The 205,798-nt window shown below is 69.0% G+C and carries 185 protein-coding genes, 3 tRNA genes and 1 riboswitch (1 of these 189 cut by a window edge); of the genes, 107 read left to right on the top strand and 81 right to left on the bottom strand.

Features of this window, described 5'->3' with window-relative positions; translation table 11 throughout:
• Nucleotides 1-153: 153 nt before the first annotated feature.
• Nucleotides 154-492 carry a P-II family nitrogen regulator gene (locus tag DDF62_RS24665; protein ID WP_035046383.1) on the bottom strand — a complete coding sequence of 113 codons (339 nt, stop codon included), beginning with the start codon at nucleotides 490-492 and terminating at the stop codon, nucleotides 154-156.
• Between the two features lie 314 nt (nucleotides 493-806).
• Here DDF62_RS24665 and DDF62_RS24660 point away from each other — a divergent pair, with 314 nt between their 5' ends.
• From DDF62_RS24660 to glyS, 4 genes are all read left to right on the top strand, one after another.
• Nucleotides 807-1,157 (top strand): DMT family protein, encoded by a 351-nt coding sequence (locus DDF62_RS24660; protein ID WP_101718941.1) that lies wholly within the window; start codon nucleotides 807-809, stop codon nucleotides 1,155-1,157.
• A 95-nt stretch (nucleotides 1,158-1,252) separates the two neighbouring features.
• Nucleotides 1,253-2,278: a fasciclin domain-containing protein gene (locus DDF62_RS24655; RefSeq protein WP_116491556.1), complete on the top strand. Its 1,026-nt coding sequence runs from the start codon at nucleotides 1,253-1,255 to the stop codon at nucleotides 2,276-2,278.
• A gap of 98 nt (nucleotides 2,279-2,376) precedes the next feature.
• Nucleotides 2,377-3,273, top strand: a complete 897-nt coding sequence (locus DDF62_RS24650) for a glycine--tRNA ligase subunit alpha (RefSeq protein ID WP_116491555.1) — start codon at nucleotides 2,377-2,379, stop codon at nucleotides 3,271-3,273.
• Between the two features lie 5 nt (nucleotides 3,274-3,278).
• Entirely contained in the window at nucleotides 3,279-5,387 is a 2,109-nt protein-coding gene (glyS, locus tag DDF62_RS24645; RefSeq protein ID WP_116491554.1) for a glycine--tRNA ligase subunit beta, read from the top strand.
• A gap of 269 nt (nucleotides 5,388-5,656) precedes the next feature.
• On the opposite strand, the gene DDF62_RS24640 is transcribed toward glyS, so the two are convergent.
• Both DDF62_RS24640 and DDF62_RS24635 read right to left on the bottom strand, forming a co-directional pair.
• A complete protein-coding gene (locus DDF62_RS24640; protein WP_116491553.1) occupies nucleotides 5,657-6,655 on the bottom strand; it encodes an NUDIX hydrolase in 999 nt (332 codons plus the stop codon).
• Complete coding sequence (locus DDF62_RS24635) at nucleotides 6,652-7,293, bottom strand: YfbR-like 5'-deoxynucleotidase (RefSeq protein WP_116491552.1); 642 nt, start codon at nucleotides 7,291-7,293, stop codon at nucleotides 6,652-6,654. The genes DDF62_RS24640 and DDF62_RS24635 overlap by 4 nt, the downstream gene beginning before the upstream one ends.
• A gap of 180 nt (nucleotides 7,294-7,473) precedes the next feature.
• On the opposite strand from DDF62_RS24635, the gene DDF62_RS24630 reads away from it, so the two are divergent.
• Nucleotides 7,474-8,286, top strand: coding sequence for a universal stress protein (locus DDF62_RS24630; RefSeq protein WP_116491551.1), 813 nt, complete (start codon nucleotides 7,474-7,476; stop codon nucleotides 8,284-8,286).
• 31 nt (nucleotides 8,287-8,317) lie between these two features.
• Nucleotides 8,318-8,689 (top strand): hypothetical protein, encoded by a 372-nt coding sequence (locus tag DDF62_RS24625; protein ID WP_116491550.1) that lies wholly within the window; start codon nucleotides 8,318-8,320, stop codon nucleotides 8,687-8,689.
• A gap of 155 nt (nucleotides 8,690-8,844) precedes the next feature.
• On the opposite strand, the gene DDF62_RS24620 is transcribed toward DDF62_RS24625, so the two are convergent.
• The 5 genes from DDF62_RS24620 to DDF62_RS24605 all read right to left on the bottom strand — a co-directional run bounded on the left by DDF62_RS24620 (nucleotide 8,845) and on the right by DDF62_RS24605 (nucleotide 13,249).
• Nucleotides 8,845-9,678, bottom strand: coding sequence for a hypothetical protein (locus DDF62_RS24620; protein ID WP_116491549.1), 834 nt, complete (start codon nucleotides 9,676-9,678; stop codon nucleotides 8,845-8,847).
• Between the two features lie 76 nt (nucleotides 9,679-9,754).
• Nucleotides 9,755-10,621 carry an AAA family ATPase gene (locus tag DDF62_RS24615; RefSeq protein ID WP_101718931.1) on the bottom strand — a complete coding sequence of 289 codons (867 nt, stop codon included), beginning with the start codon at nucleotides 10,619-10,621 and terminating at the stop codon, nucleotides 9,755-9,757.
• 90 nt (nucleotides 10,622-10,711) lie between these two features.
• Entirely contained in the window at nucleotides 10,712-10,879 is a 168-nt protein-coding gene (locus tag DDF62_RS25800) for a hypothetical protein (protein ID WP_165799339.1), read from the bottom strand.
• Nucleotides 10,880-10,995: 116 nt separating this feature from the next.
• On the bottom strand, nucleotides 10,996-11,376 hold the full coding sequence (locus tag DDF62_RS24610; RefSeq protein WP_116491548.1) for a primosomal protein: 381 nt from the start codon (nucleotides 11,374-11,376) through the stop codon (nucleotides 10,996-10,998).
• Between the two features lie 79 nt (nucleotides 11,377-11,455).
• Complete coding sequence (locus DDF62_RS24605) at nucleotides 11,456-13,249, bottom strand: tetratricopeptide repeat-containing glycosyltransferase family protein (protein WP_116491547.1); 1,794 nt, start codon at nucleotides 13,247-13,249, stop codon at nucleotides 11,456-11,458.
• Nucleotides 13,250-13,440: 191 nt separating this feature from the next.
• On the opposite strand from DDF62_RS24605, the gene flbT reads away from it, so the two are divergent.
• The 12 genes from flbT (at nucleotide 13,441) to DDF62_RS24545 (ending at nucleotide 26,097) form a co-directional block, all read left to right on the top strand.
• Complete coding sequence (gene flbT / locus DDF62_RS24600) at nucleotides 13,441-13,866, top strand: flagellar biosynthesis repressor FlbT (RefSeq protein WP_058350349.1); 426 nt, start codon at nucleotides 13,441-13,443, stop codon at nucleotides 13,864-13,866.
• Entirely contained in the window at nucleotides 13,826-14,188 is a 363-nt protein-coding gene (flaF, locus tag DDF62_RS24595) for a flagellar biosynthesis regulator FlaF (protein ID WP_101715743.1), read from the top strand. The genes flbT and flaF overlap by 41 nt, the downstream gene beginning before the upstream one ends.
• Nucleotides 14,189-14,420: 232 nt before the next feature.
• Entirely contained in the window at nucleotides 14,421-15,245 is an 825-nt protein-coding gene (locus tag DDF62_RS24590) for a flagellin (protein WP_116491546.1), read from the top strand.
• A gap of 351 nt (nucleotides 15,246-15,596) precedes the next feature.
• Entirely contained in the window at nucleotides 15,597-16,418 is an 822-nt protein-coding gene (locus DDF62_RS24585) for a flagellin (protein WP_116491545.1), read from the top strand.
• Nucleotides 16,419-16,525: 107 nt separating this feature from the next.
• The gene (locus DDF62_RS24580) at nucleotides 16,526-16,870 is read left to right on the top strand and encodes a hypothetical protein (protein ID WP_116491544.1); all 345 of its coding nucleotides are present in this window, start codon (nucleotides 16,526-16,528) and stop codon (nucleotides 16,868-16,870) included.
• A 181-nt stretch (nucleotides 16,871-17,051) separates the two neighbouring features.
• Complete coding sequence (locus tag DDF62_RS24575; RefSeq protein ID WP_116491543.1) at nucleotides 17,052-17,888, top strand: flagellin; 837 nt, start codon at nucleotides 17,052-17,054, stop codon at nucleotides 17,886-17,888.
• Nucleotides 17,889-17,997: 109 nt separating this feature from the next.
• Complete coding sequence (gene pseH / locus DDF62_RS24570; protein ID WP_116491542.1) at nucleotides 17,998-18,552, top strand: UDP-4-amino-4,6-dideoxy-N-acetyl-beta-L-altrosamine N-acetyltransferase; 555 nt, start codon at nucleotides 17,998-18,000, stop codon at nucleotides 18,550-18,552.
• A 90-nt stretch (nucleotides 18,553-18,642) separates the two neighbouring features.
• A complete protein-coding gene (locus DDF62_RS24565; RefSeq protein ID WP_116491578.1) occupies nucleotides 18,643-21,477 on the top strand; it encodes a hypothetical protein in 2,835 nt (944 codons plus the stop codon).
• 66 nt (nucleotides 21,478-21,543) lie between these two features.
• A complete protein-coding gene (locus DDF62_RS24560; protein ID WP_116491541.1) occupies nucleotides 21,544-22,221 on the top strand; it encodes a hypothetical protein in 678 nt (225 codons plus the stop codon).
• A 78-nt stretch (nucleotides 22,222-22,299) separates the two neighbouring features.
• On the top strand, nucleotides 22,300-22,689 hold the full coding sequence (locus DDF62_RS24555; RefSeq protein WP_116491540.1) for a hypothetical protein: 390 nt from the start codon (nucleotides 22,300-22,302) through the stop codon (nucleotides 22,687-22,689).
• Nucleotides 22,690-22,844: 155 nt separating this feature from the next.
• Nucleotides 22,845-23,360, top strand: a complete 516-nt coding sequence (gene ssb / locus DDF62_RS24550) for a single-stranded DNA-binding protein (RefSeq protein ID WP_116491539.1) — start codon at nucleotides 22,845-22,847, stop codon at nucleotides 23,358-23,360.
• Between the two features lie 484 nt (nucleotides 23,361-23,844).
• The gene (locus tag DDF62_RS24545) at nucleotides 23,845-26,097 is read left to right on the top strand and encodes a TonB-dependent receptor (RefSeq protein WP_116491577.1); all 2,253 of its coding nucleotides are present in this window, start codon (nucleotides 23,845-23,847) and stop codon (nucleotides 26,095-26,097) included.
• Here DDF62_RS24545 and DDF62_RS24540 read toward each other — a convergent pair.
• The 3 genes from DDF62_RS24540 to bioF are packed head-to-tail and all read right to left on the bottom strand — an operon-like array spanning nucleotide 26,094 to nucleotide 28,798.
• Complete coding sequence (locus DDF62_RS24540) at nucleotides 26,094-26,981, bottom strand: Gfo/Idh/MocA family protein (protein ID WP_116491538.1); 888 nt, start codon at nucleotides 26,979-26,981, stop codon at nucleotides 26,094-26,096. The two genes, DDF62_RS24545 and DDF62_RS24540, sit on opposite strands and share 4 nt — an antisense overlap.
• Before the next feature lie 3 nt (nucleotides 26,982-26,984).
• Nucleotides 26,985-27,647, bottom strand: coding sequence for a dethiobiotin synthase (bioD, locus tag DDF62_RS24535; RefSeq protein ID WP_116491537.1), 663 nt, complete (start codon nucleotides 27,645-27,647; stop codon nucleotides 26,985-26,987).
• The gene (bioF, locus tag DDF62_RS24530; RefSeq protein ID WP_116491536.1) at nucleotides 27,644-28,798 is read right to left on the bottom strand and encodes an 8-amino-7-oxononanoate synthase; all 1,155 of its coding nucleotides are present in this window, start codon (nucleotides 28,796-28,798) and stop codon (nucleotides 27,644-27,646) included. Before bioF ends, bioD begins: the two co-directional genes overlap by 4 nt.
• A 78-nt stretch (nucleotides 28,799-28,876) precedes the next feature.
• Between bioF and DDF62_RS24525 the strand changes: the two genes are divergently transcribed.
• Both DDF62_RS24525 and DDF62_RS24520 read left to right on the top strand, forming a co-directional pair.
• Complete coding sequence (locus tag DDF62_RS24525; RefSeq protein ID WP_116491535.1) at nucleotides 28,877-30,163, top strand: adenosylmethionine--8-amino-7-oxononanoate transaminase; 1,287 nt, start codon at nucleotides 28,877-28,879, stop codon at nucleotides 30,161-30,163.
• Between the two features lie 13 nt (nucleotides 30,164-30,176).
• Nucleotides 30,177-31,079, top strand: coding sequence for a DMT family transporter (locus DDF62_RS24520; protein ID WP_116491534.1), 903 nt, complete (start codon nucleotides 30,177-30,179; stop codon nucleotides 31,077-31,079).
• On the opposite strand, the gene DDF62_RS24515 is transcribed toward DDF62_RS24520, so the two are convergent.
• On the bottom strand, nucleotides 31,076-31,324 hold the full coding sequence (locus DDF62_RS24515; RefSeq protein WP_116491533.1) for a hypothetical protein: 249 nt from the start codon (nucleotides 31,322-31,324) through the stop codon (nucleotides 31,076-31,078). The genes DDF62_RS24520 and DDF62_RS24515 overlap by 4 nt on opposite strands.
• A gap of 19 nt (nucleotides 31,325-31,343) precedes the next feature.
• Nucleotides 31,344-32,183, bottom strand: coding sequence for an ATP-binding protein (locus DDF62_RS24510; protein ID WP_116491532.1), 840 nt, complete (start codon nucleotides 32,181-32,183; stop codon nucleotides 31,344-31,346).
• Between the two features lie 120 nt (nucleotides 32,184-32,303).
• Here DDF62_RS24510 and yajC point away from each other — a divergent pair, with 120 nt between their 5' ends.
• From yajC to DDF62_RS24480, 6 genes are all read left to right on the top strand, one after another.
• Nucleotides 32,304-32,618 carry a preprotein translocase subunit YajC gene (yajC, locus tag DDF62_RS24505; RefSeq protein WP_101717701.1) on the top strand — a complete coding sequence of 105 codons (315 nt, stop codon included), beginning with the start codon at nucleotides 32,304-32,306 and terminating at the stop codon, nucleotides 32,616-32,618.
• Between the two features lie 65 nt (nucleotides 32,619-32,683).
• Nucleotides 32,684-34,279 (top strand): protein translocase subunit SecD, encoded by a 1,596-nt coding sequence (gene secD / locus DDF62_RS24500; protein WP_116491531.1) that lies wholly within the window; start codon nucleotides 32,684-32,686, stop codon nucleotides 34,277-34,279.
• Nucleotides 34,280-34,291: 12 nt separating this feature from the next.
• Nucleotides 34,292-35,242 carry a protein translocase subunit SecF gene (secF, locus tag DDF62_RS24495; protein WP_116491530.1) on the top strand — a complete coding sequence of 317 codons (951 nt, stop codon included), beginning with the start codon at nucleotides 34,292-34,294 and terminating at the stop codon, nucleotides 35,240-35,242.
• Nucleotides 35,239-35,610: an Mth938-like domain-containing protein gene (locus DDF62_RS24490; protein WP_116491529.1), complete on the top strand. Its 372-nt coding sequence runs from the start codon at nucleotides 35,239-35,241 to the stop codon at nucleotides 35,608-35,610. Before secF ends, DDF62_RS24490 begins: the two co-directional genes overlap by 4 nt.
• 195 nt (nucleotides 35,611-35,805) lie before the next feature.
• Nucleotides 35,806-36,420: a urate hydroxylase PuuD gene (locus DDF62_RS24485; RefSeq protein ID WP_101717704.1), complete on the top strand. Its 615-nt coding sequence runs from the start codon at nucleotides 35,806-35,808 to the stop codon at nucleotides 36,418-36,420.
• Between the two features lie 88 nt (nucleotides 36,421-36,508).
• Nucleotides 36,509-37,240, top strand: coding sequence for a squalene/phytoene synthase family protein (locus DDF62_RS24480; protein WP_116491528.1), 732 nt, complete (start codon nucleotides 36,509-36,511; stop codon nucleotides 37,238-37,240).
• Nucleotides 37,241-37,285: 45 nt separating this feature from the next.
• Here DDF62_RS24480 and DDF62_RS24475 read toward each other — a convergent pair whose 3' ends face one another.
• The gene (locus DDF62_RS24475) at nucleotides 37,286-39,355 is read right to left on the bottom strand and encodes an alpha/beta hydrolase family protein (protein ID WP_116491527.1); all 2,070 of its coding nucleotides are present in this window, start codon (nucleotides 39,353-39,355) and stop codon (nucleotides 37,286-37,288) included.
• Between the two features lie 287 nt (nucleotides 39,356-39,642).
• Between DDF62_RS24475 and lpxC the strand changes: the two genes are divergently transcribed.
• The 3 genes from lpxC (at nucleotide 39,643) to recN (ending at nucleotide 43,371) form a co-directional block, all read left to right on the top strand.
• Nucleotides 39,643-40,539 carry a UDP-3-O-acyl-N-acetylglucosamine deacetylase gene (gene lpxC, locus DDF62_RS24470; RefSeq protein ID WP_116491526.1) on the top strand — a complete coding sequence of 299 codons (897 nt, stop codon included), beginning with the start codon at nucleotides 39,643-39,645 and terminating at the stop codon, nucleotides 40,537-40,539.
• 104 nt (nucleotides 40,540-40,643) lie between these two features.
• Nucleotides 40,644-41,573, top strand: coding sequence for an outer membrane protein assembly factor BamD (locus DDF62_RS24465; protein WP_116491525.1), 930 nt, complete (start codon nucleotides 40,644-40,646; stop codon nucleotides 41,571-41,573).
• A gap of 100 nt (nucleotides 41,574-41,673) precedes the next feature.
• Entirely contained in the window at nucleotides 41,674-43,371 is a 1,698-nt protein-coding gene (gene recN / locus DDF62_RS24460) for a DNA repair protein RecN (RefSeq protein ID WP_116491576.1), read from the top strand.
• Between the two features lie 146 nt (nucleotides 43,372-43,517).
• Here recN and parE read toward each other — a convergent pair whose 3' ends face one another.
• Nucleotides 43,518-45,623: a DNA topoisomerase IV subunit B gene (parE, locus tag DDF62_RS24455; RefSeq protein ID WP_116491524.1), complete on the bottom strand. Its 2,106-nt coding sequence runs from the start codon at nucleotides 45,621-45,623 to the stop codon at nucleotides 43,518-43,520.
• Between the two features lie 215 nt (nucleotides 45,624-45,838).
• Here parE and DDF62_RS24450 point away from each other — a divergent pair, with 215 nt between their 5' ends.
• Nucleotides 45,839-46,225 carry a hypothetical protein gene (locus DDF62_RS24450; RefSeq protein WP_116491523.1) on the top strand — a complete coding sequence of 129 codons (387 nt, stop codon included), beginning with the start codon at nucleotides 45,839-45,841 and terminating at the stop codon, nucleotides 46,223-46,225.
• A gap of 184 nt (nucleotides 46,226-46,409) precedes the next feature.
• The gene (locus DDF62_RS24445; RefSeq protein ID WP_116491522.1) at nucleotides 46,410-47,708 is read left to right on the top strand and encodes a M23 family metallopeptidase; all 1,299 of its coding nucleotides are present in this window, start codon (nucleotides 46,410-46,412) and stop codon (nucleotides 47,706-47,708) included.
• A 144-nt stretch (nucleotides 47,709-47,852) separates the two neighbouring features.
• Here DDF62_RS24445 and DDF62_RS24440 read toward each other — a convergent pair whose 3' ends face one another.
• The 4 genes from DDF62_RS24440 to DDF62_RS24425 form a co-directional block, all read right to left on the bottom strand.
• The gene (locus tag DDF62_RS24440; RefSeq protein WP_116491521.1) at nucleotides 47,853-48,413 is read right to left on the bottom strand and encodes a hypothetical protein; all 561 of its coding nucleotides are present in this window, start codon (nucleotides 48,411-48,413) and stop codon (nucleotides 47,853-47,855) included.
• A gap of 168 nt (nucleotides 48,414-48,581) precedes the next feature.
• Nucleotides 48,582-49,064 carry a GNAT family N-acetyltransferase gene (locus DDF62_RS24435; RefSeq protein ID WP_116491520.1) on the bottom strand — a complete coding sequence of 161 codons (483 nt, stop codon included), beginning with the start codon at nucleotides 49,062-49,064 and terminating at the stop codon, nucleotides 48,582-48,584.
• Between the two features lie 56 nt (nucleotides 49,065-49,120).
• Nucleotides 49,121-50,476 (bottom strand): amidohydrolase family protein, encoded by a 1,356-nt coding sequence (locus DDF62_RS24430; protein ID WP_116491519.1) that lies wholly within the window; start codon nucleotides 50,474-50,476, stop codon nucleotides 49,121-49,123.
• Nucleotides 50,476-51,939: an amidohydrolase gene (locus tag DDF62_RS24425; RefSeq protein WP_116491518.1), complete on the bottom strand. Its 1,464-nt coding sequence runs from the start codon at nucleotides 51,937-51,939 to the stop codon at nucleotides 50,476-50,478. The genes DDF62_RS24430 and DDF62_RS24425 overlap by 1 nt, the downstream gene beginning before the upstream one ends.
• 161 nt (nucleotides 51,940-52,100) lie before the next feature.
• On the opposite strand from DDF62_RS24425, the gene DDF62_RS24420 reads away from it, so the two are divergent.
• The 8 genes from DDF62_RS24420 to DDF62_RS24385 all read left to right on the top strand — a co-directional run bounded on the left by DDF62_RS24420 (nucleotide 52,101) and on the right by DDF62_RS24385 (nucleotide 62,745).
• Complete coding sequence (locus DDF62_RS24420) at nucleotides 52,101-52,460, top strand: Kazal-type serine protease inhibitor family protein (RefSeq protein WP_116491517.1); 360 nt, start codon at nucleotides 52,101-52,103, stop codon at nucleotides 52,458-52,460.
• Entirely contained in the window at nucleotides 52,445-52,834 is a 390-nt protein-coding gene (locus DDF62_RS24415) for a putative quinol monooxygenase (RefSeq protein ID WP_244286934.1), read from the top strand. Before DDF62_RS24420 ends, DDF62_RS24415 begins: the two co-directional genes overlap by 16 nt.
• A 73-nt stretch (nucleotides 52,835-52,907) precedes the next feature.
• Nucleotides 52,908-54,536 (top strand): ABC-F family ATP-binding cassette domain-containing protein, encoded by a 1,629-nt coding sequence (locus DDF62_RS24410; RefSeq protein WP_116491516.1) that lies wholly within the window; start codon nucleotides 52,908-52,910, stop codon nucleotides 54,534-54,536.
• A 181-nt stretch (nucleotides 54,537-54,717) separates the two neighbouring features.
• On the top strand, nucleotides 54,718-55,308 hold the full coding sequence (locus tag DDF62_RS24405) for an RNA polymerase sigma factor (RefSeq protein WP_165832375.1): 591 nt from the start codon (nucleotides 54,718-54,720) through the stop codon (nucleotides 55,306-55,308).
• The gene (locus DDF62_RS24400) at nucleotides 55,305-56,312 is read left to right on the top strand and encodes a FecR family protein (protein WP_116491514.1); all 1,008 of its coding nucleotides are present in this window, start codon (nucleotides 55,305-55,307) and stop codon (nucleotides 56,310-56,312) included. Before DDF62_RS24405 ends, DDF62_RS24400 begins: the two co-directional genes overlap by 4 nt.
• 135 nt (nucleotides 56,313-56,447) lie before the next feature.
• Nucleotides 56,448-59,798, top strand: coding sequence for a TonB-dependent receptor (locus DDF62_RS24395; RefSeq protein ID WP_116491513.1), 3,351 nt, complete (start codon nucleotides 56,448-56,450; stop codon nucleotides 59,796-59,798).
• 376 nt (nucleotides 59,799-60,174) lie between these two features.
• On the top strand, nucleotides 60,175-60,642 hold the full coding sequence (locus tag DDF62_RS24390) for a hypothetical protein (protein WP_116491512.1): 468 nt from the start codon (nucleotides 60,175-60,177) through the stop codon (nucleotides 60,640-60,642).
• Nucleotides 60,643-60,708: 66 nt separating this feature from the next.
• The gene (locus DDF62_RS24385) at nucleotides 60,709-62,745 is read left to right on the top strand and encodes a porin family protein (RefSeq protein ID WP_133244988.1); all 2,037 of its coding nucleotides are present in this window, start codon (nucleotides 60,709-60,711) and stop codon (nucleotides 62,743-62,745) included.
• Here DDF62_RS24385 and DDF62_RS24380 read toward each other — a convergent pair.
• The 3 genes from DDF62_RS24380 to DDF62_RS24370 form a co-directional block, all read right to left on the bottom strand.
• The gene (locus DDF62_RS24380; protein ID WP_208866932.1) at nucleotides 62,742-63,119 is read right to left on the bottom strand and encodes a GFA family protein; all 378 of its coding nucleotides are present in this window, start codon (nucleotides 63,117-63,119) and stop codon (nucleotides 62,742-62,744) included. The two genes, DDF62_RS24385 and DDF62_RS24380, sit on opposite strands and share 4 nt — an antisense overlap.
• A gap of 73 nt (nucleotides 63,120-63,192) precedes the next feature.
• Nucleotides 63,193-64,602: a type I glutamate--ammonia ligase gene (gene glnA, locus DDF62_RS24375; RefSeq protein WP_116491510.1), complete on the bottom strand. Its 1,410-nt coding sequence runs from the start codon at nucleotides 64,600-64,602 to the stop codon at nucleotides 63,193-63,195.
• Between the two features lie 44 nt (nucleotides 64,603-64,646).
• Complete coding sequence (locus DDF62_RS24370; protein WP_116491509.1) at nucleotides 64,647-64,985, bottom strand: P-II family nitrogen regulator; 339 nt, start codon at nucleotides 64,983-64,985, stop codon at nucleotides 64,647-64,649.
• 246 nt (nucleotides 64,986-65,231) lie between these two features.
• Here DDF62_RS24370 and DDF62_RS24365 point away from each other — a divergent pair, with 246 nt between their 5' ends.
• Genes DDF62_RS24365 through DDF62_RS24355 form a run of 3 tightly spaced genes read left to right on the top strand, consistent with a single transcriptional unit; the run spans nucleotide 65,232 to nucleotide 68,823 of the window.
• On the top strand, nucleotides 65,232-66,779 hold the full coding sequence (locus DDF62_RS24365; protein WP_116491508.1) for an acetyl-CoA acetyltransferase: 1,548 nt from the start codon (nucleotides 65,232-65,234) through the stop codon (nucleotides 66,777-66,779).
• Nucleotides 66,779-67,342: a histidine phosphatase family protein gene (locus DDF62_RS24360; RefSeq protein WP_116491507.1), complete on the top strand. Its 564-nt coding sequence runs from the start codon at nucleotides 66,779-66,781 to the stop codon at nucleotides 67,340-67,342. Before DDF62_RS24365 ends, DDF62_RS24360 begins: the two co-directional genes overlap by 1 nt.
• 29 nt (nucleotides 67,343-67,371) lie before the next feature.
• Nucleotides 67,372-68,823, top strand: a complete 1,452-nt coding sequence (locus DDF62_RS24355; RefSeq protein ID WP_244286942.1) for an NAD(P)H-hydrate dehydratase — start codon at nucleotides 67,372-67,374, stop codon at nucleotides 68,821-68,823.
• 14 nt (nucleotides 68,824-68,837) lie between these two features.
• On the opposite strand, the gene DDF62_RS24350 is transcribed toward DDF62_RS24355, so the two are convergent.
• Nucleotides 68,838-69,755: a homoserine O-succinyltransferase gene (locus DDF62_RS24350; RefSeq protein ID WP_116491505.1), complete on the bottom strand. Its 918-nt coding sequence runs from the start codon at nucleotides 69,753-69,755 to the stop codon at nucleotides 68,838-68,840.
• 49 nt (nucleotides 69,756-69,804) lie between these two features.
• Nucleotides 69,805-69,907, bottom strand: a riboswitch (SAM-I-IV-variant riboswitch).
• A 79-nt stretch (nucleotides 69,908-69,986) separates the two neighbouring features.
• Complete coding sequence (locus DDF62_RS25795; RefSeq protein ID WP_165799284.1) at nucleotides 69,987-70,163, bottom strand: hypothetical protein; 177 nt, start codon at nucleotides 70,161-70,163, stop codon at nucleotides 69,987-69,989.
• Between the two features lie 297 nt (nucleotides 70,164-70,460).
• Between DDF62_RS25795 and DDF62_RS24345 the strand changes: the two genes are divergently transcribed.
• From DDF62_RS24345 to DDF62_RS24330, 4 genes are all read left to right on the top strand, one after another.
• A tRNA-Leu gene (locus tag DDF62_RS24345) sits at nucleotides 70,461-70,545 on the top strand.
• 174 nt (nucleotides 70,546-70,719) lie between these two features.
• Complete coding sequence (gene tig, locus DDF62_RS24340; RefSeq protein ID WP_279629676.1) at nucleotides 70,720-72,078, top strand: trigger factor; 1,359 nt, start codon at nucleotides 70,720-70,722, stop codon at nucleotides 72,076-72,078.
• Nucleotides 72,079-72,263: 185 nt separating this feature from the next.
• Nucleotides 72,264-72,893: an ATP-dependent Clp protease proteolytic subunit gene (locus DDF62_RS24335; protein WP_116491503.1), complete on the top strand. Its 630-nt coding sequence runs from the start codon at nucleotides 72,264-72,266 to the stop codon at nucleotides 72,891-72,893.
• 184 nt (nucleotides 72,894-73,077) lie between these two features.
• Nucleotides 73,078-73,611 (top strand): Spy/CpxP family protein refolding chaperone, encoded by a 534-nt coding sequence (locus tag DDF62_RS24330; protein ID WP_165832374.1) that lies wholly within the window; start codon nucleotides 73,078-73,080, stop codon nucleotides 73,609-73,611.
• A 130-nt stretch (nucleotides 73,612-73,741) separates the two neighbouring features.
• Here DDF62_RS24330 and DDF62_RS24325 read toward each other — a convergent pair whose 3' ends face one another.
• The gene (locus DDF62_RS24325) at nucleotides 73,742-74,401 is read right to left on the bottom strand and encodes an HAD-IB family hydrolase (RefSeq protein WP_101717729.1); all 660 of its coding nucleotides are present in this window, start codon (nucleotides 74,399-74,401) and stop codon (nucleotides 73,742-73,744) included.
• Between the two features lie 345 nt (nucleotides 74,402-74,746).
• On the opposite strand from DDF62_RS24325, the gene clpX reads away from it, so the two are divergent.
• A complete protein-coding gene (gene clpX, locus DDF62_RS24320) occupies nucleotides 74,747-76,009 on the top strand; it encodes an ATP-dependent Clp protease ATP-binding subunit ClpX (RefSeq protein ID WP_116491501.1) in 1,263 nt (420 codons plus the stop codon).
• Nucleotides 76,010-76,529: 520 nt separating this feature from the next.
• On the opposite strand, the gene recG is transcribed toward clpX, so the two are convergent.
• Nucleotides 76,530-78,605 (bottom strand): ATP-dependent DNA helicase RecG, encoded by a 2,076-nt coding sequence (recG, locus tag DDF62_RS24315; protein ID WP_116491500.1) that lies wholly within the window; start codon nucleotides 78,603-78,605, stop codon nucleotides 76,530-76,532.
• 100 nt (nucleotides 78,606-78,705) lie between these two features.
• On the opposite strand from recG, the gene DDF62_RS24310 reads away from it, so the two are divergent.
• Nucleotides 78,706-79,434 (top strand): alpha/beta fold hydrolase, encoded by a 729-nt coding sequence (locus tag DDF62_RS24310; protein ID WP_116491499.1) that lies wholly within the window; start codon nucleotides 78,706-78,708, stop codon nucleotides 79,432-79,434.
• Nucleotides 79,435-79,439: 5 nt separating this feature from the next.
• On the opposite strand, the gene DDF62_RS24305 is transcribed toward DDF62_RS24310, so the two are convergent.
• The 4 genes from DDF62_RS24305 to tcyJ form a co-directional block, all read right to left on the bottom strand.
• Nucleotides 79,440-79,751 (bottom strand): hypothetical protein, encoded by a 312-nt coding sequence (locus DDF62_RS24305; protein ID WP_116491498.1) that lies wholly within the window; start codon nucleotides 79,749-79,751, stop codon nucleotides 79,440-79,442.
• Nucleotides 79,752-79,814: 63 nt separating this feature from the next.
• On the bottom strand, nucleotides 79,815-80,555 hold the full coding sequence (locus DDF62_RS24300; RefSeq protein WP_116491497.1) for an amino acid ABC transporter ATP-binding protein: 741 nt from the start codon (nucleotides 80,553-80,555) through the stop codon (nucleotides 79,815-79,817).
• Nucleotides 80,552-81,205 carry a cystine ABC transporter permease gene (gene tcyL / locus DDF62_RS24295; protein WP_116491496.1) on the bottom strand — a complete coding sequence of 218 codons (654 nt, stop codon included), beginning with the start codon at nucleotides 81,203-81,205 and terminating at the stop codon, nucleotides 80,552-80,554. Before tcyL ends, DDF62_RS24300 begins: the two co-directional genes overlap by 4 nt.
• Before the next feature lie 3 nt (nucleotides 81,206-81,208).
• On the bottom strand, nucleotides 81,209-82,006 hold the full coding sequence (gene tcyJ, locus DDF62_RS24290) for a cystine ABC transporter substrate-binding protein (RefSeq protein ID WP_116491495.1): 798 nt from the start codon (nucleotides 82,004-82,006) through the stop codon (nucleotides 81,209-81,211).
• Between the two features lie 170 nt (nucleotides 82,007-82,176).
• Between tcyJ and DDF62_RS24285 the strand changes: the two genes are divergently transcribed.
• Nucleotides 82,177-83,670 carry a M48 family metalloprotease gene (locus DDF62_RS24285; RefSeq protein ID WP_116491494.1) on the top strand — a complete coding sequence of 498 codons (1,494 nt, stop codon included), beginning with the start codon at nucleotides 82,177-82,179 and terminating at the stop codon, nucleotides 83,668-83,670.
• Nucleotides 83,671-83,719: 49 nt separating this feature from the next.
• On the opposite strand, the gene DDF62_RS24280 is transcribed toward DDF62_RS24285, so the two are convergent.
• On the bottom strand, nucleotides 83,720-84,835 hold the full coding sequence (locus DDF62_RS24280) for a beta-ketoacyl-ACP synthase III (protein WP_116491493.1): 1,116 nt from the start codon (nucleotides 84,833-84,835) through the stop codon (nucleotides 83,720-83,722).
• Between the two features lie 309 nt (nucleotides 84,836-85,144).
• Between DDF62_RS24280 and DDF62_RS24275 the strand changes: the two genes are divergently transcribed.
• Nucleotides 85,145-85,681, top strand: a complete 537-nt coding sequence (locus DDF62_RS24275) for a porin family protein (RefSeq protein ID WP_101717738.1) — start codon at nucleotides 85,145-85,147, stop codon at nucleotides 85,679-85,681.
• Nucleotides 85,682-85,754: 73 nt separating this feature from the next.
• Here the strand turns inward: DDF62_RS24275 and DDF62_RS24270 are convergent, their stop codons facing one another.
• Nucleotides 85,755-86,162 carry a DUF805 domain-containing protein gene (locus DDF62_RS24270; protein WP_101717739.1) on the bottom strand — a complete coding sequence of 136 codons (408 nt, stop codon included), beginning with the start codon at nucleotides 86,160-86,162 and terminating at the stop codon, nucleotides 85,755-85,757.
• 137 nt (nucleotides 86,163-86,299) lie between these two features.
• Here DDF62_RS24270 and DDF62_RS24265 point away from each other — a divergent pair, with 137 nt between their 5' ends.
• Together DDF62_RS24265 and DDF62_RS24260 are read left to right on the top strand one after the other, a co-directional pair.
• Entirely contained in the window at nucleotides 86,300-86,686 is a 387-nt protein-coding gene (locus tag DDF62_RS24265; protein WP_116491492.1) for a hypothetical protein, read from the top strand.
• Nucleotides 86,683-87,603, top strand: a complete 921-nt coding sequence (locus DDF62_RS24260; protein WP_116491491.1) for a sterol desaturase family protein — start codon at nucleotides 86,683-86,685, stop codon at nucleotides 87,601-87,603. Before DDF62_RS24265 ends, DDF62_RS24260 begins: the two co-directional genes overlap by 4 nt.
• 116 nt (nucleotides 87,604-87,719) lie before the next feature.
• Here DDF62_RS24260 and DDF62_RS24255 read toward each other — a convergent pair whose 3' ends face one another.
• Entirely contained in the window at nucleotides 87,720-89,051 is a 1,332-nt protein-coding gene (locus DDF62_RS24255; RefSeq protein WP_116491490.1) for an oligogalacturonate lyase family protein, read from the bottom strand.
• Nucleotides 89,048-91,012: a rhamnogalacturonan lyase gene (locus tag DDF62_RS24250; protein ID WP_116491489.1), complete on the bottom strand. Its 1,965-nt coding sequence runs from the start codon at nucleotides 91,010-91,012 to the stop codon at nucleotides 89,048-89,050. The genes DDF62_RS24255 and DDF62_RS24250 overlap by 4 nt, the downstream gene beginning before the upstream one ends.
• 349 nt (nucleotides 91,013-91,361) lie before the next feature.
• On the opposite strand from DDF62_RS24250, the gene cysT reads away from it, so the two are divergent.
• The 3 genes from cysT to DDF62_RS24235 are packed head-to-tail and all read left to right on the top strand — an operon-like array spanning nucleotide 91,362 to nucleotide 94,111.
• On the top strand, nucleotides 91,362-92,231 hold the full coding sequence (cysT, locus tag DDF62_RS24245; protein ID WP_116491488.1) for a sulfate ABC transporter permease subunit CysT: 870 nt from the start codon (nucleotides 91,362-91,364) through the stop codon (nucleotides 92,229-92,231).
• Nucleotides 92,231-93,073, top strand: a complete 843-nt coding sequence (gene cysW, locus DDF62_RS24240) for a sulfate ABC transporter permease subunit CysW (protein ID WP_116491487.1) — start codon at nucleotides 92,231-92,233, stop codon at nucleotides 93,071-93,073. Before cysT ends, cysW begins: the two co-directional genes overlap by 1 nt.
• 18 nt (nucleotides 93,074-93,091) lie before the next feature.
• Nucleotides 93,092-94,111, top strand: a complete 1,020-nt coding sequence (locus DDF62_RS24235) for a sulfate/molybdate ABC transporter ATP-binding protein (RefSeq protein ID WP_116491486.1) — start codon at nucleotides 93,092-93,094, stop codon at nucleotides 94,109-94,111.
• 36 nt (nucleotides 94,112-94,147) lie between these two features.
• On the opposite strand, the gene DDF62_RS24230 is transcribed toward DDF62_RS24235, so the two are convergent.
• The 3 genes from DDF62_RS24230 to DDF62_RS24220 are packed head-to-tail and all read right to left on the bottom strand — an operon-like array spanning nucleotide 94,148 to nucleotide 97,639.
• The gene (locus DDF62_RS24230) at nucleotides 94,148-95,137 is read right to left on the bottom strand and encodes a transglutaminase family protein (protein WP_116491485.1); all 990 of its coding nucleotides are present in this window, start codon (nucleotides 95,135-95,137) and stop codon (nucleotides 94,148-94,150) included.
• Between the two features lie 2 nt (nucleotides 95,138-95,139).
• Nucleotides 95,140-96,081 carry an alpha-E domain-containing protein gene (locus DDF62_RS24225; RefSeq protein WP_116491484.1) on the bottom strand — a complete coding sequence of 314 codons (942 nt, stop codon included), beginning with the start codon at nucleotides 96,079-96,081 and terminating at the stop codon, nucleotides 95,140-95,142.
• A 34-nt stretch (nucleotides 96,082-96,115) separates the two neighbouring features.
• Nucleotides 96,116-97,639, bottom strand: coding sequence for a circularly permuted type 2 ATP-grasp protein (locus DDF62_RS24220; RefSeq protein ID WP_116491574.1), 1,524 nt, complete (start codon nucleotides 97,637-97,639; stop codon nucleotides 96,116-96,118).
• Between the two features lie 262 nt (nucleotides 97,640-97,901).
• Between DDF62_RS24220 and DDF62_RS24215 the strand changes: the two genes are divergently transcribed.
• From DDF62_RS24215 to DDF62_RS24185, 7 genes are all read left to right on the top strand, one after another.
• Nucleotides 97,902-99,683, top strand: coding sequence for an autotransporter assembly complex protein TamA (locus DDF62_RS24215; RefSeq protein ID WP_482764088.1), 1,782 nt, complete (start codon nucleotides 97,902-97,904; stop codon nucleotides 99,681-99,683).
• Nucleotides 99,680-103,852 carry a translocation/assembly module TamB domain-containing protein gene (locus DDF62_RS24210; protein WP_116491482.1) on the top strand — a complete coding sequence of 1,391 codons (4,173 nt, stop codon included), beginning with the start codon at nucleotides 99,680-99,682 and terminating at the stop codon, nucleotides 103,850-103,852. Before DDF62_RS24215 ends, DDF62_RS24210 begins: the two co-directional genes overlap by 4 nt.
• 110 nt (nucleotides 103,853-103,962) lie before the next feature.
• Nucleotides 103,963-105,222: a hydrolase gene (locus tag DDF62_RS24205; protein ID WP_116491481.1), complete on the top strand. Its 1,260-nt coding sequence runs from the start codon at nucleotides 103,963-103,965 to the stop codon at nucleotides 105,220-105,222.
• Nucleotides 105,223-106,227 (top strand): arginine N-succinyltransferase, encoded by a 1,005-nt coding sequence (locus DDF62_RS24200; protein WP_116491480.1) that lies wholly within the window; start codon nucleotides 105,223-105,225, stop codon nucleotides 106,225-106,227.
• Nucleotides 106,224-107,672: a succinylglutamate-semialdehyde dehydrogenase gene (astD, locus tag DDF62_RS24195; protein WP_116491479.1), complete on the top strand. Its 1,449-nt coding sequence runs from the start codon at nucleotides 106,224-106,226 to the stop codon at nucleotides 107,670-107,672. Before DDF62_RS24200 ends, astD begins: the two co-directional genes overlap by 4 nt.
• Nucleotides 107,669-109,009: an N-succinylarginine dihydrolase gene (locus DDF62_RS24190; protein WP_116491478.1), complete on the top strand. Its 1,341-nt coding sequence runs from the start codon at nucleotides 107,669-107,671 to the stop codon at nucleotides 109,007-109,009. Before astD ends, DDF62_RS24190 begins: the two co-directional genes overlap by 4 nt.
• Nucleotides 109,006-109,512 (top strand): GNAT family N-acetyltransferase, encoded by a 507-nt coding sequence (locus DDF62_RS24185; RefSeq protein ID WP_116491477.1) that lies wholly within the window; start codon nucleotides 109,006-109,008, stop codon nucleotides 109,510-109,512. Before DDF62_RS24190 ends, DDF62_RS24185 begins: the two co-directional genes overlap by 4 nt.
• 165 nt (nucleotides 109,513-109,677) lie before the next feature.
• Here the strand turns inward: DDF62_RS24185 and DDF62_RS24180 are convergent, their stop codons facing one another.
• From DDF62_RS24180 to DDF62_RS24160, 5 genes are read right to left on the bottom strand one after another with little or no spacing between them, the layout of a single operon-like run.
• Entirely contained in the window at nucleotides 109,678-110,577 is a 900-nt protein-coding gene (locus DDF62_RS24180) for a polysaccharide deacetylase family protein (RefSeq protein ID WP_116491476.1), read from the bottom strand.
• Entirely contained in the window at nucleotides 110,564-111,508 is a 945-nt protein-coding gene (locus tag DDF62_RS24175) for a polysaccharide deacetylase family protein (protein WP_116491573.1), read from the bottom strand. The genes DDF62_RS24180 and DDF62_RS24175 overlap by 14 nt, the downstream gene beginning before the upstream one ends.
• Nucleotides 111,509-111,520: 12 nt before the next feature.
• Entirely contained in the window at nucleotides 111,521-112,381 is an 861-nt protein-coding gene (locus tag DDF62_RS24170; protein ID WP_116491475.1) for an isocitrate lyase/PEP mutase family protein, read from the bottom strand.
• Entirely contained in the window at nucleotides 112,378-112,866 is a 489-nt protein-coding gene (locus DDF62_RS24165) for a LeuD/DmdB family oxidoreductase small subunit (RefSeq protein ID WP_244286933.1), read from the bottom strand. Before DDF62_RS24165 ends, DDF62_RS24170 begins: the two co-directional genes overlap by 4 nt.
• The gene (locus DDF62_RS24160) at nucleotides 112,866-114,149 is read right to left on the bottom strand and encodes an aconitase/3-isopropylmalate dehydratase large subunit family protein (protein WP_116491473.1); all 1,284 of its coding nucleotides are present in this window, start codon (nucleotides 114,147-114,149) and stop codon (nucleotides 112,866-112,868) included. Before DDF62_RS24160 ends, DDF62_RS24165 begins: the two co-directional genes overlap by 1 nt.
• Before the next feature lie 123 nt (nucleotides 114,150-114,272).
• Here DDF62_RS24160 and DDF62_RS26825 point away from each other — a divergent pair, with 123 nt between their 5' ends.
• From DDF62_RS26825 to DDF62_RS24150, 3 genes are all read left to right on the top strand, one after another.
• Nucleotides 114,273-114,626 (top strand): acyl-CoA dehydrogenase family protein, encoded by a 354-nt coding sequence (locus DDF62_RS26825; protein WP_244286932.1) that lies wholly within the window; start codon nucleotides 114,273-114,275, stop codon nucleotides 114,624-114,626.
• Nucleotides 114,627-114,668: 42 nt separating this feature from the next.
• Complete coding sequence (locus tag DDF62_RS24155) at nucleotides 114,669-115,463, top strand: acyl-CoA dehydrogenase family protein (protein WP_244286931.1); 795 nt, start codon at nucleotides 114,669-114,671, stop codon at nucleotides 115,461-115,463.
• A gap of 120 nt (nucleotides 115,464-115,583) precedes the next feature.
• Nucleotides 115,584-116,306, top strand: coding sequence for a DUF3108 domain-containing protein (locus tag DDF62_RS24150; protein WP_116491472.1), 723 nt, complete (start codon nucleotides 115,584-115,586; stop codon nucleotides 116,304-116,306).
• Nucleotides 116,307-116,553: 247 nt separating this feature from the next.
• Here DDF62_RS24150 and DDF62_RS24145 read toward each other — a convergent pair whose 3' ends face one another.
• From DDF62_RS24145 to DDF62_RS24100, 10 genes are all read right to left on the bottom strand, one after another.
• Nucleotides 116,554-117,336, bottom strand: coding sequence for an enoyl-CoA hydratase-related protein (locus tag DDF62_RS24145; RefSeq protein WP_116491471.1), 783 nt, complete (start codon nucleotides 117,334-117,336; stop codon nucleotides 116,554-116,556).
• Entirely contained in the window at nucleotides 117,333-118,664 is a 1,332-nt protein-coding gene (locus tag DDF62_RS24140) for an amidase (protein ID WP_116491470.1), read from the bottom strand. Before DDF62_RS24140 ends, DDF62_RS24145 begins: the two co-directional genes overlap by 4 nt.
• A 1-nt stretch (nucleotide 118,665) precedes the next feature.
• On the bottom strand, nucleotides 118,666-120,063 hold the full coding sequence (locus DDF62_RS24135) for a phenylacetate--CoA ligase family protein (protein ID WP_116491469.1): 1,398 nt from the start codon (nucleotides 120,061-120,063) through the stop codon (nucleotides 118,666-118,668).
• A 17-nt stretch (nucleotides 120,064-120,080) separates the two neighbouring features.
• On the bottom strand, nucleotides 120,081-121,436 hold the full coding sequence (locus DDF62_RS24130; protein WP_116491468.1) for an MmgE/PrpD family protein: 1,356 nt from the start codon (nucleotides 121,434-121,436) through the stop codon (nucleotides 120,081-120,083).
• Between the two features lie 362 nt (nucleotides 121,437-121,798).
• Nucleotides 121,799-122,908, bottom strand: coding sequence for a CaiB/BaiF CoA transferase family protein (locus DDF62_RS24125; protein WP_116491467.1), 1,110 nt, complete (start codon nucleotides 122,906-122,908; stop codon nucleotides 121,799-121,801).
• Entirely contained in the window at nucleotides 122,905-124,089 is a 1,185-nt protein-coding gene (locus DDF62_RS24120; RefSeq protein WP_116491466.1) for a CaiB/BaiF CoA transferase family protein, read from the bottom strand. The genes DDF62_RS24125 and DDF62_RS24120 overlap by 4 nt, the downstream gene beginning before the upstream one ends.
• The gene (locus DDF62_RS24115) at nucleotides 124,089-125,270 is read right to left on the bottom strand and encodes an acyl-CoA dehydrogenase family protein (protein WP_116491465.1); all 1,182 of its coding nucleotides are present in this window, start codon (nucleotides 125,268-125,270) and stop codon (nucleotides 124,089-124,091) included. Before DDF62_RS24115 ends, DDF62_RS24120 begins: the two co-directional genes overlap by 1 nt.
• Before the next feature lies 1 nt (nucleotide 125,271).
• Nucleotides 125,272-125,793, bottom strand: a complete 522-nt coding sequence (locus tag DDF62_RS24110; protein ID WP_101717770.1) for a MaoC family dehydratase — start codon at nucleotides 125,791-125,793, stop codon at nucleotides 125,272-125,274.
• A 17-nt stretch (nucleotides 125,794-125,810) separates the two neighbouring features.
• Nucleotides 125,811-126,611 (bottom strand): HpcH/HpaI aldolase/citrate lyase family protein, encoded by an 801-nt coding sequence (locus tag DDF62_RS24105; protein WP_116491464.1) that lies wholly within the window; start codon nucleotides 126,609-126,611, stop codon nucleotides 125,811-125,813.
• 5 nt (nucleotides 126,612-126,616) lie between these two features.
• Entirely contained in the window at nucleotides 126,617-127,501 is an 885-nt protein-coding gene (locus tag DDF62_RS24100) for a polysaccharide deacetylase family protein (RefSeq protein WP_116491463.1), read from the bottom strand.
• Nucleotides 127,502-127,622: 121 nt separating this feature from the next.
• On the opposite strand from DDF62_RS24100, the gene DDF62_RS24095 reads away from it, so the two are divergent.
• Together DDF62_RS24095 and DDF62_RS24090 are read left to right on the top strand one after the other, a co-directional pair.
• Nucleotides 127,623-127,937, top strand: coding sequence for an REDY-like protein HapK (locus DDF62_RS24095; RefSeq protein WP_101717773.1), 315 nt, complete (start codon nucleotides 127,623-127,625; stop codon nucleotides 127,935-127,937).
• 2 nt (nucleotides 127,938-127,939) lie between these two features.
• Nucleotides 127,940-128,779, top strand: a complete 840-nt coding sequence (locus DDF62_RS24090) for an SDR family NAD(P)-dependent oxidoreductase (RefSeq protein WP_116491462.1) — start codon at nucleotides 127,940-127,942, stop codon at nucleotides 128,777-128,779.
• Here the strand turns inward: DDF62_RS24090 and DDF62_RS24085 are convergent.
• Nucleotides 128,776-129,420, bottom strand: a complete 645-nt coding sequence (locus tag DDF62_RS24085; protein WP_116491461.1) for a hypothetical protein — start codon at nucleotides 129,418-129,420, stop codon at nucleotides 128,776-128,778. The genes DDF62_RS24090 and DDF62_RS24085 overlap by 4 nt on opposite strands.
• A gap of 186 nt (nucleotides 129,421-129,606) precedes the next feature.
• Between DDF62_RS24085 and DDF62_RS24080 the strand changes: the two genes are divergently transcribed.
• A complete protein-coding gene (locus DDF62_RS24080) occupies nucleotides 129,607-130,608 on the top strand; it encodes an MDR family NADP-dependent oxidoreductase (RefSeq protein WP_116491460.1) in 1,002 nt (333 codons plus the stop codon).
• Between the two features lie 93 nt (nucleotides 130,609-130,701).
• On the opposite strand, the gene DDF62_RS24075 is transcribed toward DDF62_RS24080, so the two are convergent.
• The 3 genes from DDF62_RS24075 to DDF62_RS24065 form a co-directional block, all read right to left on the bottom strand.
• Nucleotides 130,702-132,033 (bottom strand): MFS transporter, encoded by a 1,332-nt coding sequence (locus tag DDF62_RS24075; RefSeq protein WP_165832373.1) that lies wholly within the window; start codon nucleotides 132,031-132,033, stop codon nucleotides 130,702-130,704.
• Nucleotides 132,034-132,214: 181 nt separating this feature from the next.
• A tRNA-Lys gene (locus DDF62_RS24070) sits at nucleotides 132,215-132,290 on the bottom strand.
• 187 nt (nucleotides 132,291-132,477) lie between these two features.
• Nucleotides 132,478-132,553, bottom strand: a tRNA-Lys gene (locus DDF62_RS24065).
• Nucleotides 132,554-132,637: 84 nt separating this feature from the next.
• Here DDF62_RS24065 and DDF62_RS24060 point away from each other — a divergent pair.
• The gene (locus DDF62_RS24060) at nucleotides 132,638-132,976 is read left to right on the top strand and encodes an Hpt domain-containing protein (RefSeq protein WP_116491458.1); all 339 of its coding nucleotides are present in this window, start codon (nucleotides 132,638-132,640) and stop codon (nucleotides 132,974-132,976) included.
• On the opposite strand, the gene DDF62_RS24055 is transcribed toward DDF62_RS24060, so the two are convergent.
• Nucleotides 132,973-133,791: an AraC family transcriptional regulator gene (locus tag DDF62_RS24055; RefSeq protein WP_116491457.1), complete on the bottom strand. Its 819-nt coding sequence runs from the start codon at nucleotides 133,789-133,791 to the stop codon at nucleotides 132,973-132,975. The genes DDF62_RS24060 and DDF62_RS24055 overlap by 4 nt on opposite strands.
• Before the next feature lie 185 nt (nucleotides 133,792-133,976).
• Between DDF62_RS24055 and DDF62_RS24050 the strand changes: the two genes are divergently transcribed.
• A complete protein-coding gene (locus DDF62_RS24050) occupies nucleotides 133,977-134,669 on the top strand; it encodes a siderophore-interacting protein (RefSeq protein WP_208866931.1) in 693 nt (230 codons plus the stop codon).
• Nucleotides 134,670-134,759: 90 nt separating this feature from the next.
• On the opposite strand, the gene DDF62_RS24045 is transcribed toward DDF62_RS24050, so the two are convergent.
• The 3 genes from DDF62_RS24045 to gcvA are packed head-to-tail and all read right to left on the bottom strand — an operon-like array spanning nucleotide 134,760 to nucleotide 136,383.
• A complete protein-coding gene (locus DDF62_RS24045) occupies nucleotides 134,760-135,044 on the bottom strand; it encodes a hypothetical protein (RefSeq protein WP_116491456.1) in 285 nt (94 codons plus the stop codon).
• The gene (locus DDF62_RS24040) at nucleotides 135,041-135,376 is read right to left on the bottom strand and encodes a chorismate mutase (RefSeq protein WP_101717785.1); all 336 of its coding nucleotides are present in this window, start codon (nucleotides 135,374-135,376) and stop codon (nucleotides 135,041-135,043) included. Before DDF62_RS24040 ends, DDF62_RS24045 begins: the two co-directional genes overlap by 4 nt.
• A 50-nt stretch (nucleotides 135,377-135,426) precedes the next feature.
• Entirely contained in the window at nucleotides 135,427-136,383 is a 957-nt protein-coding gene (gene gcvA, locus DDF62_RS24035; protein ID WP_116491455.1) for a transcriptional regulator GcvA, read from the bottom strand.
• A 225-nt stretch (nucleotides 136,384-136,608) separates the two neighbouring features.
• Here gcvA and cobA point away from each other — a divergent pair, with 225 nt between their 5' ends.
• The 5 genes from cobA to DDF62_RS24010 are packed head-to-tail and all read left to right on the top strand — an operon-like array spanning nucleotide 136,609 to nucleotide 140,774.
• Nucleotides 136,609-137,472: a uroporphyrinogen-III C-methyltransferase gene (gene cobA, locus DDF62_RS24030; RefSeq protein ID WP_116491454.1), complete on the top strand. Its 864-nt coding sequence runs from the start codon at nucleotides 136,609-136,611 to the stop codon at nucleotides 137,470-137,472.
• On the top strand, nucleotides 137,469-137,837 hold the full coding sequence (locus tag DDF62_RS24025) for a DUF2849 domain-containing protein (protein ID WP_110120253.1): 369 nt from the start codon (nucleotides 137,469-137,471) through the stop codon (nucleotides 137,835-137,837). The genes cobA and DDF62_RS24025 overlap by 4 nt, the downstream gene beginning before the upstream one ends.
• Before the next feature lie 9 nt (nucleotides 137,838-137,846).
• Nucleotides 137,847-139,505, top strand: a complete 1,659-nt coding sequence (locus DDF62_RS24020) for a nitrite/sulfite reductase (RefSeq protein WP_116491453.1) — start codon at nucleotides 137,847-137,849, stop codon at nucleotides 139,503-139,505.
• Nucleotides 139,489-140,031: a DUF934 domain-containing protein gene (locus DDF62_RS24015; RefSeq protein ID WP_116491452.1), complete on the top strand. Its 543-nt coding sequence runs from the start codon at nucleotides 139,489-139,491 to the stop codon at nucleotides 140,029-140,031. The genes DDF62_RS24020 and DDF62_RS24015 overlap by 17 nt, the downstream gene beginning before the upstream one ends.
• A complete protein-coding gene (locus DDF62_RS24010) occupies nucleotides 140,031-140,774 on the top strand; it encodes a phosphoadenylyl-sulfate reductase (protein ID WP_116491451.1) in 744 nt (247 codons plus the stop codon). The genes DDF62_RS24015 and DDF62_RS24010 overlap by 1 nt, the downstream gene beginning before the upstream one ends.
• 2 nt (nucleotides 140,775-140,776) lie before the next feature.
• Here DDF62_RS24010 and DDF62_RS24005 read toward each other — a convergent pair whose 3' ends face one another.
• The 5 genes from DDF62_RS24005 to DDF62_RS23985 all read right to left on the bottom strand — a co-directional run bounded on the left by DDF62_RS24005 (nucleotide 140,777) and on the right by DDF62_RS23985 (nucleotide 145,423).
• Nucleotides 140,777-142,207: a glycosyltransferase family 2 protein gene (locus DDF62_RS24005; protein ID WP_116491450.1), complete on the bottom strand. Its 1,431-nt coding sequence runs from the start codon at nucleotides 142,205-142,207 to the stop codon at nucleotides 140,777-140,779.
• Between the two features lie 3 nt (nucleotides 142,208-142,210).
• On the bottom strand, nucleotides 142,211-143,254 hold the full coding sequence (locus DDF62_RS24000) for a HEAT repeat domain-containing protein (RefSeq protein WP_116491449.1): 1,044 nt from the start codon (nucleotides 143,252-143,254) through the stop codon (nucleotides 142,211-142,213).
• Nucleotides 143,255-144,337, bottom strand: a complete 1,083-nt coding sequence (locus DDF62_RS23995) for a YaiO family outer membrane beta-barrel protein (protein ID WP_116491448.1) — start codon at nucleotides 144,335-144,337, stop codon at nucleotides 143,255-143,257. It abuts the gene before it with no gap.
• Entirely contained in the window at nucleotides 144,334-144,696 is a 363-nt protein-coding gene (locus tag DDF62_RS23990; RefSeq protein ID WP_208866930.1) for a response regulator transcription factor, read from the bottom strand. Before DDF62_RS23990 ends, DDF62_RS23995 begins: the two co-directional genes overlap by 4 nt.
• Nucleotides 144,697-144,928: 232 nt before the next feature.
• Entirely contained in the window at nucleotides 144,929-145,423 is a 495-nt protein-coding gene (locus DDF62_RS23985; RefSeq protein WP_101717798.1) for a 3D domain-containing protein, read from the bottom strand.
• Between the two features lie 189 nt (nucleotides 145,424-145,612).
• On the opposite strand from DDF62_RS23985, the gene DDF62_RS23980 reads away from it, so the two are divergent.
• From DDF62_RS23980 to DDF62_RS23970, 3 genes are read left to right on the top strand one after another with little or no spacing between them, the layout of a single operon-like run.
• The gene (locus DDF62_RS23980; protein WP_116491446.1) at nucleotides 145,613-146,200 is read left to right on the top strand and encodes a glutathione S-transferase family protein; all 588 of its coding nucleotides are present in this window, start codon (nucleotides 145,613-145,615) and stop codon (nucleotides 146,198-146,200) included.
• Between the two features lie 15 nt (nucleotides 146,201-146,215).
• On the top strand, nucleotides 146,216-147,247 hold the full coding sequence (locus DDF62_RS23975) for a phospholipase C/P1 nuclease family protein (RefSeq protein WP_116491445.1): 1,032 nt from the start codon (nucleotides 146,216-146,218) through the stop codon (nucleotides 147,245-147,247).
• Nucleotides 147,248-147,251: 4 nt separating this feature from the next.
• Nucleotides 147,252-147,698 (top strand): NUDIX domain-containing protein, encoded by a 447-nt coding sequence (locus DDF62_RS23970; protein WP_116491444.1) that lies wholly within the window; start codon nucleotides 147,252-147,254, stop codon nucleotides 147,696-147,698.
• On the opposite strand, the gene DDF62_RS23965 is transcribed toward DDF62_RS23970, so the two are convergent.
• A complete protein-coding gene (locus DDF62_RS23965) occupies nucleotides 147,695-148,024 on the bottom strand; it encodes a hypothetical protein (protein WP_116491443.1) in 330 nt (109 codons plus the stop codon). The two genes, DDF62_RS23970 and DDF62_RS23965, sit on opposite strands and share 4 nt — an antisense overlap.
• Before the next feature lie 101 nt (nucleotides 148,025-148,125).
• On the opposite strand from DDF62_RS23965, the gene DDF62_RS23960 reads away from it, so the two are divergent.
• Together DDF62_RS23960 and DDF62_RS23955 are read left to right on the top strand one after the other, a co-directional pair.
• The gene (locus DDF62_RS23960) at nucleotides 148,126-148,467 is read left to right on the top strand and encodes a (2Fe-2S) ferredoxin domain-containing protein (RefSeq protein ID WP_208866929.1); all 342 of its coding nucleotides are present in this window, start codon (nucleotides 148,126-148,128) and stop codon (nucleotides 148,465-148,467) included.
• A 38-nt stretch (nucleotides 148,468-148,505) separates the two neighbouring features.
• Complete coding sequence (locus DDF62_RS23955) at nucleotides 148,506-149,237, top strand: TlyA family RNA methyltransferase (protein ID WP_116491442.1); 732 nt, start codon at nucleotides 148,506-148,508, stop codon at nucleotides 149,235-149,237.
• Here DDF62_RS23955 and DDF62_RS23950 read toward each other — a convergent pair.
• A complete protein-coding gene (locus tag DDF62_RS23950) occupies nucleotides 149,234-150,049 on the bottom strand; it encodes a LytTR family DNA-binding domain-containing protein (RefSeq protein WP_116491441.1) in 816 nt (271 codons plus the stop codon). The genes DDF62_RS23955 and DDF62_RS23950 overlap by 4 nt on opposite strands.
• A gap of 134 nt (nucleotides 150,050-150,183) precedes the next feature.
• On the opposite strand from DDF62_RS23950, the gene DDF62_RS23945 reads away from it, so the two are divergent.
• Entirely contained in the window at nucleotides 150,184-151,401 is a 1,218-nt protein-coding gene (locus DDF62_RS23945) for an acyltransferase family protein (protein ID WP_116491440.1), read from the top strand.
• On the opposite strand, the gene phhA is transcribed toward DDF62_RS23945, so the two are convergent.
• A complete protein-coding gene (phhA, locus tag DDF62_RS23940; RefSeq protein ID WP_116491439.1) occupies nucleotides 151,359-152,240 on the bottom strand; it encodes a phenylalanine 4-monooxygenase in 882 nt (293 codons plus the stop codon). The two genes, DDF62_RS23945 and phhA, sit on opposite strands and share 43 nt — an antisense overlap.
• Before the next feature lie 81 nt (nucleotides 152,241-152,321).
• Nucleotides 152,322-152,651, bottom strand: a complete 330-nt coding sequence (gene hspQ, locus DDF62_RS23935; protein WP_116491438.1) for a heat shock protein HspQ — start codon at nucleotides 152,649-152,651, stop codon at nucleotides 152,322-152,324.
• Nucleotides 152,652-152,809: 158 nt separating this feature from the next.
• On the opposite strand from hspQ, the gene DDF62_RS23930 reads away from it, so the two are divergent.
• The 9 genes from DDF62_RS23930 (at nucleotide 152,810) to guaA (ending at nucleotide 160,624) form a co-directional block, all read left to right on the top strand.
• A complete protein-coding gene (locus DDF62_RS23930; protein WP_116491437.1) occupies nucleotides 152,810-153,931 on the top strand; it encodes a Ppx/GppA phosphatase family protein in 1,122 nt (373 codons plus the stop codon).
• Nucleotides 153,928-154,635, top strand: coding sequence for an RlmE family RNA methyltransferase (locus DDF62_RS23925; protein WP_165832372.1), 708 nt, complete (start codon nucleotides 153,928-153,930; stop codon nucleotides 154,633-154,635). The genes DDF62_RS23930 and DDF62_RS23925 overlap by 4 nt, the downstream gene beginning before the upstream one ends.
• 7 nt (nucleotides 154,636-154,642) lie before the next feature.
• Nucleotides 154,643-155,155 carry a hypothetical protein gene (locus DDF62_RS23920; RefSeq protein ID WP_133244987.1) on the top strand — a complete coding sequence of 171 codons (513 nt, stop codon included), beginning with the start codon at nucleotides 154,643-154,645 and terminating at the stop codon, nucleotides 155,153-155,155.
• A gap of 78 nt (nucleotides 155,156-155,233) precedes the next feature.
• The gene (locus tag DDF62_RS23915) at nucleotides 155,234-155,422 is read left to right on the top strand and encodes a type II toxin-antitoxin system VapB family antitoxin (protein ID WP_116491435.1); all 189 of its coding nucleotides are present in this window, start codon (nucleotides 155,234-155,236) and stop codon (nucleotides 155,420-155,422) included.
• Between the two features lie 5 nt (nucleotides 155,423-155,427).
• On the top strand, nucleotides 155,428-155,799 hold the full coding sequence (locus DDF62_RS23910) for a type II toxin-antitoxin system VapC family toxin (protein WP_116491434.1): 372 nt from the start codon (nucleotides 155,428-155,430) through the stop codon (nucleotides 155,797-155,799).
• An 89-nt stretch (nucleotides 155,800-155,888) separates the two neighbouring features.
• Complete coding sequence (guaB, locus tag DDF62_RS23905; protein WP_116491433.1) at nucleotides 155,889-157,352, top strand: IMP dehydrogenase; 1,464 nt, start codon at nucleotides 155,889-155,891, stop codon at nucleotides 157,350-157,352.
• 3 nt (nucleotides 157,353-157,355) lie between these two features.
• Nucleotides 157,356-157,751 carry an MAPEG family protein gene (locus DDF62_RS23900; protein ID WP_116491432.1) on the top strand — a complete coding sequence of 132 codons (396 nt, stop codon included), beginning with the start codon at nucleotides 157,356-157,358 and terminating at the stop codon, nucleotides 157,749-157,751.
• Between the two features lie 4 nt (nucleotides 157,752-157,755).
• Nucleotides 157,756-159,033, top strand: coding sequence for an RsmB/NOP family class I SAM-dependent RNA methyltransferase (locus DDF62_RS23895; RefSeq protein ID WP_116491431.1), 1,278 nt, complete (start codon nucleotides 157,756-157,758; stop codon nucleotides 159,031-159,033).
• Between the two features lie 31 nt (nucleotides 159,034-159,064).
• On the top strand, nucleotides 159,065-160,624 hold the full coding sequence (gene guaA / locus DDF62_RS23890) for a glutamine-hydrolyzing GMP synthase (RefSeq protein WP_116491430.1): 1,560 nt from the start codon (nucleotides 159,065-159,067) through the stop codon (nucleotides 160,622-160,624).
• On the opposite strand, the gene DDF62_RS25790 is transcribed toward guaA, so the two are convergent.
• Nucleotides 160,579-160,872, bottom strand: a complete 294-nt coding sequence (locus tag DDF62_RS25790; protein WP_165832371.1) for a hypothetical protein — start codon at nucleotides 160,870-160,872, stop codon at nucleotides 160,579-160,581. The genes guaA and DDF62_RS25790 overlap by 46 nt on opposite strands.
• Between DDF62_RS25790 and DDF62_RS23885 the strand changes: the two genes are divergently transcribed.
• Both DDF62_RS23885 and DDF62_RS23880 read left to right on the top strand, forming a co-directional pair.
• Nucleotides 160,850-161,773, top strand: a complete 924-nt coding sequence (locus tag DDF62_RS23885; protein WP_165832370.1) for an AraC family transcriptional regulator — start codon at nucleotides 160,850-160,852, stop codon at nucleotides 161,771-161,773. The two genes, DDF62_RS25790 and DDF62_RS23885, sit on opposite strands and share 23 nt — an antisense overlap.
• 247 nt (nucleotides 161,774-162,020) lie before the next feature.
• Nucleotides 162,021-169,187 (top strand): autotransporter-associated beta strand repeat-containing protein, encoded by a 7,167-nt coding sequence (locus tag DDF62_RS23880; protein ID WP_116491428.1) that lies wholly within the window; start codon nucleotides 162,021-162,023, stop codon nucleotides 169,185-169,187.
• 81 nt (nucleotides 169,188-169,268) lie between these two features.
• On the opposite strand, the gene DDF62_RS23875 is transcribed toward DDF62_RS23880, so the two are convergent.
• From DDF62_RS23875 to DDF62_RS23850, 6 genes are all read right to left on the bottom strand, one after another.
• Nucleotides 169,269-169,973 (bottom strand): GntR family transcriptional regulator, encoded by a 705-nt coding sequence (locus DDF62_RS23875; protein WP_208866928.1) that lies wholly within the window; start codon nucleotides 169,971-169,973, stop codon nucleotides 169,269-169,271.
• 135 nt (nucleotides 169,974-170,108) lie between these two features.
• Complete coding sequence (locus DDF62_RS23870; RefSeq protein ID WP_116491426.1) at nucleotides 170,109-171,365, bottom strand: hypothetical protein; 1,257 nt, start codon at nucleotides 171,363-171,365, stop codon at nucleotides 170,109-170,111.
• A gap of 155 nt (nucleotides 171,366-171,520) precedes the next feature.
• Entirely contained in the window at nucleotides 171,521-173,011 is a 1,491-nt protein-coding gene (locus DDF62_RS23865; RefSeq protein WP_116491425.1) for an aldehyde dehydrogenase, read from the bottom strand.
• Nucleotides 173,004-173,915: a dihydrodipicolinate synthase family protein gene (locus DDF62_RS23860; RefSeq protein ID WP_116491424.1), complete on the bottom strand. Its 912-nt coding sequence runs from the start codon at nucleotides 173,913-173,915 to the stop codon at nucleotides 173,004-173,006. Before DDF62_RS23860 ends, DDF62_RS23865 begins: the two co-directional genes overlap by 8 nt.
• Before the next feature lie 67 nt (nucleotides 173,916-173,982).
• On the bottom strand, nucleotides 173,983-175,323 hold the full coding sequence (locus DDF62_RS23855; RefSeq protein WP_116491423.1) for an MFS transporter: 1,341 nt from the start codon (nucleotides 175,321-175,323) through the stop codon (nucleotides 173,983-173,985).
• 75 nt (nucleotides 175,324-175,398) lie between these two features.
• Nucleotides 175,399-176,715 (bottom strand): NAD(P)/FAD-dependent oxidoreductase, encoded by a 1,317-nt coding sequence (locus DDF62_RS23850; protein WP_116491422.1) that lies wholly within the window; start codon nucleotides 176,713-176,715, stop codon nucleotides 175,399-175,401.
• 131 nt (nucleotides 176,716-176,846) lie between these two features.
• Between DDF62_RS23850 and DDF62_RS23845 the strand changes: the two genes are divergently transcribed.
• Complete coding sequence (locus DDF62_RS23845) at nucleotides 176,847-177,809, top strand: DMT family transporter (protein ID WP_116491421.1); 963 nt, start codon at nucleotides 176,847-176,849, stop codon at nucleotides 177,807-177,809.
• A 148-nt stretch (nucleotides 177,810-177,957) separates the two neighbouring features.
• Here DDF62_RS23845 and DDF62_RS23840 read toward each other — a convergent pair whose 3' ends face one another.
• A complete protein-coding gene (locus DDF62_RS23840) occupies nucleotides 177,958-180,162 on the bottom strand; it encodes a glycoside hydrolase family 30 protein (protein WP_116491420.1) in 2,205 nt (734 codons plus the stop codon).
• A 474-nt stretch (nucleotides 180,163-180,636) separates the two neighbouring features.
• Here DDF62_RS23840 and DDF62_RS23835 point away from each other — a divergent pair, with 474 nt between their 5' ends.
• The 3 genes from DDF62_RS23835 to DDF62_RS23825 all read left to right on the top strand — a co-directional run bounded on the left by DDF62_RS23835 (nucleotide 180,637) and on the right by DDF62_RS23825 (nucleotide 188,362).
• Entirely contained in the window at nucleotides 180,637-183,099 is a 2,463-nt protein-coding gene (locus DDF62_RS23835; RefSeq protein ID WP_116491419.1) for a beta-galactosidase, read from the top strand.
• Between the two features lie 173 nt (nucleotides 183,100-183,272).
• Entirely contained in the window at nucleotides 183,273-185,429 is a 2,157-nt protein-coding gene (locus DDF62_RS23830; protein WP_165832369.1) for a TonB-dependent receptor, read from the top strand.
• Nucleotides 185,430-185,494: 65 nt separating this feature from the next.
• Complete coding sequence (locus DDF62_RS23825; RefSeq protein WP_116491417.1) at nucleotides 185,495-188,362, top strand: ATP-binding protein; 2,868 nt, start codon at nucleotides 185,495-185,497, stop codon at nucleotides 188,360-188,362.
• 12 nt (nucleotides 188,363-188,374) lie between these two features.
• Here DDF62_RS23825 and DDF62_RS23820 read toward each other — a convergent pair whose 3' ends face one another.
• On the bottom strand, nucleotides 188,375-189,682 hold the full coding sequence (locus DDF62_RS23820) for an MFS transporter (RefSeq protein ID WP_244286930.1): 1,308 nt from the start codon (nucleotides 189,680-189,682) through the stop codon (nucleotides 188,375-188,377).
• A gap of 227 nt (nucleotides 189,683-189,909) precedes the next feature.
• Here DDF62_RS23820 and DDF62_RS23815 point away from each other — a divergent pair, with 227 nt between their 5' ends.
• From DDF62_RS23815 to DDF62_RS23770, 10 genes are all read left to right on the top strand, one after another.
• Nucleotides 189,910-190,749, top strand: coding sequence for a VOC family protein (locus tag DDF62_RS23815; RefSeq protein WP_116491416.1), 840 nt, complete (start codon nucleotides 189,910-189,912; stop codon nucleotides 190,747-190,749).
• Nucleotides 190,750-190,786: 37 nt separating this feature from the next.
• Nucleotides 190,787-192,154: an 8'-apo-carotenoid 13,14-cleaving dioxygenase gene (locus DDF62_RS23810; RefSeq protein WP_116491415.1), complete on the top strand. Its 1,368-nt coding sequence runs from the start codon at nucleotides 190,787-190,789 to the stop codon at nucleotides 192,152-192,154.
• A 38-nt stretch (nucleotides 192,155-192,192) separates the two neighbouring features.
• On the top strand, nucleotides 192,193-192,624 hold the full coding sequence (locus tag DDF62_RS23805) for a putative quinol monooxygenase (RefSeq protein ID WP_244286929.1): 432 nt from the start codon (nucleotides 192,193-192,195) through the stop codon (nucleotides 192,622-192,624).
• A gap of 32 nt (nucleotides 192,625-192,656) precedes the next feature.
• Nucleotides 192,657-193,433: an alpha/beta hydrolase gene (locus DDF62_RS23800; protein WP_116491414.1), complete on the top strand. Its 777-nt coding sequence runs from the start codon at nucleotides 192,657-192,659 to the stop codon at nucleotides 193,431-193,433.
• A gap of 1 nt (nucleotide 193,434) precedes the next feature.
• Complete coding sequence (locus DDF62_RS23795) at nucleotides 193,435-194,442, top strand: aldo/keto reductase (protein ID WP_116491413.1); 1,008 nt, start codon at nucleotides 193,435-193,437, stop codon at nucleotides 194,440-194,442.
• A gap of 65 nt (nucleotides 194,443-194,507) precedes the next feature.
• The gene (locus DDF62_RS23790) at nucleotides 194,508-195,554 is read left to right on the top strand and encodes a LacI family DNA-binding transcriptional regulator (RefSeq protein WP_116491412.1); all 1,047 of its coding nucleotides are present in this window, start codon (nucleotides 194,508-194,510) and stop codon (nucleotides 195,552-195,554) included.
• 151 nt (nucleotides 195,555-195,705) lie between these two features.
• Nucleotides 195,706-197,343: a TonB-dependent receptor gene (locus tag DDF62_RS23785; protein ID WP_116491411.1), complete on the top strand. Its 1,638-nt coding sequence runs from the start codon at nucleotides 195,706-195,708 to the stop codon at nucleotides 197,341-197,343.
• Nucleotides 197,256-198,419, top strand: a complete 1,164-nt coding sequence (locus DDF62_RS23780) for a TonB-dependent receptor domain-containing protein (RefSeq protein ID WP_341871584.1) — start codon at nucleotides 197,256-197,258, stop codon at nucleotides 198,417-198,419. Before DDF62_RS23785 ends, DDF62_RS23780 begins: the two co-directional genes overlap by 88 nt.
• A 109-nt stretch (nucleotides 198,420-198,528) precedes the next feature.
• Nucleotides 198,529-200,097: a glycoside hydrolase family 43 protein gene (locus DDF62_RS23775; protein WP_116491409.1), complete on the top strand. Its 1,569-nt coding sequence runs from the start codon at nucleotides 198,529-198,531 to the stop codon at nucleotides 200,095-200,097.
• A gap of 64 nt (nucleotides 200,098-200,161) precedes the next feature.
• Nucleotides 200,162-201,688 (top strand): glycoside-pentoside-hexuronide (GPH):cation symporter, encoded by a 1,527-nt coding sequence (locus tag DDF62_RS23770; protein WP_165832367.1) that lies wholly within the window; start codon nucleotides 200,162-200,164, stop codon nucleotides 201,686-201,688.
• A gap of 5 nt (nucleotides 201,689-201,693) precedes the next feature.
• Here DDF62_RS23770 and DDF62_RS23765 read toward each other — a convergent pair whose 3' ends face one another.
• Together DDF62_RS23765 and DDF62_RS23760 are read right to left on the bottom strand one after the other, a co-directional pair.
• The gene (locus tag DDF62_RS23765) at nucleotides 201,694-204,213 is read right to left on the bottom strand and encodes an ABC transporter permease (protein ID WP_116491407.1); all 2,520 of its coding nucleotides are present in this window, start codon (nucleotides 204,211-204,213) and stop codon (nucleotides 201,694-201,696) included.
• Nucleotides 204,210-204,899 carry an ABC transporter ATP-binding protein gene (locus DDF62_RS23760; protein WP_116491406.1) on the bottom strand — a complete coding sequence of 230 codons (690 nt, stop codon included), beginning with the start codon at nucleotides 204,897-204,899 and terminating at the stop codon, nucleotides 204,210-204,212. The genes DDF62_RS23765 and DDF62_RS23760 overlap by 4 nt, the downstream gene beginning before the upstream one ends.
• Nucleotides 204,900-204,956: 57 nt before the next feature.
• Here DDF62_RS23760 and DDF62_RS23755 point away from each other — a divergent pair, with 57 nt between their 5' ends.
• Complete coding sequence (locus tag DDF62_RS23755) at nucleotides 204,957-205,601, top strand: arylesterase (protein ID WP_116491405.1); 645 nt, start codon at nucleotides 204,957-204,959, stop codon at nucleotides 205,599-205,601.
• Nucleotides 205,602-205,679: 78 nt separating this feature from the next.
• Here the strand turns inward: DDF62_RS23755 and DDF62_RS23750 are convergent, their stop codons facing one another.
• Nucleotides 205,680-205,798 carry the end of a TonB-dependent receptor plug domain-containing protein gene (locus DDF62_RS23750; protein ID WP_165832366.1) on the bottom strand. 2,875 nt of this gene lie beyond the right edge of the window, so only the last 119 of its 2,994 coding nucleotides appear in the window; the start codon falls outside the window, past its right edge — the gene reads right to left on this strand; it ends in the stop codon at nucleotides 205,680-205,682.

Here is a 205,798-nt window from a genome sequence, read left to right as displayed (position 1 = left end):
GCCTCGGCGGGCGCGGCGGCGGCGGCCGGTGCGGCCTCCTGGGCGAAGGCGGTCGCGCCGAGCGGCGCCCCCGCGAGCGTCGCGGCGAGCATCAGCCCGGCCAGCGGCTTAAAGGTCAATTTCATCGTTGGTATCCCCTTTCCCCGACGATCGTTACAGAGCGGCCGGGCCAGTTTCGCCCGTCCGGATGCGTACGGCTTCTTCGACATTGAGGACGAAGATCTTGCCGTCGCCGATCTTGCCCGTGGCCGCGGCGGCCTTGACCGCTTCGACCGCCTTGGCCGCGGACGCATCGTCCACCACGGCTTCCAGCTTCACTTTCGGCACGAAGTTCACTTGGTACTCCGCGCCGCGATAGATCTCGGTCTGGCCCTTCTGGCGGCCGTAACCCTTCACTTCCGACACCGTCAGGCCTTCGACGCCGGCGGCGACCAGCGCCTCGCGGACCTCGTCCAGCTTGAAGGGTTTGACGACCGCTATGATCAGTTTCATCCGGCTTGCTCCGGTCCGCCTTGGGCGGACCCCCCTTGTTGATGGCTAGAGCGGATTTGCTCACTCGATCACCGCGACGCCGCCGGATGCGGCCGCGTCGTTTCCCCGGCGCTCGTACGCTATCGGTCACGGTTCCCGAGCGGGGGTGCGGGGTAGGCAATTGGAAACGAAAGAGGCAAGGCGCCTTAAAAAGTATCATCGATCGCTCAGTTTGCGCGCTTCTGCGGCAAATACGTCGTCCAGCGGCGCCGTGGCGCGCGGCGTCGCGCAACGTCTACAATGACGGCTCTTCCGCCGTTCCGAAGGATTCTCCGATGACGCCCCTGTGGGCCAAGATCGCCCCCTGGGGCCTGCTGATCTGCTCCAACGTGTTCATGACCTACGCCTGGTACGGCCACCTGAAGGGCAAGCCGCTGGCCTTGCCGGTGGCGATCCTCAGCAGTTGGCTGATCGCGCTTCCCGAATACATGCTGGCGGTGCCCGCCAACCGCATCGGGCACGGCGTCTATTCCACGGCCCAGCTTAAGACCGGCCAAGAAGCGATCACCCTGATCGTCTTCACGTTGTTCTCGTATTTCTATCTCGGCGAGGCCATCCGCTGGACCACGATGCTGGGCTTTGTGCTGATTTTTGCGGGCGCGGCGCTGGTGTTCTTCTTCAAGTAACGGCGAAGTCTGGATCACGAGCCCGTGATGGGCTGCAACGGAGTCGCAATCTGGAGCGTAAAGCCGGCCTGAGTTTCAAGCGAAAGGACCAGGCCATGTATGTGACGCGCTTCCTCTCCGCCGCGGCGGCCATGGCGCTGCTGTCGGGCGTCGCCATCGCCCAGACCGCCGATCCGGCGGCTCCGGCCCAGCCGCCGGCCGCCGCGCCGCCCGCCGCCACCTCGGCCCCGGCGACCCCGGCCGCCAAGGTGACGCCGAACGGCGACCTGATCGCCACGGCCCAGGCTTCGGGCCAGTTCACGACCTTCCTCAAGGCCCTGGATGCCACCAACCTGACCAGCGTGCTGAAGAGCAATCCGAACCTGACGGTGTTCGCGCCCACCGACGCGGCCTTCGCGGCCCTGCCGGCCGGTGAACTCGATCGCCTGATGCAGCCGGCCAACGCCGCCCAGCTGCAGAAGGTGCTGACCTACCACGTGATCAACACCAAGGTGGACTCGACCAAGATCACCGGCGCCAAGGGCGAGGTGAAGACGGTCGAGGGCTCGTCGGTGACGCTGGACGGCAGCGGCGCCTCGCCGATGGTCGACGGCGCCAACATCGTGCAGGCCGACGTCATGGCCACCAACGGCGTGCTGCACGTGGTGGACAAGGTGCTGATCCCCAAGGACGTTCCGATCCAGGCCGCCGCGGCCGCCACCGATGACGCCGCCACCAGCATGGCCTCGGCCACGACGAACGCCGACGCCATGTCGGCGACGGATGCGGGCGCCGACGTCGCGGCCCAGACGGCCCCGGCCGCCACGCCGGCGCCCGACCAGGCGACCACGCCCTCGGCGACCGACGCTCCCGCCGACCAGGCCCTGAACCCGACCACGGCTCCGGCTCCCGCCGATCCCACCGCCGCCACGACCGCGCCGGTCGCCGACACCGGCACGGCCGCGCCGACCTCGGCCACGCTGCCGGCCTCGTCGATGAGCCCGGATCAACAGGCCACGCTGAAGGCCGGCGACGCCAACGTCGTCTCCAACCCGCCGGTCGCCGACACGCCCGAGAACCGCAAGGCCTACGGCGCGCCGCTGTCGAACGCCGGCAAGCGTTCGGGCGCCAAGGGCAACTAAGTACGAAGACGGCGTAACAAACGACGTCCACTTCGCTTGAAGCGACAGTCGGCGGGCCCTATGGTCCGCCGACTTTTTCAGGCCCCTGTTCGGACGTCATGCCCGCCGCCCCCAAATCATTTCAAAGCCTCATCCTGACGCTCCACAACTACTGGAGCGAAAAGGGCTGCGTGATCCTGCAGCCGCACGACGTGGAAGTGGGGGCGGGGACGCTGCATCCGGCCACGGTGCTGCGCGCGCTCGGCCCCAAGCCGTGGAACGCGGCCTATGTCCAGCCCTCGCGCCGCCCGGGCGACGGCCGTTATGGCGAGAACCCCAACCGCCTGCAGCACTACTACCAGTACCAGGTGATCCTGAAGCCGAACCCGGCCAACATGCAGGACCTTTACCTGGGTTCTCTGGAGGCCATCGGCCTGGACCTGCGCACCCACGACATCCGCTTCGTCGAGGACGACTGGGAAAACCCCACCGTCGGCGCCTGGGGTCTGGGCTGGGAAGTCTGGTGCGACGGCATGGAAGTGTCGCAGTACACCTACTTCCAGCAGGTCGGCGGCCTGGACGTATCGCCCGTCGCGGGCGAGCTGACCTACGGCCTGGAACGCCTGGCCATGTACGTGTTCGGCGTCGATAACGTCTATGACCTGCCGTTCAACGATCCCGACTCGCCGCTGGGCGCGCTGACCTATGGCGACGTCTTCCTGGCCAACGAGCGCCAGCAGTCGGAAGCCAACTTCCACGGCTATGACGTGGCCGTGCTCAAGCAGCAGTTCGAGCAGATGGAAGAGCAGGTGCCGCTGATGCTGGCCCGCTCCTACAAGAACGAGACCCTCGTCCTGCCCGCCTACGACATGGTCCTCAAGGCCAGCCACCTCTTCAACCTGATGAACGCCCGCGGCGCGATCGCCGTCGCCGAGCGCGCCTCCTACATCGGCCGCATCCGCGACCTTTGTAAGATGTGCGCCCAGAAGTGGGTCGAGCTGCAGGAAGCCGCGTAACTCCAATGCCTCAACTGCTTCTCGAACTGTTCTCCGAAGAGATCCCCGCCCGCATGCAGGGCCAGGCCGCCAAGGACCTGGAACGCATGGCGCGCGAGCACCTGGCCGCCGCCGGCTTCCTGCCCGAGGCTCTGAAGACCTTCGCTGGCCCGCGCCGCCTGACCCTGGTGGCCGAAGGCCTGCCGCTGGCCCAGGCCGACCGCAAGGAAGAGCTCAAAGGTCCCCGCGTCGGCGCTCCGCAGCAGGCCATGGACGGCTTCCTGCGCAAGGCCGGCCTGACGCAGGACCAGCTGGTCGAGCAGAACGGCGTCTGGATGGCCTTCGTCGAAAAGAAGGGCCGCCCGACCGCCGAGATCGTCGCCGAGATGGTGGAAGCCATCGTCCGCGGCTTCGCCTGGCCCAAGTCGATGACCTGGGGCACGGGCAAGCTGCGCTGGGTGCGGCCGCTCAAGCGGATCCTCTGCGTGCTCGACCGTGAAGTGGTGCCGTTCGAGATCGACGGCATCGTCAGCGGCGACGTCACCGAGGGCCATCGCTTCATGGGTGACGCCAAGCCCTTCGTCGCCAAGGATTTCGACGAGTACGCGGCGGGCCTGGAGGCTCACTACGTCGTGCTTGACGTCGAGGAGCGCAAGGAACGCATCCTCGAAGGCTGCAAGACCCTGTGCTTCGCGCGTCACCTGGAACTGGTCGAGGACATCGGCCTGCTTGAGGAGGTCGCGGGCCTGGCCGAATGGCCGACGCCGGTGCTGGGCGACATGGACCCGTCGTTCCTCGACCTGCCGCCCGAGGTGATCCGCACCTCGATGCGCACCCACCAGAAGTATTTCGCCGTGCGCAAGCCGGGCGAGGCGGGCCTGGCCCCGCACTTCATCACCGTGGCCAATATCGAGGCCAAGGACGGCGGCAAGGTGATCGCCGCGGGCAACGCCAAGGTGCTGTCGTCGCGCCTGGCCGACGCCCGCTTCTTCTGGGACGAGGACGTCAAGACCGGCTTCGAGCCGTGGCTGGCCAAGCTGGAGGGCGTGACCTTCCACGCCAAGCTGGGCACCATGGCTCAGCGCGTCGATCGCATCGTCGCCCTGGCCGGCGAGATCGCCCCCCTGGTCGGCGCCGATGTCGCCAAGGCCAAGGAAGCCGCGCGCCTGGCCAAGGCCGACCTGACCTCGCAGATGGTCGGCGAGTTCCCCGAGCTGCAAGGCGTCATGGGCGGCTACTACGCCCGCCACTTCGGCCTCGACGCCGAGGTCGCCGCCGCGATTGAAGGTCACTACAAGCCGCAGGGCCCGTCGGACGCCGTCCCGACCGCGCCGGTCAGCGTGGCCGTGGCCCTGGCGGATAAGCTCGATACGCTGGTGGGCTTCTTCGCCATCGACGAGAAGCCGACGGGTTCGAAGGATCCCTATGCGCTACGTCGCGCGGCGCTGGGCGTGATCCGGATCATCCTGGAAGCGGGTAAGCGTTTCCCGCTGAGCGAGGTTCTAAAGCCTGCGCATGCCAGGGCCCATGAAGCGGCCACCGCAGGCCTCTGGCGCTTCAAGGCGACTGACGAGGGGAAGCTGGTCGAAGGTGGACCGGTGCTCATCGACGAAACCGTCGTCCGTGACTTGATTGCCTTCTTCGCCGACCGCCTGAAGGTGACTCTGAAGGACCAGGGCAAGCGCCACGACCTGGTGGACGCCGTGTTCGCCCTGGGCGACGACGACCTCGCCCGCATCGTCGCGCGGGTCGAGGCCCTGGACGGTTTCCTGAAGACCGACGACGGCAAGAACCTGTTGGCCGGCTACAAGCGCGCCTCCAACATCCTCAAGGCCGAGGAGAAGAAGGGGCCGCTGCCGGAAGGCCAGGCCGAAGAGCCCGCCGCCGACAGCGCCGCCGAGGTTGGCCTCTACCAGGCCCTGCGCCTGCTGGACCGCCCGCTGAAGGACGCGCTGGCCAAGGAAGACTTCACCGACGCCATGGCCCAGCTGGCCGAGCTGCGCGGCCCGGTGGACGCCTATCTCGACGGCGTCTTCGTCAACGACCCCGAGCACCGCGACAACCGCCTCAAGACCCTGGCCGCCGTCCGCGCGGCCATGGGGCTGGTGGCGGATTTCGGGTTGGTTGCGGGCTGATCGCCTCCAAGGAACCTCCCCCTGTGGGGGAGGTGATCGCGAAGCGATCGGTGGGGGGAGTGGTTGCTGAAACGGCCATACGCCGCGGCGGCTGAAAGCGTCCCCCCCACCGGCCTTCGGCCGCCTCCCCCAGAGGGGGAGGTTCTCCCTCTACTCACACATCCGACCGCTTGGCGTTGACCGCGTCGGTGCCGTCGGCCTCCTCGACCATCAGCGCGCCGTCGGCCGCAGGTCGGGGACGAGCGTCAACCGTCGCTCAATTTCTCCCGTCATTCCCGCAGCAGCGGCAGCGACAGCCCGCCGGCTTGCCTGGCGCCCAGGATCTCCCGCCGGAACCGGAACAGCTCGGCCGGGCGGCCGCCGGTCTCGCTGTCGAGGCGGCCCAGGCCCTCGACAAGGTCCTCGCGTTCGACCACGCGGCGGAAGTTCTGCTTGTGCAGCGGCACACCGGCGATGGCCTCGACGGTGCGCTGCAAGGCCGAGAGGGTGAACTCGGCGGGCATCAGTTCGAAGGCGACGGGGCGATACTTGATCTTGCCGCGCAGGCGCGAAAGGCCCGTGGCCAGGATGCGCCGGTGGTCGGAGATCATCGGCTCGCCCAGGGCGGCCGACAGGGCGACCGGCTCGGCCGGGTCGTGGCCGTCGGCGCGATCGCGGTCGCGGGCGGCTTCGGGCGCCAGGCCGGCCTCGTAGAGCAGCTCGTAGCGCTCGAGCACTCGTTCCTCGTTCCACGGCGCGCCGTCCAGGGCGAACGCCAGGCGGGCGCGCGACAGGCGGTCGGCGTCGTCGCCGGCCCAGCGGCGCAGGGCCGGGGCGATGGCTTCGTCCAGCAGGGCCGGGCGGCCAGCGCGCCAGTCTTCCCAGGGAAAGAACCGGGTCCACGGCGCCCAGGCGGTGTCGGGGGCTTGCGTGTCGGTGGCCTTGGGCGTCAGGCCCAGATAGCCGATCGAGACCACGCGCGCCGCGCCGGCCCCGACCTCGGCGCGCGGGGCGTCGCGGCCCTTGTCGCCGAAGGTGTAGAGCTGTTCGACATAGCCCAGCTGGAACCGCGTCTGCTCGGTGACGAAGGCGCGCAGGGCCAGCTCGAAGGTGCGGTGGCCCTCGGGGTCGAAGGGGCCGAAGGGCAGGCCGGGCAGGGGCGAGGCGATGTCGGTGATCGCGTCGTGCGGCCGTACGGTCAGCACCACGACCTCGCCGTCGCGCACGGCGACGACCACGGCCGACAGGCCGATGACGATGCCGGAAGAGGCTGCTGGCGGAGCCGTCATTCGGTCTCGAAGGCTTCGCCCGGCGCCGACTCGTAGCCGGCCGCCTTGGACAGCACGTGGAAGCGCTGGACGTAGCGTCCTTGCGCCTCGAACGGGGGCAGGGGCGTGATCTTCAGGTCGTAGCCGGCCGGCGGCGCGCCGAAGATCGACAGGGATTCGCCGTGCTCGAAGCCGGCCAGCTGGGTGGCCTCGAAGAAGGCGCAGGCGCGGTCGGCCTGCTTGATCAGCTTCTTGACCGGGGCCGGGGTCTTCACCGGCAGGCCGAAGCGGATGTGGATGGCGTCTTCCAGCCGGGCCTCGAAGTCCTTGTACGACACGCCCAGCGCCGCCTTGAAAGGGCTGATCATGTCGCCGATCACGTATTCGGAGGCGTCGTGCAGCAGGGCCGCCAGGCGCCAGCGCGGCTCCAGGTCGGGCTTGATGTGGGCGGCGATCTCCTCGACCACCAGGCTGTGCTGGGCCACCGAGAAGCCGTGGTCGCCGATCGTCTGGCCGTTCCAGCGGGCCACGCGCGCCAGGCCGTGGGCGATGTCCTCGATCTCGATATCCATGGGCGAGGGGTCCAGCAGGTCCAGCCGGCGTCCCGACAGCATCCGCTGCCACGCCCTCGGAGGGCTTTTATGCAGCCCTTTGGCCACGAGATCGTTCCTTATGGTGAAGGTGGTTTGAGTGCCGCATCGCTTGATGAAGATCAATGATGGCCCGGCCCGACGCCTGTGGAAATGCGTTTTGTCAGAAAGCGTACCGAGGCGCGTGACAGTCGAAAGTGGAGACCGGTTTCGACGACCGTCACGCGCCAGGCAAAAGGAGGATGGATCATGAGCTGGGCAAGGATCATGGCGCCGCTGGCGGGAGCCAAGCCTGACGAGGGCGTGCTGCGGGCCGCCGCCGTGCTGGCGGGCGCCTTCGACGCCGAACTGGCCGCCGTCCACGCCCCGGCCGACGTGGCCGACCTGATGCCGTGGATGGGCGAGGGGTTCATGGGCGGCGTGCAGGTCACGGCCCTGGAAAGCCTGAAGGAGGCCGCCGTCGAAGGCGCGCACGCCGTCGAGACCATGGTCGCGGCCGTGGGCTATCCGAAGTCGCGCGTGACCACGCTGGAATCGCCCGTCTGGGCGGGGCTGGCCATGGAGTGCCGGCTGTCGGACGTCATCGTCTTCGACAGCGCCGCCGCGCGCGGCAAGGGCCCGCTGGCCGAGGCCTTCCAGCAGATGATCGCCGACGAGCAGCGGCCCGTAGTCGTGGCTCGCGAGGGTCTGAAGGTCGGCGGGACGGCGCTGGTGGCCTGGGACGGCGGCAAGGAGGCCAGCCGCGCCCTGCGCACGGCGCTGCCGCTGCTGCAGAAGGCCTCGCGGGTGGTGGTGGCCGGCGCGCCGGCGGCCTCGTCGCGCAGCTTCGAGCTGGCCCGGATGGTCGACTTCCTGGCCGCCCGGGGCGTTTCGGCCCAGGTGCGGGTGCTGGAAGGTTCGCACGACGCGGCCAAGCTGCTGCTGGAGGCGGCCAAGGCGGAGGGCGCCGATTTCCTGGTCGCCGGCGCCTTCGGCCACCCACGACTGCAGGAGTTCATCTTCGGCGGCACGACGCGCAGCCTGCTGAACGCCGACGGCCCGTCGCTCTTCCTGTCGCACTGACCCGTTTCAACCAACAAGAAGGAGGCAGTCCATGTCCCTATCGCGCATCGTCATGCGTCTGGCCCGCAATCCGGGCACCGAATTCGCCGGCGGCGACGATCATCGCGGCTACGCCCTGACCGCGCCGCTGACGGCCGACGGTCACCTGGACGAGGCCCAGTACGCCAAGGCGAGGAAGGACTGCGCGGTGCGCCGCTTCGCTCCCGACGAGGACGCGGCCGACGGTCGCCTGGCCCGGCGCGGCGAGCGCTGGTTCTTCGACTATGACGAGGACGACCAGATCGACGACGAGCCGGTCCACCGCCTGGGCGAGCACCGCTTCGCCGTCGGCGAGTACGTCACCGTCACCGACGAGGACGGCCGGCCGCTGACCTACAAGGTGATGGAAGTCACGCCGATCTGAAGCCTGAGACGGAGATCCTCCCCCTGAAGGGGGAGGTGGCCCGGAGGGCCGGAGGGGGAAGTCCGTGACGAGGTCAGTGCATCCTCTGCGCCAGCAATCTCTTCCCATCAGTCGTTTCGCGACAGCTCCCCCTTCAGGGGGAGCATCTCGAGGCCTCAACCACCGACGTTGTGGCGGACCAGGGCCTTCATGTCCTTGAACAGGTCGCCGTCCTCGGAGTTGCGGTCCTTGGCCTTGACGATGGCCACGGCCAGCGGGCCGCCCTTGGGGCCGCGGGCTTCGTAGCCGGCCAGGTGATATCCGCCGGGGGCCTTGTCGCTGGCCAGGACCAGGGTGGCGCGCACGCCGTCGTTCTCTTTCTGGCGATGGCGAACGACCGCGCCGTGGTCGTCGGCGCGGATGTCGACCTCGCCGTCCTTGTCGTCGGAGCTGCTGACGCGGACGGTGCGGCTCTCGCGGCCGCCGTCCTTGCGCTCCTCCACCGAGGTGGAGCGTTCGCCGTCCTTGCTGGTGACGTTCTTGGTGATACGGACCTGGGCCTCGCCGTCGTCGGCGTTGATGGTCATGCCGCCGATGCGGATGTCGGCGCCTTCGTCGCGGGCGTCGATGCTGAGGCCCGGCAGCTTGATCTGCGCGGTTTCCTTGCCTTTGGGCGCGCCCGGCGCGGCCGGAGCCTTCAGGTGCGGCATCAGCGCCTTGAGGTCGGTCTCGATCGGGTTCAGCGCGGCTTCGGCGTCGTCGCCCTGCAGGGCCACCAGGCGCAGGGTCACCTCCGCGTCGTCGCCGGCATAGCCGCACGACTTGCCATCCGGCGCGATGCTGACGCGGGTCAGCCGGCCCTGGCGATCTGGGCAGTCCAGCCGCTCGATGGCGCGCAGGGGCTCGCGCTTGTGGATCACGCGCTCGTGCCGCTCGGTCTTCACCGAGGCGGGCGGCGAGCAGGCGGCGAGGGCGGCGGCGCCGGCGGCCAGGACCAGGATGAGGCGCATCGAAGAATATCCTTCACGTTCGGCGCGAAGGTGTGCGGCTCGGCGACCGGCGTCCAATGAAATTGCGGTAACGGGACTATTGGCCCGGGCGGGCGCTACCTTCGCGGCGGGCCAGGAAGGCCAGGCGCTCGAACAGGTGGACGTCCTGCTCGTTCTTCAGCAGGGCGCCGTGCAGCGGCGGAATCAGCTTGGTCGGATCCTTCTCGCGCAGCACGGTCTCGTCGATGTCCTCGACCAGCAGCAGCTTCAGCCAGTCCAGAAGCTCCGACGTCGACGGCTTCTTCTTCAGGCCCGGGACCTTGCGCATGTCGTAGAAGATGCGCAGCGCCTCGGCGACCAGCTTCTGCTTGATGCCCGGGAAGTGCACGTCGACGATGGCCTGCATCGTCTGCTCCTCGGGGAAGCGGATGTAGTGGAAGAAGCAGCGGCGCAGGAAGGCGTCCGGCAGTTCCTTCTCGTTGTTGGAGGTGATGATCATCACCGGCCGCACCTGAGCCTTGATGGTCTCGCCGGTCTCGTAGACGAAGAACTCCATCCGATCGAGCTCCTGCAGGAGGTCGTTCGGGAACTCGATGTCGGCCTTGTCGATCTCGTCGATCAGCAGCACGGGGCGGACGGGCGATTCGAACGCCTCCCAGAGCTTGCCCTTCTTGATGTAGTTCTTGACGTCCTTGACGCGCTCGTCGCCCAGCTGGCTGTCGCGCAGGCGGGTGACGGCGTCGTATTCGTAGAGGCCCTGCTGGGCCTTGGTCGTCGACTTGATGTGCCAGGTCAGCAGCGGCGCGTTCATCGCCTTGGCGACCTCGTAGGCCAGCACCGTCTTGCCCGTGCCCGGCTCGCCCTTGATCAGCAGGGGGCGTTCCAGGGCCACGGCCGCGTTGACGGCGACCTTCAGGTCCTCGGTGGCGACGTAGTCGGCGGTGCCTTCGAAGCGCGAGCTCATGCGGTGTCCCTGAACGGCGGCCCCGGATGGAGCGCGCCTCGAACAAGTGTTCAAATCTTCAGGGCTAACCTACAGAGCCGCGCCGCGCGATCAAGACGGGTTGTGCGGGGGCTGGCGATGGCGGCGCGCCACCGACGGCGGATCGCTGGCCGGGAAGCTGTCTTCCAGGCCTTCTTCCAGCTGGTCTTCCAGGTATTCCGGCTGTTCGGCTTCGTCTTGCGGCTTCTCGGGGGGCTTTTCGGGCTTCGGATCGGACATGCGGTGATCTCCTGTCGGGCCTTGCGACAGCCTGACGTGACGGTGCGGACAGCGCAACTATGGCGGTGCGAAGGGCGCGGCTAGAACGCTTCGAGCGGGGTTTTGACGATCGTGGCCTAGCGGCGCTCGTAGCCGAGGGCCTCGATGTCGTCTTCGGCCAGGCGAGTCGACTCGTAGTCGGACGGCTCCTCGTCGTCGGTCGAGATCACGTCCTCGTCCGACAGGCCGCCGCCGACGGGGTCCAGCGGTTCGCGCTCGACGTCGAGACCTTCGTCGTCGCGGCCCGCTTCGAGTTCATCGTCGATCTCGTCGAACTCGGACTCGTCGAGGAGGTCGTCGTCGTCTTCGTCCTCGGATGCGTCGTCTTCGGCCTGGGTGACGTCGTAGACGTCGTCGATCTCGTCGAAATTGGCGATGTCCTGACCATCGTCGGTCAGGTTGGTCTCGTCCAGGACCTCGGCGACATCCTGCGGGTCGTAGTCGTTCTCCGGCGGCATGGCGGGTCTCCCTGATGGGGCGACGATCGCCGCCCGTTCAGGGAATCAAACCCGCCCCCGCGCCCGATGTTCCTGCCGACTACTTCGCGAAGTCGGCCAGGGCGTCGGCCACGTCGGCCATGATCGGCCGCCAGTCGTCGTAGTCCGGCGCGATGAAGCAGCGGCACTGCGGATACCAGGGCGAATGGTCCGAACCCAGGCGCGTCCATGAGGCGGCGCCGGTCAGCATCCAGATCGGCGCGCCGCACGCGCCGGCCAGGTTGATGGTGGCGTTGGAGAAGCCGATGACCAGGTCCAGCGCGCAGGAGAGGGCGGCCACGTCGTCGAGGTCCTGCTTCAGGTCGATGCCTGGCGGTGTCCAGATCTCGACGCCCAGCTGCTCGCGGGCGTAGGCGATCTCCTCGTCGCAGTCGCCGTATTGCAGGTTGATGAACGACACGCCGGGCGTCTTCAGCACCGGCTCCCACAGCTCGAACGGCGAGAACAGGCGGGCGCGCTCGGCGTTCAGCTTCAGGCTCTTCCACAGCAGACCCACTTTCGGTCCGGGAGGGGCGTCCTCCAGCACCTTCTTCCAGTGGGCGACGCGATCGGGATCGGGCGTCAGGAAGCGTTCGCGCTTGGGGAAGGCCTCGACCGACGGGCGCAGGGTCTCCAGCAGCGAGCCCATCGGGACCCAGCAGTCGATCCCTGACCAGTCCTCGATGAACGGCGCGTCGCGGTAGATGTGGCCCTGGTAGGAGACCGTGCGGTGCACGGCGACCTGGGCCTGCGGGAAGCTGCGTTCGAACAGCGGCACGAGGCGACGCTCGACCAGGATCGACAGGGCGCCGTCCGGGCCCAGGGCCTCCGCGACGTCGGGCAGGGTGTTGGCGAACATCACCTCGTCGCCCAGGCCCTGTTCGGCCACCACCAGCAGGCGCTTGCCGGCGAAGCCCTGGTCGGGCGTCCAGCGCTTGACGGGGAACTGGTAGTTGGGAACGCCCCCCAGCTCGGTCGACAGGCGCGCGCTGTAGGCGGCCCAGCCCTCGGTCACCCGGCCCAGCGCCAGCAGGATGGTCGAGCGCGCGAAGCTCATGGCCGCCAGGTCTTCGGAAGAATCGGCGACCAGGATGCCGGCGTCGCAGTCGGCGAGGGCGCCTTCCACGTCGCCCAGGTCGAGGCGGGCGAAGGCGCGGTTGTGCAGGCCCTTGCCGAACTGCGGGGCCAGGCGCAGCACCTCGTCGAAGAAGGTCACGGCCGTGCGGCCTTCGCCCAGGCTGCACATCACCGTGCCCAGGGTGTTCCACAGCACCGGCTGGGTGGGATTGGCCTGGATGGCGGGCTTGAGGATGTCGATCGCCGCCGATTCCTGGTTCAGGTCGCGCAGGGCGCAGGCCAGGTTGTTGGTCGCCTCGAGGCTGTTGGGATTGGCGTTCAGGGAATGCATGAACAGCTTGGCGGCGATTTCCGGCATCTCCATGCGGAACGCAAGGCGGCCAAGGTCGCCGGCCACGGCGGCCTCGTCGGGCAGCAGCTTCAGCGCCGCGTCGTAGCAGTGCATCGACGAGGCGAAGTCGCCCAGCTTCTCGCGGGCCACGGCCAGGACGTGCCAGGCCGGGCCCGCGCGTTCGTTCTTCTTGAGGGCCTTGAGGGCGGTCTTCTCGGCCAGGGCGTACTCGCCGCGCTGCACGGCGATGATCGCCTTGTTCAGCAGCTTGATGGTGGCCGGATCCTGGATCGTATTGGCCTCGCGATTGAGGCGGGCGATCGAATCGGCCGAGGCGGAATCGCCCAGCTGGGACGCGCGCAGGCCCGGAAGGACCCCTTGACCGGCCGCCTCCTGGGCGGTTGCGAGGGCGGCGGCCGAGATTCCGGAGCCGAGATTGCGGGACATGCGTACACCTTGGCGATTGGGTGGCTTCATCCTCTGGGCGAGTATGCTTAATTGTGTCCTAAGCTGCGACTTACGGTCGCGCGGCCGGCAATAGGGCGTTAACCCGCTGCCCTCTAGGTTCCGGTCGAACGCCATACCGGCGAACCGCCATCGAGGCGGACGGGCGCAGCGATAGAAAGGAACGGCTAGAAGTGCCTTTGAAGCTGTCGCTGAAGCCCGGCGAGAAATTCGTGCTCAACGGGGCGGTCGTCCAGAACGGCGATCGTCGCGGGGTGCTGGTCCTGCAGAACAAGGCCTCGGTGCTGCGTGAAAAGGACATCATGCAGCCCGACCAGGTGACCACGCCGTCGCGTCACATCTACTTCCCGGTCATGATGATGTACCTGGAAGAGAGCGGCGCAGAGAAATACTACGACGAGTTCGCCATGCGCCTGACCGAGTTCATGGGCGTGGTGCGGAACCCGGAGGTGTTGGCCGATTGCATCGCGATCTCCAAGCACGTCATGGCCCGCGAGTACTACAAGGCGCTCATGCTGAGCCGTAAGTTGATCGATTACGAAGACAAGAGGTTGGGGAATGTCTCTTCGGGCCTACCAGCAGGCGGCGACCAGGACTGAGAATCCGCGTGAGGTCGAGTATCGCCTGTTCGGACAGGTGACGCGCGCCCTCATGGAGGCTTCCCAGGCCGACGTGAACGACATCCAGACGCGCATCCACGCGCTGGACTGGAACCGCCGCGTCTGGTCGGCGCTGGCGACCGATTGCGCGCTGCCTGAGAACACCATGACCAAGGAGCTGCGCGCGAGCATCATCTCGCTGAGCATCTGGGTCGGGCGTCACTCGAGCCTGGTCATGCGCAAGGAGGAAGACTTCGAGCCGCTGATCGAGATCAACCGCATGATCATGCAGGGGCTGGCCGGCCGCGCCGAAGCGGCCTGATCGCTTAAGGTCTAGCTCGGCGCCGATTGCCGCCTCTCTTCGGAAAAACCTGCCGCCCGGCGAATGTTGCATTCGCCGGGCGGTTTCGTTTTCGGCCCACGCCTAGAAATTTCCGTTTGATTTCAGTCGATTGCGATCTGGCCTGAACTGGCCCGCCGTTTGCGATGGTTCCCGCGGGCAAAACGCCCGACCGGCAAAATGCCGGGGCTCTCCACCAAAATGGTAGGTTCCTATGATCGCCAACTCCATCAACACCAATGCCGGCGCGATGATCGCGCTGCAAAACCTGAACGCCACCAACTCGGAGCTGACCACCACCCAGCAACGCATCAACACCGGCAAGAAGATCGCGAACGCCAAGGATAACGGCGCGATCTGGTCGATGGCGGAGATGCAGAGCGCGACCTCGAGCTCGTTGAATGCCGTGAAGGACTCGCTCCAGCGCGGTCAGTCGACCATCGACGTTGCGTTGGCGGCCGGCGACACGGTCACCGACCTGCTCGGCAAGATGAAGGAAAAGGCCCTGGCCGCTTCCGACACCTCGCTCAACACCGCCTCGTTCAAAGCGCTGCAGGCCGACTTCACGTCGCTGCGCGACCAGATCACCAAGGCCGTGACCAACGCCAAGTTCAACGGCGCCAGCGTGGTGGACGGTTCGACCACCAAGCTCGCGTTCCTGGCGAACGAAACCGGCGCGGCGTTCACCGTCACCTCGCGGACCCTGTCCCTCACGGGCATCGGTCTGACGACGACGACGACCTTCACGACGGCCGCAGCTGCAAAGACGATGATCGCCACGATCGATACGGCTCTGCAGACCGCGACCAACAAGCTGGCCTCGCTCGGCACCAACTCGGTGGGCCTGGACATGCACTTGACCTTCATGGGCAAGCTGCAGGACAGCCTCGACGCCGGTGTCGGCAACCTGGTCGATGCGGACATGGCCAAGGAAAGCGCCAAGCTGCAGTCGCTGCAAACCAAGCAGCAACTGGGCGTGCAGGCACTGTCCATCGCCAACCAGGCGCCCCAATCGATCATGTCGCTCTTCCGCGGCTGATCGAAGAAGCGCCGGACCTGGCGACCAAGCGCCGGGCGATCGAAAGATCGCCCGGCGTTTTCTTTTGTTCCGGGGTCTGATTTTCGCCGATCGATGGTCGGTTTGCGGGTGGGCAATTCGGTCGCATCTGCCGAAACCTGCCCGGCAATATTTGCCGGACGGGCGTCGTGCTCGGCAGAAATTGCCGGTTCGGGGTATCCTAAACGAACCTATAACGTTGTAATTTCAATAGCTTATAATTTTCAGGCGAGTGGGCAGGATTGGCCCGGTAGTTGCTTCCTAGTTCAGCGAGCAAAACGCTCCCGGCAGTCAAAATGACGTCGGACAACCTGAAATAGGAACATATTCGTTATGGCGCTGAACAGCATCAACACGAACTCGGGCGCGATGATCGCCCTGCAAAACCTGAACTCGACCAACAGCGAGCTCAGCGTCACGCAACAACGCATCAACACCGGCAAGAAGATCGGCTCGTCCAAGGACAACGGCGCGATCTGGGCCACCGCCAAGAACCAGTCGGCCACCGCTTCCTCGCTCAACGCCGTGAAGGACTCGCTGCAACGCGGTCAGTCCACGATCGACGTCGCGCTGGCGGCCGGCGACACGGTGACCGACCTGCTCGGCAAGATGAAGGAAAAGGCCCTGGCCGCTTCCGACACCTCGCTGAACACGGCTTCGTTCAAGGCGCTGCAAGCGGACTTCACCTCGCTGCGCGACCAGATCACCAAGGCTGTGACCAACGCCAAGTTCAACGGCGCCAGCATCATCGACGGCAAGACCACGAAGCTCAGCTTCCTGGCCAACTCGGACGGCACGGCTATCACCGTGAACGCCAAGACCCTGTCGCTGACCGGCATCGGCCTGAGCACCACGACCACCTTCACGACCGCCGCTGCGGCCAAGACGATGATCACCACCATCGACACGGCCCTGCAGACGACGACCAACAAGCTGGCTTCGCTGGGCACCAGCTCGACCGGCCTGGACACCCACCTGAACTTCGTCGGCAAGCTGCAAGACAGCCTCGACGCCGGTGTGGGCAACCTGGTCGACGCCGACCTGGCCAAGGAAAGCGCCAAGCTCCAAGCCCTGCAGACCAAGCAGCAGCTGGGCATCCAGGCGCTCTCGATCGCCAACCAGTCGACCGGCACGGTCCTGAGCCTGTTCCGATAAGGAACGAGCAGGGGGCGATCCTCGCGGGTCGCCCCCGCCTTTCTCGCGGCCCTGGGCCGGGGAGGGGAGCAAGAAGGCGTCGCCGCTAAACGGCGACGATAGGAGAGATGGAAAACAAGGCCGCGCTGCCGGCTCAGGTTCAAGAGCCGCCCGCGCAAAATCTGATCGTTCCCATGACCGTCCCGGGCAAGGCCTCGGACGGCGAAGTCGTTTCCGGAGCCGGCAAGGCCGAGGCGCGCAAGCCCGCAGAGCAGAAGGTCGTCGACGACGGCCCCCAGCCCGGCGATCTGCGTCTCGTGATCGAGCAGGACACCGACAGCGGCGTCTACGTCTACAAGACGGTGGATCGGCGGACGGGCGAGACCCTGAAGCAGTATCCCCGCGAGGACGTGCTGCGGTTCAAGGAAGCGGCCTCCTACGGCCCCGGCGCGATCTACGACGGCCTGACCTAGGGCCTTCGCGCGCCACGGTTTGCATGCTCGCTTGCGGCGCGACGTCGCAGGCGCAACATGGTTTATAAGCGTTAACCATATTCTTACTCCCCGGGCGGCAAGTTCACGGCCGATCCGCTCGGGCGTCGAATCGCGCACCGAGCTCCTCGTAAGTCGGCGAGAACGCCGTTCGGAGATCGTGATGACGCTGAGCGTGAACACCAATCAGCCTGCGCTGATCGCCCTGCAGAACCTGAACAAGACCAATGACGAGATGCAGGGCGTCCAGACCCGCATCAACACCGGTCTTGCGATCTCCAGCGCCAAGGACAACGCCGCCGTCTGGTCGATCGCCCAGGACCAGCAGGCCGACCGCTCGGCCCTGGCCTCGGTGAAGATGAGCCTGGACCGCGCCACCTCGATCGCCGACGTCGCCCTGACGGCCGGCGAGTCGGTCTCGGACCTGCTCAACCTGATGCGCGAGAAGGTGGTCGCGGCCAAGGACAGCTCGCTGTCGACCCAGGCCCGCACCGCCCTCAACGCCGACTTCCAGGGCCTGCTCAGCAACCTCACCCAGGTGGTCGACAGCGCCACCTTCGACGGCGCCAACATCCTCGACGGCAGCCAGACCAACGCCATCACCTTCCTGGCCGACGCCGACGCCCAGACGGTGATCTCGCTGAACCTTCAGACCCTGTCGCTGGGCAGCCCGAAGAACAGCCTGCTGGCCGGCGACAGCATCGCCACCCTGACCCAGGCCACCGCCGTTCTGACGCGCCTGGACGCGACCATCGCCACGGTCAACCAGGCCGTCGGCTCGATCGGCTCGCAGGCCAAGCAGATCGACGCCCACAACACCTTCGTCTCGAAGCTGTCGGACGTGCTGGAAACCGGCGTGGGCAACCTCGTCGACGCAGACATGGCCAAGGAAAGCGCCCGTCTGCAGGCCCTTCAGGTCAAGCAGCAACTGGGCGCCCAGGCGCTGTCGATCGCCAACGGCGCGCCGCAGATCATCCTGTCGCTGTTCGGCAACGGCTGACGCGGCGCCTGCCGCAACGTAATTGTCATACGAAACGCCGGTCTTTCCCTAGGCCGGCGTTTCTCGCGTGGTTACTCTGTCTCTCGCAGCGCAAGAGGATTCGCTTCGCATGATCGAACTGCGGGACTTGAGAGACGAGGACGAGGCGGTGCTGTTCCAGTGGCGCGCCGAGCCCGAGGTCGAGCGCTGGATGTCCGACGCGGCGTTTCCCAGCCGCGAGGCGCACGCCGCCTGGTTCGACGGCCTGCGCAAGGACCCCGACATGCGCGGCTGGATGATCGTGCGCGCCGGCGCGCCGGCCGGCCTGCTGACCCTGACGGGGCTTCAGTCGCATCATCGCCGCGCGGGCTGGAACTGGTTCGTCGGCGCCGCCGACGCGCGGCGTCGCGGGGTAGGGCGGGCGGCCCAGGTGCTGGGTCTCGACCGCGCCTTCGGCGAGCTTGGCCTGCACAAGGTGTTCGCCGAGGTGATGGCCGACAACGACGCCGCGCTCAAGGCGCAGTCGGCCTCGGGTTTCCGCCGCGAGGGCTATCTGCGCGGCCACGTGCTCAAGAACGGCGAGCCGCGCGACGTGGTGCTGCTGGGCATCCTGGCCGCGGAATGGGCCGAGTTGCGCGACGAGGCCCGCCGGGCGTTGAGCGACGCCCACCTGATCGCGGCCTGATCCGAACAATTCACACGTCTTAACGAAACGTCAGCGTTCGTAACCGAAGATTGCGATGAGTGGCGCATTGCGCCTTCTGTGGAAGCGGTCGTGATCACTTTCGACACCAGTTCGCTGCTGAGCTACTACCAAGCCAAGCTTGGCGTGGGCACGGCCGCGTCCGCGCTGTCGTCGGGCACGACGAACTCGACCTCCACCGCCAAGCAGGGCATCCCGGCCGCGCCGTGGACCACGGTGACCACCGAGCCCAGCGATCTGGTCAAAGCCGCGCTGAACGGCCGCAAGTTCGTCGACGAAGGCGCCGCCGAGGCCGCCGCGCCCGGCATCAAGGGCGACTACAAGAAGCTGTTCTCGGCCTATCAGGCCTTGAACACCCTGACCGCCATCGCCAATCGCGCCAGCGAGAAGAACGTCTCCGACAGCGAGATCAAGCGCCTGCAGACGGCGCTGACCAAGGGGCTGACGGAGCTCACCAACTACGTCCAGAACGCCAATACCGAAGGCATGCGCCTGACCACCGGCGCGGCCATGACCCAGGACAAGTCCAAGGTCGGCGTGCCCAAGAACGTCTACGGCTACGTCACCAACACGCTCTACAGCGGCCAGTTCGACGACGAGGTCCCCGCCTTCAAGGGCGACCAGAAGTTCACGATGTCGGTCACCAAGTTCGGTGAGACCCAGAACCTGACGATGGACCTGGCCGAGATGGGTTCGACGCCGCGGACCATGTCCAACGTCGTCAGCTTCTTCAACGGCAAGCTCCAGGCGGCCGGCTACAACACCACCTTCGCCGTCGAGCGCACGCCTGGCGTGGAGCGCACGACGACCGTCAACGGCCAGACGGTGAAGCTGCCGGCCACCGGCGACGACTTCGCCCTGCGTATCCGCGGCGATTCCATCGAGAAGCTGAGCTTCACCGCGCCGGCTCCCAAGCCGGCCGTCTACATCACCACCGAGGCCGGCAACCCCGACCCCGACAAGGACACCAAGACCGACGACGCGGTCATCGAGAACACCCTGACCAAGTACGGCGCCGGCACGGCCACGACGGCGGGGACCAAGGTGTTCTCCGACACGCTGGAAGGCACGGTCGCCAAGGTCCACAAGACCGTCACCGGCGCCGACGGCTCGATCTACGTGCTGGCCGACGTCGAGAAGAGCGTCGAGAGCCAGACGATCAAGGGCGACCAGGACGTCGCCCTGCTGAAGTACGACTCGGCCGGCAAGCTGCTATACGCGCGCAGCCTGGGCGCGGCCGACACCGCGACCGGCTACTCGATCGCGGTTTCGGACGACGGCAAGGTGGCCATCGCCGGCTCGGTGGCCGGTACGCTGAACGGCGCCACCACCGGCCCGATCAATTCCGACAGCAACGGCACGGTCACCGACAGCTTCGTGTCGCTGTACGACGCCAATGGCGACGAGGCCTGGACGGTCCGTCGCGGCGGTCTGCTGGAAGACGAGGCCACGGCCGTGGCCTTCGGCGAGGACGGCGTGGTCTACGTGGCCGGCCGCACCAAGTCGGACCTGCCCGGCGCGACCGGCTCGGCCTCGAAGGGCGGCTACGACAACTACCTGACCGGTTTCGCCACCGACATCGCCGGCACGCCCAAGGCGCTGTTCACCACCCATTTCGGCAGCGCCGAGAACGACACGGTCTCGGGCATCGTCGTCGACGGCGGCAAGGTGATCGTCGCCAGCAAGGAAGGCAGCCAGGCCAAGCTGCGCAGCTTCGACGTCGCCACCACCGTGGTCACCGAGAACCGCACGTCGCTGAACTCGGCCGGCATCTACGAGACCAAGGCGGTCACCTACACCAAGGCCGCCACCATGAACGTCGGCGCGGTGCGCGACCTGGGCACGCTGAAGGGCGGCGACATCGCCGGCATCAGCATCGACAACGGCCAGCTCTATATCGGCGGCTACACCACCAACGGCGAGCTGTCGGTGGGCAACGTCACCTCGGCCGCCTCGGGCGGTTCGGACGGCTTCGTGGCCCGGATCTCGCTCGACCTGACCGACACGGCCGACGATACGATGGCCTATTACGGCGGCACTGGCGACGACACCGTCACCGGCATGGCCGTCTCGAACGGCCAGGTCTGGCTTGTCGGCGCGGCCGGCAAGGACCTGGCGGGCCTGCCCACGGTCGGCCAGAAGGACGGCTACGTCGCCCAGATCGACATGGCTTCCGGCGAGGCGACCTGGGAACAGCGCCTGACCGGCAAGGACGGCTACGCCACCCCGACTTCGATCGCGGTCGACGCCTCCGGCTCCAGCGCCCTCGATGTCTTCGGCCTGCCGCGCGGGGCGATGAACTTCACCCAGTCGGACAAGATCGTCTCGGCGACCTCGGCTCGCCCGGGCGACACCTTCCAGATCCGCACGCGCGAGCGTGGTCCGCTGACGACCATCACCATCAGCGCCAGCGACACGCTGGAGACCCTGGCCGACAAGATCCGCCGCGCCTCGGGCAGCGCGGCCAAGGTGTCGATCAGCAGCGATGGCAACATGCGCAAGCTGTCCATCACGCCGGCCTTCAAGACCTCGACCGTCGAGATCCTGCCGGGCAAGGGCGACAGCGACGTCCTGGACGCGCTGGGCCTGGCCGCGGGCGTGGTGCGCAACACCAAGACCGAGAGCGGCCGCACCGTCTCGGCCGACGGCAAGGGGCCGGTCTACGGCCTCAAGCTCAATCTCGACATGAGCCTGGCCGACGCCGAGTCGCGGGCCACGACCGCCGACCTGCTGAAGTCGGCGACGGCGGCGATCCGCAACGCCTATCGCGAGATGGCCGACATCGCCAACGGGGTGAAGGTCGACACGTCCTCGACCAAGAGCAACACCACCGGCACGGCGCCCGCCTACCTGACCAACCAGATCGCCAACTACCAGGCCGCGCTCGACCGCCTGACCGGCGGTTGACAATTGTAAGCGCCCTACGGCGCGGCGACGCTTGAAACCGTCACCAACGCGTCGTAGCCAGGGGGCATGGAACTTCTCAAAGACCGACGCGTGCTGCTGGGCGGCGGAGCGGCCCTGGCCGTGATCGCCGGCCTCGGCGTGGCCTTCGCGCTGATGGGCGGCAAGGACCGCAAGCCGGCCGAGGAACCGCCGGCCTCGCGCGCTGGCCTGATCGTCGAGACGGGGCGTCCCGACGACACCAAGCTCAATGATCCGGCCCGTCCGCTGCGCTGCTTCGTCGGCGGACAGTTCGTGGGCGAGACCACCCTGGCCGAATGCGCCAAGAAGAACGGCGTGGCCACCGGCGCGCTCGACGTCGGCGTCGACGAGACCGGGGCCCTGGCCGCGGCCGACCAGGCCGGCACGGTGCTGACGCCGCTGCCGCCGCCGACCGTCACCGCGCCGGTCGCCACCACGCCGACCTCCACGCCGACTGGACCCGCCGTAGCCAGCGCGCCGCTGGGCGTCTGCCAGCGCTATTCGGGCGGCCAGTGGAACAAGCTGCCGGGCGAGATCACCCAGAACGCCTGCATCCAGCAGCTGTTCGCCGGCAAGTGCGAGCGCCCGGGCGGCGCCACCTACGGCCGCTGGGGCGACGAGACGCTGCGCCTGCTGCCGGGCCGCGTCGAAGCCTCCTCCGACAACCGTTCGTTCCACCTGGTGGTCGAGCAGGCCGCCAACTGCGCCATTCCCAGCGTCGGCTAGAGCGCGCCTGGGCGCGCTTTGATGTTTGAATACGAACCTTTCCCTTCGGGGAAGGTTCTTGGGCCAAGGAGCTCTCTGATGCGCGTTTCCTCAATCGCCGCCGTCCTGGCCCTCGGCGCCGCCGCCATCGGCCTGTCGGGCTGCGTCAAGCAGACCAAGGCGCCCTTCGACCAGGGCGTCTGCAACCACGTGATCGAGAAGAAGGACGGCACGCTGCAGTTCAACCCGGTCGAGCGCAACGTGCCGAACATGGAGACCTGCGCGGCCACGCTGGAAGGCATGCGCATCCGTTTCATGCGCATGGGCCTTCGGCGGGAACAGCTGACCGGCTCCTACCAGGGCAAGTTCATCTTCGTGGAGAAGGAAGGCATCTATCTGGGCGACAGCTACGAGGGCGCCCGGTTCATGTCGCTGGTCCGCACGGGCGACGGCCGCCTGGCCGTTCCGGGGGCGCTGCCGGCGCGCTGACGCTTGAATTGAGCAGGAGAGGGCGGTGGATAACCGCCCTCCGTTCACAGGAACGTTCAGGGAACAAAGCTTGATTTTGATCTTGCCGAGTCGTTAACGTCCTGGCTTCGAGATTCCGGCGCGTTGGGTCGCCGGGCGAGAGCAGGGCATCGCCAATGGCTGGCAGCGTCAACAAGGTCATCCTCGTCGGCAACCTCGGGGCCGACCCCGAAATCCGCACCCTCAACTCGGGCGACCGCGTCGCCAACCTGCGCATCGCCACGTCCGAGACCTGGCGCGACCGCTCCAGCGGCGAGCGCAAGGAAAAGACCGAGTGGCACCGGGTCGTGATCTTCAACGACAACCTGGTGAAGGTGGCCGAGAGCTACCTGCGCAAGGGCTCGACCGTCTACATCGAGGGCGCGATCCAGACCCGCAAGTGGACCGACCAGCAAGGCCAGGAAAAGTATTCGACCGAGATCGTGCTGCAGAAGTTCCGCGGCGAACTGACCATGCTGGGCGGCCGCGGCGACGGCGCCGGCGCTTCGTCGGGCGGCGGCTATGACGACGGCTACGGCCAGGGCGGCGGCGGCCAAGGCGGCGGCAACTTCGGCGGCGGCGCTCCGCGCAGCCAGCCCAGCGGCCCGCGCGAGAGCTTCTCGGCCGACCTGGACGACGAAATCCCGTTCTAGGCGTCCGTCGTCGGATGAATTCGGAGAGGCGGCCGTTCCGAAAAGGGGCGGCCGCCTTTTCTTTGCGCGTTCGGCGCCGGAGCGCGCGGCGCCGAAGCTTGGTGCGCGCCCACGGCCCTCGCGGCGTTTGACGAGCGGGGCGGCGCAGCGTGCAGTGTCGTCGCGAGGGGCGTCCTATGGCGAGACTCTTCGCCAAGGCCAGATCGACCAGAAGCCGTCGCGCCGTCAGTATGCGCGGCTGGCGGTGGCGTGTTTTCCGTGTCCTGTCGAGTAACGGTGCTGGTGCATATTAAATGATCTCGTTTGTCGCTGGCGGAACCACGAAGAAAAGTGGGCTCCTGTAACGGCGATTTCTGTTTTTTGACCTGCGGTCGGGAGCCAGTCTCGTCGGGGGATCGAAAAGCAGGGGATAGCCGTGATCCAAGTCCAGTCGAACCAGCGTGCATTTCGCCGTCTGAAAGCCGCCTTGCTGGCGGCCAGCGTCATGGGGGCCGGCGCGCCGGCCTTCGCCGAGGAAGACCCCAGGGCGTCCGTCGACACGGTCGACGCCGTCGTCGTGACCGGCAAGCGGGTGTCGGAGGCCAGCGTCGCCATCGGCACCGACCAGGCCACCGCCACGGTCTCGATCACCCGCGAGGCGCTGCTGTCGGCGCCGGCCGGGGTGACCGGCCTGAAGATGCTGGAGAGCCTGCCGGGCTTCAACGTCCAGGCCAACGACGCGCTGGGCATGTACGAGTTCGGCAATTCGGTCTCGGTGCGAGCCTTCAACTTCCAGCAGATCGGCTTCCTGCTCGACGGGATCCCGATGGGCCGCAGCGACCAGTTCGGCGGCAGCCCGATCTATCGCTATGTCGACAACGAGAACCTGGCGCGGGTGCAGGCCTCGGCCGGCGCCGGCGACGTCTCGCTGCCCAGCTACGCGTCGCTGGGACCGATCGTCGACTACTTCACCAAGACGCCGGACGCCGAGGCCGGAGGCTCGGTCAGCCAGACCCTGGGCGAGGACAATTTGCGCCGCAGCTTCCTGCGCCTGGAAAGCGGCAGGATCGGCCGGCTGTCGGGCTATGTCGCCGGCTCGTGGATCAAGGGCGACCTGTGGCGCGGTCCGGGCTTCATCAAGCGCGAGCACTACGAGGGCAAGCTCGACTACGCCTTCGAAAGCGGCGGGAACCTGACGTTCCAGACCGTGCACAACGACTATTACGACTACGACTCCCCGTCGATCACCAAGGCCCAGTATGACGGGACGGCGGGTGACCTCTTCGGCCGCAAGGGCAGGGATTTCGCCTATCTCGGCTATGTTCCCAACCTGCCGGTCACGGCGACGGGCGTGCCGTACTCCAACACCGCCTACAACCAGTATTACAAGTTCGCGGTCAACGCCCGGCAGGACCACCTCTATGGCCTGTCGCTGAACAAGCCGATCGGCGAGGCCTTCGATATCCGCTCGACCGCCTATTACGAGGACAAGGGCGGTTACGGCGTCTCGCCCGAGGCCTATTCGACCTCGCTGACCAGCTACAACGCCGAGCGCCTGATCGTGGCCGGCCTGACAGCGCCCAAGGGCGTGCAGTACGGCCTCTCGGGCGTCGACGGCACGCGCAAGGGGATCACCGTCGGCGGAACCTGGCGGACGGGGATCCATACCGTCCAGGCCGGCGTCTGGCTGGAGAAGGACGACTACCACCGCACCCAGGCCCGCTATAACACCGCGGGCGGCCACCCCGACGGCGCGGCGCTGCTGAACGAGCCGGTGCACCTGCAGCGCAACTACGTCTCCACCCGCGAGACCACCCAGTTCTTCCTGAAGGACACGGTGCGGCTGCTGGACGACAGGCTGAAGGTCGAGCTGGGCTTCAAGGCCACCGACATCGACTACGAGATCGCCGGCTATCGCAATCCGGCCGACTACATCGCCCGGCGCCAGCCCAGGATCACCGACAACTGGAAGGACAGCTTCCTGCCGCAGGTGGGCCTGGTCTATTCGATCAACAGCCGCGACCAGCTGTTCGCCTCGTACTCGGAGAACCTGGCCCTGCCGCGCGGCGCCGACGACATCTTCTCGGCCGCCAGCCCGACGGTTCCAGGCCCTGACGCGGAGACCTCGCAGAACCTCGAGATCGGCTATCGCGCCAACCGGCCGACCTTCAACGCCTCGGTCGTGGCCTACTACACCGCCTTCGAGAACCGCCTGCAGTCCTACGCCTCGGTGGTGCCGGGCAGCACGACGACCGAGACCTTCTTCCAGAATGTCGGCGGGGTGGAGGCCCACGGCGCCGAGTTCAGCGGCCAGTGGAAGCCCGACCTGCTGGGCGGCAAGGTCTATTTCAACGCCAATCTGTCGTACAACCGGGCCGAGTTCGAGAACAACTTCGGGGTCCAGCCGATCGCCGGCAACACCCTGCCGGACTTCCCGACCTGGCTGTTCCAGGGCGGCGTCACCTGGGAGCCGACCGACTGGGCGCTGGTCAACGTCTCGGCCCGCCACCTCAGCGACCGCTACACCAACATGCGCAACACCGAGAAGACGGACGGCTATACGGTGTGGAACGCCTATGTCGACCTGGGCGACGGCTTCGGCGTGGGGCCGCTGAAGCAGGTCAAGGCGCGGATCAACGTCGATAACCTCTTCGACGAGGACTATCTCGGCACGATCAGCACCACCGTGGACACCCTGGCCACCTTCCGGCCCGGCTCGCACCGGACCTTCCAGGTGACGCTGTCGGCCGACTTCTAGGTCGACAGGTCGGCCACCACCCGTTCGCACAGGCGGTGGGTTTCCAGGGCGTCGAGGGCCGACAGCCGTCGGTCCTCGCGCACGGCGCGGAGAAAGGCCTCGATCATCGCCTCGAAACCGCGCTGGCGGCCGACGCTGGTCCAGTCTCCGCGGCGGACCAGATGTTCGCCGCCGGCGAAGTCGGTGACGTCGGCGAGGTTGACGATCCGGCGCTTGATCCCGCCGCCCATCACCTCCAGCACCTCCTCGTTGGCGCCGCTGACGCGGTTCATGATCCCGACGGCGTCGCGGCCGCCGCCGGTCAGGTGCAGCATCACGTGCTCCAGCAGGTCGCCGTCCAGGCGGCCGCTGATCCGCGCCGTCGTCGCGCCCGGCGCCAGGAAGCGCAGGGAATCGACCACGTGGATGAAGTCGTCGAAGACCGTGCGCCGCAGCCCGTCCGGGTGGCCCGTGCGGTTCTTCTGCATCAGCACGAACGGGGCGTTCAGCCTCGCCGCCTCGGCCTGGGCGGGGGCATGGCGGCGGTTGAAGCCGACCGCCAGCGACACGCCCCGGGTCTCGGCCAGGTCGACCAGCGCTTCGCTGGCCTCCAGCGTATCGGCGATCGGCTTGTCGACCAGGGTGGGCACGCCGGCCTCGATCAGGCGGCGGACGAGGGCGGGGTGCGCGTCGGTGGCGGTATGCACGAAGGCGGCGTCCAGGCCCTGGTCCAAGGCCTCGTCCAGGTCGGTGTGCAGGCGATCGACCCGCCAGGCCGCGCCCAGCTCATCGAGGGTGGCGGTGCTGCGGGTGACGAAGGCCAGCTGCACGTCGGCGCGGGTTCCCAGAACCGGCAGGTAGGCTTTGCGGGCGATGTCGCCCAGGCCGATCATCGCCACGCGCATGCCTCAGAGCCCCTTTGCCAGATGGTCGGCCAGCACGCTTGCGTCCCAATGTTCGTCGCGGGGCGCAAGGAAGATCGGCGTGTCGCGCTCGAAGGCGGCCAGGGCGTCGGCGGTCTGGGCGAGGTCGGGCGCATCCAGGCTCTCGCTCATGACGATGGCGGCCACGGTGACGCCCCGGGCCCGCAGGGCGACCAGGGCGGTCAGCACTTGGCTGATCGTGCCGAGATAGGAGCCGGCGATCAGCAGGACGGGCAGACCAAGATCCGCGATCAGGTCGAGATTGGTCGCCTCGTCGGTCAGTGGCGACATCACCCCGCCGGCGCCTTCCACCAGCATCAGGTCGTGCTCGCCGGCCAGGGCCGCGCGGCAGTCGGCGGCCAGGTCCTCGATCCGCAGGATGTCGCCTTCCAGCCGCGCGGCGAGGTTCGGCGCCAGCGGGGCGAGATAGCGGCGCGGCGAGATGCGGGGCAGGGCGCCAGGGTCGCCCAGGGCCTGCGCCAGGCGCGCTGGGTCGCTGGCCGAGGGATCGGCGGGATCGAAGCCGCTGACCACCGGCTTGAAGGCGTCGACGGCCACGCCCCTGGCCTTCAGGGCCCGGATCAGGGCGCAGGCGACGTGGGTCTTGCCGATGTCGGTGCCGGTCCCGGCGACGAAGAGGGCGCTCATCGGCCCGATTCCACATGGGGGCGGACGAGGGCGGCCAGGCGAAGCACCTCCTCGTCGGGATGCTCGGCGCTGAAGGCCAGGCGCAGGCGGGCGGTGCCGGCCGGAACGGTCGGCGGACGGATGGCCACCACGAGGAAGCCCTCGGCCTCCAGGGCGGCGGAGGCGGCCAGGGCCGCCTCGGCCTCGCCGATCACCACCGGCACGATCGGGCTCTCGGCGCGGGGCAGGCCGGCGGCCTTGGTGAACAGGCGCGCCTTGCGCAGCGGCTGGGCGGCCAAGGTCGGGTCGGCCTCGATCAGGTCCAGCGCGGCGATGGCGGCCGCCGCGCAGGCCGGGGGCAGGCCAGTGGTGTAGACGACGGTGCGGGCTCGGGTCTTCAGGAAGTCGACCACGCTCTGCGAGCCGCACAGATAGCCGCCGTAAGAGCCCAGGGCCTTGGACAGCGTGCCCATCTGCAACGGGATCACGGCGTCGGGGAACAGGGCGGCCGTTCCCTTGCCTTCGCCCAGCACGCCCACGCCGTGAGCGTCGTCGACCAGCAGCCAGGCGTCATTGGCCTCGCAGACCGCCGACAGCCAGTCCAGCGGCGCGACGTCGCCGTCCATCGAGAACACCCCGTCGGTGGCGACGATGGCGTGGCGGAAGCTCGCGCGATGCTCGGCCAGCAGTTCGGCCAGGGCGTCGCTGTCGTTGTGCGGGAAGGATACGACCTTGGCGCCGGAGAGCTGCGCGCCGGCCCAGATGCAGGCGTGGGCCAGCTCGTCGACGAACACGACGTCCTGTTTGCCGGCGAAGGTGGGGATGACGCCGGTGTTGGCCAGATAGCCCGAGCCGAACACCACGCAGGCCTCGGTTCCCTTCAGACGGGCCAGGCGCGCCTCGAGCTCCTCGATCAGCGGGGTGTCGCCGGTGACCAGGCGCGAGGCGCCCGAGCCCGCGCCATGGTCGGCCACGGCGGCCTGGGCGGCGGCGATTACGGCCGGATGCTGCGACAGGCCGAGATAGTCGTTGCAGGAGAAGGACAGCAGGCGCTTGCCGTCACGCTCGACGACCGCGCCGGGCAACCGGCGGGTGGGCTTGAGGCGGCGGCGCAGGCTCATGGCCTCCAGGGCCGCGAGCTTGCCGCTCGCGAAGGCGTCCAGACTGTGCATTCCGATTCAGTTCCCGTTTGCCCTCGGGGCCGAGCCCGTCTAGGCGGGGCGCCCCTCCGGCGCAACGAAAGGATCGCCATGACCACCCCCGACTGGCTCACCCAGGGCGCCAAGCACGTGTGGCGGCCCTACTGCCAGATGAAGACGGCCCCGGCGCCGCTTCCGGTCGTGCGCACCCACGGCTCGCGCATCGTGCTGGAGGACGGGCGCGAGCTGGTCGACGGCATCGCAAGCTGGTGGACGGCGGTGCACGGCTACAACCACCCGCACATCGCCGCCGCCGTGCGCGCGCAGCTGGAGGCCATGCCGCACGTGATGTTCGGCGGCCTGGCGCACGAACCGGCCTATCGCCTGGCCGCGCGGCTGGCGGCCATGCTGCCGGGCGAGCTGGACCACGTGTTCTTCGCCGAGTCCGGCTCGGTGTCGGTCGAGATCGCCATGAAGATGGCGCTGCAGTTCCACATCAACCGCGGCGAGGCGGGCCGCACGCGCTTCCTGTCGTTCAGGGGCGGCTATCACGGCGACACCTTGGCGACGATGACGGTCTGCGACCCAGAGGAGGGGATGCACAGCCTGTTCTCGGGCGTCATGCCCGCCCAGGTGATCGCCGACCTGCCGCTGGATGACGCCTCCGAGGCCGCGCTGGATGCTTTGCTGGCGCAGCGGGGCGGGGAGATCGCCGCCATGCTGACCGAGCCCCTGGTGCAGGGCGCCGGCGGGATGCTGTTCCACGACCCGGAGGTGCTGCGCCGCCTGCGCCGGCTGGCCGACAAGCACGGCGTGCTGCTGATCTTCGACGAGATCTTCACCGGCTTTGGCCGCACCGGCGAGCTCTTCGCCATGCGGGCGGCGGGCATCGAGCCCGACATCGTCACCCTGTCGAAGGCCCTGACCGGCGGCACCCTGCCGCTGTCGGCCGCCGTTGCCTCGCGCAAGGTTTTCGAGGCCTTCTGGTCGGACGAAGCCGGCGCGGCCCTGATGCACGGACCGACCTACATGGGCAACGCCCTGGCCTGCGCCGCCGCCAACGCCTCGCTGGACCTGTTCGAGGCCGGAACCTGGACGGCCGACGTGGCGCGGGTGTCGGCGGCGCTGAAGGTGGGGCTGGAGCCCTGCCGCAGCGCGCCAGGCGTCGTCGACGTGCGGGTGCTGGGCGCGATCGGCGTTGTCGAGTTCGCCTCGCCGGTGGCCGTCGGGGCGCTGTGCCAGGCCTTCGCGGCCAAGGGCGCGTGGATCCGGCCGATGGGCAAGGTCGTCTATCTGACGCCGGCTTTCACGACGCCCGACGCGGACCTGGAAATCCTCTTGTCGGCCATTCGCGACGTCATTGGAGCGGGCGGGGTTGAAGGAAGCGGCGGGGTCTGATCCAAGCGGCCCCATGTCCGCGTCCACCGGCCCCCTGACGAGCATCGAGCGCCTGGCGATCCTGGCGATCATCCTGACCTGGGGGCTGAACAACGCCGCGGCCAAGTTCGCCACCGCCGCCCTGCCGCCGATGATGGTGGGCGGACTGCGCTTCGCCCTGGCCCTGGCCTTCCTGTTTCCGTTCGTGCGGCCGCCGTTCCCGGACTGGAAGCGGCTGCTGACGATCGTGCTGCTGTCGGGGCCGATCCACTTCGCCTTGATCTACATCGCCTTCGGCACGGCCAAGTCGCTGAGCCCGCTGGTGGTGGCCACGCAGCTATGGATCCCGTTCACGGCCCTGTTCGCCTGGCGCATGCTGGGCGAGACCATGCGCGTCCCGGCCGTCGTCGGCCTGGGCATCGCCTTCGCCGGCGTGGCGTGGATGAGTCTCGACCCCCACGGCGCGGCCGACCTGCCGGCCATCGCCCTGGGCGTCACCGCCGCCGCCATCTGGGCGGTGGCGACCGTGCTGGTGCGCAAGACGCCGGGGGTGAAGCCGCTGAAGGTGCAGGGCCTGACCGCCTTCGTCGCCGCGCCGATCCTGATCGCCATGTCCTTCGCCTTCGAGGACGACGTCGTGGCCAAGGTCTCGTCCGCGCCGCCGCTGGCCTGGGCCTGCGTGGTGTTCGCCGGCGTCGTCTCGACCATCGGGGCCAGCGCCCTGCTGTTCTGGCTGGTGCAGCGGCGCGAGCCGGGGCGGGTGACGCCTTACTTCCTGCTGACGCCGCTGGTCTCGTGCACGATCGGCGTGCTGTTCATGGGCGACGCCCTGTCGCTGCAACTGGTCATCGGCGGCGGCGCCACCATGGTCGGCGTGGCGCTGGTGGCCCTGACCGAGAAGAAGACCCCGCCGGCGACCAGCGGCGATCCGGCCTAGTCTTCCTCGCCGTCGCGCCACTGCCAGGGCGCATCGCTCTTCCAGCGGGCGACGAGCATGACGACCAGGGTCATGACCACGACGAACGCGCCGACGAGGCGCGGGTGGGCCTTGCCGAAGAGGACGGCCGAGGCCAGCAGCAGGCCGATATAGAGGGCGACGACGGCCCAGCCTTCCCAACTGCAAGGCGGGCCCGCGCCATAGCCATGACGCTTGACCCTGAACCACGGCTTGCCGTCGGCCACGCTTCCCCCCGGATTAGTGTTATCCGGGCAAGCGTACGCCCAGTTCGCCGGCGAGGTCGCGGACAAATTGCCACGCCACCCGGCCCGAGCGGGCGCCGCGCAGTTGCGACCATTGCAGGGCCCGGCGCTCCAGGTTCTCGACCTGCAGGCCGAAGCGCTCGGCATAGGTGTTGATCGCCGCCAGGTAGGTCGGCTGGTCCATGGGCGGGAAGCCGATCCACAGGCCGAAGCGGTCGGAGACGCTCATCTCTTCTTCCGCGTTCTCGGCCGAGGCGATGGCGCCCTGGCTTTCGGCGTGGTCGCGCGGCATCAGGTGGCGGCGGTTCGAGGTCGAGACGAACAGCACGTTCTCGGGCGGGCCGGCGACGCCGCCCTCCAGCGCCGACTTCAGGGCCTTTGCCGCCGCCGCGCCGTCCTCGAACGACAGGTCGTCGCACAGCACCACGAAGCGCTCGGCGCGCGCGCGCAGGGCGTCGAACAGCGGGGGCAGGGCGGCGACCTCGTCGCGGTCGACCTCGACAAGCTTCAGCTCGGGATACTCGGCCGCCAGGGCCATGAAGGCCGACTTGGTCAGCGAGCTCTTGCCCGTGCCGCGCACGCCCCAGAGCAGCACGTGGTTGCTGGGCAGGCCGACGGCGAACCGGCGCAGGTTCTGCAGGAAGCGCTCTTTCTGGCGCTCGATGCCGACCAGCAGCTCGATGTCCATCGCGTAGTCGGGCGCGGGCAGGAAGGCGCCCGAGACCGGCTCATGCCGGAAGAGGCGCGCGCCGTCGAAGCTGGGCGCGACGGGAGCGGGCGGCGCCAGGCGATCCAGGGCGTCGGCGATGCGGGCGAGCAGGGGCAGGGCGGCTTCGGTCATGGCCACGCTCCTAACGCCCTCGCGCCCTCATTGCAAAAGAGGAGGTGAACGCATAGCTTCCGCCGACTTGGCGGAGACCCTATTTCAGGCGCTCCGCCCGCAGAAATTCGTGGAGACGTTATGAACCCCTCTGGTGGCCTGGAGCAGCAGCTCATCGGCATCGCGCCGATCATCCTCATGGTCGTGCTGTTCTACTTCATGCTGATCCGTCCTCAGCAGAAGCGCCAAAAGGAACACCTCGCGACCCTGAACAACATCAAGCGCGGCGACAGTGTCGTTCTGTCCAGCGGCGTGATCGGCAAGATCGTGCGCGTGGAAGAAAAGGAAGTCGGCGTCGAGATCGCTCAGGGCGTCACGGTGAAGGTGCGCAAGGCCATGATCACCGAAGTCACGGCCAAGGGCGAACCGGCCCCGGCCAACGACCCCAAGAACTGAGCTTAAGTCTAGTTCGTATCAAGCCCGCCCTGGCGCCCCCGGCGTCGTCGAGAGCCTCGTAGTCCATGCTGAGCCTATCCCGCTGGAAGATTATCCTGGTCACCCTGTCGGTGATCTTCGGCATCGTCTTCACCCTGCCGAATCTTCTGCCGCAGAAGACGCTAGACGCCCTGCCGGGATGGGTTCCCAAGCAGAAGCTGAACCTTGGCCTCGACCTCCAGGGCGGGTCCTACCTCCTGTATGAGGTCGACACCGCTCAGTTGCGCAAGGAGCGCCTCGACAACCTGGTCGAGGACGTGCGCACCACCCTGCGCACCGCGGGAATCGACTTCAACGGCCTGGCCCAGGCCAACGGCGTGATCGGCGTCCGCATCGAGGACGGCTCCAAGGTCAACGCCGCCGTCGCCGAACTGCGCAAGCTGGGCAACCCGCTGACCAGCGGCGTGGGCACCGACGTCAACGTCTCGACCAAGCCCGACCAGCGCATCGAGCTGAGCCTCTCGGCCGAAGCCGCCCGCGCCGACGCCTCCAAGGCCGTCGACCAGTCGATCGAGACCATCCGTCGCCGTATCGACAGCCTCGGCACCAAGGAGCCGACGATCACCCGCCAGGGCGCGGACCGCATCGTCATCCAGGCCGCCGGCGAAAGCGACCCCGAGCGCCTGAAGGCCGTCATCGGCAAGACCGCCAAGCTGACCTTCCAGATGGTCGACGAGACGGTGACCCAGGAAGAAATGGCCTCGGGCCGCCTGCCGCCCGGCACCGTCCTGGTGCCCAGCGGCGACGGCTACGCCCCGGCCTACGCCCTGAAGAAGCGCGCCGTCGTCTCGGGCGAGGAACTGGTCGACGCCCAGCAGGCCTTCGACGGCCAGAGCGGCCGTCCGGTCGTCTCGTTCCGCTTCAACGGTTCGGGCGCCCGCAAGTTCGGCGACGCCACGGCGCGCAACGTCAACAAGCGCTTCGCCATCGTCCTCGACAACAAGGTCATCTCGGCCCCGAGCATCAACACGCCGATCCTCGGCGGTTCGGGCCAGATCACCGGCAACTTCACCGTCGAAAGCGCCAGCGAACTGTCGCTGCTGCTGCGTTCGGGCGCGCTGCCGGCCCAACTGAACATCGAAGAGCAACGCACCGTCGGCGCCGAACTGGGCGCGGACGCCGTCAAGGCCGGCGCCATCTCGCTGGCCATCGGCGCCGTGGCGATGTTCGTCTTCATCATCCTGGCCTACGGCCTGTTCGGCGTGTTCGCGGCCATCGCCCTGATCGCCAACGTGCTGCTGATCGTCGGCATCATGTCGTTCACCCAGGCGACCCTGACCTTCCCGGGCATCGCCGGCCTGATCCTCACGCTCGCCGTCGCCGTCGACGCCAACGTGCTGATCTACGAGCGGATGCGCGACGAGGCCGCGGCCGGGAAGTCGCCGATGTCGGCGGCCGATACTGGCTACAGGCTGGCCCTGGTGTCGATCCTCGACGCCAACATCACCAGCCTGATCTCGGCCGGCATCATGTTCAGCTTCGGCTCGGGCCCCGTGAAGGGCTTCGCCTGGACCCTGGCGATCGGCGTGTTCACCTCGCTGTTCACCGCCATCATCATCACTCAAGTGCTCATCGGCTGGTGGTTCAAGACCGCCAAGCCGAAGAAGCTGCCGATCGCGTAAGGATCAAAGCTCATGGCTGCTTGGCCCCTCATTCGCCTGATCCCGCGCTCGACCCACTACCGCTTCGTGCGCTGGGCCCCGGTCGCCGCGATCTTCTCGCTCATCCTGATCGTCGGTTCGGGCGTGTCGTTCTTCACCCAGGGCCTGAACCTGGGCATCGACTTCAAGGGCGGCGTCGCCCTGGAAGCCCGCATGCCCACGGCCATCGACCTCGACGAACTGCGCAAGGTGGCCCGGGCCACCGGCGCGCATGACGTCCAGGTCCAGGGCTTCGGCTCGCCCAACTCGGCGATGATCCGCTTCCTGCCGACCGAAGGCGTCAACGCCAACGTCGAGGCCAACCGGATCAAGACCGAGATCGTCCAGAAGTTTCCCGGCATGACCATGCCGGCGCCGACCGTCATCGGCGCCAAGGTCTCGGGCGAGCTGCTGCTCGGGGGCTTCAAGGCCCTGGGCATCGCCCTGCTGCTGATGCTCGGCTACATCTGGTTCCGCTTCCAGTGGCAGTTCGCCGTCGGCGCCGTCGTGGCCGTGTTCCACGACATCATCCTGACCCTGGGCATCCTGTCGGTGATGCAGATCGAGTTCTCGATGACTTCGGTCGCGGCCCTGCTGACGGTCATCGGCTACTCGATGAACGAAAAGGTCATCACCTTCGACCGCCTCAAGGAAAACCTGCGCAAGTACAAGACCACGCCGCTGCGCGAGATCATCGACCTGTCGGAGAACGAGCGTCTGTCGCGGACGATCATCACCGGCTCGACCGCGCTGCTGGCGCTGGGCGGCACGATGATCTTCGGCGGTCCGGTGCTGTTCCCGCTGGTCTTCACCATGGTGTTCGGCATCGCCATCGGCACCTATTCGTCGATCTACATCGCTCTGCCGCTGATCCTGGTCTGGGGCGTCAACCGCGGCGACGAAGAGGCCAAGCCGGTGAAGCTCGGCGCGGCCAGCCAGCCGTGAGCCAGGGGCCTGCTCCCCGCCAGCCCCCGTCGATCGACGCCTGGGGCGGCGGCGGCTTCCGGGTCTCCGGCGTCTGGCGGCCCGGTTCGCTGCTGGTCATCGACGACCAGCCGCAGGACTGGGCCGTCGTCGGCCTGGCGGAGCTGACTCCCGAGGCCTTCGCCCCGGTGTTCGCCGCCGGCGGGGCGGTCGAGTTCGTGCTGCTGGGCATGGGCCTGGCCAACGCCTTGCCGCCGCGCCCCGTGCGCGACGCGCTGAAGGCCGCGGGCCTGGGCCTCGAGTTCATGAGCACCGAGGCCGCCGCCCGCACCTACAACGTGCTGGCCAGCGAAGGCCGGCGCATGGCCGCGGCGCTGATCGCGGTGTGACTTCACGATCCTCCCCCTGAAGGGGGAGGTGGCCGAAGGGCCGGAGGGGCAGTGATTGCTGCCCTCAACGGCCCCTTTACCCCCAGCACATACATCCCCCTCCGTCGGCTTCGCCGACACCTCCCCCTTCAGGGGGAGGATCATTTGCCCGACTCTCACTATCCTGCGCGCCAAGACACGGCTCAGGGGGCTGAATTGACTGGGATTCTCACCAACTTCCGCAGCACCATCATCGTCAGCCTGGTGCTGGCCCTGGTGATGGTGTTCGGTTTCGGGCACAGCCCCAACGGCTTCCACGGCGCCTACTGGCAGGCGGTGTTCCGCTGGCTGCACGTGCTGTTCGGCATCCTGTGGATCGGGCTGCTCTACTACTTCAACTTCGTGCAGATGCGGGTGATGCCGACCATTCCGGCCGAGCTGAAGCCGGCGGTCAGCAAGTACATCGCCCCCGAGGCGCTGTTCTGGTTCCGCTGGTCGGCGCTCGCCACCTGGATCATGGGCATGATCGTGGCTTTCAATCGCGGCTACCTGATGGAAGCGATCACGCTGGGCGCCTGGCAGGGCTACCAGCGCGGCGTCGACATGGGCTTCACCTTCATCGGCATGGGCATGTGGCTGGCCACCGTGATGTTCTTCAACGTCTGGGGCCTGATCTGGCCGAACCAGAAGCGGGCTCTCGGCCTCGTGCCGGCCGACGACGCGACCAAGGCCAAGGCGGCCACGACCGCCATGCTGTTCTCGCGCATCAACATGCTGCTTAGCATCCCGATGCTGGTGACGATGACGATGTACCAGACGCTGTTCGGCTGATCCGTCGCCGAGCGAAGAGCGAGGGCCCGCCGGAAACGGCGGGCCTTTTTCTTTGAGCTTGCGACGAGAGGGAGGCATAAGCCGCGCCATGTCCGCCGCCCCCGAAAATCCCTACGATTCCGGTCTCGATGATCTGGTCCGCCGCATGGACAACGATCGCTGGCTGGCCAGCCGGTTCGTCTCCGACCTCGCGGCGCGGACCGACATCGTCGCCCTGGTCGCCTTCAACTACGAGCTGGCGCGCGTGGCCGGGGGCGTCACCAGCGCGCTGATGGGCGAGATCCGCCTGACCTGGTGGCGCGAGGCGATGGAGGAGCTGGCCGCCGGCAAGGCCCCGCGCAAGCATCCGGCCGTCGAGGCCCTGGCCGTCTCGGGCGTCGATCCGCTGGCCCTGGCGGCCATGGCCGAGGCCCGCCTGGCCGACCTGGAGGAGGCGCCGCTGGCCGACGAGGCCGCTGTGCTGGCCTATCTGGACGCCACCGCCGGCGCCCTGGCCGGCCTGATGGCCAGCCGCCTGGACGCCTCGGCCGATCCCGGCGCCGTCCGCGCGGCCGCGCGCGCCTACGGCCTGGCGGGGCTGTGGCGACTGAAGCTGGCCGGCCGTTCGCGCCTGCCGCTGGCCTGGACCGCCGCCGATGTCGAGGCCCGGGTGGCGCAGCAGCGCAAGGCGGCGGCCGCCGAGCTCAAGACCCTGCCGATCGCCGCCTTCCCGGCCGTGGCCCCGGCCGCCCTGGCGACGCGCCAGGCCAAGGGCCGCGAGATGAGCGAGCTCGAAAAAAAGGCCCGCCTGACCTGGTCGGTCGCGACGGGCCGGATTTGATCCTTGGCTCCCTTCCCCCTTGATGGGGGAAGGGCGTCGTGGGCCTTACTTCCCGGTCCACTGGTTCAGCCAGCCCAGCACCTCGTCGTGCCACTGGACCGAGTTCTGGGCCTTCAGCACCCAGTGGTTTTCATTGGGATAGTAAAGGAACTTGCTGGGCACGCCCTTGCGCTGCAGCGCCGTGAAGGTGGCGATGCCCTGTTCGAGGGGCACGCGGAAGTCGTTCTGGCCCTGCACGACCAGGGTCGGCACGGTCCACTCGGCCACGTGGTCAGCCGGGTTGAACTGGCTGTAGGTGGTCTTGCCTTCCCACGGCGCGCCGCCGTTCTCCCACTCGCTGAACCACAGCTCCTCGGTCGAGTAGCCCATGAAGCGGCTGTCGAAGATGCCGTCGTGGTTCACCAGGCACTTCCAGGGCTCCTTCCACTGGCTGGCGATCCAGTTGATCATGAAGCCGCCGTACGAGCCGCCCAGGGCGCAGGCGCGGTCCTGGTCGAGGAAACCGTACTTCTTGGTGGCGAAGTCCCAGCCCTTCTGAAGGTCCTCCAGCGGGCGATCGCCCCAGTGCTGGCTGATGGCGTCGGTGAAGGCCTGGCCGTAGCCGGTCGAGCCGTGGAAATCGATCATCACCACGGCATAGCCGGCGCCGGCGTAGGTCTGGGCGTTCCAGCGGTAGTGGAAGAGGTTCCCGAACGAGCCCTGCGGGCCGCCGTGGATCAGGAAGGCGACCGGATACTTCTTCGACGGATCGAAGTTGGCCGGCTTCACGAGATAGCCGTGCACGGTCTCGTCGTTCCAGCCCTTGAAGCTGAACTGCTCGGCCTCGCCCATGGCGATGCCTTGCAGCTTGTCGGCGTTGAGGCCGGTCAGCTGGATCGGCGAGCCTTTCGGGGCCAGGGCGTAGAGCTGGGCAGGGGTCTTGAGGTTGTCCTGGGCGATCACGGTCGAGCCGCCGGCGGCGCTGAACGCGCCCACATGGCCTTCGCCGGTCAGGGCCGTGGCCTTGCCGCTCTTGACGTCGATGGCGAAGAGCTTGGTCTGACCCACGTCCTCGGCGGTCGTGTAGATGGTCTTGCCGTCGGCGCTGAAGGTGATCGACTGGGCCGAATGGTCCCAGGCCGGGGCCACTTCACGCACCTTGCCGTTTTCGCGCACCATGACGCCGAAGCGGTCGGCCTCGAAGCCCGGGCGCTTCATGGCCAGCCAGGCCTGGACCTTGCCGTCCGGCGAGAAGGTCGGCTGGGCGTCCCAGGCCTTGTTGTCGGCGGTCAGGTTGGCCGGCTGGGCCGAGCCGTCGACCGGAACCGACCACAGGTCGTAGTTGGTCTGCCAGGGCTCGTCGCGGCCGGCGATCTTGGCCGAGAACACCACGGTCTTGCCGTCGGGGCTGATGGTGAAGTCCTCGTCGCCGCCGAACGGCTTGGTCGGGGAATCACCGTCGAAGCCGGCCATGAGCGCCTTCGCCTCGCCCGTCGCCACGCCCGAAGCGTCCAGGCCGTAGGCGTAGAGGTGGTTCTTCGTGCCGTCGTTCCAGGTGTCCCAGTGGCGGATGAACAGCTTGTCGTAGACGACGCCGGTCGTCTTCTGGGCCTTCCTCTGGTCCAGGCGCTCCTGGGTGCAGGCCAGGGTGGGGCAGTCGGGGAAGACGGCCTGGCTGACCACCACGGTCTTGCCGTCGGCCGAGACCTTGAAAGCGCCGACGTCGAACGGGGCCTTGGTCACCTGCACGGCGGTCTCGCCCGAAGCGTCCGTGCGGAACACCTGGTCGGAGCCGGCGCGGCCCGACAGGAAGTAGATGCTCTTGCCGTCGGCCGACCAGCGCGCGCTGGAGACGCCGCCGTCCGACACAGCCAGGCGGCGCGGCGCGATCCTGGCCTTCAGGTCGGCGACCCACAGCGAGAACGAGGCCTTGTTGGCCGGCAGGTCCATCGTCCGCACCAGGTAGATCACCTGGCGGCCGTCCGGCGACACCTTCGGCTCGCTGACGCGGTCGAGCGTGACCATGTCCTTGGCGGTGAAGCCCCGGCCCTGCGCGTGGGCGGTCGCCGGAACGATCGCGAAGGCGGCCAGCGATAGGGCGAGGGCGGAGGCGGCGAGGCGCAAGGTCTTGGTCATGGAAGTCGTGGTCCAGGCGGCAAGGTTGCCAAAAACGGCGCGAGCCTAGCGGCGCCGTGCCGGTGAGGCCAGCCCGAAGGGCAAGCTTTGCTCCATGCTGCGGCGCCGTTAGTGAAGGTGGCGGAATTTGGTCTTCCGCGTGGCGAAAATGCCATATCGGACAACGACTTATGAAGGTAACAATCCGAAACAGGACTTGCGTTGCTGCGTCGCGGCAAAGCTCGTAGACGGTAAATGGGGACGAATAGGCGGCCGCAGAGCCGCTCCCAAGTTTACAAAGGTTTCTCGTGTCGGTTTCGCCTTATCATCAGCACACGGTCGCTGGACCGGTGATCTTCGCAGGGATCGGCCTGCACACGGGCGCGCACGTGCGCGTCGCCGTGCGCCCCGCCGCCCCCGACAGCGGGATCGTCTTCGTGCGCACCGACGTCCAGGACCGCGACAACCGCGTGCCGGTTCGCGGCGACGCCGTGGTGCAGACCCAGCTGGGCACCGTCATCGCCAACGCCGCCGACGTGCGCGTCTCGACCATCGAGCACCTGATGGCCGCCCTGGCCGCCCTGTCGGTCGACAATTGCGTCGTCGAGCTGGACGGCCCGGAAGTGCCGATCATGGACGGCTCGTCCGAGCCCTTCGTGCAGATCCTCGACCGCGCCGGTCGCCGCCGTCAGGAAGCCGCGCGCCGCTACATCGAGATTCTCTCGCCGATCGAGGTGGTCGAGGGCGACAAGCGCGCGACCCTGACTCCGGCCGAATCCTTCGAGGTGGCCTTCGAGATCGCCTTCGCCAGCAAGGCCATCGGCCGCCAGCGCGTCGATCTGGTCATCGACGAGGAAAGCTTCCGCAAGGAGCTGTCGAACTGCCGCACCTTCGGCTTCCTGCGCGAGGTCGAGGCCCTGCGCGACATCGGCCTGGCCCGCGGCGGCTCGATGGAGAACGCCGTGGTCATCGACGGCGACCGCGTGCTCAATCCCGAGGGCCTGCGCCGCTCGGACGAATTCGTGCGCCACAAGGCCCTGGACGCCGTCGGCGACCTTTATGTCGTTGGCGCTCCGATCCTTGGCAGGTTCGAAGGAATTCTGGCCGGACACGGCCTCAATAACGCCGCTGTTCGTGCGTTGATGGAGCAACCGCGCGCTTGGCGCTGGCGCGCCCATGCGCCGGAGCTGGCCGAAGCGGTCTGATCAAAACGGGGGATCGCTCCCGCCGCTCGGCTTTCGTTTGCGCCCGCATCGACGTGGTGTAGAAGCCTTGGTTCGGCGCGGGGGCGCGCAAGGTTGCTTCGAGGGTGAGAGAGTCCGTGCTTCGCAAAATCTCGGGACGTTCGGCCGTCTCCATCGTGGCCGTGCTCGCCGCTCTGTCGGTCACCGCCTGCGCGGGCAAGCCCAAGAAGCCGACGCTGGCTTATGAGGAGCGTCCGGTCGAGCTGCTGTATTCCACCGGCGCCAACCGCCTGGACCGCGGCAACTGGAACGAGGCCGTCGACTACTTCCGCGAGGTCGAGCGCCAGCACCCCTATTCGGAGTGGTCGCGCCGCTCGATCCTGATGACCGGCTACGCCCACTACCAGGGCAACCAGTACGCCGACGCCATCGGCGACGCCGACCGTTTCATCTCGCTCTATCCGGGCAACCCGTCGGCCTCGTACGCCTACTACCTGAAGGCCATCTGCTATTTCGAGCAGATCGTCGACGTGTACCGCGACCAGGCCGCCACCGAGCAGGCGCTCGCCGCGCTGCGCGACGTCGTCCAGCGCTATCCCAACAGCGAATACGCCCAGGACGCCCGCCTGAAGATCGACATGGTCAACGACCAGCTGGCCGGCAAGGAACTGGCGATCGGTCGCTGGTACCTGCGCGATGGCAAGACCCTGGCCGCCATCGGCCGCTTCAAGACCGTGGTCGACCGTCACCAGACCACCTCGCACACGCCCGAAGCTCTCTATCGCCTGGTCGAGGCCTACATGACCCTGGGCCTGACCGAGGAAGCCAAGCGCAATGGCGCGGTGCTGGGCTACAACTTCCCGGGCGACCGCTGGTACGCCGACGCCTACAAGCTGCTGAACGACGCGGGTCTGAAGCCGGCCGTCGAGCCGCTGAAGGCCGGCAACAAGCGCAACCTGATCGACCGCACCCTCAATCGCGAGAAGGGCGGCGCGCTGGCCCCTCCCGGCGAGAAGAAGAAAAAGGGCGGCCTGATGGGCGTTCTCGGGATGTAAGCGAAAGCGGGCCGTTGCAAAACGGCCCGTTTTTCTTTTGTTCTCAAACGCCTACCGCTTCCTCTTTGAAAAAGCCCGATTCCCGGTGATCCTTCCGGCCATGCTGATCGGTCTCTCCATCCGCGACGTGGTGCTCATCGAGAGCCTCGACCTGGCCATCGGGCCGGGCCTGACCGCGCTGACCGGCGAGACCGGGGCGGGCAAGTCGATCATTCTCGACGCCCTGGGGCTGGCCACCGGCGCCCGCGCCGACGCCGGCCTGGTGCGCCGCGGAGCCGCCGGCCACGCCAGCGCCACGGCTATCTTCGCCCTTGCGCCTGATCACCCCGCCTTCGCCTATCTCGACGACAAGGGTCTGGACTACGCCCGCGACGAGGACCTGGTCCTGCGCCGCCAGCTGTCGCCCGACGGCCGCTCGCGCGCCTTCGTCAACGACCAGGCCACCAGCGTCGGCGTGCTCAAGGACTTGGGCGCGCTGCTGCTCGAGGTGCACGGCCAGCACGAGACGGTCGGCCTGCTGGATCCGCGCACCCACCGCACCCTGCTGGACGCCTACGGCCAGGTCAGCGTCGGGGCGGTTTCGTCAGCCTGGAGCGGCTGGCGCGCCGCCCGCGAGACCGCCGCCGAACTGAAGGCCCTGTCCGACCGCGCCGCGGCCGAGACCGAGGAACTGACGCTCCGCCTGTCCGAACTCGACCGGCTGGACCCGCGCGAGGGCGAGGAGACCGCCCTGGCCGAGGAGCGGGCCCTGCTGGGTTCCGCCGAGAAGGCGCTGGCCGACATCGCTTCGGCCCAGGACGCCCTGGGTGGCGACAACCTGTCGGGCAAGCTGGCTTCGGCGTTCCGCGCTCTTGAGCGTGCGCGGGATCGCGCCGCCAACGCCGGCGCGCCCGCCGACGGTCCGGCCATGACCCGCCTGGCCGCCGCCTGCGAGGCGGTCGACCGCGCGCTCGTCGAGGCCCAGGAGGCCAGCGCCGCCATCGACATGGCCGCCGAGAGCTTCGAGTTCGAGCCCGACCGCCTGGAGAAGGCCGAGGAGCGCCTGTTCGCCCTGCGCGGCATGGCCAGGAAGCTGAACGTGCTGGTCGAGGACCTGCCGGCCGTCCGCGCCGAGTTCGCCGCCCGCCTGCAGGCCGTCGAGACCTCGGCCGAGGCCCTGGTCGCGGCGGAGGCGCAGGCCGCAGAGGCCCGCGAGGCCTATCTCTACGCCGCCCAGGCGCTGTCGACCGAGCGCCGCGCCGCCGGCGACCGCCTGGCCAAGGCCGTCGAGGCAGAGCTCGGCCCGCTGAAGCTGGAGAAGGCCAGGTTCCGCGTCGCCCTGGAGCCTCTGGACGAGGACAAGGCCGGCCCGTCGGGCCTGGATCGCATCGCCTTCGAGATCTCGACCAATCCCGGCGCGCCGTTCGGCCCGATGGAAGCCATCGCCTCGGGGGGCGAACTGGCCCGCTTCGCCCTGGCCCTGAAGGCCGCGCTGGCCGGGAAGGGCGGCGGTCCCCAGCCGCTGATGATCTTCGACGAGGTCGACCAGGGCGTCGGCGGGGCCGTGGCCGACGCGGTGGGCCTGCGCCTCAAGCGCCTAGCCGCCAATGCCCAGGTTCTGGTCGTGACCCACTCGGCCCAGGTCGCCGCGCGCGGCGACGCCCATTGGCGGATCTCGAAATCCGGCGACGACACCTCCACCCGCACCAAGGTCGAGCCCCTGTCGCCGGCCGAGCGCGAGGAAGAGATCGCGCGCATGCTGTCGGGCGCGGAAGTCACAGAGGCGGCGCGTGCGGCGGCTCGGGCGCTGATCGGGTAAATTGGAAACCTCCCCCCGTGGGGGAGGCGGCCGAAGGCCGGTGGGGGGCGTTTTCAGCTTTCGAGGCGGTGGCTCATTTCTTGGCGCCGCCCCCCCCCCACCGATCGCTTCGCGATCACCTCCCCCACAGGGGGAGGTTCCTGTCATCACAGATCCAGATCGTCCGCCGCGAAGGCCGCGTTGTCCTGGATGAACTTGAAGCGCAGCTCGGGCTTGCGGCCCATCAGGGTCTCGACCAGGTCCTCGACCGTCTCTTCGTGGCGCGGCAGGGTGACGCGCGCCAGGGTACGGACCGCCGGGTCCATGGTGGTTTCCTTCAGCTGGGCGGCCATCATCTCGCCCAGACCCTTGAAGCGGCCGATCTCGGGCTTCTTGCCCTTGAACATGGTGGCCAGCAGCTCGTCCTTGTGGGCGTCGTCGCGGGCGTACTCGGTCTTGCCGCCGTGGCTGATGCGGTAGAGCGGCGGCAGGGCCAGATACAGCCGGCCGGCGCGGATCAGGTCCGGCATGGTCCGGTAGAAGAAGGTGATCAGCAGCGAGGCGATGTGGGCGCCGTCGACGTCGGCGTCGGTCATGATGATGATCCGCTCGTAGCGCAGATCCTCTTCACGGTACTTGTTGCCGCCCTGGGCGCCCAGGGCCAGCATCAGGTCCGACAGTTCCTTGTTGGCCGTGAACTTCTCGCCCGAGGCCGAGGCCACGTTCAGGATCTTGCCGCGCAGGGGCAGGATCGCCTGGTTCTTGCGGTTGCGGGCCTGCTTGGCCGAGCCGCCGGCCGAGTCGCCTTCGACGATGAACAGTTCCGCGCCGTCGACCGCGCCGCCGGCGCAGTCGGCCAGCTTGCCCGGCAGGCGCAGCTTGCGGGTCGCGCTGGCGCGGGAGACTTCCTTGTCCTTGCGGCGCTTGAGGCGTTCCTCGGCGCGCTCGATGACGAACTCGAGCAGGGCCTGGGCGGCCTTGGGGCTGCCGGTCAGCCAGTGGTCGAACGGGTCGCGCAGGGCGTTCTCGACGAAGCGCTGGGCCTCGGTCGTCGACAGCTTTTCCTTGGTCTGGCCCTGGAATTCGGGGTTCTTGATGAACACCGAGATCAGCGCGCCGGCCTGGGCCACCACGTCGTCGGCGGTGATGATCGTGCCGCGCTTCTCGCCCTTGAGGTCGGCATAGGCCTTGAGGCCCCGCGTCAGGGCGGCGCGGAAGCCGCTTTCGTGCGTGCCGCCCTCGGGGGTCGGCACGGTGTTGCAGTACGACTGCATGAAGCCGTCGTGCTCGCCGAAGCCGCGCGGGGTCCAGGTGACGGCCCATTCGACCGCGCCGGCCTCGCCCTCGCGCTCGATGCGGCCGGCGAAGCTGGTCGGGGTGACCGTCTCCAGGCCCTTGGTGCGCTCGGCCAGGAAATCGGCCAGGCCGTTGGGGAAGTGGAACACCGCCTCGGCGGGCGTCTGGTCGTGGATGCGCTCCTGGGCGCAGGACCATTTGATCTGCACGCCGCGGAACAGATAGGCCTTCGAGCGGGCCATGCGGTAAAGGCGCGCCGGCTTGAAGGCGCAGCCTTCGCCGAAGATCTGCTCGTCGGGCTTGAAGCGCACCATGGTGCCGCGCTTGCGGCTGGGCTGGATCTTCTCGACCGGGCCCAGCGGCTTGCCGCGGGCGAAGCTCTGGCGGTGCTCGAAGCCGTCGCGCCAGACCGTCACCTCGACCAGCTCCGACAGGGCGTTGACGACGCTGGCGCCGACGCCGTGCAGGCCGCCCGAGGTCTCGTAGGCCTTGCCGCTGAACTTACCGCCCGCGTGCAGGACGGTCATGATCACTTCCAGCGCCGACTTGCCCGGATGCTTGGGGTGCGGGTCCACGGGCATGCCGCGGCCGTCGTCCTTGACCGACAGATAGCCGTCGGCGTCGAGCTTGACCTCGATCGACTTGGCGAAGCCGGCGACGGCTTCGTCCATCGAGTTGTCGAGCACTTCAGCGAACAGGTGGTGCAGGGCGCGTTCGTCGGTGCCGCCGATGTACATGCCCGGACGCATGCGCACGGGCTCCAGGCCCTCCAGCACCTCGATCGAACTGGCGTCATAGCCGCCCGACGAGGGAGCAGCAGCCGGCGCGGCCTCGACCTTGCCCGGCGGCGGGGGAGGCGGCGGCTGCGGCTTGGGCTGCGGATGCGGTTCGCGAGCGGGCAGGGGCGGAGCGCTCGGCGGCGCCAGGGCGTCGTCGTCGAACAGCGAGAACAGCGAGTTGGGGTCTTTGGAAGACATGCGGGGATTTTGCGGCGATTCGGGTGTCCCGCCCCGTATGACCCGAGCTCGCCCCCAAGGAAAGCGCTGCTTGGGGATTGGTTTGCAGCTTCAGTGTGCATGCACGAATGTGACAATCTTCACGTGTATTTTCGTTGATATCGCCTCGGGTTGAGTGAATGCTCCCTTCCACCGGCCCGAGCGGCGGCCGGCCCATCGGAAGAGGGAGAAGCGTCATGACGACTGCGACTGCGCAGGCGGGCACCGCCGAATTCACCACCACCGACTGCGGCGACACCAGCGGCACGGCCAATGGGCTGCTGCCGGTCGGCTCGGCCGTCTCGATCAACGGCAGCACCGACCTCAGCTCGTGCATCATCGGCAACAGCGAAGGCAAGGTCTACGGCATCCGGCTGGTGTCGAACGCCGGCATCTACAGCTACCAGGTGCAGGTCGACGCCCAGGGGCCTTCGGGGATCTTCTCGGGCAGCATCAACCTGGCCTTCACCGACCAGACCGGCGACACCTACAAGCTGGCCATCACCGCCAGCCGCCGCGAACAGCACACGGTCTCCTACAACAGCGACCGCCCCTCGATCGTGAAGATCACCTGGGCGACCTGACGCCTCGTGGGCCTCGCCCCCAGCGGCGAGGCCCATACGCTCTTCCTGGAGCGGGCCGGCGCGCCTAAGCTTGTCGTGCGCGGCGTCCGGGCCTGACCGGCGATCGGCGCACGGTTCCAAGCTTTCATCGGTTTCCGGCTTTCGAGCGGCGCTCCGTAGAGACGCGTCCGAATGGGAGGGTTTGATGCGTGCGATCCTTGCGCCGGCGCTCTGCGCCGGCCTTTTGGCCGTGGCTGCGCCCGGCCTGGCCTTCGCCGACACCGGCTATGCGGCCGCCTGGCGTCCGGGCGGCGGCGCCCAATGGTGGCGCTCGGGCATGAGCCTTGAGCAGTTCAAGGCCCAGGACAAAACCCACTTCGACAACGGCCTGCGCATCCATTCGCTGTCGGTGAAGGGCGGTCGGTTCGCAGCCGTCTGGCGGCCGGGGAACGGCGCCCAGTGGTGGCGATCGGGCATGACGCTGGACGAGCTGAAGGCGCAGGACACCGCCTATTTCAACCAGGGCCTTCGCCTGACGGCCTTGGAGCTCGACGACGGCCGGTTCACCGCTGTCTGGCGCCCAGGCTCAGGCGCCCAGTGGTGGCGCACCGGCATGACCGTCGACCAGATGAAGGCGCAGGACCAGACCCATTTCGACAACGGCCTGCGCATCGCCCTGCTGGAGGTCGACGGCGGCCGCTACACCGCCGTCTGGCGTCCGGGGAGCGGTGCGCAGTGGTGGCGTTCGGGCATGACCGGCGCCCAGGCCGAGACCCAGGACCAGACCTATTTCAATCAAGGCCTGCGGCTGGCGGCGCTGTCGGTCGACGGCGACGCCTATGCCGCCGTCTGGAGGCCCGGAACGGGAACCCAGTGGTGGAGCCACCGCCGCTGCACGGTCGACTTCAAGACCGAGGACGCCGCCTATTTCGGTCGCGGCCTACGCATGGAGTTCATCGAACAGCAGGACAGCGCCGTGGGCGCCTATCGCTATCCGTGGAAGGCGGGCGACACCCGCAATGTGGGGCAGGGCAACAACAATCCCGGCGGCTCGCACAACGGCAGCCAGGCCTTCGCCTTCGACTTCTCGATGCCGGTCGGAACCCAGATCCGCGCCGTGCGAGGCGGTACGGTCGAGTGGCTGCAGGAAAGCCAGAGCACGACCTACAACCCCAACGCCCCGACCACGCCCAGCAACACGCCGTTCCCGGGCGGCAGCCCGCAGAATTGGGGCAACGCCGTGCGCATCCGCCATCCGGGCGGCTTCACCAGCTGGTACTTCCACATCCAGCAGAACGGGGTCTTGGTGAACGTCGGCGACGTCGTCCAGCGCGGCCAGCCGATCGCCACCTCGGGTAATACGGGCCGCACCTCCGGCCCGCACCTGCACTTCCAGGTCCAGGCGGATCCGACCAACTGGGGCCAGTCGGTGGCGATCAGCTTCAACGACTGCCAGGTCCCGACGGGCGGCGACAGCGTGACGTCCAACAACGTCTGGCCCTGAGGGGCTGGGCGGAGTGACGTTCAGGCTCCGTGCGCGGTCCTCGTCCTTCGACAAGCTCAGGATGAGGACCGTTGCCTGGCCGCTCGAAAACCTCACCCTGAGCCTGTCGAAGGGCGAGGTTCTCGTCTCGGACGCCGTTTGCCCTCAGGCCGCCTTGGCCGCGATGCGGGCCAGGGCGCGGCGCTCGATGCTGGCGGCGAACAGCGGCGTTTCGCGGCTGTTGTGGTCGCCGCCGTCACGCTGGCGGGCGTCGGCGGCGTCCTCGAACGGCGTGCCGTGCTTGTCGATGAAGTCGAGGAAGGCCTGCGTCGGGTGGGCGACCACGCTGTTGGTGTATTCGCAGGTCGCCTCGTCGATCTTCCTGGCGCTCAGGGTCCAGATCACCTGCACCCGCGTGCGGCCGTTGGGCGTGAAGGCGTCCGAGGTCGACACCATCCGGCACAGGGTCGGGGTGGCGATCTCGGCCACGTAGTGCTGCACCATCAGCGTCTGGCCGATCATCTCGACATTGATCGATATGCGCCGGCCGTCGTCGGTGAAGGTGGCCCCGGCCGAGATATGGTCGGGCGCGCAGCAGCGCTGGTATTCGGCCTCGGGCAGGGTGAACAGCCAGTCGGCGATGTCGATCGTCTCGATCGGCGCGTTGATGATCGCCTTATAGGCCGAGGCCGACAGTTGCTTGTCCGTGATGATGATGTCCGACATCGCCGTCTCCTTGCGTCGAAAGCTTGCCCGCGGCGCCGGATGCGACCGGCGGGCGACGTCAGGACTTTCGGCGCGCGGCCGTCGGCGAGGTAGCCATCCATGGGTTTGCCGCGCGAAGGCATGGGGAGGGGGCGGCTAGACCTAGGTCTAGAAAGGCGCGGGCATGGCTCAGGTCAGCTCGCGCCGCATGGCGTAGTTGTGGATCGGCACGCCGCGCACCTCGAAGTCGCGCCGCGCGGTGACGGCGAAGCCGTGGCGCTCGAACACCGGCCGGGCCAGTTCGCTGGCCTCGACGTAGAGAGCGGGAAGACCCTGTTCGACGGCGCGTTGGATCACCGTCTCCAGCAGGCGGGAAGCCACGCCCTGTCCGGCGAAGTCGGGATGGCAGTAGAGGTGGTCGACATGGCCGTCGGGTTCCAGGTCGACATAGGCGACGGCCTGGTCGCGGGCGTTTGCCGCGACAAAGGTCATCCGGCCGTCGGCGGCGCGGTTCAGCACGTCGATCGGCTGTAGCGGCGCCGGCGCCCAGGCGGCGGCCTGCGCGGCGGAGTAGGCGCGCCGCCCAAGCCCGTGGACGGCGTCGTAGTAGAGCTGCGCCATGGAGGGCGCATCGTCGGTTCGGTAGGGGCGGATGACGACGGCCGCTTCCATCGCTTCCCTCGAAAAGCGACGGCCCGCCTCTCAGGAGAAGCGGGCCGTCTGATCGGTTACCGGTAGGCCGGAGGCAGGCCGTTGTCGCCCGCCGCATAGCGGTCGCGCAGCTGGCTCTGGCGGCTGTCGGCCGGCTGCTCGACGCCGCCGATGAACACCTTGTCGGCCCAGGTCGTGGTTTCCAGCGGATCGCCGGTCCACAGCACCAGGTCGGCGGTCTTGCCGACGTCCAGCGAGCCGATCTGGTCGGCCATGCCCCAGATCTTCGCCGGCGTCAGGGTGATCGCCGCCAGGGCGGCCGGATAGGGCAGGCCGTTGGCGACGGCCAGGCCCGCATTCAGGCGTTCCTGGCGCAGGTTGTTGAAGTCCCGCGCGCCGTTGATCGCCACCGTCACGCCAGCGGCGTTCAGGCGGGCGGCGTTGTCGAGACGCGAGCCCAGGGTCTCGAAGCTGTCGGGCAGGTCGGCCTGGGTGTCGACGATCACCGGCACGCCGGCCCTGGCGATCTCGCCGGCCACCAGCCAGCCTTCCTCGGCGCCTTCCAGCACGATCCTGATCTTCTCCTCGGCCGCCAGCTTGAGGGCCAGGCGGATGTCCGAGGCGCGGTGGGCGCGGATCAAGAGCGGGGTCTTGCCCTGCACCACCGGGACCAGGGCCTCCAGGTCGAGGCGCGAGAGGCCGTAGTCGCGCGTGGCGCCCTGTTCGAAGGCGGCGCGGTTCCTGGCGAACGCCCGGGCGTCCTGCAGGGCCGACTTGACCAGCACGATCGCCGCGCCGCGCGAGCCGCCGGCCGCGCGGGCCCCGGCCTCGCCCAGAGACAGCGTCACGGCGGTCTTCGACTTGGCGACGATGTCGGCTTCGCCCGCCTTCAGGCGCACGAACGCCGCCTGGCCGCCGAACAGCGGGGGATCGCCGCCGCCGTCCTTGCCGGCCGTCATCTCCTCGACCACGCCGTCGTCGGCATGCTCGTGGGACCCGCCGCCGACGCCCGACAGGATCGGGGTCACGGCCGAGCTGGTGACGCCGCCGTCGCGGGCCAGGCCGATCATCGGCGAGGCCGGATTGACGCCGTAGGCGATGTCGAAACCGGCCGAAAGCGCATTGCCGGTGCCGTCGTCGCGCGTCTCGCGCACGCCGCCGATCTCCGAGGCGCTGATGTTCGACGACGGGGCCACCAGGCCGGGGGTCACGACTCCACCCTTGGCGTTGATGGTCGTCACGCCCGCGGGCACGGCGACGCCGGCGCCGACGGCGGCGATCTTGCCGTTCTGCACGAGGATGGTCCCCGACGGGATCGCCGCGCTCGACACCGGCTCGATGCGAGCGTTGACGATGGCGAAGGTCTGGGCGGCGGCGGGAGCGGCGACGACGGCGGTCAGGGCCGCGCCGGTGAGAAGAATGGACCGGATCATCAGTTGAACGCTCCCTGGCCGGGCTGGCCGAGCTCGAAGTCGGACTTGGGCTGATAGCGCTTGTCGTTGCGGTCGTAGGTCAGGGCGCCGTCGATATAGACCTGCTCGGCCTTGGCGTAGACGCTGAACGGATCGCGGTTCCAGACCACGATGTCGCCGGCCTTGCCCGCTTCCAGGCTGCCGGTCTTGTCGGCGATGCCCATGGCTTTGGCCGGATTGGCCGTGATCCACTTGATGGCCTCGGCGCGGGTGATCCCGTAGCCGATCTTGTTGCCCGCGGTCATGGCGATGGCGGCCTCCTGGTTGAGGCGCTGGGTCATGATCGGATCGTCGGAGTGGATAACGACGCAGGCGCCGGCCTTCCACACCATGGCGGCGTTGGAGTCCACGCCGTCCAGGCTTTCCATCTTGAAGCCGGTCCACGAGGCCCAGGTGGCCGAGCAGATGCCTTCCTTGGCCAGCAAGGGGGCGACCTTGTAGCTCTCCACCGCGTGGTGGAACATGGTGATCTTGTAGCCGAACTCCTTGGCCACATCGATCATCACGGCCATCTCGTCGCCGCGATAGCAGTGGTTCTGCACCAGGATCTCGCCCTTGAGCACGCCGGCGAGGGTCTCAAGTTGCAGGTCGCGCTTGGGGGCGTCGGCCTTCTCGCCCTTGTCCTTCTTGGCGCGGTAGTCGTCCCACTTGCGGGCGTAGTCGGCCGCGTCGATCCAGGCCTTGCGATAGCCGAAGACGTTGCCCATCGCCGTCGAGGGCGTGCGGTTCTTGGACCCGTAGACGCGCTTGGGGTTCTCGCCGCAGGCCATCTTCAGGCCGTAGGGCGCGCCCGGGAACTTCATGCCCTGCATGGTGGTCGAGGGCACGTTCTTCAGCGTCACCGAGCGGCCGCCGAACAGGTTGGCGCTGCCGGGTAGGATCTGCAGGGTGGTGACCCCGCCGGCGCGGGCGCGGTTGAAGCCCGGATCCTGCGGCCACACCGAGTGCTCGGCCCAGACCTGGGCGGTGTTGGGATCGGTGGCCTCGTTGCCGTCCGACTTGGCCGACACGCCGGGCGAGGGATAGACGCCCAGGTGGCTGTGGGAGTCGATGATGCCGGGGGTGATCCACTTGCCCTTGGCGTCGACGGTGGCGACGCCGGCCGGGATGGCGGTCTCGGGACCGCCGACGGCGATGATCTTGCCGTCCTGGATCACGACCACGCCGTTGTCGATCTGGGCGCCGGTCGCGGTCAGCACCGTGGCGCCGACGAAGGCCGTCGGGCGCGAGGGCAGGGGCGCGTAGGTCGAGGGGAAGCCCGACGAGGCCTCGCCGTCCAGGCCCTTGGGCAGCGGCTTGGCCTCGGCCTTCTCGGCGGGCTTGGCGGACGCCTGCGGCTTCGCCGTCGTCCCGGTCGTGGCGCAGGCCGAAAGGCCCAGCGCAAGCAGACTGACGGCCGCGGCCGTCGTACCCCATCGTGTCATCAATTTTCCCCGACTCTCGAAGAGGCCGCGAGGACAGACTAATTCAGACCCCTGATCAAGCAGCGCGGCGCCCCATTTTTCCCCGATCGCGGCGTTTGTCTGTCGCGCGGGCTTCGTGCGAGGATCGCGACCTGCGGTCGAATCCGCGCGGGAGGAACATCATGAGCGTGCGTTCTTGGCTGGGCCTCGCGGCCGCCCTTCTGATCAGCGCCTGCGCGGGCCAGCCCGCCGGCCCCTCCACCGGAGCTCCGCCGCCGATGTCGCGCGCGCCCGTGGCCGAGGGCGGCATGTGCGGGGGCATCGCCGGCTTCCAGTGCGGCGAGGGCCTGTCCTGCGTCATGCCGGTCGGCGCCTGCAAGACGGTGGCCGACGCCTCGGGCATCTGCCGTCCGCGCCCGCAGGTCTGCACCATGGACTATCGCCCCGTCTGCGGCTGCGACGGCAAGACCTACGGCAACGCCTGCAGCGCCGCGGGCCAGGGCGTCAGCGTCGCCCACGAGGGCGAATGCAAGGCCTCCTGACAGGAATGGACCGCAGGCAGGCCATGATCGGCGGCGCGGCGGCGGCTCTCGCGCCGTCGCTCGCCGTTGCGGGAGACAAGACGATGTACGGACTGATCGGCCAGATGAAGGCCGCCCCCGGCAAGCGCGACGATCTGGTTGCCATCCTCAGGGAAGGCACGGAGGCGATGCCCGGCTGCCTGTCCTACATTCTCGCGCTGGACCCGACCGACGCCGACGCGATCTGGATCACCGAGGTCTGGACCGACAAGGAAAGCCACGCGGCGTCGCTGAAGCTGCCTTCGGTGCAGGCGGCCATCGCCAAGGCCCGCCCGATCATCGCCGGCTTTGGCCACCGGTTCGAGACCACGCCGGTCGGCGGCGTGGGGCTCTGAACCGGTCCGACGGTTCGAATTGATGTGACCCGAAGGCTGGCGTTCTGCTTCCGCTCGCGTTAGCAGACCGCCCATGATCCGCCTCGACAATATCTCCAAGCAGAACGGCCACCAGATCCTGTTCATCGAAGCTTCGATGGGCATCCAGAAGGGGGAGAAGGTCGGCCTTGTCGGCCCGAACGGCGCCGGCAAGACGACGCTGTTCCGCATGGTCACCGGCCAGGAACAGCCCGACGACGGGCTGGTCGCGATCGATCCCGGCATGAAGATCGGCTATTTCAGCCAGGACGTCGGCGAGATGTCGGGCCAGAGCGCGGTCGCCGCGGTGATGGACGGCGTCGGCCCCGTCAGCGCCCTGGCCGCCGAAATGGCCACGCTCGAGGCGGCCATGGTCGATCCCGACCAGGCCGACCAGCTGGACGCCGTCATGGAACGCTACGGCGAGGTGCTGGAGCGCTTCCAGGAGCTGGACGGCTATGCGCTGGAAGCCCGCGCCCGCGAGGTCCTGGCCGGCCTGAGCTTCAGCCAGGAGCGCATGGACGGCGACGTCGGCATGCTGTCCGGCGGCTGGAAGATGCGCGTGGCCCTGGCTCGCATCCTGCTGATGCGGCCCGACGGCATGCTGCTGGACGAACCCTCCAACCACCTGGACCTGGAAAGCCTGATCTGGCTGGAGGCGTTCCTGAAGAACTACGACGGCGCGCTGCTGATGACCTCGCACGACCGCGCCTTCATGAACCGCATCATCGGCAAGGTGGTCGAGATCGACGCCGGTTCGCTGATCACCTATTCGGGCGATCTCGATTTCTACGACCAGCAGCGCGCGCTCAGCGAGGCGCAGCGCCAGGCCCAGTACGAGCGCCAGCAGGCGATGCTGGCCAAGGAAATCAAGTTCATCGAGAAGTTCAAGGCGCGCGCCTCGCACGCCGCCCAGGTGCAGAGCCGGGTCAAGAAGCTCGACAAGATCGAACGCGTCGAGGCCCCGCGCAGACGCCAGACGGTGCAGTTCGAGTTCCAGAGTCCGCCGCGCTCGGGCGAGGACGTGATCAGCCTGCGGGGCATCCGCAAGGGCTACGGCGACAAGCCCATCTATGACGGCCTGGACTTCCTGGTGCGCCGCAAGGAGCGCTGGTGCGTGCTGGGCGCCAACGGCGCCGGCAAGTCGACCCTGCTGAAGCTGGTGGCGGGCGACACCAAGCCCGACCAGGGCGCGGTCAACATCGGCGCCAGCGTCAAGATGGGCTATTTCGCCCAGCACTCGATGGACCTGCTGGACGGCGAAGAGACGATCTTCGAGTCGCTGGAACGCTCGTTCCCGCAGGCGGGCCAGGGCGCGCTGCGCACCCTGGCGGGCTGCTTCGGCTTCTCCGGCGACGACGTCGAGAAGCCCTGCCGCGTCCTGTCCGGCGGCGAAAAGGCGCGCCTTGTCATGGCCAAGATGCTGTTCGATCCGCCCAACCTGCTGGTGCTGGACGAGCCGACCAACCACCTCGACATGGCCACCAAGGAGATGCTGGTCGCGGCCCTGGCCGACTTCGAGGGCACCATGCTCTTCGTCTCGCACGACCGCCATTTCCTGGGGGCGCTGTCGAACCGGGTGCTGGAGCTGACGCCCGAGGGCGTCCATCAGTACGGCGGCGGCTACACCGAATATGTCGCCCGCACGGGCCAGGAAGCGCCGGGGCTGCATCCGGGCGCCTGACCCGGAGCGACCCGCCGGTTTGGGGTCGAGCGCCCGGCGGCGGCCGTGAATTTTTTGCGACAACCCTTTTGCGCCAAGGGATTGCGCGGCCGCGCCGGCTCGGCCGGCAGTTGAACGCGCGGCGCAAATGCGGCAAAGGCGGAAGCGTCGAAGTTGGCGTGACGCGTGCGAGGCTATTGGGATGGACGGCGCCGACAGGCCCTCGATCGCAGACCCTGCGCCGCCCGTCGTCGGCGACCAGCGTCGCGAGATCGACAGCATCGCGCAGGCCCACACCGGCGACCTGAGGCGGTTCCTCGCCGCGCGGGAGGTCGATCCCTGGGAGCGCGAGGAGATCGTCCAGGAAAGCTTCCTGCGCCTGGCGGCCTATCCGTCGGTGGCGGCGCTGGAGAACCCGCGGGCCTTCCTGTTCCGGGTCGCCGAGAACCTGATGCGCGATCGCCGGCGCCGGGCCCGCGCGCGCCGCCAGGACCGGCACGAGCCCATCGATGACCACGACCTGACCGATCCGGGCCCCGAGCCGGACGTCGTCGTGCAGCACCGCGAGGCCCTGGCGCGAACCCGCGCGGCGATCCTGGCGCTGGACGAGCCGATGCGGACCGCCTTCGTGATGAGCCGGTACCGCGAGATGAGCTACGCCGAGATCGCCGCGGCGATGAAGATTTCCGTCAAGACGGTGGAGAAGTATGTGTCGGCCGCCCTCGCCCAATTGCGACGGGCCGTAGGGTCGGATCGCTCCGGTGCGTCCTTACGCGGAGAGGATCGATCATGACCGAGCACCGCTTCGATCGCAGGGCCACGCCCGCGGCCATCCAGGCCGCGGCGACCTGGTTCGCGCGCCTGCGCGGTCCCGACGGTCGGCGGCTCCGGCCGGCCTACGCCCGCTGGCGGCTGCGCAACGCCGCCCGGGCCAAGGTCGCCGCCGAGGTCGATGACGTCTGGGGTCTGGCCGGCGCCTTGGCCGATGATCCGGCGATCCGCGAACTGGTCGACGGCGCGCCCTCGGCTGCGCCGGCGCGGGTCGGGCGAGGGCAGGGGGCGGCCTGGACGCGCCGCGCCGCCGCCCTGGCCGTCTTCGTGCTGGCCGGCGCGTCGGGCGGCGGCCTTGCCCTGCATTTCGGCGTCGGCGCTCCCGTGCGGTCGGAGGTCTACCAGACCGCCCAGGGCGAGCAGCGGTCGGTGACGCTGAGCGATGGTTCGACGATCCGGCTCGACACGGCCACTCGCCTGACCGTCGAGATGCGCCCGCGCCGGCGCGATATCCGCCTGGCCGAGGGGCGGGCGCGCTTCGTCGCGGCGCGTGATCCGGCGCGCCCGTTCGTGGTCGAAGCGGGTCCAGCGCGGGTCGAGGCCCTGGGCACGGTCTTCGACGTGCGCCTGGACGCGGGTTCCGCGGCGGTGAACCTGTTCAAGGGCGCGGTCGAGGTGCGCAACACCGAGCACGGATCGGTGCGGCCCGTGCGCCTTGCCCCCGGCGACGGGGTGCGGGTCGCGGCCTCGGCCGCGCCGCTGATGGTCGCCCGGTTCGATCGCGACGGGGCCTGGGGCTGGTCGGACGGCCGCCTGGTCTTCGCCGGCGCCTCGCTGGCCCAGGTCGCCGCCGAGCTCAATCGCTATGGCCCCGGCCGCATGGTCGTCACCGGCGCCGCCGGACAGCGGTTCCGGGGCGAGTTGAAGGCCGGCGACGTCGACGGCGCGGCGACGGTGCTGTCGGCCCTCTACGACCTGTCGGTGCGGCGCGCGCCCAATGGCGACGTGGTGCTGGCCCCGCGCTGAGCGCGCCCGCCCCGCTTCGTCCGTAGGCGGAAACGACGCAAAAACTTCACGCGAAAAACCATAGGGGGCCTCCCCCAGCCCACGTCCTTCAAGTGGGGCCGAGTGCGGTCCCGCTTCAGGTTCTTTGGGGGCTACATGACGGTTGGTAGGAAGCGGATCCGGGCCTTGCTGGGCGCGACCGCTGTTTATTTCGGAGCGGGCGTCGCGCTCGCCGCGGGGGCCGCGCCGGCGGCCGCCTTGGCTCAGCAGGCCAGGACGTTCGACATTCCCGCTCAGCCCCTGCCGGAGGCTCTGCAGGCGTTCGGGCGTCAGTCTGGCCTGCGCATCGCGGTCGACGACGGGCAGGTGGCCGGCCTGCGCTCGGTGGCCGTTCGCGGGGCGATGACGCCCCAGGCGGCGCTGCGCCGCATGACCTCGGGGCTGGGCGTCGAGCACCAGTTCCTCGCCGATGGCGCGGTGGTGGTGCGTCGTCCGGCCCGTTCGACGCCGGTGGCCACGCGCCGCCGCGTCGCCTACGTGCCCGGCGAGGCCGGCGGCGATGCGTCCAACGGCTCGCCGGCGGCGCTCGAGGAGGTGGTCGTCACCGCCCGCCGCATGGAAGAGCGGATCATCGACGTGCCGGTGTCGGTGTCGGCCTTCTCGGCCCAGCAACTGAACGACCTGAAGATCGAGGGCGGCTCGGAGCTGCTGCGCGGCGTACCGAACGTGTCGTTCTCCAAGGACAACTTCACGGGCTACAACTTCGCCATCCGGGGCGTGGGCACCAAGGCCATGTCGGTCACCGCCGACCCGGCCGTGGCGATCAGCTTCAACAACACCGCCCTGCTGCGAAACCGCCTGTTCGAGCAGGAATATTTCGACGTCCAGCGGGTCGAGGTGCTGCGCGGCCCTCAGGGCACGCTCTACGGCCGCAACGCCACGGCGGGCGTCGTCAACATGCTGCCCAATGCGCCGAAGCTGGGCGAGTTCACCGCCGAGGCTCAGGGCGAGGTCGGCAACTACGACAGCCGTCGGGCGCGGGGCTTCGTCAACCTTCCGCTCGGCGAGACCCTCGCCCTGCGCTTCGCCGGCGCGCTGACCCAGCGTGACGGGTTCGACTTCAACACCACGACCGACCAGAACGTGAACGGGCGCGACCTGTGGTCCACCCGCGTCGGCGCGCTGTGGAAGCCGAACGCGCGGTTCTCGGCCAATCTCCTGTGGGAGCACTTCAACGAGGACGACGATCGCTCGCGCACCGGCAAGCAGCTGTGCACGCGCGGCGCGCCGCCCAAGGATATCCTCTGGACCGATCCCAGCGGAGCCTCGCGCACCTCGCCGGTCTTCACCCGCTGGACGATGGACAGCCTGACGCCCGGTTGCCAGAACAAGTCGCTCTATACGGACGCGGCCTATGGCACGCCCAACGGTCGCGGCATGCCGCTGGTCACCGGCCTGATCACCATCCTGCCGTTCACGACAAGGGGCGGGCCGGACAACGACACCTACCTGTTCCGCATGGGCATCGATCCGTTCGGCTCGGCCTCGGGCCGGCAGTCGACCGACCTGCGCGAGATCGCCACCTTCTATGATCCGAAGTTCAAGGCCGAGAACGACGTCGTCCAGCTGAACCTCGAGTTCGACCTGACGCCGCGGCTGACCCTGCATTCGCAGACGCTGTACATGGAAGACAGCTACTACGGCTCGCAGGACTTCTTTCGCTACGATCCCGCGCCGGGCCTGATCGCCAACCGCGAGGGGCGGGCCTTGAAGGCCGACTGGAACGCCTGGCTGGGGGCGCCGATCAACGGCAATGGGACCTTCGTGGATCCGCAGCTGGGTACGCTGGACCGGCTGGCCGCCGTCGACATCAGCCAGTCCAAAAGCAGCCAGTATTCGCAGGAGTTCCGCCTGCAGTCGTCGTTCGACGGCCGCTTCAACTTCAACCTCGGCGCCAACTACCTGAAGTTCAAGACGCAGGAGGACTACTACATCTTCAGCAACGCGTTCACGATGATCGCGGTGCAGCAGAACCTCAGCGCCAACTACAATCCCGACTGCACGCCCAAGACCGCGACGGCCAAGCCGAACGCCTGCGTCTATATCGATCCCAATCCGATCGACAAGATCGATGGCCAGGGGCACAACTACTATCGCAGCCTGGACCTGGCGCGCACCGAGTCCTGGGCGGTGTTCGGCGAGGGCTATTTCAAGCTCAGCGACAAGCTGCGCATGACCGCCGGCCTGCGCTACACCGAAGACACCAAGAGCACGATCCCGGTGCCGACCCAGCTTCTGGCGGCCGACAGCTTCTGGGGCGGCGGCACGGTCGGCAAGGGTTATCCGCGCGGTCCCGAGCAGACCCAGAACTGGAGCGCGGTGACCGGCCGCCTGGCCGTGGACTACAAGCCCGACCTGTCGTTCACCGATGACTCCCTAGTCTATGCGTCCTACTCGCGCGGCTACAAGGCCGGCGGCGGCAATCCGCCCGGGCCGGACTGGAATGAGGCCAACTCCAACTATCCGAAGCTGCCGCGCACCTTCGATCCGGAATATGTCGACGCCTTCGAGCTGGGAACGAAGAACGCCCTGCAGGGCGGGCGGCTGATGCTGAACGCCTCGGCGTTCTACTACGACTACAAGGACTATCAGGTCTCGCAGTTCATCGATCGCTCGATGCATACCGAGACCTTCGACGCCAAGACCTGGGGCCTGGAGCTTGAGGCGGCCTGGACGCCGGTGCGGAACTTCCGCCTCGACGCCACCCTGGGCTGGCTGCAGACGCGGATCGCCAGCGGCGAGACCTCGGTCGACGTGATGGATCGCCTGCAGGGGCGCACCGATTACACCGTCATGCGGCCGTGGCCGACCAGCCCGATGACCTGCATCGTGCCCAACGAGATCCTGGGCCGCTACATCCAGAACCTCGACGTCAAGCAGGCGGCGTCCAGCAGCACCGGCCAGATCTTCATCAAGATGCTGTGCCCCGGTCCGACGGTCTTCCAGAACGGCTTCCTGCCGGGCAGCGCCTGGAGCAACGCCTACAGGGACCAGTGGGGGCCGCTGGTCTACAACCCGCTGACTTATATCGACCCGGTCACCGGCGTTCACGCCACCAACCAGGGGCGGGGCTTCTCGGCCGACCTCGGCGGCAACAGCCTGCCGAACGCGCCGGAGCTGACGTTCAACCTGGGCGCCCAGTACCGGATCAATCTGCCGGGCAGCTGGGACATGACGCTGCGGGGCGACTACTACCGCCAGTCCGACAGCTTCGCGCGCGTCTACAACAGCGAGTACGACCGTCTGAAGAGCTGGCAGAACGTCAACCTGTCGGCGACGGTGGTCAATCGCGAGCACGACCTGGCGCTTCAGGTCTACGTCAAGAACGTGCTGAACGACACGCCGATCACCGACGCCTACACCGGCCCGGACGAGCTGGGCAACTTCACCAACGTCTTCACGCTCGATCCCCGGATCATCGGGGTGTCGCTGCGCAAGGGCTTTTGACGACCGCCCGGACGCCGCGTCCGCGCGGCGTCCGTCTTTCTCATACGGACGAGGACGCTCGCATGAAGGTTCTTCCAGCGAGCGTCCCGCTCCTTCGATAGCCGCCGGCCGGACAACGCGACATCAGGTTCGGCCGTTCGTGAAAGTAATCGATCGAGATGAATTGCGACCTTGCATCTTAGGTGTAGAGGTCATTTCGTCGTTGTCGTGATGAGTTGTCGTGTGCCTCAAGTGTTATTAAGTATGATGAAAATATAAATTTCATTGAGCGCGATCAATGAATCCGTTTTGTCAAAAACGGCGACTACATTGAATGTGCTGGTAGAGGAAACACCTTTTACAGCGTTCGCTTTCACATCAAGTAAGGACTGAGATTATGAAACTTCTCGCCAAGACTGTGATCAGCGCTATCGCCGCCCTGGGCCTGGCCTCGGCCGCTTCGGCCGCCACCGTTTCGCCGACCGGTCCGGTCGTCGTCTCGGGTCAACTGAACCAGTCGCTCGCCGGCGGCCAGTTCCTGACCGTCTGCAACGTCGTCTTCCAAGGCGTCGCCGACTCCACCGGTCTGACCCTGACCTCCTACACGGGCACGAACGTCAATGGCGGCGACCTGGCCTGCGACGACTCGCTGGTCTTCCCGATCCGCGTCGACGCCGTGTCGGCCACGCAGCTGAACGTCCAGTCGCTGGTCGTCAGCACCCGCTTCGGCGACTGCGCCAACACCAACATCCCGGTGACCTTCGCCAACTCGTCGGTGACCTTCCCGGTCGGCACGACCCTGGGCGGCGGCGTGTGCGAACTGAACGGCACCCTGAGCGTCTCGCCGTCGATCACCATCAACTGATCCGGCGCGAGGGCGTCGGGGGCGGCTTCGTCCCCGGCGCCTTCATCCTTTCCCCCGATGCCCTGGTTGCTTTCCGACACGGTGGCGGCGCCCACGGCCGTGGCCGGCGTCGAGGTCGTCGCGCGCCGCGGCGCGGCGAAGGCGCCGCCCGAGGTCGAACTGGGCGAGGCCGAGATCGACGCCCTGGGCGCCTATGACATAGGCGAGACCGTCGACCGGATCGCCGCCGTCCGGGGCCTGGGCGCGGGGCCCGTCGTCATCATCAACGGCCGGCGGGCGCTGAACGCCGCCGAATACATGGGTTTCCCGCCGGACGCGCTGGATCGCGTCGAGATCCTGCGACCCGAGGCGGCGGGCCTCTACGGCGCGGATCCATCGCGCCGGGTCGTCAATCTCGTCCTCAAGCGGCGGTTCGACAGCCTCGACGCTCGCCTCAGCGAGGCGCGCCCCACCGCCGGTGGCCGCTCGGCCCTGGCCGCCGACGCGCGTCGCGCCTTCATCGCCGGCGACGACACCCGCCAGTTCGGCGCTCGCGCGTCCCGCGACAGCGCGCTGCGGGCCGGCGAGCGTGACGTCTATCGCCGCGACCATCCCGGCGACGACGCGGTCACCCTGCGTCCGGCCGGCCGCACCTTCGGCGCCAACCTGTCCTTCAACCGGGCGCTCGGCGACTGGACGACCTCGCTCGGCGTCAACGGACGCACGCAGGCCGACCGCTCGACCGCGCGGCGGGGCGCGGGGATGGTCGACTCTCGCAGGCGGTTGCGGAACCTCGCGCTCACCGCCGGCGCGGGCGGGGAGCTGGCCGGCTGGTCGGTGCGTCTTGGCGTCGACGGGCAACTGTCCGAGGCGGTGCTGAGCGGCGTTTCCGACACCGCCTCGGCCAGCCGCTCGATCGCCGCCAGCCTGGGCGCCGATCGTCGCCTGCTGGACCTGCCGGCCGGGCCGGTGCAGGCCAACCTGTCGGGCCGGGCGTCGCGCACCGTCTCGACCGTCGAGACCGGCGGCAAGGAGACGCGCCGCGATGGCGACACGGCCGATCTGCAGTTCGGCCTCGCCGCGCCGCTGGCCCGTGCATCGCCGGGCGCGGGCCTGGGCGACGTGGTCCTGAGCCTGGGCGCGAGCCGGCGCCAGGCCAGCGGGACCGGCGGCGGGGCGGGCATGAGCGCCGGTCTTTCCTGGACGCCGCTGCCGAAGCTGCGCCTCAACGGCGCCTGGTCGCGCGCCGCCGACAATCCGACCAACGCCCAGCGCTTCGATCCCGTAGTGTCCGGCGAGCCGACGCTGGTCTTCGACTTTCGGACCGGCCAGGCGGTGCGGATCCTGCCGATCCTCGGCGGCAATCCGGCCCTGGTCCCGCAGGAGGCCGACCGGGTCTCGCTGGGCGTCTCGGCGGGACCGTTGACGCGGTGGACGGCGTCGGCCGCGATCGCCTTCGAGGCGGCCGCGACCCGCGACGGCGTCGGCGCCTTGCCCGCCCCGACGCTGGCCGTCGAGGCCGCTTTCCCCGAGCGCTTCCAGCGGGACGGGGAGGGGCGGTTGGTCGGCCTCGACCAGCGGCCGATCAACATCCGCTCGGACCGCTCGCGGATGCTGTCGTCCAATCTGGGCTTCGGCCCGCCGTTCGAGACGGCCGGAACCTCGCTGCGGGTGTCGCTGAGCCACGCCTGGCGGCTGGAGAGCAGGATGGTGATCCGCGAAGGCCTGCCGGCCATGGATCGCCTGGCCGGCGACGGCGGCGGGGCGCCGCGCCACGAGCTGGCGGCGACGCTGGACGGCCGGCGCGGGCGCTGGTCGGTCAACGCCACGGCGCGCTGGCGTCAGGCCTATCGCATTCGCCGCGATGTCGGTCGTGACGGCCCCGACGATCTGCGGCTGGCCGCCTTCGCCGGGCTCGACCTGAAGCTCGGCTTTCTACAGCGGCTGCCCGGCCGGGCTGGCGCGGGCCGCGCCGACCTCAAGCTGGTCCTGGAGGTCGAGAACCTGTTCGACGCCCGCCCTCGCGCCAGGCTGGGCGACGGTCGCTCGGCGCCGGCCTATGGCCGAGACGATCAGGACCCGCTGGGCCGGGTCGTGCGCATGACGGCGGCGGGGCGCTTCTAGTCAGAAGGCGTCGGGGGCGGCTCGTCTACATACCGCTCCGTCACCGCTCCATCCAGGTGGCGGATCCGTGCCTGGGCCAGCACCCGAGGCTCCATCAGCCGCGCATTGATCCCGATCTTGTCGCGGGCCGGGTCGTTGGAGCTCCAGTGGGTGACGCAGCCGCAGGCGCGGCAGCGGTGGAAAGCGATCGAGCGGTCGTCCCATTCATAGGTGTCGGTCGGCCCCTGTTCCGCGCGGTGCACGGCGCCCAGGGGGTAATAGGCCCACAGCACCCCGTAGCGGCGGCAGATCGAGCAGTTGCACTGCGTCACCTCGGCCGGCGCGGTCTCGATCTCGAAGCCCACGGCCCCGCAGTGGCAGCTGGTGCGGATCATCTGGCGTTCCCCAAAAGAAAAGGCCCGGAGCTTGCGCCCCGGGCCGATCCCAAAGTGCTTCAGGCCTTTCGGCTTAGCACTTGTAGTACATCTCGAATTCGACCGGGTGCGGGTGCAGTTGCAGACGCATCACTTCTTCCATCTTCAGCTCGATGTAGCTGTCGATGAAGTCGTCGTCCATGACGCCGCCGGCCTTCAGGAAGGCGCGGTCCTTGTCCAGGCTTTCCAGGGCTTCGCGCAGGCTGCCGCAGACTTCCGGGATCTTCTTCTGCTCGCGGGGCGGCAGGTCGTAGAGGTTCTTGTCGGCGGCCGCGCCCGGGTCGATCTTGTTGATGATGCCGTCAAGGCCGGCCATCAGCAGGGCGACGAAGGTCAGGTACGGGTTGCCCATCGGGTCCGGGAAGCGGGCTTCGATGCGCTTGGCCTTCGGCGAGTCGACGTGCGGGATGCGGATCGAGGCCGAGCGGTTGCGCGAGCTGTAGGCCAGCTTCACCGGGGCTTCGTAACCCGGCACCAGGCGCTTGTAGCTGTTGGTGGTCGAGTTCGAGAAGGCGTTGATGGCCTTGGCGTGCTTGATGATGCCGCCGATGTACCACAGGCATTCCTGGCTGAGGCCGGCGTACTTGTCGCCGGCGAACAGCGGCTTGCCGTCCTGCCAGATCGACTGGTGCACGTGCATGCCCGAGCCGTTGTCGCCGAACATCGGCTTGGCCATGAAGGTGGCGGTCTTGCCATAAGCGTGGGCCACGTTGTGGATCACGTACTTATAGAGCTGCATGCGGTCGGCCATGGTGACCATGGTGTCGAACTTCAGGCCGAGTTCGTGCTGGGCCGGCGCCACTTCGTGGTGGTGCTTTTCCGGCTTCATGCCGAGCTCGCCCATGACGGCCAGCATTTCGCCGCGCAGGTCCTGGGCCGAGTCGACCGGGTTCACCGGGAAGTAGCCGCCCTTGGGGCCCGGGCGATGGCCCATGTTGCCTTCCGGATAGGCCTTGCCCGAGTTCACCGGCAGTTCGGTCGAGTCGAACGAGTAGCTGGTGTCGTGCGGGGCGGTCGACCAGCGCACGTCGTCGAAGATGAAGAATTCGGCTTCCGGGCCGAAGTAGACGGTGTCGCCCACGCCGGCCGACTTGACGTAGTTCAGCGCGGCCTTGGCGATCGAGCGCGGGTCACGGTTGTAGGGGGTGCCGTCGTCCGGGTTCACCACGTCGCAGAACAGCGCCAGGGTGGTCTGCTGGTAGAACGGGTCGATGATGGCCGAGGTCAGGTCCGGACGCAGCTTCATGTCCGACTCGTTGATGGCCTTCCAGCCGGCGATCGACGAGCCGTCGAACATGGTGCCGTCGTTCAGGAATTCGTCGTCGACCAGGTCGATGTCGAAGGTGACGTGTTGCAGCTTGCCGCGAACGTCCGTGAAGCGGACGTCGACGTACTTCACGTCCTTTTCCTTGATCAGGTCCAGGATTTCCTTGGCGGTGCTCATTGATATCCCCTTTGAGCGAGAAAGTCTGAGGAGAGGGCCGTGGGCTAGACGGCGGACGGACCGGTTTCGCCGGTCCGGATGCGGACGACTTCGGTGATCTCCGAAACGAAGATCTTGCCGTCGCCGATGCGGCCCGTGCGGGCGGCGTTGGTGATCGCCTCGAGGGCGGCGTCGAGCTGGCCGTCCTCGACGACGACCTCGACCTTGATCTTGGGCAGGAAGTCCACGACGTACTCGGCGCCGCGATAGAGCTCGGTGTGGCCCTTCTGGCGTCCGTAGCCCTTGGCTTCCAGAACGGTCATCCCTTGGACGCCCATGTCCTGGAGCGCCTCTTTGACCTCATCCAGCTTGAACGGCTTGATGACGGCTTCGATCTTTTTCATCGGTCTCTTCCGCGCCCGACGGCGCATGGCCTCTGACTTTGAGCGGCAAGGATCACGCCGCCCGGAGCGCTACAAGCCGGGGTTCCAGGGATTGTCGCGGTTCGGACGCTCATTCAGGCATATGAGTGAATCTTGAGCGACGTTTGATTGAAAAATATGCATTTCGGAATTGTGGCTGGAAACGGCCTTGTCGCGACCCGATAGCCGCCTAGGATTGCGAAAACGATCGTTTGAACGGGGGTGAACATGCGCGACGAGACGCCGGTTTTGATCGGCGCGGGCCAGTTCACATTTCGCGGGCCCGCCGAAAATTCGCCTTCGCCGCTGGAATTGCTGAAGATTGCGGCGAAACGCGCTGTCGCCGACGCCGGGTTGGAAGGGACGGTTCTTGCGCGATTGGACGCTCTGGCGGTCGTAGCGTTCAGCATCGACGCCCCGGGCGGTCTTTCGAAACTGCCGCTTCCCCGCCTGTCGGATCCGCCGGCCAGCCTGGCCCGGGCGATCGACGCGGCGCCGGCCTGGTCGGTCTATACCGAGACCGGCGGCAACAGCCCCCAGCAGGCGATCAACGTCCTGGCCGAGCGCATCGCCCGGGGCGAGTCGCGGCTGGGCCTGGTCACGGGCGCGGAGTTTCTCGGCTCGCTGATGAAGCGGATGAAGAACGGCCTGGGCTTCGACGGCTGGGCCGACGACATCGACAGCAAGCCCGCCCGCATCGGCGATCCGCGTCCGGGCGTGACGAAGCAGGAGGCCGCGCATGGCCTGGGCTATCCGGTCAATACCTATCCTCTGTTCGAGAACGCCCTGCGGGCCCGCGACGGGCGGTCGCTGGCCGACCATCAGGCGAGGCTTGGCGCGCTGTTCTCGCCGTTCACCAGGGTGGCCGCCGCCGATCCGGAGGCCTGGTTCCCGGTCGAGCGCAGCCCTGAGGAACTGGTGACGGTGACCGAGCGCAACCGCATGGTCGGCTATCCGTACCCCAAGTACCTCAACGCCATCATGGAGGTCGACCAGTCGGCCGCCGTCCTGGTCGCCAGCGTCGGCATGGCGCGCGAACTGGGCGTGCCACAGGATCGCTGGGTGTTCCTGCACGGCTGCGCCGACGCCGCCGACCTCTGGTACCCGCTTCAGCGCCAGGACTTTCATTCCAGCCCGGCCATCCGCCTGACCGGCAAGCGGGCCCTGGAGATGGCCGGGATCGATCTGGCCGATCTCGACCTGATCGACCTCTATTCCTGCTTCCCCTCGGCGGTGCAGGTGGCGGCCGAGGAACTGGGGATCGCGCTTGATGATCCGCGCGGCCTCACCATCACCGGCGGCCTGCCTTATTTCGGCGGGCCGGGGAACAACTACAGCCTCCACGCCGTGGCGCGGTTGATGGAGCGTCTGCGCGCGCGGCCGCCGGGGGCCTATGGCCTGTCGACCGCCAACGGCTGGTTCCTGACCAAGCAGTCGGTGGGCGTCTATTCCACGCGTCCAGTCGAGGGCGAGTGGCGGCGCGAGGATCCGGCCGTGATCCAGAGGGAGATCGACGCCCTGCCGCATCCGCCGATCGCCGAGGCGCCGCAAGGCCGCGCGACCATCGAGACCTACACCGTCGTCCATGCCCGACAGGGGGCTCGCATGGGCATCGTCATCGGACGCACGCAGGACGGCGCGCGGTTCGTGGCCAATACGCCGGACGACGAAGCGACCCTGGCCGACCTGGAGCGCCGCGAGGGCGTCGGCCGTAGGGGCGTGGTCGGTCCGCATCCTGACGGGGTCCGCAACCTCTTCACGCCGGACGCCGCCTGATGGGCCGCGTCCACGTCATTCGTCACGGCAAGCCGGCTTCGACCTGGGGTGGCCATGACGACGATCCGGGCCTCGACGATGCGGGACGCGAGCAGGCGAGGGCGGTCGCCGCCGTGCTGGCCGCCCTGCCGGAAGGGCCTGTGCGGGTGATCTCCTCGCCGCTGCGACGCTGCCGCGAGACCGCCGCGCCGCTGGCCGCGCTGCTGGGTGTCGAGGTCGAGATCGAACCGGCCGTCGGCGAGATCCCGACGCCGGCCGACCTGGCGCCCGAGGCGCGTCCGGCCTGGCTGAAACAGGCCTTCGCCGGCGACTGGGCCGATATTGAGGGCGATCGCGACTACCAGGGCTGGACGGTCGAGGTCGGCTGCGCTCTGGCGCGATACGAGGGATGCGCCGTCTTCAGCCACTTCGTCGCGCTCAACGCCGCCGTCGCGGCGGCGCAAGGGACCAGCGCCGTCATGGCCTTCAGGCCCGACCATGCCAGCGTCACCGTCTTCGAAGTCGTCGACAACCGCCTGCGGCTGGTCGAGAAAGGCAGGGAGGCCTCCACCGGGGTTCTTTGATGGAGCCGCCCGTGTCGCCTCGCCAGATCATGACCGTCGACGAGATGAAGGCGGCCGATGCGGCGGCGGTGACGGCTGGGACGCCGGCGACCGCTTTGATGGAGCGGGCCGGCAAGGGCGCGGCCGAGGCGATCCGCGCGCGCTGGTCGCGACGTTCCGTGGTGATCTGGTGCGGCCCCGGCGACAACGGCGGCGACGGCTATGTCATCGCCCGCCACCTGAGGCGGCGCGGCTGGCCGGTGCGGGTCGAGGCCCTGGCGCCGCCGGCCTCGCCCTCGTGCCGCTGGGCGGCCGAGCGCTGGCGCGGCGAGGTCCATCCGCTGAACCCGGCCGTCTCTCCGGCCGAACTCTATGTCGATGCGCTGTTCGGCGCGGGCCTGTCGCGGCCGCTGGAAGGGCTCGCCGAAGACCTCGCGCGGGCGGCGCGAGGGCTGTCGTCGCGCATCGTCGCCATCGACATGCCCAGCGGCGTCCACGGCGACACCGGCGAGTCCCTGGGCGGCGAGGCGTTCAGGGCCGCGCTCACCGTCACCTTCCACCGTCGCAAGCCGGCCCACGTGCTTGTCCTGGGCCGCGCGGCCTGCGGCGAGATCGAGATGATCGACATCGGCCTGTCGGAGACCGGCGCCGGCGATCTGGTCGAGAACGACCCGGGCCTGTGGGGGCCGCGCTTCCCCTGGCCGTCCAGCGACGCCCACAAGCACGCGCGCGGCCGGCTGGTGGTGGTCAGCGGCGAGGCCTGGAGCACCGGCGCGGCGCGCCTGTCGGCCCGAGCCGGCCTGCGGATCGGGGCGGGGGTCGTCACCCTGCTGTCGCCGCCGGGGGCGTTGGCCGTCAACGCCGCCCACCTGGAAGCCGTCATGCTGGCGCCGTTCGAGACCGACGCGGATCTGGCCACGCTGGCCGATCGCGCGGCCGCCGCCGTGATCGGTCCGGCGGCCGGGGTAGGGGAGGCGACGGCGCGAAACCTGACCGCCCTGGCCGGCACGGGCGCGGCCCTGGTGGTCGACGCCGACGCCCTGACCAGCTTCGCCCACGCGCCCGACGAGCTGTTCGCGCGCCTGGATCGCGATGACGTGCTGACCCCGCACGCGGGCGAGTTCGAGCGGCTGTTTCCCGGTCTGCTGAAGGCCTCGCCCCAACGCATCGCCGCCGCCCGCGAAGCCGCGCGCCAGGCCGGTGCGATCGTGCTGCTGAAGGGGCCCGATACGGTCATCGCCGCGCCGGACGGCCGCACGGCGGTGAACCTCAACGGCTCGCCCTGGCTGGCTACCGCCGGTTCGGGCGACGTTTTGGCCGGCTTCATCGCCGGCCTGGCGGCGCAAGGCATGGACAGCTTCGACGCCGCCTGCGCCGGGGCCTGGATCCACGCCGAATGCGCGGCGATCCATGGGCCGGGCCTGATCGCCGAGGACCTGCCGGGCCTGGCGCCGGCGGTGCTGAAGAGGTTGTGGGAGGCCCACCAGAAACCTCTCCCATAGGGGAGGTTTACGCGTCAGGCCCCGATCGTTTCCAGCTCGAACGGCGTGGTCTGGTAGACCTCGTTCAGCCAGTTGCCGATCAGCAGGTGGGCGTGGCTGCGCCAGCGGTTGCGGGGCGGGCGGCTCGGATCATCGCCGGGGAAGTAGTGCGCCGGCGGCGGGGTCGAGGGATCGATCGTCCGGTCGCGGGCGTACTCGGCCGCCAGGGTGCCGGTCTCGTATTCCGGGTGATTGAACATGTAGAGCCAGCGGCGGCGGGCGTCCTCCAGCAGGCACAGGCCCGACTCTTCCGAATCAAGCAGCACCCGCAAGCCGCCGTCGGCCGGCAGGTCCTCGGGGCGCACCTCGGTCCAGCGCGACACCGGGATGTCGATCTCGTCGGCCAGACCCCGCAGATAGGGCGAGGCCGGGGCCAGGTTGGCGTGGGGGAAGACGCCCGAGCGCTTGTCGGCCAGCACGTGCTTGGGCACGTCATGGAAGTGCTTCACGCCGGCCTGGGCGCCCCAGCAGACGGCCAGGCCGGCATGCACGTGGGTTTCGCTCCAGTCGAAGATGCGCGACAGCTCGTCCCAGTAGCTGACCTCCTCGAACGGCAGGGTCTCGACCGGCGCGCCGGTGACGATCAGCCCGTCGAAGCGCTCGTGCCGCACCTCTTCCCAGGTGCGGTAGAAGGCCAGCATGTGCTCGGCCGAGGTGGTCTTGGGCGAATGGCTGGCCAGTTGGAGCAGCGACAGCTCAACCTGCAGCGGGCTGGCGCCCAGAAGACGCGCGAACTGCCGCTCGGTGCTGGGCTTGTCGGGCATCAGGTTCAGCAGGCCGATGCGCAGCGGCCTGATGTCCTGGCGGGCGGCGTCGGTGTCGGCCATCAGCGACAGGCCTTCGGCTTCCAGCGATGCGCGGGCCGGCAGGTCGTCGGGGATCTTGATGGGCATGGGCAGCGTCCGTCCGTCGCAAAAACCAAGGACTCGCGACGGCTCTAGGGCTCACCCGTTTCGTTGCCGTCGCGGCCGCATCCCCCCGACGGGGCGCCACCTTGCTCGGGAAGCAGGTTGGCGTTGGGCGAGCCCAACTCTTGATGCAGGCTTGGCTTTAAAGCGGGCCGCGGGCGGCCGCAAGGGGACGCGACGTCGCGCTCGCGGGGCGGACAGGCGGCAAGGGTCGGGTCAGGCTTCCAGGCGGTGCAGGACGATCTCGGCGCGGACGCCTTCGTCGAACAGTCGGCTGCCGTAGTCGAGCGCGGCCTGGAACGATCGCTGCTCGAGGGAATCGGTGAACACCACCTGATGGTCGCAGGTGACTTCCCAACCGCCGTCGGTCTGGTTGACCTCGATCGTCCGCATACGCTGTTCTCCTACGCCATGGCGCAGTTAACCGTCGCTGATGGGCAATGGTTGCGTGCGAATCCACGAAAGTTCAAGCGCGACCGAATGGCGCGCCGAACCTAATCCGTAGGGAGAGGGAAAACCGGCCCGGGCGTCAGTCGGGGGGGCAAGGCCCGGGCCGGTCAATGTCCCGTGGCGTTACGCTCGACGGGACACGGAGAAAACGACGTCGCCCGAGCAGGGTTCCTCAAGCCTGCGAAAAATCTTCGCGGCCACTTCAAATCTTCGGCGACGACGGTTAAGGCTCGCCCCCACGCGGATGTGGCGGAACTGGTAGACGCACTGGATTTAGGTTCCAGCGCCGAGAGGCGTGGAGGTTCGAGTCCTCTCATCCGCACCATGTCGCCGCGCGCAGCGTTTTGCGCGCGGCGACGCCATACCCTTTGATCGACGCGAAGTGTCGTGACATAAGGGCGCTCTTTCGCCGCCCCGGTGACGCGGGCGGCTATGATTTTTTGACCCCTGGGGCGGACGACGGGCGCGGGCGCCCGGATCCGAGAAGCTAAGAATGTCGATGCAGATCGTTGAAAAGTCGGGCGAAGGCCTCAGCCGGGTTTACGGCGTTACGGTGCCCGCGAGTGAGCTGGCCACGCGTCTCGAGGCTCGGATCGCCGAAGTCGCCCCGCAGATGAACGTCAAGGGCTTCCGCCCGGGCAAGGTGCCGGCCGCGCACGTGCGCCGCCTGTACGGCAAGGGCCTGATGGGCGAAGTCATCGAGCAGGCGCTCAACGAGACCACCCAGAAGATCCTGGACGACAACAAGCTGCGTCCGGCCGGCCAGCCCGACCTGAAGCCGACGTCCGACATGGACAAGGTCGTCGCCGGCGGCGAGGATCTGGCCTTCGAACTGGCCGTCGAGATCATGCCGGAATTCGAGCCGATCGATCCGTCGACCATCGAGCTGGTCAAGCCGGTCTACAAGATCGAGGATTCGGAAGTCGAAGAGGCCCTGGCCGAGCTGGCCAAGCAGGCCCGCACCTACGAGCCGCGCAAGGGCAAGAGCCTGAAGGCCAAGGACGGCGACCAGCTGCTGATCGACTTCGTCGGCACCATCGACGGCGTCGCCTTCGCCGGCGGCACGGCCAACGACGCCGAGCTGGTGCTCGGTTCGGGCCAGTTCATCCCAGGCTTCGAAGAGCAACTGGTCGGCGCCAAGCCGGAAGACGTCGTCACCGTGAAGGTGAAGTTCCCGGAAGAATACCAGGCCGCCGAGCTGGCCGGTAAGGACGCCGAGTTCGCCACCACCGTGAAGGAAGTCCGCGCTCCGGTGGACGCGGAAGCGGACGACGAGCTGGCCAAGCGTCTGGGCCTGGCCGACCTCGCCGCCCTGAAGGACCTGCTGAAGTCGAACCTGGAAGGCCGCTACACCAACAGCTCGCGCTTCAAGCTCAAGCGCGCCCTGCTGGACGTGCTGGACAGCAAGCACGACTTCGCCCTGCCGCCGCGCATGGTCGAGGCCGAGTTCGCCGGCATCTGGCAACAGGTCCAGGCCGACAAGACCCAAGGCGGCCTGCCGCCGGAAGACGCTGACAAGACCGAAGAGCAGCTGCAGGACGAGTACAAGAAGATCGCCGAGCGCCGCGTGCGCCTGGGTCTGGTGCTCGCCGAGATCGGCCGCAAGAACGACGTCGTCGTCACCGACCAGGAACTGAACGAAGCGATCGTCCGCGAAGCCCGCCAGTACGGCGCCCAGGCCCAGCAGGTGTTCGACATGTACCGCCAGCGCGCCGACCTGCAGGCCTCGCTGCGCGCCCCGATCTACGAAGACAAGGTCGTCGACCTGATCTTCGCCAAGGCCAAGGTCGAGGAAAAGGAAGTCTCCAAGGAGGAGCTCCTTGAAGAAGACGACCTGCCGGAAGGCTACGGCGGCTAAAAGCCTCGTCCCTTCGGGAAACGAACGAGAGGGCGCGGATCGAGAGATCCGCGCCTTTTCTTTTGCGCATTTTCCTTGGGGGCGGGCGCCTTGCAACCTGTTAAGCGCCACGCGATATGCGTGGGGTGCGCTGGCGCGACGCTGATTCGCGCCCGCAAAGACATTTCGAGAAGGGCGAACCCCACATGATGTACGATCCGGTTTCGACGGCGATGAACCTCGTTCCGATGGTGGTCGAGCAGACCAGCCGCGGCGAGCGCGCCTTCGACATCTTCTCGCGCCTGCTCAAGGAGCGGATCATCTTCCTGACCGGTCCGGTCGAGGACGGCATGGCCTCTCTGATCTGCGCCCAGCTGCTCTTCCTGGAGTCCGAGAACCCCAAGAAGGAAATCGCCATGTACATCAACTCGCCGGGCGGCGTGGTGACGTCGGGCCTGGCGATCTACGACACCATGCAATACATCAAGAGCCCGGTGACGACGGTGTGCATGGGCATGGCCGCCTCGATGGGCAGCCTGCTGCTCGCCGCCGGCGCCGCCGGCCAGCGTATCGCCCTGCCGAACGCCCGCATCATGGTGCACCAGCCGTCGGGCGGCTTCCGCGGCCAGGCTTCGGACATCGAGCGCCACGCCGAGGACATCATCAAGACCAAGCGCCGCCTGAACGAGATCTACGTCAAGCACTGCGGCCGCACCTATGAAGAGGTCGAGCGTACGCTGGACCGCGACCATTTCATGAGCGCCGACGAAGCCAAGGCCTGGGGCCTGGTCGACCAGGTCTACGAGACCCGCGACGCCGCCGAAGCCGGCGCGTAAGGCTCCCCTCGCGAGCACTGAGGATGAAGCCGCCGGCCACGAGGCCGGCGGCTTTTTCTTTGCCGTTGCGATGGTCCCGCTTTGGCCATGGGTGAGCGATCGAGCGAAACAAACCGGCCCCAGATCGGCCGGGCCGGGCGGCGACAAGGATCCCATGACGATCCTCGAGCCCCGGAGCCCGGCCATGACCGCCCGCCGCCGCCTTTCGATGCTTTCGGCCCTCGCGGCCTTCCTGAGCCTGGCCGGCGCGGCCGCCAACGCCCAGGACTTCTCTGATCCGGCCCCGCGCCACGGGATCGCCACCATGCGCGTCGGCGTCAGCCCCGAGCAGGTGCAGCAGATCATCTCCGACCGCCTGCTTCAGGACGGCGTGACGGCGGGCCTGGCCACCCTGCGCCAGAACCTGGCCCTGACGCCGGCCCAGCAGGATCGCTGGCGCGACTTTATCCTGGCCTCCAGCGCCCGGCCGGCCGGCGTGGTCCTGGCCGTCGCCGCGCCGCAGGACGAGACGCCCCTGGCCCAGGCCCGCGCGGGCCTGGCCCTGCAGCGCGAGCAGCTGGCCGTCGAGCAGCGGCGGGTCAAGGCGATGGCGCGGCTCTACAAGGCGCTGGACGACGACCAGCGGGCGGTCTTCGACCAGGCCTACGCGGCGATCGGCAGCCTGTCGGTCAGCACCCAGGCGACGGGCCTGGCGTCGGCCGGCGCGAGCGTGGAGTAGGCGCCGGGATCCTCCCCCTGAAGGGGGAGGTGGCCCGAAGAGCCGGAGGGGGGGGGGCTGCTGAGTTGGAGGCGATCACGTCCCCCTCCGTCGCTCCGCGACACCTCCCCATTCAGGGGGGATCTGGATCCTAGACCGGCTTGCCCTTGAAGATGCGGTAGCCGCGCTCCTGGGCGATGGCCAGCATCTCGGTGTCGCCGGAGGTGTCTCCATAGGCGGCGGCCAGCTTCACGCGCTCGCCGAAGGTTTCGCGCAGGCGCACCACCTTTTCCGGTCCCCGGCAGTTGGGGCCCGAAAGCCCGCCGGTCACCTTGCCGTTCAGGTCGTAGGCCAGCTTGGTGCCGATCAGCAGGTCGGCGCCGATGCCGCGGGCGAACGGGGCGACCACCGTGTCGGGCGAGGCGGTGACGATCACCATCCTTGCGCCCTGCGCGCGCCAGCGCCGCCACACGGCCAGGGCGTCGGGGCGGAACAGGCTCTGGGCGTGGGTCTCGGCGAAGGTGCGGGCCTGGGCCTCCAGCCGCTCCTGCGGCACGCCCTTGAGGAACTCGCGGATGGCCGCGGCCTTGATGCGGCCGCGATCGCGATGGAACAGGTAGGACAGGGCGGCCGGCGCCAGGCGGATCATGCCCATCGTCCAGCGGCCGCCGCTGACCCGCCATTTCAGGAAGGCGGTAAAGCTGTCGCGCACCGTCAGCGTGCCGTCGAAGTCGAAGGCCACCAGCGGCGGGCTGGCTTCGGTGTGCGTCGGGGCGTGCGCGTCTTCCGACGCCTCGTGAATCTCGGACATCTCGTCTCCGCCCACCGGGCGAACTCCTTCTTGCGGCGCCGCTTGCAGCACGATTCCGGTCGCTTGCAGAAAGATTAGAGCCTGCGGCGATGTTCCGCAGCCCACTGATCGCTTGCTTTGGCCTACAGTCGTCCCATCTAGGGATGGAATCCCATGGTCAGAACCGAAACATCCACGAACTTGGCGCCGGAAACGGGCTCCAAGGCTTGTGCCGCGCGTTCGGATCGGGGAATGTCAAGGATTAGACAACTCCCGTTGGGTATCCTGTTGCTTCGGTGGCGGGATACGCGTTGGGAGTCGGCGGTAGCGGCTTTCGCCGTATCCGCCCTAGCGTGAGAAGCGACCATGACGAAAGCCGCCAGCGGCGACGCCAAGAGCACCCTGTACTGTTCTTTCTGCGGAAAGAGCCAACATGAAGTGCGCAAGCTCATCGCCGGACCCACCGTGTTCATCTGCGATGAATGCGTCGAGCTTTGCATGGATATCATCCGTGAAGAGCACAAGATCGCCTTCGTGAAGTCCAAGGACGGCGTTCCGACGCCGCGCGAGATCTGCGAAGTCCTGGACGACTACGTGATCGGCCAAGGTCACGCCAAGAAGGTGCTCGCGGTCGCGGTGCACAACCACTACAAGCGCCTGAACCACGCCTCGAAGAACAACGACGTGGAACTGGCCAAGTCGAACATCCTGCTGGTCGGTCCGACCGGTACGGGTAAGACCCTCCTGGCCCAGACGCTGGCTCGAATCATCGACGTGCCGTTCACGATGGCCGACGCCACCACCCTGACCGAAGCCGGTTACGTGGGTGAAGACGTCGAGAACATCGTGCTCAAGCTGCTGCAAGCCGCCGACTACAACGTCGAGCGCGCCCAGCGCGGCATCGTCTACATCGACGAGATCGACAAGATCAGCCGCAAGTCCGACAATCCGTCGATCACCCGCGACGTGTCGGGCGAAGGCGTGCAGCAGGCCCTGCTGAAGATCATGGAAGGCACCGTCGCCTCCGTGCCGCCGCAAGGCGGGCGCAAGCATCCCCAGCAGGAGTTCCTGCAGGTCGACACGACGAACATCCTGTTCATCTGCGGCGGCGCCTTCGCGGGCCTCGAGCGCATCATCTCGGCCCGCGGCGCGGCCAAGTCGATCGGCTTCGGCGCCAAGGTCGCCGATCCGGAAGACCGTCGCACCGGCGAGATCCTGCGCGGCGTCGAGCCCGACGACCTGCAGCGCTTCGGTCTGATCCCGGAATTCATCGGCCGCCTGCCGGTGATCGCCACCCTGGAAGACCTCGACGAGGCCGCCCTGGTGAAGATCCTGACCGAGCCGAAGAACGCCTTCGTCAAGCAGTACCAGCGCCTGTTCGAGATGGAGAACATCGGCCTGACCTTCACCGAGGACGCCCTGCACGGCGTGGCCAAGAAGGCCATCGCCCGCAAGACCGGCGCCCGCGGCCTGCGCTCGATCATGGAAGGCATCCTGCTGGAGACCATGTTCGAACTGCCCAACTACGAGGGCGTCGAGGAAGTGGTGGTCAACGCCGAGGTCGTCGAAGGCCGCGCCCAGCCGCTGCTGATCTACGCCGAGAAGAAGGGCGGCGCCGCCTCGGCCTAACCGCCGGCGACGCAAGCTGAAACGAGAACGGCGGGTTCGAAAGAACCCGCCGTTTTTGTTTGCCCGCCAGCCGCCGCGCCAAGATCCTCCCCCTTTGGGAGAGGTGGCCCGAAGGGCCGGAGGGGGGTGTTCTCTGCTTCCAAGACGCCGGCCGGCCATTCCCCACCAACATCCGCCTCCCTCGCCCTCGTGGCGAGACGCTCAAGAGGAACCTCCCCCTGTGGGGGAGGCGATCGCGCAGCGATCGGTGGGGGGAGTCTTCACGAAATCAGCCATCCCACCGAAAGCTGAAACTGTCCCCCACCGGCCTTTGGCCGCCTCCCCCAGAGGGGGAGGTTCCTCGCCAAAGATCCTCCCCCTGAAGGGGGAGGTGGCCCGGAGGGCCGGAGGGGGAAGTTCCTGATGAGGTCGAAGTGGTTGCTGAGTCAGCAGCGACTTCCCCCTCAGTCGCTCCGCGACAGCTCCCCCTTCAGGGGGAGGATCTGGGAGGATGGGCCGGAGGGGCCGCCGGCAGGCGGCCTCAACCCGCGTCGTTCAGTCCCGACGCCGGCTTCCAGTCGAACAGCGCCTGCAGGGTCCGCACCGCCTCGCCGCGCGGCGAGGTCAGCGCCGGGTCCCTCGCCAGGATCAGGCGGGCGTCGTCGGCGGCCACCGCGATCAGGTCGCGGTGGGCCACCGGGTCGGCCAGGCGATAGGCGGGGAAGCCGCTCTGCTTGAGGCCCAGTGGGTCGCCGCCGCCGCGCAGCTCCAGGTCCTTCTCGGCGATCTCGAAGCCGTCGTCGCTGCGTCGCAGGATGTCGAGCCGCTGCTGGGCGACTTCGGAGAGGGGCGGGTCGTACAGCAGCACGCAGGAGCTTTCGCGCATGCCCCGGCCGACCCGCCCGCGAAGCTGGTGCAACTGCGCCAGGCCGAAGCGGTCGGCGTGCTCGATGACCATGATGCTGGCGTTGGGCACGTTGACGCCCACCTCGACCACCGTTGTGGCCACCAGCACCCCGACTTCGCCGTCGACGAAGGCCTGCATCACCGCGTCCTTCTCGGCGGCCGGCATCTGGCCGTGGACCAGGCCAACGCGCGGCCCCAGCACCTTGCGCAGGTCGGCGGCGCGATCCTCGGCCGCCCGCAGGTCGACCTTCTCGGACTCCGACACCAGCGGGCAGATCCAGAAGGCCTGGGCCCCGCCCTCGATGGCCGAGCGCAGGCGATCGACGATCTCGGGCACGCGCGGCGTCGGCGCGGCGCGGGTGGCCACGGGCGTGCGGCCGGGCGGCTTCTCGTCGATGCGCGAGACGTCCAGGTCGCCGAACACGGTCAGCTCCAGCGTCCGGGGGATCGGCGTGGCCGACATGGCCAGGAGGTGCACGCCGTCACCCTTTTCCTGCAACCGGCGGCGCTCGTTGACGCCGAAGCGGTGCTGCTCGTCGATGATGGTCAGGGCCAGGGTCTTGAAGGCCACGTCGTCCTGGAACAGGGCGTGGGTGCCCACCGCCACGGCGGCCGAGCCGTCGGCCAGCTTCTGGAGCTTGGCCGCCCGGGCCGCGCCCTTGTCGCGTCCGGTCAGCAGCACGACGGCCAGGCCTTGCGCCTCCAGCGGCGGAGCCAGGGTCTCGTAGTGCTGGCGGGCCAGGATCTCGGTGGGGGCCATCAGGGCCGACTGGAAGCCGGCGCCGGCCGCGTCGGCCATGGCCAGCATGGCCACGACGGTCTTGCCCGAGCCGACGTCGCCTTGCAGCAGGCGGCTCATCCGCTCGCCGTGAGCGAGATCCCCGCGCACTTCCGACAGGGCCCGCACCTGGGCGCTGGTCAGGCGGAAGGGCAGGGCCTTCTCGGCCGCCTCGGCCAGCGGGCCCGAGACGATGCGTGGCCCCGGTTGGGCGCGCTTGCCGGCCTTGCGCTGGGCCAGAGCCAGTTGGTGGGCCAGAAGTTCGTCATAGGCCAGGCGTCGGCGGGCGGCCGACATCGGCGAAAGATCGATCTCGCCCTCGGGCCCGTGCAGCCGCTCGAAGGCCTCGCGCCAGGCCGGCAGGCCCTCGCGGGCCATCCAGGCGGCGTCCTGCCATTCGGGCAGGGCCTGGGCGCGCGACAGGGCCTCCAGCGCGAACTTGCGGAAGGTGCGCGAGGGCAGGCCGGCGGTGGCGGGATAGACCGGTTCGATCGGCGGGATCTCGTCGATCCGCTCGGCCTCGAGCACATAGTCGGGGTGGGCGACCTGGATCTCCGAGCCGAACCGCTCGACCTTGCCGCTGACCGCGCGCCGCGTTCCGACCGGATGCTGGCGCTCCAGATGCGGGCCGTGGCCCTTGAACCAGACCAGGGTGACGAAACCCGTCTCGTCCCAGCCACGGATGCGCCAGGGCTGGCCCGAGCGCTGCGGCGGCAGGTGGGCGTCGATGGTGACGACGAAGGTCTGGACCTGGCCGTCCTGGGCCAGGGCGGCCGTCGTCGCCGTGCGGCGGATCAGGCTCTGGGGCGGCGTGAACAGCACGTCGCGCACGATCGGCCCGGCCAGCTTCTCGACCAGGGGCGCGACACGGGGCCCGACCCCCTTGAGAGTCGAGATCGCGGCGAACAGGGGGAAGAGCGACTCGGGACGCATCGGCGGGAGGATAGCCAAGGCAGGGTGTTCTCGTCCCGTTCGCCTTGCGCGAATTTGTGGACCGGACTGACTAGCGGTCCCGCTTTTCGGAGACTCGCCCATGCCCTTCGCCACCCATCGCGGCCAGAAGATCCACTACACGGTGGAAGGCGATGGGCCGCTGGTGGTGCTGCAGCACGGACTGTTCATGGACGCCGAAAGCTGGCGCGCCAACGGCTTCGTCGCCGCGCTGAGCAAGCGCTTCACCGTGGCCTGCGTCGATTCCCTGGGTCATGGCCTCAGCGACAAGCCGGCGGACCCGTCCCTCTACGCCCAGGACCAGCGGGCCGGCGACATCGTGGCGGTGCTCGACGGCCTGGGCGCGGAGAAGGCCCACCTGGTCGGCTACTCGATGGGCGGCTGGATGGCCGTGGGCGTGGCCAAGTATCATCCCCAGCGCCTGGCCTCGCTGACCATAGGCGGCTGGGACCTGGCAGGCGGCGTGCCCAGGGGACCTGCCGGGCCGATCCGCTTCGACATCTTCTGGGGCTTCAGCCAGCAGGTCGCGCCGGCGCTGGTCGGCTGGGTGACGCCGGAAATCCTGCCGGGCGTGCAGGCCTGCTTCGAGGCGCTGAACACGCTGGACGGTGCGGCGCGGGCCGTGCTGGGCGCGGGCGTTCCGGTGCTGTTGTGGGACGGGACGGCGGATCCCTATCACGCGCCGTCCCAGGCCTTCGCGGCGGCCCATGGGCTGCCGTTCGTCTCGACGTCGGGCGACCACCTGCAGGCGATCCTGTCGCCGCGAGCCGACGTGGTCGCAAGGCTCGGCGAGTTCTTCGCCGAAGCCTGACGCGATCAGTCTTCCGCTTGCGCGGGGTTGCCCACCGGCGACAACTCGGCCAGCAGGTCGGCCAGTTCGTCGGCGCGGGCGGCGCCCGAGACGTTCAGGCGGATGTAGAGGTGCTCGGCTCCGTGCTTGTCGGCCGCCTCGGAGAAGCCGCGCGTGGAGTCGTGCAGATTGTTGGCCTCGCCGGCGAACACCACGACGCCTTCGGCGTTCACATAGAGATAGTTGCCGGCGATCGTGGTGCGCGGGTCGCGATCCTCGGCCAGCTTGTAGCGATAGACGGCGCCGGAGGCGCCTTTCAGGTCGATATAAGGTTTCACGAATCCTCGCCTCTAGACACACGCGGCGTAGCCCGGGAGGGGTGCGGGGCGCCAGAGGCTAAATTATGGCTGCAAGCTTCGCAATTTGCTGAGAAACCTTTGTGTTCGTTCTTCGCGGGGTTCGGCGAACAGGGTCGCCGACGGGCCTTCTTCCAGGATCGCGCCCTCGTCCATGAAGATCGTCCGGTCGGCGACCTCGCGGGCGAAGTCCATCTGGTGGGTGACGATGACCATGGTCCGCTTCTCGGCCGCCAGGTCGCGAATGACCGCCAGCACCTCGCCGACGAGCTCTGGATCCAGCGCCGAGGTCGGTTCGTCGAACAAAATGACCTCCGGATCCATGGCCAGGGCCCGGGCGATGGCGCAGCGCTGCTGCTGGCCGCCGGAGAGGGCGCCCGGATAGGCGTCGGCCCGATGGGCCAGGCCCACCTTGGTCAGCAGCTCCAGCGCCCTTTCTCGCGCCTTTGCGGGCGGATCGCCGCGCACGAGCATCGGCGCCTCGGCGACGTTCTCGATCGCGGTCTTGTGCGGGAACAGGTTGAAGTTCTGGAACACGAACCCGACCCGCCCCTTGAGGGCGCGGGCCAGCGGGATCTTGCCCCCGGCCTCGACGCCGGCGATCGACAGGGTTCCGCCGTTCAGCGCCTCCAGGCCGGCGAGGCAGCGCAGCAGGGTGCTCTTGCCCGAGCCGCTGGGGCCGATGACGGCCACCACCTCGCCGGGGGCCACCGTCAGGTCGACGCCGTTCAGCACGGCCGTGTCGCCGAAGCGCTTGGACAGGCCCTCGGCCTCGATGGCGCTCATCGGCGGGCCTCCGCGCGGCGTTCCAGCCAGCCCTGGCCCAGCGCCAGCAGGCTGGAGACGATCCAGTAGATGGCCGCGGCGCTGAGATACATGGCGAAGATCTCGTACGTCCGGGCGGTGATCAGCTGGGCCTGGCGGAACAATTCGGGCACCTGGATGGTCGCGGCCAGCGAGGTGTCCTTGACCAGGCTGATGAAGCTGTTGGACAGCGGCGCCACGGCGGTGCGGGCGGCCTGGGGCAGGATGATCCGGCGCATGGCCTGGGCGCGCGTCAGGCCCAGCACGGCGGCGGCTTCCCACTGGCCCTTGTCGACGGCCGTGATGGCGCTGCGCAGGATCTCGCCGGCGTACGCGGCGACGTTCAGCGAGAAGCCGATGCCGGCCGCCGCCAGCGGCGGCAGCTCCAGCCCCAGTTGCGGGAGGCCGTAATAGATCAGGAACAGCTGCACCAGGAGCGGCGTGCCCCGGAACGCCGAGACATAGACCGCCGCCGGCCAGCGCAGGAAAGGCGAACGCGACAGCCGCATCAGCGCCAGGCCAAAGCCTAGCAGCAGGCCAAGGCCCATGCCGATCAGGCTGAGCAGCACGGTATAGACCGCGCCCTTCAGCAGCAGCGGCGCCGACTGGGTGATGAGCTCGGCGGCGTCCATCGGCTAGCGGGTCACGTCCAGGCCGAACCACTTCTGCGAGATAGCGGCCAGGCGTCCATCGGCGCGCAGGGCGTCGATGGCCTCGTCGACCAGCACCTTCAGGGCCGGATCGCGCTTCATCACCACGCCCTGGCTTTGCGGGGCGAAGGGCGGGCCGGCGGCGATCAGGTCCGGCGCGGTCTTCAGGAAGTCGGCGGCCACGAGCCGGTCGTTCAGCACCGCGTCGATGCGGCCGGCCCGCAGGTCCTGGTACTTGGTCGGGTCGTCGTCATAGGTGCGGATCTGCGCCTTGGGCTGGTTCTCGCGCAGCCACTGCTCGTAGTGGGTGCCAAGGCCGACGCCGACCTTCTTGCCGGCCAGATCGGCGGGGCCGGTGACGCCGGTCTTGCCCTTGGGCACGATGATCAGGATGCCCGAGACCGTATAGGGCTTGGAGAAGTCGTACTTGGCCGCCCGTTCGGGCGTGATGGTGATCTGGTTGATGACGACATCGGTGCGGCCCGATTCCAGCGCGCCCAGCAGGCCGGCGAACGGCGCGGCGACGAAGTCCGGCTTGACCTTCATCTGCTCGGCCAGGGCCCTGCCGAACTCGACGTCGAAGCCGGTCAGCTGGCCGTCGGCGCCCTGGAAGTTGAACGGCGGGTAGGTGCCCTCCAGGCCTATGCGCAGGGTCTTGGTCGCCTCCACCCGCGCGGCTCCGCTCGTCCCTCCGGCCGTGTCCTTGCCGCCGCAGCCGGCCAGGGTCAGCGCGCTTCCGGCCCCAAGGCCCAGCAGGATGTCACGGCGAGCGGGGAATCGCATGGCGGGCCTCGAAGCAAAGGTCATCGGTCCAGTTCTATACCGCTGCGCCGGAGCCGCCAGGGGCAAGGCGGCTGCATGGGCGTTCAAGCACGACCTGACGGCGATTTAACCTGACGCGGCCCGTTCGCTCTGGCTTGCTGCCGACAGTCTGCTTTTCGGGGAAAGCACGGATGGCTCAGACCTTCGATCCGGCCGCGGCCACGGCGGCCTATCTGGCGCAGATCTCGCCCGAGGCGCACGCCAAGGCGGTCGCCTATACGCACGGCGGCCACTGGCTGTTGCTGTGGGGGGCGCTCGTGGCGCTGCTGGTCGCGCTCCTGATCGTGCGCAGCGGCGTGCTCGTCGTGTTGCGGCGCAAGTTCGAGGGGCGTCGAAACCGTCCGCTGCTGGTCAGCTACTGGATCGGCGGGCTCTACATCGTCTTCGACGCCGTCCTGTCTCTGCCCTGGAGCATCTACAGCGACTGGTGGCGGCCCCTGCAGTACGGCCTGACCAGCCAGAGCCTCATCGGCTGGCTGGCGGAAAGCACGATCTTGCTGGTTCTCACCGGCCTGATCGGGGGCCTGTTCTTCGCGGCCCTTTACGCCCTGATCCGCAAGGCTCCGCGCACCTGGTGGCTGTGGGGCGGCGGCCTGACAGCGGTCTTCATCGCCATCGGCATGCTGCTTGGACCGCCCTACATCGAGCCGATCTTCAACAAGTATACGCCCGCGCCGGCCGGTCCGGTCCGCGACGAGGTCGTCGCCATGGCTCGTCAGGTCGGCGTGCCGTCCGACAGGATCTTCATCTACGACGGCTCCAAGCAGTCCAACGCCTACACGGCCAATGTCTCGGGCTTGTTCGGCTCGGCCCGCGTGGCGATGAGCGACACGATGTTCAAGAAGGGCGCGGACATCGCCGAGGTGCGCGGCGTGGTCGGGCACGAGATGGGCCACTACGCCCATCAGCACGCCTTGTGGATCGTGGGCGTGACGAGCCTGCTGGCGATCCTGGCCTTCTTCCTCGTCGACCGGCTGTTCGCGGCGGCGTGTCGCCTGATGGGCGGCGAGGAGATCAGGGGGCTGTCCGATCCGGCCGGTCTGCCGGTTCTGGGCGCGGTGCTGGCCGTGCTGCTGCTTCTGGCGACGCCGGTGACCAACAGCCTGATCCGCATCATCGAGAGCGACGCCGACCGCTACAGCCTTGTCCACTTCGACGAGCCGGACGGGCTGGCCAAGGCGCTGGTGAAGACGGTCGAGTATCGTTCCGCCACGCCTGGGCGCCTGGAGGAGATCATCTTCTACGACCATCCGGCCGTCAGCCGCCGTATCCAGCGGGCCATGGAATGGAAGGCTGCGCATCCCAAGCCCGTTTCGCAGGCGGCGCCTGACGCCGTGGCCAAGGCGGCTTTCGCCGACCGCATCGTGGTCTTTCCGAACCTGCCGGTCGGGATGGACGGCATCGCGCTGAAGGCCGACGGGACCTGGTTCGAGCGGCACGACTTCGGCTGGGCGAAGGGCCGCTACGCCGTCGCCGGCGGAAAGCTGTGCCTGGACGAGGAGCGCGGGTCGCGCCGCTGCTACGCCATCGGCCGGACGCGCGACGGCTGGACGTTGGCGCAGGGCGCCGGCGCGCCCGTGGCCGTGGTGCTGGAGCGCTTGCGGGATTCGGCTTCGCCTGGATGAAGCGCGAAGGCCATCCATCGGGGATGGCCTCCGAGCGGCTGGCTCGCCGCTAGCGCTTCCTGACGAACACCGTGCCGGCCGAGTAGCCGGCGCCGAAGCTGCAGATCAGGCCCGTGTCGCCGGCGGCGAAGTCGTCGTTGGCGCTGTGGAAGGCGATGATCGAGCCGGCCGAGCTGGTGTTGGCGTACTCGTCGAGGATGATGACGTTCTCGCCGGCCTCGGGATCGCGGCCCAGCACCTTGCGGGCGATCAGGTCGTTCATGTTGATGTTGGCCTGGTGCAGCCACAGGCGCTTGAGGGCCGTGGCGTCCAGGCCGATGTCGCCGGCGTGCTCGACGATCATCTCGCTGACCATCGGCACCACCTCGCGGAACACCTTGCGGCCTTCCTGCACGAACAGCTTGTCCCTGGCGCCGACGCCTTCCGGGGCGGCGTTGTTCAGGAAGCCGAAGTTGTTGCGGATGTTGTTCGAGAACTGGGTCTTCAGGCGCGTGCCCAGGATCTCCCAGCCGCCCGTCGCCTGCGAGGCCTCTTCCAGGATCACGGCCGTGGCTACGTCGCCGAAGATGAAGTGGCTGTCGCGGTCCTTGAAGTTGAGGTGGCCCGAGCAGATCTCGGGATTGACCATCAGCACCGCCTTGGCGCTGCCGGTGGCGATGAAGTCGGCGGCGGTCTTGATGCCGAAGGTGGCCGACGAGCAGGCCACGTTCATGTCGAAGGCGAAGCCCTCGATGCCCAGGGCCTGCTGCACCTCGATGGCCATGGCCGGATAGGCGCGCTGCATGTTCGAGGCCGCGCAGATCACCGCGCCGATCTCGCTGACAGGCTTGCCCCAGGCCGTGATCGCCTGCTCGGCGGCCTTCACGGCCATCTCGGCCAGGATCGAGATCTGGTCGTTCGGACGCTCGGGCAGGTTCGGGCGCATGACCTCGGGGTCGATGATGCCGTCCTTGTTCATCACGTAGCGGGCCTTGATGCCCGAGGCCTTCTCGATGAACTCCGGCGAGGAGGGGGCGAGGGCGGTGACTTCGCCGGCGGCGATGGCGTCCGCGTTGGCGGCGTTGAAGCGTTCGACATAGGCGTTGAAGGCGTCGACCAATTCTACGTTCGAGATGCTGAACGGCGGGGTGTAGAGCCCCGTGGCGGCGATGACGGCTTGATGCAAGGCGGCGGTCCCGATGGGCCGGCGCGCGACATGGGCGCGCCGATCTGATCACTGTTTGGACGCGATCAATAGCACGCCCCGCGCCGCCGTCACCTGCCAAGCAGGCGTGTCCTGCCTGCATCGCTTGCGGCTATTCGACCTGCCGCAGCGGAACTTTCGGCGAGCGGCCATAATCGACGGTCCAAATGTCGGAAACGTCACGCAATGGCCCCAAACAGGTCAGGGTGCGGTCAAATACGGGCCTCGTTGCCCCAATACCCAGAGGAGGCTGAGGGAGCACAAGAAATCCCAGTACCAGGAGTAAAAATAATGAAGGTTCTCATGTCTGCGGCCGTGGCCGCCATGTCGGTCGCTGCTGTTCCGGTCCTGGCTCATGCTCAATCGAGCTCGCCGGAGATCTACGGCAATCTCGGTTACAACAGCTCGCGCGCCGAAGGCGCCGATACGGGCGCTATCCAGGGCCGCCTGGGCGCGAAGCTGACCCCGCACTTCGGCGTCGAGGGCGAACTGTCCGGCGGCGTGAAGGACGACAACATCGACCGCGCCGGCGTCCGCTCGAGCATCGAGCAGACCCACTCGGCGGCCGTCTACGGCGTCGGCTTCCTGCCGGTGACCCCGAACATCGACCTGATCGGTCGCGTCGGCTACGGCAACACCCAGTTCAAGCAGAAGCTGGCTGGCGTGGAGAACAAGTTCGACGCCGACAGCGTCAACTACGGCGTCGGCGCCCAGTACAAGTTCGACGACAAGAACGGCGTGCGCGTCGACTACACGCGCCAGCAGTTCCGCGACAACGACGCCGACGACGCCAACGTCGTTTCGGTGGGCTACGCCCGCAAGTTCTAAGGGCTTGCCGCAAAGAAAAAGCGCGCCGCTCTCCTTGCGAGGGCGGCGCGCTTTGGCTTGCTCGGTCGAAGCCTCAGGCGAAGGTTTCGGCGGCGTCCGTGTGGGTCTGCTTCGGGTCCGGGCCGAACTTGTTCGGGCCCGTGGTGCCGGGAAGGATGTAGAAGACCAGCAGCACGATCGCGCCGATCAGCGGGATCAGGCCGATCAGGATCCACCAGGCCGAACGGTCGGTGTCGTGCAGGCGGCGGAACGAGACCGCGAGGCTGGGAATGAACATCGCCAGCGAGAAGGCCAGGCTCACCAGGCCCAGGGCGTCGAAGCTGCCGCTCTCCAGGCTTTGAGGACCGCTGACGATCAGCCGCAGGATCGTGATGGCGATGCTGACGGCGAAGGTGAACAGCGCGAAGAGCCAGTATTCCGAGCGGCGAGCGCGCCCCGAGAATTGCGCGTATTTGCGCAGCGGTTCGAACATCAAAGACATACCCGTTTCCCTTACCCCGCGTGATGCGTGCGGTTCGCAACTTGAGCGGCGAATCCGGTCGCGTAAACCCCCGTTCTGCCGCTTGACGTGATCGCTGGTCGGCCAGACCTTCGAGCAAAACGGGGGAGGAGGCGGCGATGGACAACGCGCTGCTCATACAATTGCTGGGCTCGGCGCTGGCCGTGGCCCTGCTGGTGGGGCTGTCGGCCTGGGCGAGGATCGCCCGGCCGTCGCCGCCGCTGGACGAGGTCGCGGCGCGGGCTCTGCTGGCCGAGGAGTTCCCGGATCATCGCGCCGAGGCGGTCTGGATCGCCGGCGACGCCGCCGCCGTGGTGGCCCGCGCGGGGGATCTGGCGCTGGTGCTCTGGCGCAAGGGCGACGGCTACGTGGCCCGCTCTGCGGCCTGGCGCGACGTCGTGGCGGCCAGTCCCGTCGAGGGGCGCGTGCGCCTGGCGGCTGTCGACGGCGCGCCACGGCTTCGCCTGGGCGAGCGCGCCTGGCCGCCCCTGGAGGCCGCCGCATGAAGCCGGCCTTCGATCCTGTCCAGCTCGCGATTCCGTTCTTCGTGGTCGCCATCGTGCTGGAGGTCCTGCTCGCCCGTTTCGGCAAGGCCAGGGCACACTACGAGCCGCGCGACGCGGCGACCTCGCTGCTGATGGGGCTGGGCAGCACGATCGCCGGACTGCTGACCGGGGGCGCGGTGTTCGCCGCAAGCCTGTGGGTCTACGAGCATCGGCTGTTCACGATCCCGATGACGGCGATCTGGGCCTGGGTCGTGCTCTTTTTCGCCGAGGACCTGACCTACTACTGGTTTCACCGCCTGAGCCACGAACGTCGCTTCTGGTGGGCCAGCCATGTCAACCACCACAGCTCGACGCACTACAACCTGACCACGGCCTTGCGGCAGACCTGGACAGGCGGCGTGGCCGGGACCTGGCTGCTATGGCTGCCGCTGTCCTTCCTGGGTTTTCCGCCTGCCATGGTGGCGATCCAGAAGGGGATCAGCCTCGTCTATCAGTTCTGGATCCATACCGAGGCGGTGCGGCGGATGCCGGCCTGGTTCGAGGCGGTGCTCAACACGCCGTCGCACCACCGGGTGCATCACGCGCGCAACCCGCGCTATCTCGACGCCAACTATGCGGGGATCCTGATCATCTGGGACCGGATGTTCGGCACCTTCATCCCCGAAGACGACGCCGAGCCCTGCCGTTACGGCATTGTGCGGAACCTGCCCAGCTTCAATCTCCTCGCTAACGTCTTCCACGAGTGGATCGGCATCGGGAAGGACCTGGCGGGAAGCCGCTCGCCGCGCGAGGTTATCGGCTATCTCTTCGGCCCGCCTGGGTGGAGCCCCGACGGGTCAAGAGAGACCTCCCATACGCTCAAGGCCAGGTGGCGGGCGCGGGAGGAGGTGAGGGGGAAGGGCGCTTCTCTTCCGTAAAATCCCCGCGAAAGCGGGGATCCAGGTGTTTTACCGTCGAGCGCCGGGCGTTTCAGAAAAAGCCTGGGCCCCCGCTTTCGCGGGGGTTTTACGGGGTGGAGCAAGGCTCATCGAGCCTACTTCGCCTTGGCCAGCTCCACCGCGTAGACGTGGTTGGCGCCGTGCATGTTTGAGCGGAACACCAGCCACTTACCGTCCGGCGTGAAGTTGACGTTGGGCTCCAGGCGGTAGTCGTGGGCGCTCATGTTGACCAGCTTCTCGGCGTCGATGACGCCGGGGCGGATCAGGTGCTCGGAGTCGGGGGCGTGGATGCCGGCGACGTCCGGGATGCCGCGCGGGTGCATCAGGTACAGCCACTTTCCGTCCGGCGCGTGGGCGACCATCTCGCTGTCGCCGCCGTCGCCGGCGAACAGCTTGCCGTCCGGGCTGGAGTTGAAGTGCACCGACCAGGCGTTGCGCTCTACGTGGTACCAGGAGCGCTTGCCGGTCGCGATCTCGTAGCCGGCGACCCAGAAGTCCTCGCCGCGCGGGGTTTGCAGGTCATACCAGACGGTCTTGCCGTCGGCGCTGAACCACTCGTGGCCGGCGATCTCCATGTTCATGGTGCGCGTGTGGATCTTCACCGGCTTGGCGTCCGCCTGGTCGGTGCGCAGCAGCCACAGGCGGTCGACCTTGTGCCAGGGACCCTCGTGGCAGAACATCAGGAGGTTCGGGTCGGTCGGCGAGAACTGCAGGTGGTTCAGCCAGTCGGTCGCCGCGTGCACCACGCGCTTTTCGCCCGTGCGGGTGTCGATGACGAACATCTCCATCGGGATCTTCGACTCCAGCCGCTCGTTCAGGCGCACCTCCTTGGCCTCGGCGAAGGACAGCGGCTTGCCGTCCGGACCGTTGGCGGCGTAGGCGGCCTGGTCGAAGCGGTTGTCGCGCTTGAGCATGCCGTCGGGGCGGGTCTCGATCTCGGGCTTGGTCACGACCACGCCGCCCAGCAGGGTCTCGTCGGCGTTGATCGTCTGGATGTCGCCGCGGTCGAACTTCGCGACCACGCGGACCTTCTTGCTGTCGATATCGACAGCCTTGACCACCTTGGCCTTGCCCTCTTCGACGATGTAGTAGGCCGAGCGGGTCTTGCGGCCGACGAACAGGAACTTGCCGTTCTCCTCGACCAGCGGCGCCAGCTTGCGGGTGGCCAGATCGATCGTGCTCAGGCCCTTGGGCGTGGCGATGACCAGCTTGTCGCCCTGGGGCGTGTAGCCGTTGTAGTTGAAGTAGAGACTGCTAGAGCCCGGCTCGTCCGACAGGCGCACGACGCGATGGCCCGTGTCCTTGTCGATCCATTCGCGCGGCGGGGCGGCCGCGGGCGCGGCCGGCGCCTGGGCGAAGGCGGATGGGGCGAAGGCGGGCAGGGCGATGGCGAAGGCGCTCGCCAGGCCGATCAGGACGTTTTTCATGGCTTCACCTTCACGGCGACGACGTTCGGACGAGCGGGGTTCTTCATGCCGTGCCCCAGGTAGAAGCTGGTGTGCGGCGGTTGGTTGTAGGCCGTATTCTGCCAGGCGATCCCGGCGCGATAGACCGGATCGTGCATCAGCGTGACCAGGCGGCGATCGGTCGGGTAGGGCGTCACGTAGATGCGCAGGAAGGTGTTGTCCTCCGAGCGCAGGATCACCTCCTCGCGCCAGTCGCCCAGGATGTCGGCCGATAGGGTGGGGGTGGCCTTGGTGCCGTTGTTCGAGGTCATGCCCTCGGCGTTCAGCAGCACCTTGCTCTCGCCCTTCAGCCAGTCCCACTTGAAGATCTTGTTGCGGTCGAGCAGCTCGCGCAGTTCGTCGCCGTCCCACCAGACGCCGAAGTTCATCTGCGGCGGATGCTTGACGCCTTCGATCGGCTTGCCCTTGACAGTGTAGAGCGTGCTGGAATTGCTGGCCCAGGCTTCGGCGCCCGGGAAGCGGGGATCGATGTCGAAGGCCACGCCCCGGCCGGTGTCGCTTTGCGTCGGGGTGGTCCAGAGAACCTCGCCGGTCTTGGCGTCGAGCATGGCCGAGCCGATGCCGCCGTTCATCTTCGGGCTTTCGTTGACGCCGAAGCGCTCCAGGCCGGGACGGTCCGGGTCGAGGTCGCCCAGGTGCAGGGCGTCGCCGTGATAGAGCTTGGCGGTCCACAGCGGCTTGCCGTCGGCGTCCAGCGCCATCGAGCCGTAGACGATCTCGTCACGTCCGTCGCCGTTGACGTCGCCAATGGACAGCTGGTGGTTGCCCTGGCCGCCGAAGCCTTCGGGCACGCCGGGGGCCGCGCTGTCGAACACCCAGCGCTGGGTGATCTTGCCGTTCTTGAAGTCCCAGGCGCTGACGGTGGTGCGGGCGTAGTAGCCGCGCCCCATGATGATGCTGGGATGCCGGCCGTCCAGATAGGCCGTGCCGGCCAGGAAGCGGTCGGAGCGGTTGGCGTAGCCGTCGCCCCAGAGCTTGGTCATCTCCTCGGTGCTTGGGGCGTCGGTGTCGGGCGCGCGCGGAGCGGCGAACGGAACCGAGTCGAGCGCCGCGCCGGTGCGTCCGTCGAACACGGTCAGGAACTCGGGGCCCTTGAGGATGCGGCCCGTCAGCTTGGCCACCATCGCGCCGTCCGGCTTGATCTCGGCGCCGGTCTTGTCCTTGGTCGGGGTCTCGATGGGCCCGCCGCGCCAGTCGGCGTTGGGATCGCCCAGCACCTTGCCCGCGCCGTCGATCGTGCCGTCCGAAGTGCGCACCGCGATCTCGGCGCGGCCGTCGCCGTCGAAGTCGAAGACCTGGAACTGGGTGTAGTGCGCGCCGGCGCGGATGTTGCGGCCAAGGTCGATGCGCCACAGGCGCTTGCCGTCCAGGGTGTAGGCGTCCAGCAGCACCGGGCCGGTATAGCCCGAGAAGGCGTTGTCCTTGGAGTTGGTCGGATCCCACTTCAGGACGATCTCGTAGCGGCCGTCGCCGTCGAGGTCGCCGACGCTGGCGTCGTTGGCGGTGTATTCGTAGGCGACGCCGTCGGGCGTCACGCCCCCGGCGGGCTTCTGCAGCGGTATGGTCAGGAAGCCGTCCTTCAGCGCGGTGGTCTCGCCCTCGACCGGGCCTTCCTTGCCCTTGGTCACGGCCTTGAGCGTGTAGCGCGCGCCGACGACGCCAGTCTTGTCGACGAAGTTGGTGGCGAAGGCGAGCGGCTTGGCGTTCAGCTTCTTGCCGTCGCGATAGAGATTGAAGGCCAGGCCGAGGGCGTCCTCGCCCGTGTAGCGCCAGGACACCAGCACGCCGCCGTCGATGGCGGGGGCGGCGACGAGGCCGCGGTCGAGGTGCTCGACCTGGCGAGGGGCGGCGAGGGCGGGCAGGGCCAACAGCGAAACGGCGGCCGAGGCCAGCATGGCGGCCTTGTGAAGGCGAAGATACATTGGGCTTCCCCCCGAGGGATTATGCGCGTTGTTGACGCGATCTTCGCACGCCGACCGAAAGTCGCAACAAGTTTCCCATAAATTGCGGCGTTGTTTCATATAGTGAAACTTAGATTTGGCAGGTTGAGTTGGGGCGCGAATTTCGCTTCGCGGTTTGTCTCGCGCGGGGCAGGGTGACGAACGGACAGTTTTTCTACGGGGCTCGCCCGAGAAATCTCAATTGACCCCATCGGCGCAGTGGAGATTTAAGCGCTCCAACTTGGCGCCGCTTCGACGCCGAGGCGCAGCCCGCGCGTTTGTTCACTTTGAGGCCGCGAGCCGCAGCCGGAACCAGGACGACGATCAGGACATGACCGCCGAATCCCTTGCCGCGCAACGCCCCGCCGCGGCGCGTCGTCCGCTGTTTCGCCGTCGGTCCGCGATTCCAGGGTTCGGCCTGACCCTGGGCGTCACGCTGTCGATCCTGTCGCTGGTCGTGCTGATTCCCCTGTCGGCCGTGGCGTTGAAGGCGGCCGAGCTGTCGCCGTCCGAGTTCGTCGCCGCCGCCTTTTCCGAGCGCGCCCTGGCCGCCTACCGCCTGACCTTCGGCGCGGCTCTGGTCGCCGCGATCGCCAACGGCGTGTTCGGCGTGCTGACCACCTGGGCCCTGGTTCGCTACGAGTTTCCCGGCAAGACCATCATCAACGCCCTGGTCGACCTGCCGTTCGCCCTTCCGACCGCCGTCGCCGGCATCGCCCTGGCGACCCTTTATGCGCCCAACGGCTGGATCGGGCAGTTCCTGACGCCGCTGGGGATCAAGGCCGCCTACAATCCCGTCGGCGTGACCATCGCGCTGATCTTCATCGGCTTGCCGTTCGTGGTGCGCACGATCGAGCCGGTGATGCGCGACCTGTCGGCCGACGTCGAGGAGGCCTCGGCCAGTCTGGGCGCGGGCCGCTTGCAGACGATCTGGCGCGTGATCCTGCCGGCCCTGGGCCCGGCCTGGCTGACGGGCTTCGCCATGGCCTTCGCCAGAGGGGTGGGCGAGTACGGCTCGGTGATCTTCATCGCCGGCAACATGCCCTACAAGTCCGAGATCGCGCCGCTGCTGATCATCATCCAGCTGGAGCAGTTCCAGTACGCCCAGGCCGCCTCGATCGCGGTGGTCATGCTGGTGGTCTCGTTCCTGATGCTGTTCGTCATCAACGCCATCCAGGCCTTTTCGCGGAGGTTCGTCTGATGGCGCGCGCCCGTCACCCCACCGAGGATCCGACCTGGGTCAAGGCGCTGGTCATCGGCGTCGTCATGGTCTTCCTGGCGCTGGTGCTGATCCTGCCGCTGGTGGCCGTGTTCGCCGAGGCCCTGCGCAAGGGCGTGCCGGCGGCCGTTGAAGCCGTCCTGCACGAGGACGCCCTGGCGGCGGTGAGGCTGACCCTGCTGACGGCGGCCATCGCCGTGCCTTTCAACGCCATCTTCGGCCTCTGCGCCTCGTGGGCCGTGGCCAAGCACGACTTTCCGGGCAAGTCGTTCCTGATCACCCTCATCGACCTGCCGTTCTCGGTCTCGCCGGTCGTGGCGGGCCTGATCTACGTGCTGGTGTTCGGCATGCAGGGCTGGCTCGGCGAATGGCTGCTCGACAACGACCTGAAGGTCATTTTCGCCGTGCCCGGCATCGTGCTGGCCACCGTGTTCGTGACCTTCCCGTTCGTCGCCCGTGAACTGATCCCGCTGATGCAGGAGCAGGGCACCAGCGAGGAGGAGGCGGCCATTTCGATGGGAGCCTCGGGCCTCTACACCTTCTGGCGGGTGACCACGCCCAACGTGCGCTGGGGTCTGCTGTACGGCGTCCTGCTGTGCAACGCCCGCGCCATGGGCGAGTTCGGCGCCGTGTCGGTGGTCAGCGGCCACATCCGCGGCCTGACCAACACCATGCCGCTGCACGTCGAGATCCTCTACAACGAGTACGATTTCGTGGGGGCGTTCGCGGTGGCGGCCCTGCTGTGCCTGCTCGCCATCGTCACCCTCGTGCTGAAGACCGCCCTCGAAGTCGCCCAACCGGCCGTGCGCCGGGGCGGACACTAAACGGAACGCGAAGACGCCATGACCATCTCCATCCGTTCCGTCCAGAAGCAGTTCGGCCGCTATCCGGCGCTGAACCACGTCGACCTCGAGATCGCCGACGGCGAACTGCTGGCGCTGCTGGGTCCGTCGGGCTCGGGCAAGACCACCTTGCTGCGCGCCATCGCGGGCCTGGAGTTTCCCGACGCCGGCCAGGTGCTGTTCCACGACAAGGACGTCACCTACGCCTCGGCCGCCGCGCGCCGCGTGGGCTTCGTCTTCCAGCAGTACGCGCTGTTCAAGCACATGACCGTGGCCAAGAACATCGCGTTTGGTCTCGACGTCCGTAAGGGCAAGGACAAGCCGCCGAAGGCCGAGATCGCCAAGCGCGTCGACGAACTGCTGAAGCTGGTCGAGCTGGACGGCCTGGGCGGTCGCTATCCCTCGCAGCTGTCGGGCGGTCAGCGCCAGCGGGTGGCCCTGTCGCGCGCCCTGGCGGTGCAGCCCAGCGTTCTGCTGCTCGACGAGCCGTTCGGCGCGCTGGACGCCACCGTTCGCAAGTCGCTGCGCAAGGAGCTGCGCCGGGTGCACGACGCCACCGGCGTGACCACCATCTTCGTCACCCACGACCAGGAAGAAGCCCTGGAGCTGGCCGACCGCGTCGCCATCCTCAACAAGGGCCAGATCGAGCAGATCGGCACCCCGCGCGAGGTTCACGACAACCCGGCCTCGGCCTTCGTCTGCGGCTTCGTCGGCGAATCCAACCGCTTCGAGGGCAAGGTCGAGGGCGGCAGGTTCGTCGCCGGGCCGCTGGTCCTGCCGGCGCAGGGCGTCGCCGACGGCGCGGCCGTGGCCTTCGTGCGGCCGCATGACTTCGTGCTGGCCGACGAGGGCGTGGAAGCCAGGGTCGAGCGCGTCAACGCCCAGGGCGCCCTGGCGCGCGTCGACGCCGTGCTGGCCAACGGCGCACGGGTGGAGATCGCCGCCTCGCGCGCCGACGCCGATCGCTTCGCCGGTTCGGTGAAGCTGGCCGTCGGCAAGAGCCACGTCTACGCGGCCTAGGAAGAGGGCCGGTGACTTGGGTCCCCGGCCGCTTCGTTACTGCTGCTGCTGTTGTTGCTGCTGCTGACGCTGCTGGTCCTGATGGACCGCGGCGGCGTCTCCGCGCCGTCGCGCGCCGAACGAGGCAGGCTTGGCCAGGCGCAGGAACTCGGGTTCGGCAAGGGCCGCGCGGGCCCGGCGCACCGTCACCCCTACGGCCAGATGGCTCTCGGCGTCGCCCTTGTAGACCCCGCGCGAAGGCGTGACGTCGGCGTAGTCGCGACCCACGGCCACGGCCACGTGGCGCTCACCGGTCAGACAATTGTTGGTCGGGTCGAAGCCCACCCAGCGCAGGCTTGGCAGGAACACCTCGATCCAGGCGTGGGTGGCGTCGGGATCCGAGCGATCGCCCGCGTCCCGGTCGGTGAACAGGTAGCCCGACACGTAGCGCGCGGGCAGGCCCCAGCTGCGGCAGATGGCCAGCATGATGTGGGCGAAGTCCTGGCAGACGCCGCTGCCGGCCTCCAGGGCCAGGTCGATCGGGCTGTCGGCGTCGGTGACCCCGGGCTGGTAGCCGAACGACTGGTAGAGGGTCTCGTTCAGCCGCTTCAGCGCCGTCAGCGGATCCTGGCGGCGCAAGGCCTCCAGGTCGTGCTGGGCGATGAAGGCCAGCAGGCGCTCGGTCGTCTGCACGAAGCCGTGCGGGCGCAGGAAGTCGAAGCACTCGCCGCGCACGAACTCGCTGCGCAGGCGGTCCCACTCGCCGATGTCCAGCCTGTCGGGCAGTTCGGCGGCGTGCTCGGTCTCGACCGCCGAGCGGGCGATGATGGTCAGCCGGTCGTGCGGGTGGGGCACGTCGAAGTGGTAGACGGCGTTGCCGAAGCTGTCGGGATAGGAGAACAGCTGGGCGGCCGGATCGACGTCCAGTTCGAAGCTGACCAGCCGCTGGCGCGCCCCCTTCTGGGGCTGCATCCACAGCTCCATCAGGCTTTCGCGGACCGGCCGCTCATAGTGGTACTGGGTGACGTGGCGGATTTCGAGCAGCATGGTCAGGCCGGCAGTCGGAGTTCGAGGGGGTAGGCGACGAAGGTCTCGTAGATCGCGTCGTGGATGCGGGCGCACTCGTTGACCACGGTGGTCAGCAGGGCGCCGGCCCCGATCGTCTCCAGTTCGTCGACGTCGGCGTACTGCAGGCGAGCTTTCAGCTTGCCGGCCAGGCGCTCGGGCGCGGCGCGGCCGGCGGCCTCGACGTGCCGAGCCAGCGCCGTCAGGTGCTCCTCGATGCGCGAGGTGGCGAAGCGGATCGAGCGTGGGAAGTCCTCGTCGAAGACCAGGAACTCCAGGATGTGCCGGGGTTCGATCTCGGCGGTGTAGACCCGCAGGTACGGCTCCAGCGCGCAGGCCATGCGCAGCAGGCTGACCAGCGCCAGGTGATCGTGGATCTCGCGGCTGGGGGCCTGGGCGAAGCACACCTCCAGCAGGCTTGAGACCAGCTGAGCCCGCTCCAGGTACATGCCCAGCATCATGAACCGCCAGCTTTCGCCGTGGCTCATGGTGGCGTCGGCCGCGCCCTTGAACAGGTGCACGTCGGCGATGACGTCGTGCAGGTACGACACCGAATTATCGGCGAACTCGGCCTCGGCGCTGGCGTCGGTGACGCGCAGATAGAGGACGTTCAGCCGCTCCCAGGTTTCGGTGGTGATCTGGTCGCGCACCTGGCGGGCGTTCTCGCGGGCCATGGTCAGGGACGAGACCACCGAGTTGGGGTCGGAGCGGTCGAGCACCAGCGCGCGGGCGGCCTCGAACGGCGAGACCTTGCCGGCCCCGTCGTCGCCGACGGCCGACAACGCGATCCACACCGCCTGCATGCCGGAGTCGGTCTGGTCCAGCGTGGCGTTCAGCATCACGCTCGACAGGCGCGACAGGTGTTCGGCGCGCTCGATATAGCGGCCCAGCCAGTAGAGGCTGTCGGCGACCCGAGCGAGCATCATGCGAGCGAACCCTCAAACTTTGGGAGAGCGAGCATCATTGGCCGTTCCCCTTGTGGCCATTGCCGTTGTGGTGGCCGTTCTCCTCGGCCAGCACCCAGGTGTCTTTCGAACCGCCGCCCTGGCTGGAGTTCACCACCAGCGAGCCGCGCTTCAGCGCCACGCGGGTGAGGGCGCCGGGCGTCACGATGGTCTTCTCGCCCGACAGGATGAACGGGCGCAGGTCGACGTGGCGCGGTTCGATGCGGCCGTCCACGAGGCACGGGGCGGTCGAAAGCTGGATGGTCGGCTGGGCGATGTAGTTGGCCGCATCAGCCTTCAGGGCGTCAGCGAAGTCGGCGCGTTCCTGGGCGCTGGCGTGCGGGCCGACCAGCATGCCGTAGCCGCCCGAGGCGCCCACGGCCTTGACCACCAGCTTGTCGAGGTTGTCGAGCACGTGGCTGAGCTGGCTCTTCTCGCGGCAGAGATAGGTCTCGATGTTGGGCAGGATCGGGTCTTCGCCCAGGTAGTAGCGGATGATGTCCGGCACGAAGGCGTAGACGGCCTTGTCGTCGGCCACGCCCGTGCCCGGGGCGTTGCAGATCACCACGTTGCCGGCGCGATAGGCATTGAAGAGGCCTGCCGCCCCCAGCGACGAATCCCGGCGGAAGGTGAGGGGGTCGATGAAGTCGTCGTCGACCCGGCGATAGATCACGTCCACCCGGCGCAGGCCGGTGGTGGTGCGCATGTAGACCATGTTGTCGTGCACCACGAGGTCGCGGCCCTCGACCAGCGGCACGCCCATCAGGCGGGCCAGATAGGCGTGCTCGTAATAGGCGCTGTTGTAGACGCCGGGCGTCAGCACCACGACCTGCGGGTCGGAGCGCCAATCGGCGCTCATGCTCTTCAGCGTGGCCAGCAGCAGATCGGGATAGCGTTCGACCGGACGCACGCCGGCCTCGCGATAGGTGCCCGGGAAGGTGCGCTTGGCCGCGTCGCGGTTGGCCAGCATGTAGGAGACCCCGGACGGGACGCGCAGATTGTCCTCCAGCACCGCGAACTCGCCGTCCTGGCCGCGGATCAGGTCGCTGCCGCAGACATTGGCGTACGACTTGTGCGGCACGTAGAGGTTCTGCATCTCGCGCCGGTAAGAGGGCGCGCCCAGCACCAGCTCGCGCGGCACCACGCCGTCCATCAGGATCTTCTGCTCGCCGTAGATGTCGGCGAGGAACATGTTCAGCGCCTGCAGGCGCTGGGTCAGGCCCGATTCGATGCGGGCCCACTCGGCGGCCGGGATGATTCTCGGAAAGAGGTCGGTGGGGATGATCCGCTCGGTGGCGCTGCCCGCGCCGTAGACCGTGAAGGTGATGCCCTGCAGCAGGAACGAGCGCTCCAGGGTCTTCTGCCGGTCGGCCAGCGCCGAGGCGCCCAGGGTCGCCATCCGCGACTGCAACGGGGCGTAGTGGGCCCGCACGTCGCCGCCGGCGGCGAACATCTCGTCGTAAGCCACGCCTGGGAGATAGGCCGCGCCCGTCATCGGCAGGGTTGGGGCCTCGTCCAGGCTCTGTAATTTCGCCGCCACGCCGGTGTCCACTTTGATTGTCCGTCTCTTGGACCCGCGCCGAAGCGGCGCCGGTCGATGGAAACCTAGAACGCCTCGAAAAGGTTCGCGGCGGATTTCGACCTTCGCCCCGCGGTTGCGCATGAGTGCCTAGCATTTGGGCGCCGATTGCCGGGCCTGAGAAGTCGAGATCGTTCGCTCCCGCAGCATTTCGTCGGGTGACAGCCGTGAAGCGCCCGACTACACGAGGTCTTGGGGGCGCTCCGTGCGGGGACTTGGCTTGGTGCGTAAGACGACAGTTCTGGGCTTGGCGGCCGCAATCGCGGCCGTTGCGGCTCAGGCTAAAGCGGACGAACCATCGGCGACCATCACCGGCGTCGAGGATCGCGCCCTGCGCGAAACCATCCAGCGCGCCCTGACCCAATCCGACACCCCGCCGGCCAGCCGCTCCGAGGCCCGTCGTCGCGCCCGCGACGCCGCCAACGCCGCCGTGGCCGTGCTGCGCGCCGAGGGCTACTACGCCTATGTCGTCGACCCCGATGTCACCGAGACGGACCCGCCGCGCGGCACGGTGAAGGTCACGCCCGGCCAGTTGTTCGTGATCGCCGATCCCCGCATCGATTGGTCGGGAGCGCCGCCCGACGAGGGGGTCCGCGAGCGCGCCTTTTCCGTGCTGGGGCTGACCGAAGGGGCGGCCGGCCGCGCCGCCGAAATCCTGGGCGCCGAAGGGCGCGCGGTCGCGCAGGTGCAGAAGCTGGGCTACGCCGACGCCGCGGCCGATCCGCGTCAGGTGATCGTCGACCACGCCGACCACACCGTCCGCCCGACCTTCGTCATCGCCGCCGGCGACCTGGTGAAGGTCGATGGCGTCGAGCTTTCGACCAAGGGCCGCACGCGCATCGAATGGCTGCAACGCCTGGCGCCCTGGAAGGAAGGCGACGTCTACGATCCAGAAGACATCGCCGAGCTCGAGCGCCGCCTGCGCGACACCGGCGTCTACGACACCGTGTCGGTGGCCCTGGCGCCCAAGGACAAGGCCACGCCCGAGGGGCTTCGCCCGATCCAGGTGACGCTGGCTGACCGGGCCTCGCGCACGCTCGAACTGGGCGCCGGCTATTCGACCAGCGAAGGTCCCGGCGTCGACGCCAAGTGGATCCGCTACAACCGCCTGCGCCGCGCCGATACGACGACCATCACCACCCGCGTCGCCAAGCTGGAAAAGAGCCTGGAGGGCTCGGTGGCGCTGCCGCATTGGGGCCGGCCGCAGCAGACGCTGAAGCTGACCAGCCGCGTGTTCGCCGACACCACCGACGCCTATGACGAAACCGGCGCCACGTTGAGCGCCGACCTGACGCGGCGCCTGCAAACCACGCGCTACCGCACCTACGGCCTGTCGGTCGACCTGTCGCAGACCCAGGAACGGACAACCGCCAACGGCCTGCCCGTGGGCCAGCGGCTGAACCTGGCGACCTTCACGGCGCTGGGCGCCTATGCCTGGGACTATTCGGACAACATCCTTGATCCCCGCCGCGGCTGGCGGGTGGAGGCGCGGGCCGAGCCGACCGCCATCACCGGCGAGACCAGCCTGGTCTATATCCGCACCCAGGCCCAGGGCTCGGCCTACATCCCGTTCGGCAAGGAGGCCGACACCGTGCTGGCGGGGCGGCTGAAGCTGGGCGCCATGCTGGGCGGCACCATGCCCGAGGTGCCGGCGTCGCGGCGCTTCTATTCGGGCGGCGGTGGTTCCGTGCGTGGCTATTCCTACCAGGCCATCGGCCCGCGCCTGTCGGACAACACGCCGCAAGGCGGCCTGTCGCTGTTCGAGGGCTCCATCGAGCTGCGCCACCGCTTCACCCAGCAGTGGGGCGGCGTGGTGTTCATCGACGCCGGCGCGGTGGGAACCGAGCCGACGCCCAACACCCGCGACTTCAGCGTCGGCGCCGGCTTCGGCGTCCGCTACGACCTGGGCTTTGGCCCCATCCGCGCCGACATCGCGTTCCCGCTCGAGAAGCGCGAGGGCGACGCGGCATTCCAGATCTATCTCAGCATCGGGCAGAGCTTTTGACCGACGCCGCGCCGCCGCCAGAACCCGTCGAACAAGTCGCAGAGGCCGCGGCCAAGGTCGCGCGCCGCATCGGCGGGCCCGGCTGGCTGATCATCATCTCGGTGACTCTGGTGGCCATCGTCGCCCTGGCGCTGGGCGTCGTGCGCTATGGCGTGATCACGCCGCAGGGACGCGCCTTCCTCGAAGCGCGCACCAGCGGCTTGAAGCTCGGCCGCATCGGCACGCTGAAGATCGAAGGCCTTTCTGGCGACATCTGGCGTGATTTCGGCGTCCGTCGGCTGACGATTTCCGACGAGAAGGGCGTCTGGCTGGAGGGCGCCGATCTGCGCGTCGTCTGGAAGCCGCGCGAGCTTTGGTGGCGGCGTTTCCACGCCGAGAGCATCGAGGCGCGACAGGTCACCCTCGTGCGTCGCCCGACCCTTGGTCCGAAGGGTAAGTCGGGCGCCGCGCCGATCTCGGCGGACCTCGACGCCTTCAAGCTGCGGCTGGTCACCCGGCCGGCGTTCAGCAACGTCGCCGGCGACTTCGACCTGTCGGGCGCCTACGAGATGGCGCGGATGGGCGGCCAGGCCGGACGGCTTTCGGCCGCCAGCCGCCTGCATCCCGGCGACCACCTGGATCTCGTCTTCGACCTGGGGCGCGACAAGACCCTGCTTTTGACCGCCGTGGGCCGCGAGGCCAAGGGCGGCGCCTTGGCGGGGAGCCTGGGCCTGCCGGCCGATCGCCCCTTCATGCTCGACGCCAAGGCCAACGGCACGACCGAGGCCGGCGCCTTCACGCTAAAGGCCCAGAGCGGCCAGGACGTGCCCCTCCGCGCCGGCGGGGCCTGGAACGCCCTGGGCGGTTCGGCCAGCGGCCACGTCGATCTCTCGGCCTCCAGCCACACCGATCTCTACGAGCGCATGTTCGGCGCGGCGGTGGACGTCGATGTCGTCGGCCGCAAGGCGGGGACGATGACCGACCTGTCCCTGAAGCTGCGGGCGCCCAACCTTTCGCTCGACGCCACCGGACCGGCCGAGCTGGCCAAGCGCCGCACCGCGCCGGAAGGCGTGACCTTCTCGGCGGCGGTCAAGGATCTCTCCAAGATCACCCCGATGCCCAAGATGGGCGCGGCGAAGGCCCAGGGCGTATTCAAGTTCGGGGACGGCGGCTTCTCGGTCGAAGGGCCGGGCGACGTCTCCAGCCTCGAACTGTTCGGCTACCGCCTGGCGCGGGCCAGGGGGCCGGTCTTCGTCGGCTGGAGCAAGGGCGAGCTGACCATCCGGGCCTCGGCGACGGGCGAGGGCGGGGCGGGCGAGGGCCTGCTGGCGCCGCTGGGCCGCGCGCCCAAGGCCGATTTCGAGGGCGCGCGCCTGAAGGACGGTCGCTTCCTGATCAAGCGGGCCAAGATCGTCGCGCCCAACATCGTCGTCGAGGGTGAAGGCCAGCGCGGCCTGCTGGGCGGCTTGTCGTTCGACGGCACGGCCAAGGTCGCCTCGCTGGCGCCGATCCGTCCCGGCATGAAGGGCTCGGCCTCGATCAAGTGGTCGGCCAGCCAGGCGCGCGACAAGCCCTGGAACTTCAACGCCGAAGCGCGAGGCGCGGGCTTCGCCAGCGGCCTGGCCGAACTGGACCGTCTGGTCGGCGCCGCCCCGCGGGTCTCGGCGCGCGCGGCCTGGGACAACGGCAAGCTGTCGTTGGCTGACGGCAAGCTCGACGGCGCGGCCGCCCGCGCCAGGGCTTCGGGCGTCATGAACCCGGGCGGCGCCCTGGCCTTCAAGCTAGACTGGTCGGCCGAAGGGCCGTTCGGCGCGGGTCCGGTCGAGGTCAGCGGCAAGGCCTCCGGGACGGGGGCGATCACCGGTACGCTCACCGCCCCCCGCGCCGATCTGCATGCGGCCTTCGACAGCATCGACCTGCCGCGCCTGCCGCTGAAGGACGCCAAGCTGGCCCTGACCTTCGCCAAGCGCGCCGACGGCGCCGACGGTACGGCCGCACTGGAGGCGACCAGCCAGTACGGACCGGCGCGCGGCAAGACCGCGTTCAGCTTCGCGCCCGGCGGGCTGGAGCTGTCCGATCTCGACATCGACGCCGGAGGGCTGAAAGCGGGCGGCGCCGCGTCGCTGCGTGACGGCCGTCCGGCGACGGCCGACCTGACCGTGGCCGTCGGACCCGGCGCCTTCCTGGCACAAGGCTCGGTGCGCGGCTCGGTGAAGATCGTCGACGCCGCCGGCGGGCCGACCGCGACTCTGGACCTAGCCGCCCAGGACGTCACCGGCGGGGCCTGGAAGGTCCGCAACGCCGCCATCAAGGCCTCGGGACCGATGAGCCGTCTGCCGCTGACGCTCGATGCGCGGGGCGAGGGGCCGTCCGGGCGCTGGCGGTTGGGCGGCAGCGGCGTGCTGGCGCAACAGGCCGACGACTATCTCCTGACCCTCGACGCCAAGGGGCGCATGGCGCGCACCGAGGTGTCCACCCGCGAAGCCGCCCAGATCCGTTTCGGCGGCCCGCGCACATCCGGCCGCCTGCGCCTGAATGTCGGGGACGGCCGCGCCGACCTTGATCTGGATCTCGGCGGCGAACTGGCCAACCTGCGCGCCGACCTGGTCGGGGTCAGCCTGACCGCGCTCAATCCGGACCTGACCGGTCGCATCGACGCCCGCGTCTCGATGCGAGGCCAGGGCGAGGCCCTGGACGGCGAACTCGACGCCAACCTGTCGGGCGCCCGCGAGCGCGGGGCCAAGGCCGAGCAGTCGCTGGACGCCACCATCCACGGCGACCTGCGCGACAAGGTGATGACCATCCGGGCCAGCGGCAGCAACCCGCAAGGTCTCAAGGCCGAGGCCGACCTGACCCTGCCGACCGAAGCCTCGGCCAAGCCCTTCCGGTTGGCGATCGATCGCCGTCGCGCCGTACAGGGGCGGTTCCTGGCCCAGGGCGAGATCAAGCCGCTTTGGGACCTGCTGATCGGTCCTGAGCGCGGACTGTCGGGGAAGATCGACGCCGAAGGCACGCTGGCGGGCACGCTGGCCGATCCGCGCCTGGTGGGCCGCGCCTCGCTGTCGGGCGGCCGTTTCGAGGACGGCCAGACGGGCCTGCGGCTGCAGGACGTGGCGATCTCGGCCAATCTGGCCGACAACGCCATCGACGTCAGCCAGGCCCAGGCGGGCGATGGTCGCGGCGGCACGGCCTCGGGCGCGGGTCGCATCAGCCTGGCGCGCGACGGCGTCGGCAGTTTCCGCCTGGACATGAAGAACTTCCAGGTCATCGACAACGAACTGGCCAAGGCCCAGGCGACCGGCCAGACGACGATCAACCGCGCCGCTGACGGCAAGGTGAAGCTGTCGGGCGCCCTGACCATCGATCGCGCCGACGTCTCGGCCCAGTCCAAGACCCCGGCCGGCGTCGTCTCGATGGACGTCATCGAGCGCAACCGGCCCCAGGATCTGGTCCAGGGCGTCGAGATCCAGCCGCGCAAGCCCAATTCGGGCATGGCGCTGGACGTCACCCTCAAGGCCCCGCGGCGGATCTTCGTGAAGGGCCGTGGCCTGGACGTCGAACTTTCGCTGGACGCCCATGTCGGCGGCACCACCGCCAGCCCCGTGCTGGACGGTGTCGCCCGCGTGGTGCGCGGCGAGTACGACTTCGCCGGCAAGCGCTTCGAGTTCGACGACGACGGGGTGGTGCGCCTGGCCACCCAGCTGGAGCGCATCCGTCTCGATCTGACCGCCACCCGTGAGGACGACGCCCTGACCGCGATCATCCAGGTGAAGGGCACGGCGGCCAAGCCCGAGATCACCCTGACCTCCAAGCCCGAATTGCCGCAGGACGAGGTGCTTTCGCAGGTGCTGTTCGGGTCGTCGGCCGCCCAGCTGTCGCCGATCGAGGCCGCGCAGCTGGCCTCGGCCCTGGCGTCGCTGGCCGGCGGCGGCGGCTTCGACGTCATCGGCAACCTGCGCAGCTTCGCGCGTCTCGATCGCCTGGCGTTCGCCGAGAGCAGCACCGGCATGACCGTTGCCGGCGGCAAGTACGTCACCGACGACGTCTACGTGGAGATCATCGGCGGCGGCCGTGAAGGGCCCGCGGCGCAGGTCGAATGGCGCATCCGACGGGCCCTGTCGCTGGTTTCGCGCCTGGGCGGCGACGGCGACGCCAAGCTTTCGGTGAAATGGCGAAAGGACTACAGGTAGAGCGCGCCAGGGCAAGGCTGTTGCGCGGGCGCCCGGTTTCCCTTCGAAAGGAAACAACGTTTTGCCCGCGCTCCCTGGACTAGGCTTTGGCCAAGGGAGACAGCGAATCCATGCGGATCGACGACGAAGATCGGGCTGTCCTGGGGAGTTTGGCCGCTGACGGGCCCCGGATGATCGACCGGGCCGTCGCCTGGTGCGCCATAAACTCGGGCAGCCGCCACATCGCCGGCCTTGAACGGCAGAGGCAGGTTCTGGTCGAGGCCTTCTCGGCCCTGCCGGCGGCGCCGGCCGAAGTGCCGCTGACCGCCTCGCCGGAGATCGCCGCGGACGGCCGCCAGGTGGAGCAGACGCATCCGCCGGCTATCGCCGTCGTCGTGCGGCCCGAGGCGCCGGTGCAGGTCGTGCTGACGGGCCACTACGACACCGTCTATCCCGAGAGTTCGACCTTCCAGACCGTCAGCACCCGCCCCGACGGCGCGCTGCACGGCCCCGGCATCGCCGACATGAAGGGCGGTCTTTCGGTCATGCTCGGCGCGCTGGAGGCGTTCGAGCGCCATCCCAAGGCCGGCAATCTCGGCTATCGCGTGCTGATCTCGCCTGATGAAGAGATCGGCTCGATCGCCTCGGCCCCGGTCCTGGCCGACTTCGCGCGCCTGGGCCATGTGGGCCTGACCTACGAACCGGCCCTGGCCGACGGCGCCCTGGCCAGCGTGCGCAAGGGCTCGGGCAACTTCCACATCGTCGTCCATGGTCGCGCCGCCCATGCCGGCCGCGACTTCGCCTCCGGACGCAACGCGGTGATGGAGGCCGCGCGTCTCGCCCACGCGCTGCACGCCCTGAATGGGCGGCGCGAGGGCGTCACCCTCAACGTGGCCAAGATCGACGGCGGCTCGCCGTTGAACATGGTGCCGGACGTGGCGGTGCTGCGGTTCAACGTCCGCTTTCCTTCGGCCGTCGACGCCGCCTGGCTGGAGGGCGAGATCGCCGCCATCGTGGCCACCACGACGGGCGACGGCCTGCACGCCCACATGCACGGCCGCATCACCCGCGGGGCCAAGCCGTTCAACGCCGCCCAGCAACAGCTGTTCGGCGCGGTCAAGGAAGTCGGCGCGCTGCTTGGCCAGGACATCGCCTGGAAGCCGTCGGGCGGGGTCTGCGAGGGCAACAACCTCTTCGCCTCTGGCTTGCCCAATATCGACAGCCTGGGCGTACGCGGCGGCGATATCCATAGCGAGGCCGAGCACGCCTGGCCCGCCAGCTTCGTCGAACGCGCCCAGCTGTCGGCCCTGACCCTGATGAAACTGGCGAGCGGCGACATCGACGCCCACGCGATCCGCGCGGCCATGGCCGCCATGCCGGAGACCCTCTGAATGCTCGTCGTTCGTCCCGCCGGATCGGCGGATTTCGACTCCCTGATGGAACTGGCCGTGCTGTCGGGACGGGGCTTCACCAGCCTGCCCGAGGACGAGCCGACCCTGCGTGAGCGCCTGGCGCTGTCGGAGGCCAGTTTCCAGGCCGGCGTCGCGCCGCTGGAGGCCTGGTACACCCTGATGCTGGAAGACCTGGAGACCGGCGTCGTCGACGGCGTCGCAGGGGTCAAGGCCGCGGTCGGCATCAAGCGGCCGTTCTTTTCGTTCCGCGTCGTGACCCTGGCCCAGTCCTCGCCTGTGCTGGAGATGCGCTTCGACCACAAGGCCCTCGTCCTGGTGAACGAGTGCGCCGGCTGGTCGGAAGTCGGCTCGCTGTTCCTGCGACCGGAGAAGCGCAAGGGCGGGGCGGGGCGGCTCCTGGCCCAGTCGCGCTACATGCTGATCGGCATCGAGCCGCAGCGGTTTTCCGAGATGGTGCTGGCCGAGCTGCGTGGCTGGTTCGACGACGACGGCTCGTGTCCGTTCTGGGAGCACCTGGCCAGCAAGTTCTTCCGGCTGGACTTCGACCAGGCCGACCTGATGAGCGCCTCGACCAACGGCCAGTTCATCCTCGACCTGGCGCCGCGCCACCCGATCTATACCGAGCTGCTGGCCCCGGCCGCGCGTGACGTCATAGGCAAGGTCCATCGCGACGGCGAGGCCGCCAGGGCCATGCTGGAGCGCGAGGGCTTCCGCTACCAGGGCCTGGTCGACCTGTTCGACGCCGGCCCCACGGTGGCCGCGCCGCGCGACGACATCCGCACCGTGCGCGACGCCCGCCGTCTGCGTGTGAAGATCGGCGAGGACGCGTTCGGCGAGGAGGCCCTGATCTCGACCACCGAGGTCTCGCGGTTCCGCGCCGTGCGGGCGGCGGTGCTGATCGATGGCGAGGCGGCGATCCTGGATCGCGCCACGGCCGACGCTCTTGGCGTGGGCGAAGGCGATCATGTGCGGGTGAAGGCATGAGCGGCGTGTTCATCGACGGCGTCTGGAAAAGCGGGCAGGGGCCCGAGGCCGTCTCCACCGACCCGGCGACCGGCGAGGTGGTGTGGCGCGAGGCGACGGCCTCGTCGGTCGATGTCGAGGCCGCGGTCGCCGCGGCCCGCAAGGCCTTCCACCCATGGGCTGACCTGCCGCGTGAGGCGCGGATCGCCATCCTGCGCCGCTACAAGGAGGTTCTGGTCGAACGCTCCGCATCTTACGCCGAGGCCCTGAGCCGGGAGACCGGCAAGGCGTTGTGGGAGACCAAGGCCGAGATCGGCTCGATGGCCGGCAAGGTCGACGCCTCGATCAAGGCCTATGACGAGCGCACGGGCGTGGCCGAAAATACAATGCCGTTCGGCCGCGCCGTGCTGCGCCACCGCCCGCACGGGGTCATGGCGGTGCTGGGGCCGTTCAACTTCCCCGGCCACCTGCCCAACGGCCACATCGTGCCGGCCCTGCTGGCCGGCGACACCGTGGTCTTCAAGCCTTCGGAAGAGACGCCCCTGGCCGGCCAGCTGCTGGTCGAGGCGCTGGAGGCGGCCGGTGTTCCGGCCGGTGTCGTCAACCTGGTGCAGGGCGGGCGCGAGGTCGGCCAGGCCCTGATCGACCAGGAGATCGACGGCCTGCTGTTCACCGGTTCGGCCCAGGCCGGAACCTTCTTCCGCCGCCATTTCGCCGATCGGCCGGACGTGATCCTGGCCCTGGAGCTGGGCGGCAACAATCCGCTGGTCGCCTGGCAGGCCGGGGATCCTGGCGCCGTCGCGGCCCTGGTGGCCCAGTCTGCCTTCATCACCACCGGCCAGCGCTGTTCCTGCGCCCGCCGCCTGATCGTGCCCGATGGCGCGGAGGGCCAGGCGATCATCGATGCCGTGCTCGACCTTGTCCCGCGCCTGTCGATCGGTCCCTGGAACGGCGATGAGCCCTTCATGGGGCCGCTGATCTCCGAACGCGCCGCCGGCCACGCCCTGGCCGCCGCTGGCCGTATCGATGGCCGGCGCCTGCTTGAGCCCGGCCGCGTCGAGGGCCTGTCGGGCGCCTTCGTCTCGCCGGGCCTGATCGACGTCACCGGCGTCGACGTGCCTGACGAAGAGATCTTCGCCCCGATCCTGCAGGTGCGCCGCGTCGCCTCGTTCGACGAAGCCCTGGTCGCCGCCAACGCCACTCGCTACGGCTTGTCGGCGGGTCTGGTCAGCGAGAACCCGGCCCTGTGGGAACGCTTCCTGGCGCGGATCCGGGCCGGGGTCGTCAACCTCAACCGCCCGACTACCGGCGCGGCCGGGACCATGCCGTTCGGCGGCCTGGGGGCCTCCGGCAACCATCGGCCCAGCGCCTACTACGCCGCCGACTACTGCGCCTATCCGGTGGCCAGCTTCGAGGCCGGCGCGGTGCTCGACACCAGCGCCGACATCAAGGGCCTGCGTCCGTGAGGCCGGCGGTCGAGGTCAATTGCGACGGTCTGGTCGGCCCGACCCACTCCTATGTCGGCCTGTCGCCTGGCAACATCGCCAGTCAGGTCAACGCCGGTCAGGTTTCGGATCCGCGCGCGGCGGTGCTGGAGGGGCTGTCCAAGATGCGGCGGCTGGCCGACTGGGGCGTGCCGCAGTTCGTGCTGCCGCCGCACGAGCGGCCGGCGGTAGGCTTCCTGAAGTCGATCGGGTTCGCAGGTTCCGACGCGTGGGCCATCGAAAGCGCCTGGAAGACCGCGCCAGCTCTGGCCGCCGCCGCCTGCTCGGCCTCGCCGATGTGGGCCGCCAACGCCGCCACGGTGACGCCCAGCGCCGATACGGCCGACGGCCGGGTGCACTTCACGCCAGCCAACCTGCTGACCAATCTGCACCGCAGCCTGGAAGGCCCGCAGACCGCCCGGGCCCTGCGCCGCCTGTTCCCGGACGAGGCCCGCTTCGCCGTCCACGACCCGCTGCCGGTCCAGCCGCACTTCGCCGACGAGGGCGCGGCCAATCACGTGCGGCTCTGCGCCGAGCACGGCGCGCCGGGCGTGAACATGTTCGTCTGGGGCCGCGAGGCGTGGGAGCACTGGAGCGGCGCCTATCCCGCCCGCCAGACCCGCGAGGCCTTCGAGGCGATCCAGCGCCGCCACGCCGCCGCCCGCGCGGTCTTTCCCCGCCAGGGCCGCCGCGCCATCGCCGGCGGGGCCTTCCACAACGACGTCGTCTGCGTGGGCACGCGCGAGACCCTGTTCTTCCACGAGGCCGCCTTCGAGGACCGCGCCGGCATGGAAGCCGAGGTCCGCCGCGCCGCCGAGGGCCTGTTCGAGCCGGTGTTCGTCGAGGTCTCCGAGGCCGACCTGCCGATCGAGGACCTGGTGAAGAGCTACCTCTTCAACTCCCAGCTTCTCGTCCTGCCCGGCGAGGACCGCCTGGTGCTGCTGGCCCCCGGCGAGACCCGCGACAATCCCCGCGCCCGCGCGGTCGCCGAGGGCCTAGTCGCGTCCAACGGTCCGATCGGACGCGTGGAATACGCCGACGTCCGCCAGAGCATGCGCAACGGCGGTGGCCCGGCCTGCCTGCGTCTGCGGGTGGTGCTGACCGACGACGAACTGGCGGCCGCCAATCCGGCGCAGCGCTTCGGCGCGGTGCTGCACGACCGCCTCGCCGACTGGGGAGCGCGCCGCTATCGCGACCGCCTGGCGCCCGCCGACCTGGCCGACCCAAGCTTGCTGCTCGAAAGCCGGGAAGCCCTGGACGAGCTGACGGCCATCCTTGATCTCGGCGGCGGCTTCTATCCGTTCCAGAGAGACGGATGAGCTTCACGATCCGCCCGACCCGGCCGTACGACGCGATCCCGATCGCCGCCGTCCATCGCGCCACCGCCGCTATCCCTGGCGGCATCGCAAGGCGGCCGGAGGAGATCACCGACGGCTATATCAATCGGATCCTGCACGAAGCCCTGGCCGACGGCGTGGGCCTGGTGGCCGTCGAGGAGGGGGGCGACGTCATCGGCGAGATCCACGCGGTGCGCATCCCGGTGAAGCTGTTCTCGCATGTCTTGTCCGACCTGACCGTGGCGGTGCATCCCGACTGGCGGGGCAGGGGCGTCGGCTCGGCGCTGTTCCAGGCGCTGTTCGCGGCGGCGCGAGGGATGGAGCCGCCGATCGTGCGGGTGGAACTGAACGCTGGCGCAGGCAATGCCGGCGCGATCCGGCTCTATGAGCGGCTGGGGTTTCGCGTGGAAGGGCGGCTGGAAAAGCGCGGGCTGCTGCCGGACGGGAGGTTCGAGGACGACATCGCGATGGGGCTCATTCTCTGATCCCTCCCCCTCGCGGGAGAGGGTGGCCTCCCGGAGGGAGGTCGGCTGAGGGGTCTCTCAAATCTGTCCGCCGCGCCAGCCATACGACCGGGCGGAGCTTCTGACTTCTGAGAGACCCCTAATCCGTCGGCTACGCCGCCACCTTCTCCCGCAAGGGGAGAAGGATCAGGAGGCGATCTCGCTCGCCGTCATCGCCTTCACACCCAGACCCCCCAGCCCCGTCAGCAACCGCCGCAGGGCCGAGATCCGGAACGGCTGCCCCGTCACGTACGGCGTCAGGGTAAAGCCCAGCACCCGCCCGCCGAATCGATCGGCGCTTTCGGCCAGATAGTCCGCCGCCTCCAGCACCTGGATCGCCCACTCGTCCTCGCTCTGGCGGCGATCGATCATCAGGGCGCGGTCGTCGAGCTCGTTGGACAGCGGCAAGCCGATGACCTCGCCGGCGTCGGTCCTCATCGCCACGGGAACCTCGTCCTGTTCCCAGTCGAGGCAGATGTCGAAGCCGGCGGCGCGGATCAGGTCGAGCGTGGCGAACGACTGCTGGCGGGCCGGGCTGAGCCACGCGCGCGGCTTCAGCCCCGCCGCGTCGAACCGCGCGCGAACCTCGGCCACCCAGGCGGCTTCCGTCTCGCGATCCAGGCCGCCCCAATGGATGTGGGTGGTCGACAGGCCATAGGCGGCGATCTCGTGGCCGTCGGCCAGGATCGTCTCGATCAAGGGCTTGAGCCGCTCCAGCTGGTCGGCGTTGATAGGGAAGGTCGCCTTCATCCCCGCCGCCTTCAGGGCCTCGAGGATGCGGTAGACGCCCACCCGATTGCCGTAGTCGCGCGTCGTGTAGTGGCGCAGGTCCGGATAGGGCGTGACCATGGCGCCCGGATGCTTGAACGGCTTGCCCGGCGGATTCAGCGGATGGTGCTCGATCGGCACGACGATCATCGCCGCCACCGCCGCGCCGCTCGGCAGCGCGATCGGCGCGCGCTCGGTCGAGGGGCGCCAGGCGTAGCGGTCCTGGTCCATGCCGTAGGACCGATGCGGATAGATCAGGTGCTCGTCAGGCAGCGGCATTGCTAAACCCCGTTCCCGGCGTGGTCAGGCCGCGCGCGGCGATGTCGGCCACGGTCTGGTCGAAATAGTTTTCGCGATAGTGGGCCGCGATCTCGCGAGCCGTGGTGATCCACACCTCGTCGTGGCCGGCGATGTGGCGCAGGGCGTCCTCGAACGGCCGGATGCGGTGCGGCTGGCTGACCAGATAGGCGTGCAGCGGGATGCACATCACCGTGCCCGACTTCTCGCCCTCTTCCAGCAGCTGGTCGAAGTGGCGCTTGAGCACGTCGGCGTAGCGCCAGGGGCTCATCGACAGCGCGCCGTAGGTGATGACGTCGTTGACCTCCAGCGAATAGGGCATCGAGATCAGCTTGCCGGTCCTGGTCTTCACAGGCTGGGGCTGGTCGTCCTGGAAGAGGTCGCAGGTGTACCAGAAGTCGTTTTCGGCCAGCAGGTCGAAGGTCTTCTCGGTGTGGGTCAGGGCTGGCGCGAGGTAGCCGCGGATGCGCTGGCCGGTGGCGGCCTCGACCGAGCGGATCGAGTCCTCGATCACCGCCCGCTCCTGGGCCTCGTCCATGCCGTAGGAATAGCGGGTGTTGTAGATGCCGTGGCTGAAGAACTCCCAGTCCCGCGCCACGCAGGCCTCGATGATCTCCGGATGATGGTCGAGCAGCCCGACCGACAGCGAGATCGAGCCGCGCATGCCGTACTTGTCGAGCAGTTCCATCAGCCGCCAGTGGCCGACCCGGTTGCCCCAGTCGCGCTGCGAGTAGCCCACCACGTCCGGCGAGGGCTTGGGCCAGCCGGGGCGCTGCGGGTTCTTGGGCGGATTGAACTCGTAGTATTCGATGTTGGGCGCGATCCAGAAGGCCAGCTTCTTGCCGTTCGGCCAGACGATCTTGGGCCGATCGCGATAGGGCCAGTGATCGTAGAGGTTGGGATCGGCCTGCATCTGACGCTCCACTCAGCCGGCGGCGTAGGCCGCGCCGGTCTTGGCCATATCAGCAAGGCCGATGCGGTCGTTCACGCCGCCCATGTCGATCATCCGCTCTGCGAACGGACGGGTCGCGCCGTTGGCTTTCAGGCTGGCCAGGAAGGCCTCGGCGGTCGGCACCAGGGCCCGCACCAGCGCGCCGGGCGAGATCACAAGCTTGAAGCCGATGCGGCCCAGTTCACTGGCGTCCAGCAGTGGGGTCTTGCCGCCCTCGACCATGTTGGCCAGCAGCGGAACCCTGCCTGCGAAGGCGTGGGCGATGGCGCTCATCTCGCCGATGGTGCGTGGGGCCTCGACGAAAAGCACGTCTGCGCCGGCCTCGACATAGGCGTGGGCGCGGTCGAGCGCGGCCTCGAAGCCCTCCACCCCGATCGCATCCGTGCGGGCGATGATCAGGGTCTGGTCGCTGGCCCGGGCGTCGAGCGCCGCGCGGATCTTGCCGGCCATCTCGGCGGTCGAAACCAGGCTCTTGTCGGCCAGGTGGCCGCACTTCTTGGGAAAGGTCTGGTCTTCCAGCTGGATCGCGCTCGCGCCCATGCGCTCGAAGATCCGCACGGTGCGCTGCACGTTGACGGCGTTGCCAAAGCCGGTGTCGCCGTCGACGATCAGCGGCAGGGAGACGCGCTCGGCCACGCGGCCCACCACATCGGCTACGTGGTCGAACGACACCAGGCCGATGTCGGGCCGGCCCAGCTGGGTGTAGGCGATGGAGGCGCCGGAAAGATAGATCGCCTCGAAGCCGGCCTGCTCGATCAGCAGGGCCGAAAGGGCGTCATAGGCGCCGGGGGCCAGCAGCGGCGTGTCTTGGGCGAGGCGGTCGCGCAGGCTCATGCGGCGGCTCCCTTCAGGCGTCGTTTCAGGTGCGGGATCAGGCCGTCGTCCTCGATCATCGCCATCAGGTGCGGCGGGATCGGCGTCAGGGCGTAGGTCTTGCCCGTGGTGATGTTCTCGAGACGTCCGGCGACCGGATCCAGAAGGATCCGGTCGCCGTCGCTCACCTCGCCGACCTGGGGAAACACGAAGGCCGGCAAGCCGAGGTTGATGGCGTTGCGGTAGAAGATGCGGGCGAACGAGGTCGCCAGCACCGCGGAGACGCCAAGTAGTCGTAGGGAGACGGCCGCCTGCTCGCGCGACGAGCCGAGGCCGAAATTGGCGCCGGCGAACACCACGTCGCCGGGCTGGACGGTGGAAGCAAAGTCCGGCGCGATGGCCCGCAGGCAGTGCTGTGCGAGTTCTGCCGGCGGCAGCTTCATCAGGTTGCCGGGAGCCAGCAGGTCGGTGTCGATGGCGTCGCCGAAGACGAAGGCTCGGGACATCAGGCTGCTCCCGTCAGGAAGGGGCGGGGATCGACGATGCGCCCCGTCGCGGCCGCGGCGGCCACGGCGTAGGGCGAGCCGAGATAGACGTTCGCCCCGGCATGGCCCATGCGGCCCTGGAAGTTGCGATTGGTCGACGAGATGCAGGTCTCGCCTTCCGCCAGGATTCCCGCGCCCATGCCGGCGCAGGCCCCGCAGCCCGACGGCATCAGCACCGCCCCGGCCGCCAGCAGGGTCTCCATCACGCCTTCGCGGGCCGCCAGTTCGGCCGTGCGGGCCGAGCCCGGGGCCACCAGCAGCCGCACGCCGGAGGCCACGCGGCGGCCCTTCAGTACCTGCGCGGCCATCCGCAGATCCTCGATCTTGGCCCCCACGCAGGCGCCGATATAGGCCTGGTCGATGCGGACCTCGCCGAACTCGGTCGCGTCGCGGGTGTTGGCCGGCGAGTGCGGGGCGGCGATCTGCGGCGCGAGATTGGAGGCGTCGAAGCGGTGCACGGCGGCGTAGGTCGCGTCGGCGTCCGAATGCAGGGCTAGGGCCGCCGCCTCGTCGGCCACCGGCGCGCCCCGCGCGGCCAGATAGGCGAAGGTCACGGCGTCGGGCGCCACCACGCCGGTCTCAGCGCCCAGCTCGGCGGCCATGTTGGCCAGCACCATGCGTTCGGCCATCGGCATGGCCGCGACCAGGGGACCTGCGAATTCCACCGCCTTGAAGGCGTTGTCCATGCCCAGTTCCCGGCACAGGAACAGCATGACGTCCTTGGCGGTGACGCCGGGCTGGAAGGCGCCGGTCCACTCGACGCGGATGGTCTGTGGCACGGCCAGCCAGGTCTCGCCCGTGGCGGCGATGGCGGCCATGTCGGTGGCGCCATAGCCGGCCGCATAGGCCCCGAAGGCGCCGGCCGTGGGCGTGTGGCTGTCGCCGCCGGCGATGAAGGCGCCCGGGCGGATCAGGCCGTGCTCGGGCAGAACAAGGTGGCAGATGCCGACCATGTCGAAGAAATTGGAGACGCCATAGTCACGGGCGAAGTCGCGGGTGGTCTTCAGGATCGCCGCCGACTCCGCGTCGACGGCCGGCACATAGTGGTCCGAGACGATGGCTACCTTGGCTGGATCCCACAGGCCCACGCCCAGCTCTTCCAGCAGCGGACGCCAGCGGCGCGGGCCGCTGCTGTCGTGCGCGAAGGCCAGATCCACCTTGGCCGTCACGAGGTCGCCGGCGCGAACGTCCGGCAGGCCCGCGGCCCTGGCGATCACCTTCTCGACGAGCGTCCGTCCGTCCAACCTAGTCGCCTCCCGGTCAAATCCAGCGGCGACCGGGGTAGGCGCGGGACCCCCGGCTAGAAAGGCGGAAGTTCAGATCAATTGCTGTGCGGTCATTTCCGGCCGCCGGAGGACTTCACGGCCATGCCCCTCGACGCCGCTCGCACCATCCCCGCCTTCGACTGGCGCGACCCGCTCGCCCTCGACGCCCGCCTGACCGAGGACGAGCGCCTGATCCGCGACGCCGCTCGCGCTTACGCGCAGGAGCAACTGCTGCCGCGTGTGGTGTCGGCCTATGCCGACGGCCGCTTCGATCGCGAGATCATGAAGGAGATGGGCGAGCTTGGCCTGTTGGGCTCGACCCTGCCGGAGGAATATGGCGGCGCGGCCGTCAGCCATGTCGCCTACGGTCTGATCGCCGCCGAGATCGAGGCCGTCGACAGCGGCTATCGCTCGGCCATGAGCGTGCAGTCGTCGCTGGTCATGTATCCGATCTAAGCCTTCGGTTCGGAAGAGCAGAAGCGCAAGTGGCTGCCGGGCATGGCGCGCGGAGAGCTGATCGGCTGTTTCGGCCTCACCGAGGCCGACGGTGGTTCGGATCCTGGCTCGATGCGCACCGTGGCCCGCAAGGTCGACGGCGGCTACGTGCTCAACGGCGCCAAGATGTGGATCACCAACAGCCCGATCTCCGACGTCGCCCTGGTCTGGGCCAAGCTAGACGGCGAGATCCGCGGCTTCCTGGTCGAGCGCGGGACCGAGGGTTTCTCGACCCCCAAGATCGACGACAAGCTCAGCTTGCGCGCCTCGATCACCGGCGAGATCGTGCTGCAGGACGTGCTGGTGGCCGACGACGCCATCCTGCCGGGCGTGAAGGGCCTGCGCGGTCCGTTCTCGTGCCTCAACAAGGCCCGCTACGGCATCGCCTGGGGCGCGATGGGCGCGGCGCGCTTCTGCCTGGAGACCAGCGCGGCCTATGTGGCCGATCGCGTCGTCTTCGGCCGTCCTCTGGCCGCCCGCCAGCTGATCCAGAAGAAGCTGGCAGACATGCAGACCGAGATCGCCCTCGGCTTCGAGAGCGCGCTCGCTCTTGGGCGGAGGCTCGACGCCGGCGACTGGGTTCCCGAGGCCATCAGCCTGATGAAGCGCAACAACTGCGGCAAGGCCCTGATCATCGCCCGCGAGGCCCGCGACATTCACGGCGGGGCCGGCATCTCCGGCGCCAGCCACGTGATGCGCCACGCCGCCAACCTCGAGACGGTCAACACCTACGAAGGCGCGGCCGATGTCCACGCCCTGATCCTGGGCCGGGCGATCACCGGCATCGCCGCTTTCTGATCGAGCGAGGTCCTCGCGCTTCGACAAGCTCAGCGTGAGGATCTCGACTGAACCGCCGTTTCCGTAGCCCTCATCCTGAGCCTGTCGAAGGATGAGGGCGGTTCCACAGTCGAGACCGCCATGAAGCACCAGACCATCCGCGGCAAGATCCTCTACACCTCGCGCAAGCCGGGCCGCGAAGGCCAGGAGCGGGGGCGCGAGCACTTCGCCATGACCCGCCACACCGACGGCAAGGTGACGATCCGCGCTCAGTGCGAGATCGACGAGCCCGATCCCACCGTCCTGCGCGACGCGATCTATTCGCTCGACGAGCACGGCCGGCCGATGGACCTGCACCTGCGCCTGACGGTCGGTGACCGGTTCATGGGCTCGGGCTGGTTCCGGTTCACGGAGGACTTCATCGAGTGCGAGAGCTACGGTCCGTCGATCGGCCGCCTGTCGCAGAAAATGCCGACCAATGGCTTCTTCGACGGCTTCGGCACCCATCCGATCATCGGCGACGCCTACATCTGCAAGGTGATGGACGTCGCCAAGGGGCCGCACAAGCGCAAGCTGCGCATCTTCCTGCCGTCCGTCGACCACCGGGGCGCCACCCCGCCGCAGATCGTCGAGAGCAGCATCACGCTGGAATATGTCGGCGAGGAAGAGACCACGACTCCGGCCGGGACCTTCGCCTGCCGCCGCTTCCGCTTCCTCGGCGAGGACGGCGGCATGGTCAGCAAGGACGGCGAACACCCCACCTACGACATGTGGGTCACGGCCGACGAGCACTCGCTGTTCGTGAAGGGCGGCGTCGGCGGCTACATGCAGACCTGGTACGAGCTGGTGGAGTTGCAGCGGTAGGGGCGCAAACCAAATCCCTCTCTCTTGGAGAGAGGGAGGGGCCCGCCGCGAAGCGGTGGGAGGGGGAGAGGTTTCACCGCTTGCCGACTTCAATAGGCCGCGACATCGCCTTGAATCGTCGAAGCTTTTGCCAACCAAACATGCGCGGAACAACCGCGCTCGATCCTGAGAGATTATAACCTCTCACCCTCCCACGCCTGCGGCGCGGGCCCCTCCCTCTCTCGATGAGAGAGGGGTGAAGGAGGGCTCACCGCTCCGGAAACACCGGCTTCCGCTTGGCCAGGAACGCCGTGCGCCCCTCGATGAAGTCCGGCCCGGACACCGAGGCCACGAAGGCCGCGCGGGTCGCGGCGTCGTCCTCGACGGCGCCGGCCAGGATGGCTCGGATCGTCGCCTTGATCGCCCGGACCGTCACCTGGGAAGCCGCCGCGATATCGGCAGCCTTGGCGGCCGCGGCCGCCGGAACGTCGGTCTCCACCGCGTCGATCAGTCCGAGCCGCAAAGCTTCTTCAGCCCCCAGCAACCGGCCCGTGAACAGGATGTCCCGCGCCGCCGAGGCCCCGACGGCGTCGACGAGGCGCTTGGTGTCTTCCAGGCTGTAGGTCAGGCCGAGCTTGGCGGGCGTGATCGCCAGGCGCGCGTCCGGCGCGGCGATCCGCAGGTCGCAGGCCAGGGCGACGGCCAGGCCGCCGCCGACGCAGGCGCCTTCGATGGCGGCCAGCACGGGCTTTTCCAGCGTGGCGATCGCACCGATCCCAAGGGCGATGGCGGCGTTGTAGTCGGCGGCGCTTTCTGGCGTCGCATACACCGCCTCGAACTCGCCGATGTCGGCCCCGGCCGCGAAATGACCGGCTCGTCCGGTGACGACCAGAACCTTGGCGCGGGACGTGGCGAAAGCGGCGCAGGCGTTGGGCAGGGCGCGCCACATGGCCAGGGTGATGGCGTTGCGCTTGGCGGGGCGGTCGAAGGCCAGGGTCGCGACGTCGCCGTCGATGGCCAGGGTCAGCGCCCCTTCGGCGAAGGCGGTCATCGGAAGGTCTCCGGAACGGTGGCCGGGGGCAGGGCGCGAGCCAGCCGGGCGGCCAGGGCCTGGGTAGGGCCGTCGGCCATACCGATCACCTGCAGCGACAGCGGCAGGCCGTCGGCCTCGCCGGCGGGCAGCGCGAACGCCGGGGCGCCCAGCACGTTGCCCAAGGCCGTCAGGTCGGCTTGGCCGGCAGGCGCCGGGGCGCTGAAGGCGAAGGCTTGTTGCGGTGTCGTCGGGGTCAGAATTCCGGCATATGGCTTTGTTAGTTCAAGAATCTTGCGCTTGCTCTCAGTCAATAGGCGATAGGCTTCGGCCAGCCGGGGCGGCGTCTGCCTCGCCCCCCAGGCCAGCAGCGAGCGCAGCTCGGGCGTGAAGCCTTCCGGGTCCAGGGCCAGGGCGCGGCGATGCTCGATACCGCCCTCGACCTCGCTGATCAGCAGGCCGGCGCGGCGCAGCGCGCCGAGGTCCAGGTCGTCGATCCGCAGCCGCTCCAGCCGCCAGCCGGCGGCCGTCAGGCTATCGAGGGTACGGGCGAAGTTGGCCGCCACCGCCGGTTCCAGCGTCACCAGACCGTCGAGATCGAGCACCGCCAGCGGTCGTTCGTCGGTCGTGGACCCTTCCTCGACGCCGCAAGCGCGCACGACCAGCGCCGCGTCCTCGACCGAACGGGCGTGGACGCCGACGTGATCGAGTGTCCAGGACAGCGCCATGACGCCGTCGGTTGGGATCGCGCCCAGCGCCGGCTTGTAGCCGACCACGCCGCAGTAGGACGACGGCAGCCGCACGCTGCCCATGGTGTCGGTGCCAAGTGCGGCGGCGCACAGCCCCGCCGCCACGGCCGCCGCCGAGCCGCCCGACGAGCCGCCGGGGGTGAAGCCGGCGCGGTGCGGGTTCTCGCAGCGGCCCAGGAAGGCGTTGTCGTTGGTCGCGCCCAGCGCGGCCTCGTGCATGTTCAGCGTACCAAGGATCACCGCGCCCGCCGCCCGCAGGCGCGCGACACAGGCGGCGTCGACCGGCGCGATATTGCGGGCGTAGGCCTTGATCCCGGCGGTGTGGGCCAGGCCCTCGACGGCGATGTTGGCCTTCACCGCGATCGGCGCGCCGTCGATCGGCGACAGCGGCTGTCCCGCCGCCCATCGCCGGGCGCTGGCGCGCGCTTCGGCGCGAGCGCTGGCGGCGTCCAGTTCGACCACGGCGTTGATAGCTGGGTTCAGCCGTTCGATCCGGGCCAGATAGGCCTCGGTCACATCGACCGGGCTGGCGCCGGCGGCATAAAGCGCCGGCAGGCCCGCAACGCCCGCCGCAACTAGGGGATCGGAGAAGCCGCTCACCTCAGTAGCGCTCGTCGATCAGGCGGATAGGCTTCTGGCGCACGTCGATCTGGGTCAGGCCGGCGGTGGCGCCCTTGGGCGCAAGCTCGACCTCGACCTCGATGCCGATCTTGCGCTTGAGGATCTCGCCATAGAAGCTCGCGATATCCCGCCATTCGCCGACATCGGCCGTGGTCTCGGCGGTGACGGCGAAGCTGTCGCGGCCCGTCGCATCGCGGCGCGCGCGGCAGATGAACTCGCCCGCGAAGGCCGGCGCATGCTCCAGCATCGCGCCGACGCCCTGCGGGAAGATGTTGATGCCGCGGATCTTGACCATGTTGTCCGAGCGACCCAGGAACCCCTCGATCCGCTGGAACACTACGTCGATCGAAGACGGCTTGGGGATCGCCCGCGTCACGTCATGGGTGTTGAAGCGGATCAGCGGATAGAGGTCGTCCTTGAACAGGCAGGTGACCACCATGTCGCCCAGCTCGCCCGGAGCCACGGCCGCCCCGGTGTCGATGTCGCAGATTTCCAGGTAGTGGGCGTCCTCGTGGACGTAGAGGCCGTCGCGGTCGGGGCCTTCGCCGGCGATCAGGCCGGTGTCGCCCACGCCGTACCAGTCGAAGCACTTGGCGCCGCCCCAGGCCTTCTCCATCGCCGCGCGGTCCTCGCGGCCCAGGTGAGCCGAGATCAGCCGCACGGGAATGTCGCGGCCCGGCTCGATGCCCATCTCGACCGCCGTATCGGCAAGCTTCTTGAGGTAGTCGCCAAAACCCACCAGCACCGTGGCGCCGAAGCGCTTCATCACCTCGACCTGCTGGGCCGAGCGGGTCTCTACCCCGGTGCCGGCCGACAGGAAGACGGCGCTGGTCCAGCGGGTAACGGCCTCGCGCACATAGTGGCCGCCGTTGATCATGCCGTGGCCGTAGACCGAGTGGACCACGTCGTCTGGAGCCAACCCTTGGAATTGATAGTTGCGGGCCAGCAGCAGGTTCTGCACCTCGCGGCTCTTGGGGCCGAACAGCAGCACCTGGGGCGAACCTGTCGTGCCCGAAGTAGTGTGCAGCATCACCGGCGGCCGCTGGCCGTCCGGATAGCCCTCGAAGCCGGCGAAGTCGCCGAACGGCGGATTGCGCTCCAGCGAGGCCATGATGTCGGATTTGTCGAAGCTGGGCAGCCTGGGCAGGTCGTCGAGCGAGCGGATGTCGCCTGGCTGGATGCCGGCCGCGCCCCACAGGCGCTGGTAGAACGGCGTCTTCCAGGCCCGGTCCACGCAGCGCAGGAACAGGCGGTTCTGCAGCGCTCGTAGCTCGTCGCGGCTGGTGGTGGTGGCGAACCGAGTGAAGGCGTCGCCGATCGGATGGTCGGCGACGATGGCGGGATAGTCGAGCGACTGCCAGTAGGTCTGGTGGGACATGCGTAACCTTGGGGAGCTCAGCCGCCGCTGGCGAGGAGGAAGGCCTCGCGGGCGTCGGCCAGGGTGTCGAAGCGGTCGAAGAGGTCGGCCAGCGGGGCGTGGACGGCCTCCAGGCCGACGAAGGCCAGGCACGAGCGGGCCTTTTCGAGGTGCTCGTCGCGGCTCATCGGGAGTTCGGAGGAGCCCAACTGGGCGGTGACGTCGAGCACGATCTCGCGGCCGTTCTTGAGGCGCGCGACGGCGCGAGCCGGCACGAAGGCGGAGGGATCGGGATTGCCGTCGCTTTCCACGACGATGCGGGCGGCCAGGGTCAGCACCTCGGGTTCGTTCAGGCGCTCGACCGTGTAGTCGTCAAGGCCGACGCGACCGCGGGTCAGCATGACGGCGGCGAGGTAGGGCAGGCACAGGCGGGCGTAGGCGGTGTCCATCTCCGGCTTGGCGACCCGGCCCACCAGGTGGCGGATCAGCGGCGGGGCCAAATAGGTCAGGCTGTCGAGGTCGGCGGGGGTCACGCCGTGCCTGGTCGCGAGCTCGCGTATCGCCACCAGGCCGCCGTGGCAGGCGCGGCCGGTGGGGAAGGGCTTGCAGGCGACCTCGGCGATGCGGCGCCGGTCCTCGAGGTCAGCCAGCACCGGCCCGAGGTCGAACCCGGCCTCGAACAGCGGCAGGTAGCCGAACGGTCCTTCCAGCCAGTCGCTTGGACCGGGCAGGCCCGCCTGCGCGACATCGATCGCCTGCAGGGCCGAGCGGGCGGCGGCGGCGACCTGGACGGGCAGGGCGGGCTTGCCTTCTGTGTGGGCCTGCATCGTGCCGCTGCTGAAGGCCAGGGCGTAGCCCATGGCGTCCATCGCCGTCTCGCGCGGCAGACGCCTGAGGCGGGCCAGGGCGGCCGTGGCGCCGAAGACCCCCGCCGTGGCCGGCCGGAAGAAGCGCAGGGGCGTCGTTGCAGCGACCCCCAGCGCTACGGCCACGTCCACTCCGGCGACCATGGCCGCCAGCACCTCCGCCCCGCTGTAAGGACCCGAGCGATCGAGCTCGGCGATCAGGGCCGGCACGATGGTCGGCAGGGGGTGCAGCACGGCCTTTTCGTGGACGGAGTCATACTCCTGCCCGTGCAGTTGGAAGGCGTTGACGAAGGCCGCTTGGGCCGGGGCCAGGCGCACGCCCGGGCGACCCAGCACGAGACCGTCGCCTTCACCGCCCCAGCCGCGCGCGGCGGTCAGGATCGCGTCGGAATAGGCCGCTCCAGCGCCCGCCGCCCCGACAGCCACCGCATCGTGCAGCAGCCGGCGGGCATCGGCCCGCACGGCGTCGGGCAGGGCGTCCCAGCGCAGGGAAAGGGCGTGGTCGACAAGGGCTTGCGCGGCGATCATGCGGCGACGCTAGCAGCGGCGCCGGCCGCTCTTTGGCGCGGCGTTCGGGTTTGCGCGCACAGCGGACAACCGCGCCGCTGTCCGCCAGTCGAGCAAACGCGAAATCCCCGTCACGACGGGACGAGACGCGTTCAGCCTTCCGTTCGCGGACCTTCCGGGGGGAACGGTCCGCGATGCAGGAGAGCCGCCATGCTGATGCGTGTTCTGTTGTTGCTGACCAGCGCGTTCTTGCTGATGGAGGCCGGGCCGATGCTTCTGGCCCAGATGGAGCGCGAGCGGACGGGATCCTGACGTCTTCCTCTTCCAACTTGCTCGTCGCCCCGGCGCTCTGGCTAGGGTGACGAGCTTTTGGAAGGGGGAGGCTACCGGTCCCGCCATCCCGCCGGACCCGCGCCCAGGACAGGCGGAACCGGGTCGATGACCGCCGGCTCGGCTGCGAACAGGATCGGCGTGCCGACGATCTCAGCGCCCTCGGCGTCGCGCGACAGCATGCCCCGCGCTGCCAGGGCCGGATCCTCGAAGGCTTCCTTCAAGGTTCGCACCGGGGCGAAGCAGACGTCGCGGCCTTCGAACCAGGCTTCCCATTCTGCACGGGTCTTGGCGGCGAAAGCCTCGCGCAGAAAGGCCCGCAGCGGCTCCTGGCCAGGCCCCGGCTGAAGCTCGGCATAGGGCAGAAGATCAAGACGATCGAGACCCGCCAGCAGGTTGCGGGCGAACTTCACTTCGGAGCCGCCCAGGCAGATCCACTGGCCGTCGGCGCACTCATAGAGGCCGTACATGGCGTTGCCGCCCCACGAGCGCTCGTCCTTGGGAACGTGCGCCTCACCGGTCGCGAAGATCTTGCCGGTGACGTTGGGCGTCCAGGCCAGCAGGCTGTCGTACATGGCCACGTCCACATAGTCGCCCAGGCCCGTCTTCTCGCGCCGCAGCAGGGCCATCAGCACGCCCGACAGGGCGGTGAGGCTGGCCAGGGCGTCGGCGACCGGCATGTTGGGCGGGGTCGGCTTGCCGTCGAAGCCTTCGCTGAGGCTCACCATGCCGGCCAGGGCCTGGACGGCGATGTCGTGGGCGGGACGGTCGCGATAGGGACCGGTCTGGCCAAACGCCGAGATGGCGACGTAGACGATGCCCGGATTGCGCGCCTTGACGGCCTCGTAGTCGAACCCCAGCCGCCGGATCACGCCAGGCCGGAAGGCCTCGACCACCACGTCGGCCTCGGCGGCCAGGTCGAGCAGCAGGGCGCGACCCTCGGCGGACTTCAGGTCGACCTGCAGGCTGCGCTTGCCGCGGCTGGTGTTGCGGAACCAGACGCTCGCGCCGTTCTTGCGATAGCCAATCTCGCGCGCGGGATCGCCTTCGCCGGGCGGTTCGATCTTCAGCACGTCCGCGCCGTGGTCGGCCATCATCAGGGTCAGCATCGGCCCCGGCAGGAAGAACGACAGGTCGAGGACGCGGACGCCTTCCAGCTTCACGAGGCAGCTCCCCCAATGGACTTCAAGATTTCGTCGGTGTGCTCGCCCAGCTTCGGCGCCCGGGCGCCCGGCATCCGCTCGCCGTCGATCTTCACGGGGCAGGCCAGCATGGCCAAGCCTTCCGCTCGATCAGGATGGTCGACAACGTCGCGCATGCCGACCTCGGCCACGAACGGGTTGTCCAGCGCGTCCATCATTTCCAGGATCGGTGCGAACGGGACCTTGCCGCCGAGCAGGGCGGTCCAGTCCGCTGTCGTGCGCGTCCCGAACAGGACGTCCATCGCCTCGCTCAGGGCAGGACGGTTGGCGTGGCGGCTGGGGATGTCGGCAAAGCGCGGGTCGGCCTTCAGCGCGGCGGCGCCGGCCAGGTCGCACAGCGCTTCCCAGAACTTCGGTGTCTGGCACATGACCAGGCCCCAGCCGTCGGCCGTCTTCACCGCCTGGGACGGCGCGATCGACGGGTGGGCTCCGCGCGGCAGGCGCTGGACCTTGTAGCCCTCGTTCATCGCCCAGACGGCGGGGTAGGAGAGCTGGTGCAAGGCCACGTCGAACAGCGAGACGTCGACGTCGCAGCCCTGCCCCGTCGTGCGCGCCGACAGCAGGGCGCTGACCACGCCGAAGGCCAGCATGGTCCCGGTCATGAAGTCGACCATCGACACGCCCAGCCGCGCCGGCGGCGCGTCCGGCTCGCCGGTCAGGCTCATCAGCCCGGCCTCGGCCTGCATCAGGTAGTCGTAGCCCGGCCAGCCGGCCCGACTGTTGCCGCGCCCGTAAGCGGAAAGGTGGCCGCAGACGATGGCGGGATTGACGCCCTTCAGGTCGTCGTAGGTGAGACGAAGCTTGCCGGGCTGGTCGCCGCGCAGGTTGTCGACCACCATGTCGGCCTGCGCCACCAGACGCTCGAAGGTCGCGCGGCCCTCGGGTGTCTTGATGTCGAGCGCGATGGACTTCTTCGACCGCGAAAAGGTCTGGAAGAACTGGCTGTCGGCCTGCCCGAGAAAGAACGGGCCGGTGGCGCGGCTGACGTCGCCGCCCATGGCCGGGGCCTCGATCTTGACGACCTCGGCCCCCAGCTCGGCCATCAGCTGGGTGGCGTAGGGGCCGGCGCCGTACTGCTCGACGGCCAGCACCTTTATCCCCGCCAGGGGGCGACGTCCCCCCGTCTTTGGATTGGCAGTCATCAGACCGGGTTCCGGGCCACGAGCTGGCGGGCGATGATGATCCGCTGCATCTCGTTGGTGCCTTCGCCGATGCACATCAGCGGGGCGTCGCGGAACAGCCGCTCGATCGGATATTCCTTCGAATAGCCGTAGGCGCCGTGGATGCGCATGGCCTCGGTGGCTACCTCCAGCGCCGTCTCCGACGCGAAGTATTTGGCCATGCCCGCTTCCATGTCGACGCGCTCGCCGCGGTCGTAGGCCTTGGCGGCGTCTTCCACGAGCAGCTCCGAGGCGCGGGTCTTGGCCCCCATCTCGCCGAGCTTCAGCTGGATGGCCTGGTGCTGGGCGATCGGCTTGCCCATGGTCTTGCGGACCTGGGCGTACTTGACGCTTTCCATCAGCGCGCGCTTGGCGATGCCGACCGAGCGGGCGGCGACGTTGATGCGGCCGATCTCAAGGCCGCCGGTGGCCATGACGAAGCCCTGGCCTTCCTCGCCGCCCACCAGGCACAGCTCGGCGTCGCAGCGATAGTCCTCGAAGATGAACTCGCCGCTGTCGATGCCCTTGTAGCCGAGCTTCTCCAGCTTGCGGCCGTTCGTGACGCCGGCGATGGGCGCGCGGGTCTCCGGATCGATCTTCGGGGTGATGAGCATGCTCATCCCCTTGTGGCGCGGCTGGGCCTCGGGATCGGTCTTGACCAGCAGGGCCGAGACATGGCCCTCGATGGCGTTGGTGATCCAGGTCTTGGTCCCGTTGACCACGTAGTCGCCGCCGTCGCGCCTGGCGACGGTGCGGATGCCCTGCAGGTCGGTGCCGGCGTCAGGCTCGGTCAGGCCGAGGCACCCGCGCATCTCGCCGCTGGCGAAGCGGGGCAGCCAGAAGTCCTTCTGCTTCTGCGTGCCGAACTTCTGCACGACCATGGCCATCATCAGGTGCGAGTTGAAGACGCCCGTCAGGCTCATCCACTCGGCGCTGATCTTGGTGACGATCCGCGAATAGGTCAGGGCCGACAGGCCCAGGCCGCCGTATTCCGGGTCGATCAGGGCGCCGAACAGGCCTAGTTCCTTCATGTCCTCGACCAGGGCATGGGGATACTCGTCGTCGTGCTCGAGCTGCATCGCCACGGGGGCGACCTTCTTCTCCAACCACTTGTCGATGGCGTCGAGGATGGCGCGTTCGTCGGCTTCCGAGATCTCGCTCATCCTAGTAGTTCCCGACCTTGTCCTCGACGGCGTGGCCGCGCGCCGGGATCAGCATGTTGCGCTTGAAGGTGCAGACGACCGTGCCGTCCTGGTTCTTGCCGGTGGTCAGGATCGTGACGATGCCCTGGCCGGGGCGCGACTTGCTCTCGCGCTTGGCCAGCACTTCGCTCTCGCCATAGATCGTGTCGCCGGCGAACACCGGGGCGCTGAACTTCACCTCGTCCATGCCCAGGTTGGCGATGGCCTTCTGCGAGACGTCGGTCACGCTCATGCCGATCAGCAGGGCCAGGGTGTAGGGGCTGACCACCAGGTTCTTCTTGAACTCCGAGGCCTTGGCGAACTCGGCGTCGAAGTGCATCGGGTGGGTGTTCAGCGTCAGCAGCGTGAACAGGTGGTTGTCGTACTCGGTCACGGTCTTGCCGGGGCGATGCTCGTAGACGTCGCCGACGATGAAGTCCTCGAAGTAGCGGCCGAAGGTCTCGCGGTAGCGCTGAGGACCGACCTCTTTCCAGTTCTGCGACATGGGGGAGTCTCCTAGGTCTAAGCGCGGTCGAGAACGCGCCGTGCGGCGCGGATGACCGGCAGTTCGATCAGCTTGCCGTCCAGCAGGGCGGCGGCCCCGCCGGCGGCGTCGAAGGCCTCGACCACGCGCCGGGCGCGCTCGATCTCGGCCGGCGAGGGGGTGTAGGCGGCGTTCACCGCGGCCACCTGGGCCGGATGGATGCAGGACCGGCCGGTGAAGCCCAGCGCCTTGGCTCGCAGGGTTGAGGCGCTCAGGTCGTCCGGGTCGGCAATGTTCAGGTGCGGCACGTCCAGAGAGGCCACGCTAGAACGGCCACAGGCGGCGACCAGGGTGCTCCGGCCCAGCAGCAAGGCGTCCCAGTCCATGGTCGAGCCCAGATCGGCAGACAGGTCGGCCCCGCCGAACAGGGCGCCGGCCACGCCAGGAGTGGCGCAGATCTCGAAGGCCCGGCGCAGGCCCTCGGCCGACTCGACGACGGGCCAGAGCGGCAGGTCTGGCAGCACTTCGCCGGCGGTCAGCAGGTCTTCCGGCGCGGCGACCTTGGGGATCATCAGGAAGTCGGGGCGCGCCTGGCTCTCGGCCAGGGCGACCAGGTCCTTCAGGCCCTCCAGCGTGCGCACGCCGTTGGTCCTCAGGCCGACGACGGCAGTGCGTGGCTCGGCGAGGAAGGCGAGGGCGGAGGCGCGCGCCTCGCCCTTGCCGGCCGGCGGCACGGCGTCCTCCAGGTCGATGCAGACGGCGTCGGCCCCGGCGTCCAACGCCTTGCCGAAGCGATCCGGGCGCGTCCCGGGCACGAAGAGCAGCGAGCGAAAGGTCATAGGCGTCAATCGCCTATCGGCACGGCCTCAGCGAACGCCTGGGCGATTTTTCTCCGACAGGCGATCCAAACGCCGTCCTGGGCGGTGACATGGTCGAGGAACTTGCGGAACGCGCCGATGCGGCCCGGACGGCCGATGATCCGCAGGTGCAGCCCCAGGCTCATCATCCGCGCCCCGACCTCCTGGCTCTCGGCATGCAGTTCGTCGAAGGTGGCCACGGCGTAGTCCAGCCAGTCCTTGGCGGTCAGGGACGGGGCCAGCCAGAACTTCATGTCGTTGGAGTCCATGGCGTAGGGCAGGATGATCATCGGCTTGGACTGGCCATCCGCCGTCTCGACGCGGTCCCAGAACGGGAAGTCGTCGGAGTAGTCGTCCATGTGATAGGAAAAGCCCGCCTCGGCGATCAGGCGGCGGGTGTTGTCGGTGTGCAGGTAGCGCGACAGCCAGCCCGACGGGCGCGTGCCGATCGTCCGTTCGATCGAGTCGGCGGCCTTGGTGATGAACTCGCGCTCCTTGGCCTCGTCCATCCAGAACTGGTGGGTCCAGCGATAGCCGTGGGCGGCCACCTCGTCGCCGCGGGCGCGGATGGCGGCGGCCAGCTCCGGCGCGCGCTCGAGCGCGAGGGCCGCGGCCGTCCAGGTGGCCTCGATCCCATGCTGGTCGAGGATCCGCAGGATGCGCGGCGCGCCGGCCTTGATGCCGTACAGATAGTTGCTCTCGCTGCCGTGCATCCGCATCGGCTTCTTGGGAACCGCGCCCAGCTCGTCGACCGGCTCGGGGCCCTTGTCGCCGTCGCGGATGTTGTGCTCGGCGCCTTCCTCGACATTGACGACGATCGACAGTGCAAGGCGCGAACCGTCCGGCCAGCGGAAGTCGTCAGGTGCGGGCATGGGGCTTTCTCCGTTGGGCGGTCACTTCGCTCGCGGCGCTCGCGCCTTTCGGTGCGGCGCTCCAGCGTGCGGCCTCCAAATCTTCACGGCGGCATGGGAGCCGCAACGGAGGGAGCGCCCGATGGCCGTCACGCGGATTGTCGCCCTGTTCAACCTGAAGCCCGGCGTCTCGGTCGCCGACTACGAAGCCTGGGCCAAGGAGCGCGACCTGCCGACGGTCAACGGCCTGAAGTCGATCGACAAGTTCGAGGTCTTCCGCTCGGCCGCCCTGCTCGGGACCGACGCGGCGCCGCCCTATCAGTACGTGGAGATCATCGACGTCGCCGACATGGACGCCTTCGGCGCCGACGTCGCGACGGAAACGATGCAGGCGATCGCCGCCGAGTTCCAGGCCCTGGCCGACACCACCTTCATCGTCACCGAGAAGGTGGGTTGAGCATGGCGGGACGGTTTGAAGGCAAGACGGCGGTCGTCACCGGGTCCGGTCGGCGCGGAGGTCTGGGGGAGGCCATCGCTCGACGCCTGGCGCAGGAGGGAGCGGCGGTGGTCGTTTCCGACATCGGTCGCTCCGTCGATCCTTCTACGCCTGCCGGCATGATCGGCGGGACCGAGGAGATGGAGGCGATCGCCGCCGATCTGCGCCAGTACGGCGGGTCGGCCAGCATCCGGCCCTGCGACGTGCGTCGCTGGGACGAGGTCCGGGCGCTGGCCGATCATGCCGTGCAAACCCACGGCTCGCTCGACATCTGGGTCAACAACGCCGGCATCGGCTACATCATGAAGCCGCTGATGGACGTCCGTCCTGAGGACTGGTCGGCGGTCATCGACGTCAACCTGACGGGCTGCTTCTTCGGCCTGAAGGCGGCCGCCGAGGTGATGATCCCGCAAGGCAAGGGCGGCCGCATCGTCAATATCGCCAGCCAGGCGGCCAAGTCGGGCTTCCCGCACGCCCAGGCCTACACCGCCTCCAAGCACGGCCTGGTGGGCCTGACCCGCTCGGCGGCCATCGAGCTGGGCGCGCATCAGATCACCGTCAACAACGTCTGCCCCAACCACGTGACCACCGGTCTCGGCGCCTGGCAGAACGAGTATTTCGCCAAGGTCACCGGTGCGGCCTCGGTCGAGGCCTATCTGGCCGCCATGGCCGCCCGCATCCCGCTGGGCCGTCCCGGCAAGCCGGAGGATACGGCCGACGCCGTGGCCTTCCTGTGCTCGGACGAGGCCAGGTACATCACCGCCGAGAGCATGAATGTCTCGGGCGGCGAGGAGCCGCACTAGCTCTTTGGAGCGACCTTGTAGCGATCGGGCACGACGCTGCGCTGGAGCGAGGCGTGGTCGAAGATGTCGGTTGCGGGCAGGTCGCCTTCGACCACGACCTTGAGCATGCTCAGGACAGTTCTGTTGTTCTCGTGCCGGAGCTTGAAGGTCGTACCCACGATGACGCCGTTCTGGTCGATGTCGTAGATCCGGATCAGGCCCGCGTCGGTGAGGCGGATCCGGTCGACGCGGCCGGTCGGCGTTCCGCGCGAGCCGACATAGGCCTTTTCCAGAATCGGCCTGTTGCTGTTCACGCCACAGGCGGCGCGGGCGTACTCCGGGCCCGCGAGAATCTCGCCGGTGGCGATCGTGAGGGTCTTGCCCGTACCCGTGGCGCAGTCAGCGACGACGCGGTCGGCGGGCGTCTCCACCCGATGCTTGTCGCCGCTGTGGAATTCGGTCGACCATTCCTCCATAGCACCTTCGTTCGGTCGCTCGACACGCACCCACGCATAGACGGCGTAGGTGGCGCGGGTCGTGCGCGAGCGTTCGATCACGGCGTCGACCCTGGGGTCGCTCGCGGGCTTGGCGGGCGGCGCGCAGGCGGCGACCATCAGGATCATGCCGGCCGCGACGGCCAGGCGCGTGGTGGATACGAACAAGCAGAACCCCCGGTTGGAAGCTTTGCTTATTCCATGCATCCGCCGCACCGCTCAAGGTTGCGACTAGCGGGGCGTCGCGTCAGGCTGCCGAGAAAGTTCGGCTGGTGACGAAACTGTCCGCCGACCGGAGATGGCCAGCCGGCGGCGGCTAGGGTCGCGGCTCGTTTTTCCTCCGCGAGCAGCGTCATGAGCAAATCACTGGAAGTCGTCCTCAAGCGCGTGATCGAGGACGTGCCCGTCGCCGCCGATTTCGAGGTGGTCGAGCGCGCCGCGCCGGCAACGGCGCCCGCCGGCCAACTGCTGGTGCGGGTCCTCTATCTGTCCCTCGATCCCTATCTCGGCTCGCGGCTGCGCGGCCGGCACATGGGCGAGCCGCGCCCGGCCCCGGGCGAGACCCTGCCGGGCTCGGCCGTCGCCGAGGTCATCGCCTCGGGCCATCCGGACTTCGCGCCAGGCGACCACGTGATCGGCGAGGCCGGCTGGGCGCAGGTGGGTCTGATGGACGCCAGGTTCGCCCGCAAGGTCGATCCGTCGCTGGGCGTCTCCAACCATCTCGGCGTTCTGGGCATGCCGGGCCTGACCGCCTGGGCGGGCGTCACCCAACTGGCCAAGGTCGGCGCCGGCGACGTCTTCACGGTCGACGCGGCGGCGGGCAGCGTCGGCGGCACGGCGGGCCAGATCGCCAGGATCCTCGGCGCCAAGGCGGTCGGCATCGCCGGCGGCGCAGACAAGGTGGCCCAGGTGGTCGAGCGCTATGGCTTCGACGCCGCCGTCGACTATCGCAACGAAGGCTGGGTCGACGAGCTGAAGGGCCTGACCGACGGCGGCCCGACCGTCCACTTCGAGAATGTCGGCCTGCCGATCCTCAATCCGGTGTTCGGTCTGCTGAAGACCTATGGCCGCGTGGTGATCTGCGGCCTGTCGGCCCACTACCACGCCGACGGCCCGCCGCCGCAGTTCGGCCTTGGCCCCATCGTCGGCAAGCGCGCCGCCGTCATGGGACTGGTGGTCTACGACTTCTATCCGCGCTGGAACGAGTGGGTGAAGACCGCCGAGCCGTGGCTGAAGGAAGGCCGCCTGGTGCAGGTCGAGGACCTGGGCGAGGGGATCGAGTCGGCCCCGGCCCAGTTCGAGCGCCTGATGAAGGGCGCCAACACCGGCAAGACGCTGGTGAAGGTGGGCGAGTAGTCACCCCGTTTCGTCATCCCGGAAGCCGCGCAGCGGCTATCCGGGACCTGGGGGCCGGCGCAACGCGCCGGCCCCTTTGCCTTGCGCGAGCCCTCAAGCCCTCCCGAACTTCGCGTACAGCGCCGCCGCCGCCAGGTTGAACGCCGCGGGGGCGTAGGCGAAGGCCACGGCCACGCCGACCAGGGCCGAGCCCGGCTGGGCCGCGCCGGTCACCGCCAGGGCGCTGGAGAAGCCGAAGGCCGACAGCAAGAGACCCGTCAGAAGCGTGCCGCCCAAAGCAAAGCCGATCTTGTCGGCCCCGGTCCACAGCGCCGAGAACACGCCGGCCCGGCTTTCGCCATGCTCGGCCTCGTCCTGGGCGATGACGTCCGACAGCAGGCTGTAGCCCATCAGGCTCCAGCCCGAGTTGAACAGGGCGAACAGCACCACGACGCCGTAGATCGCGCCGAGCGGCGCGCCCGCCATCACGCCCCACAGGGCCTGGACGAGGGCATGGCCCAGCGCGGCGGCGATATAGATCCGCTTGCGGCCGAAGGCGGCCGACAGCTTGATCCACAGCGGCTGGGCGGCGATCACCACGGCGCTCATCGCCAGCACGATCAAGCCGATCTGGGTCAGGGCGTCCTTGCGGCCCATGTTGTAGCTGAGGAAGTAGATCATCGCGGCGTAGCCGAGGCCCGAGCCGACCAGTTGCAGCAGATAGGCGCCCAGCAGCGGACGGAAGGCCTTGTCGGTCAGGGCGCTTAGAATCGCCTTCAGGCGCAGGGCCGGTTGGGTCGCGGCCTGCACCACGGGGCGCGGCGAGGCCAGGAAGGCGATCAGCAGGCTGACCGCGCAGACGCCCGCCAGCACCAGCGACATCTGCGAATAGGCCGGGCGTCCGCCGCCCCAGGTCTGCACCAGCACCGGCGCAAGGGCGTTGCCGACCAGCAGGCCGATGGCCGAGAAGCCCATCCGCCAGGCCATGACCACCGTCCGCTCCTTGGGATCGTCCGAAAGTTCCGTGCCGATCGCCAGATAGGGCACCGAGAACGCTCCGAACACGATCATGTAGAGGCTGAAGGCCCCGGCGACATAGGCGGCGCTGGCCGTGGGCGAGCCCTCCGGCACGTGGAACAGCAGGATCAGCGCCAGCGGCGCAAGGATCGCCCCCGCCAGCAGCCACAGGCGGCGCGGGACCTTCGCCTTCCAGCGGTCGGAGACCAGGCCGACCGTCAGGTCCGAGATCAGGCCCCAGAACAGCTTGGGAAAGAAGATCGCCGCCCCGGCCAGGGCCGGCTCCACGCCCAGAGCATTGGTCATGAAGAACAGCAGCAGCAGCGAGGGGGCGTCGCGGAAAACCTGGCCGGCGATCTGGCCGGCGCCATAGCCGGCGTGGACGAGCAGGGGCAGGCGGTGAGGCGAGGGCGGTTTGGCGGCGGTCATGGCGCGGATCCATTGCGAAGGATCAGCGACGCTAGGCGTGAAACGCCATCGCAAGCGGCCGCCCATAACGGCGCCCGACAGTCGGACAATCGTCGATTGAGATCTGGCGCGACTGCACGAAGCAACGGCGCCGGCCGCTTTCGCGGCCATCCGGCTTCAGATCAACAACTTGAAGAGAGAATGGTGGGTGTACAAGGATTCGAACCTTGGACCCGCTGATTAAGAGTCAGCTGCTCTACCAACTGAGCTATACACCCGTTCGCGTTTCGAAGTCGCTTGCGCGTCCCCGACGGCGAGGCGCGATACATACCCCAAGACGCGGGGAGCGCAATCCAATTTAGACAAGAAGGTGTGGATATATTCGTCGCACCCGGACGAAACGCAGATACGCGAAAGCGCCTCCCCGCGAGGGGAAGTTCTTATCGGATCAAGTATTGAGGAGAATGGTGGGTGTACAAGGATTCGAACCTTGGACCCGCTGATTAAGAGTCAGCTGCTCTACCAACTGAGCTATACACCCATTCGCGATTCCGAAGCGCTGAAGCGTCCCGGCGGCGAGGCGCGGAACATACGCAATGAATTTGAGAGCGCAAGGACTTTTTCGATGGCCAGGCGAGATATCAGCGGAGCCGTGGATTTCGCCTACCTGGAAGGGTTCGCGATGGGCGACCAGGCGGTGATCGAAGAGGTGCTGGCGCTGTTTCGCGAGCAGGCCGCGCTGTGGACCCCGCTGCTGACCCCCGAGCATCCCGGCTGGCGTGACGCTGTCCATACGGTCAAGGGCGCGGCCCGGGGTATCGGGGCTGTCGCACTGGGCGAGGTCTGCCAGCACGCCGAGGATGGCGCGGCCAGTCTCGACGAGGTGAAGACGGCGTTGGACGTGGCGCTGCTGGATATCGCCGCCTACGTCCACGAGCAGGCGCTCAGGTCGCTGAAGGGTTAGTCCAGGGCTCGTCCCGGATGGCGCTCGGCCATGTAGCGGCCGGGCGAGGCGCCCAGCGCCTTGCGGAACATGGTCACGAAGCTGGGCGCGCTTTCGTAGCCGAGGTCGGCGGCGACCTTCTGGATCGACGCGCCGGCGGCCAGCCATTTGACGGCCAGCACCACGCCGAGCTGCTGACGCCAGCGCCCGAAGCTCATGCCGGTCTCGCGGTCGATCAGCCGCATCAGCGTCCGCTCGCTCATGCCGGCGCGCCTGGCCCAGGCCGCGAGGCTCCGCCGCTCGGCGGGGGCGGCCATCATCTCGTCGGCGATCCGGCGCAGGCGCGGGTCGGCGGGCATCGGCAGGTGCAGATCCTCCACCTGGGCGGCGGCGACCTCGTCGAGCAGCACCGAGACCAGCCGTGAATTGGCCCCGCCTTCCTCGTAGAGGTAGGGCAGGTGCGCGGCCCGGGCCAGAAGCTCCTTCAGCAGCGGCGTCACCGACACCGCGCAGCAGGTCGCGGGCAGCCCTGCGGCGACCGCCGGATCGATGAAGGCGTTGTAGCCCTCCAGCGCGCCGCTGGCCTTGATCGCGTGCAGCGCGCCGCCGGGGATCCAGATCGCGCTGCGCGGCGGCACGATCCAGAGCCCGCCCTCGACCTCGCAGCTCAGCGCTCCGCGCTGCACCAGGATGATCTGACCCTTCTGGTGTCGGTGGAGGTCGAGCTCGATGGCGCCGGCCTCGTCCATCATCGTTCCGAACACCACGATCGGGCGGGGCACCTCGTCGGGCTCGATCCAGTCGGCTTTCGAAAGCAGCTCGCTCAGGATCGGCATGGCGCAGGCTCCGGGCGGCTGGCGGGATCGAATAGTATTCTGGCGATCCTTCGGAATGACGCCATTGCCGGCTCTGGCTAATCGATCGGTCGGAGGGAGTCGAGATCGCTTCGGCTTCGCGCATCTGGAAAGGGATTGTCGTGACCGCATTGGCCAGCACGAAAACGAGCAGGGCGCCGGGGCGGTTGAGCCAGGTTCTGGTCCGGTTGCTGATGCGGCGCGCCAGGGTGGTCTCCAGCGAGGCGCTGGCCGAGCGCTTCTCGCTGGTCACGCTGGAAGGTCCGGAACTGGCCGGCGCCGCGTGGACGCCCGGGCAGAAGATCCAGGTCGCCATGGGCTCGGCCTTTGTCGCGCGCACCTACACGCCGATGGCGTGGGAGGCCTCGGGGCGGACCAGCTTTCTGGGATACGCGCACGGCGACGGCCTGGGCGCCGACTGGCTTCGATCGCTCGAGCCCGGCGTCGAATGCGATATCTTTGGTCCGCGGGCCTCGCTCGACGTCGAGGGAGGCGCCGGGCCCCTGGCTGTGTTCGGCGACGAGACCTCGATGGGTCTGGCCTATGCGCTGGCGATGCAGGATCCCGCTCGTAGCGTCGCCTGCGCCTTCGAGGTCACCGATCTCGACGCCGCCGCCCAGGTCGCTGACCGGCTCGGGCTATCGAGGGCGGCGTTGTTTCGCAGGCGCGCCGACGACGCGCACCTGGAGACGATGACCGATGCGCTCGCGTCGCTGAGCGGCGTCGGCGCGTCCTTCGTGCTGACGGGAAGGGCGGGCGCCATCCAGCGGGTCCGCAATGACCTCAAGGCGCGCGGCGTCGCGCCAAGGCGCCTCTTGGCCAAGGCCTATTGGGCGCCTGGCAAGACGGGGTTGGATTGATGTCCATCACCTGGCGAAGCGTCGGGCTCTTTCGCGCCGACGTCGAGGCGACGCCCGCCGGTCGGCAGGACGGAGCGACTCCGCCCGGGCCTAGACCGGGTTCGGGATCGATTCCGACAGATCCTCGAACGCCCCGACCTCAAGCCCGACGGTTTCCTTCCGGGTGAGGATCCGGGTCTCGTATTCGCGGCCGACGAACACCCGGATCCCGCGATAGCGCTGGCCGCGAACGGCCGAGACGGTCTCGGTGCGGATCTCCGTGCCGTAGAGGCGAGCGTTCAGATAGAGCAGCCCCGGTCGCAGGTCGTCGTCGCCCTTGGCGGCGGCCTCGGCGGCCATGTCGTCCAGGAGCTTGTCGATCTCTTGCTTGGTCACGCGTCGCCTTTGGTCCGGTCCCAGCTGTCGTACTCGTAGGCGATGCAGCGGTCGATCAGGGTGCGCCACACCGGTTCGGCGATGGCTTCCGACAGGCCGGCCTCGCGGGCGGCGGCCTTGACCTTGTCGACCACGTCCTCGATGCGGGCGCGGTCGAACACCTTGGAGCGGTCGGCCTTGATGCGGGCTGCGGCGTCCATGTAGCCCTGGCGCTCGGTCAGCAGGGCCACCAGGGCCCGGTCCAGGGCGTCGACGCCCTGGCGGACGTCGAGCATTGTCTGGCAGTCGGCGGGGGCGAGGCGCTCGTCGACGGTAAGAGTCGTCTTGATCATGCGCCCCTTTAAGCCGGTTTGGCTGCGCCGTTCCAGCCTAGATGCCGCCTCTAGATTCCAGCGCCATTGTCGATGGTGAGCAGCGCGGCTTCGTGGGCGACGGCCTCGTCCTTCAGCCAGCTCACGAAGGCCTTGACCTGCGGCAGGCGGCCCTTGGCCTTGGGGTGAACGACGTAATAGGCGAAGTCTACCGAGGTCGCGATGTCGAACGGGATGATCAGGCGTCCGGCGTCGAGGTCGGCCTGGGCCAGGGTGCGCTTTGCCAGGGCGATGCCCCGGCCGTTGACGGCGGCCTCGATCACCAGGCTCGACTGGTTGAAGCGCGGGCCGCGGGCGCCGTCGACGCCCTTGATGCCGCGCGCGGCCAGCCACATGGCCCAGTCCGGGCACGAATCATCGGCGTCCGGCGAGCCGTCGTGCAGCAGGATGTGGCGCGCCAGATCCTCGGGCGATTCCAGCGGGTTATCAGCAAGAAGTTCGGGACTGGCGACCGGCACGACGGTCTCGTTCATCAGGCGCGTGACTTCCAGTCCCGGATACCGGCCAGAGCCGTAGCGGATGGCGAGATCCACCTCGCCGGCGGCGAAGTCGACGACCTCCATGCCGGCCGACAGCCAGACGTCGACCTGGGGCTGGGCCTGCTCGAACTTGCCAAGCCTGGGCACCAGCCATTTGGCCGCGAACGACGGCGCGGCCGTCAGCGTCAGGCGGCGGCCGTCGACGGCGGCGGTCAGCAGGCTGGCGGCCTCGGCCAGGCGATCGAAGGCCTCGCGCAGGGCCGGCAGGGCGGTCTGGGCCGCGTCGGTCAGCAGCAGGCCCTTGGGCGTGCGCTTGAACAGGGCCGCGCCGACATAGTCCTCCAGGTTCTGGATCTGCTGGCTCACCGCGCCGGGCGTCACCGACAGTTCGTCGGCGGCGCGGCTGAAGTTCAGGTGGCGGGCCGCGGCCTCGAAAGCCCGAAGGGCGTTGAGAGGCGGAAGGCGGCGCCGTTCGGTCTGTCGTTCCATGAGTTTTACTGAACGCCCCGGCAGAAGTCCTTGTTTGCGAATTGGCCTGCCCGCGACCAGTTTGCAAGCGTTCGCTGATGGATTGGCCCTTTTCATCGGTGAGCGAGAGGCGGGGCGGACCCTAGGGTTCGTCCCGCATTTCTTTTGGATCCAGCGGCGGGGCCATGGCGGCTCGCGCCGCTTTCGCACGTCCGTCGGACGCTTTTAGAGGACCTGGGATCGCGCATGGCGTCGCCCTCTGACCGCAGGATTGGGGATCGCAAGGCTGAACCCCGTCTGGTCGCGCTGCGCGGCGGCGAGGGCGCGCGGCCCGCGGTCGGGCGCGTGACGCTGGTGGGCGCTGGTCCCGGCGACCCCGACCTGCTGACGATCAAGGCGCTGAAGGCCCTGCAGGCCGCTGACGTGCTGGTGCACGACGGCCTGGTCTCGGCCGAAATTCTCGATCTGGCGCCCCAGGCTCGTCGCATCGACGTGGCCAAGCGCAAGTCGCGACACACCCTGCCGCAGGACGACATCAACCAGCTGCTGGTGGCCCTGGCCCGCGAGGGGCTGGAGGTCGTGCGCCTGAAGGGCGGCGATCCCTTCCTGTTCGGCCGGGGCGGCGAGGAGCTTTCGGCCTGCCGCGAGGCTGGGATCGATTGCACCGTGGTGCCCGGCGTCACCGCCGCCCTGGCCGCCAGCGCCCGCGCTGGCGCGCCCCTGACCCATCGCGGCAGCGCCCAGGCCGTCACCTTCGTCACCGGCCACGCCGCTCACGGCGAACCGGATCTGGACTGGACGGCGCTCGCTCGCCCCAACCAGACCGTCGTCGTCTATATGGGCGTCTCGACCGCCGGCTTCATCGCCCAGCGCCTGACCGCCGCCGGCCGCGCAGGTTCGACGCCCGCCCTGGTCGTCGATAACGCCAGCCGCGCCGACGAGCGCCGCATCCTGACCACCCTGGCCGGCCTTGCGGCCGCCGCCGACGGCCTGAAGGGCCCGGCGCTGCTGATGGTCGGCGAGGCCATGGCCATGGCCGATGTCAAAGTTCCCGGCGAGACCGCAACGCTCGCCGCCGTTGAAGTTCAAAACGTGAGTTCGGGCCAATGAAAGCCGTGACCGCCAATCGCCTGATCGACGGGGAGGTCGTCTTCTGGAAGGAAGGCGCGTGGGTGGACGGCTTCGGCGACGCCCAGCTGTTCGACGACGCGCAAGGCGAAGAGGTCGAGGCCGCCGTCGCCGCCGGCAAGGCCGCCCCTACCGTAATCGTCGATCCCTATCCGATCGACCTGATCACCGTCGAAGGCCTGGGTCTTGCCCCGGTCAGCTACCGCGAGCGCATCCGCGCCCTGGGTCCGACCAACGAGCTTCTCCACGGCAAGCAGGCCGAGGGCGGCGCCGTCGTCGAGGCCATCCGTCACGCTTCCGGCGCCGCCCGCTCCACGGGCCGCGTCGACCTGATCCGCCGCAAGTAGGCCGACCCTATGTATCAGTACGACGTCATCGACCGCGAATTCCTGACGGACCGCTCCAATGAGTTCCGCCACCAGGTCACGCGCCGCCTGGCCGGAGACCTGACCGAGGACCAGTTCAAGCCGCTGCGGCTGATGAACGGTCTCTACCTGCAGCTTCACGCCTACATGCTGCGGGTCGCCATCCCCTACGGCTCGCTCAATTCCCGCCAGGCTCGCCGCCTGGCCTGGATCGCCCGCACCTACGACAAGGGCTACGGGCACATGACCACGCGTCAGAACATCCAGTTCAACTGGATCAAGCTGAAGGACGCGCCGGACATCCTGGACGCCCTGGCCGAGGTCGACCTGCACGCCATCCAGACCAGCGGCAACTGCATCCGCAACACCACGGCCGACCCCTATGCCGGCGCGACCGCCGAGGAGATCGACGATCCGCGCGTGTGGTCGGAGGTGATCCGCCAGTGGTCGACCCTGCACCCGGAATTCTCGTACCTGCCGCGCAAGTTCAAGATCGCCATCACCGGCGCCCTGACCGACCGCGCCGCGGTGAAGGTGCATGACATCGGCCTGATCCTGCGCCGGGCTCGCGACGGCTCGCTGGGCTTCGAGGTCATCGTCGGCGGCGGGCAGGGGCGCACGCCCTATGTCGGCCCGACCATCAAGCACCACCTGCCGGCCTCCAGCCTGCTGAGCTACCTGGAAGCCGTCCTGCGCGTCTACAACCGCCACGGCCGCCGCGACAACATCTACAAGGCCCGGATCAAGATCCTGGTCGCCGCGCTGGGCGCCGAGGAATTCGGCCGCCAGGTCGAGGAAGAATGGGCCAAGATCGACCAGTCGCGCGCCGACCTGGGCGACCAGGAGCTGGCCCGCATCCGCGGCGCCTTCGCCCAGACCCCGTTCGAGACCCTGCCGGCCCGCTCTGAAGCCTTCGAGGCCGCCAAGGCCGCCAGCCCCTCGCTGGCCCGCTTCGCGCGAAACAATGTCAAAGCCCACAAGAAGCCGGGCTACGCCATCGTCGAGGTCTCGCTGAAGGCCGTCGGCCAGACGCCGGGCGACGCCACCGCCGACCAGCTGGACGTCGTGGCGGACCTGGCAGAACGCTACAGCCTGGACGACCTGCGCGTGACCCACGCCCAGAACCTTGTCCTGCCGCACGTCAAGCTCGACGACCTGCCGGCCGTGCACGCGGCGCTGGAGGCCGCTGGCCTGGCCACGGCCAATATCGACCTGATCAGCGACATCATCGCCTGCCCGGGCCTCGACTACTGCGCTCTTGCAAATGCGCGCGCTATCCCGATCGCCCAGGACATCGCCAAGACCTTCGCCGACCCCGACCGGGCCGAGACGATCGGCGAGCTGAAGATCAAGATCAGCGGCTGCATCAACGCCTGCGGCCACCACCATGTGGCCCACATCGGCATTCTGGGCGTCGATAAGAAGGGCGAGGAATTCTACCAGCTCTCGCTCGGCGGCTCGGGCGCGGAAGACGCCTCGATCGGCAAGATCCTCGGTCCGGCCCTGGCGGCCGACAGGGTCGCCCCCGCCATCGACACCCTAGTCGACACCTATCTGGCCGCGCGCCAGGGCGAGGAACGCTTCCTCGACACCTATCGCCGCGTCGGCCTCGAGCCCTTCAAGGAAGCGGTCTATGCCCAAGCTGATTAAGCTCGCAGGCCCAACTGGCGAACAAGCGGCCCAATGGGCTGAAAACACCTTCGTCAACGTCGTCGACGAGGACGCCATCCCGGACGCCGGCGACGTCATCCTGTCGCTGAACCGCTTCCAGGCCGAGGGCGACGCGCTGCTGTCGTCCAACAGCCGCCGCGTCGGCGTGCGCATCGAGCCGGCCGAGGAGGTCGAGGCCCTGGCCTACGACCTGCCGCGCATCTCGGTGGTGGCCCTGGCCTTCCCGAAGTACCGGGACGGCCGCGCCTACACCTCGGCCCGCCTGCTGCGCGAGCGCTTCAAGTACGAGGGCGAGGTCCGCGCCGTGGGCGACGTGCTGCAGGAGCAGGCCGGTTTCATGGTCCGCTGCGGTTTCGACGCCTTCGAGCCCAATGACGGCGCCACGCCCGAGGCCTGGACCAAGGCCGCCAACCGCTTCCGTCACGTCTATCAACGGGCGGTCGACGCTCGTCCGATCGCCGCCGACGAGCGGGCCCAGGCTCAAGCCAAGGAAGGCGCGCTCTGATGGCCTACGACCAGACCGACGCCGCGCCGACCCTGGCGGCGCGGCTGGACGCCGAACTGCGCGACGCCCATCCGCTGACCATACTGCGCAAGGCCTACGAGACCTTCGGCGACAAGCTGGCCCTGGTCAGCTCGTTCGGCGCGGAGTCGGCGGTGCTGCTGCACCTGGCCTCGCAGGTCTCGCCCAACATCCCGGTGCTGTTCCTCGACACCGGCATGCTGTTTGGTCAGACGCTGGACTACCGCAAGAGCCTGGCCGCGACCCTGGGCCTGACCGACGTGCGCGACCTGCGGCCGGCCTTCGCCGACCTGGCGGTGACCGATCCTCGTTCGGACCTGTGGCGCACCGACACCGACGCCTGCTGCCACATCCGCAAGGTGCTGCCGCTGGACCGTGCGCTGGAAGGCTTCTCGGCCTGGTGCACCGGTCGCAAGCGCTTCCATGGCGGCGATCGCCTGCGCCTGGCCGTGGTCGAGGAGACCGAAGGCCAGATCAAGTTCAACCCGCTGGCCAACTGGAGCAAGGCCGAGCTCGACGCCTACGCGGCCGAGCACAGCCTGCCGTCCCACCCGCTGGTGGCCCAGGGCTTCCCGTCGCTGGGATGCTGGCCGTGCACCAAGCCGGTCGACGATCCCAACGCCGACGTGCGCGCCGGCCGCTGGCAGGGCCAGGACAAGACCGAGTGCGGCATCCACGTCGCCCGCGCCCCGGGCGTCGCGCCGAACGTCGGCGGAGATATCTAGGATCAGGGCTGGGACGAGAACCCCTTGCGGGTCATCTTGCCCCAACCTTGCGCGCCGGTCAGGAACTGCCATGTTCCGCGCAGCCGCCAGAAGTTGTTGATCTGGCGATAGCCGAAGTTCTCCAGGATCGCCGCGCCCATCAGCACGGCCAGGCTGCGGGCGTTGGGAAATCGGCGCAGCTCCGTCTCTTCCAGGGCCAGCGCGCCGACGCTGATGACGATGCCGAAGCCGAATGTCACGGCCAGCAGGGCCCACAGGTACTCGATGTCGAGCACGCCCAGCAGCCAGAAGGCCGGGATCAACACGTAGCCGAAGATCTCGATGATCGGCCCCAGCACGTCGACCACCAGGATGTGCCCGAAGCCCACCACGCCGATCCGCCCGTAGCGCGGGTTCAGGATCATGTCGCGATGGCGGAAGAAGGTCTCCAGCGCCCCGCGATGCCAGCGCGCCCGCTGGCGTGACAGCACGGCCATGGTCTCCGGCGCCTCGGTCCAGCATACCGGTTCGGGCGTGAAGGCCACGCGATAAGGCTTGCGCAGGCGGCGGTAGTGTTTGTGCAGCTTGACCACCAGCTCCATGTCTTCGCCCACGGTGCCATGGCTGTAGCCCCCGACGTCCAGCACGGCCTGGCGCCGGAAGAGGCCGAAGGCGCCGGAGATGATGGTCAGGGTCGAGATGCGGCTCCAGGCCAGCCGGGCCATCAGGAAGGCGCGCAGGTACTCGATGGTCTGCAGCCGGGCCAGCATGTTCCTGGGCACGCCCACCTCGACCACCCGGCCGAACGAGATCTTGCAGCCGTTGGCGATGCGGATCGTGCCGCCTACGGCCACCGTGCGCTCGGGATCCTCGACGAAGGGCGCGACGGCGCGAAGCAGGGCGTCGACCTCAAGCAGGCTGTCGGCGTCCATCGAGCAGACGATGGGCGAGCGCGACAGGTTGATGGCCGCGTTCAGGGCGTCGGCCTTGCCGCCGTTGTCCTTGTCGACGACCAGCAGGCGCGGCTGGTTGGCGGCGGCGTAGAGGCCGCGGATTCGCTGGCAGGGCGCGGCGAGATCGTAGTGCCGCTCGACCGGGTGCAGCTCGAAGGCGTCGATCAGCACCTGCAACGTTTCGTCCTTGGAGCCGTCGTTGACCACCACGACCTCGAAGTGCGGATATTGCAGGGCCAGCAGCGACCTGACGCTCTCCACGATGGTCAGGGCCTCGTTGTAGGCCGGCGCCATCAGGGTGATCGGCGGGGCGGCCTCCGCATAGCGACGCCAGAGCAGGGCGGCCTGGTTGACCGGCGGCGCCTGCGAAAGGGCGCGGGCGGCCAGCAGCAGCTGGTAGAGGTAGAGCGCGTTCTGCGCGAGGCCGGTGGCGATCACCGCCCAGGCGATGGTCTCGGCGAAGCGGACGACGGCGAGGGCGAGGGTTTCCAGTTCGGGCATGGCTCAGCCGCCTTCGGCCAGGGCGCGCTCGGCGGCCCGTTGGGCGACCGGGCGGGCGTCGTCGGCCGCGGCGGCTTCCAGCAGTCCGCGACCGGCCTTGCCCAGCCGTCCCAGTGCGTCGCCGGCCCGGAAGCGCACCCACCATTCGGGGTCGTCCAGCAAGGGGACGACTGTCGGCGCCAGCCGGACAAGGCCCGCGGCGCCGACGGCCTCGGCGGCCGCGGAGCGGACAGTCCAGGCCTGGTCGGCGAGGGCGCTCGCCAAGGTTTCCGCGGCGGCCGGATGTTGCAGGCGGCCAAGGCCCCGAATGGCCGCCGTGCGGACATCCGGATCCGGGTCGGTCGCCGCCGCGGCGAGCGCGGGCACGGCCTCGTAGGCGCCCGAGCGCCCGAGGGCGTCCAGCAGCATGGCCCGCATCAGCGGCGTCAGGTCCTGCCGGCCGAGGGCCTGAAGGCCTTCCAAGGGCGCGCTGGCCACGGCCTGGCGCATCACCTCGGCATAGATCCTCGACGGGGCCAGTTCGCCGGTCCCCACATAGTCGAGCAGGCGCGAGGGCGTCGGCGGCGCGCCGGCGTCGGCCAGCCCCTTGATGGCGGCCATCCGCACGTTCGGGTCCTTGGAGCGGATGGCCCGTCGCAGGGCGGCCTTGACCTCCTCGCCGCCCAGGGCGGCCAGGGCCTCCACGCTGGTCAGGCGCTCGTCGCGCGAGCCGTCCAGGATCCGCCCCTCCAGGGCTTCGATCAGGCCAAGGTTTCTGAGGGCCACCATGGCCCGTTCCTGGTCGGCGCCGCGGATGAGGCCCTGGAAGTCCAGGATCGCCTCGGCCAGCACCTGCGGCCGTCGCACGAAGGGAGAAAGCGCGCCGACGGCGTCCGTCTGGCCGCGGAGCAGGCCCGAGAGCGCCTGGATGATCAGCCTGCGTTCGGCCGAGCGCGTGGTCGAGCGGCTTTCCTTGATGAAGCGCGCGACGATCAGAGCGGTCATCCAGGCCAGCGCCGCGCCGATCAGGACGAGGGCGACCACCCAGATCAGCGTCAGCGACGACATCTAGAACCGTCGGGTGACGGCGACGCCGATCTCGTCGCGGTCATAGGCCGTGCGCTTCTCGTGCGCCCCGACCACCTGCACCGTCCAGCGCGGCGTCAGGTCGTAGGCAATACCGCCCGAGACGGCCTCGACGGGCACGGTGGCGCCGTCGGCGCTTTCGGGGGCGTCGGCGTAGCCCAGGCGCAGTCGCAGGCGCTGCGTCGCCGCCCATTCGCCGCCCAGGGTGTAGCCGGACTGATGCTTGCCGCGTTCGTCCTCGGTGTTGATGGAGCGCGCCGTCAGCGACACCGGGCCGGCCGCCAGGGTCAGGTAGGGTTGCAGGCTCTTGACCTCGCCCACGGCGTAGCGCGACCAGACCGCGTCCAGGCCCAGGCGGACCCGCCGTTCGCCCTCGTTGAGCAGGCCGACCGAACCGCCGGCGCGGATCGACAGCTCGGGGCGATAGTCGGCGTTCGGCGCGCCGCCCACGGCGACGAAGCCGTCCAGTCTGGGGCTGAACCTGCGGGCGGCCAGCGCCTCGACATAGGTGTCCGAGATACCGAAGCGTTCCGTGTGCTCGATCGAGCCGCCCAGAGTGGTGTCCGGATCGATCCGTTTCGACAGGGCGAGCGTCGCCGAGCTCCAGTGGCCCAGGTCCTTGGTCAGTTCGCTGCGGGCATAGGCCACGTCCAGCCGCCAGGTCGGTTCGCCCGGCATGGCCAGGGTGGCGGCGATCTGCTGGGACAGGCCCTTGGCCTCCGCGTCGTCCGGGGCGGCCGCCAGCAGCGGCGCCAGGCGGCGGCGCGCCAGTTCGGGGCGGCCGGCGAACAGGGCCGAGCGGGCGTAGGCGATCCGGGCGTCGCGGTAGTCCGGCGCCAGCTCCAGGGTCGTCTCGAAGGCGCGGTCGGCTTCTGCATAGCGCTGGGCGGCCATGCGCGAGAGGCCCAGGTTCAGCCAGACGTCCGGATCCTTGGGGCGCTGCTTGGCGAGCAGGTCGAAGGCGGCGATCGCCTCGGCGGTACGGCCGGCCTGGCGGGCCTGGACGGCCGCGACATAGGCTGGATCGGCCGCCTCCGGCGCCTGGACCGCGACGGCCTCGATCATGCGGCCACCGGGGCGATGCGAAACAGGCGGGCCAGCAGTTCGTCGGGGTCGAAGGGCTTGGGCAGGTAGTCGGCCGCGCCCAGGTTCAGGGCGGTGACGATGTCGTTGCGACCCTTCAGGGCGGTCAGCATGACCACGGGGATGTCGCGCAGGGCGTCGTCGCCCTTCATCCGCCGCAGGACCTCGAACCCGTCGATGATCGGCATCATGCCGTCCAGCACGACGACGTGCGGCCGCTCGGCGCGGGCGGCCTCGAGCACGGCGCGTCCGTCCTCGAACACCGTGACCTCGTAGCCGGCCATGCTGAGCTTGTGCTCGAGGATTTCGCGAAGCAGGGCGTCATCGTCGGCGATGAGCACCGAAGGCGACGACGCAAGGTTACTTTCAGATCGCCTGGACACCATTCCTCGCCTGCAAGCTAAGCTTCAAGGGAGTCGCGACACCAATTCAGAGTGGTGCAGAACGGTCGGGGAGGCCAGCGCGAACATCTCGCGTTTGGTTAACTTCCCGACATTGCACGCAGACAGCGAAACGGCCGCTTTCGCGGCCGTGTCCAATACTCGATCCGTGGCTGGAGGGTGCGGCGGCCGGCTATTCCGGCGGGCAGCCCTTGAACTCGCCGACCTTGGTCACCGAGAGGTGCGTAAGGTTCAGGCCCGCCAGCGGCTTCATCGAGCTGGCGCCCTGGCCGCTGAACATGTCGATCTTGTTGCCCTTGATCGCGCCGCCGATGTCGGAGGCGTACCAGTAGCCGTCATGGGTCTCGCCGTTGGGCATCGGCAGGCCGACCGTCTCCTTGATGAAGACGACGGTGCGACGGGGGATCACCTTGGTGTCCACGGCCAGGGTGCGCATCGCCACCACCTTGCAGCCCAGGCTGTCGAGGGCGCGGATGCCCTTGGCGCCGGCGTGGTAGAGGGTGGCCTTCATCTTGTATTCGATGGAGCCGGGAATCGAGCCGGTCAGGGCCCCGGCGATCAGCTCGCCCAACGGATCGGAGGCGCGTTCTGAATCGGGACCCGCGGCGGCGGGGAGTGCGGCGAACATGGCCATGAAGGCCAAAATTCCGGCGAGCGTGCGTCGCATCGAGGGGGTCCTCTTATCGGCGTATCTGTCGGTTCGGCGGTCTCCTTAAGCCGATCACGGCTCCGTGACAACCCGCTTAAAGTCGCCCGATTAGGGCGGAATCGGACGAAAGCTTCCGGTGAAGCTCGGAACTCGGGTGAAAATTCAATCGTTTAGCGCGCCATTTGAAAAGTGGGGGAGGGCGACGGAATGACGCTCCGGATCTTCGGCGACGGCAAGTCGGGCAACTGCCTGAAGGTGAAATGGACGGCCCAGCGCCTGCGCCTGCCCTTCGAATGGATCGAGGTCGACATCCTCAAGGGCGAGTCCCGCACCGCCGATTTCCTCGCCATGAACCCGGCGGGACAGGTGCCGGCGGTGATCCTGGAGGACGGCCGGGCGCTGGCGCAGTCGAACGCCATCATGCTGCATCTGGCCGAGGGTTCGGTGCTGATCCCGGCCGATCCCTACCTCAAGGCCAAGATGTACGAGTGGCTGTTCTGGGAGCAATACAGCCACGAGCCCTATGTGGCCGTCGCCCGATTCCAGGTCGCCTACATGGGCAAACCGGTGGAAAGCCTGGACGGCAAGCTGGTCGAGCGCGGCCACGCGGCCCTTGCGCGCCTGGAAAACGGGCTCTCCGAGAGCGGCTTCCTGGTTGGCGACCGCCTGACCCTGGCGGACATCGCGCTGGTGGCCTACACCCGTGTCGCCCACGAGGGCGGTTTCGATCTGGCGCGCTATCCGGCCGTGAAGGCCTGGGTCGGCCGCGTCGAGACGGCCCTCGGCATCGACTAAATCTTCGGAGCGCGCATGAAGTCGCCGTCTTCTACCTTGAAGGTTCTCGTCCTGGCCGCCGTCGTGGCGGCGCCGGCCCAGTCGGCCCTGGCCTGGGGCGCTTCCGGCCACCGGATGATCGGCGTGCTCGGCGCCCAGGCCCTGCCGGACGACGTGCCGGCCTTCGTGCGCAGCCCCTACGGCGTGGCCGCCATCGGCGAATACGCCCGCGAGCCCGACCGCTGGAAGGGCTCGGGCAAGGTCCACGATCACGATCGCGACGCCGCCCACTTCCTGGATCTCGACGACGAGGGCCGCATGTTCGGCGGTCCGAAGTTCACGGTCGAGACCCTGCCGGCCACCCGCGCCGACTATGCGACGGCTCTGCGCGCCGTGGGCCAGGACGAGTGGAAGGCCGGCTATCTGCCGTACGCCATGATCGACGGCTACCAGCAGCTGGTGAAGGACTTCACCTACTGGCGCATCCTGGTGGCCGCCGAGAAGCAGACCACCGACGCCCAGAAGAAAGCCTGGTACGCCGCCGACCTGAAGCGTCGCGAGGAGCTCCTGCTGCGCGACCTGGGCGTCTGGGCCCACTACATCGGCGACGGCAGCCAGCCGCTGCATATGAGCGTGCACTACAACGGCTGGGGCGACTATCCGAACCCCAACGGCTACACGCAGAGCCGCGGCACGCATGGCGCATTCGAGGGACCGCTGGTCAAGGCCGTGGCCAAGGACGACGAGGTCAAGGCCAAGATGCCGGCGCTGCGCGACTGCGCCTGCAGCTACGAGACTCGCATGGTCGGCTACCTGACCACCACCTGGAAGCTGACCGAGCCGCTGTACCAACTGGAAAAGTCGGGCGGCATGGTCGCTGCCGACCCGCGCGCCAAGGCCTTCGTCGACGAGCGCCTGGCCGCCGGCGCGGCCGAGCTGCGCGACATGGTCACCATGGCCTGGAAGGCCAGCGCCGATGGCAAGATCGGCTATCGCCCGGAGATCAGCGTCGCCGACGTCGAGAGCGGCAAGGCCGATCCGTGGAACGACCTGTTCGGCAAGGACTGACCGCTTGATCGCCTTCTATGCGCCGGACGCGTCCCTGGACTACAGGGACCGTCACGCCGCCTTCGGCATCGCCGAGGACGAGCGGGGGCAAATCGCGCTGGTGGAAGTCACCAAGCCCGGCAAGGCGCCCTATTTCGACCTGCCGGGCGGCGCGGTGGACGGCGATGAGACCGAAGGCGAGGCCTTGATCCGCGAGTTCGGCGAGGAGACCGGGCTGGTCGTCGAGGTCGGCGCCCACGTCGTCGACGTGTCCCAGCCGTTCCTGAAGTCCGACGGACAGGCCATGCGCAACTACGGCGGTATCTACGCCGTGACCCTGGCCGGCGAGCGCCCGGAGCTGAAGGTCGAGGATGACCATAAACTGGTCTGGCTCGATCCGCGCGACGCCGTCGTCGCCCTGCGCCACGACGCCCATTCCTGGGCCGTCGCGGCGTGGATGCGCAAGGGCTAGTTCGCCTTCTTCTTCAGCGCCGCCTTGGCTTCGGACGGGGCGACCTGTTCGAACAGCATCGACAGGTGCTGGTCCTTGGCGTGGTCGTTGTGCAGGTCCCAGGCCAGCGAGATCGGCAGGCGCAGGCGGCCGCCGTCGGGCAGGCGGGCCACCAGCACGCGCCAGCTGAAGCCGTCGCCTGGATCGCCCAGAGGGCCGAACTCCAGCGGCGCCGGATCACGCAGGCGGAAGGCGCGGTCGGCCTTGGCGGCGAACCAGGCCAGGTCGTCGGCGGCGGTCGGGTCGGCGACGGGCGAAACGATCTTGCCCTTGAGATTGCGGACCATGGCGGCCTCCGAAGCGTTGAAAGCGCGGCTCTCTAGCACTTCGGGCGGCGACTTCCCATGTCGAAGGCGCGGGCAGGGCGCCTGAAACAGAAAGGCTCCAGGTGAGCAAGGATCGGCCGATCAAGCGCGTGCGCGCCGACTGGAACAATGTCGTTCTGGTCTGCCGCAAGTGTTCGCGCAAGCTGGACGGCGGCTTTGGCAAGGGCGGCGAGCAGAGCTTCGCCAAGGCCCTGCGCAAGGCTTCCGGCGGCGGCAAGGGCAAGGACCGCAAGGCCCCGCTGGCGGTGATCGAGGTCGACTGCTTCGACATCTGCCCCAAGGACGCCGTGGTGGCGGTTAATGCCTCCAGGCCCCGCGAGTGGGTGGTCGTGCCGCGCGGCGCGTCCATGGACGCCGCCGCCGCTCGTCTTGGCCTGGCCGCCAACGACGCCGAGGCGGCCTGATTGAGGAAGCAAGCCGGCGAGTCTGCTATCAGGCTCCGATGAGCCGCAAACGCGCCGACATCCTGCTGGTCGAGAAGGGCCTCTTCGACAGCCGCGCCAAGGCGCGCGCCGCCATCGAGGCTGGCTGCGTCACCGCCGACGGCAAGGTGGTCGCCAAGGCTTCCGAGGCGATCGACGAGGCCTCCGACATCGTCGCCCAGGCCGCCCATCCCTGGGTCGGGCGCGGCGCCCTGAAGCTGGTGCGGGCGCTGGAGCTGTGGCCGGTGGCGGTTGAGAGGCGCATCGCCGTCGATGTCGGCGCCTCGACCGGCGGCTTCACCGAGGTGCTGCTGTCGAAGGGCGCGGCGCGTGTCCTGGCCGTCGACGTCGGCCGCGACCAGCTGCATTCGAGCCTGAAGAACGATCCGCGCGTGGACGACCTGTCGCCGCTCGACGCCCGCGCCCTGACCGCCGAGCACGCGCCGGACGGCGTCGATCTGGTGGTCACCGACGTCAGCTTCATCTCGCTGGAAAAGGCCCTGCCGGCGGCGCTGGGACTGGCGCGTCCCGGCGCGGATCTCGTCGCCCTGGTCAAGCCGCAGTTCGAGGCCGGCCGCGAGAACGTCGGGAAGGGCGGCCTCGTGAAGGATCCAGAGGTCATCTCCGCCTGTGTCGAGCGCGTTTCGGCCTTCATCGAGGCGTCAGGCTGGACGGTTCGCGACAGCGCCGACAGCCCGATCTCCGGCGGCGAGGGCCAGGTCGAAAAGCTGCTCTGGGCGGTGAAGGCCTAACCCCGCAGCGCTGCCAGCGCCTCGGGGTACCGGCGCGACAACGGCGCCTCGATCGGGCCGAGCTCCACGGCGTAGTCGCCCGAGCCTTCCGGCCGTAGCCCCGTCACGCGCGCCGCGTTGACCAGCCACGAGCGATGGGTGCGTACGAAGCCATGCGCGGCGAGCTCGCCTTCCAGCGCCGTCAATGAAGAGCGGGTGAGCGGTCGTCGGCCGTCGGCCAGCAGGAACTCGGCGTAGTTGCCCGCCGATCGTACGGCGAGGATGTCCACGATCGGCGTGCGCACCAGCCGCGCGCCGTCGCGGACGTCGAACATCGCGGGCGAAGGGGCGGGAGCCGTCACCTGGGCCGGCGCCTCGGCGGCGACGTCGCGCGCCATCCGCGCCAGCAGCCAGAACACCACGAACGCCAGCACATAGGCGATGACGTCCTTGCGCAGCTCGTAGACGAACTCCGGCCCGATCGGCCCGAAGTCGTAGCCTTCGCCCAGGATCAGGCGATGGGCGATCTTCCGCAGCACGACGAAGCCGCTCACGTGCAGGATCGAATAGGCCAGCAGGGCGACGGCGTGGACGGGCAGGGCGCGGGCCAGGGTCGGCCTCGTCCGATGCGTCCATAGCGCGACGGCGGCCGGCAGCAGCATGATCAGGACCGTAACCAGGCCGCTCGACACCTCCCAGATCGCCGGCCGCCAGGGGCCAAGGCGCGGCGCGTCGTGGATGATGGTCAGGATGTTGATGACGGTGATGGCCGCGACAATGGCCAGGCCGCACAGCCAGCCGCGCAGCAGCAGGCGGCGCTCGGCGCCGCTCATCCCCCAGCGCGCGCCGTTCGTCCCCGAGGGCGCGGCGGCGTCACCGGCAGGGCGCTGTTCGTCCCCTGACGCTTGGCGTGCGGCGGCCGGGGCGGATTTCTCCCCGGCGACGCCATCGTTCGGAACCAACCCCAATGTCCCTTTCGTCTCCACAGGACCTCGCCCGTCGCCACGACCTCGACTGGATCAGGGTGGGCGCGTTCTTCCTGCTGATTCTGTATCACGTGGGCATGTTCTACGTGCCTTGGGAGTGGCACGTGAAGTCGCCCCATCCCGTGCCGGCGCTGGAGCCGGTGATGATGCTGACCAGTCCCTGGCGGCTGACCCTGCTGTTTCTCGTGTCGGGCGCGGCCACGCGCTTCATGGCCGACAAGGTCGGCGTCGGAAAGCTGGCTAGGGGGCGCGTCGCGCGGCTCCTGCCGCCGCTGCTGTTGGCCATGGTCGTGATCGTGCCGCCGCAATCCTACTATCAGGTCGCCGAGTACGTGGCCGCGCACCCGCAGGCGCCGTTCGGCGTCGATCCGTGGCCGACATTCTGGGCCAAGTACCTGACGGCCTCGGGCGGCTGGTGCGGCGAGGATGGCGACTGCCTGATCACCCCGACCTGGAACCACATGTGGTTCGTCGCCTACCTCCTGGTCTACACGCTGGTGCTGGCCCTGATGCTGGCGATCGTTCCCAGGCTGGGTGAGAAAGTGCAGGCCGTCTGCGAGCGTGTGCTGGCCGGCCCCTGGCTGCTCGTCGTGCCGATCGTCTTCCTGGCGCTGGCCCGCGTGGTGCTCGTGCCCATCTTCGACGTCACCCACGCCCTGATCGACGACTGGTACAACCACGCCATCTCGTTCGTCGCGTTCATGCTGGGCTTTGGCCTGGCAAGGTCCTCGGCGCTGCGCGAGCGGCTGATCGCCATGCGCTGGCCAGCCCTGATCCTGGCCCTGAGCGCCTACGCGGCCTTCGCGACCTACGCCTGGATCTACCGGCAAGGCGATCCGGCGCAGGGGCTGCGGCTGGCCATGCGCGGGGTCTATGCGGTCGACCAATGGTGCGCGATCGCCGCCATCCTCGGCTTTGGCGCGAGGCATCTGAACCGCGGCGGGCCGGTGCTGCGCTACCTGACCCTGGGCGTCTTCCCGTTCTACATCGTCCACCAGACCGTGACGGTCGTCCTGGCGCACCACCTGGCCAGGCTGGGGCTGCCGCAGGGGCTGGAGGCCCTGATCCTGGTCGCGGGAACCTTCGGCGCCTGTTTCGCGACCTACGAGATCGTCAGGCGGGTCCCGGGCCTGCGGGTGCTGTTCGGCCTGCGGGCTCAGCCCGTCGCCGAGGCCAGCCGTCCGCCGGCCTTCGCATAGGCCTGGGTTCCCCGGGTCAGCACCTGGTCGGCGCCCACGATCTCGGTAATGCCGATGTCGCCGGCGCCGGCCAGCCGTTCGTACAGCGCCGAGAAGTCGCGCAGGGTCACTTCCTGCAGCGTCTGGATCGACGGGATGACGAAATAGACCTGCTGGAAGTCGTCGATGCGGTAGGGCGTGCGCATCACCCGCTCCAGGTCGAAACCGATGCGGTTGGGCGAGGGATCTTCGAGGGCGAAGATCGACTCCGTCCGCGACGAGACGATGCCCGCGCCGTAGATCCGCAGGCCCGCCGGCGTGGCCATCAGCCCGAACTCGACGGTGTACCAATAGAGCCTGGCGAGGTTGGCCAGCCGGCCCAGGCCCAGCGCCCGCTGGCCGCCCTTGCCGTAGGCCTGCATATAGTCGGCGAAGACGGGGTCGGTCAGCATCGGCACGTGGCCGAACACGTCGTGGAAGACGTCCGGCTCCTGCAGATAGTCCAGCTCGTGCGGCTTGCGGATGAACTGGCCGGCCGGGAAGCGGCGATTGGCCAGGTGGTCGAAGAACACATCGTCGGGCACCAGACCCGGCACGGCCACGACGCTCCAGCCGGTCAGCCGCTGGAGCTCCTCGTTGATCCGGTTGAAGTCGGGAATGCCGGTGCGGTGCAGGTCCAGCGCGTCGAGGCCACGCAGGAACTCGTCGCAGGCGCGGTTCTGAAGCACTTTGGCCTGGCGCTCATAAAGCGTGATCCAGACATCGTGCTCGGCCTGGCTATAGGCTTCCCAGCCTTGATCGATCGTCCAATCGGGGCGAGCCCCTGGGGGCGGCCCGCCGCTGAAACCGTCTGCGCTCATGAAACGACGTTACGCCCGGATGGCGGCAAGTTTCGTTCGATTTTTGCGCGCAACCGCCAGGTCGGCGGTCAGGCCTTGCCGTCAGTGCGAGATCCGGGGGCGAAGCTTGTAGGCGCCGTGGTCGAAGGATTCGAAGATCAGCGCCGCCTGCGGGTGATGCACGGGTTCCCCGCTGTCGTCGGGCAGCAGGTTCTGCTCGGAGACATAGGCCACGTAGGTGTTGTCGTCGTTCTCGGCCAGCAGGTGATAGAACGGCTGGTCCTTGGACGGGCGAATGTCCTCGGGGATCGACTCCCACCACTCCTCCGTATTGGCGAACACCGGGTCGACGTCGAACACCACGCCCCGGAAGGGGAAGATGCGATGTCTGACGACCTGGCCGATCGCGAATTTGGCGAGTCTCTCGTTCATGATGAAGATATTACGACGAGTCTCCTGACTGAATCCTGAACGTAAACCGCGTTCATTGCAGCGTCACGCCGCCTTCCGGTGCATCGACACGGTTGCTATGGTCTTCGACGAAGTGAGGCGGTTCGTGACGAATCGCCTGCGAGACAGGTGGAACGACCATGTCGGAGGCGCCGAGAGCGCCCGGCGGACCCCGTGGCCAGGGCGGCCAGGGCTCGCGCCGGTCTCCGGGCGAGCAGCCGTGCTACGCGGCGCTCGATCTCGGAACCAATAATTGCCGCCTCCTGGTGGCGACGCCTTCGCCGCGCGGATTCCGCGTCATCGAGGCCTATTCCCGTATTGTCAGGTTGGGGGAGGGGCTGTCCCAGACGGGCCAGTTGTCCGACGCCGCGATGGAGCGGTCGATGGCCGCGCTCAAGGTCTGCGCCGAGAAGATCCGTCGTCGCAAGGCTATCCGGGTCAAGGCCGTTGCCACCCAGGCCTGTCGCGGCGCCAGCAACGGCACCGAGTTCGTCCGCCGCGTGGCCGAGGAGACGGGCCTTCGCCTGCAGATCATCACGCCGCGCGAGGAAGCCCAGCTCTCGGTCGCCGGCTGCATGAGCCTGTTCGACCGCGACGCCGACGCGGCCCTGGTCGTCGACGTCGGCGGCGGTTCGACCGAGCTGTCCTGGGTCGACCTCAAGGGCGGGGGGCTTGACGCCAAACCAAGGCAGTTCGAGGCCTGGAAACTGCCGATCCGCGCCTGGCTGTCCATTCCGATCGGCGTCGTCACCCTGGCCGAGCGCTTCCCCGAGGGCGAGCGGGCCGACGATGGCTGGTTCCGGGCCATGGTCGAGGAGGTGAAGTCCAAGATCTCGGCCTTCCCGCACGCCGCGCCCATGCGCAAGACCTTCGACGCTGGCCGCGCTCACATGGTCGGAACATCCGGCGCCATCACCAGCCTGGCGGGCCTGCACCTGGGCCTGCCGCGCTACGACCGCAACGTCGTCGATGGTCTCTGGATGGAGCGCGCCGACTGCGAGGCCGCCGCGGGCCGCCTGCTGACCCTGACCGCCAAGGAGCGGGCGCTGGAGCCCTGCATCGGGGCCGATCGCGCCGACCTGGTGCTGGCCGGCGCGGCCATTCTTCAAGCCGTTCAAGAGCTTTGGCCATGTTCGCGCGTGCGAGTCGCCGACCGAGGGCTTAGAGAGGGGCTTCTGATGTCCTTGATGTCGGATCGGCAGAAGCGCCCCCGCCGACGGCGGCGTGGCGGGGCCGGTTCGGCCCGAACGGTGAACGCATGAACGACGAGCCCCCCAAGCGCCGCATGGTCAAGCCGCCCACGGGCGGCAACGCGGACGGCCGCGCCAAGCCGGCGCGCCTGAAGACCGCCTATGGACGCACGCCCAGCCAGCAGGCCTGGCTGGAGCGCCAGATCAACGACCCGTTCTCGGCCAAGGCGCGGGCGCTGGGCTATCGCAGCCGCGCGGCCTTCAAGATCAGCGAGATCGACGAGAAGTTCCGCTTCTTCAGGAAGGGCGCGAAGGTCATCGACCTGGGCTGCGCGCCCGGCGGCTGGCTGCAGGTGGCCGTCGAGCGCGGCGTGACGCAGCTCGTCGGCGTTGATCTGCTGCACGTCGACCCGGTCGAGCCGGCGCACATCGTCGAGATGGATTTCACCGACCCTGCCTGTCCCCCCAAGCTGCTCGAACTGCTGGGCGGCGCGCCGGATCTGGTCATGTCGGACATGGCCCCCAACACGGTCGGCCATCGCGAGACCGACCACCTGCGCATCGTCGGCCTGATCGAGATCGGCGCGGAGTTCGCCATCGAGACGCTGAAGCCTGGCGGCGCCTTCGTCGCCAAGGCCTTCCAGGGCGGCGAGACCTCCGAGGTCATCGCCCGCCTGAAGAAGAACTTCGAGAAGGTCCAGCACTTCAAGCCCAAGGCCAGCCGCCAGGACAGCTCCGAGGTCTTCCTCGTGGCGACGGGTTTCAAGGGAAGGTAGGTCTCCGATGGTCGCTGCGTTTGTCTCCATGATGATCGCGGCGGCGTCGCCGGCCTGCGTCATCACCGATAGCGCCGCTCGCGACAGTCTGCGGTTCGACGGTCATCCGGCGAAGGCCTGGAGCGGCGTTCCCGCCAAGCCCGTGCTGGACACGCCCGACAAGCGGTTGTTTCGAACCGCTCTGCGCGAGGGCGCGGCCCAAGGGCCGAACTTCGCGGGCCACATGACGATCGTCCAATGGGGCTGCGGGACCTCCTGCGTGGCCTGGGCGGCGGTTGACGCCCGGACGGGCCGTGTCACCAAGCTGCCCGGCGCGGACTACATGGATACGAACCGCGTGGGTGGAATGCTCCACGGCGTGAACTTCGAGAAGCGCAGCCGCGTCATCGTGCTGGCCGGCGCGCCGCGTGAGGACCAGGCCCGCGCAGGGGTCTATCGCTATCTCTGGACCGGCGACGGCTTCCGACTGCTGAGCTTCGTTCCGCGGGAAAAGGTTTGCGAGCCGTTCGAGGCGCCCTGACGGCCGCTTGAGCGTGCTGCCTGGCATGGATATGGGCATCGTTCGATGCTATACTTCGTGCTTCAAGGAGCTCACGCCATGCGCACGACACTGGCCTTGGACGACGAACTGCTGGACCGGGCCGCCGCTCTTACGGGCATCCAGGAAAAGGCGGCGCTGGTGCGCGAGGCCCTGAAGGCTCTTGTCGAGCGCGAAAGCGCACGTCGACTGGCGCTGCTGGGCGGCAGCGAGCCCGAGCTCCAGCTTGCTCCTCGCCGAAGGTCCTAGGCGGCGTGATCCTGGTCGATAGTTCGGTCTGGGTTGCTCATCTTCGCGCCGCCGATGCGGTGCTTGTGCGGTTGCTGGAAGAGAGCAGGGTGCTCGTCCATCCTTTCGTCGTCGGCGAACTGGCGCTCGGCAATCTCAAGAACCGAACGGCTTTTCTGGAAGCGCTTCGGCAGATGCCGATGGCGACCTCGGCGACCGATGCGGAGGTGTTCGACTTTGTCGAAGGGCATCGGCTCTACGGGCGGGGGATCGGTCATGTCGATGCGCACCTTCTGGCGGCCGTGCGCTTGACCGCCGGCGCTCGCCTTTGGACGCAGGATCAGCGCCTGGAAGGTGTGGCGCGGGATCTGGGACTGGAATTTCGCCCTCCAGCCTGAGAGCGCAGATTTCATGCCGCAGGGCGCTCTCCACGCCTCGACAAACGCCCGCCTCGCGACTATACGAGCGCCGCAAAATGGAGAATCCGATGGAGATTCGCGAAGGGCTCACCTTCGACGACGTTTTGCTCGAACCTGGTCCGTCCGACGTCATGCCGACGCAAGTGACGACCGAGACCAAGTTCACGCGTGAAATCAGTCTGAACATCCCGCTTGTGTCCGCCGCCATGGACACGGTCACCGAAAGCCGTCTCGCCATCGCCATGGCGCAGGCCGGCGGCCTGGGCATCCTGCACCGCAACCTCTCCAACGAGGAGCAGGCCGACCACGTCCGCGAGGTCAAGCGCTACGAAAGCGGCATGGTCATCAACCCGCTGACCATCCACCCGGACACCACCCTGGCCGAGGTCCGCGAGATCACGGCCCGCCGCAAGATCTCGGGCTTCCCGGTGGTCGAGCGCGAGACTGGCAAGCTGGTCGGCATCCTCACGAACCGCGACATGCGCTTCGAGGGCGACGCCAACGTGCCGGCCTCGGCGCTGATGACCCGCGAGAACCTGATCACGGTCGGCGAGGGCGTGGATCACCGCGAGGCCCGCGAGCTTCTGCGCAAGCACAAGATCGAACGCCTGATCGTCGTCGACGACGCCTACCGCGCCGTCGGCCTGATCACGGTGAAGGACATCGAGAAGGCCCAGGCTCACCCCCTGGCCGCCAAGGACGACAAGGGCCGCCTGCTGGTCGGCGCGGCCTCGACCGTCGGCGACGCCGGTTTCGAGCGCTCCATGGGTCTTGTTGACGCCGGCGTCGACGTCGTCGTCATCGACACCGCCCATGGCCACTCCAGCCAGGTCGCCGCGGCCGTCTCGCGCCTCAAGCGCGAAGCCAACCGCGTCCAGATCGTCGCCGGCAACATCGCCACCTACGACGCCGCGCGGGCTTTGATCGACGCCGGCGCCGACGCGGTGAAGGTGGGCATCGGCCCGGGCTCGATCTGCACCACCCGCATCGTCGCGGGCGTGGGCGTGCCCCAGCTGACCGCGATCATGGAAGCCGTCCGCGCCGGCCGCGAAAGCGGCGTGCCGGTGATCGCCGACGGCGGCATCAAGTTCTCGGGCGACTTGGCCAAGGCCATCGCCGCGGGCGCTTCGACCGCCATGATGGGCTCGATGTTCGCCGGCACCGAAGAGGCGCCGGGCGAGGTGTTCCTGTACCAGGGCCGCTCGTACAAGAGCTATCGCGGCATGGGCTCGGTGGGCGCCATGGCCCGCGGCTCGGCCGACCGCTACTTCCAGAAGGAAGTGACCGACAGCTTCAAGCTCGTTCCGGAAGGCATCGAGGGCCAGACCCCGTTCAAGGGGCCGATCGCCCCGGTGCTGCACCAGCTGGTCGGCGGCCTGCGGGCGGCCATGGGCTATGTCGGCGCGCCGACCATTCCCGAGCTGCAGGAACGCGCCCGCTTCGTCCGGATCACCGGCGCGGGCCTGCGTGAAAGCCACGTCCATGACGTGATGATCACGCGCGAGGCTCCGAACTATCCGAGCGCGGTCTAGGCCATGCAGATGGCCTTCGAGCTGCGGATGCTGGCGGTCGCGATCGTCATCGGGCTGGTCCACCTTCTGTGGGCCAGCGCGGCGGCCCAGCCCCAGCGCGGCTTGAAGTGGAATGTCGGCTCGCGGGAGACGCCGGTCGTGCTGACCGGCATGGCCGGACGGCTCGAAAGGGCCTTCGCCAACTTCCGCGAGACCTTCGCGTTCTTCGTCGCCGCCGTGCTGGTCGCCTATCTGGGCGGCCGGCTCGGCGCGTTGACCGCCGCCGGAACCGCGCTCTATGTCGGCGCCCGGGCGGTCTATGTCTTTCTCTATGCGTTCGGCGTGCCGGTCGTTCGCAGCCTGGTCTGGGTCGCCTCGATGGCGGGCCTGGCCATGGTCCTTCTGGCGTTGGTGATTTAGCTCCATGCGTGACGGAGGACGGGTTTCCGCGGCGATCGAGGTTCTGACCGAGATCGAGACGCGGCATTTTCCGGTTAAGATGGCGCTCAAGCGCTGGGGCGAGGCCGCGCGCTACGCCGGTTCGAAGGACCGCGCGTTCGTTTCGGGCCTGGTGCTCGACGCGCTGCGCCGCAAGCGCTCGCTGGGCTGGATGATGGGCGAGACTTCGGCGCGCGGCGTCGTGCTGGGCGTCCTCGCATTCGTCTGGAAGTGGCCAGCCGAGCGCATCGCGGAAGCCGCCTCGGAAGAGCACGGCTTCGGCGCCTTGTCCGAGACCGAACAGGCCCGCCTGAAGGATCCCGTTTCGCTGGACGGCGCGCCCGCGCCGGTGGCTGGCGACTATCCCGACTGGCTGGAGCCGCACCTGGCCCGGGCGCTTGGCGCCGACCAGATCGCCGAGATGGCGGCTCTGTCCGAACGTGCGCCGGTCGACCTGCGCATCAACACCCTGAAGGCCGACGTCGAGCGTGGGGCCAAGGCCCTGGCCCCGATCAACGCCACGCCGGCCGGGGTCCTGCCGACCGCCTTCCGTATCCCCGCGCCCGCCGCCGCCGATCGTACGCCGTCGGTCGAGGCCGTGCCGGCCTTCTCCAAGGGCTGGTTCGAGGTCCAGGACCTCGGCTCGCAGATCGCCGCGGCCGTGGCCGGCGAGGTCAAGGGCAAGCAGGTGCTGGACTTCTGCGCCGGCGGCGGCGGCAAGACGCTCGCGCTCGCCGCAGCCATGGGCAACAGCGGTCAGATCTTCGCCCACGACAGCGATGCTCGCCGGCTGGCCGACACCATCCGTCGCGGCCAGAGGGCAGGGGTCCGCAACCTGCAGATCCGTTCGCCTATCGAGGCCCAGCCCCTGAAGGGCCTCGAAGGCAAGATCGACGTCGTCTTCGTCGACGCCCCCTGCACCGGCGCCGGAACCTGGCGCCGTCACCCCGACGCGAAATGGCGCCTGTCGCCCGACCAGCTGGCCAAGCGCCAGATCGAGCAGGACAGCGTCATGGAGGACGCCTCGACCTTCGTGAAGGCCGGCGGCCGGATGGTCTACGTCACCTGCTCGCTGCTGACCGAGGAGAACGAGGACCGCGTCGCGGCCTTCCTCGAGCGCCACCCCGAATTCACCGTTAAGCCGATCGCCCTCGACGGCGTCACCCACGTGACCCCGGAAGGCTATCTGCGCCTGACCCCGCACCGCGCCGGTACGGACGGCTTCTTCGCCGCCGTGCTCCAGCGCTCGACCTACGCCCCCTGATCTAGACGCCCGACCGCTGGAGACCCGCCCGATGACCACCGAAACCCACCACCAGCGCGTCCTGATCGTCGACTTCGGCAGCCAGGTGACCCAGCTGATCGCGCGCCGGGTGCGCGAGGCCGGCGTCTATTGCGAGATCCATCCCTTCGACAAGGCCGAGGCCCTGGTCGATGACTACCAGCCCTCGGCGATCATCCTGTCGGGCGGCCCGGCCAGCGTGCTGGAAGCCGACAGCCCCCGCATCGGCCGCAAGCTCTTTGATCTGGGCCTGCCGATGCTGGCCATCTGCTACGGCCAGCAGCTGCTGTGCGACGTGCTGGGCGGCAAGGTCGAGGGCGGCCACGCCGGCGAGTTCGGCCGCGCGGAGCTGACCATCGGCAAAGAGAGCCCGCTGTTCGAAGGCCTGGCCGGCGTGGGCGAGCTGGAAACCGTCTGGATGAGCCACGGCGACCGCGTCACCGCCATCCCCGAAGGCTTCGAGGTGGTGGGCACCTCGAACGGCGCGCCCTTCGCCGCCATCGCCAACGACGCCAAGAAGATCTACGCGCTGCAGTTCCACCCCGAGGTCTACCACACCGTCAACGGCCCCCAGATCTACAAGAACTTCCTGGCCCTGGCCGGCCTGAAGGGCGACTGGACCATGGCGGCCTTCCGCCAGGAGATGGTCCAGAAGATCCGCGACCAGGTCGGCGACGGCAAGGTGATCTGTGGCCTGTCGGGCGGCGTCGACAGCTCGGTGGCCGCCGTGCTGATCCACGAGGCCATCGGCGACCAGCTGACCTGCGTCTTCGTCGACACCGGTCTGCTGCGCAAGAACGAGGCCGATCAGGTCGTCACCCTGTTCCGCGACCACTACAACATCCCGCTGGTCCACGTGGACGCCGGCGACCTGTTCCTGGGCGAGCTGGCCGGCGTTTCCGACCCCGAGACCAAGCGCAAAACCATCGGCCGCCTGTTCATCGACGTCTTCGACAAGGAAGCCGCCAAGATCGACGGCGCCCAGTTCCTGGCCCAGGGCACGCTCTATCCCGACGTCGTCGAGAGCGTCTCGGCGCGCGGCGGCCCGTCGGCCGTGATCAAGAGCCACCACAACGTGGGCGGCCTGCCTGACTACATGAAGCTGAAGCTGGTCGAGCCGCTGCGCGAGCTCTTCAAGGACGAGGTCCGGGCCCTCGGCGTCGAGCTGGGCCTGGCGCCCGCCTTCGTCGGTCGCCACCCGTTCCCCGGCCCGGGCCTGGCCATCCGCATCCCGGGCGAGATCACGCCCGAGAAGGTCAAGGTGCTGCAGGACGCCGACGCCATCTATCTCGAAGAGATTCGCAACGCCGGCCTCTACGACAAGATCTGGCAGGCCTTCGCCGTACTGCTGCCCGTAAAGACGGTGGGCGTCATGGGCGACGCCCGCACCTACGAGAACGTCCTGGCCCTGCGCGCGGTGACCTCCACCGACGGCATGACCGCCGACTTCTTCGAGTTCCCCTGGGAAATCCTCGGCAAGACCGCCACCCGGATCATCAACGAGGTCCGCGGCGTCAACCGCGTCGTCTACGACGTGACCAGCAAGCCGCCCGGCACGATCGAGTGGGAATGATCAAGGAAGGCGCCTTCGGGCGCCTTCTTTTTTGCCCGTAGATCGTGCGCCAGGCGGGCGTGCAGGCGCGGGCTTTGGTTGTCCTCTGACGAGTCTTGGCATACCGGTTGGCGATTGTCGCGAAGCCGACACAGTTCGCGACCTCTCCGCAGCAAGATGACATCCGCGCCCTCCAGCAGATCTCCCGCCTCGAGCGCCTTCGCCAGGTTCACGGACCCCGAGACGATGGCGTTGGCGATCGGCGACATCAATTCGGGGGCGAAGCCTCTTCCGCTGGAACGGACGAGCCGGCGCTTCGACGGCATGCTGGCGCGGGCCAGTTTCGGCGGACTGAACCTGGGCATGGGCCGCTTCGCCCAGGGCATCGCCCAGACCGCGGACATCCCCGGCGTCCATACCTTCATGTTCGCCACCGAGCCGGGGATCATGCGGCGCGTCTCGGGGCGCAAGCTCTTTGGCCGGCACATCTTTCACTTCCGGCCAGGCGAGCGGACCGTGACGGGCTCGCCGCCTGACATGCCGTGGGCCTTCGGCATCGTCACCATGCCGTTCGAGCTGTTGACGACGCATGCTCCCAACCTGATGGGCGCCGCGCATGGCGCGCCGCTGGATGATGATCGCATGTTCGTCGCGCCGTCGGCGGCGATGGACGAACTCATCGGGTTGATGGGCGACATTTCGGGCGTGATCCAGAACGCGCCCGAGATCCTCGGCGAGGCGCAACCGGCCAGGGCCCTGGCGGGCGCCGTCGTCGACAAGCTGATGGCCTGCCTTTCGCAGGGGCTGGTCAAGCCGGACAGGGCCGCCCTGGGGCGCCATCGCCAGATCGTCGCCCGTTTCGAGCGCGCCCTGGAAGAGCGCCCGGAAGAGATGCTTTCGTTGGGCGACATCTGTCGGGTCGTGGGCGCGGCCGAGCGGACGCTCAACCTGGCCTGCCAGGAGTTCCTGGGGGAAAGCGCGGTGCGCTACGCCCGCAATCGCCGGCTGGACCTCGTCCATGCGCGGCTGCGGGCCTGCGATCCAGCCGTCACCCTGGTGACCAATGTCGCCATGGACCACGGTTTCTGGGAGCTGGGCCGCTTCGCCCAGGCCTATCGGCTTCGCTTCGGCGAGCGTCCTTCCGACACCCTGCGCCGCAGCGCGCACTGACCCCGTTTCAAACTCTGCTGTTCATGCCGGGATTGCATAGTTCCGCGCATGCCCCGCTGGCAGGGACGGGAAAACATGCGTTTTACGGATCATCGGTGCTGCGCGTCTGAGGACGCCGTCGTCGATCCCTGTCTGCGCGTGCCTTTCAGGGGATCGGGCCTGGCCCAGCCGAGCGCGCCGCGTGGCGCGATCTGACGTCCCTGCGGTTCAGGAGCGGCCCGCCAAGACGGGCCTGGCAGGTGTCAAAGTGCGGCAGTCGATCAACAAAGCGCGGGCCATCCGCAACTCGGTCTCGCTCACGGTGCTGGCGCTGGCGGTCGGCCTCGGCGCCCCGATGGCCCAGGCCCGGCAGATCACCCAGGGCGGCGGCGCTGGCGCCGGCTTTGGCTCCTTCACGCCCGCGGGCGGCGTCGCGGGCGGCGGCGGCGGCGCTTCCGGCGCGGGAAGCTATGGCGGAGCGGCGGCCGGCACGCCTACCGGCTCGGCCGAGGCCGGCGCCAACGGCAGCCAGGCCGGAGGGCAGCCCGGGGCGCTGAACGACCTCTCGGCCGGTGGGGGCGGCGGCGGCGGCGGCGGCCTTGGCGGCAATGGCGGCCTGGGCTGGCAGATCGCTTCGACAGGATCCATCTCGTTGGCCGTCGACTTCGCCGCGACGGACGGCGCCAACGGCGGCGCGAACGCTGCCGGGGGCGGCGGCGGAGGCGGGCTCGTGCTGACTGGGGCGAACGTCCAGCTCACGACCGCAGGCTATGACGTCACAGGGGGCGACGGCGGCGAGGGCCGTGCAGGCGGCGGCGGTGGCGGCGGTGGCGGCGGCGCTGGACTGGTGCTGCTGAACGGCGGCTCGGTGACTGTGAACGGCGGCGCGGGCGGTTCGGCCAGCGCCATCACGGGCGGCACGGGCAGTTCGTTCGGCAACGGCGGCGCGGGCCTGTTCCTCTACAGCGGCGGCGCGTTGAACGTCGTCAGCGGCACGATCACAGGCGGGGCAGGGGGCACCTTCACCAGCTGGGGCGGGGCCGGCGCCGCCGGCGTGCTCAGCAATCTGGGAACCATCGCCAACGCGGGTACGATCACCGGCGGCGAGGGCGGCTACGGCTATTCGAACGGCGGGGCGGCCGGCATCGGCGTGATCGCCTGGGGCGGCACGATCGAGAACAGCGCGACCGGCGTCATCGCCGGCGGCGTCGGCGGCCAGGGAAACGGGAATTTCAGCGGGATGTATTCCGGCGCCGGCGGGGCGGGCATCGTCTTCACGGGCGGCCAGCCGGGGCTGCTGGTCAACGCCGGAACGATCCAAGGCGGGGCGGGCGGTCCGGCCTCGAACGCGATCCGTCGGGGCGCCGGCGGCAGGGGCGTCGTCGGCGCCAGCACCGGCTCCACCACCATCATCAATTCGGGCACGATCATCGGCGGCGTCAGCGTGAGCTTCCAGCGCGCCTACGCGATCGAGCTGTTCGGCAGCGACAACCGCCTGGAGCTTCACGCCGGCTCGTGGATCCGCGACGTCGTGGCGGTGACCGGCGGCGGCTCCAACAACGTGCTGGCCCTGGGCGGCGCGGACGACGACACCTTCGACGCCATGCATATCGGGTCGGACGGGTCCGTTGACGGCTACGGCTACATGGGCTTCGACACCTTCGAGAAGCTGGGCGCCAGCACCTGGACCCTGACCGGCACGGGCGACCAGACCTGGTCGGTGCGGGAAGGCGTGCTGAAGGGCGACAGCAACAGCCTGGCCGGCAGCGTGGTCTTCGGCAGCGGCGCCGGCAGCCGGGGCGTCGTTTTCGACCAGGCGTTCGACGGGGTCTATCGCGGCCAGATCTCCACCGGCGGCGCGGTGACCAAGACGGGTGCGGGAACCCTGACCCTGACTGGCGAGTCCGCCTCGAACTGGACGATTTCGGGCGGCGGGGTGATCGCCAAGGCCGGCCTCTTCGGCAGCGACGCGTCGATCGGCGCCGGCGCGTTCCTGACCCTCGATCAGAGCACGGACGGAACCTATGGCTTCGTGCTTTCGGGCGCGGGTGATTTCCGGAAGGCAGGCTCGGGGAAGCTGGTCCTGACCGAAGATTCGTCCGGCTTCACCGGAGCCACCACGGTCGGGTCCGGAACCTTGACGGTCAACGGCTCGCTGGCTGGTTCGACGGTCACCGTCGCATCAGGCGCGACGCTGGGCGGTACTGGCGCGATCGGCGCTGCCACCATCCAGAGCGGCGGCCATCTGGCGCCGGGCAATTCGGTAGGCTCGCTGTCGATCGCGGGCGACCTCACTCTCGCATCGGGCTCCAACCTCGACATCGAGCTGGGCGCGCCAGGCGGATCGTCGGCTTCGCCCGGCGTCAGCGACCGCCTGATCGTCAGCGGCGACCTGGCGTTGAACGGCGTGGTCAATCTCTCGCAGAGCGCGGCTTTCGCCGACGGCGTCGCCGGCATCGGCTACTACCGTCTCATCACCTATGGCGGCGCCTTGACCGCGAACACGGCGACGATCGGAACCACGCCCTCGCTGAGCAATGTGAACTACGCATTGCAGGCGGGCAGCGGCCGGGTCGACCTCTACATCAGCAACGCCGCGGTCATCGGCGACAACACCCTGCAGCACTGGCAGGGCGGAAGCGGCGTCTGGAGCGCCGCCAACACCCAATGGCTGAACGACGGCGGCAACGCCCCGGCCGCCTGGGCGGGCAAGTACGCCATCTTCAAGGACGCCGGCGCCTTCACGGGCGGCTTGGTGACGGTGGATGGCGCGCAGAGCTTCATCGGCCTGCAATTCGTCGACGACGGCTATGAGCTGACCGGAACCGGCCAGCTGGCCACCGCGCCGGGCGGCAGCGAGATCCGCGTGCTGGCCGACGTCGCCAAGATCGGCGTGGCGATCACCGGCGCGGACCTCGTCACCAAGACCCAGGCCGGCACGCTGATCCTGACGGGCGCCAACACCTACACCGGTGGGACGTTGATCGATGCGGGCACGCTGCAGATCGGCGACGGCGGGACTTCGGGCTCGATCATCGGCAATGTCGGCAACCGCGGCGTGCTGGTCTTCAACCGGTCTGACGCCATCACCTTCGCCGGCCGGATCTCCGGCTCGGGCGCGGTGCGCATCCTGGACGGCGGCGTCACCTTCACCGCCGACAACATCTATGCCGGCGGCACGACCATCGCCTCGGGCGCGCAGCTGAACCTGGGCGCAGGCGGGACGAGCGGCTTGATCGGCGACGCCGTCGTAAACGGTGGCCTGACCTTCGATCGCTCTGACAGCGTGAGCTTCTCGGGCGTCGTCAGCGGCTCGGGCGCCTTGCGCCAGGTAGGTTCGGGCAATCTGATCCTGACCAGCAATTCCTCGGGCTTCACGGGGACGACGGCTGTCGATGCGGGCAGGCTGACGGTCAACGGCTCCCTGGCCGACTCTACGCTCACCGTCGCCTCCGGCGCGACTCTGGGCGGCGCGGGCGCGGTGGGCGACACCGTCATCCAGAGCGGCGGGCATCTGGCTCCCGGCTCCGGGGGATCTATCGGATCTGTCGCAACCCTGTCGATCGCGGGTGACCTGACGCTGGCGTCCGGCTCGAACCTGGACATCGAGCTGGTTGCGCCGGGCGCGTCGTCGGCCTCGCCGGGCGTGAGCGACCGCGTGGTCGTCAGCGGCGACCTGGCGCTGAATGGCGTGGTCAATCTCTCGCAGACCCCCGCCATGGCGGCGGGCCTGGGATACTATCGCCTGATCACCTACGGCGGCGCCCTGACCTCCAACACGGCGACGATCGGCGCCACGCCGTCGCTCAGCAACGTGAACTATGCGCTGCAGGCAGGCGGCGGCCGGGTCGACCTGTTCATCGCCAGCACGCTCATTCCCGGCGACGACACCTTGCAGCACTGGCAGGGCGGCGACGGCGTCTGGAGCGCGACCAGCAGCCAATGGCTGAACCAGGGCGGCAACGTCCCGGCCGCCTGGGCCGGCAAGTACGCCATCTTCAGGGACGCGGGCGCCTTCACCGGCGGCGAGGTCACGGTGACGGGCGCGCAGAGCTTCCGTGGCCTGCAGTTCGTCGACGAGGGCTATGAGCTCGGCGGGAATGGCCAGCTGGTCACGGTAGCGGGCGGCAGCGAGATCCGCGTGCTCGCCAACCAAGCCAAGATCGGCGCGGCGATCACCGGCGCGGGCGGGATCGTCAAAACCCAGGCGGGCACGCTGATCCTGACGGGCGCCAACACCTATGCCGGCGGCACGACCATCCAGGGGGGCGCGCTGCAGATCGGCGACGGCGGAACTTCGGGCTCGATCGTCGGCGATGTGGTCAACGACGCCGCACTGTACTTCCGGCGTTCGGACGCCATCACCTTCGACGGCCGGATCTCCGGTACGGGCGGGGCCGGCATCCTGAGCGGCGGCGTGACCTTCACGGCCAACAACACCTATGCCGGCGGCACGACCATCGCTTCGGGCGCCCAGCTGACGCTGGGCGCCGGCGGGACGACGGGGACGATCGCCGGCGACGTCCTCGTCAACGGCGCGCTGGCGTTCAATCGCTCCGACAGCCTGGCCTTCGCCGGCGTCATCGACGGTTCCGGCCTTCTCCGCCAGACCGGTTCGGGCAAGCTGGTCCTGACCGGCGATTCCTCGGGGTTCACGGGTGCGACCTCGGTCGATGCGGGAACCCTGGCGGTCAACGGCTCCCTGGGCAGGTCGACGGTCACCGTCGCTTCCGGCGCGACACTGGGCGGCACGGGCACGGTCGGCGACACCATCGTCCAGAGCGGCGGCCATCTGGCGCCGGGCAATTCCGTCGGTTCGCTTTCGATCGCGGGCGATCTCACCCTCGCATCGGGCGCCAACCTCGACATCGAGCTGGGCGCCCCCGGTGCGGCGTCGGCCTCGCCGGGCGTCAGCGACCGCTTGGTCGTCAGCGGCGACCTGGCGCTGAACGGCGTGGTCAATCTATCGCAGAGCGCGGCCTTGGCCGACGGCGTCGCCGGGCTGGGCTACTATCGCCTGATCACCTATGGCGGCGCCTTGACCGCCAATACGGCGACGGTCGGCGCCACCCCCTCGCTGAGCAACGTGGACTACACCCTGCAGGCGGGTAGCGGCCGGGTCGATCTCTTCATCAGCACCACGCTCATTCCCGGCGACGACACCTTGCAGCACTGGCAGGGCGGCGACGGCGTCTGGAGAGCGGCCAACCCGCAATGGCTGAACCAGGGCGGCAACACCCCGGCTGCCTGGGCGGGCAATCATGCGATCTTCAAGGACGCCGGCGGTTTCACCGGCGGACGCGTCTCTGTGGAGGGCGCGCAGAGCTTCCTGGGCCTGCAGTTCGTCGACGAAGGCTATGAGCTGACCGGAACCGGACAACTGGTCACCGCCGCCGCGGGCAGCGAGATCCGCGTGCTGGCCGACGCCGCCAAGATCGGTGTGGCGATCACTGGCGCGGGCGGGATCGTCAAGACCGAGGCCGGCACGCTGATCCTGACGGGCGCCAACACCTACGGCGGCGGCGCCTCTATCCGCGCTGGTACGCTGCAGATCGGTGATGGCGGGACCTCGGGCTCGATCGTCGGCGATGTCGCCAACAACGGCGTGCTGGCCTTCGACCGGTCGGACGCCATCACTTTCGGCGGCCTGGTCTCCGGTTCGGGCGCGATGCGCATCCTGGGCGGCGGCGTGACCTTCACCGCCAACAACACCTATGCCGGCGGCACGACGATCACCTCGGGCGCTCAGCTGAACCTCGGCGCAGGTGGGACGAGCGGCTCCATCCGCGGCGACGTCGTGGCGAATGGCGCGCTGGCGTTCGATCGTTCCGACAACCTGACCTTCGCCGGAGCAATCAGCGGCTCCGGCGCCCTTCGTCAGATCGGCGCAGGCAAGACGGAACTGACCGGCGCGTCAGGCGGCTTCACCGGCGCGACCATGGTCGAGCGGGGCACGCTGGCGGTGAACGGCGTGCTCGGCGGCATGCTGGACGTCTGGTCCGGCGCTCGCCTGCAGGGCGTCGGCACGGTGGGGACCACGGTCGTGTCGGGCACGATCGCGCCTGGCAACTCGATCGGCACGCTGAACGTCGCCGGCGGCGTCACCTTCAAGCCCGGCTCGGTCTTCGAGGTCGAGGCGGACGTGGCGGGCCAGTCGGACAAGATCGTCGCGTCCGGCGTGGCCACGATCCAGGGCGGGATCGTCAGGGTCCTGGCGGGCGCTGGGACCTACAGGCCGGAAACCAGCTATGTGATCCTGCACGCCAATGGCGGCCTCGCGGCTGGCGGCAAGTTCGACGGCGTGACCTCGAACCTGGCCTTCCTCGACCCGTCGCTCCGCTATGATGGCTTCAACGTCTATCTGCGGCTGCGGCGCAACGACATCAGCTTCGCCGATATCGGCGTGACCTCGAACCAGGTCGCGGCGGGGGCGGGCGCCGAGCATCTGGGCTGGGACAATCCGGTCTTCGACTCGGTGGTCAATCTTTCGACCGAACAAGCCCGTGACGCCTTCGACCAGCTGGCTGGTTCGGACTATGCCAGCCTGCGCGGCTCGCTGATCCAGGACAGCCGCTTCGTGCGCGACGCGATCCTGGCGCGGGGCGACCTGGCCGGCGTCGAGGGACCGTCGGCGTGGGGCGAGACCTTTGGCGGCTGGGGCTCGATGAAGGGCGACGGCAACGCGCAGAGCTACGACCGCGACGTCCAGGGGTTCTTGACCGGCTACGACGGCTCGCTGGGGCGCGACATTCGCGCTGGCGTCGCCGTGGGCTACAGCGCCGGCGACCTGAAGACCGCTCGCGCCAAGCACGATGTCGAGACCTATCACCTCGGCGGCTATGTCCTGGCGGAACGCGGCGGGGTGTCGTTCCAGCTCGGCGGCGCCTATGCGTGGCACGCCATCAAGGCCTCGCGTCGGGTCGCGTTCGGGACGTTCGGCGAGACTCTGGCCAGCGACTATTCGGCCCGCACCTATCAGGCGTTCGGCGAAGTCGCCGTGAAGCGCGACTTGGCGGGCGTGACGCTGCAGCCGTATGCCGGCCTCGCTTATGTCGCGCTCACCGACGCCGATGTCAGCGAGCGGGGCGGCAGCGCCGCGCTGCATGGCGGCGGTGACGACCACCTGGCCTATGGTTCGGTCGGGGTGCGCCTGAAGAGCGACCTGAACGCGGGAGAGCTCAACCTGCGCCTCACCGGTTCGGCCGCGCTGCGCCATGCGTTCGGTGATCGTGCGCCGAGCATCGACCTGTCGTTCACCGGCGCGCCGTCGTTCGGGATCGTCGGAGCTCCGATCGACAAGGACAGCCTCGCCGTCAATCTGGGCCTGGAAGCCGACCTCGGCAAAGCCGCGGTGCTGGGCGTGACCTATTCGGGCAGCTACGGCGATCGCTCGACCGACCATGGGGCCCGCGCCCAGATCAGCTGGAGGTTCTGATCGACGTCGTCAGCCTGATCGGACCCCCGTGAGGTCCTCGGGCGTCTGGCTGGCCCGCTTCCGCCTGGCGCGGTGGCGGGCTCAGGCCAGGGCGACGTCCAGGCCCTGGGGGGCGACGAACTCGGCCATGTTGCGGCGGGAAAGGTCCATGTGCGCGCGGACGATCTCGCCGGCGGCCACGGTGTCGCGGCGTTCGATGGCGTCGATGATCTGGTCGTGCTGGACGACGGCGGTCTGCAGGCGTTCCTGCAGGTCGCTCGAGGTGGGGGCGCGATAGAAGGTCATGCCCAGGCGGGCGTGATCGATCAGCAGGCGGCGCAGGCTGGGCATCAGGTAGGGGTTGCGGGCCGCCACGCCGATCTCGTGGTGGAACTGGTCGTTGTAGAAGACCCGGTCGACCAGGTTGTTCTCGTCGATCGCTTGGCGGAAGCGCGCCTGGATAGCCCTCAGGCGTACGATGTCGGCCGCCGTGGCGTGCTCGGCCGCCAGCTGGGTAGTGGCGACATAGACCAGCGGCGCGGCCAGGAAGAAGTTGCGCAGCGACTCGTAGCTCATGGCCGCGACACGGGCGGGGCGGTTAGGCTCCAGCTCGATATAGCCCTCGGCCGCCAGCTGCCGCATCAGCTCGCGGACCGGCGGGCGTGACAGCCCGAACTCCTCGCTCAGCGACACCTCGTCGAGCACCGCGCCCGGCGCCAGCTCCATGCTGACGATCCGCCGGCGCAGCGTCTGGTCGAGCAGGGCCTTGCGGTCGGTGGGAGCCTCGTCGGTGGTTGAAGCGGTCATGGTCTTGGCTTTCGCCATTTCTGGATCACCTTCAGGGCGTGTCGCGTCGCCGGCCCGCTCTGTCTACCATCTCATCCGCGCCGGTTGTCTCCTCCGATCTGCGGCGCGCATGGAAATCCCGGCGACCCGCGATCCTCAGAAGTAATAGCCGAAGATCACCAGGGCCGAGGTCTTCCAGCGGTCGTCGCCGCCCTGGGCCGCGCCGGTGGCGAACTGGCCGGCGCCGACATAGGGGTCGTTGCGGCCGACCAGGACCTCGGACCAGACCTTGATCCTGCCCGCGGTCTTGTCGGTCCAGAAGACGCCGAGGTTGAACCGTTCGCTGTCCTTGAAGCCGGCCGCGTCCTTCATGAAGCGGGCGTAGCTGCCATAGAGGCTGGCCTTGAACGGCAGCGCGGTCAGGGCGAGCTCACGTCCGACCTCGGCGAACACCAGGTCGCCCCTGGCGGCGATGGAATAGGCGGAGTCGTAGTCGCCGACGCTGAGCACGTCGCGGGAGCCGGTGTCGCGCAGGTCGAAGCTCTGCCGCGCGACCAGGGCCTTGGCATGGTAGGGGCCGTTCGTGGCCTTGACGCTGAGCGCATAGGCGCGGCGCGAGCCGTCCTCGCGGGTGTCGAGGTTGCGGATCGTGGACAGCCAGGCCGAAGCCGAGAAAGCCAGCTGCGTTCCCGACGCCGTCGACAGTCGACGCTGGACGCGGCCCGCCACCATGTCGCGCTCTTCATTGCGGGACGACGACGGCGCCGAGACGCCCGCGCCCGTCACGTTGACCGAGTAGCGGGCGCTGTCGTCGCTGATCCCGAAGGCGTTCGGCGCGGTCGTCGGAAAATAGCCCGCCTGGACGGTCCAGTTCCGGCCGGCATGCTCGTAGGCGACGCCGAGGTTGTAGACCTCCTCCAGGCCGATCGCGAAACCCATGCTGTTGAGGAAGGCCGAGCCCCAGTACTGGTCGTCGAACGGTACGGGCTGGAGGCCGACGGTGACCTTGTCGCCGGCGCCGAACTTGCGTCCGGCATAGGCGTAGACCGGGAAGCTGACCTCGCCGGGATAGTTCTCGTAGCCGTAGGCCTGCCGGTACATGAAGTTGCCGCCGTAGAAGCGGTACTGGCCGGCGGCGAACCAGGTCGGGGAGTCGTAGTCCGCGCGCAGGATCACGGTGTCGAACGACAGGTGGCTGGAGCGGCGCGGCTGGCCCGAGGCGTCGGCGTCGTCGAAGCGCAGGTCGTAGCGGCCTCGGATGGCGCCGCCGAATGTGAGGGTTCCGGCGCTTCGTGCCGTGGGCGCAGGGGTTGCGGCGACCGGTGCGATCTCTTCGACTGCGGCGTCGGCGGGCGCATCGGCCGGCGCCTGGCTCAGCGCAGCCGCCGCCAAGGCATGAAGAAGCATGCTCATAACGAGCCTCCCTGGAATGTCGTTGATTGAGGCGCGGGCGAGGGGGCGACGACGCTGGGGGAGGCGTCGTCGCCGTTCGCGTCCTGCGCGGGCGCGACCCGCGGGCCGTCTCGTTGGGCGGACGGCTTGCGCGAGGCGGTTTTCCGGACCTGGCCTTAGGCGGCGTCGATCCAGATGGTCTTGATCTCGGTGTACTGGTCGTGGGCCCAGGCGGACTTGTCGCGGCCGCCGAAGCCCGACTGCTTGAAGCCGCCGAAGGGCGTGGTGATGTCGCCTTCGCCGTAGCAGTTGACCGTCACCACCCCGGCGCGGATCTCGCGGGCCAGGCGCAGGGCGTTGCGGACATTGTCGGTGTAGACGCAGGCGGCGAGGCCATAGACCGTGTCATTGGCCAGGGCGATCGCCTCGTCGATCGTCTCGAAGGTGGTGATGGCCAGCACCGGTCCGAAGACCTCCTCCTGGAAGAGCCGGCTTTGCGGCGGCACGCCGTCCAGCAGGGTCGGCTCGACATAGATGCCTTCCCGCACGCCGCCGCCTGCCAGGACGTCGAGGCCTTCGGCCCGGGCGGCGTCGAGATAGCCGGCCACCTTGTCGAAGTGGGCCTTGCTGATCAGGCTGCCCAGCCGGTTGTCGGGATCGAGCGGGTCGCCCATCGCCCAGTCCGCCAGCTGGCCCTTGATCTTGCCGAGCAGGGCGTCCTTGACGTCGGCATGGACGATCAGCCGCGACGAGGCCGAGCAGTTCTCGCCCATGTTCCAGAAGGCGCCGTTCACCACGTGGGCGGCGACGGCGTCGAGGTCGGCGACGTCGTTCATGACCACGGCGGGGTTCTTGCCGCCGCATTCGAGCACCACCTGCTTGAGGTTGGACTCGGCCGCATAGGCCAGGAACCGGCGGCCGGTCGCCGTCGAGCCGGTGAAGCTGACCATGGCCACATCCATGTGCCGGCCGATGGGCTCGCCCACCGCCGCCCCGCCGCCGGGCACGACGTTGAAGACGCCGGCCGGAACGCCGGCCTCAAAGGCCAACTGCGCCACGCGAAGCGCCGTCAGGGTGGTCTCCTGGGCCGGCTTGACCACGATCGGGCAGCCGGCGGCCAGGGCCGGCCCGATCTTCCAGGCCAGCATCAGCAGCGGGAAGTTCCAGGGCAGGACGAGGCCCACCACACCGACCGGCTCGCGCACGACCAAGGCCACGGCGCCTGGCCCGGTCGGGGCGACGCTGTCATAGACCTTGTCGATCAGCTCGGCGTGCCAGCGGATCGTGTGGATGGCCTCGGGCACGTCGACCAGCTGGCACTCGCGCACCGGCTTGCCGCTGTCGAGGCTCTCCATCACCGCCAGCTCGTGGGCGTGGGCCTCCAGGCGATCGGCGAAGGCCAGCAGGATCCTCTTGCGATCGCCGGGCGCCAGGCGGCTCCAGCGGCCGTCGTCGAAGGCGGCCTGGGCGGCGGCGACCGCCAGATCGACCTCCCGGGCGTCGCAGGCGCTGATCCTGGCCAGCACCTGGCCGGTGGCGGGATTGACGGTCTCGAAGGTCGCGCCCGAGGCCGCCGCTCGCCAAGTTCCATCGATGAAGGCCTGATGGGGCAGGGCCAAGCCCTCGGCCAGGGCGGCGTAGTTGGCGCGGGAAAGCAGGTCAGCCATGGGCCTGGCCCGCCTGGATCGCGGCCACTTCGGCGCGCAGGGCCTGGATGATCGCGTCCAGCGTTTCCTTCTCGGCGGCGTCGAGGGGCTTGAGCGGCGCGCGCACGCCGCCGGTCTTCAGGCCGATCAGTTCGCAGCCGGCCTTGATCGACTGGACGAACTTGCCGCCGTCTAGGAACTCCATCAGCGGCAGCATGGCCGACATGATCGCCCGGCCCTTGGTGAAGTCCTTCTCGACCACGCAGGCCTCATAGAGGGCGATGTGCTCGGCCGGCACGAAGTTGGCGCCGGCGCAGACCCAGCTGGGCGCGCCCCAGGCGAAGAACTCCAGGGCCTGGTCGTCCCAGCCGCACGACAGGCTGATCCGCGGATAGTGGCGCGCCAGGCGATGGATACGGGTGACGTCGCCCGAGCTTTCCTTGATGGCCACGATGTTCTTCGCGCCGGCGATGGCCTCGAAGAAGGCGTCGTCCATCGGCACGCCCATGCGACCCGGATAGTTGTAGAGCATGATCGGCAGGTCGGTGGCCGCGTCGATGGCCAGCACGTGGTCGGCGATCTCCTGCGAGGTCGGCACGGCGTAGGGCGGGGTGGTGACCAGGATGGCGTCGGCGCCGGTCGCCTTGGCGGCCTTGGCGTAGGCGACGGCGTCCTCGGTGCGGATGGCGCCCGTGCCGACGATCAGCGGCAGGCGGCCGGCGATCACCTGCTTGGCGCGGTCGGCCAGGGCCAGGCGTTCCTCGGTCGTGTGGGCGTAGTACTCGCCGGTCGAGCCGCCGATGATGATCCCGTGGATCCTGCTGGCGATCAGGTGCTCGAGCACCGCGTCGAAGGCGGGATAGTCGATCTGGCCGTCGGCGGTCAGGGGGGTGATCGCGGGCGCGTAGATGCCTTCGAACTTCATGGTCGTGTCTCCGATGGGAGACGGGCGGGGAGGCCCGTCTCGATTTTTGAGGGGAAGAGGAGGCGCGTCAGGCCGGGCGCTTGGTCAGCGACGAGGCTTCGGCGAGGTTGAGCGAGCGGGTCTCGGGGGCCAGCAGGACCGCCGCGAGCAGGCCCACCAGGGTGACCCCGGCGGCGGCGAACATCGTCGGGCCGATGCCGAGGTGGCTCAGCGAGACCGGCACGAGATAGGTGCCGATGGCGGCCCCGACCCGCGAGAGCGAGGTGCCGATGCCCACGCCCACCGCCCGGATCTCGGTCGGGAACAGCTCGTTGGGATAGACCAGCTGCAACACCTGGGCGCCGCCGATGAAGAGGGCGTAGGCCCCAAACAGCACCAGGATCAGCACCGGCGCGCCGTGGGCGAAGGCGCCCAGCAGCAAGAGGGCCAGGCCCGACCACAGGAAGCTGTGGATCAGCATCGGCCGGCGGCCCATGCGGTTGATCAGCGCCGTGGCGGCGATGCAGCCGACGACGAACAGCACGGTGATGGCCACAGACCCGACGGCCGCCCAGTGCTCGGGAATGCTCAGCGCGGCCAGCACCTTGGGGGCGAAGGCGTAGACGGCGAAGACCGGGATGACCGAGCAGGTCCAGAACAGCGAGACGAAGATCAGGCGCATGCCGTAGCCTTGCTTCAGCAGCGCCCACAGCGAGGCGTTCCGGATCTCGGGCTGCTCGGGCAGGTCGGCGGTGGAATACTGCGGCCCGAACACCTGGGCGATGACCGCGTCGGCTTCAGGTCGACGACCCTTGCTGATCAGCCAGCGCGGCGATTCAGGGGTTCCCAGTCGGATGAGCAGCAGCGCCAGGCCGATGACGGCCGAGCTGGCCAGGCCCAGGCGCCAGGCCTCGGGACCGGCGACCGCCAGCAGCGTCGTGCCGACCATGTAGGCCAGGGCAGCGCCAGCGAACCACAGGATGGTCAGGGTGGCCAGGCGAGGACCGCGCGACGACCTGGGCAGGAACTCGACCAGCAGGGCGGTCGCCACCGGGTACTCGATCCCGACGGCCACGCCCATCATCAGCCGGCAGCCGAACAAGAGCTCGGGCGAATTGGTCCAGAACTGGATCACCGAGAAGACGATGAAGATGACCGGGCCGACGAAGAACACGCGCCGGCGTCCGAAGTGATCGGTCAGCCAGCCGCCGATCATGCCGCCGCAGAAGATGCCGATCAGCGCCGAGGCGGCGATCAGGCCCTGCCAGAAGTCCGAGAAGCCGAGGTCCGCCGAGGCGTGGGCCAGCACCACGCCGATGATGCTGAGCACGTAGCCGTCGACGAAGGAGCCGCCGCCCGATCGCACGGTGAGCAGCTTGTGGAACGCGTTGAGAGGAAGGTCCTCCAGCGTCCGTCGCGCTGTTTCCATGTTCTGTTTCCTCTAGATCGATCTTTTCTTGTTGATGGGTCTCGCGTCCATGCGGCGGTCCGCCGCCGGTCGCGATCAGCTCTCCTGGCCGGCCTTGTGCTGCGACCAGGCCAGGGTCAGGTTCACGCCGATGTCGAGCAGGGGACGGGGCGGGTTGCGGCTGGGGCCGGGCGAGGCCAGCAGGAAGTCGATGACCTCGCCGCGTTCGCCGGCCAGCCAGTCGGCCAGCAGCAGGCCCGTGGCGGTGCCGCGCGTGACCCCAAGGCCGTTGCAGCACAGCGCGCCGTAGACATTGGGGGCGAGCTGGCCGAACTGGCCTTCGTGGTTGGCCGACATCGCCAGCGAGCCGCCCCAGGTGAACTCGAACGGCACGTCCGGCAGCATCGGGAAGCGGCGCTTGAACGAGCGGCGGTGGCGCTGCTTGAAGCGCCGCAGGCAGTCGGGATCGGGGCGGCCGTCGGCGTTGAAGGAAAAGCTGTTGCGCACCAGGATCCGGTTGTCGTGCGTGCGCCTCAGCGTCGTGCCGCATGGATCGGCCGGGATCAGGCCCCAGAAGTCCTTGCCGCCCAGCCTGGCCTGCTCGGTCGGCGTCAGCGGACGTGTCAGGCTGCCATAGGTGAAGATCGGCAGCATGCGCCCGCGCAGGAAGCCGAAGTGCATGGCGAAGGCGTTGTTGGTCAGGAGCAGCTTGTCGGCGACGAAGCGGCCCTTGGCGTGCGTCAGCACGACCTTGTCGCCGTATTCGACGCCGGTGATCGGCGTGTTCTCGTAGAGCGAGACGTTGGCGGGCAGGGTGTCGGCCAGCCCCTTCACCAGCGCCGCCGGCTGCACCAGCGCCGTGCCAGGCGTGTAGAGGGCCTGGCGGTAGTAGCCGGTCCCGATGTGGCCGGGCAGGTCGGGGCCGCCGATCATTTCGTAGGGCTGGCCCAGCTTGTCCAGGCCGCGGCGATAGGCGTCCAGCACCGCCACGCCTCGATCCTCGATCGCCGCCTGGTACTTGCCCGAGGCGCGCAGGTGGCAGTCGATGCCGTGGGCGGCGACGATGTCCTTCAGCGACTGCTGGCCGACCATGTTCAGCTTCAGTACCGTGCGGGCCACGTCGATGTCGCCGATGTAGTCGTCGGCGCCGATGTCGTGCGGCAGGTCGATGGCGAAGCCGGCGTTGCGGCCCGAGGGCCCGAAACCCACGACCTGGGCCTCGACCAGAACCACCTCGTCGTCGGGGAAGCGCTCGGCCAGTCGCCGGGCGGCCGAAAGGCCGGTGAGGCCCGCGCCGACGATGGCCCAGCGTGTCCTGATCTCACCGGTGGCGCAGGGGCGGGGGGTGCGTTGCGCGCTGGTGTGGAACCAGCCCGGATTGGCGTCGTCGGCGGGAAGCGAGGTTACTTTCATGGCCGCGAGGGCCCCTCCCTGGGGCGCTTTGTTGTTGTGTATACAAACTGTAGACAGAAAATATGCACATGGTAGTCAGGTCGTCCATACTGATTTTTCGTTAGGCCCTCAGGGGCCGGGAGGACGAGGCGATGTCGGACGCGAGACGCACGACGCTGGGCGTGGCCTGCGGCGCGGCCGCCGGGGCCTTGTGGGGCCTGGTGTTCGTGGCGCCGGAAGTGGTGCGCCCCTTCGGTCCGCTTCAGCTGTCCGCCGGGCGCTATCTCACCTACGGAATTTTCGCCTTGGCGCTCTTGGCGCCGCGCTGGCGACAGGTGACGGCGTTGCTGGGGCGGCGGGAATGGCTGGCGCTGTGCTGGCTCAGCCTGCTGGGCAATTCGCTCTACTACGTGCTGCTGGCCACCGGCGTTCAGCTGGGCGGGGTGGCGACGCCTTCGCTGGTCATCGGTTTCCTGCCGGTGGCCGTGACGATCATCGGCAGTCGCGATAAGGGCGCGGTTCCTCTGCGCAAGCTGGCGCCTTCGCTGCTGCTCAGCGGCGCTGGCGTGATCTGCATCGGCTGGGAAGCGCTGGGCCAGGTGCGCGGCGCGGACTTCTCGCGCCAGGCGCTGGGCCTGCTGTGCGCCTTCGGGGCGCTGGCCTCATGGACGACATTCGCGGTCAGCAACAGCCGCTGGATGGCCCGGTTGCCGCAGGTCTCGGCCCATGACTGGAGCCTGCTGATCGGCGTCGTCACCGGCGTGCAGGCGCTGGTCCTCGTTCCGCCAGCCCTGTTGTTCGACACCACGCCGCACGCCGCTGGCGACTGGCTGTTCCTGCTGGCGGTCTCCAGCGGCATCGCCGTCTTCTCTTCGATCATCGGCAACGGCCTCTGGAACCGGATGTCCAGGCTTCTGCCGCTGACCATGGTCGGCCAGATGATCCTGTTCGAGACCCTGTTCGCGCTGCTCTACGGCTTCTTCTGGGACAGGCGACTGCCGACGCAGTTCGAAAGCCTGGCGATCATCCTGGTGCTGGCCTCTGTCACCACCTGCCTGGCGGCGCATCGCAAGCCCTCCGCCGTCGGCGAGGCGGTCGCGGCAGCGCGGGATTGAATGTCGGGACGGCGTGGACCGGCCGCCTGGCGCAGGGTCTGGGCCGAGCCTATGCGTGGCGCTGTCTATCGGCCGGTTTGGCTTCAGGCCGTCCTCGGCCGGGGCCGGCGAGACGACTGGCCGCCGTGGCGACCGGAAGGTTTGCGCATCAGACGGACCGGGGAGGCCGCGTGCTCTTGCGGGCGGCGTAGATCGGCGTCTGGCGGGAAAGCGCACGGGCTGGCCGCGGCGCCTGGCCGCCGACTTGGCCGACGACGAGTTCGCCGAACCAGGGCGTGCTGAGCCGCGAGCGGTCGGCGCCGACCAGCAGTCCCGCCATGCCCTTGTCGTAGAGCCTGTTTTCCGCGGTGAGCACCACCTGGTCATTGACGAGGCCGGTGATGCGGCCGCCTTCGAACCGCAGCGACAGCTTGATCCATTGGCCGGGCGCGACCCCGGCCAACTGGGTGTCGCCAAGGACCAGTTCGCCGCCTTCGCCGTCGAACTTGCCGGCCTTGATCTGGGCCTGCTGCTCGGCGTCGCCGACCAGGGCCTTGGGGTTCTTCTTGCCGCGAATGGCCACGAGCCGGCAGCGGCCGTCGTGGGCCAGCTCCAGGAAGTAGCCCTTGGGGATGAAGCCGTAGCCCGTGCCGACATGGTTGATCCGGCCCATGACCGCAGCGGTGTCGCCTGGGTTCAGCCAGACCTTGGTCGCGACTTCGTAGTCGCCCCAGCCGGCATCACCCAGGATGGTGTAGGGCCGCCAGTCCGGCGCCCAGGAGATGGTCGGGATCGGGACCGCCTGGCGCAGGCATCGCCCCTTGCCGTCCGGACGCTCGGCCAGCTCGAAGGCGCCGGCGATGTCGGCGGTGTAGCGCGGCAGCCAGCCATGGGCGGCCGGTGAGGCGTAGGTCTCGAAGGTCTCTCGATAAGGGAAGGGGAAGGGCGCGGGCTTGGGGATCGCCTCGAAGCCGCCCTTCTGCTGGCCGCGCGTGGTCGACAGCGAGTAGATCGCGTCCGGCTCGACGACCAGGCTCACCGCGCCGTCGACGGGCGTGAGGTCGCCCTGGCGCACGAACTGCTCGGCGGCGGTGCTGCGCCAGACGCAGAGCGGCTCGGGCGACAGGCCTTCGCCGATCTCGATCCGGATGGTCTGGGTCTGCGTCGCGCCCTGGGTCTCGACGATCAGGCTGTAGTCCGCGCCCGGCGACTTCAGGGTTGCGTGGGAGCCGCCCTTGGGCAGCATGCCGCTGCCGCCGGCGAGATAGGTCCAGCCGATCTCGGTGAACTGGCCGTAGTGGGCGTAGCCCCAGAGGGCCTCGCGCACCCGGTAGTGGCCGCTCCATGGTTCGTGGGCCAGCACCGTGGCCGGATCCTCCGAATAGGGCTCGAGCGGATAGACGCCGGCGATGTCGTACCAGTTCACGACCTTGGTCGCGCCGCTCAGGATCCAATTGTGGTTGAAGGCTCGGACGATGCCGATCGCGCAGTCGAAGCCCTTCAGATAGACGTGGTCCTCGGTGTTCCAGATCGGCTTGCCCATGGCCTTGGCCATGGCCTGCTGCTCGGCGCTGGCGTGGGCGTTGGCGTAGAAGACGTGGGCGCTGATGATGTCGATGGCGTCGCGCAGCTCGGCGTCGGTCGTCATGTCCTTGACGAAGTCGAGCTTGTCCTTGGGCCAGTTGTCGAAGGCGTGGACCTTCACCCTGGAGAAGCCCTTGGCGTTCAGCGTGCGGCGCAGGGCTTTGACGAAGGCGTAGTCCTGGCCCTTCTCGTTGCGACAGCCGATGGCGTCCAGCTCCAGCCCATAGGCGTCGCGCAGGCCCTCGAGCCATTTGACGTAGTAGTCGACGGCGTCCTGGGACCAGAACTTGCCGCCGCCGATCCAACCTGGCGCGCTCCAGGCCGTGGCGTCCAGCGACAGGGCCGGATTGCGCTTCTTGGCCTCTTGCAGGACCCACCAGATGTAGCCGCGCTCGTAGCTCAGGTCCTCGCGCGTGTGCATGTGGCTGGGCATCGAGCCTTGCGTCGAGTTGCCGTCGCCGGGGATCTCGGCCAGCAGGGCGCTGACCGAGGCGCCGAACTTGGGCTTGTAGAGCAGGTCGAGGATCTGGCTGCGCTGGGGCTCGGGATAGTCCTTGAGCAGCACGGCCGTGGCCCCGCCTCCGGTGACCACGCCGATGCCGTCGAACCGCGCGCCGCCGGCGTCGCCGCGCAGCCTGATCGCGTGGGGCGAGGCGGGCTGGGCAAGGGCGCGGCTCAGCGGCGCCAGGCACAGCAGCGAACCGGCGGCCAGCAGGTGGCGGCGTCGCGACGGGTCGAAGTCGCCGCGCCGCTTGGCGACGACGGCAGGGCCGGGGGGCGAAATCCTCATCACGCCGTCCTCGACACGGCGGCGGCCGCGTGGCCGCGCGCGCTCACGCACTCCATCGTTCCCTCTCCCAGTTCTTATGTCGTGAACGCCGAGCGGACTCGGTGTTCGCCAGCGGCGTTGATCGCGATGGTGCATCCCGGGGCGTTTCGCACGGCCGAGCCATGAAAACCGCCTGGCTCTCCAGGGATGTATGACCAGTTTATCACACGCTCGAAATGTGCGAGCAAGTCATTCATAGGACAAATATTACCCTCAGGCGAAGTCTCAAATGGTGAGAGAAAACTGTTGGCTAGCGCTGTCATCCCGTTTGTTTCCAGAATGTGGGAAGCGCGCAGACAGGCGAACGCCTGGAGCGAAATCGCCCGGTTTCGGTGACGCCTGAGATTGACTGGTATGACCAATTATCAGCCAGGAATGCTGAAAGCCGGCCCGCGGGCGGCGCGCGCGAAAACAGACACCATCAGGAAACGTCCCATGACCCTTCGCACCCGGACCCTCGCCCTGGTCACGGCCTCGGCGTTCGCAACGGCGATCGCGGCCCAGGCCGCCGACCTGACAGTTGACGCGACGCGTCCGCCCGCCGCCGTGCGTTCGGAGCACCTGCGCATGGGCGCCTCCACCGCGCCCGACGGCCAGACGCTGGGCGTCAACAACCGCTACCTGACGCGCAACGGCCAGCCCTGGACGCCGGTGATGGGCGAGTTCCACTACACCCGCTATCCGCCCGAGAACTGGGGCGCCGAGCTGGCCAAGATGAAGGCCCAGGGCGTCGACATCGTGGCCACCTACATCATCTGGAACCACCACGAGGAGCGCGCCGGCCAATTCAACTGGGCGGGCGATCGCGACCTCAAGCGGTTCGTCGAGCTGGCCAAGGCCAATGGCCTGATGGTGGTGATCCGCATCGGCCCTTGGGCGCACGGCGAGGTCCGCTGGGGCGGAACGCCCGACTGGGTGGTCAACGCCATGCCCACCCGGCGCGACGACCCGGTCTACCTGACCTATGTCGAGCGCTACTGGCGCGAGATCTACAGCCAGGTCGAGGGCCAGCTCTGGAAGGACGGCGGTCCGGTGATCGGGGTCCAGCTGGAGAACGAATACAACGTCGGCGGGCCCGGCGCGGGCGTCGGACATATCGCGACGCTCAAGAGCCTGGCGCGCAGGATCGGCTTCGACGTGCCGCTCTATACGGTGACGGGCTGGGACAACGCGGTCTATCCCAAGGGCGAGGTCGTTCCCGTCTTCGGCGGCTATGCCGACGAGCCGTGGAGCGCCAGGCAGGGCCGGCTGCCGCCCAAGGAAGTCTACGCCTTCCGCTTTGGCAGCCGGGTTGGCGGGGACCTCGGCGCGCAGACGACCTCGCGCAACGCCGGCACGATCGAGAGCGACATGGACAACACGCCGTTCCTGGGCGCGGAGTTCGGCGGCGGCGTGCCGATCATGTATCGCCGCCGGCCCTATCTCTCGCCCGACGACGTGGCGGCCATGCTGCCGGTGCAGCTGGGCTCGGGCGCCAATCTCTACGGCTACTACATGTTCCATGGCGGCCGGAATCCTCAGGGCCACACCACCCTGGAGGAGGACGACCGCCAGGGCGGGTACAACGGCATGCCGATCGTCAACTACGACTTCCAGGCGCCGCTGGGCCAGTACGGCCAGGTTCATCCCGTCGCCGACGCGGTCCGGCCCTATCACCTCTTCATGCACGCCTTTGGCGCCAGACTGGCGCCGATGGAGGTGCAGCGGCCGGCCGACAGGCTGCGCGGTCGCGACGACGTGACCACCCCGCGCTGGTCGGTGCGCAGCCAGGGCGACCGCGGCTTCCTGTTCTTCAATAACCACGTGCGGCAGTTCGAGACGCCGGTGCAGGCCAAGACCCGCTTCGAGGTCAAGCTGCCGGGCGGCTTGGTCACCTTCCCGAGCCGCGCGGTCGACATCCCCGCCGGCGCCTACTTCGTCTGGCCGATCAACCTGGATCTCGACGGCGCCAACCTGGCCTGGGCGAGCGCCCAGCCGCTGACCCGGCTGGAGGACGGCGATGGGCCGCTCTACGTCTTCTCGGCCACCAAGGGTGTGCCGGTGGAGATGGCGTTCTCGGCCGATGTCGAGGTCACGTTGAACGGCAGGCGCCTGAAGGCCGCGGGCGGTCGGGTGGTCACGCCGACGCTGACCCCCGAGGGCGTGCGCGAGCTCGCCGTGCGCGCCGCCGGCGGCAAGCGGGTGCGGATCGTGCTGATCAGCGCCGAGCAGGCCAGGCAAGCCTATGTTCTGCCGTTCGGCGGCAAGGATCGGCTGGTGCTCAGCCAGGACCCGATCTTCGCCGACGGGACCGGCTGGTCGGTGCGTTCCAAGGCCGACGCGGGCTTCCGCCTGGCGGTGCTGCCCGCGCTCGACGCCGCGCCAGAGGCCAGCCTGCCGCTGCGGCGAGACAAGGGGCAGGGGCCGTTCCAGGTGTTCGAGGCCCAGGCGCCGGCCAGGACCCTGATCGCCGAGATCAAGCCGTTGCGCGAGGCCACGGCTTTGCCGCCCTCCGAGATCGGCGGCCGCGCCAAGGCGGTGCTCCAGCCCTATGCCGAGCAGTATGGGCGCTCGGGCGCCTGGACGCTGAGCCTGCCGAAGGGCGCGCTCGACGGCCTGAGCGAGGCGTGGCTGGAGATCGACTACGCCGGCGACGTGGCGCGGCTGTTCGACGGCGTCGATATGCTCGACGACCAGTTCTACTACGGCCCCAAGTGGGAGGTCGGCCTCAGCCGTTTCAGCGACCGGCTCGATCGCGACTGGACCCTGACCGTCCTGCCGCTGCGCGCCGACAACCCGCTCTACATCCAGCCGGAGGTCAAGGCGCCGATCCCGGCCGGCGGCCAGGTGGGCGAGGTGAGGGGCGTGCGCATCGTCCCGGAGTACGAGCTGCGGCTGACCTCAGGGGCGCGTGAATAGAGGCCGGCCTGGCCATCACGCGTCGCCAGGATGGAAGTCCATTTGAGGTGGTTCCGAAGATCCACCGCCGGCTTTCAGGCGATGGAGAAGCTTCGCCGGTTGATCTACGATCGGCGAGGACCGCCTCGGGGTGCGAGTGAGGCGGCGCTGTCTTGCCCCGGGGGAGCGGAAGGGTGGCGATCTCGAGCGTCTCGCTGTTGCAAGCGATCATCGCGCCGCTGGCGGTGGGCGAGGGCGTCGCCCGGACCGACCAGCCGGCCGTGCTGGCCGAGGACGTGATCGTGACCGCCCAACGGCGTCGCGAACGTGGCCAGGACGTTCCGATCGCCTTGTCGGTCGTGGGAGGGGAGCAACTGGCGCGCCGCGGCGCCAGGGACCTTTCCGACCTGGTGGGCGTCGTGCCGGGCCTGTCGATCGCCGGCTTCACCGGGGGCAACGCCAGTAACCTGGTCTCGATCCGCGGTGTCGCCGGCCAGGTGCTTCCGATCGGCTCGGGGCAACCCGTCGCGATCTATCTCGACGGCGTCTACCTGTCGCGACCCGACGCGGCCTTTTTCGGGCTCGACGACGTGGAGCGGATCGAGGTGCTGCGCGGGCCGCAGGGCGCTCTCTATGGACGCAACGCCACGGCCGGCGCGATCAACATCATCACGCGCTCGCCCGGCTCGACGATCGAGGGCGGCGGCGAGGTTCGCGTCGGAAACCTGGAGGCGCTCTCGGCCCGGGGGTCGGTCAACGGTCCCTTGTCGGCGAAGCTGTCGGCTGGCCTGTCGGGGAGCTACCTGCGTCACGACGGCGCTATCCGCAACACGGTCACGGGCGATCGCCTGAACGGCCGTGACGCCCACACGGTGCGCGGCCAGCTTCGCTACCGTTCGGCGGATCGTCGTTTCGAGGCGCTTCTGTCGGGCGACCTGACGCGGGATCGCGCCACGCCCGTCTTCAAGAACGCCTACGCCCCCTCGGGGACCTTTATCGGGATCGGCGACCCGGACGCGTTCGCCAGCGATGCGGCCAGCCAGGCCCGCACCGCCCGCCGGACCAGGAACGACGGCCTGGCCCTGACCCTGACCCATCGGCCGCTGGAGGCGCTGGAGCTGGTCTCGATCACCAGCTGGCGCGATCTGGACTCGACCGTCGCCTACGACGCCGACGCATCCGCCGCGCCGTCGCTGCTGACGGGCGCGACCAACCACAGCGCCACGTTCAGCCAGGAAGTGCGGGGCGTCTTCACCGGGCGCCGCCTGCGCGCCACGGTCGGCGCCAGCCATTTCACCGAGCGGGCCCGCTACGGCCTTTCCACCGGCGCGCCCACGGCTGCGCCCAGCTTCAATCACCTGCTCGACCGCAGCCAACTGAGGGCCTGGGCGGCCTTCGGGCAGTTCGAGATCGATCTGGCCGATCGCCTGACCCTGGTCACCGGACTGCGCTACGACCGCGAGCGTCGAGACTTCACCATCGACTATCGGCGGGCGCCCGTTCCCGGGCGGCTGCTGTCGGGGAAGATCCGCGATTCCGTGCCTATCCCAAGCCTTGGCCTGTCTTATCGCGCCGGCGCGGACCTGCTGATCTACGCCAAGGCCAGCCGCGGCTATCAGCCGCCGGGCTTCAACTTCGCGCCGGGGGCGACGACCACGGTCGCCAACACCTTCCGGTCCGAAACCCTATGGGCCTACGAGGCGGGCGCGAAGGCCGAGCTTGTGGGCCGTCGTGTCGTCCTCGACCTCGCCGCCTTCCTCTACAACTACAGCGACATCCAGATCCGCAGCACGGTCGGCCTGGGGCTGACGCGGATCGACAACGCCGCCTCGGCGCGGCTGGCCGGGCTGGAGGCGAGCGTCGCCGCCAGGCTGCCTGGCGGGTTCTCGATGCGCGCGCACGGCGCCTATCTGGATGCGGGCTATCGAGGCTTCTGCCAGGCGATCAGCGCCGGCGACCCGCAGGGCGAAGACCCGCTCTGCGCGCCGGGACGGGCCGATCGCTCGGGCAATCGACTGAACCTGGCGCCGCGCTGGTCGGGGGGGCTGGGGCTGGACTATGCCCGCCGCCTCAAGGGCGGCCGGGTGTCGGCCAGCCTCGCCTACGAGGTCTCCGGCGGCGTCTTCTATGTCGGCGCGGCCAACGAGCCGCGGTTGCGCGGGAAGTCCTGGAGACGGCTGGGCGGGGAGGCGGCCTTTCAGGCGCCGGCCGGTCCCGAGGTCTTCGTCTATGGCCGCAACCTGACCGACGAGCGGTTCCTGTCGTTCGCCGCGCGGGTCGCGCCGGCTTCCGCCTTCCTGGTGATCAACGATCCCAGGACCTACGGCGCGGGGATTCGATATCGCTTCTGAAGCGGTTTGCGGTAGATGTCGGATAACGCCGGTCAATGATGCGACCTGGCGGCGCGGAGGCGACTGTGGCTGACGACCACGCCGAACTGATGACGCGATCCTTCGCCTTCGGTCCGTTCCTGCTGCTGCCCGAGCGCCAGCTCCTCCTGGAGAACGAGACGCCCGTGCGGATCGGCAATCGGGCGCTGGGCCTGCTGACGGCCCTGGTCGAGCGCGCTGGCGCGGTCGTGGCCAAGCGCGACCTGTTCGCCCAGGTCTGGCCCGACACCTTCGTCGAGGAGAGCAATCTCAAGGTCCACATGGTCGCCCTGCGCCGCATCCTGCGCGAGGAGGCCGGGACCCGCTACATCTCGACCGTGATCGGCCGGGGCTACACCTTCGTCGCGCCGGTCAGGATCGTCAGTGGGTCGGGTGCGCGGGTGGAGCACCCCATCGACGGCCGCCGCAGGCACAACCTTCCGGCCAGCGCGACACGGCTGCTGGGCCGGGCCGCCGCCGTCGAGGCCATACGCGACGAACTGGGCGAGGCCCGGCTGGTGTCGGTGGTGGGGCCCGGCGGCATCGGCAAGACCTCGGTCGCCCTCGCGGTCGCCGAGCAGCTGATCGGATCGAACCGGGACGGGGTGTGGCTGGTCGACCTGTCGCCGATCAAGGATCCCGCCCTGGTCCCCAGCGTCATCGCCACCGCGATCGGTCTGAGCGCCCATTCGGCCAACATGCTCGCGGCGCTTTGCGAAAGCCTGCGCCAGCGGGAGATGCTGCTGCTGCTCGACAGCTGCGAGTGCGAGCACATCATCGACGCCGTCGCCGCCTGCGTCGAACGGATCCTGGCGGACGCCCCGGGCGTGCGGATCCTGGCGACCAGCCGCGAGCCGTTGCGCCTGACGGGAGAGCGGCTGCGTCGCCTGCCGGGGCTCGATGCGCCGTCGGCCTCGACAGCGCTTACCGCCGAGGCGGCCCTCGGCTTTCCGGCGGTGCGCCTGTTCGCCGAGCGGGCGGCCGACCGGCTCGAGACCTTCGAACTGGCTGACGGCGACGCGGGCGTCGTCGCCGAGATCTGCCGGCGGCTGGATGGCTTGCCGTTGGCGATCGAGCTTGCCGCGACGCGGATCGACCTTTTCGGCGCCGCTGGCGTGCTGGACCAGATCCGCGATCGCTTCCACCTGCAGATCGGCCAGCGCGCCGGGCCGGAGCGGCATCGCACCCTGATGGCCGCGATCGACTGGAGCCACGACCTGCTGTCGGCGAGCGAGCAGGCGGTGCTGCGGCGGCTGGCTGTCCTGGCCGGGTCCTTCACCCTGGCCTCGGCTTGCGCCATCGCCGCCGACGAGGCGATCGGTCCGGCGATCGTGGTCGAGGAGCTGATGTCCCTCGTCGAAAAGTCGCTGGTCGCGGCCGAGGCCCGCGACCTCGACGTCGAATACCGGCTTCTCGACACGACGCGCGCCTACGCCTTGGAGAAGCTGGCCGCCTCCGCGGAGGGCGACGCGGTCGGCCTGCGCCACGCACGCTACTTCCTCGGCCTGGCCGACCAGGCCAGGCGCGACGCCGACAAGCTTCCGAGGACGATCTGGCTCCAGCGCTACGGGGTCAGGATCGACGACGTGCGCGACGCCATCGGCTGGGCTTCTCGAGGGGCGGACGACGCGGGCCTGCTGATCAGCCTGACCATAGCGGCGATTCCGTTCTGGGGACGGCTGTCGCTGCTGGAGGAGTGCCGCGTGGCGGTCGAGCGCGTCCTGGACGGCCGTTTCGAGCCTGTCCGCACCGCGCGGGACGACCTGATGCTGAACCTGACGCGCGGAGCGACGCTGCTGCATACGCAGGGGCCGCTTCTGGCGGTGAAGGAGGCTCTGAACCGGGCGCTGGCCATCGCCGAACGGCTGGCCGACACGGAACTGCAACTGGAGTGCCTGCGCGGTCTTGCGGAGTACGAGCTCTGGACGGGGGACTCGCGCTCGGCGCTGGAGGTCTCCGAGAAGATTTCCGGCCTGGAGGGGGCGGGCGGGTCGCCCGCGCCTTCGGATTCCGACGCACCGGCGGGTTCGGCCCTGTCGTGGCTGGGCGCATTGGCGGCCTCTCGGCAACGGCTGGAAAAGATCGTCTATCGATCGTCCAGTCTCGACCCCCAGCCGGGCGCCGCCCGCTTCGAGTTCGACCAGCGCCTGACCGCGCGCGGGGCGCTGGCCACCGTGCTGTGGCTGCAAGGCTATCCGGACCAGGCGGTCGAGGCGGCGCGGGTCCAACTGGCCGAGGCCGAGGCCTCCAGCTACGCGGTTTCGCTCTGCTACGCCCTGGTCCACGGCTCGCTGCCGGTGATGCTCTATGTGCGTGACTACGTGGCCGCCCAGCGCGTGCTGGACCGGGGCATCGAGCACGCCAAGCGGCACGGCCTGGAGATCTGGCGGGCCATGGCTGGTTGCGTGGCGGCGCGGCTGGACCTCTATCTCGACCGGCCCATCGACCTGGACGCCTATCGCCGAACGCTGGCGATGGTGCGCGAGAGCGGGTTTCGGATGCGCTATCCCAACTACCTCACCAACTACGGCGAGGCCTTGGCGCGGCAGGTCGACCTGCGACGCGGCCTGGCCTGCATCGACGAGGCGATCGCGCTGTCCGAAGCCACCGGACAGGTCGTGGGCATACCCGAGATCCTACGCATCAAGGCCAACGTCCTGCGGCGCGGCGACGCCAGGCTCGGCGACCAGGCCATCGACTGCTATCTCCGCTCGATCGCGCTGGCCCGCCGCGACGGGGCGCTGTCGTGGGAGCTTCGATCGGCCGCCAGCCTCGTGGAGTTCTGGCGCGAGCGGGGCGGCGACGACGAGGCCGAGGCGATGCTGGCCGATGCGCTCGGGCGCTTCAGCGAAGGCTTCGGCACGGGCGACCTGCGCCGCGCCCGGGCGCTCGTCGAGACGTGGTCGGGGTCCTGAGGGGCAGGTGGGCTAGGACCGAGCCCGAAGCGCGAGCAGGCGGGCCATGGCGGGCGGCCAGATCACCAGCAGCGCCAACAGGGCCGCGCCCAGGCTGATCGCGCCCATGGCTGGCTGCAGCGCGGCCCCGCCGCCGAAGACGCGCTCGGCGACCAGCGGGACGAGCGTGGGGCCAAGACCGATCCCGACCAGGGCGGTGACGGTCAGCGACAGCGCCACGGTGGTGGCGCGCATCTCGTTGGGCACGCTTTCCTGCATGACCACGTGACCGATCACATAGCCGCTGATCGAGCCCAGCGCCCAGACCCCGAAGGCCAGGGCGATCTGCCCGCCGGTCTGGGCCAGCAGCGTCGCGACCGCGCCGGCCAGCGCCAGCAGATAGCAGGCCAGCAGCAGCGTGATCCGGGACGGCGCCCCCCATCGCCGGGCGAACCGGTCCGACAGCGCGCCGCCCGCCACCGACGCCACGACCCCGCTCGCCGTCAGGGCCAGGCCGACGAGGCCGCCCGCCTCCAGCGACGTCATGCCGTGGCTGCGCTGGAGCAGGGTGGGCAGCCAGGCGATCAGCGCATAGTCGCCCACGCCCAGCGCGCCTTTCACCAGGCAGACACGCAGCACCATGCCGTTGTCGGCGACCAGCCGGCCCAGCACGGCTGAAATGGCGATCAGTCCGGCGCTGTGCCGGCGAACGGGCTCGCGGATCAGGAAGAGCAGGGGCAGCAGGACGAAGCCGGGCAGGCCGGCCAGGATCAGCAGTTGCCGCCACGGCGCGAGCGTGGCGATCCCCGGCGCCCAGGCGAACCATCCGCCTTCGATCCAGCCGAGCAGCACGCCGCCGATGAAAAGCGCCGATCCGGCGCCGAAGGTCGCGCCCAGCGAGAAAACGCCCAGCGCCAGGCCCCGGCGTCGCGGCGAGAAGCAGTCGACGATCAGCGAGGCGGCCGCCGGCACCAGCGCCGCTTCGCCCAGCCCCACGGCCACCCGCGCCGCCAGGAAGCTCCAGAAGTCGCCGGCCAGGCCGCAGGCGATCGTGGCGGCCGACCACAGCGCCAGGCCGCAGGCGATCAGGTTGCGGCGGTTGACGCGGTCGGCCAGGCGTCCGGCCGGCAGGCCGGCGAGGGCGAAGATCACCGCGAACCCCGCCCCCTGGAGCAGGCTGACGCGAAAGTCCGTGAGCCCCAGATCCGTGCGGATCGGATCGACGACCAGGTTGATGATCAGCCGGTCGGTCAGCGACAGCAGCAGGGCGGCGCAGAGCAGGGCGACGGCGCGCCAGCCCCCCGCCGAAGATTCCGGCCCGTCGTCCATCTCCTCGGTCATGGCGGTGATGATTGCCCTCGATCCCGCTCAAGCTCCAGCGCCCCGCGCGCATGATTAGAGCCGTCGCGGCCGGCCTCGAAGTTAAGCGCGGTTAAGGCGCGATCCCGCGGCTTTGCCGAGCATGCGCTTAACCGCGCTTAACTCGCCAACCGACGGCCTTGGACCGATGATCCTGAGAGAGGGCGCTGCCCCTCCAAGGATCGAAATCAGGGACGAGGAGACCGACGATGAGCGAGCAGAACGAGTCCGCCGGTCTGGAGCGCCGCGAGGTGCTGCGCGCAGCCGCCGGCGCGGCGGTCCTCGGCGCGGTCGCCGCGCCGGCGGCGGCCCAGGAGGCTACCCGTGTTCGCGCGGGCCGGATCACGGGCGGCTCGCTCGGCGCACGGCTCCAAGGCGTCCAGCACTTCGGGCTGACGGTCCAGAACATGGACCGCGCCTTCGCCTTCTACACCGAGGTGCTGGGCGGCGCGGAGATCATGCGTGACGGCGACTTCCAGGGCGAGCGCATCCACAACACCCTGCTGACAGCCGAGGAGATCGAGGCGCGCGAGCGGCATGTGAACCCGCGCGCCAGGGGCGTGCCGGACCTGCGCGGCGGGACCCAGCGCCTCGACGTGCGCTTCGTCCAGTTCGACAACGTCGTGATCGAGCTTCTGCAATACCGCGACGCCGACCAGCCGATGGGCGGTCCCAACGCCTTCGCCGAGCCGCTCGACCACATGAGCCCGGCCTTCCCGCGGATGATGCACATCTGCTTCCACATCCGCGACGGCGCCGACTTCAACGTCTTCATTCGCGACCTGGAGGCGGAGGCGGCGCGGCGGGGCATGACGCAGGTGCGGGCCAACCGGGTGCTGACGGTCGCGTCGGAAGCCGACCGCAAGGCCGCGCCGCTGGACGCCAACTCCAACGGGATCACCGAGGGCAAGTCCGCCGGCTGGCGGCTGATCTACTGCCGGGGCCCGGAAGGCGAGCAGCTCGAGTTCGTCCAGGCGCTGGGGCCGGTCAAGAAGACCTTCGACGACGCCCTGGCCGCGCGCCGCGCGTCGGTGGCGCCGGCGAGCTGACGGACGGTTCAACCCGATCACGCCAGGGGAGGCGGCGATGCTGTTCACCGAAGCGGCCGGCAAGGCCAGGAACCTGCCGGACAATCCCTACCTCACGGGCCTCCACACGCCCATGACCGAGGAGCTGACGCTGAGGGACCTGCCCGTCACGGGCGTGATCCCGGCCGCGCTCACGGGGCGGTACCTGCGCATGGGGCCCAATCCGATGGCGCCCAATCCGGACAAGCATCACTGGTTCGCGGGCGACGGCATGATCCACGGCCTGCGCCTGGAAGGCGGCCGGGCGCTCTGGTATCGCAATCGCTGGATCCGCTCGGACGCTGTCGCCAAGGCGCTGGACGAGCCGCGCACGCCCGGTCCGCGCCACCTGTTCGACACCGTCAACACCAATGTCGTTGGGCACGCCGGCAAGGTGCTGGGCGTGGTCGAGGCGGGCAGCACGCCGGTCGAGATCGGCGATACGCTGGAGACCCTGCGCTACACCGACTTCAGCCAGACCCTGAAGGGCGGCTTCACGGCCCACCCCCACGTCGATCCGCTCACGGGCGAGATGCTCGGGATCTGCTACGACGCCAGCAAGTGGCGCTCGCTGCGCTACGTGGCGCTGAGCCCCGAGGGCCGGATCCGTCGAGAGGTGCGCATCCCGGTCCGGCACGGCCCGATGATCCACGACTTCGCCTTCACCAGGCGCTTTGCGATCATCCTCGACCTGCCGGTGACCTTCTCGCTGACGGCGGCGATCACAGGCCATCATTTCCCCTATCGCTGGAACGGGACCCACCCCGCCCGGATCGGGCTTCTGCCCCGCGAGGGCAAGGCGGGCGAGATCACCTGGCTGCCGGTCGACCCGTGCTTCATCTTCCACGCGGCCAACGCCTATGACGCCGCCGACGGCACGGTGGTCCTCGACGTCGTCGTCCACGACAAGATGTTCTGGCGGCGCACCTCGGGGCCGGACTCCGAGCGCTGCGCCTTCGAGCGCTGGATCCTCGATCCAGCCGCCGGGACGGTGGAGCGGATCGTCATCGATCCCACGCCCCAGGAGTTCCCGCGCCAGGACGAGCGCCGGCTGGGGCAGGCCTATCGCTACGCCTACACCATGGGGCTGGTCGATCCGTTCCTGGGGACCTGCCTCTTCAAGCACGATCTGGTCGAGGGCGGGCGGCTGACGCACGACTTTGGGCCAGGCCGCCACCCTTGCGAGTTCGTCTTCGTTCCGGCCCATCCGCAGGCCGGCGAGGACGAGGGCTGGCTGATCGGTTTCGTCATCGACGCCGCCGCCCTGACCACCGATCTGGTGATCCTCGACGCCCGCAGGTTCGAAGCCGTCCCGGTGGCCAGCATCCACCTGCCGCACATCGTTCCGCCCGGCTTCCACGGCAACTGGATCGCCGGCGCCGACTGAGATCCGAGCCCTTCCCCAGAACCCATAGGAGACCTGTGATGCGCCTGCTCTCGGCCAATCGTCTGGTGCTCGTCATGCTGCTTTCGGCCGGCGCGAGCACGGCCTCGGCGGCGGTCGCGCCGCCCGCGGCCCTGCAATCCACGGGCGTGCACTACGCCCAGATCCCCGGCGAGGCCTATGCCATCGTCGCCCGCGTCCAGGCCAAGCCCGGCAAGGAGCAGGCGCTGCGGGAGGCGACCTTGCCCCTGATCGCCAAGGTTCGCGCCGAGCCCAACAATCTCGTCTACTTCCTGCAGGAAGACCGCGAGAAGCCGGGCCACTTCATCTTCTACGAGATCTTCGCCAGCCAGGCCGATTTCGAGGCCCACAACGCCACGCCCCACGTCCAGGCCTGGTTCGCCAGGCTGCCCGAACTGGCCGAGGGCGGCGTGCAGGTGACGCGCATGGAAATACTCGGCCGCGGTCGCTGAGGCCGGGCTCTGATGACCCAAGGAGACAGCGCATGAAGGAAGCCTTCGCCGCCCTGGCCGCCGTTGTGCTCGGCTCGACGGCTATCCCCGCCGTGGCCGGTCCGGGTGATAGGCCGGGCACGATCGTCCTGGTCCACGGCGCCTTCGTCGACGGCTCGGGCTGGGCCGAGGTCCACCGGATGCTCAGCCGGGACGGCTACAAGGTGGTCGTCGTCCAGAACCCCACCACCTCGCTCGGCGAGGACGTGGCGGCGACCCGACGCGCCATCGCGGCGGCCGAAGGCAAGGTGGTGCTGGTCGGCCATTCCTATGGCGGCGTGGTCATCACCGAGGCGGGGTCCGACCCGAAGGTGTCGGCCCTCGTCTATGTCGCGGCCTTCGCGCCCGACCAGGGCGAGTCCGTGGCCTCGATCATCGCCCAGGCGCCGCCCGGGGCGCCGGCCCTGCCTATCCTGCCGTCGGCCGACGGCTTCCTGCTTCTGGACCGCGGCAAGTTCCCCGCCGTGTTCGCGGCGGACGTGGCGCCCGAGGTGGCGCGGTTCATGGCCGACTCCCAGCAGCCCTGGGGCGCCCAGGCCCTGGAGGGCAAGATCACCGCGGCCGCCTGGCGGACCAAGCCCAGCTGGTATCTGGTCGCCAAGGACGATCACGTCATCCCGCCGCCGGCCCAGCGAATGATGGCCCGGCGCGCCGGGGCGAGCGTGCGCGACGTCGCCGCCAGCCATGCGGTATATGTTTCCCAGCCCGGCGTGGTGGCGTCCCTGATCGAGGAAGCGGCGAGCCGGTCGGCCGCCAAGGCGGAGAGATAAGATGGCGCTCAAGGACATCCTGCCCGGCAAGCTGGGCTTCGGCGCCGCGCCGCTCGGCAACATGTTTCGCGACATCCCCGAGAGCGAGGCGCTGGCCACGGTGGCGGCCGCCTGGGACGACGGCATCCGCTACTACGACAACGCGCCGTTCTACGGAGCGGGCCTGGCCGAGATCCGAATGGGCGAGGCGCTGGCCGGCAAGCCTCGCGCGGATTACGTCATCAGCACCAAGGTCGGCCGCGTCATCCTCGACGAGGTCGAGGATGTCAGCGCCCGCGCCCTGGGCGAAAAGGGCGAGGTCTTCAAGTACGGCCGCCCCAACCGGATCGTGAACGACTATTCGGCGGACGCGACCCTGAGGTCGATCGAAGACAGTCTCAAGCGTCTCGACACCGACCATATCGACATCGCCTTCGTCCACGACGTGGCTCAGGACTTCTACGGCGACGAATGGCTGGGCGTCTTCGAGACCGCGCGCAAGGGCGCCTTCAGGGCCCTGGACCGACTGCGCGACGAGGGCGTGATCAAGGCCTGGGGGCTGGGCGTCAATCGGGTCGAGCCGATCGAACTGCTGCTGGCCCTCGACGAACCGCGCCCCGACGGGTTCCTGCTCGCCGGACGCTATACGCTGCTGGACCATGGTGCGGCCTTGCAGCGTGTGATGCCGGCTGTGGCCGAGCGCGGCCTGGGGATCGTGGTCGGCGGTCCCTACAGCTCGGGCGCGCTGGTCGGTGGTCCGAACTTCGAATATGCCCCGGCCACGCCCGCGATCCTCGACAAGGTCGCCCGGATCAAGGCGATCGCCGACCGCCACGGGATCAGCATGAAGGCCGCGGGCCTGCAATTCGCGCTCGCCCATCCGGCGGTCGCGGCTGTCATTCCGGGCGCCAGCCGGCCAAGCCGCCTCGCCGAGGACCGCGCGGCCCTGGAAGAGCAGGTCCCGCCGGACTTCTGGGCCGAGCTTTCCCAGGCGGGTCTTGTCGATCCGGGGGCTCCGCTGCCTTCGTGAGCGGATCCGGCCGGGCGTCGCAATTCCTGCTTGCCTTGAAGCCAATTCCCCGCGATGGGCGAAGCATGAGCCGCGCGCCGGAAAAACCGCAACGTCGGCGCCTGCAGGGCGTGACCATCGCCGACGTGGCCGCGCGGGCGGGCGTGTCGATCATGACCGTCTCCCGCGTCATCAACGGCGAGGGGCGGGTCAGCGACGAGACGCGGGCGCGGATCGGCGAGATCATCCGCGAGATGAACTACGCGCCAAGCCCCGCCGCGCGCGGCCTGGCTTCGGCCGGGGTGACGCGGATCGGTCTGCTCTACACCAACCCCAGCGGCGCCTATCTCAGCGAGTTCCTGATCGGCGTCATGGATGAGATCAGCCGCACCGGCGATCACCTGCTGCTGCACCGCTGCGACAGCCCCGAAGCGATCGACGCCGCCGTGAGCAAGCTGGCCGAGGAGGGGGTCGACGGCGTGGTCCTGCCGCCGCCGCTTTGTGACTCCGAGCGGGCGCTGGACCTGCTGGCCAAGGCCGGCAAGCCGGTCGTGGCCGTGGCCACGGCGCGCGAGGACGAGGGCGTGCTGGCCGTGCGGCTGGACGACTACGCCGCCGCCCGGACCATGACCGAGCACCTGCTGGCCCTGGGGCACCGCAAGGTCGCCTTCGTCACCGGCGACGCGGCCCAGCTGGCCGCTCAGCGTCGCTTGGCTGGTTTCCGCGACGCCCTGGCGGCCGCCGGCCTTGAGCCTCACGCCGTCGCCGAGGGGGACTATTCCTACCGCTCGGGCATCGAGGCGGCGATCGGCCTGCTCGACGCGGACGAGCGACCGACGGCGATCTTCGCCGCCAACGACGACATGGCCAGCGCCGTGATGTCGATCGCCCATCGCCGGGGCCTGGACGTGCCGGGCGACCTGTCCGTGGTCGGCTTCGACGACAGCCTGCTGGCTGTCACCAGCTGGCCGGAGCTGACCACGATCCATCAGCCGATCGGCGAGATGGCCCGCCTGGCCATCGAGCTTCTGCTGCGCCACGTCCGCGCCCGCCGCGCGGGCGGGGAGGCGGGGGCGTCCAGCTTGCAAGCCGACTACCGCCTGGTCGTCCGAGAGTCCGCCGCGGCCCTCTGATCCCCGTTCTCGATTTTCGGCGAAGGTTCGCAAGAATCCCCTTGCGTTAGCGCTAACGCAATTGCATGAATGTTAGCGCTAACGCACTGCGTAGCGAAACGCGCCGAAGAGCGCAGTAGGGGAGCGGGGGTCACCCCGCGCGGGAGGAAACATGATCCGGTTCGACCGGCGCGCTCGGCGCGCCCTGATGATGGGCGTCTCGGCCCTGGCCACGATCGGCGCCACGGGCGCGATCGCCCAAACGACCGCCGAGCCCGAGGCGGCCCTTGAGGAGGTCGTGGTCACCGCGACCAAGCGCGAGACCCAGCTGATGACGACGCCGGTGGCCATCACCGCCGTCACCGCCGCCACCCTGGAGAAGCAGGGGATCACGAGCGCCCTGCAACTCGACAAGCTGGTGCCCAACCTGAAGGTCCAGGACCAGTCTACCCTGGGCATGGGGGCGCTGCAGATGAGCATGCGCGGCATCGGCAATTCCAACTTCACCGAGCAGGGCGACCCCAATGTCGGCTTCCACGTCGACGGGGTCTACATGTCGCGGCCGCAGGCGGCCTGGAACCTGCTGTTCGACGTCGACCGGGTGGAGGTGCTGCGCGGACCGCAGGGCACGCTGTTCGGCCGCAACTCGACCGTCGGGGCCATCAACGTCATCGTCTCGCGCCCCAAGCTCGAAGAGTTCAGCGGCAAGGTCGAGGGCCAGTACGGCAACTATGACGACCGCATGATCCGCGGCGCGATCAATATCCCCGTGGGCGACAAGATCGCCCTGCGCGCCACCGCCTTCGCCCAGAAGCGCGACACCTATTACGACCTGCACCTGGACACCCGCAACGGCGCGACGGCGGCCCAGAACCCGTACCTGAACCTCGGCGATCCGACCTCGAAGTCGAAGGGCGCGGGCAGCGTCGACCACAAGGCCGTGCGCCTGTCGGCCTTGTTCAAGCCGGTCGAGGAGGGCTCGATCCTGCTGACCTACGAGAACTACCAGTCCAAGTCGCCCGCCGCCCCGCTGACCGTGCGCGGCCACGAGTACGAGGCCTGGCTGTCGACGCCCAACCTCACCGACATGACCATCGAGTCCCTGCGCGGCGAGGTGAAGTACGAGTTCGCGGGGGCCGTCGAGGCCAAGTACACCTACGGCCATACGGACTACGAGCACGAGATGGTCATCGACCTGGACTCGGGCGTCTCGCGCTACCGGCCCTCGACCGCGCCGGGCACGGACCAGCAATACTTTTGGGACCGCCCGTTCCACACCGTCTCGCGCAGCCACGAGCTGCAGCTGACCTCCACCTACGACAGCCCCGTGCAGTGGGTGCTCGGCTACTTCAACTTCAAGGAAGACACCGAGCGGAACCTCTGGATCGACCTGCCGCTGGTGGCTGACGGCCTGATCGACTTCTGGCAGCCCAGCCGCGTGGCCAAGTCCGAGGCGTTCTACGGCACGGTCGACTGGGACGTCACCGACCAGCTGAAGCTCAAGCTGGGGGTGCGCAACTCCAAGGACCGCAAGACCGACCATGGCGGCAGCCGCTACGACGCCTTCCCCGGCGACGGCGCCCAGGCCCGCTTCGGCGTGCCCTATTATCTGGTCGCCAACGGCATTTCCGACGCCGACTACCGCTCGGGCAGGAACACCACCTACCAGGGCATTCGCGGATCACCGGCTTTCCGGCCGCGCCCGGCACGGCCGGCGCCCAGATCGCGGCGATCAACGGCGCCACCGCCGCGCCCTTCGACCGGCTGTTCTTCAATGACCACGAATGGTCCAACACCGACTACAGCCTGACGCTGTCTTACGAGCCGAACGACAAGACCTATCTCTATGGAACCGTCGCCACGGGCTACAAGTCGGGCACCTTCCAGGACACCTACTTCCAGGCCCGTTCGTATCAGGTCTACACGCCGGTGCTCGATCCGGAGAAGCTGACCAGCTACGAGGTCGGCTGGAAGCAGCGCTTCGAGTTGGGCGGCGGCCCGGCCCAGCTGGCGGCGAGCGCCTTCTACATGGACTACAAGGACAAGCAGGAAGCCATCCTGGTCGACTTCGGCGACCAGTTCTGCCCCTACACCTTCGGCGATTTCGACGGCGACGGCTTCGTGGAAAGCTTCGTGCCGGGCCTGGGCGGCGTGCCGATCTTCAGCCAGACGGTGTTCGATCCGGTCACGCTGCGCAACAACCCGACCCAGCAGCAGATCGCCAGCTGCGCCCAGCCGCTGTTCGACACCCCGGCCATGCAGAACATGACCGAGCTGGTGCCGATCAACCTGGCCTCGGCCGGCATCGGCGGGATCGAGGTCGAGTTCAGCTGGGCGCCCACGCCCAATGACCGCATCAGCGGCTTCGTCACCACCATGCTGGCCAACGAGGTCAAGGACATCGACACCAGCCGCCTGCCGTTCATCCTGACCGACGCCCTGGCCTGCGGCGATCGCCAGGCCGGCTGCGCGCCGATCACGGCGCTGAAGGGCAACAAGCTGCCGTTCGCTCCCAAGCTGACGGCCAACCTGTCCTACAGCCACGACTTCCACCTGGGCTCGGGGGCGACGATCACGCCCTGGGCCCAGGTGAACTACTCCAGCAGCTACTTCCTCTCGCTGTGGAACGTCGACTGCTACGCCTCGATCGCGGCCGGCGGCGGCCAGGTCTGCAACAACGGCGACAAGCAGAAGGCCTACGCCACGGTCGACCTGTCGCTGCGCTACGCCCCCGGCGACAAGAAGTGGTACGCCGAGGCCTACGGCACGAACGTCACCGGCGAGACCTACGCGACGTTCAACCGCCGCAACGGCAACGATTTCGTCACCGGCTACGCCTTCAACGCGCCCGCCTTCTACGGCGTCCGGGCCGGCGTCTACTTCTGATCGAGCTTCCTACCGCCGGCCTGTCGCGGGCTGGCGGCCTTCCCAAGGCGGCCGCGCGCGTCGCGGCCGCCTCTTTTTTCCAAGATTTTCCGAAAGCACCGCATTCGCCATGACCAGCGAACTGGCCCTGCGCGGCTTCAATCCCGACCCCAGCATCGTGCGGGGCGGCGACGACTACTACGCCGCCACCTCGACCTTCGAGTGGTTCCCGGGCGTGCAGATCTTCCACTCGCGCGACCTGAAGTCCTGGCGCCTTGTCTCCCGGCCGCTGAACCGGCCCGACCTTCTGGACCTGCGCGGGGTGCCCGACAGCTGCGGGGTCTGGGCCCCATGCCTGTCCTACGCCGACGGCCGGTTCTGGCTGGTCTACACGGTCGTCACGCGGTTCGACGGCCTGTTCAAGGACACCCACAGCTACGTCACCACCTGCGAGATGGTCGACGGCGACTGGAGCCCGCGCGTCTATCTGAACAGCAGCGGCTTCGACCCCTCGCTGTTCCACGACGAGGACGGCCGCAAGTGGCTGGTCAACATGCTCTGGGATCACCGGCCCGATCGCACCTCGTTCGGCGGCGTGCTCTTGCAGGAATACGACCCGGCCGGGCGGCGGCTGGTCGGCCCGATCCGCAACATCTTCACCGGCAGCGCCCTGGGCCTGACAGAAGGCCCGCACCTCTATCGCCGCGACGGCTGGTATCATCTGATGGTCGCCGAGGGCGGCACCGGCTACGACCACGCCGTCACCATGGCGCGCGCCCGCCAGATCGGCGGACCCTACGAGGTCGATCCGCGCGGCCCGATGATCTCGGCGCGCCTGGATCCCGACGCGCCGCTTCAGCGCCTGGGTCACGGCAGCCTGACGACCGCGCCCGACGGAACGCCGGTGGTCATGCACCTGTGCAGCCGTCCGATCCCCGGCCTGCGCCGCAGTCCCATGGGCCGCGAGAGCGCGCTCACCCGCTGCGCCTGGAGCGACGACGGTTGGCTGCGTCCGATCGCCGGTCAGATGACGGCTCCGAAGGCGCGGGGCGAGCGCAAGGCCTACGCCTTCTCGGCCGACCGGCCGCTGGACCCCGACTTTCAGTGGCTGCGCACGCCCGAGCCCGACGAGGTGTTCTCGCTGGTCGAGCGCCCCGGCTTCCTGCGGCTGCGGGGGCGCGAGGCCCTGGGCGGCCTGTTCAGCCAGGCCCTGGTGGCGCGCCGCCAGACCGAGTTCACCTATGGGGCCGAGACGAGCCTGGAGTTCGAGCCCGACAGCTTCCAGCAGATGGCCGGCCTCGTCGCCTACTACAACGGCCACAAGCACCACTACCTCTACGTCTCGTGGGACGAGGTGGCGGGCAAGCACCTGGGCCTGATGTCCTGCGCGGGCGACCTGTCGCTGACCGACACCTTCCCGCTGGAGGGGGCGCGCGTGCCCCTGCCGAGAAACCAGCCCGTCCGCCTGAAGGTCGAGGTCGACCATGAGCGCCTCTCCTTCAGCTGGGCGCTGGAGGACGGTCCCTGGCATCGCATCGGGCCCGAGCTCGACGCCTCGGTGCTGTCGGACGAGGCCGGCAAGGGCGAGGGGGCCAATTTCACCGGCGCCTTCGTGGGCATGTGCGCCCAGGACCTGACCGGCCGCCGGGCGCCCGCCGACTTCGCCGGCTTCCGGTACGATACCTTCGGCGAAGCTTGAGCTTGGCCATGAAGATCGGCCATAGCGAATGAAACCGGCCGCGAGCGCCGGGCGGGGAGGGACGATGAGCCAGGCAGGCGCCGCCGGGAGCGGCCGGTTGTCGCTGGTCGAGAAGCTGGGCTATGGCCTGGGCGACGCGGCCAGCAACCTCGTCTTCCAGACGATCGTCAACTTCATCGCCTTCTACTACACCGACGTGGTGGGGCTGGCGCCGACCCTGGTCGGGACCCTGTTCCTGGTCGTGCGGGTGTTCGACGCGGTGCTGGATCCGGTGATGGGCGCGGTGGCCGACCGCACGCGCAGCCGCTGGGGCCAGTTTCGCCCCTGGCTGGTCTGGCTGGCCCTGCCGTTCGGCGCCTCGGCGGTGCTGACCTTCGCCACCCCGAACCTCGGCGAGCCCGGCACGGCGATCTACTGCTTCGTCGGCTACACCGTGCTGATGATCTTCTACACGGGAGTGAACATCCCATACGGCGCCATGGCCGCGGCCATGACCGACGATCCGCAGGAGCGCACCTCGCTGCAATCCTGGCGCTTCGCCCTGGCCATGGTCGGCAACATGATCGTCTCCGGCGCCACCCTGCCGCTGATCGAGCTGTTCGGTCAGGGCGATCGCGCCCGGGGCTATCTCTGGACCATGGCGGTCTTCGCGGTTCTGGCGGTGATCATGCTGCTGGCCTGTTTCGCCACGACGCGCGAGCGGGCCGGTCCCGGCGCTGCGCAGGACGGAAAGGCGTCATTGGCCGCCGACCTCAAGGCCCTCTGGGCCAACGACCAGTGGCGGGTGCTGGCGCTCGTCAACTTCGTGCTGCTGATCGCCGTGGTCATGCGCGGCACGGCGGCGCTCTATTTCGTGCGCTACGTGCTGGGCGAGCCCGACCTGTCGACCGCCTACCTGACCCTGGGCACCCTGGGCGGGGTGATCGGCAGCCTGTTCGCCGGCAATCTCCACGGTCCGCCGCGACCCAAGGAGCTGCTGCTGATCCTGGCCGTGCATGGCGGCCTGCTGGCCGTTCTCGGCGGCGTGGGCCTGGTCCCGCCGGGCCTGATGGCGCCGGTGACGGGGGCGGTCGCGGCCGGCTATGTCCTGGCCAAGCTGTCAGGCGCCTGGCTCGACCGGGTGCGGGCCTTCGGCGTGCTGATGGTGCTGCAGGCGCTGGCGCAGGTGGCGCTGTTCTTCACGGCCTTTGCCAGCATCGCGGTCAGCGTTTCCGTCTTCGTGCTGGCCATGCTGCTGAACCAGGTCGCCGTGCCGGTCCTGTGGGCCCTGATGGCCGACAGCGTCGACTACGGCCAGTGGAAGACCGGCCGCCGGATCACGGGGCTGAACTTCTCGACCGTGCTGTTCGCCTTGAAGATGGGCGTGGCGGTCGGCGGCGCGCTCGCGGCCTGGATGCTGGGCTGGTACGGCTATGTCGCCAACGCCCAGCAGACCGATCGCGCCATGCACGGCATAGCCGTGGTGTTCGGCCTTGGCCCGGCCGCCGCCTGCCTGGGCGTCGCGGCGATCAGCATCGGCGTTCAGCTCACCCTGGCGACCATGCGCAAGGTCCGGGAGGCGCTGGCGTCGCCGGAGGGCCGCCCAGCCTAGCGGTGCTAGTCGCCCCTGAGCACCGGCGCGGGACGTTGCGACAGCGCCAGGCTGGCGGCGATCAACCCGCCCAGCGTCGCCAGGCCGGTCGCTCCCGCCAGCAGGACCAGCACGCCGCTCCAGTCGACGCTCCAGCTGGCTTCGAAGACCTTGACCACCACCGGCCAGGCGGCGGCGAAGCCGAACAGCACGCCCGCCGCGCCGGCGATCAGGCCCACCGCGCCGTACTCGATGACATAGGCGACCAGGATCTGAACGCGCGTGGCGCCCAGGACCTTCAGCGTCGCGGCTTCGCGGGCCCGGGCGCGCGCTCCGGCGGCGATCGCGCCGGTCAGCACCAGCAGGCCGGCGAGGCCCGCGACCGCCGCGGCGCCGCGAACGGCCAGGGCCAGGCGGTCGAACAGGGCGGCCGCGGCGTCCAGCTGCTCGCGGACGCTGATCACGTTGACGCTCGGAAACGCTTCGCCCAGCTTGCGGGTCAGGGCCGCTTCCTGGGCGCGGCTTGGCCGGGCGATCGCGACGCTGCGCAGCTCCGCGCCCTGCAGCGTCGAGGGATTGAAGATCAGGTTGAAGCCGGGCCCGAAGCCGCCGAAGTCGATCTTGCGCAGCACCGCGATCCGCGCCTCGATCTCACGGCCCAGCACCAGAACGGTTATCGTGTCGCCGACCTTGAGGTCCGCGGCCTGGGCGATCTCGGTGTTCATCGCCACTTGCGGCGGACCGGCGTCGTTGGCGGGCCACCAGCGGCCGGAAACCACGCCGGCGTTCTTCGGCTCATTGGCCAGCAGCGAGAGGCTGAGATCGTTGTCGAAGGCCCAGCGTTCGGACGCCTTTATAGCCTTGGTGTCGACCGCCTTGCCCTTGAGGGCGACGACCCGGCCCGTGGCGAAGGGCATGCGCAGATAGACGTCCTCGCGCAGCGGTCCCGTCACCCCGGCCACCGCGGCGTCGAAGGCGGCGGCCCGGTCGCCGGGGATCTCGGTGAAGACCATGGCCGGGGCGGTTCGCGGGGCCACGTCGCTGACCTGGGCCAGCAGAGCCGACTGGATCAGCACCACGCAGGCCAGCAGGGCCACGCCCAGGCCGATGGCCGGACTGGCGGTGCGCGCCGCCGAGCGCGGACCGGCGAGGTTGGCCAGGCCCAGCTTGATCGGGCCGCGCGTCAGACCTCGCGCCTTTCCCGCCAGCCAGGCGGCCGAGCGGCCCAGCGCGGCCAGCAGGCCGAAGGCGACCGCGACGCCCGCGATCATGATTCCGGCGGCCAGCGGGGTCGGAGCGGTCGCCACGGCCAGGGCGGCCAGCCCAAGGCCCGAAACGGCCGCGCCGATGGTCTCCAGGCCCAGCGGCAGGCGGGCCTTGGTCGCCCGGCGAAACAGGGCCGAGGGCGGGGTGACCCGCGCTCGCGCCAGCGGCAGCAGCGAGAAGGCGGCCGCCGCCAGGATCCCGAACAGGCCGGCCTTGGCCAGGGGCCAGGGATAGACCTTGAACAGCGCGGGGATCGGCAGGCTGGAACCGGCCAACTGGCCCAGGACGAGGGGCGCAATCGCCCCGACCGCGAGGCCAATCGACACGCCCAGCAGGGCCAGGACCGCGATCTGGATCAGGTGCAGGTCGCGGATCAGGCCGCTCTCGGCGCCCAGGGCCTTCAGCACGGCGATGGCCGGCTCGCGCGTCGACAGGTAGGCGGAAACCGCCCCGGCCACGCCCAGGCCGCCGGCCACGAGCGAGGCCAGGCCGATGAAGCCCAGGAAGTATTCCAGCTGGTCGATCAGCCGGCGGGCGCCCGGGGCGCTGTCGAGGCGGTCCCGAACCCGCAGGTGCGAGTCCGGCAGCGCCGTCTGCACGGCCTTGCCGATGGCGCGCGGGTCCTGGGTCGGCGTCAGGGCGATGCGCACGGTGCGTCCGGACAGGCCGCCGGGTTCCAGCAGGCCGGAGCGCTCCAGAACCTCGCGGCGGACCAGCAGGCGCGGCGCCATCGAGAAGCCGCGCGACAGGCCGTCGGGTTCGCTGATCAGCCTGGCCCGCACGACCAGGGTCAAGGGGCCGGCCTCGAACCGGTCGCCGATCTTCAGGTGCAGGCGGTCCAGCAGCGCCGGCTCGACCGCCGCGCCGGGCAGGCCGTCTTGATCCGCCAGCGCAATGGAAAGGTCCGGCGCGCCCTCCAGGGTCACCGCGCCGGCGAGCGGGAAGCGCGCGTCCACCCCCCGCAGGCTGACCAGGCGGCGCTCGCCGCCGGGCGACTGGGCCATGGCGCGGGCCGAGGCGGTATAGGTGGTGACCCCCAGCCTGTCGAAAGTCGCCCGCTCCTGGGCGGTGAAGTCGCGGTTCTCGGCCGCGAACGACAGGTCGCCGCCTAGGATCTCGCGGGCCTGGCCGGCCAGGCCCTGGCGGAAGGCTTCGGCGGTCGAGCCGGCGGCGGCGATGGCGGCCACGCCCAGCGCCAGGCAGGCCAGGAAGATGCGGAAGCCACGCACGCCCGAGCGAAGTTCGCGGGCGGCCAGGCGGAAGGCGAGGGGAAAGCTCACGAGGCGATGCGCCCGTCGGCCATCCGCACGATGCGGTCGGCGCGGGTGGCCAGGGCCGGGTCGTGCGTGACCATGACCAGCGCCGCCCCGACCTCGGCCACGAGGTTGAACATCAGGTCGGCTACGGACGCGGCCGTGGCGCCGTCCAGATTGCCCGTCGGCTCGTCGGCGAACAGCAGGGCGGGGCGGGCGGCCAGGGCGCGGGCGAGGGCGACGCGCTGCTGCTCGCCGCCCGACAGCTGGTGGGGATAGTGGGTCAGGCGACCGGAAAGGCCGACCCGGCCGAGCCAGTCGCGGGCGGTGGCCAGGGCGTCTTTCGCTCCGGCGATCTCCAGGGGCGTGGCGACGTTTTCCTCGGCGGTCATGTTGGGCAGCAGGTGGAAGGATTGGAACACCAGCGCCGCCCGGCCGCGCCGCAGGCGGGCCCGGCCGTCCTCGCTCAGCGTCGCCAGGTCCTGGCCAAACAGCCGCGCGGTCCCGGCGGTCGGCTCCTCCAGCCCCGCGCCGACCGCGATCAGCGACGACTTGCCCGAGCCCGAGGGGCCGACGACGGCCACGCGCTCGCCGGCGTTCACCGTCAGGTCGACGCCGCGCAGGATGTTCACCGGTCCGGCGGCGGAGGGCAGGGTCAGGGCGACGGCGCTCAGAGCCAGAGGGGGAGCCAGGGGCGAAGCGTCGTCGGGCATGGTGTTTCCTGGAAGGCCGGTCCTTGTTCGGCCGGCAGTCAGCCTACATAGGAAGGCATGAGCCAGACCGCACAGCGTTTTCCCAGCCGTCGTCGTTTTTTGCTCGGCCTGGGCCTGATGACCCAGGTCGCCGCCGCCCCGAAGCCGCCGATCGTCACTGTTCTGGGCGACTCGATCACGGCGGGCCTGGGCCTGCCCGCGCGCGACGCCATGCCCGCGCAATTGCAGGCGGCGCTGGGCCGGCTGGGCGTCTCGGCGCTGGTCCGCGCGGCGGGCGTTTCGGGCGACACCAGCGGCGGCGGGCTGGCGCGGGTCGGCTTCAGCGTCGCGGCCGACACCCGGATCTGCGTGGTGGCCCTGGGCGGCAACGATCTGCTACAGGGCGTCGAGCCCGCCCAGACCAAGGCCAACCTGCGCGGCATACTCCAGAAGCTGAAGGCGCGCAGGATCGGCGCGGTCCTGGTCGGCGTCGGCGCGCCGCCGGCCATCGGGGCGTCCTACGCCCGCGAGTTCAACGCCGTCTATCCCAGCCTGGCGCGCGAGTTCGGCGTGCCGCTCTACGCCAACATCCTGGCCGGGGTGAACAGGAACGCCGCTCTCATGCAGCGCGACGGCGTCCATCCCAACGCGGGCGGGGCCAAGCGGATCGGCGAGGCCCTGGCGCCGATCGTCGCCCAGGCGCTGAAGGCGCGCGCGAGCTAGATCTACAGGGCAGGGCCTTGCCCAAAAGAAAAGGGGCGACGCGAGCGCCGCCCCTACCGGTATCGATCCTTCGCCCGCCTAGAAGCGACGGGTCAGGTTCACGAACACCTGGCGACCGATATAGTCGTACTGGGTCGCGAAGGCGTAGCTGCCGACGCGGCCGTAGCTGTAGTTGCCCTTGTCGGCCAGGGCCGGCG

Origin of the sequence: Caulobacter radicis, from assembly GCF_003094615.1 — a bacterium.
Taxonomy (GTDB): domain Bacteria; phylum Pseudomonadota; class Alphaproteobacteria; order Caulobacterales; family Caulobacteraceae; genus Caulobacter; species Caulobacter radicis.
This window is presented reverse-complemented; position numbering and strand designations above follow the sequence as displayed.

Excerpts from the sequence above, each read along its gene's own strand:
- hspQ (WP_116491438.1), bottom strand. The coding sequence starts at position 152,651 with ATGAACGAGAGACTCGCCAAATTCGCGATCGGCCAGGTCGTCAGACAT.
- DDF62_RS24605 (WP_116491547.1), bottom strand. The coding sequence starts at position 13,249 with ATGTCCCGCAATCTCGGCTCCGGAATCTCGGCCGCCGCCCTCGCAACC.
- guaB (WP_116491433.1), top strand. The coding sequence starts at position 155,889 with ATGGAGATTCGCGAAGGGCTCACCTTCGACGACGTTTTGCTCGAACCT.
- DDF62_RS23920 (WP_133244987.1), top strand. The coding sequence starts at position 154,643 with ATGGTCGCTGCGTTTGTCTCCATGATGATCGCGGCGGCGTCGCCGGCC.
- DDF62_RS24425 (WP_116491518.1), bottom strand. The coding sequence starts at position 51,939 with ATGACACGATGGGGTACGACGGCCGCGGCCGTCAGTCTGCTTGCGCTG.
- DDF62_RS24415 (WP_244286934.1), top strand. The coding sequence starts at position 52,445 with ATGCAAGGCCTCCTGACAGGAATGGACCGCAGGCAGGCCATGATCGGC.
- DDF62_RS23810 (WP_116491415.1), top strand. The coding sequence starts at position 190,787 with ATGCTGTTCACCGAAGCGGCCGGCAAGGCCAGGAACCTGCCGGACAAT.
- DDF62_RS23800 (WP_116491414.1), top strand. The coding sequence starts at position 192,657 with ATGAAGGAAGCCTTCGCCGCCCTGGCCGCCGTTGTGCTCGGCTCGACG.
- DDF62_RS24075 (WP_165832373.1), bottom strand. The coding sequence starts at position 132,033 with ATGACCGCCGCCAAACCGCCCTCGCCTCACCGCCTGCCCCTGCTCGTC.
- DDF62_RS24640 (WP_116491553.1), bottom strand. The coding sequence starts at position 6,655 with ATGACGGCTCCGCCAGCAGCCTCTTCCGGCATCGTCATCGGCCTGTCG.
- DDF62_RS23790 (WP_116491412.1), top strand. The coding sequence starts at position 194,508 with ATGAGCCGCGCGCCGGAAAAACCGCAACGTCGGCGCCTGCAGGGCGTG.
- tcyL (WP_116491496.1), bottom strand. The coding sequence starts at position 81,205 with ATGGACGCCGCCGAGCTCATCACCCAGTCGGCGCCGCTGCTGCTGAAG.
- DDF62_RS24175 (WP_116491573.1), bottom strand. The coding sequence starts at position 111,508 with ATGCAGGCCGATCCCAACCTCTACGATCACTGGCCCTATCGCGATCGG.
- DDF62_RS23795 (WP_116491413.1), top strand. The coding sequence starts at position 193,435 with ATGGCGCTCAAGGACATCCTGCCCGGCAAGCTGGGCTTCGGCGCCGCG.
- tcyJ (WP_116491495.1), bottom strand. The coding sequence starts at position 82,006 with ATGCGATTCCCCGCTCGCCGTGACATCCTGCTGGGCCTTGGGGCCGGA.
- phhA (WP_116491439.1), bottom strand. The coding sequence starts at position 152,240 with ATGAGCGCAGACGGTTTCAGCGGCGGGCCGCCCCCAGGGGCTCGCCCC.
- DDF62_RS23915 (WP_116491435.1), top strand. The coding sequence starts at position 155,234 with ATGCGCACGACACTGGCCTTGGACGACGAACTGCTGGACCGGGCCGCC.
- guaA (WP_116491430.1), top strand. The coding sequence starts at position 159,065 with ATGACCACCGAAACCCACCACCAGCGCGTCCTGATCGTCGACTTCGGC.
- clpX (WP_116491501.1), top strand. The coding sequence starts at position 74,747 with ATGACGAAAGCCGCCAGCGGCGACGCCAAGAGCACCCTGTACTGTTCT.
- flaF (WP_101715743.1), top strand. The coding sequence starts at position 13,826 with ATGTCTCTTCGGGCCTACCAGCAGGCGGCGACCAGGACTGAGAATCCG.
- DDF62_RS24510 (WP_116491532.1), bottom strand. The coding sequence starts at position 32,183 with ATGACCGAAGCCGCCCTGCCCCTGCTCGCCCGCATCGCCGACGCCCTG.
- DDF62_RS24205 (WP_116491481.1), top strand. The coding sequence starts at position 103,963 with ATGCGGATCGACGACGAAGATCGGGCTGTCCTGGGGAGTTTGGCCGCT.
- DDF62_RS23965 (WP_116491443.1), bottom strand. The coding sequence starts at position 148,024 with ATGGTCCGCAATCTCAAGGGCAAGATCGTTTCGCCCGTCGCCGACCCG.
- DDF62_RS24520 (WP_116491534.1), top strand. The coding sequence starts at position 30,177 with ATGTCCGCGTCCACCGGCCCCCTGACGAGCATCGAGCGCCTGGCGATC.
- DDF62_RS23925 (WP_165832372.1), top strand. The coding sequence starts at position 153,928 with ATGAACGACGAGCCCCCCAAGCGCCGCATGGTCAAGCCGCCCACGGGC.
- DDF62_RS24325 (WP_101717729.1), bottom strand. The coding sequence starts at position 74,401 with ATGTCCGAGATTCACGAGGCGTCGGAAGACGCGCACGCCCCGACGCAC.
- bioF (WP_116491536.1), bottom strand. The coding sequence starts at position 28,798 with ATGCACAGTCTGGACGCCTTCGCGAGCGGCAAGCTCGCGGCCCTGGAG.
- DDF62_RS23805 (WP_244286929.1), top strand. The coding sequence starts at position 192,193 with ATGCGCCTGCTCTCGGCCAATCGTCTGGTGCTCGTCATGCTGCTTTCG.
- DDF62_RS24080 (WP_116491460.1), top strand. The coding sequence starts at position 129,607 with ATGAGCAAATCACTGGAAGTCGTCCTCAAGCGCGTGATCGAGGACGTG.
- DDF62_RS23975 (WP_116491445.1), top strand. The coding sequence starts at position 146,216 with ATGAAGTCGCCGTCTTCTACCTTGAAGGTTCTCGTCCTGGCCGCCGTC.
- glnA (WP_116491510.1), bottom strand. The coding sequence starts at position 64,602 with ATGAGCACCGCCAAGGAAATCCTGGACCTGATCAAGGAAAAGGACGTG.
- DDF62_RS23855 (WP_116491423.1), bottom strand. The coding sequence starts at position 175,323 with ATGGAAACAGCGCGACGGACGCTGGAGGACCTTCCTCTCAACGCGTTC.
- DDF62_RS23950 (WP_116491441.1), bottom strand. The coding sequence starts at position 150,049 with ATGAGCGGCGCCGAGCGCCGCCTGCTGCTGCGCGGCTGGCTGTGCGGC.
- DDF62_RS24010 (WP_116491451.1), top strand. The coding sequence starts at position 140,031 with ATGGCCTACGACCAGACCGACGCCGCGCCGACCCTGGCGGCGCGGCTG.
- DDF62_RS24055 (WP_116491457.1), bottom strand. The coding sequence starts at position 133,791 with ATGCCGATCCTGAGCGAGCTGCTTTCGAAAGCCGACTGGATCGAGCCC.
- DDF62_RS23785 (WP_116491411.1), top strand. The coding sequence starts at position 195,706 with ATGATCCGGTTCGACCGGCGCGCTCGGCGCGCCCTGATGATGGGCGTC.
- DDF62_RS24575 (WP_116491543.1), top strand. The coding sequence starts at position 17,052 with ATGACGCTGAGCGTGAACACCAATCAGCCTGCGCTGATCGCCCTGCAG.
- DDF62_RS24540 (WP_116491538.1), bottom strand. The coding sequence starts at position 26,981 with ATGCGCGTGGCGATGATCGGCCTGGGCGACATCGCCCGCAAAGCCTAC.
- DDF62_RS24475 (WP_116491527.1), bottom strand. The coding sequence starts at position 39,355 with ATGACCAAGACCTTGCGCCTCGCCGCCTCCGCCCTCGCCCTATCGCTG.
- DDF62_RS24440 (WP_116491521.1), bottom strand. The coding sequence starts at position 48,413 with ATGTCGGACATCATCATCACGGACAAGCAACTGTCGGCCTCGGCCTAT.
- DDF62_RS24110 (WP_101717770.1), bottom strand. The coding sequence starts at position 125,793 with ATGTCGCAGAACTGGAAAGAGGTCGGTCCTCAGCGCTACCGCGAGACC.
- DDF62_RS23985 (WP_101717798.1), bottom strand. The coding sequence starts at position 145,423 with ATGCGACGCACGCTCGCCGGAATTTTGGCCTTCATGGCCATGTTCGCC.
- DDF62_RS24390 (WP_116491512.1), top strand. The coding sequence starts at position 60,175 with ATGAAACTTCTCGCCAAGACTGTGATCAGCGCTATCGCCGCCCTGGGC.
- DDF62_RS24560 (WP_116491541.1), top strand. The coding sequence starts at position 21,544 with ATGGAACTTCTCAAAGACCGACGCGTGCTGCTGGGCGGCGGAGCGGCC.
- DDF62_RS24395 (WP_116491513.1), top strand. The coding sequence starts at position 56,448 with ATGACGGTTGGTAGGAAGCGGATCCGGGCCTTGCTGGGCGCGACCGCT.
- DDF62_RS24150 (WP_116491472.1), top strand. The coding sequence starts at position 115,584 with ATGAAGCACCAGACCATCCGCGGCAAGATCCTCTACACCTCGCGCAAG.
- cysT (WP_116491488.1), top strand. The coding sequence starts at position 91,362 with ATGACCGCCGAATCCCTTGCCGCGCAACGCCCCGCCGCGGCGCGTCGT.
- DDF62_RS24185 (WP_116491477.1), top strand. The coding sequence starts at position 109,006 with ATGAGCTTCACGATCCGCCCGACCCGGCCGTACGACGCGATCCCGATC.
- DDF62_RS23875 (WP_208866928.1), bottom strand. The coding sequence starts at position 169,973 with ATGACCGCTTCAACCACCGACGAGGCTCCCACCGACCGCAAGGCCCTG.
- glyS (WP_116491554.1), top strand. The coding sequence starts at position 3,279 with ATGCCTCAACTGCTTCTCGAACTGTTCTCCGAAGAGATCCCCGCCCGC.
- cobA (WP_116491454.1), top strand. The coding sequence starts at position 136,609 with ATGGCGTCGCCCTCTGACCGCAGGATTGGGGATCGCAAGGCTGAACCC.
- DDF62_RS24235 (WP_116491486.1), top strand. The coding sequence starts at position 93,092 with ATGACCATCTCCATCCGTTCCGTCCAGAAGCAGTTCGGCCGCTATCCG.
- DDF62_RS24430 (WP_116491519.1), bottom strand. The coding sequence starts at position 50,476 with ATGATCCGGTCCATTCTTCTCACCGGCGCGGCCCTGACCGCCGTCGTC.
- DDF62_RS24200 (WP_116491480.1), top strand. The coding sequence starts at position 105,223 with ATGCTCGTCGTTCGTCCCGCCGGATCGGCGGATTTCGACTCCCTGATG.
- DDF62_RS23895 (WP_116491431.1), top strand. The coding sequence starts at position 157,756 with ATGCGTGACGGAGGACGGGTTTCCGCGGCGATCGAGGTTCTGACCGAG.
- DDF62_RS23755 (WP_116491405.1), top strand. The coding sequence starts at position 204,957 with ATGAGCCAGACCGCACAGCGTTTTCCCAGCCGTCGTCGTTTTTTGCTC.
- DDF62_RS24115 (WP_116491465.1), bottom strand. The coding sequence starts at position 125,270 with ATGAGCGAGATCTCGGAAGCCGACGAACGCGCCATCCTCGACGCCATC.
- DDF62_RS23995 (WP_116491448.1), bottom strand. The coding sequence starts at position 144,337 with ATGATCGAGGCCGTCGCGGTCCAGGCGCCGGAGGCGGCCGATCCAGCC.
- DDF62_RS24445 (WP_116491522.1), top strand. The coding sequence starts at position 46,410 with ATGCGTGCGATCCTTGCGCCGGCGCTCTGCGCCGGCCTTTTGGCCGTG.
- DDF62_RS23835 (WP_116491419.1), top strand. The coding sequence starts at position 180,637 with ATGACCCTTCGCACCCGGACCCTCGCCCTGGTCACGGCCTCGGCGTTC.
- DDF62_RS24615 (WP_101718931.1), bottom strand. The coding sequence starts at position 10,621 with ATGAGCTCGCGCTTCGAAGGCACCGCCGACTACGTCGCCACCGAGGAC.
- DDF62_RS24350 (WP_116491505.1), bottom strand. The coding sequence starts at position 69,755 with ATGCCCATCAAGATCCCCGACGACCTGCCGGCCCGCGCATCGCTGGAA.
- DDF62_RS23845 (WP_116491421.1), top strand. The coding sequence starts at position 176,847 with ATGTCGGACGCGAGACGCACGACGCTGGGCGTGGCCTGCGGCGCGGCC.
- DDF62_RS24000 (WP_116491449.1), bottom strand. The coding sequence starts at position 143,254 with ATGTCGTCGCTGACGCTGATCTGGGTGGTCGCCCTCGTCCTGATCGGC.
- DDF62_RS24025 (WP_110120253.1), top strand. The coding sequence starts at position 137,469 with ATGAAAGCCGTGACCGCCAATCGCCTGATCGACGGGGAGGTCGTCTTC.
- DDF62_RS24310 (WP_116491499.1), top strand. The coding sequence starts at position 78,706 with ATGCCCTTCGCCACCCATCGCGGCCAGAAGATCCACTACACGGTGGAA.
- DDF62_RS24610 (WP_116491548.1), bottom strand. The coding sequence starts at position 11,376 with ATGCCGCCGGAGAACGACTACGACCCGCAGGATGTCGCCGAGGTCCTG.
- tig (WP_279629676.1), top strand. The coding sequence starts at position 70,720 with ATGCAGATCGTTGAAAAGTCGGGCGAAGGCCTCAGCCGGGTTTACGGC.
- DDF62_RS23760 (WP_116491406.1), bottom strand. The coding sequence starts at position 204,899 with ATGCCCGACGACGCTTCGCCCCTGGCTCCCCCTCTGGCTCTGAGCGCC.
- DDF62_RS24370 (WP_116491509.1), bottom strand. The coding sequence starts at position 64,985 with ATGAAAAAGATCGAAGCCGTCATCAAGCCGTTCAAGCTGGATGAGGTC.
- DDF62_RS24405 (WP_165832375.1), top strand. The coding sequence starts at position 54,718 with ATGGACGGCGCCGACAGGCCCTCGATCGCAGACCCTGCGCCGCCCGTC.
- DDF62_RS23850 (WP_116491422.1), bottom strand. The coding sequence starts at position 176,715 with ATGAAAGTAACCTCGCTTCCCGCCGACGACGCCAATCCGGGCTGGTTC.
- DDF62_RS24180 (WP_116491476.1), bottom strand. The coding sequence starts at position 110,577 with ATGCCGCTGCCTGACGAGCACCTGATCTATCCGCATCGGTCCTACGGC.
- DDF62_RS24005 (WP_116491450.1), bottom strand. The coding sequence starts at position 142,207 with ATGCCCGAACTGGAAACCCTCGCCCTCGCCGTCGTCCGCTTCGCCGAG.
- DDF62_RS23775 (WP_116491409.1), top strand. The coding sequence starts at position 198,529 with ATGACCAGCGAACTGGCCCTGCGCGGCTTCAATCCCGACCCCAGCATC.
- DDF62_RS24480 (WP_116491528.1), top strand. The coding sequence starts at position 36,509 with ATGTCCGCCGCCCCCGAAAATCCCTACGATTCCGGTCTCGATGATCTG.
- DDF62_RS24665 (WP_035046383.1), bottom strand. The coding sequence starts at position 492 with ATGAAACTGATCATAGCGGTCGTCAAACCCTTCAAGCTGGACGAGGTC.
- DDF62_RS25800 (WP_165799339.1), bottom strand. The coding sequence starts at position 10,879 with ATGTCCGATCCGAAGCCCGAAAAGCCCCCCGAGAAGCCGCAAGACGAA.
- DDF62_RS24380 (WP_208866932.1), bottom strand. The coding sequence starts at position 63,119 with ATGATCCGCACCAGCTGCCACTGCGGGGCCGTGGGCTTCGAGATCGAG.
- DDF62_RS23820 (WP_244286930.1), bottom strand. The coding sequence starts at position 189,682 with ATGACCGAGGAGATGGACGACGGGCCGGAATCTTCGGCGGGGGGCTGG.
- DDF62_RS24120 (WP_116491466.1), bottom strand. The coding sequence starts at position 124,089 with ATGACTGCCAATCCAAAGACGGGGGGACGTCGCCCCCTGGCGGGGATA.
- DDF62_RS23885 (WP_165832370.1), top strand. The coding sequence starts at position 160,850 with ATGGCGTTGGCGATCGGCGACATCAATTCGGGGGCGAAGCCTCTTCCG.
- DDF62_RS24285 (WP_116491494.1), top strand. The coding sequence starts at position 82,177 with ATGGCTCAGACCTTCGATCCGGCCGCGGCCACGGCGGCCTATCTGGCG.
- DDF62_RS24300 (WP_116491497.1), bottom strand. The coding sequence starts at position 80,555 with ATGAGCGCCATCGAGGCCGAGGGCCTGTCCAAGCGCTTCGGCGACACG.
- DDF62_RS24060 (WP_116491458.1), top strand. The coding sequence starts at position 132,638 with ATGGCCAGGCGAGATATCAGCGGAGCCGTGGATTTCGCCTACCTGGAA.
- DDF62_RS24230 (WP_116491485.1), bottom strand. The coding sequence starts at position 95,137 with ATGCTGCTCGAAATCCGCCACGTCACCCAGTACCACTATGAGCGGCCG.
- bioD (WP_116491537.1), bottom strand. The coding sequence starts at position 27,647 with ATGAGCGCCCTCTTCGTCGCCGGGACCGGCACCGACATCGGCAAGACC.
- gcvA (WP_116491455.1), bottom strand. The coding sequence starts at position 136,383 with ATGGAACGACAGACCGAACGGCGCCGCCTTCCGCCTCTCAACGCCCTT.
- DDF62_RS24165 (WP_244286933.1), bottom strand. The coding sequence starts at position 112,866 with ATGTCCCGAGCCTTCGTCTTCGGCGACGCCATCGACACCGACCTGCTG.
- pseH (WP_116491542.1), top strand. The coding sequence starts at position 17,998 with ATGATCGAACTGCGGGACTTGAGAGACGAGGACGAGGCGGTGCTGTTC.
- DDF62_RS23945 (WP_116491440.1), top strand. The coding sequence starts at position 150,184 with ATGTCCCTTTCGTCTCCACAGGACCTCGCCCGTCGCCACGACCTCGAC.
- DDF62_RS24435 (WP_116491520.1), bottom strand. The coding sequence starts at position 49,064 with ATGGAAGCGGCCGTCGTCATCCGCCCCTACCGAACCGACGATGCGCCC.
- DDF62_RS24155 (WP_244286931.1), top strand. The coding sequence starts at position 114,669 with ATGGCGCGCGGAGAGCTGATCGGCTGTTTCGGCCTCACCGAGGCCGAC.
- DDF62_RS24365 (WP_116491508.1), top strand. The coding sequence starts at position 65,232 with ATGCGCGACGAGACGCCGGTTTTGATCGGCGCGGGCCAGTTCACATTT.
- DDF62_RS24620 (WP_116491549.1), bottom strand. The coding sequence starts at position 9,678 with ATGCGCCTCATCCTGGTCCTGGCCGCCGGCGCCGCCGCCCTCGCCGCC.
- DDF62_RS23900 (WP_116491432.1), top strand. The coding sequence starts at position 157,356 with ATGCAGATGGCCTTCGAGCTGCGGATGCTGGCGGTCGCGATCGTCATC.
- DDF62_RS23770 (WP_165832367.1), top strand. The coding sequence starts at position 200,162 with ATGAGCCAGGCAGGCGCCGCCGGGAGCGGCCGGTTGTCGCTGGTCGAG.
- DDF62_RS24580 (WP_116491544.1), top strand. The coding sequence starts at position 16,526 with ATGGAAAACAAGGCCGCGCTGCCGGCTCAGGTTCAAGAGCCGCCCGCG.
- DDF62_RS23865 (WP_116491425.1), bottom strand. The coding sequence starts at position 173,011 with ATGGCTGACCTGCTTTCCCGCGCCAACTACGCCGCCCTGGCCGAGGGC.
- ssb (WP_116491539.1), top strand. The coding sequence starts at position 22,845 with ATGGCTGGCAGCGTCAACAAGGTCATCCTCGTCGGCAACCTCGGGGCC.
- DDF62_RS24525 (WP_116491535.1), top strand. The coding sequence starts at position 28,877 with ATGACCACCCCCGACTGGCTCACCCAGGGCGCCAAGCACGTGTGGCGG.
- DDF62_RS24330 (WP_165832374.1), top strand. The coding sequence starts at position 73,078 with ATGACCGCCCGCCGCCGCCTTTCGATGCTTTCGGCCCTCGCGGCCTTC.
- DDF62_RS24335 (WP_116491503.1), top strand. The coding sequence starts at position 72,264 with ATGATGTACGATCCGGTTTCGACGGCGATGAACCTCGTTCCGATGGTG.
- DDF62_RS24270 (WP_101717739.1), bottom strand. The coding sequence starts at position 86,162 with ATGTCTTTGATGTTCGAACCGCTGCGCAAATACGCGCAATTCTCGGGG.
- DDF62_RS24650 (WP_116491555.1), top strand. The coding sequence starts at position 2,377 with ATGCCCGCCGCCCCCAAATCATTTCAAAGCCTCATCCTGACGCTCCAC.
- DDF62_RS24255 (WP_116491490.1), bottom strand. The coding sequence starts at position 89,051 with ATGAAAAACGTCCTGATCGGCCTGGCGAGCGCCTTCGCCATCGCCCTG.
- DDF62_RS24040 (WP_101717785.1), bottom strand. The coding sequence starts at position 135,376 with ATGATCAAGACGACTCTTACCGTCGACGAGCGCCTCGCCCCCGCCGAC.
- DDF62_RS24545 (WP_116491577.1), top strand. The coding sequence starts at position 23,845 with ATGGGGGCCGGCGCGCCGGCCTTCGCCGAGGAAGACCCCAGGGCGTCC.
- DDF62_RS23980 (WP_116491446.1), top strand. The coding sequence starts at position 145,613 with ATGACGCTCCGGATCTTCGGCGACGGCAAGTCGGGCAACTGCCTGAAG.
- recG (WP_116491500.1), bottom strand. The coding sequence starts at position 78,605 with ATGCGTCCCGAGTCGCTCTTCCCCCTGTTCGCCGCGATCTCGACTCTC.
- DDF62_RS24225 (WP_116491484.1), bottom strand. The coding sequence starts at position 96,081 with ATGATGCTCGCTCGGGTCGCCGACAGCCTCTACTGGCTGGGCCGCTAT.
- DDF62_RS23870 (WP_116491426.1), bottom strand. The coding sequence starts at position 171,365 with ATGAGCATGCTTCTTCATGCCTTGGCGGCGGCTGCGCTGAGCCAGGCG.
- DDF62_RS24360 (WP_116491507.1), top strand. The coding sequence starts at position 66,779 with ATGGGCCGCGTCCACGTCATTCGTCACGGCAAGCCGGCTTCGACCTGG.
- DDF62_RS24275 (WP_101717738.1), top strand. The coding sequence starts at position 85,145 with ATGAAGGTTCTCATGTCTGCGGCCGTGGCCGCCATGTCGGTCGCTGCT.
- DDF62_RS24630 (WP_116491551.1), top strand. The coding sequence starts at position 7,474 with ATGAGCTGGGCAAGGATCATGGCGCCGCTGGCGGGAGCCAAGCCTGAC.
- DDF62_RS26825 (WP_244286932.1), top strand. The coding sequence starts at position 114,273 with ATGCCCCTCGACGCCGCTCGCACCATCCCCGCCTTCGACTGGCGCGAC.
- DDF62_RS24660 (WP_101718941.1), top strand. The coding sequence starts at position 807 with ATGACGCCCCTGTGGGCCAAGATCGCCCCCTGGGGCCTGCTGATCTGC.
- DDF62_RS24095 (WP_101717773.1), top strand. The coding sequence starts at position 127,623 with ATGGCCGTCACGCGGATTGTCGCCCTGTTCAACCTGAAGCCCGGCGTC.
- recN (WP_116491576.1), top strand. The coding sequence starts at position 41,674 with ATGCTGATCGGTCTCTCCATCCGCGACGTGGTGCTCATCGAGAGCCTC.
- DDF62_RS24020 (WP_116491453.1), top strand. The coding sequence starts at position 137,847 with ATGTATCAGTACGACGTCATCGACCGCGAATTCCTGACGGACCGCTCC.
- DDF62_RS24130 (WP_116491468.1), bottom strand. The coding sequence starts at position 121,436 with ATGATCGCCGCGCAAGCCCTTGTCGACCACGCCCTTTCCCTGCGCTGG.
- DDF62_RS24400 (WP_116491514.1), top strand. The coding sequence starts at position 55,305 with ATGACCGAGCACCGCTTCGATCGCAGGGCCACGCCCGCGGCCATCCAG.
- DDF62_RS24135 (WP_116491469.1), bottom strand. The coding sequence starts at position 120,063 with ATGTCCCACCAGACCTACTGGCAGTCGCTCGACTATCCCGCCATCGTC.
- secD (WP_116491531.1), top strand. The coding sequence starts at position 32,684 with ATGCTGAGCCTATCCCGCTGGAAGATTATCCTGGTCACCCTGTCGGTG.
- DDF62_RS23840 (WP_116491420.1), bottom strand. The coding sequence starts at position 180,162 with ATGAGGATTTCGCCCCCCGGCCCTGCCGTCGTCGCCAAGCGGCGCGGC.
- DDF62_RS24410 (WP_116491516.1), top strand. The coding sequence starts at position 52,908 with ATGATCCGCCTCGACAATATCTCCAAGCAGAACGGCCACCAGATCCTG.
- secF (WP_116491530.1), top strand. The coding sequence starts at position 34,292 with ATGGCTGCTTGGCCCCTCATTCGCCTGATCCCGCGCTCGACCCACTAC.
- parE (WP_116491524.1), bottom strand. The coding sequence starts at position 45,623 with ATGTCTTCCAAAGACCCCAACTCGCTGTTCTCGCTGTTCGACGACGAC.
- DDF62_RS24655 (WP_116491556.1), top strand. The coding sequence starts at position 1,253 with ATGTATGTGACGCGCTTCCTCTCCGCCGCGGCGGCCATGGCGCTGCTG.
- DDF62_RS23860 (WP_116491424.1), bottom strand. The coding sequence starts at position 173,915 with ATGAAGTTCGAAGGCATCTACGCGCCCGCGATCACCCCCCTGACCGCC.
- DDF62_RS24100 (WP_116491463.1), bottom strand. The coding sequence starts at position 127,501 with ATGCCCGCACCTGACGACTTCCGCTGGCCGGACGGTTCGCGCCTTGCA.
- DDF62_RS24355 (WP_244286942.1), top strand. The coding sequence starts at position 67,372 with ATGACCGTCGACGAGATGAAGGCGGCCGATGCGGCGGCGGTGACGGCT.
- DDF62_RS24145 (WP_116491471.1), bottom strand. The coding sequence starts at position 117,336 with ATGACCGCCTTCGCCGAAGGGGCGCTGACCCTGGCCATCGACGGCGAC.
- cysW (WP_116491487.1), top strand. The coding sequence starts at position 92,231 with ATGGCGCGCGCCCGTCACCCCACCGAGGATCCGACCTGGGTCAAGGCG.
- DDF62_RS25795 (WP_165799284.1), bottom strand. The coding sequence starts at position 70,163 with ATGCGGACGATCGAGGTCAACCAGACCGACGGCGGTTGGGAAGTCACC.
- DDF62_RS24015 (WP_116491452.1), top strand. The coding sequence starts at position 139,489 with ATGCCCAAGCTGATTAAGCTCGCAGGCCCAACTGGCGAACAAGCGGCC.
- astD (WP_116491479.1), top strand. The coding sequence starts at position 106,224 with ATGAGCGGCGTGTTCATCGACGGCGTCTGGAAAAGCGGGCAGGGGCCC.
- DDF62_RS24170 (WP_116491475.1), bottom strand. The coding sequence starts at position 112,381 with ATGAGCCTGCGCGACCGCCTCGCCCAAGACACGCCGCTGCTGGCCCCC.
- DDF62_RS24260 (WP_116491491.1), top strand. The coding sequence starts at position 86,683 with ATGAAGCCGGCCTTCGATCCTGTCCAGCTCGCGATTCCGTTCTTCGTG.
- DDF62_RS24250 (WP_116491489.1), bottom strand. The coding sequence starts at position 91,012 with ATGTATCTTCGCCTTCACAAGGCCGCCATGCTGGCCTCGGCCGCCGTT.
- DDF62_RS24090 (WP_116491462.1), top strand. The coding sequence starts at position 127,940 with ATGGCGGGACGGTTTGAAGGCAAGACGGCGGTCGTCACCGGGTCCGGT.
- DDF62_RS23815 (WP_116491416.1), top strand. The coding sequence starts at position 189,910 with ATGAGCGAGCAGAACGAGTCCGCCGGTCTGGAGCGCCGCGAGGTGCTG.
- DDF62_RS24590 (WP_116491546.1), top strand. The coding sequence starts at position 14,421 with ATGATCGCCAACTCCATCAACACCAATGCCGGCGCGATGATCGCGCTG.
- DDF62_RS24555 (WP_116491540.1), top strand. The coding sequence starts at position 22,300 with ATGCGCGTTTCCTCAATCGCCGCCGTCCTGGCCCTCGGCGCCGCCGCC.
- DDF62_RS24585 (WP_116491545.1), top strand. The coding sequence starts at position 15,597 with ATGGCGCTGAACAGCATCAACACGAACTCGGGCGCGATGATCGCCCTG.
- DDF62_RS23955 (WP_116491442.1), top strand. The coding sequence starts at position 148,506 with ATGAGCCGCAAACGCGCCGACATCCTGCTGGTCGAGAAGGGCCTCTTC.
- DDF62_RS24105 (WP_116491464.1), bottom strand. The coding sequence starts at position 126,611 with ATGACCTTTCGCTCGCTGCTCTTCGTGCCCGGGACGCGCCCGGATCGC.
- DDF62_RS24420 (WP_116491517.1), top strand. The coding sequence starts at position 52,101 with ATGAGCGTGCGTTCTTGGCTGGGCCTCGCGGCCGCCCTTCTGATCAGC.
- yajC (WP_101717701.1), top strand. The coding sequence starts at position 32,304 with ATGAACCCCTCTGGTGGCCTGGAGCAGCAGCTCATCGGCATCGCGCCG.
- DDF62_RS23930 (WP_116491437.1), top strand. The coding sequence starts at position 152,810 with ATGTCGGAGGCGCCGAGAGCGCCCGGCGGACCCCGTGGCCAGGGCGGC.
- DDF62_RS24265 (WP_116491492.1), top strand. The coding sequence starts at position 86,300 with ATGGACAACGCGCTGCTCATACAATTGCTGGGCTCGGCGCTGGCCGTG.
- DDF62_RS24450 (WP_116491523.1), top strand. The coding sequence starts at position 45,839 with ATGACGACTGCGACTGCGCAGGCGGGCACCGCCGAATTCACCACCACC.
- DDF62_RS24625 (WP_116491550.1), top strand. The coding sequence starts at position 8,318 with ATGTCCCTATCGCGCATCGTCATGCGTCTGGCCCGCAATCCGGGCACC.
- DDF62_RS25790 (WP_165832371.1), bottom strand. The coding sequence starts at position 160,872 with ATGTCGCCGATCGCCAACGCCATCGTCTCGGGGTCCGTGAACCTGGCG.